This window comes from Mesorhizobium sp. RSR380A, assembly GCF_054719385.1.
Map to the genome: position 1 here is coordinate 1 of NZ_JBTTIB010000001.1, position 221,371 is coordinate 221,371.

The 221,371-nt window shown below is 61.4% G+C and carries 230 protein-coding genes, 6 tRNA genes and 3 pseudogenes (1 of these 239 cut by a window edge); 74 read left to right on the forward strand and 165 right to left on the reverse strand.

The window, feature by feature from the left end:
• The coding region (locus tag ACYG9Z_RS00005; protein ID WP_460223150.1) for a Dyp-type peroxidase at positions 1–3,360 on the forward strand (3,360 nt) is incomplete at its 5' end.
• Between the two features lie 7 nt (positions 3,361–3,367).
• Here ACYG9Z_RS00005 and ACYG9Z_RS00010 read toward each other — a convergent pair.
• Positions 3,368–4,054, reverse strand: a complete 687-nt coding sequence (locus ACYG9Z_RS00010; RefSeq protein WP_023752266.1) for a Crp/Fnr family transcriptional regulator — start codon at positions 4,052–4,054, stop codon at positions 3,368–3,370.
• 508 nt (positions 4,055–4,562) lie between these two features.
• On the opposite strand from ACYG9Z_RS00010, the gene ACYG9Z_RS00015 reads away from it, so the two are divergent.
• The 5 genes from ACYG9Z_RS00015 to ACYG9Z_RS00035 all read left to right on the forward strand — a co-directional run bounded on the left by ACYG9Z_RS00015 (position 4,563) and on the right by ACYG9Z_RS00035 (position 12,312).
• Positions 4,563–6,827, forward strand: a complete 2,265-nt coding sequence (locus tag ACYG9Z_RS00015; protein ID WP_023752267.1) for a DNA/RNA non-specific endonuclease — start codon at positions 4,563–4,565, stop codon at positions 6,825–6,827.
• Between the two features lie 16 nt (positions 6,828–6,843).
• Positions 6,844–7,827, forward strand: a complete 984-nt coding sequence (locus tag ACYG9Z_RS00020; protein ID WP_023726582.1) for a trypsin-like peptidase domain-containing protein — start codon at positions 6,844–6,846, stop codon at positions 7,825–7,827.
• A 304-nt stretch (positions 7,828–8,131) separates the two neighbouring features.
• Positions 8,132–9,262, forward strand: coding sequence for a hypothetical protein (locus ACYG9Z_RS00025; RefSeq protein WP_155921533.1), 1,131 nt, complete (start codon positions 8,132–8,134; stop codon positions 9,260–9,262).
• Positions 9,259–11,928 carry a DNA/RNA non-specific endonuclease gene (locus tag ACYG9Z_RS00030; RefSeq protein WP_023688491.1) on the forward strand — a complete coding sequence of 890 codons (2,670 nt, stop codon included), beginning with the start codon at positions 9,259–9,261 and terminating at the stop codon, positions 11,926–11,928. Before ACYG9Z_RS00025 ends, ACYG9Z_RS00030 begins: the two co-directional genes overlap by 4 nt.
• 111 nt (positions 11,929–12,039) lie before the next feature.
• The gene (locus tag ACYG9Z_RS00035) at positions 12,040–12,312 is read left to right on the forward strand and encodes a hypothetical protein (protein WP_023668982.1); all 273 of its coding nucleotides are present in this window, start codon (positions 12,040–12,042) and stop codon (positions 12,310–12,312) included.
• A 38-nt stretch (positions 12,313–12,350) separates the two neighbouring features.
• Here the strand turns inward: ACYG9Z_RS00035 and ACYG9Z_RS00040 are convergent.
• Both ACYG9Z_RS00040 and ACYG9Z_RS00045 read right to left on the reverse strand, forming a co-directional pair.
• A tRNA-Val gene (locus tag ACYG9Z_RS00040) sits at positions 12,351–12,425 on the reverse strand.
• Positions 12,426–12,552: 127 nt separating this feature from the next.
• Positions 12,553–13,236, reverse strand: coding sequence for a phosphoglycolate phosphatase (locus tag ACYG9Z_RS00045; protein ID WP_023752269.1), 684 nt, complete (start codon positions 13,234–13,236; stop codon positions 12,553–12,555).
• A 155-nt stretch (positions 13,237–13,391) separates the two neighbouring features.
• Here ACYG9Z_RS00045 and rpiA point away from each other — a divergent pair, with 155 nt between their 5' ends.
• The 3 genes from rpiA to gor all read left to right on the forward strand — a co-directional run bounded on the left by rpiA (position 13,392) and on the right by gor (position 16,243).
• Positions 13,392–14,123: a ribose-5-phosphate isomerase RpiA gene (gene rpiA, locus ACYG9Z_RS00050; RefSeq protein WP_023710501.1), complete on the forward strand. Its 732-nt coding sequence runs from the start codon at positions 13,392–13,394 to the stop codon at positions 14,121–14,123.
• Positions 14,110–14,727, forward strand: a complete 618-nt coding sequence (locus ACYG9Z_RS00055) for a DUF2059 domain-containing protein (protein ID WP_023668979.1) — start codon at positions 14,110–14,112, stop codon at positions 14,725–14,727. Before rpiA ends, ACYG9Z_RS00055 begins: the two co-directional genes overlap by 14 nt.
• Positions 14,728–14,851: 124 nt before the next feature.
• Positions 14,852–16,243, forward strand: a complete 1,392-nt coding sequence (gene gor, locus ACYG9Z_RS00060; protein ID WP_023691326.1) for a glutathione-disulfide reductase — start codon at positions 14,852–14,854, stop codon at positions 16,241–16,243.
• 74 nt (positions 16,244–16,317) lie between these two features.
• Here the strand turns inward: gor and mgtE are convergent, their stop codons facing one another.
• Together mgtE and ACYG9Z_RS00070 are read right to left on the reverse strand one after the other, a co-directional pair.
• Positions 16,318–17,685 carry a magnesium transporter gene (gene mgtE, locus ACYG9Z_RS00065; RefSeq protein ID WP_023752270.1) on the reverse strand — a complete coding sequence of 456 codons (1,368 nt, stop codon included), beginning with the start codon at positions 17,683–17,685 and terminating at the stop codon, positions 16,318–16,320.
• Positions 17,686–17,975: 290 nt separating this feature from the next.
• Positions 17,976–19,862: an ABC transporter ATP-binding protein/permease gene (locus ACYG9Z_RS00070; RefSeq protein ID WP_023691324.1), complete on the reverse strand. Its 1,887-nt coding sequence runs from the start codon at positions 19,860–19,862 to the stop codon at positions 17,976–17,978.
• 632 nt (positions 19,863–20,494) lie between these two features.
• Here ACYG9Z_RS00070 and ACYG9Z_RS00075 point away from each other — a divergent pair.
• Entirely contained in the window at positions 20,495–20,902 is a 408-nt protein-coding gene (locus ACYG9Z_RS00075; protein ID WP_196813629.1) for a hypothetical protein, read from the forward strand.
• Between the two features lie 6 nt (positions 20,903–20,908).
• Here ACYG9Z_RS00075 and ACYG9Z_RS00080 read toward each other — a convergent pair whose 3' ends face one another.
• Positions 20,909–21,589 (reverse strand): DsbA family oxidoreductase, encoded by a 681-nt coding sequence (locus tag ACYG9Z_RS00080; RefSeq protein WP_023752271.1) that lies wholly within the window; start codon positions 21,587–21,589, stop codon positions 20,909–20,911.
• A 49-nt stretch (positions 21,590–21,638) separates the two neighbouring features.
• A complete protein-coding gene (locus ACYG9Z_RS00085; RefSeq protein WP_023752272.1) occupies positions 21,639–23,459 on the reverse strand; it encodes an extracellular solute-binding protein in 1,821 nt (606 codons plus the stop codon).
• A gap of 260 nt (positions 23,460–23,719) precedes the next feature.
• Between ACYG9Z_RS00085 and ACYG9Z_RS00090 the strand changes: the two genes are divergently transcribed.
• Entirely contained in the window at positions 23,720–24,343 is a 624-nt protein-coding gene (locus ACYG9Z_RS00090) for an invasion associated locus B family protein (RefSeq protein WP_023668972.1), read from the forward strand.
• Between the two features lie 81 nt (positions 24,344–24,424).
• Here ACYG9Z_RS00090 and hspQ read toward each other — a convergent pair whose 3' ends face one another.
• Positions 24,425–24,748, reverse strand: coding sequence for a heat shock protein HspQ (gene hspQ, locus ACYG9Z_RS00095; protein ID WP_023668971.1), 324 nt, complete (start codon positions 24,746–24,748; stop codon positions 24,425–24,427).
• Between the two features lie 224 nt (positions 24,749–24,972).
• On the opposite strand from hspQ, the gene ACYG9Z_RS00100 reads away from it, so the two are divergent.
• Complete coding sequence (locus ACYG9Z_RS00100) at positions 24,973–25,935, forward strand: AEC family transporter (protein ID WP_023752273.1); 963 nt, start codon at positions 24,973–24,975, stop codon at positions 25,933–25,935.
• Here ACYG9Z_RS00100 and ACYG9Z_RS00105 read toward each other — a convergent pair.
• Positions 25,912–27,123, reverse strand: a complete 1,212-nt coding sequence (locus tag ACYG9Z_RS00105) for a UbiH/UbiF family hydroxylase (protein ID WP_023752274.1) — start codon at positions 27,121–27,123, stop codon at positions 25,912–25,914. The two genes, ACYG9Z_RS00100 and ACYG9Z_RS00105, sit on opposite strands and share 24 nt — an antisense overlap.
• Positions 27,124–27,218: 95 nt before the next feature.
• Between ACYG9Z_RS00105 and ACYG9Z_RS00110 the strand changes: the two genes are divergently transcribed.
• The 8 genes from ACYG9Z_RS00110 (at position 27,219) to ACYG9Z_RS00145 (ending at position 35,504) form a co-directional block, all read left to right on the forward strand.
• Positions 27,219–28,106 carry a DUF2182 domain-containing protein gene (locus ACYG9Z_RS00110; RefSeq protein WP_023752275.1) on the forward strand — a complete coding sequence of 296 codons (888 nt, stop codon included), beginning with the start codon at positions 27,219–27,221 and terminating at the stop codon, positions 28,104–28,106.
• A 14-nt stretch (positions 28,107–28,120) separates the two neighbouring features.
• Complete coding sequence (locus ACYG9Z_RS00115; RefSeq protein ID WP_023752276.1) at positions 28,121–28,735, forward strand: DUF1326 domain-containing protein; 615 nt, start codon at positions 28,121–28,123, stop codon at positions 28,733–28,735.
• A complete protein-coding gene (gene pcsA / locus ACYG9Z_RS00120) occupies positions 28,732–29,562 on the forward strand; it encodes a phosphatidylcholine synthase (RefSeq protein ID WP_023688483.1) in 831 nt (276 codons plus the stop codon). The genes ACYG9Z_RS00115 and pcsA overlap by 4 nt, the downstream gene beginning before the upstream one ends.
• Before the next feature lie 17 nt (positions 29,563–29,579).
• Entirely contained in the window at positions 29,580–30,557 is a 978-nt protein-coding gene (locus ACYG9Z_RS00125; RefSeq protein WP_023668965.1) for a quinone oxidoreductase family protein, read from the forward strand.
• 210 nt (positions 30,558–30,767) lie between these two features.
• Positions 30,768–32,345 carry an ABC transporter ATP-binding protein gene (locus ACYG9Z_RS00130; protein WP_023752277.1) on the forward strand — a complete coding sequence of 526 codons (1,578 nt, stop codon included), beginning with the start codon at positions 30,768–30,770 and terminating at the stop codon, positions 32,343–32,345.
• Positions 32,342–33,466 carry an ABC transporter permease gene (locus tag ACYG9Z_RS00135; RefSeq protein ID WP_031244137.1) on the forward strand — a complete coding sequence of 375 codons (1,125 nt, stop codon included), beginning with the start codon at positions 32,342–32,344 and terminating at the stop codon, positions 33,464–33,466. Before ACYG9Z_RS00130 ends, ACYG9Z_RS00135 begins: the two co-directional genes overlap by 4 nt.
• Complete coding sequence (locus ACYG9Z_RS00140) at positions 33,466–34,386, forward strand: ABC transporter permease (RefSeq protein WP_023752279.1); 921 nt, start codon at positions 33,466–33,468, stop codon at positions 34,384–34,386. The genes ACYG9Z_RS00135 and ACYG9Z_RS00140 overlap by 1 nt, the downstream gene beginning before the upstream one ends.
• 50 nt (positions 34,387–34,436) lie before the next feature.
• Positions 34,437–35,504: a BMP family ABC transporter substrate-binding protein gene (locus ACYG9Z_RS00145; protein ID WP_023752280.1), complete on the forward strand. Its 1,068-nt coding sequence runs from the start codon at positions 34,437–34,439 to the stop codon at positions 35,502–35,504.
• Positions 35,505–35,642: 138 nt separating this feature from the next.
• On the opposite strand, the gene rimO is transcribed toward ACYG9Z_RS00145, so the two are convergent.
• From rimO to ACYG9Z_RS00175, 6 genes are all read right to left on the reverse strand, one after another.
• Positions 35,643–36,956, reverse strand: a complete 1,314-nt coding sequence (gene rimO / locus ACYG9Z_RS00150; protein ID WP_023691314.1) for a 30S ribosomal protein S12 methylthiotransferase RimO — start codon at positions 36,954–36,956, stop codon at positions 35,643–35,645.
• Positions 36,957–37,098: 142 nt separating this feature from the next.
• On the reverse strand, positions 37,099–37,758 hold the full coding sequence (locus ACYG9Z_RS00155) for a TerC family protein (RefSeq protein ID WP_023752281.1): 660 nt from the start codon (positions 37,756–37,758) through the stop codon (positions 37,099–37,101).
• 263 nt (positions 37,759–38,021) lie between these two features.
• A complete protein-coding gene (locus ACYG9Z_RS00160) occupies positions 38,022–38,429 on the reverse strand; it encodes a DUF930 domain-containing protein (protein ID WP_032889884.1) in 408 nt (135 codons plus the stop codon).
• A 119-nt stretch (positions 38,430–38,548) separates the two neighbouring features.
• On the reverse strand, positions 38,549–39,475 hold the full coding sequence (locus tag ACYG9Z_RS00165) for a glycosyltransferase family 2 protein (RefSeq protein ID WP_023752282.1): 927 nt from the start codon (positions 39,473–39,475) through the stop codon (positions 38,549–38,551).
• The gene (locus tag ACYG9Z_RS00170) at positions 39,476–40,696 is read right to left on the reverse strand and encodes an FAD-dependent oxidoreductase (RefSeq protein WP_198020715.1); all 1,221 of its coding nucleotides are present in this window, start codon (positions 40,694–40,696) and stop codon (positions 39,476–39,478) included.
• A 43-nt stretch (positions 40,697–40,739) separates the two neighbouring features.
• Positions 40,740–41,129: a sugar 3,4-ketoisomerase gene (locus ACYG9Z_RS00175; RefSeq protein ID WP_023741231.1), complete on the reverse strand. Its 390-nt coding sequence runs from the start codon at positions 41,127–41,129 to the stop codon at positions 40,740–40,742.
• A 432-nt stretch (positions 41,130–41,561) separates the two neighbouring features.
• Here ACYG9Z_RS00175 and ACYG9Z_RS00180 point away from each other — a divergent pair, with 432 nt between their 5' ends.
• Positions 41,562–42,299, forward strand: coding sequence for a hypothetical protein (locus tag ACYG9Z_RS00180; protein WP_023752284.1), 738 nt, complete (start codon positions 41,562–41,564; stop codon positions 42,297–42,299).
• Positions 42,300–42,646: 347 nt separating this feature from the next.
• Here the strand turns inward: ACYG9Z_RS00180 and ACYG9Z_RS00185 are convergent, their stop codons facing one another.
• Complete coding sequence (locus ACYG9Z_RS00185) at positions 42,647–42,838, reverse strand: DUF3606 domain-containing protein (protein ID WP_023668952.1); 192 nt, start codon at positions 42,836–42,838, stop codon at positions 42,647–42,649.
• Positions 42,839–43,024: 186 nt separating this feature from the next.
• Here ACYG9Z_RS00185 and ACYG9Z_RS00190 point away from each other — a divergent pair, with 186 nt between their 5' ends.
• On the forward strand, positions 43,025–43,186 hold the full coding sequence (locus tag ACYG9Z_RS00190; protein WP_023714187.1) for a hypothetical protein: 162 nt from the start codon (positions 43,025–43,027) through the stop codon (positions 43,184–43,186).
• Positions 43,187–43,333: 147 nt separating this feature from the next.
• On the opposite strand, the gene ACYG9Z_RS00195 is transcribed toward ACYG9Z_RS00190, so the two are convergent.
• Positions 43,334–43,423, reverse strand: a tRNA-Ser gene (locus tag ACYG9Z_RS00195).
• Positions 43,424–43,633: 210 nt separating this feature from the next.
• Positions 43,634–44,113, reverse strand: coding sequence for an MgtC/SapB family protein (locus ACYG9Z_RS00200; protein ID WP_023738860.1), 480 nt, complete (start codon positions 44,111–44,113; stop codon positions 43,634–43,636).
• Between the two features lie 295 nt (positions 44,114–44,408).
• Here ACYG9Z_RS00200 and ACYG9Z_RS00205 point away from each other — a divergent pair, with 295 nt between their 5' ends.
• The 7 genes from ACYG9Z_RS00205 to ACYG9Z_RS00235 all read left to right on the forward strand — a co-directional run bounded on the left by ACYG9Z_RS00205 (position 44,409) and on the right by ACYG9Z_RS00235 (position 51,929).
• Positions 44,409–45,617 carry a septal ring lytic transglycosylase RlpA family protein gene (locus tag ACYG9Z_RS00205; protein WP_023752285.1) on the forward strand — a complete coding sequence of 403 codons (1,209 nt, stop codon included), beginning with the start codon at positions 44,409–44,411 and terminating at the stop codon, positions 45,615–45,617.
• Positions 45,618–45,720: 103 nt separating this feature from the next.
• A complete protein-coding gene (locus tag ACYG9Z_RS00210) occupies positions 45,721–46,887 on the forward strand; it encodes a D-alanyl-D-alanine carboxypeptidase family protein (protein WP_023682536.1) in 1,167 nt (388 codons plus the stop codon).
• A 72-nt stretch (positions 46,888–46,959) separates the two neighbouring features.
• On the forward strand, positions 46,960–47,634 hold the full coding sequence (gene tmk, locus ACYG9Z_RS00215; RefSeq protein ID WP_023682537.1) for a dTMP kinase: 675 nt from the start codon (positions 46,960–46,962) through the stop codon (positions 47,632–47,634).
• Positions 47,631–48,686: a DNA polymerase III subunit delta' gene (locus ACYG9Z_RS00220; RefSeq protein WP_023682538.1), complete on the forward strand. Its 1,056-nt coding sequence runs from the start codon at positions 47,631–47,633 to the stop codon at positions 48,684–48,686. The genes tmk and ACYG9Z_RS00220 overlap by 4 nt, the downstream gene beginning before the upstream one ends.
• A 91-nt stretch (positions 48,687–48,777) precedes the next feature.
• Positions 48,778–50,328 (forward strand): methionine--tRNA ligase, encoded by a 1,551-nt coding sequence (gene metG / locus ACYG9Z_RS00225; RefSeq protein WP_023714186.1) that lies wholly within the window; start codon positions 48,778–48,780, stop codon positions 50,326–50,328.
• Positions 50,328–51,116: a TatD family hydrolase gene (locus tag ACYG9Z_RS00230; RefSeq protein ID WP_023714185.1), complete on the forward strand. Its 789-nt coding sequence runs from the start codon at positions 50,328–50,330 to the stop codon at positions 51,114–51,116. Before metG ends, ACYG9Z_RS00230 begins: the two co-directional genes overlap by 1 nt.
• A 3-nt stretch (positions 51,117–51,119) precedes the next feature.
• Positions 51,120–51,929: an MBL fold metallo-hydrolase gene (locus tag ACYG9Z_RS00235; RefSeq protein WP_023714184.1), complete on the forward strand. Its 810-nt coding sequence runs from the start codon at positions 51,120–51,122 to the stop codon at positions 51,927–51,929.
• A 23-nt stretch (positions 51,930–51,952) separates the two neighbouring features.
• On the opposite strand, the gene ACYG9Z_RS00240 is transcribed toward ACYG9Z_RS00235, so the two are convergent.
• The 10 genes and pseudogenes from ACYG9Z_RS00240 to ACYG9Z_RS00285 form a co-directional block, all read right to left on the reverse strand.
• The gene (locus ACYG9Z_RS00240; RefSeq protein ID WP_023708498.1) at positions 51,953–52,714 is read right to left on the reverse strand and encodes a GNAT family N-acetyltransferase; all 762 of its coding nucleotides are present in this window, start codon (positions 52,712–52,714) and stop codon (positions 51,953–51,955) included.
• A gap of 340 nt (positions 52,715–53,054) precedes the next feature.
• A complete protein-coding gene (locus tag ACYG9Z_RS00245; protein WP_023668943.1) occupies positions 53,055–53,384 on the reverse strand; it encodes a hypothetical protein in 330 nt (109 codons plus the stop codon).
• Positions 53,381–54,280 (reverse strand): annotated as a pseudogene (locus ACYG9Z_RS00250) (translation factor GTPase family protein); the annotation flags it as partial. The pseudogene ACYG9Z_RS00250 and the gene ACYG9Z_RS00245, both read right to left, overlap by 4 nt.
• A gap of 41 nt (positions 54,281–54,321) precedes the next feature.
• Positions 54,322–55,224, reverse strand: coding sequence for an alpha/beta fold hydrolase (locus tag ACYG9Z_RS00255; RefSeq protein ID WP_023682543.1), 903 nt, complete (start codon positions 55,222–55,224; stop codon positions 54,322–54,324).
• A gap of 70 nt (positions 55,225–55,294) precedes the next feature.
• Positions 55,295–56,071: a DUF2066 domain-containing protein gene (locus ACYG9Z_RS00260; protein ID WP_245259924.1), complete on the reverse strand. Its 777-nt coding sequence runs from the start codon at positions 56,069–56,071 to the stop codon at positions 55,295–55,297.
• A gap of 82 nt (positions 56,072–56,153) precedes the next feature.
• Positions 56,154–56,954, reverse strand: a complete 801-nt coding sequence (locus ACYG9Z_RS00265; protein ID WP_245259921.1) for a pyrroline-5-carboxylate reductase — start codon at positions 56,952–56,954, stop codon at positions 56,154–56,156.
• A complete protein-coding gene (locus ACYG9Z_RS00270; RefSeq protein WP_023696105.1) occupies positions 56,951–57,832 on the reverse strand; it encodes an aldose 1-epimerase family protein in 882 nt (293 codons plus the stop codon). Before ACYG9Z_RS00270 ends, ACYG9Z_RS00265 begins: the two co-directional genes overlap by 4 nt.
• A 171-nt stretch (positions 57,833–58,003) precedes the next feature.
• Positions 58,004–58,720, reverse strand: a complete 717-nt coding sequence (locus tag ACYG9Z_RS00275) for a Bax inhibitor-1/YccA family protein (RefSeq protein WP_023696104.1) — start codon at positions 58,718–58,720, stop codon at positions 58,004–58,006.
• Between the two features lie 39 nt (positions 58,721–58,759).
• Entirely contained in the window at positions 58,760–59,536 is a 777-nt protein-coding gene (locus ACYG9Z_RS00280) for an anti-sigma factor family protein (protein WP_023696103.1), read from the reverse strand.
• Positions 59,533–60,066 carry a sigma-70 family RNA polymerase sigma factor gene (locus tag ACYG9Z_RS00285; protein WP_023752287.1) on the reverse strand — a complete coding sequence of 178 codons (534 nt, stop codon included), beginning with the start codon at positions 60,064–60,066 and terminating at the stop codon, positions 59,533–59,535. The genes ACYG9Z_RS00280 and ACYG9Z_RS00285 overlap by 4 nt, the downstream gene beginning before the upstream one ends.
• 175 nt (positions 60,067–60,241) lie before the next feature.
• Here ACYG9Z_RS00285 and ACYG9Z_RS00290 point away from each other — a divergent pair, with 175 nt between their 5' ends.
• From ACYG9Z_RS00290 to mazG, 3 genes are all read left to right on the forward strand, one after another.
• Entirely contained in the window at positions 60,242–60,679 is a 438-nt protein-coding gene (locus ACYG9Z_RS00290) for a DUF3592 domain-containing protein (protein ID WP_081839910.1), read from the forward strand.
• A 129-nt stretch (positions 60,680–60,808) separates the two neighbouring features.
• Entirely contained in the window at positions 60,809–61,993 is a 1,185-nt protein-coding gene (locus ACYG9Z_RS00295) for an amino acid aminotransferase (protein WP_023691284.1), read from the forward strand.
• Positions 61,994–62,073: 80 nt separating this feature from the next.
• A complete protein-coding gene (gene mazG, locus ACYG9Z_RS00300; protein ID WP_023696100.1) occupies positions 62,074–62,898 on the forward strand; it encodes a nucleoside triphosphate pyrophosphohydrolase in 825 nt (274 codons plus the stop codon).
• 6 nt (positions 62,899–62,904) lie between these two features.
• Here mazG and hflX read toward each other — a convergent pair whose 3' ends face one another.
• The 8 genes from hflX to dusB form a co-directional block, all read right to left on the reverse strand.
• Positions 62,905–64,296 (reverse strand): GTPase HflX, encoded by a 1,392-nt coding sequence (gene hflX, locus ACYG9Z_RS00305; RefSeq protein WP_023696099.1) that lies wholly within the window; start codon positions 64,294–64,296, stop codon positions 62,905–62,907.
• Positions 64,297–64,542, reverse strand: coding sequence for an RNA chaperone Hfq (hfq, locus tag ACYG9Z_RS00310; RefSeq protein ID WP_006202172.1), 246 nt, complete (start codon positions 64,540–64,542; stop codon positions 64,297–64,299). It abuts the gene before it with no gap.
• Between the two features lie 145 nt (positions 64,543–64,687).
• The gene (locus ACYG9Z_RS00315; protein ID WP_023696098.1) at positions 64,688–65,548 is read right to left on the reverse strand and encodes a D-amino-acid transaminase; all 861 of its coding nucleotides are present in this window, start codon (positions 65,546–65,548) and stop codon (positions 64,688–64,690) included.
• Positions 65,549–65,649: 101 nt separating this feature from the next.
• Entirely contained in the window at positions 65,650–67,011 is a 1,362-nt protein-coding gene (gene ntrX, locus ACYG9Z_RS00320) for a nitrogen assimilation response regulator NtrX (protein WP_023668929.1), read from the reverse strand.
• The gene (locus tag ACYG9Z_RS00325; RefSeq protein WP_023668928.1) at positions 67,001–69,289 is read right to left on the reverse strand and encodes a sensor histidine kinase NtrY-like; all 2,289 of its coding nucleotides are present in this window, start codon (positions 69,287–69,289) and stop codon (positions 67,001–67,003) included. The genes ntrX and ACYG9Z_RS00325 overlap by 11 nt, the downstream gene beginning before the upstream one ends.
• A 144-nt stretch (positions 69,290–69,433) precedes the next feature.
• Positions 69,434–70,891, reverse strand: coding sequence for a nitrogen regulation protein NR(I) (gene ntrC / locus ACYG9Z_RS00330; RefSeq protein WP_023668927.1), 1,458 nt, complete (start codon positions 70,889–70,891; stop codon positions 69,434–69,436).
• Positions 70,888–72,033: a two-component system sensor histidine kinase NtrB gene (locus ACYG9Z_RS00335; protein WP_023752288.1), complete on the reverse strand. Its 1,146-nt coding sequence runs from the start codon at positions 72,031–72,033 to the stop codon at positions 70,888–70,890. The genes ntrC and ACYG9Z_RS00335 overlap by 4 nt, the downstream gene beginning before the upstream one ends.
• Positions 72,030–73,058 (reverse strand): tRNA dihydrouridine synthase DusB, encoded by a 1,029-nt coding sequence (dusB, locus tag ACYG9Z_RS00340; protein WP_023752289.1) that lies wholly within the window; start codon positions 73,056–73,058, stop codon positions 72,030–72,032. Before dusB ends, ACYG9Z_RS00335 begins: the two co-directional genes overlap by 4 nt.
• A gap of 139 nt (positions 73,059–73,197) precedes the next feature.
• Here dusB and ACYG9Z_RS00345 point away from each other — a divergent pair, with 139 nt between their 5' ends.
• Both ACYG9Z_RS00345 and ACYG9Z_RS00350 read left to right on the forward strand, forming a co-directional pair.
• A complete protein-coding gene (locus ACYG9Z_RS00345) occupies positions 73,198–74,421 on the forward strand; it encodes a bifunctional 2-C-methyl-D-erythritol 4-phosphate cytidylyltransferase/2-C-methyl-D-erythritol 2,4-cyclodiphosphate synthase (protein ID WP_023752290.1) in 1,224 nt (407 codons plus the stop codon).
• Entirely contained in the window at positions 74,418–74,927 is a 510-nt protein-coding gene (locus tag ACYG9Z_RS00350; RefSeq protein ID WP_023752291.1) for a CinA family protein, read from the forward strand. Before ACYG9Z_RS00345 ends, ACYG9Z_RS00350 begins: the two co-directional genes overlap by 4 nt.
• Here the strand turns inward: ACYG9Z_RS00350 and ACYG9Z_RS00355 are convergent.
• The 12 genes from ACYG9Z_RS00355 to eno all read right to left on the reverse strand — a co-directional run bounded on the left by ACYG9Z_RS00355 (position 74,903) and on the right by eno (position 85,622).
• Entirely contained in the window at positions 74,903–75,364 is a 462-nt protein-coding gene (locus ACYG9Z_RS00355; RefSeq protein WP_023710532.1) for a type II toxin-antitoxin system RatA family toxin, read from the reverse strand. The two genes, ACYG9Z_RS00350 and ACYG9Z_RS00355, sit on opposite strands and share 25 nt — an antisense overlap.
• Positions 75,365–75,375: 11 nt before the next feature.
• Positions 75,376–76,341, reverse strand: coding sequence for a lipoyl synthase (gene lipA, locus ACYG9Z_RS00360; protein WP_023668921.1), 966 nt, complete (start codon positions 76,339–76,341; stop codon positions 75,376–75,378).
• Between the two features lie 208 nt (positions 76,342–76,549).
• On the reverse strand, positions 76,550–76,807 hold the full coding sequence (locus tag ACYG9Z_RS00365; RefSeq protein WP_023668920.1) for a GlsB/YeaQ/YmgE family stress response membrane protein: 258 nt from the start codon (positions 76,805–76,807) through the stop codon (positions 76,550–76,552).
• A gap of 102 nt (positions 76,808–76,909) precedes the next feature.
• The gene (gene lpdA / locus ACYG9Z_RS00370) at positions 76,910–78,358 is read right to left on the reverse strand and encodes a dihydrolipoyl dehydrogenase (protein WP_023668919.1); all 1,449 of its coding nucleotides are present in this window, start codon (positions 78,356–78,358) and stop codon (positions 76,910–76,912) included.
• 21 nt (positions 78,359–78,379) lie between these two features.
• On the reverse strand, positions 78,380–79,021 hold the full coding sequence (locus ACYG9Z_RS00375; protein ID WP_023682555.1) for an SGNH/GDSL hydrolase family protein: 642 nt from the start codon (positions 79,019–79,021) through the stop codon (positions 78,380–78,382).
• Positions 79,018–79,437 carry a hypothetical protein gene (locus ACYG9Z_RS00380; RefSeq protein ID WP_023752292.1) on the reverse strand — a complete coding sequence of 140 codons (420 nt, stop codon included), beginning with the start codon at positions 79,435–79,437 and terminating at the stop codon, positions 79,018–79,020. The genes ACYG9Z_RS00375 and ACYG9Z_RS00380 overlap by 4 nt, the downstream gene beginning before the upstream one ends.
• A gap of 14 nt (positions 79,438–79,451) precedes the next feature.
• On the reverse strand, positions 79,452–80,873 hold the full coding sequence (locus ACYG9Z_RS00385) for a pyruvate dehydrogenase complex dihydrolipoamide acetyltransferase (RefSeq protein ID WP_023752293.1): 1,422 nt from the start codon (positions 80,871–80,873) through the stop codon (positions 79,452–79,454).
• Between the two features lie 2 nt (positions 80,874–80,875).
• Positions 80,876–81,181 carry a hypothetical protein gene (locus ACYG9Z_RS00390; protein ID WP_023714177.1) on the reverse strand — a complete coding sequence of 102 codons (306 nt, stop codon included), beginning with the start codon at positions 81,179–81,181 and terminating at the stop codon, positions 80,876–80,878.
• A 26-nt stretch (positions 81,182–81,207) separates the two neighbouring features.
• Positions 81,208–82,629 carry a pyruvate dehydrogenase complex E1 component subunit beta gene (locus tag ACYG9Z_RS00395; RefSeq protein WP_023682558.1) on the reverse strand — a complete coding sequence of 474 codons (1,422 nt, stop codon included), beginning with the start codon at positions 82,627–82,629 and terminating at the stop codon, positions 81,208–81,210.
• Positions 82,630–82,644: 15 nt separating this feature from the next.
• Entirely contained in the window at positions 82,645–83,691 is a 1,047-nt protein-coding gene (pdhA, locus tag ACYG9Z_RS00400) for a pyruvate dehydrogenase (acetyl-transferring) E1 component subunit alpha (protein WP_023682559.1), read from the reverse strand.
• Between the two features lie 195 nt (positions 83,692–83,886).
• Positions 83,887–84,210: an FtsB family cell division protein gene (locus tag ACYG9Z_RS00405; RefSeq protein ID WP_023748672.1), complete on the reverse strand. Its 324-nt coding sequence runs from the start codon at positions 84,208–84,210 to the stop codon at positions 83,887–83,889.
• A 137-nt stretch (positions 84,211–84,347) separates the two neighbouring features.
• Positions 84,348–85,622, reverse strand: a complete 1,275-nt coding sequence (eno, locus tag ACYG9Z_RS00410; protein WP_023688446.1) for a phosphopyruvate hydratase — start codon at positions 85,620–85,622, stop codon at positions 84,348–84,350.
• A 103-nt stretch (positions 85,623–85,725) separates the two neighbouring features.
• On the opposite strand from eno, the gene ACYG9Z_RS00415 reads away from it, so the two are divergent.
• Both ACYG9Z_RS00415 and ACYG9Z_RS00420 read left to right on the forward strand, forming a co-directional pair.
• Positions 85,726–87,306, forward strand: coding sequence for a glycoside hydrolase family 19 protein (locus tag ACYG9Z_RS00415; RefSeq protein ID WP_198020717.1), 1,581 nt, complete (start codon positions 85,726–85,728; stop codon positions 87,304–87,306).
• Between the two features lie 109 nt (positions 87,307–87,415).
• Positions 87,416–87,538: a hypothetical protein gene (locus tag ACYG9Z_RS00420; protein WP_023682563.1), complete on the forward strand. Its 123-nt coding sequence runs from the start codon at positions 87,416–87,418 to the stop codon at positions 87,536–87,538.
• Positions 87,539–87,620: 82 nt separating this feature from the next.
• On the opposite strand, the gene ACYG9Z_RS00425 is transcribed toward ACYG9Z_RS00420, so the two are convergent.
• The 6 genes from ACYG9Z_RS00425 to ACYG9Z_RS00450 form a co-directional block, all read right to left on the reverse strand.
• A complete protein-coding gene (locus tag ACYG9Z_RS00425; RefSeq protein ID WP_023668909.1) occupies positions 87,621–87,986 on the reverse strand; it encodes a PRC-barrel domain-containing protein in 366 nt (121 codons plus the stop codon).
• Between the two features lie 81 nt (positions 87,987–88,067).
• A complete protein-coding gene (locus tag ACYG9Z_RS00430) occupies positions 88,068–88,271 on the reverse strand; it encodes a dodecin family protein (RefSeq protein WP_023668908.1) in 204 nt (67 codons plus the stop codon).
• A 97-nt stretch (positions 88,272–88,368) separates the two neighbouring features.
• A complete protein-coding gene (kdsA, locus tag ACYG9Z_RS00435) occupies positions 88,369–89,247 on the reverse strand; it encodes a 3-deoxy-8-phosphooctulonate synthase (RefSeq protein WP_031244139.1) in 879 nt (292 codons plus the stop codon).
• Complete coding sequence (locus ACYG9Z_RS00440) at positions 89,244–90,116, reverse strand: VOC family protein (RefSeq protein WP_023752296.1); 873 nt, start codon at positions 90,114–90,116, stop codon at positions 89,244–89,246. The genes kdsA and ACYG9Z_RS00440 overlap by 4 nt, the downstream gene beginning before the upstream one ends.
• A 55-nt stretch (positions 90,117–90,171) precedes the next feature.
• Positions 90,172–90,462 carry a Dabb family protein gene (locus ACYG9Z_RS00445; protein ID WP_023696086.1) on the reverse strand — a complete coding sequence of 97 codons (291 nt, stop codon included), beginning with the start codon at positions 90,460–90,462 and terminating at the stop codon, positions 90,172–90,174.
• A 114-nt stretch (positions 90,463–90,576) separates the two neighbouring features.
• Entirely contained in the window at positions 90,577–90,711 is a 135-nt protein-coding gene (locus ACYG9Z_RS00450; RefSeq protein WP_023688440.1) for a hypothetical protein, read from the reverse strand.
• Positions 90,712–90,970: 259 nt separating this feature from the next.
• On the opposite strand from ACYG9Z_RS00450, the gene ACYG9Z_RS00455 reads away from it, so the two are divergent.
• Entirely contained in the window at positions 90,971–92,221 is a 1,251-nt protein-coding gene (locus ACYG9Z_RS00455) for an SAM-dependent methyltransferase (protein WP_023743028.1), read from the forward strand.
• 60 nt (positions 92,222–92,281) lie between these two features.
• Here the strand turns inward: ACYG9Z_RS00455 and ACYG9Z_RS00460 are convergent, their stop codons facing one another.
• Together ACYG9Z_RS00460 and ACYG9Z_RS00465 are read right to left on the reverse strand one after the other, a co-directional pair.
• Entirely contained in the window at positions 92,282–94,261 is a 1,980-nt protein-coding gene (locus ACYG9Z_RS00460) for a bifunctional 2',3'-cyclic-nucleotide 2'-phosphodiesterase/3'-nucleotidase (RefSeq protein WP_023743029.1), read from the reverse strand.
• Positions 94,262–94,402: 141 nt separating this feature from the next.
• On the reverse strand, positions 94,403–95,668 hold the full coding sequence (locus ACYG9Z_RS00465) for an NAD(P)/FAD-dependent oxidoreductase (RefSeq protein ID WP_023752297.1): 1,266 nt from the start codon (positions 95,666–95,668) through the stop codon (positions 94,403–94,405).
• A 181-nt stretch (positions 95,669–95,849) separates the two neighbouring features.
• Here ACYG9Z_RS00465 and ACYG9Z_RS00470 point away from each other — a divergent pair, with 181 nt between their 5' ends.
• Positions 95,850–96,515: a 5-formyltetrahydrofolate cyclo-ligase gene (locus ACYG9Z_RS00470; RefSeq protein ID WP_023752298.1), complete on the forward strand. Its 666-nt coding sequence runs from the start codon at positions 95,850–95,852 to the stop codon at positions 96,513–96,515.
• Here the strand turns inward: ACYG9Z_RS00470 and ACYG9Z_RS00475 are convergent.
• The gene (locus ACYG9Z_RS00475) at positions 96,512–96,985 is read right to left on the reverse strand and encodes an Lrp/AsnC family transcriptional regulator (protein WP_023668897.1); all 474 of its coding nucleotides are present in this window, start codon (positions 96,983–96,985) and stop codon (positions 96,512–96,514) included. The two genes, ACYG9Z_RS00470 and ACYG9Z_RS00475, sit on opposite strands and share 4 nt — an antisense overlap.
• A 155-nt stretch (positions 96,986–97,140) precedes the next feature.
• Between ACYG9Z_RS00475 and ald the strand changes: the two genes are divergently transcribed.
• Complete coding sequence (gene ald, locus ACYG9Z_RS00480) at positions 97,141–98,256, forward strand: alanine dehydrogenase (protein ID WP_023752299.1); 1,116 nt, start codon at positions 97,141–97,143, stop codon at positions 98,254–98,256.
• Between the two features lie 389 nt (positions 98,257–98,645).
• On the opposite strand, the gene ACYG9Z_RS00485 is transcribed toward ald, so the two are convergent.
• From ACYG9Z_RS00485 to sseA, 4 genes and pseudogenes are all read right to left on the reverse strand, one after another.
• Positions 98,646–99,113 carry a DUF1203 domain-containing protein gene (locus ACYG9Z_RS00485; RefSeq protein ID WP_023682573.1) on the reverse strand — a complete coding sequence of 156 codons (468 nt, stop codon included), beginning with the start codon at positions 99,111–99,113 and terminating at the stop codon, positions 98,646–98,648.
• 134 nt (positions 99,114–99,247) lie between these two features.
• A pseudogene (locus tag ACYG9Z_RS00490) lies at positions 99,248–99,352 on the reverse strand (OmpA family protein); the annotation flags it as partial.
• 19 nt (positions 99,353–99,371) lie between these two features.
• Positions 99,372–99,935, reverse strand: a complete 564-nt coding sequence (locus ACYG9Z_RS00495; RefSeq protein ID WP_023682574.1) for a GNAT family N-acetyltransferase — start codon at positions 99,933–99,935, stop codon at positions 99,372–99,374.
• A gap of 5 nt (positions 99,936–99,940) precedes the next feature.
• Positions 99,941–100,792 carry a 3-mercaptopyruvate sulfurtransferase gene (sseA, locus tag ACYG9Z_RS00500; protein WP_023682575.1) on the reverse strand — a complete coding sequence of 284 codons (852 nt, stop codon included), beginning with the start codon at positions 100,790–100,792 and terminating at the stop codon, positions 99,941–99,943.
• Between the two features lie 206 nt (positions 100,793–100,998).
• Here sseA and ACYG9Z_RS00505 point away from each other — a divergent pair, with 206 nt between their 5' ends.
• Genes ACYG9Z_RS00505 through ACYG9Z_RS00515 form a run of 3 tightly spaced genes read left to right on the forward strand, consistent with a single transcriptional unit; the run spans position 100,999 to position 103,117 of the window.
• Positions 100,999–101,430, forward strand: a complete 432-nt coding sequence (locus ACYG9Z_RS00505) for a hypothetical protein (protein WP_023752300.1) — start codon at positions 100,999–101,001, stop codon at positions 101,428–101,430.
• Positions 101,430–102,296: an alpha/beta hydrolase gene (locus tag ACYG9Z_RS00510; protein WP_023682576.1), complete on the forward strand. Its 867-nt coding sequence runs from the start codon at positions 101,430–101,432 to the stop codon at positions 102,294–102,296. Before ACYG9Z_RS00505 ends, ACYG9Z_RS00510 begins: the two co-directional genes overlap by 1 nt.
• Before the next feature lie 32 nt (positions 102,297–102,328).
• Positions 102,329–103,117 carry a Stf0 family sulfotransferase gene (locus ACYG9Z_RS00515; RefSeq protein ID WP_023682577.1) on the forward strand — a complete coding sequence of 263 codons (789 nt, stop codon included), beginning with the start codon at positions 102,329–102,331 and terminating at the stop codon, positions 103,115–103,117.
• Between the two features lie 9 nt (positions 103,118–103,126).
• Here the strand turns inward: ACYG9Z_RS00515 and ACYG9Z_RS00520 are convergent, their stop codons facing one another.
• Positions 103,127–104,329: a cytochrome P450 gene (locus tag ACYG9Z_RS00520; protein WP_023714170.1), complete on the reverse strand. Its 1,203-nt coding sequence runs from the start codon at positions 104,327–104,329 to the stop codon at positions 103,127–103,129.
• 219 nt (positions 104,330–104,548) lie between these two features.
• On the opposite strand from ACYG9Z_RS00520, the gene ACYG9Z_RS00525 reads away from it, so the two are divergent.
• On the forward strand, positions 104,549–105,475 hold the full coding sequence (locus ACYG9Z_RS00525; RefSeq protein WP_156931562.1) for an Lpg1974 family pore-forming outer membrane protein: 927 nt from the start codon (positions 104,549–104,551) through the stop codon (positions 105,473–105,475).
• A 51-nt stretch (positions 105,476–105,526) separates the two neighbouring features.
• Complete coding sequence (locus ACYG9Z_RS00530) at positions 105,527–106,384, forward strand: alpha/beta fold hydrolase (RefSeq protein ID WP_023682579.1); 858 nt, start codon at positions 105,527–105,529, stop codon at positions 106,382–106,384.
• Positions 106,385–106,437: 53 nt separating this feature from the next.
• Here ACYG9Z_RS00530 and ACYG9Z_RS00535 read toward each other — a convergent pair whose 3' ends face one another.
• Entirely contained in the window at positions 106,438–107,181 is a 744-nt protein-coding gene (locus ACYG9Z_RS00535; protein WP_023752301.1) for an alanyl-tRNA editing protein, read from the reverse strand.
• Positions 107,181–108,215, reverse strand: coding sequence for a cysteine synthase A (locus ACYG9Z_RS00540; RefSeq protein ID WP_023672785.1), 1,035 nt, complete (start codon positions 108,213–108,215; stop codon positions 107,181–107,183). Before ACYG9Z_RS00540 ends, ACYG9Z_RS00535 begins: the two co-directional genes overlap by 1 nt.
• Positions 108,216–108,429: 214 nt before the next feature.
• Between ACYG9Z_RS00540 and ACYG9Z_RS00545 the strand changes: the two genes are divergently transcribed.
• Both ACYG9Z_RS00545 and ACYG9Z_RS00550 read left to right on the forward strand, forming a co-directional pair.
• Entirely contained in the window at positions 108,430–109,251 is an 822-nt protein-coding gene (locus ACYG9Z_RS00545; RefSeq protein ID WP_023743035.1) for an SDR family oxidoreductase, read from the forward strand.
• Positions 109,252–109,320: 69 nt separating this feature from the next.
• The gene (locus ACYG9Z_RS00550) at positions 109,321–110,301 is read left to right on the forward strand and encodes an alpha/beta hydrolase (RefSeq protein WP_023743036.1); all 981 of its coding nucleotides are present in this window, start codon (positions 109,321–109,323) and stop codon (positions 110,299–110,301) included.
• 94 nt (positions 110,302–110,395) lie between these two features.
• On the opposite strand, the gene ACYG9Z_RS00555 is transcribed toward ACYG9Z_RS00550, so the two are convergent.
• On the reverse strand, positions 110,396–111,832 hold the full coding sequence (locus tag ACYG9Z_RS00555; protein WP_031193338.1) for a DEAD/DEAH box helicase: 1,437 nt from the start codon (positions 111,830–111,832) through the stop codon (positions 110,396–110,398).
• Between the two features lie 407 nt (positions 111,833–112,239).
• Here ACYG9Z_RS00555 and ACYG9Z_RS00560 point away from each other — a divergent pair, with 407 nt between their 5' ends.
• A complete protein-coding gene (locus tag ACYG9Z_RS00560; RefSeq protein ID WP_023752303.1) occupies positions 112,240–113,772 on the forward strand; it encodes an acyl-CoA carboxylase subunit beta in 1,533 nt (510 codons plus the stop codon).
• Positions 113,773–113,780: 8 nt separating this feature from the next.
• A complete protein-coding gene (locus ACYG9Z_RS00565; RefSeq protein ID WP_023752304.1) occupies positions 113,781–114,851 on the forward strand; it encodes a M48 family metallopeptidase in 1,071 nt (356 codons plus the stop codon).
• Positions 114,852–114,876: 25 nt separating this feature from the next.
• On the opposite strand, the gene ACYG9Z_RS00570 is transcribed toward ACYG9Z_RS00565, so the two are convergent.
• Both ACYG9Z_RS00570 and ACYG9Z_RS00575 read right to left on the reverse strand, forming a co-directional pair.
• Entirely contained in the window at positions 114,877–116,877 is a 2,001-nt protein-coding gene (locus ACYG9Z_RS00570) for a hypothetical protein (protein WP_023752305.1), read from the reverse strand.
• The gene (locus ACYG9Z_RS00575; RefSeq protein WP_023743040.1) at positions 116,874–118,427 is read right to left on the reverse strand and encodes a bifunctional ADP-dependent NAD(P)H-hydrate dehydratase/NAD(P)H-hydrate epimerase; all 1,554 of its coding nucleotides are present in this window, start codon (positions 118,425–118,427) and stop codon (positions 116,874–116,876) included. The genes ACYG9Z_RS00570 and ACYG9Z_RS00575 overlap by 4 nt, the downstream gene beginning before the upstream one ends.
• A 383-nt stretch (positions 118,428–118,810) precedes the next feature.
• Between ACYG9Z_RS00575 and ACYG9Z_RS00580 the strand changes: the two genes are divergently transcribed.
• Complete coding sequence (locus tag ACYG9Z_RS00580) at positions 118,811–119,149, forward strand: P-II family nitrogen regulator (protein ID WP_006205430.1); 339 nt, start codon at positions 118,811–118,813, stop codon at positions 119,147–119,149.
• Positions 119,150–119,207: 58 nt separating this feature from the next.
• On the forward strand, positions 119,208–120,617 hold the full coding sequence (glnA, locus tag ACYG9Z_RS00585) for a type I glutamate--ammonia ligase (protein ID WP_023672775.1): 1,410 nt from the start codon (positions 119,208–119,210) through the stop codon (positions 120,615–120,617).
• Between the two features lie 137 nt (positions 120,618–120,754).
• Here glnA and ACYG9Z_RS00590 read toward each other — a convergent pair whose 3' ends face one another.
• The gene (locus tag ACYG9Z_RS00590; RefSeq protein ID WP_023691256.1) at positions 120,755–121,795 is read right to left on the reverse strand and encodes a glutamine synthetase beta-grasp domain-containing protein; all 1,041 of its coding nucleotides are present in this window, start codon (positions 121,793–121,795) and stop codon (positions 120,755–120,757) included.
• Between the two features lie 316 nt (positions 121,796–122,111).
• On the opposite strand from ACYG9Z_RS00590, the gene ACYG9Z_RS00595 reads away from it, so the two are divergent.
• Entirely contained in the window at positions 122,112–122,309 is a 198-nt protein-coding gene (locus ACYG9Z_RS00595; RefSeq protein ID WP_023688422.1) for a DUF2735 domain-containing protein, read from the forward strand.
• Positions 122,310–122,402: 93 nt separating this feature from the next.
• On the opposite strand, the gene ACYG9Z_RS00600 is transcribed toward ACYG9Z_RS00595, so the two are convergent.
• From ACYG9Z_RS00600 to ACYG9Z_RS00635, 8 genes are all read right to left on the reverse strand, one after another.
• The gene (locus ACYG9Z_RS00600; RefSeq protein ID WP_023682590.1) at positions 122,403–124,289 is read right to left on the reverse strand and encodes an MFS transporter; all 1,887 of its coding nucleotides are present in this window, start codon (positions 124,287–124,289) and stop codon (positions 122,403–122,405) included.
• A 181-nt stretch (positions 124,290–124,470) separates the two neighbouring features.
• Entirely contained in the window at positions 124,471–125,262 is a 792-nt protein-coding gene (locus ACYG9Z_RS00605) for an ATP12 family chaperone protein (RefSeq protein ID WP_023688421.1), read from the reverse strand.
• Between the two features lie 11 nt (positions 125,263–125,273).
• On the reverse strand, positions 125,274–126,131 hold the full coding sequence (locus ACYG9Z_RS00610) for a DMT family transporter (RefSeq protein ID WP_084566317.1): 858 nt from the start codon (positions 126,129–126,131) through the stop codon (positions 125,274–125,276).
• Between the two features lie 62 nt (positions 126,132–126,193).
• Complete coding sequence (locus tag ACYG9Z_RS00615) at positions 126,194–127,174, reverse strand: RluA family pseudouridine synthase (protein ID WP_023691252.1); 981 nt, start codon at positions 127,172–127,174, stop codon at positions 126,194–126,196.
• A gap of 132 nt (positions 127,175–127,306) precedes the next feature.
• Positions 127,307–127,681: a fluoride efflux transporter CrcB gene (crcB, locus tag ACYG9Z_RS00620; protein ID WP_023706517.1), complete on the reverse strand. Its 375-nt coding sequence runs from the start codon at positions 127,679–127,681 to the stop codon at positions 127,307–127,309.
• Between the two features lie 53 nt (positions 127,682–127,734).
• Positions 127,735–128,565: an aspartyl/asparaginyl beta-hydroxylase domain-containing protein gene (locus ACYG9Z_RS00625; RefSeq protein ID WP_023698807.1), complete on the reverse strand. Its 831-nt coding sequence runs from the start codon at positions 128,563–128,565 to the stop codon at positions 127,735–127,737.
• 182 nt (positions 128,566–128,747) lie between these two features.
• Positions 128,748–130,058, reverse strand: a complete 1,311-nt coding sequence (locus ACYG9Z_RS00630; protein ID WP_023682595.1) for a replication-associated recombination protein A — start codon at positions 130,056–130,058, stop codon at positions 128,748–128,750.
• A gap of 47 nt (positions 130,059–130,105) precedes the next feature.
• A complete protein-coding gene (locus tag ACYG9Z_RS00635; RefSeq protein ID WP_023672765.1) occupies positions 130,106–131,599 on the reverse strand; it encodes a DegQ family serine endoprotease in 1,494 nt (497 codons plus the stop codon).
• A 140-nt stretch (positions 131,600–131,739) separates the two neighbouring features.
• Here ACYG9Z_RS00635 and ACYG9Z_RS00640 point away from each other — a divergent pair, with 140 nt between their 5' ends.
• Positions 131,740–132,366, forward strand: coding sequence for a hypothetical protein (locus ACYG9Z_RS00640; protein ID WP_023752307.1), 627 nt, complete (start codon positions 131,740–131,742; stop codon positions 132,364–132,366).
• An 82-nt stretch (positions 132,367–132,448) separates the two neighbouring features.
• Here ACYG9Z_RS00640 and rplQ read toward each other — a convergent pair whose 3' ends face one another.
• The 31 genes from rplQ to rpsL all read right to left on the reverse strand — a co-directional run bounded on the left by rplQ (position 132,449) and on the right by rpsL (position 151,521).
• The gene (gene rplQ / locus ACYG9Z_RS00645; protein ID WP_023691248.1) at positions 132,449–132,880 is read right to left on the reverse strand and encodes a 50S ribosomal protein L17; all 432 of its coding nucleotides are present in this window, start codon (positions 132,878–132,880) and stop codon (positions 132,449–132,451) included.
• A gap of 101 nt (positions 132,881–132,981) precedes the next feature.
• Entirely contained in the window at positions 132,982–133,992 is a 1,011-nt protein-coding gene (locus ACYG9Z_RS00650) for a DNA-directed RNA polymerase subunit alpha (protein WP_023682599.1), read from the reverse strand.
• 102 nt (positions 133,993–134,094) lie between these two features.
• Entirely contained in the window at positions 134,095–134,484 is a 390-nt protein-coding gene (rpsK, locus tag ACYG9Z_RS00655; protein ID WP_006205444.1) for a 30S ribosomal protein S11, read from the reverse strand.
• A gap of 126 nt (positions 134,485–134,610) precedes the next feature.
• Positions 134,611–134,979 carry a 30S ribosomal protein S13 gene (gene rpsM / locus ACYG9Z_RS00660; protein WP_006205445.1) on the reverse strand — a complete coding sequence of 123 codons (369 nt, stop codon included), beginning with the start codon at positions 134,977–134,979 and terminating at the stop codon, positions 134,611–134,613.
• A 211-nt stretch (positions 134,980–135,190) separates the two neighbouring features.
• Positions 135,191–135,799 (reverse strand): adenylate kinase, encoded by a 609-nt coding sequence (locus ACYG9Z_RS00665; RefSeq protein ID WP_023701778.1) that lies wholly within the window; start codon positions 135,797–135,799, stop codon positions 135,191–135,193.
• Complete coding sequence (gene secY / locus ACYG9Z_RS00670; RefSeq protein ID WP_023672761.1) at positions 135,796–137,136, reverse strand: preprotein translocase subunit SecY; 1,341 nt, start codon at positions 137,134–137,136, stop codon at positions 135,796–135,798. Before secY ends, ACYG9Z_RS00665 begins: the two co-directional genes overlap by 4 nt.
• Positions 137,137–137,393: 257 nt before the next feature.
• A complete protein-coding gene (rplO, locus tag ACYG9Z_RS00675; protein ID WP_023672760.1) occupies positions 137,394–137,864 on the reverse strand; it encodes a 50S ribosomal protein L15 in 471 nt (156 codons plus the stop codon).
• A 22-nt stretch (positions 137,865–137,886) separates the two neighbouring features.
• Positions 137,887–138,084, reverse strand: a complete 198-nt coding sequence (gene rpmD, locus ACYG9Z_RS00680; protein ID WP_006205449.1) for a 50S ribosomal protein L30 — start codon at positions 138,082–138,084, stop codon at positions 137,887–137,889.
• Between the two features lie 24 nt (positions 138,085–138,108).
• The gene (gene rpsE, locus ACYG9Z_RS00685) at positions 138,109–138,672 is read right to left on the reverse strand and encodes a 30S ribosomal protein S5 (protein WP_006333394.1); all 564 of its coding nucleotides are present in this window, start codon (positions 138,670–138,672) and stop codon (positions 138,109–138,111) included.
• A gap of 154 nt (positions 138,673–138,826) precedes the next feature.
• Positions 138,827–139,186 carry a 50S ribosomal protein L18 gene (rplR, locus tag ACYG9Z_RS00690; RefSeq protein WP_023682602.1) on the reverse strand — a complete coding sequence of 120 codons (360 nt, stop codon included), beginning with the start codon at positions 139,184–139,186 and terminating at the stop codon, positions 138,827–138,829.
• A gap of 140 nt (positions 139,187–139,326) precedes the next feature.
• On the reverse strand, positions 139,327–139,860 hold the full coding sequence (rplF, locus tag ACYG9Z_RS00695) for a 50S ribosomal protein L6 (RefSeq protein WP_023682603.1): 534 nt from the start codon (positions 139,858–139,860) through the stop codon (positions 139,327–139,329).
• Positions 139,861–139,901: 41 nt separating this feature from the next.
• Positions 139,902–140,300 carry a 30S ribosomal protein S8 gene (gene rpsH / locus ACYG9Z_RS00700; RefSeq protein WP_006205453.1) on the reverse strand — a complete coding sequence of 133 codons (399 nt, stop codon included), beginning with the start codon at positions 140,298–140,300 and terminating at the stop codon, positions 139,902–139,904.
• Positions 140,301–140,312: 12 nt separating this feature from the next.
• Positions 140,313–140,618, reverse strand: a complete 306-nt coding sequence (gene rpsN / locus ACYG9Z_RS00705; protein ID WP_010909282.1) for a 30S ribosomal protein S14 — start codon at positions 140,616–140,618, stop codon at positions 140,313–140,315.
• 27 nt (positions 140,619–140,645) lie between these two features.
• Positions 140,646–141,245: a 50S ribosomal protein L5 gene (rplE, locus tag ACYG9Z_RS00710; RefSeq protein ID WP_023672755.1), complete on the reverse strand. Its 600-nt coding sequence runs from the start codon at positions 141,243–141,245 to the stop codon at positions 140,646–140,648.
• A complete protein-coding gene (rplX, locus tag ACYG9Z_RS00715) occupies positions 141,238–141,552 on the reverse strand; it encodes a 50S ribosomal protein L24 (protein ID WP_013531428.1) in 315 nt (104 codons plus the stop codon). Before rplX ends, rplE begins: the two co-directional genes overlap by 8 nt.
• 12 nt (positions 141,553–141,564) lie before the next feature.
• On the reverse strand, positions 141,565–141,933 hold the full coding sequence (gene rplN, locus ACYG9Z_RS00720) for a 50S ribosomal protein L14 (protein ID WP_006205457.1): 369 nt from the start codon (positions 141,931–141,933) through the stop codon (positions 141,565–141,567).
• Positions 141,934–142,005: 72 nt separating this feature from the next.
• Positions 142,006–142,245 carry a 30S ribosomal protein S17 gene (rpsQ, locus tag ACYG9Z_RS00725; protein ID WP_010909280.1) on the reverse strand — a complete coding sequence of 80 codons (240 nt, stop codon included), beginning with the start codon at positions 142,243–142,245 and terminating at the stop codon, positions 142,006–142,008.
• 11 nt (positions 142,246–142,256) lie between these two features.
• On the reverse strand, positions 142,257–142,457 hold the full coding sequence (gene rpmC / locus ACYG9Z_RS00730; protein WP_006205459.1) for a 50S ribosomal protein L29: 201 nt from the start codon (positions 142,455–142,457) through the stop codon (positions 142,257–142,259).
• Between the two features lie 13 nt (positions 142,458–142,470).
• The gene (rplP, locus tag ACYG9Z_RS00735; RefSeq protein ID WP_006205460.1) at positions 142,471–142,884 is read right to left on the reverse strand and encodes a 50S ribosomal protein L16; all 414 of its coding nucleotides are present in this window, start codon (positions 142,882–142,884) and stop codon (positions 142,471–142,473) included.
• A 26-nt stretch (positions 142,885–142,910) separates the two neighbouring features.
• Positions 142,911–143,636, reverse strand: coding sequence for a 30S ribosomal protein S3 (gene rpsC / locus ACYG9Z_RS00740; RefSeq protein WP_023672753.1), 726 nt, complete (start codon positions 143,634–143,636; stop codon positions 142,911–142,913).
• Complete coding sequence (gene rplV, locus ACYG9Z_RS00745) at positions 143,636–144,025, reverse strand: 50S ribosomal protein L22 (RefSeq protein WP_006205462.1); 390 nt, start codon at positions 144,023–144,025, stop codon at positions 143,636–143,638. The genes rpsC and rplV overlap by 1 nt, the downstream gene beginning before the upstream one ends.
• Positions 144,026–144,027: 2 nt before the next feature.
• Complete coding sequence (gene rpsS / locus ACYG9Z_RS00750; RefSeq protein WP_006205463.1) at positions 144,028–144,306, reverse strand: 30S ribosomal protein S19; 279 nt, start codon at positions 144,304–144,306, stop codon at positions 144,028–144,030.
• A gap of 16 nt (positions 144,307–144,322) precedes the next feature.
• Entirely contained in the window at positions 144,323–145,156 is an 834-nt protein-coding gene (gene rplB, locus ACYG9Z_RS00755; protein WP_023706515.1) for a 50S ribosomal protein L2, read from the reverse strand.
• A gap of 22 nt (positions 145,157–145,178) precedes the next feature.
• A complete protein-coding gene (locus tag ACYG9Z_RS00760) occupies positions 145,179–145,472 on the reverse strand; it encodes a 50S ribosomal protein L23 (RefSeq protein ID WP_023672751.1) in 294 nt (97 codons plus the stop codon).
• The gene (rplD, locus tag ACYG9Z_RS00765; protein WP_023672750.1) at positions 145,469–146,089 is read right to left on the reverse strand and encodes a 50S ribosomal protein L4; all 621 of its coding nucleotides are present in this window, start codon (positions 146,087–146,089) and stop codon (positions 145,469–145,471) included. The genes ACYG9Z_RS00760 and rplD overlap by 4 nt, the downstream gene beginning before the upstream one ends.
• Positions 146,089–146,817, reverse strand: coding sequence for a 50S ribosomal protein L3 (gene rplC / locus ACYG9Z_RS00770; protein ID WP_023682606.1), 729 nt, complete (start codon positions 146,815–146,817; stop codon positions 146,089–146,091). Before rplC ends, rplD begins: the two co-directional genes overlap by 1 nt.
• A 61-nt stretch (positions 146,818–146,878) precedes the next feature.
• Positions 146,879–147,187: a 30S ribosomal protein S10 gene (rpsJ, locus tag ACYG9Z_RS00775; RefSeq protein ID WP_010909272.1), complete on the reverse strand. Its 309-nt coding sequence runs from the start codon at positions 147,185–147,187 to the stop codon at positions 146,879–146,881.
• A 69-nt stretch (positions 147,188–147,256) separates the two neighbouring features.
• Positions 147,257–148,432, reverse strand: coding sequence for an elongation factor Tu (gene tuf, locus ACYG9Z_RS00780; RefSeq protein ID WP_023723394.1), 1,176 nt, complete (start codon positions 148,430–148,432; stop codon positions 147,257–147,259).
• Between the two features lie 65 nt (positions 148,433–148,497).
• Complete coding sequence (gene fusA, locus ACYG9Z_RS00785) at positions 148,498–150,588, reverse strand: elongation factor G (protein ID WP_023667430.1); 2,091 nt, start codon at positions 150,586–150,588, stop codon at positions 148,498–148,500.
• A 30-nt stretch (positions 150,589–150,618) separates the two neighbouring features.
• Positions 150,619–151,089, reverse strand: a complete 471-nt coding sequence (gene rpsG / locus ACYG9Z_RS00790) for a 30S ribosomal protein S7 (RefSeq protein WP_008875664.1) — start codon at positions 151,087–151,089, stop codon at positions 150,619–150,621.
• A gap of 60 nt (positions 151,090–151,149) precedes the next feature.
• Positions 151,150–151,521: a 30S ribosomal protein S12 gene (rpsL, locus tag ACYG9Z_RS00795; RefSeq protein WP_038646652.1), complete on the reverse strand. Its 372-nt coding sequence runs from the start codon at positions 151,519–151,521 to the stop codon at positions 151,150–151,152.
• A 493-nt stretch (positions 151,522–152,014) separates the two neighbouring features.
• Here rpsL and ACYG9Z_RS00800 point away from each other — a divergent pair, with 493 nt between their 5' ends.
• Both ACYG9Z_RS00800 and ACYG9Z_RS00805 read left to right on the forward strand, forming a co-directional pair.
• Positions 152,015–152,296 carry a hypothetical protein gene (locus ACYG9Z_RS00800; protein ID WP_023694876.1) on the forward strand — a complete coding sequence of 94 codons (282 nt, stop codon included), beginning with the start codon at positions 152,015–152,017 and terminating at the stop codon, positions 152,294–152,296.
• A 105-nt stretch (positions 152,297–152,401) separates the two neighbouring features.
• Positions 152,402–153,337, forward strand: a complete 936-nt coding sequence (locus ACYG9Z_RS00805) for a Gfo/Idh/MocA family protein (protein ID WP_023751341.1) — start codon at positions 152,402–152,404, stop codon at positions 153,335–153,337.
• Positions 153,338–153,383: 46 nt separating this feature from the next.
• On the opposite strand, the gene ACYG9Z_RS00810 is transcribed toward ACYG9Z_RS00805, so the two are convergent.
• The 14 genes from ACYG9Z_RS00810 to ACYG9Z_RS00875 form a co-directional block, all read right to left on the reverse strand.
• Positions 153,384–154,049: an O-methyltransferase gene (locus ACYG9Z_RS00810; protein WP_023751342.1), complete on the reverse strand. Its 666-nt coding sequence runs from the start codon at positions 154,047–154,049 to the stop codon at positions 153,384–153,386.
• A 79-nt stretch (positions 154,050–154,128) separates the two neighbouring features.
• The gene (gene rpoC, locus ACYG9Z_RS00815) at positions 154,129–158,325 is read right to left on the reverse strand and encodes a DNA-directed RNA polymerase subunit beta' (protein WP_023667434.1); all 4,197 of its coding nucleotides are present in this window, start codon (positions 158,323–158,325) and stop codon (positions 154,129–154,131) included.
• Positions 158,326–158,472: 147 nt separating this feature from the next.
• A complete protein-coding gene (gene rpoB / locus ACYG9Z_RS00820) occupies positions 158,473–162,609 on the reverse strand; it encodes a DNA-directed RNA polymerase subunit beta (protein ID WP_460222866.1) in 4,137 nt (1,378 codons plus the stop codon).
• Positions 162,610–162,857: 248 nt separating this feature from the next.
• Entirely contained in the window at positions 162,858–163,235 is a 378-nt protein-coding gene (rplL, locus tag ACYG9Z_RS00825; protein ID WP_023667436.1) for a 50S ribosomal protein L7/L12, read from the reverse strand.
• Positions 163,236–163,289: 54 nt separating this feature from the next.
• Positions 163,290–163,808: a 50S ribosomal protein L10 gene (gene rplJ / locus ACYG9Z_RS00830; RefSeq protein ID WP_023667437.1), complete on the reverse strand. Its 519-nt coding sequence runs from the start codon at positions 163,806–163,808 to the stop codon at positions 163,290–163,292.
• A 374-nt stretch (positions 163,809–164,182) separates the two neighbouring features.
• Positions 164,183–164,881, reverse strand: coding sequence for a 50S ribosomal protein L1 (rplA, locus tag ACYG9Z_RS00835; RefSeq protein WP_023667438.1), 699 nt, complete (start codon positions 164,879–164,881; stop codon positions 164,183–164,185).
• Between the two features lie 4 nt (positions 164,882–164,885).
• The gene (rplK, locus tag ACYG9Z_RS00840; protein ID WP_006333334.1) at positions 164,886–165,314 is read right to left on the reverse strand and encodes a 50S ribosomal protein L11; all 429 of its coding nucleotides are present in this window, start codon (positions 165,312–165,314) and stop codon (positions 164,886–164,888) included.
• 172 nt (positions 165,315–165,486) lie between these two features.
• Positions 165,487–166,014, reverse strand: a complete 528-nt coding sequence (gene nusG / locus ACYG9Z_RS00845) for a transcription termination/antitermination protein NusG (RefSeq protein WP_006202141.1) — start codon at positions 166,012–166,014, stop codon at positions 165,487–165,489.
• A 27-nt stretch (positions 166,015–166,041) separates the two neighbouring features.
• The gene (secE, locus tag ACYG9Z_RS00850) at positions 166,042–166,245 is read right to left on the reverse strand and encodes a preprotein translocase subunit SecE (protein WP_023667439.1); all 204 of its coding nucleotides are present in this window, start codon (positions 166,243–166,245) and stop codon (positions 166,042–166,044) included.
• A gap of 489 nt (positions 166,246–166,734) precedes the next feature.
• Positions 166,735–167,202 carry a hypothetical protein gene (locus ACYG9Z_RS00855; RefSeq protein ID WP_023716380.1) on the reverse strand — a complete coding sequence of 156 codons (468 nt, stop codon included), beginning with the start codon at positions 167,200–167,202 and terminating at the stop codon, positions 166,735–166,737.
• Positions 167,203–167,275: 73 nt separating this feature from the next.
• Complete coding sequence (locus ACYG9Z_RS00860) at positions 167,276–167,740, reverse strand: Hsp20 family protein (RefSeq protein WP_352520176.1); 465 nt, start codon at positions 167,738–167,740, stop codon at positions 167,276–167,278.
• Between the two features lie 429 nt (positions 167,741–168,169).
• Positions 168,170–168,245, reverse strand: a tRNA-Trp gene (locus tag ACYG9Z_RS00865).
• A 159-nt stretch (positions 168,246–168,404) separates the two neighbouring features.
• On the reverse strand, positions 168,405–168,887 hold the full coding sequence (locus tag ACYG9Z_RS00870; RefSeq protein ID WP_023751339.1) for a group II truncated hemoglobin: 483 nt from the start codon (positions 168,885–168,887) through the stop codon (positions 168,405–168,407).
• A gap of 92 nt (positions 168,888–168,979) precedes the next feature.
• Positions 168,980–170,131, reverse strand: a complete 1,152-nt coding sequence (locus ACYG9Z_RS00875) for a hypothetical protein (RefSeq protein WP_245259846.1) — start codon at positions 170,129–170,131, stop codon at positions 168,980–168,982.
• Between ACYG9Z_RS00875 and ACYG9Z_RS00880 the strand changes: the two genes are divergently transcribed.
• Entirely contained in the window at positions 170,099–170,428 is a 330-nt protein-coding gene (locus tag ACYG9Z_RS00880) for a hypothetical protein (protein ID WP_245259847.1), read from the forward strand. The genes ACYG9Z_RS00875 and ACYG9Z_RS00880 overlap by 33 nt on opposite strands.
• Here the strand turns inward: ACYG9Z_RS00880 and ACYG9Z_RS00885 are convergent.
• From ACYG9Z_RS00885 to tuf (ACYG9Z_RS00895), 3 genes are all read right to left on the reverse strand, one after another.
• Positions 170,390–170,950, reverse strand: a complete 561-nt coding sequence (locus tag ACYG9Z_RS00885) for a hypothetical protein (RefSeq protein ID WP_245259848.1) — start codon at positions 170,948–170,950, stop codon at positions 170,390–170,392. The genes ACYG9Z_RS00880 and ACYG9Z_RS00885 overlap by 39 nt on opposite strands.
• Before the next feature lie 14 nt (positions 170,951–170,964).
• Entirely contained in the window at positions 170,965–172,599 is a 1,635-nt protein-coding gene (locus tag ACYG9Z_RS00890; protein WP_023751340.1) for a COG3904 family protein, read from the reverse strand.
• Between the two features lie 147 nt (positions 172,600–172,746).
• Complete coding sequence (gene tuf, locus ACYG9Z_RS00895) at positions 172,747–173,922, reverse strand: elongation factor Tu (protein WP_023723394.1); 1,176 nt, start codon at positions 173,920–173,922, stop codon at positions 172,747–172,749.
• Between the two features lie 313 nt (positions 173,923–174,235).
• Between tuf (ACYG9Z_RS00895) and ACYG9Z_RS00900 the strand changes: the two genes are divergently transcribed.
• Positions 174,236–175,123, forward strand: a complete 888-nt coding sequence (locus ACYG9Z_RS00900; RefSeq protein WP_023681464.1) for a DMT family transporter — start codon at positions 174,236–174,238, stop codon at positions 175,121–175,123.
• A 65-nt stretch (positions 175,124–175,188) separates the two neighbouring features.
• Here ACYG9Z_RS00900 and ACYG9Z_RS00905 read toward each other — a convergent pair whose 3' ends face one another.
• Entirely contained in the window at positions 175,189–175,446 is a 258-nt protein-coding gene (locus tag ACYG9Z_RS00905) for a GlsB/YeaQ/YmgE family stress response membrane protein (RefSeq protein ID WP_023667446.1), read from the reverse strand.
• 131 nt (positions 175,447–175,577) lie between these two features.
• On the opposite strand from ACYG9Z_RS00905, the gene ACYG9Z_RS00910 reads away from it, so the two are divergent.
• Complete coding sequence (locus tag ACYG9Z_RS00910; protein ID WP_023681465.1) at positions 175,578–176,054, forward strand: YidB family protein; 477 nt, start codon at positions 175,578–175,580, stop codon at positions 176,052–176,054.
• Here ACYG9Z_RS00910 and ACYG9Z_RS00915 read toward each other — a convergent pair.
• Positions 176,044–176,937: a helix-turn-helix transcriptional regulator gene (locus tag ACYG9Z_RS00915; protein ID WP_023681466.1), complete on the reverse strand. Its 894-nt coding sequence runs from the start codon at positions 176,935–176,937 to the stop codon at positions 176,044–176,046. The two genes, ACYG9Z_RS00910 and ACYG9Z_RS00915, sit on opposite strands and share 11 nt — an antisense overlap.
• Positions 176,938–177,035: 98 nt before the next feature.
• Between ACYG9Z_RS00915 and ACYG9Z_RS00920 the strand changes: the two genes are divergently transcribed.
• Entirely contained in the window at positions 177,036–177,359 is a 324-nt protein-coding gene (locus tag ACYG9Z_RS00920) for a VOC family protein (protein WP_306413607.1), read from the forward strand.
• Between the two features lie 82 nt (positions 177,360–177,441).
• On the opposite strand, the gene ACYG9Z_RS00925 is transcribed toward ACYG9Z_RS00920, so the two are convergent.
• Positions 177,442–177,515 (reverse strand) — tRNA-Gly (locus ACYG9Z_RS00925).
• 28 nt (positions 177,516–177,543) lie between these two features.
• Positions 177,544–177,628, reverse strand: a tRNA-Tyr gene (locus ACYG9Z_RS00930).
• 210 nt (positions 177,629–177,838) lie between these two features.
• On the opposite strand from ACYG9Z_RS00930, the gene ACYG9Z_RS00935 reads away from it, so the two are divergent.
• Positions 177,839–178,690, forward strand: coding sequence for a TrmH family RNA methyltransferase (locus ACYG9Z_RS00935; protein ID WP_023753189.1), 852 nt, complete (start codon positions 177,839–177,841; stop codon positions 178,688–178,690).
• A gap of 66 nt (positions 178,691–178,756) precedes the next feature.
• Here ACYG9Z_RS00935 and ACYG9Z_RS00940 read toward each other — a convergent pair whose 3' ends face one another.
• From ACYG9Z_RS00940 to gcl, 3 genes are all read right to left on the reverse strand, one after another.
• Complete coding sequence (locus ACYG9Z_RS00940) at positions 178,757–179,644, reverse strand: 2-hydroxy-3-oxopropionate reductase (RefSeq protein WP_023753190.1); 888 nt, start codon at positions 179,642–179,644, stop codon at positions 178,757–178,759.
• Between the two features lie 214 nt (positions 179,645–179,858).
• Positions 179,859–180,656 carry a hydroxypyruvate isomerase gene (hyi, locus tag ACYG9Z_RS00945; RefSeq protein WP_023715773.1) on the reverse strand — a complete coding sequence of 266 codons (798 nt, stop codon included), beginning with the start codon at positions 180,654–180,656 and terminating at the stop codon, positions 179,859–179,861.
• A gap of 168 nt (positions 180,657–180,824) precedes the next feature.
• Positions 180,825–182,606 carry a glyoxylate carboligase gene (gcl, locus tag ACYG9Z_RS00950; RefSeq protein WP_352711381.1) on the reverse strand — a complete coding sequence of 594 codons (1,782 nt, stop codon included), beginning with the start codon at positions 182,604–182,606 and terminating at the stop codon, positions 180,825–180,827.
• A gap of 204 nt (positions 182,607–182,810) precedes the next feature.
• On the opposite strand from gcl, the gene bhcR reads away from it, so the two are divergent.
• Together bhcR and ACYG9Z_RS00960 are read left to right on the forward strand one after the other, a co-directional pair.
• Positions 182,811–183,629: an HTH-type transcriptional regulator BhcR gene (bhcR, locus tag ACYG9Z_RS00955; protein WP_023681470.1), complete on the forward strand. Its 819-nt coding sequence runs from the start codon at positions 182,811–182,813 to the stop codon at positions 183,627–183,629.
• Between the two features lie 47 nt (positions 183,630–183,676).
• Complete coding sequence (locus ACYG9Z_RS00960; RefSeq protein WP_245259986.1) at positions 183,677–184,039, forward strand: hypothetical protein; 363 nt, start codon at positions 183,677–183,679, stop codon at positions 184,037–184,039.
• Between the two features lie 76 nt (positions 184,040–184,115).
• Here the strand turns inward: ACYG9Z_RS00960 and ACYG9Z_RS00965 are convergent, their stop codons facing one another.
• The 3 genes from ACYG9Z_RS00965 to ACYG9Z_RS00975 all read right to left on the reverse strand — a co-directional run bounded on the left by ACYG9Z_RS00965 (position 184,116) and on the right by ACYG9Z_RS00975 (position 185,140).
• Positions 184,116–184,424 (reverse strand): BA14K family protein, encoded by a 309-nt coding sequence (locus ACYG9Z_RS00965; protein ID WP_023667455.1) that lies wholly within the window; start codon positions 184,422–184,424, stop codon positions 184,116–184,118.
• A gap of 201 nt (positions 184,425–184,625) precedes the next feature.
• The gene (locus ACYG9Z_RS00970; RefSeq protein ID WP_023695306.1) at positions 184,626–184,838 is read right to left on the reverse strand and encodes a hypothetical protein; all 213 of its coding nucleotides are present in this window, start codon (positions 184,836–184,838) and stop codon (positions 184,626–184,628) included.
• 134 nt (positions 184,839–184,972) lie between these two features.
• Positions 184,973–185,140 carry a hypothetical protein gene (locus ACYG9Z_RS00975; RefSeq protein WP_023695307.1) on the reverse strand — a complete coding sequence of 56 codons (168 nt, stop codon included), beginning with the start codon at positions 185,138–185,140 and terminating at the stop codon, positions 184,973–184,975.
• A gap of 158 nt (positions 185,141–185,298) precedes the next feature.
• On the opposite strand from ACYG9Z_RS00975, the gene ACYG9Z_RS00980 reads away from it, so the two are divergent.
• Positions 185,299–185,374: transfer RNA gene (locus tag ACYG9Z_RS00980), tRNA-Thr, on the forward strand.
• A 152-nt stretch (positions 185,375–185,526) separates the two neighbouring features.
• On the opposite strand, the gene ACYG9Z_RS00985 is transcribed toward ACYG9Z_RS00980, so the two are convergent.
• The 3 genes from ACYG9Z_RS00985 to ACYG9Z_RS00995 all read right to left on the reverse strand — a co-directional run bounded on the left by ACYG9Z_RS00985 (position 185,527) and on the right by ACYG9Z_RS00995 (position 186,706).
• Entirely contained in the window at positions 185,527–185,817 is a 291-nt protein-coding gene (locus tag ACYG9Z_RS00985; protein ID WP_023753193.1) for a hypothetical protein, read from the reverse strand.
• 31 nt (positions 185,818–185,848) lie between these two features.
• Positions 185,849–186,259, reverse strand: a complete 411-nt coding sequence (locus tag ACYG9Z_RS00990) for a hypothetical protein (RefSeq protein ID WP_156931628.1) — start codon at positions 186,257–186,259, stop codon at positions 185,849–185,851.
• A gap of 258 nt (positions 186,260–186,517) precedes the next feature.
• Entirely contained in the window at positions 186,518–186,706 is a 189-nt protein-coding gene (locus ACYG9Z_RS00995) for a hypothetical protein (RefSeq protein ID WP_156931630.1), read from the reverse strand.
• A 166-nt stretch (positions 186,707–186,872) separates the two neighbouring features.
• On the opposite strand from ACYG9Z_RS00995, the gene ACYG9Z_RS01000 reads away from it, so the two are divergent.
• Complete coding sequence (locus tag ACYG9Z_RS01000) at positions 186,873–187,601, forward strand: hypothetical protein (RefSeq protein ID WP_023753195.1); 729 nt, start codon at positions 186,873–186,875, stop codon at positions 187,599–187,601.
• 559 nt (positions 187,602–188,160) lie between these two features.
• Here ACYG9Z_RS01000 and ACYG9Z_RS01005 read toward each other — a convergent pair.
• On the reverse strand, positions 188,161–188,538 hold the full coding sequence (locus ACYG9Z_RS01005) for a hypothetical protein (RefSeq protein WP_023753196.1): 378 nt from the start codon (positions 188,536–188,538) through the stop codon (positions 188,161–188,163).
• 5 nt (positions 188,539–188,543) lie between these two features.
• Positions 188,544–189,404 (reverse strand): ATP-dependent DNA ligase, encoded by an 861-nt coding sequence (locus ACYG9Z_RS01010; RefSeq protein WP_023753197.1) that lies wholly within the window; start codon positions 189,402–189,404, stop codon positions 188,544–188,546.
• An 84-nt stretch (positions 189,405–189,488) separates the two neighbouring features.
• Between ACYG9Z_RS01010 and ACYG9Z_RS01015 the strand changes: the two genes are divergently transcribed.
• The 3 genes from ACYG9Z_RS01015 to ACYG9Z_RS01025 all read left to right on the forward strand — a co-directional run bounded on the left by ACYG9Z_RS01015 (position 189,489) and on the right by ACYG9Z_RS01025 (position 191,416).
• Positions 189,489–189,716: a hypothetical protein gene (locus ACYG9Z_RS01015; RefSeq protein ID WP_023753198.1), complete on the forward strand. Its 228-nt coding sequence runs from the start codon at positions 189,489–189,491 to the stop codon at positions 189,714–189,716.
• A gap of 675 nt (positions 189,717–190,391) precedes the next feature.
• The gene (locus tag ACYG9Z_RS01020) at positions 190,392–190,925 is read left to right on the forward strand and encodes a J domain-containing protein (protein ID WP_023753199.1); all 534 of its coding nucleotides are present in this window, start codon (positions 190,392–190,394) and stop codon (positions 190,923–190,925) included.
• A gap of 242 nt (positions 190,926–191,167) precedes the next feature.
• Positions 191,168–191,416, forward strand: a complete 249-nt coding sequence (locus ACYG9Z_RS01025) for a hypothetical protein (protein ID WP_023740341.1) — start codon at positions 191,168–191,170, stop codon at positions 191,414–191,416.
• A 718-nt stretch (positions 191,417–192,134) separates the two neighbouring features.
• Here ACYG9Z_RS01025 and ACYG9Z_RS01030 read toward each other — a convergent pair.
• Both ACYG9Z_RS01030 and ACYG9Z_RS01035 read right to left on the reverse strand, forming a co-directional pair.
• Positions 192,135–192,440, reverse strand: a complete 306-nt coding sequence (locus ACYG9Z_RS01030; RefSeq protein WP_023753200.1) for a hypothetical protein — start codon at positions 192,438–192,440, stop codon at positions 192,135–192,137.
• Positions 192,441–192,897: 457 nt separating this feature from the next.
• A complete protein-coding gene (locus tag ACYG9Z_RS01035; protein WP_023753201.1) occupies positions 192,898–193,764 on the reverse strand; it encodes an ATP-dependent DNA ligase in 867 nt (288 codons plus the stop codon).
• Positions 193,765–193,888: 124 nt separating this feature from the next.
• Between ACYG9Z_RS01035 and ACYG9Z_RS01040 the strand changes: the two genes are divergently transcribed.
• From ACYG9Z_RS01040 to ACYG9Z_RS01050, 3 genes are all read left to right on the forward strand, one after another.
• Positions 193,889–194,077, forward strand: a complete 189-nt coding sequence (locus ACYG9Z_RS01040; RefSeq protein ID WP_023708231.1) for a DUF3606 domain-containing protein — start codon at positions 193,889–193,891, stop codon at positions 194,075–194,077.
• A 187-nt stretch (positions 194,078–194,264) separates the two neighbouring features.
• The gene (locus tag ACYG9Z_RS01045) at positions 194,265–194,459 is read left to right on the forward strand and encodes a hypothetical protein (RefSeq protein WP_031244300.1); all 195 of its coding nucleotides are present in this window, start codon (positions 194,265–194,267) and stop codon (positions 194,457–194,459) included.
• Between the two features lie 41 nt (positions 194,460–194,500).
• The gene (locus ACYG9Z_RS01050; RefSeq protein WP_023753203.1) at positions 194,501–194,809 is read left to right on the forward strand and encodes a KTSC domain-containing protein; all 309 of its coding nucleotides are present in this window, start codon (positions 194,501–194,503) and stop codon (positions 194,807–194,809) included.
• A gap of 16 nt (positions 194,810–194,825) precedes the next feature.
• Here the strand turns inward: ACYG9Z_RS01050 and ACYG9Z_RS01055 are convergent, their stop codons facing one another.
• The 5 genes from ACYG9Z_RS01055 to ACYG9Z_RS01075 all read right to left on the reverse strand — a co-directional run bounded on the left by ACYG9Z_RS01055 (position 194,826) and on the right by ACYG9Z_RS01075 (position 199,674).
• Positions 194,826–195,731: a YihY/virulence factor BrkB family protein gene (locus ACYG9Z_RS01055; protein WP_348524882.1), complete on the reverse strand. Its 906-nt coding sequence runs from the start codon at positions 195,729–195,731 to the stop codon at positions 194,826–194,828.
• A gap of 1,212 nt (positions 195,732–196,943) precedes the next feature.
• Positions 196,944–197,186, reverse strand: coding sequence for a DUF982 domain-containing protein (locus ACYG9Z_RS01060; protein WP_023669677.1), 243 nt, complete (start codon positions 197,184–197,186; stop codon positions 196,944–196,946).
• Positions 197,186–197,416, reverse strand: coding sequence for a hypothetical protein (locus ACYG9Z_RS01065; RefSeq protein ID WP_023753206.1), 231 nt, complete (start codon positions 197,414–197,416; stop codon positions 197,186–197,188). The genes ACYG9Z_RS01060 and ACYG9Z_RS01065 overlap by 1 nt, the downstream gene beginning before the upstream one ends.
• Before the next feature lie 571 nt (positions 197,417–197,987).
• Positions 197,988–198,743, reverse strand: coding sequence for a Crp/Fnr family transcriptional regulator (locus ACYG9Z_RS01070; protein ID WP_023753207.1), 756 nt, complete (start codon positions 198,741–198,743; stop codon positions 197,988–197,990).
• A gap of 778 nt (positions 198,744–199,521) precedes the next feature.
• A complete protein-coding gene (locus ACYG9Z_RS01075; RefSeq protein ID WP_156931631.1) occupies positions 199,522–199,674 on the reverse strand; it encodes a glycosyl hydrolase 108 family protein in 153 nt (50 codons plus the stop codon).
• A gap of 23 nt (positions 199,675–199,697) precedes the next feature.
• On the opposite strand from ACYG9Z_RS01075, the gene ACYG9Z_RS01080 reads away from it, so the two are divergent.
• Complete coding sequence (locus ACYG9Z_RS01080; protein WP_023748966.1) at positions 199,698–199,970, forward strand: hypothetical protein; 273 nt, start codon at positions 199,698–199,700, stop codon at positions 199,968–199,970.
• Positions 199,971–200,629: 659 nt separating this feature from the next.
• Here the strand turns inward: ACYG9Z_RS01080 and ACYG9Z_RS01085 are convergent.
• The 6 genes from ACYG9Z_RS01085 to ACYG9Z_RS01110 all read right to left on the reverse strand — a co-directional run bounded on the left by ACYG9Z_RS01085 (position 200,630) and on the right by ACYG9Z_RS01110 (position 206,235).
• A complete protein-coding gene (locus ACYG9Z_RS01085) occupies positions 200,630–201,004 on the reverse strand; it encodes a VanZ family protein (protein ID WP_245259987.1) in 375 nt (124 codons plus the stop codon).
• A 714-nt stretch (positions 201,005–201,718) separates the two neighbouring features.
• The gene (locus tag ACYG9Z_RS01090) at positions 201,719–201,883 is read right to left on the reverse strand and encodes a hypothetical protein (protein ID WP_198020736.1); all 165 of its coding nucleotides are present in this window, start codon (positions 201,881–201,883) and stop codon (positions 201,719–201,721) included.
• 1,502 nt (positions 201,884–203,385) lie between these two features.
• A complete protein-coding gene (locus ACYG9Z_RS01095; protein ID WP_023716265.1) occupies positions 203,386–203,796 on the reverse strand; it encodes a TadE/TadG family type IV pilus assembly protein in 411 nt (136 codons plus the stop codon).
• The gene (locus ACYG9Z_RS01100; protein WP_460222867.1) at positions 203,786–204,226 is read right to left on the reverse strand and encodes a TadE/TadG family type IV pilus assembly protein; all 441 of its coding nucleotides are present in this window, start codon (positions 204,224–204,226) and stop codon (positions 203,786–203,788) included. The genes ACYG9Z_RS01095 and ACYG9Z_RS01100 overlap by 11 nt, the downstream gene beginning before the upstream one ends.
• A 4-nt stretch (positions 204,227–204,230) precedes the next feature.
• A complete protein-coding gene (locus ACYG9Z_RS01105; RefSeq protein WP_352842294.1) occupies positions 204,231–205,436 on the reverse strand; it encodes a pilus assembly protein TadG-related protein in 1,206 nt (401 codons plus the stop codon).
• Positions 205,437–206,043: 607 nt separating this feature from the next.
• Positions 206,044–206,235, reverse strand: coding sequence for a hypothetical protein (locus tag ACYG9Z_RS01110; RefSeq protein ID WP_023740327.1), 192 nt, complete (start codon positions 206,233–206,235; stop codon positions 206,044–206,046).
• A gap of 712 nt (positions 206,236–206,947) precedes the next feature.
• Here ACYG9Z_RS01110 and ACYG9Z_RS01115 point away from each other — a divergent pair.
• A complete protein-coding gene (locus tag ACYG9Z_RS01115) occupies positions 206,948–207,148 on the forward strand; it encodes a hypothetical protein (RefSeq protein ID WP_023753269.1) in 201 nt (66 codons plus the stop codon).
• A 203-nt stretch (positions 207,149–207,351) separates the two neighbouring features.
• Positions 207,352–207,963, forward strand: coding sequence for a class I SAM-dependent methyltransferase (locus ACYG9Z_RS01120; protein WP_023753268.1), 612 nt, complete (start codon positions 207,352–207,354; stop codon positions 207,961–207,963).
• Positions 207,964–209,481: 1,518 nt separating this feature from the next.
• Here ACYG9Z_RS01120 and ACYG9Z_RS01125 read toward each other — a convergent pair.
• Positions 209,482–209,574: pseudogene (locus ACYG9Z_RS01125) on the reverse strand (KTSC domain-containing protein); the annotation flags it as partial.
• Positions 209,575–210,015: 441 nt separating this feature from the next.
• The gene (locus ACYG9Z_RS01130; protein WP_460222868.1) at positions 210,016–210,729 is read right to left on the reverse strand and encodes a hypothetical protein; all 714 of its coding nucleotides are present in this window, start codon (positions 210,727–210,729) and stop codon (positions 210,016–210,018) included.
• 1,043 nt (positions 210,730–211,772) lie between these two features.
• Here ACYG9Z_RS01130 and ACYG9Z_RS01135 point away from each other — a divergent pair.
• The gene (locus ACYG9Z_RS01135) at positions 211,773–212,342 is read left to right on the forward strand and encodes a recombinase family protein (RefSeq protein WP_023751479.1); all 570 of its coding nucleotides are present in this window, start codon (positions 211,773–211,775) and stop codon (positions 212,340–212,342) included.
• A gap of 24 nt (positions 212,343–212,366) precedes the next feature.
• Here the strand turns inward: ACYG9Z_RS01135 and ACYG9Z_RS01140 are convergent, their stop codons facing one another.
• The gene (locus ACYG9Z_RS01140; protein WP_032903617.1) at positions 212,367–213,899 is read right to left on the reverse strand and encodes an anti-phage dCTP deaminase; all 1,533 of its coding nucleotides are present in this window, start codon (positions 213,897–213,899) and stop codon (positions 212,367–212,369) included.
• A 53-nt stretch (positions 213,900–213,952) separates the two neighbouring features.
• Here ACYG9Z_RS01140 and ACYG9Z_RS01145 point away from each other — a divergent pair, with 53 nt between their 5' ends.
• On the forward strand, positions 213,953–214,129 hold the full coding sequence (locus ACYG9Z_RS01145; protein WP_156931502.1) for a hypothetical protein: 177 nt from the start codon (positions 213,953–213,955) through the stop codon (positions 214,127–214,129).
• Between the two features lie 187 nt (positions 214,130–214,316).
• Here the strand turns inward: ACYG9Z_RS01145 and ACYG9Z_RS01150 are convergent, their stop codons facing one another.
• From ACYG9Z_RS01150 to ACYG9Z_RS01195, 10 genes are all read right to left on the reverse strand, one after another.
• Entirely contained in the window at positions 214,317–214,922 is a 606-nt protein-coding gene (locus ACYG9Z_RS01150) for a hypothetical protein (protein WP_023751481.1), read from the reverse strand.
• Position 214,923: 1 nt separating this feature from the next.
• Positions 214,924–215,703: an HGGxSTG domain-containing protein gene (locus ACYG9Z_RS01155; RefSeq protein WP_245259865.1), complete on the reverse strand. Its 780-nt coding sequence runs from the start codon at positions 215,701–215,703 to the stop codon at positions 214,924–214,926.
• A 30-nt stretch (positions 215,704–215,733) separates the two neighbouring features.
• On the reverse strand, positions 215,734–216,108 hold the full coding sequence (locus ACYG9Z_RS01160; protein ID WP_460222869.1) for a DUF6074 family protein: 375 nt from the start codon (positions 216,106–216,108) through the stop codon (positions 215,734–215,736).
• Entirely contained in the window at positions 216,105–216,281 is a 177-nt protein-coding gene (locus tag ACYG9Z_RS01165) for a hypothetical protein (RefSeq protein ID WP_023751482.1), read from the reverse strand. Before ACYG9Z_RS01165 ends, ACYG9Z_RS01160 begins: the two co-directional genes overlap by 4 nt.
• A complete protein-coding gene (locus ACYG9Z_RS01170; protein WP_023751483.1) occupies positions 216,278–217,183 on the reverse strand; it encodes a helix-turn-helix domain-containing protein in 906 nt (301 codons plus the stop codon). The genes ACYG9Z_RS01165 and ACYG9Z_RS01170 overlap by 4 nt, the downstream gene beginning before the upstream one ends.
• Positions 217,184–217,377: 194 nt before the next feature.
• Positions 217,378–217,617 (reverse strand): helix-turn-helix transcriptional regulator, encoded by a 240-nt coding sequence (locus tag ACYG9Z_RS01175; RefSeq protein WP_023751485.1) that lies wholly within the window; start codon positions 217,615–217,617, stop codon positions 217,378–217,380.
• A 299-nt stretch (positions 217,618–217,916) separates the two neighbouring features.
• Positions 217,917–219,260, reverse strand: a complete 1,344-nt coding sequence (locus ACYG9Z_RS01180; RefSeq protein ID WP_023751486.1) for a tyrosine-type recombinase/integrase — start codon at positions 219,258–219,260, stop codon at positions 217,917–217,919.
• 331 nt (positions 219,261–219,591) lie between these two features.
• Positions 219,592–220,146 (reverse strand): DUF2569 family protein, encoded by a 555-nt coding sequence (locus tag ACYG9Z_RS01185; protein ID WP_023751487.1) that lies wholly within the window; start codon positions 220,144–220,146, stop codon positions 219,592–219,594.
• 142 nt (positions 220,147–220,288) lie between these two features.
• Entirely contained in the window at positions 220,289–220,978 is a 690-nt protein-coding gene (locus tag ACYG9Z_RS01190; RefSeq protein WP_023688400.1) for a TetR/AcrR family transcriptional regulator, read from the reverse strand.
• A 69-nt stretch (positions 220,979–221,047) separates the two neighbouring features.
• Positions 221,048–221,371, reverse strand: the end of a protein-coding gene (locus tag ACYG9Z_RS01195; protein WP_023695353.1) for an amidase. It continues 1,104 nt past the right edge of the window; the window shows 324 of its 1,428 coding nt (coding positions 1,105–1,428); the start codon falls outside the window, past its right edge; its stop codon occupies positions 221,048–221,050.

Sequence of the window (221,371 nt, forward strand, 5' to 3'; positions counted from 1 at the left end):
GCCCGCGACGCGATCATCGGCAAGGGTACGCGCCGCGAGCGCCTGGTGAAGGCCGGCACGGTGGTGATGCCGGCGACGCTGTCGGCGATGTTCGATGCCGACGCCGTGCAGAACCCGGACCAGTTCGACACATCGCGCCCGCATCGCGACTACATGGTGTTCGGCCACGGCATTCATCAGTGCATCGGCGCCGAGATTGCCAGGATCCAGATCGGCGAAAGCCTGCGCGCCCTGTTCCAGAAGCAGGGCGTGCGCCGCATGCCCGGCAAGGCCGGGCGGATGACCCGCATCGGCGCCTATCCCGAAACCCTCAAGGTCGATTTCGAACGGGCAGAACTCTGCCGCACCGTAACGCAGTCTATGGTGACGGTGGTCTGCCCGGTCACCCGATCCGCGTCGCTGGATGCTGTCCGCGACAAGGTTGCCAGCCTCGGCAACCCGGCCGTCGAAGATATCCGCACCGCGCTCGACATTGCCGGCACCGTCCACTTCACCAGCCTGACCGTGGTCGGCACCGGCGAGATCGGCGCTGATTCCGGTCAGGAAAAAGGAGCTCTGGTTCTCGAGATTTCCGGTGACGGCAGCATCGACGATGTCATCGATGCGGTCACGCACGCCATCGGGCACCGGCTACGGCCGATCTTCAAGGATGTCTGCGATCTGCGCGATGGCGGCGCATTGAACGATTTCCTGCGCAAGCACAATGTCGACATATCGCCGTCCTTCGGCAGCAATGCCGGACTGGTGTTTTCGGGCACGCCGGGGCACTCGGTCCAGCGTATCAAGGCCGAGCAGCAGCTTTTCGAAGCCGTGCGCGACATCGTCGAGCGGCCACGCAAAGGCGCCGGCAACGCTCCTGCCGTGCTCGCTGAAGTTCGCCAGCATGTCCAGTCATTAGAGACGTTTGCCTGGGCGTTCGAGCCGGCCGAGAGCCTGCTGGAAAAGCCGCCGGGTCATTGGGGCCGTGCTCTGATGACGACCTTGCTGGTACCACCGGTCTTCGTCACGGTGGCGATCATCTGGGCTGCTTGCTGGTACATGACCTACAGTGTGGTGTTCGGCAGATCTATCGACATCAGTTCCCAGGAAATCTCCTTCACCGCTATAGCCGTGGCAATCACCTCACTTCTGTTGTCCGGACTTGGAGTGTTGGTGGCAGCGGCGCTGCTGGCGTTTTCGTGCTTGCTGGCGCTGCGACGCCGCGAGGACAGGGATCGGCCGGAAAGCACATCGATCGGCATATCTGAATTGAACGCGATACTCGTCAAGGAGGGCCACGCGGCACAGAACCATCTGACTGCGATTTCGACGATGAAGGCCGGCATCCTGCGGCGGCTGGCGCTCAGGTTTTCTTTCTACCTGATCTCGATAGCTGCCCAGAAGGTATTCAAGCCAGGCTTCCTCAACACCATCAACACCATCCATTTCGCCCGCTGGATACTGCTGCCCGGCTCCAACCGATTGATGTTCTTCTCCAACTACGGCGGCAGCTGGGAAAGCTATCTTGAGGACTTCATCGCCAAGGCGTCCGCTGGCCTCACCGGCGTGTGGAGCAACACCGTGGGCTATCCACGCACACGATGGCTGTTCCTGGACGGCGCGCGCGACGGCGATCGTTTCAAGCGCTGGGCGCGGCGCCAGCAGGTGCCGACCCTGTTCTGGTACTCCGCCTATCCCCAAATCAACACAGAGCGCATCCGGATCAATTCCCGGGTCAGGCGCGGCATTGCTTCCGCCGTCGGCAACGAGGCGCGCGACTGGCTGAGCTTGTTCGGTTCGCTACGGCGCCCGGCGAGCGAAACGACCACCGTTCAAAAGACCACTTCGCTGCTGGCCAATATCAGCTCTGCCTTTCCGGCGCCTCTCGAACAGCAGCTGGAAACCGGCGAGATCCAGTCCATCTTCTTCGGCCCGCTCGGCCCGCTCGCTTATTCGCATATGCTTGCGATCCGGGTGCCGGACAAGTTGCCGGCGCCCAAGCGCAGAGCCTGGCTCGATTTCGTTGTCGAGCAGACGAGTTTCGGCGAAGGCAGGCCCGCCGGGCGCGCTATGATAGTCGCCTTTGGTCCCGGTGGCCTGCGGCAGTTTGGGCTCGGCGAGGGTGTGGAGGGCGATCCACTGGAAACATTTCCGATCGCCTTTCGCCATGGCATGGGCAACCCCGAGCGTGGGCGCATACTGGACGACCGAGGCCGCGACGGCCCGGACGAATGGGAGTGGGGGTCGCTGGAGAACCCTGTGGACCTGGTCATCGTCTGCTATGCTGAAGACCCGGGACGGTTGAAGACCGAGATTGCCACCGTGAGACGGAAGACGACCGGTGCAGGCATGAAGGTCGTCGCCGAACTGCCGCTCGCCGTAAACCGGGGTCCGACCGACACGAAGACGAAATCGTCCGACGGGGCAAAGCGTGACGATCGGTCGGAACGTGGGCCAGCCTACGAGCATTTCGGTTTCGCGGACGGGATTTCGCAGCCGGTTGTCCGGGGCACGACCCGCGCCAGCAGGGGCGCCGCGCCCATGCATCTGGTCGCGCCCGGCGAGTTCCTGTTCGGCTATCGTGATGAGCATGGGTTCTATCCAGCCTCGCCCTCGGTAAGCGCATCACGCGATCGGACTGGAATCCTTTCGCAGGTGCGCCGTAGCCGGCTGATTCCGGGCCTGCCGCCACCGCCGCGCGATTTCGGGCGCAACGGTTCATTCCTGGTTATTCGCCAGTTCGAGCAGCACGTCGACGTCTTCAACAACTACTGCAAAAAGGCTGCAGCCTTGGTCGCGAGCCAACTCGGCAACCAAGCCATCACGCAAGACTGGATTGCCGCCAAGATGCTCGGCCGCTGGCAGAACGGTAGCTCGCTGGTGCGCAACCCCGATCATCCGGGACGCGTCATCGACAACAACTTCGCCGCTGGCGCCGAGGATCCGCAAGGCCATCGCTGCCCGCTTGGTGCCCACATTCGCCGTTCCAACCCACGCGACTCGCTGGGTGAGGACCGCGATACGCAGATCAATATCGGCAAGCGCCATCGTATCCTGCGGGTCGGCCGCACCTATCAGAAGCAGGACGGCAAGAATGGCAAGGTCGAAAAGGGGCTGCTGTTCATGTGCCTCAACGCCGACATAGAGCGCCAGTACGAATTCATTCAGCAGACCTGGGTTTCGTCGGCCACGTTCCAGGGCCTCGTCGCTGAAAAGGACCCGACGATTGGTTCGCGCGGCGGTGATGGCAGGTTCACCATTCCGTCATGGGAAAAGGTCACGACGCTCCGTGACATGCCGCAATTCGTCACCACCAAGGGGGGTGGATACTTCTTCATGCCCAGCCGCTCGGCGCTGCGCTACCTGATTTCGCGGCTCTGATTCGGCGTCAGTCGTCGTCCTGCGACTCGGCGATATGGCGCAGTGCCCCGGTGTCCGTGATACGCAGCCCGCCGCGTTTGATGGCAATGAACGAGCGGTTGCGCCAGTCGTTGAGCGTCTTGTTGACGGACTCGCGCGTGGCGCCGAGGAACTCTCCGAGTTCCGATTGCGAGATCGGGATCCAGCCGGCGCTGTCGGCCATCACCTTGGCCAGGAAGACCAGGCGTTTGGCGAGCCTCGCCTCGATGCCGAAGAAGGCCTGGTCGCCGAGTTCGCCGCTGACCCAGCGCAGCCGGGCGCACAGAAGTTCGATCATCGCGCGTGCCAGCGGTGGATTTCTCTCAATGCGATCAAAGAGTTGTGTCCTGGTGAGCGAAACCAGCTCGCAAGCGGTCAGGCAGATGGCGGTGGCGGTGCGTGGCCGCCCGTCAAGCGCGCCGATCTCGCCGACGAGGCTGCGCGACAGCTCGATATTGGCCACCAGCTTCTGCCCGCCAGGCGAATAGATCGAGATTTCCACCGTGCCGCTCATCACCCCGTAGATCCGGTCGGCGGCATCTTCCTGGACGAACAGATGCTGGCCGGCGGCGTAGCGCTCGACCTTGCAGCCGCTGAACAGGATATCGAACAGCTTTGGATCGATGCGTGCCAGGCGCGGCAGATCGTTTCTGTCGTTTGGGCCGCCAAAAGCCATGTTCCAAATTCCCAATTGCCGCAATCGGCGAAGTTTAAGGGCCGAAGTCTAAGGCAAGAGTGCACCGCGTCAAAGGCCGGCGTTCATCCCTTGCGATTACGCCTTGTAAAGGCTTGGCGCAGTGGTCGCGCCCAGTGCCTGGCTCGTGCGGGGCGGAAAGCCGCCTGCACGCGCGGCGGGAGGAGCCGCGCGTGCAGGCGCCAACTGATAAAAATGGATAGGTGATAAAATTTCTGTAAAACCGAGCGGCCGCAATGGCCCTTCCACCCGTTGCGATAGGTGGGCGCAAACAGCGTGAGCGTCTGTGACGGAGATCACATACAGCATCGCTGAAATAATGCGAGCGTCATACATCGCGCGAGCGACTGCGGCAAAGAGACATGCCGACGTTGCACTCCGGTCATCTTCGACGCGAGTTGATTTGTTTCCTTGCCTGCCAGTCAGAATTGCACCAGTCTAAAATGGGGCAATACATTTCTTTTCTTCGACAGAACCTTTGAGGGCGACTATGCCGGTCAGCAGAGAGCAGCGAATCCGTCAATATCTCGATCTCGTCACCGGGGGCGAGGGGACTGAATCGGTCCTCGGCAACGTGGAGACGATGGCAGGCGGCGCTCTGGAATCCCTTGCGCCTGCGGAAGCCGGCAAGACGGAGGCGGCGTTTGAATCGGCGCGCGCTGGCATGGAGAGCCTCGCGCGGGGCGCCGAAGTCGCGCCCGAGCAGCTTTCCGATCTGGAAGCCATAATCATCCCGGAGTTGCGGCCGGTCTATGACATCAAGGATGGCACCTTTACGACGCTGACTTTCGACGGCGCTCCGACACCTGGCCATTCGCTGTGGACGAAGCTTACCAGCGAGGCCGCATTGAAGCAGCGCATCGAAGCCGCCCTGCCGGCGATCGGGCGTATCGAACTGTTGTGGGACACCAATATCCCTTACGGCGGCACGGGCTTCGTCGTCGGCCGCAACCTGCTGATGACCAACCGTCATGTGGCGCAGATATTTGCGGACGGCCTTGGCGACCGCAATGTGCAATTCATCAACGGCCGCGCCGCCGGCATCGACTTCAAGCGCGATTCGGCGGCAGGAAACGTCTTCAAGATCCGCAATGTCCGGATGATCCATCCCTATTGGGACATGGCGATTCTCGAAGTCGAAGGCCTGCCCGACAACATCACGCCGCTGTCGCTCGCGGTCGCCGACGCGCGCGATATGCTGCGCCAGGAAGTCGTCGCCATCGGCTATCCGGCGTTCGACAATCGCAACGCGGTCGATGTCCAGAACGAGCTCATGCGCAATCGTTTCCAGGTCAAGCGCCTGCAACCGGGCATGCTGCAGGGCGGCTTCGATACGGAGAGTTTCGGCAAGATCGTCAGCGCGGCGACACATGATTGCTCGACCACTGGCGGCAACTCCGGCACCGCCATGATCAACCTCGCCACCGGCGAGGTCGTGGCGCTGCATTTTGCCGGCCGCTATCTCGAGCGCAACTACGCCGTGCCCACCGGCGCGCTCGCCAAGGACCAGCGTGTCGTCGACCTCGGCCTCAATTTCGCCGGCGCCGCCAGCGGCGGCCCCAACGATTGGGGCGCATGGTGGAACAAGGCGGACAGTGGGTCGCCGGCCGAGGGCGTAAACCTGGTTGAAGTCGGCGGCGCCCAGCAGATCCCGGGCGTCGCCACCCAGACGCCTCCATCCGGAGGCGTCGTCGTTTCGCCGGGCGGCAGCGTCACCTTCGAAGTGCCGTTGCGCATCACCGTCTCGCTCGGCGCAACGCCTGGCCATGAAGCGGTCACGGAATCGGTCGAACTGGAAGCGGCCAAGCCGACCCCTCCAGGCGGCGCATTCGTTCCCAAAACGGTCGCGGACTATGCCGGCTATAAGGGCTACGACGAAAAATTCCTGTCCGGCGGCACCAAGCTCGCGCCCGTCGTGGTGCCGATGCCGGAGGCCACCGACCTGTCCGTGCTGGCGCAGCTCAAGGCAGGGGGCACGCGGCTAGATTACCAGAATTTTTCGCTCAAGATGCACGCCAAGCGGCGGCTGGCGCTGTTCACCGCCTCCAACGTCACCGAGGAGAGCAATCTGCGCGAGCCGGAAAAGGGCCGCAACTATTCGCGTGGCGGCCTGTTCAGCGAGCGCTGGTTCCCGGATCTGCGGCTCGACGACAAGTATCAGATCCCCGATGTCTTCTACACCCAGGATCAGGGCGCCTTCGACAAGGGCCATATCGTCAGGCGCGATGACGTGGCCTGGGGCAGCACCTTCGAGCTGCTGCTCAGGGGCAATGTCTGCTCCTTCCATGTCACCAACTGCTCGCCCCAGGTCGAAGGCTACAACCGCTCCGACAGCGGCGAGAAGAACTGGGGCGATCTTGAGAACCACGTCCTGTCGGAGGCGGCGAGCGAGCGGCTTTGCGTCTTCGCCGGGCCGGTCCTCGCCGAAGACGACCGGACCTTTGCCGGCAAGGGTCCCAAAGGCACCAGTCTTCGCGCGCTAGTGCCGCGCCGCTTCTGGAAGGTGGTGGTCGCCCGCGTCAGTGACGGCATCGCCAGTTACGGCTTCGTGCTCGAACAGGATCTGTCGGACACGCAGCTGGAGTTTGCCGTCTCCGACGAGTTCATCGGCGCAATGTACCCGCTCTCCGAAATCTCCGAAATGACCGGCATCACCTTCGACCAGTCGCTGATCGACGCCGACCAGTACGAAACGGTTCGTGGCACCGAAATTGCGATGCGGGCAGGGTCGCGCAAGCGGAAGAAGAAGGCTTAGGGTCGGAGGGAATCCCATGACCGAATGGACGCAATCCGAACTGAACAGTCTCAACCGCATCCTCGCCAACCTCTACCCGATGATCGGCGACGGCGTGCGTGTTGCCAAAGGTGTCGGTCTTTCGACTGCCCAGATCGCCTTTGACAACAAGGCGATCAACAACTGGTTTGCGATTGTCCAGCGCGCAAAGCAGGAGACCAGGGCCGATGACCTCGTCGCCTTTGCACTCGATGAGAATCCCGGCGACCAAGCACTGCTGCAGGCAAAGCAGCACGCCCCGCCGCCGCCGGTCGAAGGCCCCGCGACCGCCAATTGGAGCGGCGCGACGGCGCCGGCCCAGCTCGAAAAAATCCTTGGCGACAAGAGCACGCTGGTGCCGATCAGCTATCTCGAACTCGGCCTTGTCAGGGCAAGATCGGTGGTGCGCATCAAGCGTGCGGATGGCAGCTCCGGCACCGGCTTCATGACCACCGGCGGGATACTGATCACCAACAACCATGTCTTGCCTGACGACGCTTCATTGGCGGGCACGGTGGTCCAGTTCAACTATCAGCGCACCGTTGCCGGGCTCGACGCGCCGCTCGACCAGTTCGACATCGACACCGCCGTGCCTCTTCGTACCTCCAACGACAATGATTGGTCAGCCGTCCGCATCAAGGGCGATGCTTCCAAGTGGGGCGAGCTGGACATGAAGCCCATGGCCGTGAAGGTCGGCGATCACGTCAATATCATCCAGCATCCCGGCGGTGCGCAGAAACAGATTTCGTTCGTCGCCAATGTCGTGGCCTTCGTCGGCGGCGGCCGCGTCCAGTATCTGACCGACACACTGCCGGGTTCGTCGGGCTCGCCGGTCTTCGACACCGACTGGAACCTGATTGCGCTGCATCACAGCGGAGGCTGGCTCACCGAGCCCAACGCGCCTACCAAAAGCACATATTATCGCAACGAGGGCATTGCGATCGACACCATCATCCAGGACCTCGCGGCCAAGCCTGTGTAGATGGTGAGCTATGCAGACCGATGGCGCAGCTCGATGCGCGGCGATTTGGGACTACGGCATGTAAAATTTTTCGGATGTGACGGTTTATAACGCCAGACACCAAACACCAGGGAGTTCAGAGATCAGCGCCTATTTCGACCTCAGGCTTCAACTGGCTGATCTCTACCCATTGCCTCCCGATTGGTTGCAGGTAACCAAGGACGCTGGAATCGTCGCTGGCGCCATCAACCTCCAGGGGGCGGCGCTTACAGTCTGGTTCAACATCCTTGACTATGCGTTGACCAATAAACTGTCGCAGGCGCTTATGACTGCCGTCGTGGCGCAAAATCCGCAGTGCGCGGCCCGGTTCAAGGCCTATCTGGACGAACTCGCCGCGGGCCAGAAACCGACGGCCGAGTTGCCCGGCATGACGACCGACGATCGGGTCAACACCGCGCTCGCAGGCTTCAACGCCGTCAACCAGCAGTCCAAGGACATTCAGGCCACGCTTGCCGCCGACAACGGCCTCACCAATGTCACCAGCCAGATCGATGTCCTCAAGACCTACAAGGACCTGCATGACCATCTGCAGAGTTTTCAATACGGCATCGGCAGCTTCCAGAACCTGCTGGTCGCCGCCCGCGACATGGGGGCCGACCTGGAGCAGGTCCGCGTCATGCGCAATTTCCTCAAAATATTGAAGCTCTTCTGTGTCTCTATCGGAGAGTCGGTCATGGAACTGCCGGCGGGGCCGGCGCTTCACGATATCGAGCAGGCCTGGCTCGACGACCTCAAGGCGGCTGCGATCAAGTTGCAGGCTGCCATCGATAACAAGTCTCCGGACGCCTACGACGCGCTGTTTGACGTGCGCACCGTGCTGCGCGTCGTGCCGTCGCGGCTCAACCAGCAGATTTTCGTCACGGCAAAGAACCTGCCCTTCGGACTTTTGGCCACCGGTCTAGATACGATAGCCGGCAAACTTCCTGCAGAAGAGCCGTCCGTGCCCTTGATCAAGGCCGCGCATGACGCGATCATGGTGCTGTCCTCGACCATCTATGCGCGCGTCGTCGAGCACAAGCTATGGCAGGACATCGACAACAAGCTGGCCAGCCTTACCGACATGATCGAGCCGATAGAAGGGGGCGCTGCGGCGGACAAGTCGCTGCCGTTCCAGTTTTCGCCGCTGTGGCGAAACCTGGAAGTGAAGGTCAAGGTTCTTGCCGACCTCGACCCCACTGGAGCGTGGCGGGCGACGCTCGTCGACTACTCCACCGACGTCAACGACCAGCTATCGCGCGAGACCGTCGATACCGCCTTCATCCTTGCCTTCGAAGCCTATCGGGACGAGGCCCAGCAACGCTTCGTCCAGGTCGATCTGGCGCTGAAAACGGAATGCGCCTCGATCGTCCGCGTCAGCACGCCTTTGCACAAGATCATTGAGGACCTGGGGCCATGAGCGATGAACTTGCGACAGGCACGGAGACCGAAACTCCGGCCGATTTTATTTCGCTGAGCGACATCCGGATCGCACATCTCGAGCTGATGCGCATCGCCAGCAGCAATGAAGCCGTCGACCCATCGATGAGCCGCAGCGACAAGGCCGGCGCCGAGACGACGGAAGCCAGCATCGACAACACGGCCCCCGATGCGCAGGCCATCCGCGACTTCCTGGCCAAGGCACGGCGCGCCGGCAGCACCATCGCGCGGGAATCCGACCGGCGCGCGGCGCAGCGCATACTCGATTATTGGTCCGCCGAACTAGTCACGCGGCCGGGCATCACCTCAGCCGACGTCAGCCCGGTGCGGCTCGCGTCTTTCGCAGGTGGCGGTGGGCTCGAAACAACAGAGCCAATTGCCGTCGCGGTTGACTCCGAATCGGCATCGCGTGAAATCAACGATTCAGGAACGGTCGCCATCGCCGTTCCTGAATCAATGGCCGTCGCGACCAAAGACGGTGCCGAATCCGGCGACGGCTTCGCATCCGACGACGAACTGAGTTCGGACGAGCTGACCGAGCGCTTTCGCATTCGCGTGGCCGCCCAGGCGCGGCAATGGAAGAACACCGGCTATCCCGGCTATCTCCTGCGCGGCGAAGCGCTGAAGGAGGCGGCGGAGCTGCCGCAGGGGCCGGACATCGCCGAGTTCGTCGAGGCGAGCGCCAAGGCGGAGACCGACAGCCAGAAGCAGCGCGATCGCAGCAAGAATATATTGATCGCGCTGTTTGCCATCCTGGCCGCGATCCTTGGGGCAACCACCTATTTCGCCTACGTCCAGAGAAATGACGCTGTTGACGCGCGCAAGGATGCCGAGACGACGGCGAGTGAGGTCGCAAAGCTCAATGGAAAGCTTTCCACCGCCCTTGAAAAGACGGAAGACGCACGCCAGCGAGCCGAGGCTGCACTTGCCGTTGCCGAGAAGAAGGCGGAAGACGCCGCCAAGACGCTGGCCGAGCAGCAAGCCACGCAGGCCACTTTGCGATCCGCGATCTTGCTTGTGGTCGAACAGCTCAAACTCGGCAGCGTGTCCCTGGACAAGTTGGCGCCCGATTTGCGACAGGGGGTGCTGGTCGAGCTGGCCGGGCAGGTCAAAAGCGGCGAGGTCGCGCTCGACCAATTGCCGGCGCCGCTGCGCGCCGCGCTTGAACCGCTGCTTGGCAAAGACATAGACAAACAGCCTAACGTTCTTTCGGGATACAAGGTCGATTTCATAGGGGCCACGATCGGCTTGCCCAGGATAACCGACGACCTGGCCAACGACGCCGTGGCGCCGCCGCTTGATTACATCAACTACTCGCTGGTCATGTGCCGAACTCATCGCATGGCCATCTATTCGGCCGTCAACCTGGATCGGTCGCAGAGGTTGCCGCTGCAATTCACCGCCAGCAGACTGAAACCCGACAGCCGATTGTCGGTCGACTACCAGCCTCGTCCCAACTGGTACTTTCGCGCGGACCGGCCCTGGCTGGCGGCGCGATTTGCAAGTGCCAGCGACATCGCCTGGGGTCCGGAGTTCGCCGGCGATCCGGCAACGGCGGCGCTCAAGCTGGCGCAGTATGCCTCTTTCCTGCCAAACACGATGCCGCAGCCGCGTACTTTCTACGGCAGCCGATGGGTGCCGCTCGAAAACTGGGTTCGCTCGCAGCACAATCCGCTCGCCAATCGGGTGACCATCTTCAGTGGTCCTGTCTTCCGGCCCGCGGACCAGCCGGTCGACGGCGTGCCGGTCCCTTATGCCTATTGGAAGCTCGCGGTGTCCTCGGTGTCGGCGGCCGTGAAGGGAGAGGTGAGGGAGCCGGAATTTGAGGTCGATGCGTTCTTCATTCCAGCCGACGCTACGGGGGCGTTCAACGTCGAGCAGTATCGGCTCCCGGTTGCCGAGCTTGAAAGGCTCACGAGCCTCAATTTCGACCCTCTCATCGAATGGACGGATTCACTGAAGAACCGCGGCCCCAATGGAACCGCGGCCGACGAACTGGCGGCTCGCGTCAAGCTGCTCGACGGCGCAAATGATGCACTGCGCGGTGACCTGATTGCCGTCCTCGAAGACGCAGACCTTCCGGTGGTCGAACGGCAGAAGATCGTCGCGGCTCTCGTCGAGATGGCCGGCCTGCAAAGCATAAGCGGGCTGACACCGGCGGGGCGCCGCAACGTGCTTGAGACCCTGCTTGGGGTACCGCCTGAATTGTGGGAACGCCCGGACTGGCTGGCTGTGTTTGCCGGCGCGCGCCGGGCGGTTGCCGATCTCGCCCTTTCGGCAGCCGACGGCCAGACTGTTATCGGTGAGCAGGATCGCAACGCACTCAACACGCTGAAGGACCGGCTGCGTATCCAGCAGAGCCCACAGACGGTTTACGTCCAGTTCGCCGGCATGGCGCGCGAGGACGCCGGGGCGCTTTCCGCAAAAATGCGGGCCTTGGGCTGGGGCATTCCAAACCCTGGCGAAGAACGTGTCGCCGCTGCCGCCGGCAAGAACGAAGTTCGCTACAACCCCTACAACGACGCCGACCGTGGCGCCGCCGAACTGCTGGCCGCCGACCTCACGGTTGCCGCTGGCCGACTGGTGACAGCCCGTGCGGTGCCGATCATCAAGGCCAACACATTGGAGATATGGACCAGCATATAGAAACACTGAAGGCCCGAGCGGGGCGAAGACAAGGGCGCGTAAAAAAGCCGCGATGCGCCGCTCACTATCGTCGCGACAAATACGGGCTGTTCTCACTCCAGAGGTTTTTACATGCGCACGCGTCACGCCGTCATGCTTGCACTTTCCGCGTTTTGCATTCCAGCCGTCTCCATGCCGCTGCAGAAAGCCAACGCGCTGGAGCCTGAAAAATACACGGTCTACTGCGCCAACGATCACATCGAGGTTTCGTTCTGGGATCTCGAGCAGATGAAGGTGCGGAACGGATCCGATGTATGCCAGTTCCAGAGCTACACGAGCTACTCAAGCGCGTTGAACTTTGCGCAGAAGAATTTTGGTGGGGAAGGGGCGAGTTGCAGCTGCTAGGAGTGCTGGCTTGGAGTGTGCTGTTCCGGGAAAGAAAATGGTGGGCGATGCAGGGATTGAACCTGCGACCCCACCCGTGTGAAGGGTGTGCTCTCCCGCTGAGCTAATCGCCCGCTCGTTGCCCGAAGGCCAAGCGAGCCGCGATATAAGGGAGGCAGGGTCGTGAAGTCAAGGAGATGCGCCGGCCTTCTGTGCCTGAAATAGCCGAGGACAGGCGCTGCCGCGGAATCCCCGTTTCGCTCAGCCGGCCGCCGCTGCAATCAGCCGTTCCGCCAGGTCGAGCGTCAGCGCGTCGAAATGCGAAATCACCGCCGATGGCTCGAATTCCCTGACATGGCGGTCGGTGTAGCCGAAATCGACGGCGACGACCGGAATGCCGGCGGCCTTGGCGGTGTCGATGTCGATGTGCGAATCGCCGACCATCAGCGCATGATGCGGATCGCCGCCGGCGAGCCGGATGGTCTCGGTCAGATGGCGCGGGTCGGGCTTGCGGAACGCGAACGTGTCCTGGCCGGCGATCGCGGCGAAATGCTTTGTCAGGCCGAGCGCCTCGATCAGCGCTTTCGAATTCGCCTCATATTTGTTGGTGCAGATGGCAAGCAGGTAGCCGGCCTTCTCGAAGCGGGCGATCGCATCGACTACGCCGGGGTAGGGGCGGGACTTGCCGGGGATGTTGAGCGTGTAGTGGTCGAGGAACAGTTTCAGCAGCCGGTCGTGCTCCTCCACCGCCAGCGACTTCTGCTGCGCGGTATGCGCGCGCTCGATCATCACCCGTCCGCCCTGGCCGACAAAACGCCGGAAGCCGGCCTCGTCGACAGCGGCAAGCTCGCTGGCGGCAAGGCTGTGGTTGAGGCTGTCGAGCAGGTCCGGCGCCGTGTCGATCAGCGTCCCGTCGAGGTCGAACACGATGATCGGTTGGGTCATGGCCTGTCCTGTGGCTGATGCATTGCAGGCAGGCGATAGCGGCTGCGCTTCTTTCAGGCAAGCCGGTGCGAGCCAAAGTCTTTGACCCTGCGGGCAAAAGTGCTAGGAGCGCGCATCCAGAAAAATCAGAACCAAGCCAAATCCCCGGGGCGAGCATGGATGCGAGGCAGTTGAAGGTCGAGGCCGCGCGGGCTGCCCTTGCCCATGTCAGTGACGGCATGCGCATCGGCATCGGCACCGGGACGACGGCCGACGAATTCGTGCGGCTGCTGGCCGAAAAGATCGCCACCGGCTTGTCCGTCATCGGCGTGCCGACGTCGGAGCGCACTGCAGCCCTTTGCCGCGAACTCGGCGTGCCGCTGTCGACGCTTGAGGAAACGCCCGAGCTCGACCTCACCGTCGACGGCGCCGACGAGATCGACGCGGCGCTGACGCTGATCAAAGGCGGCGGCGGCGCGCTGCTGCGCGAAAAGATCGTCGCGGCGGCATCTCAGCGCATGATCGTCATTGCCGATCGCTCGAAGATGGTCGACACCCTTGGCCAGTTTCCGTTGCCGATCGAAGTCAACCAATTTGGCCTGCGCGCCACTGAAATCGCGGTCGCGGCAGCGGCCAAAAGTCTCGGCCTTTCCGGCCCGGTTACATTGAGGATGACGGGGGGCCAGCCTTTTGTTACAGACGGCGGCCATTTTATCCTCGATGCATCTTTTGGCCGCATTCCGGATACAAGAGCGCTTTCGAATGCTCTCCATGCCATTCCTGGTGTGGTCGAGCATGGTCTTTTCATCGGGCTGGCGTCAGCGGCCATCATCGCCGGCGGCGACGGCATCCAAACCGTCCATGCCGCCCGAAAACCAGGGAGTTCTACCGATCATGATGTTGCATAACCGGGTTCGCAATCTTTGCGCCGTTCTGGCGGCTTCGGCCGTTTTCGCCTTCTCCTCCCCGGCGTTCTCGCAGGAGATCACGGAATCGCATCTGAAGGCAGCACGGGCGGCGGTCACGGCAATCCACGCGACCGACTCGTTCGACAACATCCTGCCGCAAGCGGCGGCCTCGCTCGAGCAGCAGCTTATCCAGAAGAACCCTGATATGCAGGAGCTGATCGGCAAGACCGTCAGCGAAAAGGCACTGGCGCTGGCCTCGCGCCGTGCCGATCTGGAGAAGGAAGCAGCGCTCGCCTATGCCAAGGTGTTCTCCGAGAAGGATCTCACCGACATCGCCGCCTTCTACAATTCCGATGCCGGCAAGAAGCTGCTCGACAACGGCCCCAACGTGACGCGCGAACTGGTCAAGGCCGCCGACATCTGGCAGAACGGCCTGGCGCGCGATCTCGCCCAGCAGGTCGGCGAAACGCTGGCAGCCGCCGCGAAGGCCGCTGCTCCGGCCGCGCCTGCGCCGGATAACGCAACTGCCCCCGCCGATGGCGCTGCACCTGCCGACGGCGATGCGCCCGCAGACGGTGACCAGCCGGAAGCGCCGAAGAACTAAGACGTCTGATTTCGCCACCGGCATCCTTGCCGCTGGACCAGAAAGCCCGGTGGAAACCGGGCTTTTCTTTTGGCTTCATGCAGCCTACCTGTCTCAAACATTTCTTGGGGCAAGGAACAGCAGCATGGCCGGTTACGACTACGATCTCTTCGTCATCGGCGGCGGCTCCGGCGGGGTGAGGGCGGCGCGCGTGGCGGCAGCGCTCGGCAAGCGTGTCGGCATCGCCGAGGAATACCGCTATGGCGGCACCTGCGTCATCCGTGGCTGCGTGCCGAAAAAACTCTATGTCTATGCCTCGCAATTTCCCGAGCATTTTGCCGACGCCGCCGGCTATGGCTGGACGGTGCCGGAGGCGAGCTTCGACTGGCCGACGCTGGTCGCCAACAAGGACCGCGAGATTGCCCGTCTGGAAGCGATCTACGAAAAGAACGTGAAAGGCGCCGGCGGCGAGACGTTCCACTCGCGCGCCATGCTGGTCGACCCGCATGTCGTGCATCTCCTGGGCGATGACCGCACCGTCACCGCCGACCAGATCCTGATCGCCACCGGCGGCCGGCCGGCGCCGCACCCGGCGCTGCCCGGTCACGAGCATTGCATCTTTTCCAATGAGGTTTTCGACCTCAAGCAACTGCCGAAGGCGATCATGATCGAGGGCGGAGGCTACATCGCCGTCGAATTCGCCAATATCTTCCATGGCTTGGGCGTCGACACCACGCTGGTCTATCGCGGCAAGGAGATACTGTCGCGCTTCGACATGGACCTGCGGCACATGCTGCACGAAACCATGGAAAAGAAGGGGATCAAGATCCTCTGCCACGCCGTGTCGGAATGGGTCCGCAAACGGCCGGACGGCAGGCTGGATGCGTTGGTCACCGGCGGCAAGGTGCTGACGATCGACCAGGTCATGCTCGCCATCGGCCGCCTCCCAAACACCGAGAATATGGGCCTGGAAGGCGTCGGTATCGAGCTCGGCATAACCGGCGCCATCGTTGTCGACCAGTATTCCCGCACCAACATCGACAACATCTGGGCGATCGGCGACGTCACCAACCGCGTGCAGTTGACGCCTGTGGCGATCCACGAAGCCATGTGCTTCATCGAGACCGCATTCAAGGGCAATCCGACCGCGCCCGACCACGACACCATTCCGACCGCCGTCTTCTCACAGCCGGAGATCGGCACCGTCGGGCTGTCCGAGGACGATGCCGTCAAGCGCTACTCCGATATCGAAATCTACCGCGCCACATTCCGGCCGATGCGGCACACGCTGTCGGGCCGCGACGAAAAGATGCTGACGAAGCTGGTGGTCGATGGCGCCACGCGAAAAGTGCTCGGCGCGCACATCCTCGGGCCGGACGCCGGCGAGATGGCGCAGTTGCTCGGCATTCCGCTGAAGGCCGGCGTCACCAAGGATGATTTCGACCGCACCATGGCCGTCCACCCGACGGCAGCGGAGGAACTGGTCACCATGTACAAGCCCACCTACCGCGTGAAGAACGGCGTGCGGGTCGATTGACGCCCGCGCGCTCGATCTTGAAGAACCCCCCATGGCAGCCGCTGTTGCCACCGCGATGGGAGGCCTGAAGCTTATTACAACAAAGTGCCGCGCAGGATGACCAGCGCCACCGAGAAATAGATCACCAGGCCGGTGACATCGACCAGCGTGGCGACGAACGGCGCCGAGGCGCTCGCCGGATCGAAGCCGATCCGTTTCAGCGCGAACGGCAGCATCGACCCCGACAGCGAGCCGAAGGTGACGATGCCGACGAGTGCTGCCCCCACGGTCGCCGCGATCAGCGGCCAATGCGGCCCATAATCGTAGAAGCCCATATATTGCCAGAGCGCGATGCGGCAGATGCCGACCACGCCAAGCATGGCGCCGAGCACGAAGCCGGTGGGCAATTCGCGCAACGCCACCCGCCACCAGTCGCGAAGGCCGATCTCGCGCAGCGCCAGCGCGCGAATGACGAGCGAGGTCGCCTGCGAACCGGAATTGCCGCCCGAGCTCATGATCAGCGGGATGAACAGAGTGAGCACGATCGCTTTTTGCAGTTCGCCTTCATAGCTTTGCATGGCATTGGCGGTCAGCATCTCCGAGATGAACAGCGCGCACAGCCAGCCGCCGCGCTTCTTGATCATCGCGAGAAAGCTCATCTTCATGTAGGGCTCGTCGAGCGCCTCCATGCCGCCGAAACGATGCGCGTCCTCGGTCGTCTCCTCGATCATGGTGTCGATGATGTCGTCGATGGTGACGATGCCGAGGATCTTGCCGTGGTCGACGACGGGAACCGCGAGCAGGTCATATTTGGAGATCGTCTGCGCCAGTGTCTCGCGATCGGTCAGCGGCGTCACCGTCACCGGGGCGCGATCCGGCGCCACCGACAGGATCGGATCGTCCGGCTCGCCGGTGATCAGCCGGCGCAGGCCGGTCGAGCGCACCAGCACATGCGTGTCTGGATCGACGATGTAGATGGCGTAGACGGTCTCCCGCGTCCGCTCCACCTTGCGGATGTAGTCGAGCGTGCGCCCGACGGACCAGTCCGACGGCACGCTGACGAATTCGGTCGTCATGATTGAGGCGGCGCTGCCTTCGGGATAGCCGAGAATGGAAAGCAGCGTTGCCCGCAGCGGCGGGACCAACCCGCCGAGCAGCTCGGAGCGCGCCGGTTCGTCCAGTTCGCGCAGGATATCGGCGGCGCGGTCGACCGACATGGCGGTCAGGAGCTTGCACGCCTTGGCGCGCGGCAGCGCCTCGGCCAGATCGGAGGCGCCGTCGAGTTCAGGCTGGTCGAAGATCTCGACCAGCCGCTCGAACGGCATTTCGCAAAGCAGTTCTATCGCGGTATCGCGAGATTCCCGGTTCAGGGCCTCGACGACATCGGCGACGTGATCATTGGCAAGGATACGCGCGATAGCGACGGCATCGTCGCTTGCTACGACGGGGGTAAATTCGTTCATGGCTCACTCCTTGCCGTCCGGCGGGACGTGAGCCGTTAGAGGTCACATCGAGGCGGACGGCGGTTGCGTTCGACTACTGTCGCCAGGCATGGCGCGGTGACCTTTCTGCTCGCGGGTTGGAGTTGGAATTCAGCGAGCGGGCGCAACATAGGAGCGCATCTTGGCGAGTCAATCGCGGGGGTGGCGGAAAACAGCCGGGAGCCGGCCCAATCGCGAGACTGTGATGATTATTGAAGGGGGAGGGAGCGAGTGCCCCGCCGCCAGTGGCGGAACGCGCTTCGGCGTGGCTGCTATTTCTGCTTCAGCCGGCGTGAAAAACGCATCCATTTGTCCTCGACCGGCCGCGGCTGCGTAAGGATGGTGGTGAGCTCGCGCGGAAGGTTCGGAACAAGCGGCCTCTTGGTGGCGACGCCGTCGGCGATCGCGACCACGCTATGGTAGAATTCCTCGCCCGAGGCCGAACGTGGCGGCACCGCCTCATGCATGATGCTGATCACCGTGACATCGGGACAGTTGTCCTTGATGGCCTGGTGGAAGGCGATCTTGCCATCCGGATCGAGCGCGCCGGTCGCTTCGTCGAGGAACAACAGTCCCGGTTGCTGCAGCACGATGCGGGCCACAACCAGCTTCTGCTTCTGGCCGCCGGACAGCAGCTGGTCCCAGATCTTTCCCTCGCGGCTTTCATCGGCCATGTGTTCGATGAAATCGCCAAGGCCGGCCTTGTGCAGGGCTGCCGCGACCTGCGCATCGCCATAGTCGTCCTCGGAGCCGGGCAGGCACACCAGCTGCTTCAGCGACACCTGCTGCAGCTTGACCTCCTGGGCGGCATAGAAGCTCCTCACACCGTCAGGGAAGACGATGGTGCCGCGGCCATAAGGCCACAAGCCGTTGATCGCCTTGATCAGCGAAGTCTTGCCGCAGCCGGATTCGCCCTTGAGGAATGCCCACTCGCCGCGCCGAAAGCGCAGATTGGCTGCGCTCAGGAACGGCGTGGCGTCTTCACCCTGATGCGCCAGTTCAAGCTTCTGGATGGTCAGGCCGAAGACCGGGTTCTGGCTGGCATAGTGGAAGTCGGAACGGCCGGTCTGGCTGTAGAATTCCTGCGGCTGTTGGACGTTCTCAATGGCGTGCGCCAACTCGATGACGCGCTGGCTGTTGGCCCGCAAGGTGGCGAGACTCGGCATGACATGGATGAACCAGGAACATTTGCTGATCAGCGCGTTGACCTGCTCGGAACCGGTTATGTAGCCCTTGAGGTCGACGCCGTTGTGGATGAACGGCACCAGACCAGGTCCGTAGGCGACAACTTTGGCCCCGACGAAATTATAGACCGATTCGAATCCCGCATAGAGGGTGTTGACGATGTTGAGCTTCGACCAGGTGGTATCGATATCGAGATAGAGCCGTCCATGTATCGTCTTTTGCACGTCTTCGCCTTGCGACGCCGACACATGGAAACTGCGGCGCAACAAAGTGATCAGCTCGCTGCGATAGGTGCCTTCGGCCTTCTGCATCCTGACGTTGAGCCACTCCAGCATTCCGCCGAGTTTGATCGCGATCCAGGTATTGACGGGCACGTAGATGGCAACCGCCAGCAGAGCGAGGACGGCGCTGCCATAGCTGCCGAGGGCATCCAGGCCTTTTACCTCCACGGAATTCGCCAGCAAAGCGCCGCCGACAAAATAAAGTGAGGTGAAGACGCCGAAGACACCTTGGGCAAGCCCGATGGCGCCGCCCGCCATGTCTTTGATGGATTCCTGCACGCGCTGATCGATGTTGTCGGGCGCTGGCGCATCTGGCGAGCCATTCTGAGCGTGGTAGTGAGTATGGTTGGTATCAAGCAGCGCCGCATTGAAACGCGCGTTCAACCAGGCGCGCCATTTGCGATGCAATGTCGCCGATACAAATTTGCAGGCGCCTATGATTCCCATGTCCTTGAACACGACCAGCAGCACAAGCAGGCCGGCATTGGTAAGCACTGATTCAAGGGGCGTGGTATTCGCGGCGTCGTGGAAAAAAGCGATTGAGGCTGCCAGTTCGCCCGCCAACACGGTAAACCAGACGTCGGCCTTGCTCGACAGGGCTATGATGAGTGCGAGGACGACGGTGAGAGCCCAGGCCTCTCTCCACCGGTCCGAGAACCAGTAGGCCCGCATCAGTCCCCAGAAGGTCCGCATCGACGATACTGGCGTCAGGGGCGACGGCCCGGCGGGGGCGTCGCGGTTCCAAAGTGCCGATATTGAACGTCGCGGTCTGTCGACCCGAATCACAATCCCGCCCAAACCTTTTTTAGTTTTGTTACGGATAGTAACACCAATTGATCATTTTCTATGAATTTTATCCCGGGGAATGTGAAGCAGCCCACCCGCCGTTGCCATGAGGCAACAGTTGGTGCTGCGAGAGCGCCGTCTTTAGGTCAAATTTGTCCTTTGTTTCAATGTGTTGCGAGAACGCTCAGATGTGCGAATATATTCCCTGAGGGAAGGCTCATACACGGCTTTGTGACCAAAAGGCCTGCCCGTCGGCCGGTTTTCCCACCGCGCGCTAACCGGATCGCCCGAAAAATTGCCGTCCGTGATCGCCCCAGGCCGCCCGAATCATTTCACCGGCCATCATGGTTGGGCACGCAAGATCGTCGCTCCTGCACGGCGACTGCTCATGAGTTGGCCCACGCTTTTTAGCTGCAGCTCAACACCGTTTGACAATCAAGCGCACTGGAATGAACCTTGCCGGGCACTGTCGGCACCGATGCATGTCCGGTCCCCAACAAGGAAGCTCCCCAATGCTTGCACGCGCAGCCGTTCCCGCAATGGTGACGCTCTTTGCGTGGCTGCCTCTTGCGCATGCCGTCAGCCAGACCATTCCGGCAAGCGCCGAAGGGCAAATCGAGTTCAATGCTCCGTCCGGCAACATCGGCTGCATCTACACGCCGAAGGGCGGCACCAGCACCTACGAACCACAGGATGGCGGTCCGGAACTGAGCTGTTCGCGCGTCGAGCCCAGCTACGTCACCGTGATCCTTGGGCCGAACGGCCCGGCGACCTTGATCAAGAATCCGGGAGAGCAGGGCTGCTGCAGCGATGTCGCGAAGCTGGCCTATGGCAACAGCTGGAGCAAAGGGCCGTTTACCTGCCAGTCGTCAACCAAGGGACTGACCTGCACGGGCAGCAACGGGCATGGCTTCTTCCTCAGCAAAGCCAAGGTGACGGTGAAATAACTTCGGTCAGCCGGCCTTTTCCAGCTCGCCCTTGGCCTTTGCGGCCGCGACTTGGCGGATGGCATCAGTCAGCGTGTCGGCGTCCTGCGCGCCCATGACGGCGTATTTGCCTTCGAGCAGGAAGCACGGCACGCCAGTGATCCCCATCCGCGATGCCGTGGCGATTTCTGTGCGCACCTCCTCGACGTCGGCATCGGTCGGCAGGAGCGTTTCGACCACGGCAGCGTCCATGCCGGCCTCGCGGGCGGCATCGATCAGCACGGCGTGGTTGCCAATATTGCCGCCTTTCTCGAAATACAGTTGGAACAGCCGGCGCACGAGCCGGTTCTGCACGGCTTCACCGGCGGCACCGGCCCAGCGGATGACACGATGCGCGTCCAGCGTGTTGGCGGCGACCTTGATGGCGTCGAAAGCGAAATTGATGCCTTCGGCTTCGCCGAGCGGCTCTACGCGGGCATGCATCTGACGGATGCGCTCGTCGCTGCCGAATTTGGCCAGCATGTATTCGCGCCGGTCCTTGCCCTCGGGCGGGATGGTCGGGTCGAGCTGGAACGGCCGCCAGCGCACATGAACCTCAACGTCGCCGGCAGCGGCAATCGCTTTATCCAGCCGCTTCTGGCCGATGAAGCACCAGGGGCAGACGACGTCGGAAACCACGTCGACGGTAATGGAATTGTCATCGCTCATCTTGATCTCCTGCAGCCGAACGTTTCAGCGAGACCGATCTGGGCCACGCTCAGTTCGGCTTGCGCCACCAGGTCGGCCATTGATAACCGAATATGGGCGTCTTTTTGGGATGGTCCAGGTAATTCCAGTAAGCGAGCCATTGCTGCGCGTTGTACTGCATCGGCACCATGTAATTGCCGGAGATCAGCAATCGGTCGAGCACGCGCACGGCGGCGACATAGTCTTCCTTGGTCCGTGCTCTCAGCATCGCGTCGATCGCCGCGTCGACCGCCGGATCGGCGACGCCGGCCAGATTGAATGAACCTTCTCTTTTGGCCTCTGAAGAACCCCAGCGAAGGTTCTGCTCCATACCGGGAGACAGCGAGTTGCTGAACCCGCTCGACCCGACAAGAACCTCAAAGTCGAAACGCTGCTTGCGCGACTGGATCTGGTCGGCCTCGAGGCTGCGGATGGTCACCGCGATGCCGATCTTTTCCAGCGAGCGCTGATAGATGGCGGCAAAGCGTTCCTCGTCCTGCGAGGCCGTCAGGATCTCGAAACCGAACGGGTTTCCCTTTGGGTCCAGCAGGACCCCGTCCTTGACGGTGTAGCCCTGGCTCTTCAGCAGGTCGAACGCCACCTTCAGCACCTTACGGTCCTGGCCGGTGCCGTCATTCACCGGCGGGCGCCAGCTGCCGTCCATGACATCGGCCGGCACGCGGCCGGGGTAGGGCGCCAGCAGCGCCTTTTCCCTGTCGCTGGCGGGATGGCCGAGCGCGGAAAGTTCGGAATTCTGCCAGTAGCTCATCGTGCGCGTGTACTTACCGCCGAACAGGTTCTTGTTGGCCCATTCGAAGTCGTAGAGCATGCCGAGCGCGCGCCGCACCTCCGGATTGGAAAACTTCTCCAGTCGCGTGTTGAACAGGAAGCCGGTCACCACGGGCGGTATGCCGGTGTCGAAGGTCTCGGCGATCACCTCGCCGCGATGAAAGGCGGGAAAATCGATATCGCGCTCGCGCTTGACCGGATCGCCCTCATCGTAAATGGCGCAGATGCCTTTCTTGAACGCTTCCGTCTTGGCATTGGCGTTGAGGAAGTACTCGATGGTGATCTGGTCGTAATTGTCGAAGCCGCGCTTGGAAGGGATGTCCTTGCCCCAGTAATTCGGGTTGCGCTTGAACACGATGCGCTGTCCCGGCTGCACCTTGTCGATGATGTAGGGACCGCTGCCGATCACCGGCTTCAACGTCGTCTTGTCGAAGGTATCCTTGTTGAAGGCGTGCTTTGGGATGATCGGCGTCAGCGCGATGATCAAGGGGGTCTCGCGATTGGCCTTGTCGTTGAAGGTGAAGCGCACGCTGTGATCGCCGGTCTTTTCGAGCTTGGCGATCAGGCTCATGCGATCCCTGTAGGGCGGGCGGCCCTTGTCGGTGAAGACATCGTAGGTGAACAGCACGTCATCCGGCGTCACCGGGTCGCCATCGGACCACTTTGCATTTGGGTTCAGATGGAACTCGATCCACTTGCGCTCGGGATCCATATCGGCTGTGTCTGCGAGCAGGCCATAGAGGCTGAAGGCCTCGTCGTAGTTGCGCATCATCAACGGCTCGAAGACGAGATTGCCGAAAATGAGGTCCTGCATGCCGCGCGCCGTGGTGCGCAGGCTCTTCAGGATGAACGGGTTCAGATTGTCGAAGCTGCCGACGACGCAGTAAGTGATGTTGCCGCCCTTCGGCGCATCGGGATTGACGTAGTCGAAATGCTGGTAGTCGGCTGGCAGCGCCGGCTCGCCCTGCATGGCGATGGCATGTTTCGGTTCCGACATCGCCACGCCGGGTGCAAAGGCGATGAACGAAATTGCGGCGATCAGCCAAACAAGAATGCGGCCCATGACCGTCTCCTTACTGGGCGGCTTGATGATTCGGAGTGCACCCTAACATGGCGCCGCGGCGCTCCGGCCAGATACATCAACCCAAATCGCACGACCCAAATTGCGAGGCCAAGAATTGCAGGCGGCGGGCTGGATTCGGCTGCTCATGCAGTGTAACACGCGCTCCGAAGTCATTCTGTTGCCTCAATTCGGCAACAGGTAGCAGGACCACACGGCGCGAAGAAGCCGGTCCCGGGATCATTTGAGAGGAAATGCACGACATGACGAGCCTGAACAGCAACGCATACCGCCTTTCGGTCCTGGCCGCGGGCGTGGTCGGCTTTCTGGGCGCCGGACTTCCCACCGCTTCGGCACAGCAACAGATTCCGCAGGGTTGGTTCAAGGCCTGCACCAAGCAGGAAGATGTCGACATCTGCAATGTCCAGAACATCATCACTGCCGGCAACGGCCAGTTCGTCACCGGGGTCAGCCTGATCGAGTTGAAGGGCAAGGTAAACCGCAAGGTCTTCCAGGTCACGGTTCCCCCAGGTCGCTTGGTGCCCCCCGGCATCGCCCTGCAGATAGACGCCGGCAAGGCGACGAAGCTGGATTATGTCATTTGCTTCGCCGACCGTTGCGTTGCCGAAGTGCCGCTGACCGACGCGCTCGTCGCGTCCTTCAAGAAGGGACAGGCGATCACGCTGACCTCGATCAACTTCCAAAGTCAGCCAAATCCCATCAAGGTTGCCTTGACCGGCTTCAGCGGCGCCTTTGACGGCGCGCCGCTGCAGCAGTCGGACATCGAGGATCGGCAGAAAAAACTTCAGGATTTCGTCGTCAAGAACAACCAGGACTTCGCCAAGAAGCTCAAGGACGAGCAGGCCAAGGCCAAAGCCGCCAACTAATCGCCGGGACAGATACCGGAGCGACAAAAAGCGGGGTCATGCCCCGCTTTTTTGTTGTCGTCACGTCGATGCAAGGTGATGTCAGTGTCTCGACTGGCGTTTTGGCTCATAGCGTCCGTCCGGCCGCTTGTCGAACATCTCGCCGATCTGTGGATGCCGGACCGGCTCACCTGACTGGTCCTCGAGCAGGTTCTGCTCGGAGACATAGGCAATGTATTCGGTTTCCGAGTTTTCAGCGAGCAGATGGTAGAACGGCTGGTCCTTGCGCGGCCGCACGTCGGCCGGGATCGCCTCGTACCATTCATCGGTGTTGGCGAATTGCGGATCGACATCGAAAATGATGCCGCGGAATGGAAACAGCCGGTGTCGAACCACTTGTCCGATCGAGAATTTGGCTGTTTTCATCGTACTCACCACTAAGCCTCTAGAGCGCCCGGCGTCCCCTCGAATGTGCGAAGAGCGCTCTAACACTTTGAATTTACACACACCGTGGCCAAAAATCGAGCCCGACTTAGGTCTGGGATCAGGCTTTATTTGGCGCAGATAGCGGGTCAGTTCAATGCCGAAGCGCTTGACGCCCGATGAAGCTACGGGCTAGCCCGGTCCCGGGGTTTCGGGCCAGGGCAAAAATGTCTGACATTGTCGGTCTTGTTCTTCCGTTCTTCGGGCTGATTTTCATCGGCTTTCTGGTCGCGCGCATGACCAGGCAGCCGCTGGAAGCGCTTGGCTGGATGAACACCTTCATCGTCTATGTCGCGCTTCCTGCCCTGTTCTTCCAATTGCTGGCCCGCACGCCGTTCGAACAGTTGACCGAATGGCGCTTCATCTTCGGCTCGGTATTTTCCACCTACACGATCTTCTCGATCATGTTCGTATGGTCGGTGACGGCGTCGCGCGGCGAGATCGCCCAGTCGACGATCAAGGCGCTGGCCGCGGCCTACGGCAATATCGGCTATATGGGGCCGGGGCTGGCGCTGCTCGCCTTCGGCGAACAAGCGGCGGTTCCCGTCGCGCTGATCTTCTGCTTCGAAAATGTCATGCATTTCGCCATCGCGCCGTTGATGATGGCGCTGTCGGGCGACGACAAGACATCGCCGTGGCGGCTCATCCTCGGCGTAGTCAGGAAAATCGTCCTGCACCCGTTCATCATCGCGACCGCGCTTGGCGTTGGCGCCGCCTATCTCGGCTTTCACCCACCGCAGCCGGTCGATCGCCTGCTTGAATATCTTTCGCGGGCAGCCGCCCCTTGCGCCCTGTTTGCCATGGGCGTGACGCTTGCGCTCCGGCCGCTCAACCGCGTGCCGCATGAGTTGGCGTCGATCGCGGCGCTGAAGCTGATCCTGCATCCATCGCTCTGCTACGTCGTGCTGAGCTGGATCGGGAACTTTTCCGAAATCTGGGTTTTTTCAGCCGTGCTTTTGGCGGCATTACCGACCGCAACCAACGTCTTCGTCATCGCCCAGCAATATGGCGTCTGGGTGCAACGCGCCTCGGCCAGCGTGCTGATCACCACCTGCCTCTCGGTGCTGACGGTGACCGGGCTGCTCTACATGATCCGCCACGGCATCTTACCGCCGGACCTGTTTCCCTGAACCGCCGGTAAGCGCCGCAAAGCCGCTGCCCGGCCTCAAGCCTTCGCGCATGAAAAAGGCGCGCAGCGGCGCGAAACTGCCGAGCACATTGAGGCCGGCGCTGCGTGCCATCTGCGCCGGCAGCATGTCCGAAAGCAGCGACATGTTGAGCAGATTGACCGCGCCGGAACGCGCCAGAATGTCGGGACGGCGCCTGGAATCATAGGCGGCCAGGGCCTTCGCGGCGCCGGGGTCGCCGCGATTTTCACCAGCGATTCCAATCAGATCCTCGATGTCCCTGATGCCGAGGTTGAGACCTTGGGCTCCGATCGGCGGGAATACATGTGCAGCCTCGCCGACCAGCGCCACCCGGTTTTGCGCGAAGCGCCCCGGTGATGCCGCTGATAGCGGGTAAATTTGTCGGCCGGGCTCGACCGACACCCGGCCCAGCATCGACTGCATCTGCTGCTCGACACGCTCGGAAAGCGTCGCGTCATCGAGTGCGGCGAGGTCCTTCGCCGTCTCCGGTTTCACCACCCAGACGAGGCTGGAGCGGTTGCCGGGCAACGGCACCTGGGTGAACGGCCCGGTCTCTGTGTGGAACTCGGTCGAGGTGAAGCCGTGTTCGCTGCGATGGCCAAAATTCAGCACCAGCGCCGCTTGGCGGTAGGATCGCACCGAGGCCACTATGCCTGCCGCCTCGCGCGCCGGCGACAGGCGCCCATCGGCAGCGACCGCAAGCGCGGCCGAGACTTCGCGACCATCAGTCAAGACGGCATGCGCCTGATCGGCGTCCAGACGCCAACTCTCGACCATCGACGTCAGCCATTCGATGCCGGGATGCGCCGCGACGGACTTGGCCAGCGTCGGGTTCAGCGCACTGTTGGGCAGGTTGAGCCCGAACTGCTCCTCGCCGATCTCTATGGCGCGAAAAGTCACCACCGGGCTGCGGATCAGCCGGCTGGTCGCATCAACGATGCGCATGACCTTCAGCGGCGCGGCCTTCGGCGCAAGTTCGGCCAGCACGCCCAGCCGATCGAGAACCTTGAGAGCAGGGTTCATCAGCGCCGTGGTCCGGCCATCGGGCCCGCCTGCTTCGGGTCCGACCAGGGTTACCGGAAAGCCCGCCTCGGCGAAACCGAGCGCCGCGATCAGTCCGGCAGGGCCGCTGCCGGCTACCAGTATCCGTGCTGTCTCGCGATGATCCAAATTGGACTTCCAGTTTGCGATGCAGGTGTCTACCCATGGATATAGGTCAGACCATGCGGCTTGATCAACGCGGCGATTAGGCTCATTCGGTTGTCATGACCGGCCAGCAGGACGATTTCAGCCATCTCGACCGCGCCGGCCGCGCCACGGCAAGCCTGGCCCGCAGCCCCCGCCTGACGGTCAACATCGCCATCGTCGGCGGCATTCTGCTCGCCTGGTTCATTCTCGGCGCCATGGCGATCCGCGGCGCCGAAGGCCGGCTCCCCGGCGTACCAGGCGATGTGGTCCTGCGATATCTGCCGCAACTGCCGCTGCCGGATGTCCTCGACCGCTTCTTCGGCATGTGCCTGACGCCCGCACCACTTGATGCCGGCGGCGCACAGCTTCTGGCGTTGATCGTGATGTGGTTTTCGATGGCTGTGGCGACGATGCTGCCGTCGGCGGCGCCGATGATCCGTACCTATTGTGAAATCGCCGACACCGCCCGCATCAAGGGCGAGCCGGTGGCCCACCCGCTGGTCCTGGTTGCCGGCTACCTCTCGACATGGCTTGTCGCCTCTATCGGCTTCGCGGTGCTGACGTTGCTCGTCCACGCATTTGCGTCCTCCGCTCGATTGCTCGATCCGGTGAGCGGCCTTGCCGCGGCGGCCGGGCTGCTGGTTGCCGGCCTCTACCAGTTCAGCAGCCTCAAGCAGGCCTGCCTGACAAAATGCCGGAACCCGTTCTCGACACTGTTTTCCAACTGGAGCGCGGAGCCGGGTGGCATCTTCCGGCTAGGGCTGAAGCAGGGCCTGTGGTGCCTCGGCTGCTGCTGGGCGCTGATGCTGGTGATGTTTGCCGTCGGCGCGATGAACGTGTTCTGGATGGCGCTGATCGGCCTGTTCACCTTGATCGAAAAACAGACCACCGGCAGCCTTCCAACCCGAGTGGCCGGTGCGATACTGCTTGTCTGGGCAATCGCCCTGCTAGTAGTCTCGGCATGACGGGGGATAATTCCATGGCAGAGCAAGGCTGGGCAATGAAAGGAGAGCTCGTGCTCTCCTGCAATTGCACGGTTTTTTGTCCTTGCGTGCTGTCGCTTGGCAGCCATCCGCCGACGGAGGGTTATTGTCAGACCTGGGCGGGCTTCCGCATCGACGCAGGCCATTTCGGCGAGGTCGACCTGTCCGGCCTCAATCTCGGTCTGGTCAGGGAAATCCCCGGCTATATGAGCCGCGGCAACTGGACCGCAGGCCTGTTCATCGACAAGCGAGCCTCCGTCTATGCGGTGAAAGCGCTGACCAGGATCTTCACCGGCAAGGCCGGCGGAACCACCGCGCTGTTGTCGATCCTTGTCGGCAAGTTCCTCGGCGTCGAGCAGGTGCCGATCACCTACGAGACGCGTGACAAGACCCGTATTTTCCAGATACCGAAGATCATCGACGGGGCGGTCACACCGATTCCCGGCAAGGATCGCGAGAAGGATACCGTGATCGGCAACTCGGAATACTGGATCGCGCCGGAGATCATCGTGGCCAGGTCCGACAAGAGCAAGATGCGGGCTTTCGGCCGCAACTGGAACTTTGCCGGCCGCTCGGCCGAAATCTTCAAATTGGATTGGCGGGGCCCGTGAGCAAGAACACAACCGCCAGAAACGCCGCCAAAAAGATCACCGACCGGATTCCGAGGCCGAAGAAAAAGGTCACCTGGCCGCAGGCGCGGGCATTCTCGGTGCATCTGTTGACCGCGTCTGGCTCGTTCCTGGCCTTCCTGTCTCTGGTGGCGGCAAGCGAGCAACGCTGGACGGCGATGTTCTGGTGGCTGGGTCTGGCGCTGTTCGTCGACGGCATAGACGGGCCGATCGCGCGCAAGCTCGAGGTCAAGGAGATTTTGCCGACCTGGTCGGGCGAACTCCTCGACAACATCATCGACTATGTCACCTACGTGCTGATCCCGGCCTTCGCACTCTACCAGCGCGGCTTCATGGGCGAAGGGCTGTCGTTCCTGTCGGCGGCCATCATCGTGGTGTCCAGCGCCATCTATTATGCCGACACCGGAATGAAGACGAAGGAGAACTTCTTCAAAGGCTTTCCGGTGGTCTGGAACATGGTCGTGTTCACGCTGTTCGTCATTGAGCCCGGACAGTGGGTGTCCTTCGGCGTCGTCGTGGCGGCCGGCATCCTGACCTTCGTGCCGATCAACTTCATTCACCCCGTGCGGGTGGTGCGGCTGCGGCCAATCAATCTTGGCATGACGCTGCTCTGGTGCGCTTTCGGTGCGCTGGCGCTGGCGCAGGCGGCCCTTGCCGCCTTCTACGACCAGATCGGCGTTTTGGGCGAACAGGTCAGCGTCTTTACCAAGGTCGGCATCACCATCACCGGACTTTACCTCGCCTGCATCGGCGGTATCATGCAGTTCTTCCCCAAACTCGGCGCCAAGCCGGACCCTAAGAAAGCCTGACCGCAGGAAAGCCCACAATGTCCAAAGCAGTCCGTATCCACGCCCATGGCGGTCCGGAAGTCCTGACCTATGAAGACGCCGATCCGGGACAACCCGGCGCCGGGCAGATCCTGGTCAGGCACACCGCGATCGGCCTCAATTTCATCGATGTCTATCACCGCATCGGCCTCTATCCGCCGCCCGGCGGCTTCCCGCTGATCCCCGGCGGCGAGGCGGCAGGTGTGGTTCTCGAGGTCGGCGCAGGCATCGACTGGCTGAAGCCGGGCGACCGCATCGCCTATGCCGTCAACGTCGGCGCCTATGCCGAACAGCGCGTCGTCGCCGCCGACCGCGTCGTCAAGGTGCCGGACCGCATCAGCGACGAACAGGCCGCCGGCATGATGCTTAAAGGCATGACGGCGGAGTATCTGTTGCGCCGGACCTTCAAGGTGAAGGCAGGCGACACCATCCTGTTCCATGCCGCCGCCGGCGGCGTCGGGCTGATCCTGGGACAATGGGCAAAACATCTCGGCGCCACCGTGATCGGCACGGCAAGCTCAACCGACAAGATCGAGCTCGCCAAGGCGCATGGCTTCGGCCATGTCATCAACTACAAGGAGCAGGATTTCGTCGCCGGGGTCGCCGCCATCACCGGCGGCAAGAAATGTGACGTCGTCTACGATTCGGTCGGCAACGACACATTCCCGGCCTCGCTCGACTGTCTGAAGCCGCTCGGCATGTTCGTCTCATTCGGTCAGTCCTCTGGACCGATCCCGCCATTTTCGATGTCGCTGCTGGCGCAGAAGGGCTCGCTGTTCGCTACCAGGCCGACTTTGTTCGTCTACAACGCCAAGCGTGAAGACCTCGAAGTCTCCGCCGCGGCATTGTTCGACGTGGTGTTGAGCGGTGCGGTCGAGATCAAGATCAACCAGCGTTATGCGCTGAAGGACGCGGGCAAGGCGCAAGCCGATCTCGAAGGGCGCAAGACCACTGGCACGACCATACTGATCCCCTGATCTGCCTTGCTTTTCAGCGTTTTGCCGCGACGCCAGGCACTGTTTACCCGAAAAACCGGACGATCGGTTTGTTGTGCGAAGCAGGTCAATCTTTACCCCTTGAGTTTCCGCTGAAATTCTTGAAGCTCTTTCAAGGTGGGTGCTGCTTTCGCACGAGAGCGGCCAGCGCATACCATGCTGGCGGGAACACAGAACATGTCCGGGAACCGGATGGGAGGCACTGTGAGTGCAGATCATGATGGAGCGAACCTGCTTGAGGTTCGTGGCCTGACCAAGATATTCGGCACGCTGACGGCGTGCGATCATATCGACCTCAACATCGCCAAGGGCGAGATCCACGCGCTGCTTGGCGAAAACGGCGCCGGCAAGTCGACGCTGGTCAAGATGCTGTTCGGCTCGCTGGAGCCCAATTCCGGCGAGATATTCTGGAACGGGGAAGCGGTGCGGATCACCAGTCCGGGCATGGCGAAGAAGCTCGGCATCGGCATGGTGTTTCAGCACTTTTCGCTGTTCGAGGCGCTGACCGCGGCCGAGAATATCGCTCTGTCTCTGGATGACGGCTCACCGATCAGCTCGATTGCGGCCAAGGCGAGGGCGCTTTCCTTCAGCTATGGCCTGCCGCTCGATCCGGACTCGCTGGTCGGCGATCTCTCGGTCGGCGAACGCCAGCGCATCGAGATCATCCGCTGCCTGTTGCAGACGCCGCAACTCATCATCCTCGACGAGCCGACCTCGGTGCTGACGCCGCAGGAAGCCGACAAGCTGTTCGAAACGCTTGAGCGCCTGCGCTCGGAGGGCAAATCCATCCTCTACATTTCGCACCGGCTGGAAGAGGTCAAACGCATCTGCGACCGCGCCACCGTGCTGCGTCACGGCAAGGTCGTCGGCCATTGCAACCCGCGCGAGGAAACGGCTTCGTCGCTGGCCCGCATGATGGTCGGCAACGAGGTGAAGGCCGTGGTGCGTGCGCCGGCCGAAGGCATCGAGACCGCGCAGCCATTGCTCGAAATCCGCGCCCTCAGCCGCAAGCCGGCAACCCCGTTTTCGATCCCGCTGAAGAACATAACCCTCACTGTGCGCGCCGGCGAAGTGATCGGCATTGCCGGTGTCGCCGGCAACGGCCAGGGCGAGTTCTTCGAATCCGTCTCCGGCGAGGTGCTGCAGCAGGACGCCGCATCCGTGCGCATCCGCGGCAAGGATGCCGGCTCGCTCTCGATCACAAGCCGGCGGCTGATGGGCGCTGCCTTCGTGCCGGAAGAACGCCTCGGCCATGGCGCGGCGCCACGCATGAAGCTTTCGGAAAACCTGCTTCTGTCGCGGCACGCCACCGACGGCAAGGTTTTTGTCGGCGCCGGCGGCGCCGTCAAAAGCGGTGCGGTCTATGCCGCCGCCCAGCGCATCATCGTGGCGATGGATGTGCGCAAGAGCGCGCCCGATCCGGAAGCTGCGGCCCTTTCGGGCGGCAATCTGCAGAAATTCATCGTCGGTCGCGAACTCGACCGCAGCCCTGCCGTCATGGTCGTCAACCAACCGACCTGGGGCGTCGACGCCGGCGCCGCCGCTCATATCCGCCAGGCGCTGATCGAACTGGCGCGCAGTGGCTCGGCGGTTCTGGTCATCAGCCAGGACCTCGATGAGCTGTTCGAGATTTCGGACGCGATCTCGGTCATGCACAACGGCGAATTGTCGAAGCCGCTGCCGATCGCCGAGGCCACTTTCGAGAAGATCGGCCTGTTGATGGGCGGCGCGGAGCCCGGCCACGCCGAACATGGTCTGGAGACGGCATGATGCGCCTCGAACTCGTCAAACGCCCACAGCGCTCGATGCTGTTTTCGGCGCTGTCGCCCTTCATCGCCTTCGCTCTGACGATCATCGCCGGCGCGGTTCTGTTCGCGCTGCTCGGCGTCAGCCCGCTGACTGCTTTCGGGATTTACTTCATCGAGCCGATCAGCCAGGTCTGGCAGCTGCATGAACTGGCGATCAAGGCCGCGCCGTTGATCCTGATCGCGGTCGGCCTGTCCGTCTGCTACAAGGCCAACATCTGGAACATCGGCGCCGAGGGACAGTTCATCCTCGGCGGCATTTTCGGCTCGGCCATTCCGGTGCTGTTTCCCGGGTTCGAAGGCCCGCTTGTGCTGCCGCTGATGCTGTTGTTCGGCATGGTCGGCGGCGCCGCCTACGCTGCAATCCCGGCTCTCTTAAAGACGCGCTTCGGCACCAACGAAATCCTGACCAGCCTGATGCTGGTCTATGTCGCCCAGCTTTTCCTCGACTGGTTGGTGCGCGGCCCCTGGCGCGATCCGCAGGGCCACGGTTTCCCGCAGACGATCCAGTTCAACGACTCGGCGGTCCTGCCGGAACTGATGCCGGATGCCGGCCGCGCCAATTGGGGTTTTGTCTTCGCGCTTGTTGCAGCCGTGCTGATCTGGGTGCTGATGAGCCGCCTGCTCAAGGGTTTTGAGGTCCGCGTGCTCGGCTCCAGCCCGAGGGCAGGGCGCTTCGCCGGTTTCGGCCTCAACCGCATGGTGTTCTTTGCCTTCCTGCTGTCAGGCGCGCTGGCTGGGCTTGCCGGCATTTCGGAAGTCTCCGGCGCCATCGGCCAGCTGCAACCGGTGATCTCGCCCGGCTACGGCTTCACAGCGATCATCGTGGCTTTCCTCGGCCGGCTCAATCCGCTCGGCATCGTCGCCGCGGGCCTGGTGCTGGCGTTGACCTATCTCGGCGGCGAGGCGGTGCAGAGCGCGCTCGGCATTTCCGACAAGGTGGCACGCGTGTTCCAGGGCATGCTTTTGTTCTTCGTGCTCGGTTGCGACACGCTCATCCATTACCGCATTCGCCTGGTCGGCATGGCGCTGACGAAAAGCGCGGCGAAGCTTGAAGCCGCGCCGAAGTTGAAGGAAGCCCGCTGATGGACATCGCCGTCAACATCCTTTTGACCATCGCCACGGCGGCAACGCCGCTTTTAATAGCGGCCATCGGCGAACTGGTGGTCGAGCGCTCCGGCGTGCTCAACCTCGGCGTCGAAGGCATGATGATCATGGGCGCCGTCGGCGGCTTCGGAGCCGGCTATCTCACGGGATCGCCCTGGATCGGCCTGTCGGCGGCAATTGCCATGGGCGCGGTGTTCTCGCTGCTGTTTGCGGTGATGACGCTGTCGCTCGCCACCAACCAGGTGGCGACCGGCCTGTCGTTGACGCTGCTTGGCCTCGGCCTGTCCGGCATGATGGGGACCAGCTTCGTCGGCCAGCCCGGCGAGAGGCTGCCAAATCTCTACGTTCCGGTGCTCACCGACATTCCCGTGGTCGGCAGGTTGCTGTTCGGCCAGGACCCGATCTTCTACATCTCGATCGCGCTGACGGCGGCCGTCATGTGGTTCCTGTTCAAGACCCGCACCGGCCTCACCCTGCGCTCGATCGGAGACAGCCACACATCGGCGCATGCACTCGGCATCAAGGTCATCCGCTACCGCTATCTCGCGGTCATCTTCGGCGGCGCCTGCGCCGGCCTTGCCGGCGGCCATCTGTCGCTGGTCTACACGCCGCAATGGGTGGAGAACATGAGCGCGGGCCGCGGCTGGATCGCGCTGGCGCTGGTCGTCTTCGCCTCCTGGCGGCCGTGGCGCGTGCTCGCCGGCGCCTACATCTTCGGCGCGGTGTGGATCGGCCAGCTTCATGCACAGGCATTTGGCATTCCGGTGCCTTCGCAGCTGCTTTCTTCTCTGCCCTATCTGGCAACCGTCGTGGTTCTCGTTCTAATCTCGCGCAACAAGCGTCTGACGATGATGAACACGCCGGCTTCCTTGGGGCAGCCATTCGTTCCGGATCGTTGACAACAAAAACAAACGGGAAGCTCCAAGGCTAAACTCAGAGAGGTAACACAATGAAAAAACTGATTATTGCGTTGATGACCACGACCGCCGCCATGTCACTGGCGGCGTCCGCGCAGGCCGCCGACAAGTTGAAGGCATGCTGGGTCTACACCGGCCCGATCGGCGACTTCGGCTATTCCTACCAGCACGACCAGGGCCGCCTCGAGGTGGAAAAGGCGCTCGGCGACAAGGTCGAAACCGCCTATCTCGAGAACGTCTCGGAAGGTCCCGATGCCGACCGCGCTTTCGAGCGTCTGGCGCGCGAAGGCTGCAAGATCATCTTCGGCACCTCTTTCGGCTTCATGGACCCGGAAGTGAAGGTCGCCAAGAAGTTCCCCAAAGTGATGTTCGAGCACGCCACCGGCTACAAGACCGCTGACAATCTCGGCATCTACAATGCGCGCTTCTATGAAGGCCGCTATGTGCTCGGCCAGATCGCCGCCAAGGAATCGAAGGCAGGGGTCGCCGGCTATATCGTTTCCTTCCCGATCCCCGAAGTGGTGATGGGTATCAACTCCTTCATGCTCGGCGCGCAGTCGGTCAACCCGAACTTCAAGGCCAAGATCGTCTGGGTGAACTCCTGGTTCGATCCGGGCAAGGAAGCTGACGCGGCCAAGGCACTGTTCGATCAGGGCGCCGACATCATCGTCCAGCACACGGATTCCACTGCGGCACTGCAGGTGGCGGAAGAGCGCAAGCTGCACGGCTTCGGCCAGTCCTCCGACATGATCAAGTTCGCGCCGAACGCGCAGCTGACCTCGCTGACGGACGAATGGGGGCCGTACTACATCAGCCGCGTCCAGGCAGCGCTCGACGGCACCTGGAAGCCGGACAATGTCTGGCTCGGCATCAAGGACGGCGCCGTCAAGCTGGCGCCCTTCACCAACATGCCGGACGATGTGAAGGCGATGGCCGAGGCAACCGCCAAGAAAATCGCAGATGGCTGGAACCCCTTCACAGGACCGGTCGCCAAGCAGGACGGCACGCCGTGGCTCAAGGACGGCGAAGTCGCCGACGACGGCACGCTGCTCGGCATGAACTTCTATGTGAAGGGCGTCGACGACAAGTTGCCGCAGTAAGTATCGGAAAGGCAAAAGAGAAGGGGCGCCGCGCGGCGCCCTTTTTCACTTCGCGGGCTGCACGCTTTGACTGCGAAACCGCGCCGAGGGCTGTGCCAAAAATCCGAGGGCGCCGGGAGGCGCCCTTTTTGGTAATTTCTAAACCGCCGAGCCGTAAAGGTCGTAGGCGTCGGCGCGGTCGATCTTGACCGTGACGATGTCGCCTTGGCGCAGCGGGCGGCGCGACTGGATATGCACCGAACCGTCGATCTCGGGCGCGTCGTATTTTGTCCGGCCCTTGGCAGACGTGCCATGCGCCTCGTCGATCAGCACCGGCAGGCGCTTGCCGACCTTCTTGGCCAGCTGCGTCGCCGAGATCTTCTGCTGGCGCTGCATGAAGCGATGCCAGCGCGCTTCCTTGATCTCCTGCGGCACCTGTTCGAGGCCGAGATCGTTGGAGCGGGCGCCGCGGACCGGCTCGTATTTAAAGCAGCCGGCGCGATCGATCCTGGCCTCGTCCAGCCAGTCGAGCAGCATCTCGAAATCCTCGTCGGTCTCGCCGGGGAAGCCGACGATGAATGTCGAGCGTATCGCCAGATCCGGGCACACCTCGCGCCAGCCGCGAATGCGCTCCAGCGTCTTTTCGCCATGGGCTGGACGGCGCATGTTCTTCAGCACCTGCGGCGAGGCGTGCTGGAAGGGGATGTCCAGATAGGGAAGGATTTTTCCATCCGCCATCAGCGGGATGACATCGGCGACATGCGGGTAGGGGTAGACATAGTGCATGCGTACCCAGATGCCGAGCTTGCCCAGCTCCTCCGACAGGTCGAGGAATTTCGCCCGCACTTCGCGGTCGCCGAACATCGACGTCTGGTACTTGATGTCGATGCCGTAGGCGCTGGTGTCCTGCGAGATGACCAGCAATTCCTTGACCCCGGCCTTGGCCAGCTTCTCGGCCTCGCGCAGCACATCGGCCGCCGGGCGCGAGACGAGGTCGCCGCGCAGTGCGGGAATGATGCAGAAGGTGCAGCGGTTGTTGCAGCCTTCGGAAATCTTGAGATAGGCGTAGTGGCGCGGCGTCAGCTTGACGCCTTGCGGCGGCAGAAGGTCGATATAGGGATCGTGGCTGGGCGGCGCCGCCTCATGCACCGCGGCCATCACGCTCTCATAGGCCTGCGGGCCGGTGATGGCGAGGACGTTGGGGTGCTTCTCTCGGATGACGTCCGGCTCGGCGCCGAGGCAGCCGGTGACGATCACCCGGCCGTTTTCCGAAAGCGCCGAACCAATGGCGTTGAGCGATTCGTCGCGGGCCGAATCGAGAAAGCCGCAGGTGTTGACGACGACAAGGTCGGCGCCGTCATGCTTGCGCGCGATCTCATAGCCTTCGGCGCGCAGGCGCGTGATGATGCGCTCGGAATCCACAAGGGCCTTCGGGCATCCAAGGCTGACGAAACTGACGCGAGGCGCAGACATGAGAAAACATTCCGGGTTTTTTCGGGATCGGCGGCCAGTACCACACTTATTGCGGCATTGGTATGGGCAGCGGCTGCGGCGAACGCGACCACTGCCTCCGGCAGATACCCATGCTGCTACAGAAGCTGTGGGACCGGCTGCGTCAGCTCACCACAAGACTGACATGCGGCCAGACCTCGACAACGCCGCGATAGACCATATCGATCGCGACGTAGAGAATGATCAGCAAGCCGACATAGGCGATCCAGCGGTGGCGGTGAAGCAGCTTGGCAATGAAGCTCGCGGCCAAGCCCATCAAGGCGATCGACAGCACCAGGCCTATGACAAGCACCGGAAAATGATCGCGCGCCGCACCGGCGACCGCCAGCACATTGTCCAGCGACATCGAAACATCGGCGACGACGATCTGCAGGGCCGCCTGGCCGAGCGTCTTGCGCGGCGCCTTGCCACCCACCGTTCTGTCGCTATTGAGGTCGGAATCGGACAGCGCCTCGGTCGCCTCGAACTCGTCGGCATGCGACGTCCGCAGCTCGCGCCACATCTTCCAGCACACCCACAACAAAAGGATGCCGCCGGCCAGCAGCAGGCCGACAATGGCAAGAAGCTTGACGGTGACGGCGGCAAACAGGATGCGCAGCACAGTCGCCGCCAACACGCCGATCAGGATGGCTTTCTTGCGCTGCTCGACCGGCAGGCCGGCGGCGGCAAGGCCGATGACGATGGCATTGTCGCCGGCAAGCACCAGATCGATGGCGATTACCTGGAGGAGGGCCGTCATGCTTGCAGCGCTGAAAATGTCCATCGACCGGAGCCCCTTGCTGTATCGGCGTGTTCGTCGTCGGATATGCCGACGCCCTAACGTGTATGGTTCCCGCGCGTCAAGAGACTGCCGGCGCAATTCCAGGAAAAGTGCGTAGCGGTTTTCCGTCCGGAATTACGCAAAAACAAAGAGTTACAGTGGGTCAGCTGCTCCATTAAAAGGCTGAACCGCTCTAACCGCCGACGCTGAAAGCCACGGAAATAGGGAAGGTCGTTTTGCCAGAGAGAATTCTGGTCGCAGAGAATTCAGTCGTAGAGATTGTACTTCGCCCAGTCGGCTTCCGGAATCTCGTCGCCAATGCGGTAACGGAACTGCAGGACCTCCATATGGTCCGGCGCCGTCTCGCATTTGAACTTCAGCCGGTACCACTGCCCCTTGCTGCGGAAGGCAGCGCCCGGGCTGCGGATGGCATCGGCTTTCATTTCCGGCGTCGCGAAGGCGTAGGCGACGACGCGGTCTGCCTTGTACTTGTGGTCGTCATGGCTGATGCGGTCGAGCACTTCGGCGTCGCATCTCTGCTCCAGCCGGGTCTCCGGGTCGAGTTTTAGCAGGCCGGCGCGCAGGGCGGCGTCCATCGCGTGGGCGGGCCAGGCCAGCGTCACCGAAGCCAGCGCCGCAAGGAATAGTTTTTTCATGGGCGGGAGAACGACCATATCTCGCGTGAAAAATCAACCGGAGTGCCATTTTGGGGCAGCCGGATGTGCCCGGAAATCGCCGTTGGCCGGGCAGGGGGTTTTGACGCAGCCGCTTTGACACGTCGCCGGCGCCATGCTTATTTGTCCGGGCTGCCATGCACCGATTGCCTGTTTCGCCATCTTTGCGCTTCTCGCGATCGCGGCACCCACCGCCACGGCCGCAAGGCGATATAGACAGCGAGGAAGGCTCTTTGTGCAAGGCCGGCCTCGCTGTGCCAGACCTCCCTTATCCCCGCCGCCCGCAAGGCCCTTCGTTGGGTGCTGTTGCGGTCCCAGCGCCGGCTGATGCTGCCCGCCCGGTAGTATTTGTGGCAGAGCACTTGCGGCACGCGGACAAAGCCGCCGAGCAGCGACAGATGCAGAAGCCAGGTCCAGTCGGCGCTGAATTCGCCTTGGCTGTTGGGCTTGATCCCGCCGCTACGGTGGAACGCCCAGGCCCTGAATATCCCACGATTGGGAACCCACCATCCATGCGGCTGGCGCGCCATCACCCGGCCACGCGCAAAACCGTCCTGCAAGCCCTCCAGCAGGTCGAACTTCCACGTGGCACTTTCGCCTCTGACTTCGATCACTTCGACATCGCTGAACGACAGTACGGCCTCGGGATTGGCATCGAGCGCCCGCACCAGCGCCTCGATATAGTTTGGATCGATGACGTCGTCATGGAAGGCAAAGAACATCAATTCGCCGCTGGCATTGGCCATCAGATCGTTGGAATTCTTCAGCCATCCCAGGTTTTTGTCCCGACGCAGGATGCGGACATCGTCGCGGCCGCCGGCGAAGGCCGAAACGATCTCGAATGTCGCGTCGGTCGAATTGTCCTCGCCGACCAGGATCTCGATATTGTCCCAGGTCTGCGCGGCGAGGCTGTCCAGCGTACGCGAAATGAATGCCGCCGAATTGTAGCATGGCACCAGCGCCGTGACCTTCGGCCGCCAGCCGGATCGAAGCTCGACTTGTTTCTGCGCTACCTGCTTCGCGCCGCCCTGTTCTGTCTCACCCATTCAGTCGATCCCGCAGATTTGCCGCGCCAGCCTGTCGGCAAGCCACGGCGCCGTCGAATATTTACCTGTGTCGACCGAGATGTAGTTGCCCAGGCGGTTGACCCCGAATTGGTCGCGGCGATGGATCGTGGCTTTCGGGTCGCCGAGCGAACCACGCCCTTGCGCAAACACGAAGCCGCCGCGTACCTCAAGCTCCTCGGCATCGTCGAACATGCTGGAAACACTGGGCACCAACCGGGCGAGCGTGGCGCGAACGTCGCCGATGAACCGCTGTCGTGCGTCGGCATCGAGCGCTTGCGGCGTTTCGATCGACAATTCGCCACTCTCCGCAAGCAACCCGCTCGGGTACCAGGAGAGATAGAAGTTGCGCCCGTCATAGTTTTTTATGTCGCCGAACGGGCCAAGGGCGACGACCGCGCACGGCACATCGACAGGCTGGCTGGTGCGGCCGAACAGGCAAAGCCGGTAGCGGTGCGACCATCCGGGAACCGGCTCGATGCCGGCCGTGCGGTCGACAGCCAGCCGCCCCTCCCATAGGCAATTGACGACGATGTCGAACGCCTCGCTTTTCTCGCCTGCGACCGCCACGCGCCATTTCCCGTCAATTGCATCCACCGGCTGTGCCGACAGGACTTTGGCCGCCATTCGCAAGCTGATGTTGGGTTCACTCCGAAGCACGGCGCAAAGCCGGTCGGCAACCCATCGCGTGTTGACGGATCGCTCCGGCACCTGGAAGCCGCCGACGATCTGGTCCGAGTTGGTGACATCGGCCAATTCAGTTTTGGAAAGCCGATTCGATCGCGCCGCCGATACGTCGGCAAGGTAGCTGGTGGCGTCAGCGTGGCTGCGCACCAATACATCCACACTTTCAAAGATCGCCCCCAGCGCCTCGACAGCGACGATCGAGTTGCGATGGACCAGATAAAGATCTTCCGAAAAGGTCGTGTGCGCTTCCAGATTGCTTCCGATCAACTCGGAAACAAGCCTGCCGAAACGCAGTCCTCCCGAAAGCAGATGCCGGGCGGTCAGCAACGAGGGATCGTTCCCGTAGAGATAGCCGAGATGAATCTTGCCCTCGTTCCAACGGCTGGCGCAGGCCATCGGCTCGCTCTCCTTGTCGAAGAGGGACACCGCGTAGCCTCTGCGGGCCATCATGAGAGCGAGGCTGGCGCCCATGATGCCGGCGCCGAGAATAGCCATTCTGCCGCGAGGCGCTGTCATGTCCTGGCGCGCATCGCGGCCTCTCCTTTCGCGATGAGTGTCATCAGGGGTTCGATACGTAGTCTTCAGGGTCGTATTCGGTATCGCAGAAAACCAGCAAAGCCGGGTTCTCGCCTTCATAGGTCTGCAGCGCCCACACCGCGGCATCGACCAGCACCGCGCGGTTCGATGCGGTGAGCGTCAGCCGTTCGACCTGTTCCTGGTAGCGAAATTCGATGCCGATCTCGCCCGACAGCTGCATCATCAATTGCCGGCCCGAGCCGTGTGCATGTCCGCCCCGCGACGTGCCGCGCGGCGCGGTGACGATGAACGCCCGCACGGCTTGGAAATTGTAACCGCTGAACTCGATAGCGGTCAGCATTCCCCTGGGATCGCTATGTAACGAAGTGGGGATCTCGGTGACCTTGCCGCCAAAGAACGTTCGATGCTGCATAACGTAAGCCCGCCAGATGCCGGTCGAAATTTTACCTCAGACTAGCGCTTATATCAAAAGACAGGGAATACAACCACTTAGGCGGTGTTTGGGAACACTGCAGCGGATCGATGTCGAGCTCGGCCTCAGGCCGATAGGTGCCGACTACCGAAGGTCGCCGCGCCGTCACGACTTCTGAGTCGCGGCCGAAACCACGGCTTAAGACCTTGGTCTGAGCGGTCTAGGACCTTTGAGTTCGGAAGGCCGGCCGGTTTCCAAGGAGGGTGATCTACTTCAGCAATTTCAAAGAGTTATGCTGGTTGGCGTTTCGCCGGCCGGCCGCTTCGTTCTCGCAATGAAAACACATCTATATCTAAGTTTACCCTTTGTGTTAGCGATTCCTCATGTTGCCCGCTATAGCGGTTAGTGGCGGTGGCAATCTCGGAGGTAGTTATGACATCCCGAAAGACCCTTTTTGCTGCATTTGCGGTGTTCTCGCTTCTGGTGTCGCCGGCCCTGGCTGCTGCTGGTGGCAACGGCCATGGCAACGGCCATGGTAACGGCCATGGCAATGGTAACGGCAATGGCAATAGCGGAGGAAACGGTAATGCTGGCGGCAATGGCGGAGGCGGCGGTTCGGTCGGCAAGTCGGCATCCGCCAAGGGCCAGGCCCCTAAGGGCCAGGTCGCCAAGGCCGCTACCCCTTCTGTGTCCAAGGAAAAGAATATCCATGCCAAGCTCGGCCGGTTGAACTCGCTGCAGCGCAACGCCAACGCCTTTATGCACTCCAAGAGCAAGAACTTCGCTGGCGTGCAGGCTTTTGTGACACAGTCGGCAATAGCCAAGAACGCTCAATCGGCGCTCGATGCTGCTAATCAGGCGGTTACCGACGCCAAAGCGGCGCTCGACGCGCTGAATGCGAAAGCGGCTGACCCGAATACCCTGCCCGAAGATGTCCCGACGCAGGCCGACCTCGATGCAGCACAGGCAGCGCTCGATGACGCCACCCAGGATGCGGCCGCTGCTCAGACCGCCGCCACAGCTGCCGCTGCCAACGTCCCATCGATCGATGCAGCCCTTGCCCAAATGGCCAACAAGCCCGTTGACCCTGAGGTGACAGATTGGGCCAATAGCGTACTTGCCGACAAGATCGACCAAGTAGCCGCCAAGCTGGCGCCGGCCGCGCCTTAAGGCCCCATGCGGCGGCAGCGATCCAATCGACGATAAGCCGTCGGGTCCGCCCGGCGGCTGCACCTTTCTCGCCTATCTGCAGCGTTGGTCCCAATGCAGGTCCGAGATTCTGGTCATGGCTATTTTGCGAAATCTCCAGCCGGGCCGCCGTCCTCAAGGCTGAATTCATGCGTGCTTCGCGCATCTTCATCGACCACACGAAACCAATGCTCCTGAAGCGCTCTAGGCGACACCCTTTGGCCCGTGACCTTCTCTACCGCAGATAACGGATCATCGGCGCTCGTGGCCTGAGTTGAGACACACTCCTCTCCATGCCACTCTTCCACCTGGTACTCTGGCATGCCGGCCTACCTACCGCTCCCCAGAGCCTTCGCTTCCCGCTCCAGCGTCTCGCGTCGGTTGCCGTGCTTCGCGATCAATTCCTTGACCTGCTGCGGGGTGATGCCGGCCTTGGTGGCGAAATACTCGACTTCATAATCCTCATCGGCAGAGACGCGGTCCCGATCGCGGAAGTCCGTCTTCGTTTTGTCGTCGGCCATTTGCTTTGCTCCTGGTTGAATGATCAACCGCAACGTGCAGCCGCAGCCTTTTGTTGCAGCGGAGCCCGGATTTCCGAAACGGTCACATGGGAAAACGGCCCTCAGTCGCAGGAGGTGCTGGTGTTGCTGTAACTTTGAACGGAACGGTTCTTCTCCTTGACGGTTGTGACGTGAAGGAGATGCCTCATGTTTGAAAGTGTGATGTGGTTGATCGTCGTTGCTGGTGGGCCACTGTTGCTGGCCCTATTGATGGCATACGTTCTTATGACCCGACGCCACCGTGGTCCTGCAGAACGCAGGCAAAGCGACCGCGCGACCAAACGGCTCTATCGCCAGGACGAACGTTGATCCTTAGGCTGGCGCAACGTTTGCGCTCACGCTGGCCCGCTGCCTCACGGTGGCAGGCTTCTTCGCTTTAGGAAGTTAGGAATAACTTAGGAAAGATTTGGCCCTCTTTGAAAATACAGAGGCAATTCAGCACGGTAGCCAAATATCTGGCGGAGGGAGTGGGATTCGAACCCACGGTGGGCTTGCACCCACGCCGGTTTTCAAGACCGGTGCCTTAAACCGCTCGGCCATCCCTCCAACGTGACTTTTCAATCATCTAGGAACATCAACCGACCCAGTGAACGACAGTTGGTATCGAATGATACCTGTCCTTCCGGACCAGCTTGCGGTTCATTTCTCTAGAGCGTTGCCCATCGCCAAGTCAACCATCGGCGCTGCCATGGATAATAGGGGGTGGCGTTCGTTACCCGAACGGAGCTGCGAACCCGTTTTCGAAGGAGCCGGGATCTAATTGCGATCCTTGCTGCCGACCTGCACAAGTTGCAGAAGACCCAGCACAACAAGTGCGAGGACAGTTGCCAAAGCCGCGATCTGCCAGAACCCGAGCCCAACCGCCAGGCCTATGGCGCCTGCCAGCCACATGCCCGCCCCGGTGGTAAGCCCTTGAACCTCGCCCTTCGAGAAGAAGATCAGGCCGGCGGCCAGAAATGCCACGCCGGCAGTCGTGGCTTCGATCAAGCGGATAGGATCGATGGCGATTTCCTGACCATCGAAGACGTGAAGGTGAGTAATCTCGATCGTGAGGATGGCAATTAGAGCCGTCGCAACACAGACGAGGATGTGTGTCCTCAATCCGGCCGGCCGGTTGCGCCATTCGCGTTCGATCCCAACGATGGAGCCAAGGACGGCCGCGAGCAAAAGCCTGGCTGAAATTACGGAAAAGGGCAGCCACGTCTGTTGCCCAAAACGTTCAATGAATTCATCCATGAGGCGCAGAACGTATCTCGGGTCGGTCGGTTCCAGGCAGCCGCGCTTCGTGCCATAGATTCACATTCAGACTCCAAGGGCCTGGGCTAGGTCTCGGATGCCTCTCCACAGGCCCGACCGACCCAAGAACTCCGCCACATTCCTGCCCGGTTCCGGACACAATCGATTAATACGCTGATAAACAATTCCTGCGCACAAGGGATGGGGATTGGCGCGTCGCAGGCATTGCTCATCTGGCTCCGCCGAAATTCTAGAAGCGGCGCCTGTGTCGAGACGGTAGGGGACATCGGAAAACATGCAGACCACGACGCATCGGCGTCTTCGTCGCGCTCCTGCTTTGGTGTTGTGCGCTCTTTCGGCTGCGTTGCTGGCCGCGTGCGCGTCGCCGCAGTCCGAGCCGAAAGGCATGGTCTACAAGAAGCCTCGCTCGAAGGAATATTTTGCCGAGACCGAGTACGGCGTGAAGGCCAGCCCGCGCGTTCAGTACATGCGGCGCGGCGGCGGCCGCGACCAGTTGGGCAAGCCCTATCAGGTGCGCGGCAAGTGGTATTACCCCAAGGAAGACAAGCGCTACGCCAAGGTCGGTCTCGCCTCCTGGTATGGCGATGCCTTCCACGGTCGTCTCACAGCCAATGGCGAAGTCTACGACATGACCCATCTGACCGCGGCGCATCCGACCATGCCGCTGCCGAGCTACGCCCGCGTCACCAACACCGAGACCGGAAGCTCGGTCATCGTGCGCGTCAACGACCGCGGCCCCTATCACGAGGGACGCATCATCGATGTCTCGGAACGCGCCGCGCAAATGCTCGACTATGCCAAGGTCGGCACGGCCAGGGTCAAGGTGGAATATATCGGCCGCGCGCCGCTCGACGGCGACGACGACCAATATCTGGTTGCCTCCTATCGCCCGGGCAACAACCGCCCGGACCCGTCCGATGGCTTGCCGACCGGCGTCATGGTGGCGATGAACGGACCTTCGCCGAGCCTATCTGTTGGCGCACCACCTGCCGCAGTGCCGTTTCCTGGTCAGTTGACGAATTCCGACACACAGCCAGTGATGTCGATGCAGGCACCGGGCTCAAGCGATGTGACGCTGCCGGAATTCGGGCCGATCGTGCCTCAGCGCCCGGAATCGCCCTTTGCCGTGGCTTCGCTCTCCTATGCGGATGCACGCGTGCAGCGCGCCGACGTCTTTGCAGCACTCGATGACCAGGGCATGTCACCAGCCGACATCCTGCAATCGTGGAAGAAATCCAACCCGCAGGCGGCGCCTGCCGTTTCCGACTATGTCGCCGCCGGCTCCTTCGACGATGCCGCCGAGGCAAAGCGGGTGGCTGCGGCCCTAAAACCCTTCGGCAGGATAGAAGTCCAGAGCACCGAGCTCGACGGCAATGACTGGTACGCGGTCAATCTCTATCCGGATGGCCACGGCAATGTCGACGACCTCTTGCGCGCCGCATGGTCGCATGGCGCGCCGGACGCGCTGGCTGTGCGCAACTGACCAACAAAGGCACGCCGGTTTTGTGATTGCGCGGTTGATCCGCCGGGAAGAAGCCTGATAGCGTTGCGGCAAGTTTCTGCCGGCTAACAGGTCGAGCCTCTTCATGCGATTTCGCCTTTTCCACCCTTTTGCCGGGCTTTTTGGCCTTGGCTTCTTGCTTGCCGCGCTGGTTCCGGCCAACGCGCAGCTTTTCGAGACCAAGGCCACGCAGGCTTTCATGATCGATGCCGAAACCGGCACGGTGCTGTTTTCCAAGGATGCCGACCAACCGATCCCGCCGGCCTCGATGGCCAAGCTGATGACCATGGAGATGGTCTTCAACGCCATGAAGTCGAAGCGCATGAGCCTCGACGACACCTTCGTGGTTTCGGAAAATGCCTGGCGCAAGGGCGGTGCGCCTTCGGGAACGTCGACCATGTTCGCCAAGCTTAAATCGGCGGTCCGGGTCGAGGACCTGATCCAGGGGGTCACCATACAGGCCGCCAATGACGGCTGCATGGTGCTGGCCGAAGGCATGGCCGGCTCGGAAGAGAATTTCGCCGCGCAGATGAACGATCGCGCGCGCCAGATCGGGCTGGCGAAATCGACATTCGTCAATTCGACCGGCCTGCCGGCCGACGGCCAGCAGACGACGGTGCGCGAACTGGCGCAGCTTGGCCTGCATATCTGGCGCGAATATCCGGATCTCTATCTCTATTACGGCCGGGCCGATTTCACCTGGAACAAGATCTCGCAAAAGAACCGCAACCCGTTGCTGGCCATGGGCATCGGCGCCGACGGAATGGCGGTCGGGTCGAGCGAGGCGGGCGGCTTCGGCATTGTCGGCTCGGTCAGCCATGACGGGACGCGGGTGATCGCCGCGATGAGCGGATTGGCGAATGATCGCGAGCGGGCCGAGGAAGCGCGCAAGCTGCTCGAATGGGGCGTCCGCTCCTTCGAGAAGACTGAGATTTTCGCCAGCAACGAAGTGGTCGGCGAGGCCCAGGTGTTCGGCGGCGCCAAATCCAGCGTAGCGCTGAAGGCAAAGGCGCCGATCGACGTCCTGCTGCCGATCGCCAACCGCGACAAGCTGACCGCCAGGATCGTCTATCAGGGGCCGGTATCGGCGCCGGTGGAGGAGGGGCAACCCGTCGGCGCGCTGCGCGTCTGGATCGGCGACACGCTGAGCCAGGAAACACCGCTTTTCGCCGCCGAATCGGTTGGCGTCGGCACACTGCCGCAACGAGCGTTTGATGCCGCCAGGGAACTGGCCGTAGGCTGGCTGCGTTGAGTTCCTGCGGCGTGGACCTTTTCTCGGGCGCGGACTAAGACACCAGCGCAAAGCAGGACAAAGGCCTTTCGATTGGCAAGCGGATTTTTCATCACCTTCGAAGGCGGCGAGGGCGCCGGCAAGTCGACGCAGATCGAGCGGCTGGCCCAGAAGATGCGCGCCAAGAAATACGATGTCCTCCTCACCCGCGAACCCGGGGGGTCACCCGGCGCCGAGGCGGTCAGGCACGTGCTCCTGTCCGGCGCCGCCGAGCCTTTCGGGCCGAAGATGGAGGCGCTGCTGTTTGCCGCCGCGCGCTCCGACCATGTCGAGCAGGTCATCCGGCCGGCGGTGGAGCGCGGCTCCATCGTGCTGTGCGACCGTTTCCTGGATTCGTCGCGCGTCTATCAGGGCGTCACCGGCGGCCTCGATCCGGCTTTCATGGAAGCTCTGGAGGAGGTCGCCATCAACGGCATGATGCCGGACATGACGCTGATCCTTGACATTGACCCCGCCGACGGCTTGCGGCGCGCCGCCGCGCGGCGTGGCGCCGAGGACGGTCCGGACCGCTTCGAAAAGGAGACGCTGGACATCCACCAGCGCCGCCGTGACGCCTTCCTGGCGATCGCAGCCGCCGAGCCGCACCGCTGCATCGTGATCGACGCGTCGGCGCCTCCCGCTGCGGTGGAGGATGTCATCACCGCGGTGGTGTTCGCCGCACTTGAGGCGAGGGCGCCCGCGCGCAACCGACAGGCGGCGCCCGCATGATCTTCGAACGCATCGCTCCCGAGCAGCACGACACACTGGACGGTGTACCGGAGCCGTCCGAGACGCTGCGCCTGGTCGGCCATGAGCAGGCGGCCGCGATGCTCGCTGCCGCCTATCGCTCGGGAAAACTGCCGCATGCGTTGATCTTTGCCGGGCCGGTCGGCATCGGCAAGGCGACGCTTGCCTTTCACCTGGCGCACCATCTGTTGAAGCATCCGGCCTTCGACCAGGCGCCGGATGTGTTTGCCGTTCCCGATCCGGCCTCACCGCTGTTTCGCCAGATCGCCACCGGGGCGCATCCCGGCGTGCTGCACCTGACCCGGCCGCTGAACGACAAGACCAAGAGTTTCAAGACCGTCGTCACCGTCGACGAGATCCGCAAGGTCAACCGCTTCCTGTCGCTGACCTCGCATGACGGCAGCTACCGGGTGGTGATCGTCGATCCGGCCGACGACATGAACACCAACGCCGCCAATGCCTTGCTGAAGAACCTCGAGGAGCCGCCGAGCCGCACGCTGTTCATCCTCATCGTGCATGCGCCGGGCAGCCTTTTGCCGACCATCCGTTCGCGCTGCCAGATGGTGCGGCTGACGCCGCTCGATGCCGGCAGCCTGATGAGTGTTCTGGAGACCGTCGAGCCGCCGCCACCTTCCGATCCTGCCGCGCGCGCGGCACTGGCGGAACGGGCAGGGGGCAGCGCCCGCAATGCGATCCTTCTGACCCAATATGGCGGGCTGGAGATTGCCGGCACGCTCGACGCCCTGGTCACGTCGGGCAAGAGCGACATCGCCGGCGCCTATCGCCTTGCCGAGGCCGTCGCCGGCCGCGACCAGGCGATCCAGTTCGACATCTTCAACCGCCGCGCGCTCGATCTGCTCTCCATCGGCGCCAGCGAGGCCGCGCTGGCCGGGGATCTCGCGCGGGCGAAAACGCTGTCCGACACTTGGCACGAGGCGCTGAACGCTATATCTGAGACCGATACCTACAATCTCGACAAGAAGCAGCACGCCTTGACCATGATCGACCGCCTGAATTCCGCAATGCGAATGTGACCGGATCCGGCCTCGGGTCGGGATGGCAATCGCCGTCTCGATGCGATATCCACCGCTCACACTCAATTCGGACATTCATGACGGTTCATTCATGTCACGCGACACATTCTACATCACAACACCGATTTTCTATCCGAACGGCAAGCCGCATATCGGCCACGCCTATACGGTCATTGCGACCGACGCGCTGGCCCGCTTCCAGCGCCTGGACGGCAAGGACGTGCTCTTCCTCACCGGCACCGACGAACACGGCCTCAAGATGCAGCAGACGGCCGAGAAGGAAGGCATAACGCCACTCGCGCTTGCCGACCGCAACTCGGCGATCTTCCGTTCGATGACAGAGGTCCTGGGCGGCTCGAATGATGATTACATCCGCACGACGGAACCACGCCACTACGAGTCGTGCCAGGCGATCTGGAAGGCGATGGCGGCCAATGGCGACATCTATCTCGACCGCTACAGTGGCTGGTATTCGGTCCGCCAGGAAGCCTATTTCGAAGAGAGCGAAACCACGCTCGGCGACGACGGCGTGCGCCGCGAGCCGCTTGGCTCGCCGGTCGAATGGAATGAGGAGGAAAGCTACTTCTTCAGGCTTTCCGCCTATCAGGACAAATTGCTTGCGCTGTACGAAAGCCAGCCCGATTTCGTCGGTCCGGCCGAGCGCCGAAATGAGGTGATGAGCTTCGTCAGGTCCGGCCTCAAGGACATCTCGGTCTCGCGCACGACCTTCAATTGGGGCGTGCCGGTGCCGGGTGACGACAAGCATGTGATGTATGTCTGGGTCGATGCCTTGACCAACTACATCACCGCCGCCGGCTATCCCGACACCGAGGCAGAGCAATGGCGCTACTGGCCGGCCACGCACATTATCGGCAAGGACATCGTTCGCTTCCATGCCGTCTACTGGCCGGCTTTCCTGATGTCGGCCGGCATCGAACTGCCGAAGCGCGTCTTCGCGCATGGCTTCCTGTTCAACCGCGGCGAGAAAATGTCGAAGTCGGTCGGCAATGTCGTAGACCCCTTCACCATGGTCGGGCATTACGGCCTCGACCAGGTGCGCTATTTCTTCTTGCGTGAGGTGCCATTCGGCCAGGACGGCAGCTACAGCCATGACGCGATCGTCAACCGCACAAATGCCGATCTCGCCAACGGTCTCGGCAATCTGGCGCAGCGCTCGCTGTCGATGATCGCCAAGAACTGCGGCGGCGTGGTGCCGCATCGCGGCGAGCTGACCGAAGCCGACAGCGCGATCCTCGACCAGGCGGTGGAAGCGCTGGGTACCGCGCGCCAGGCGATGGCGGAACAGGGCATCCATCTCGCGTTGGCGGCGATCTTCGGCGTTGTGGCGGAAGCGGATCGCTACTTCGCCTCGCAGGCGCCCTGGGCGCTGAAGAAGACCGATCCGGCGCGTATGGAAACGGTGCTGTGGACGACCGCCGAACTGGTGCGGCGCGTGGCATTGCTGTGCCAACCCTACATTCCGGGGTCGGCCGGCAAGCTGCTCGATCTGCTGGTGGTGCCGGCGGACAAGCGTGACTTCGCGCATGTCCATGCCGACTATGCGCTGGTGCCCGGCACGGCGCTGCCCGCGCCGGAGGGCGTGTTTCCGCGTTATGTCGAAAACCCTGAGGCGAGCGCCTGATGCTCGTCGACAGCCATTGCCATCTCGACTTTCCGGATTTCACCGAGGAGCGGGCGGCCATCGTCGCCCGCGCAAAGGCTGCCGGTATAGGTCACATGGTGACCATCTCGACACGCGTGAAGCGGTTTGCGCAAGTGCTTGAGATTGCCGAGAGTTTCGACGAAATCTATTGCTCGGTCGGCACCCATCCTCACAATGCCGGCGAAGAGCTCGATGTGACGGCTGAGGACCTTGTGCGCCTGTCCGCGCACCCGAAGGTGGTGGCGATCGGCGAGGCCGGGCTCGACTATTTTTACTACAAGGCGCCACGCGATGCGCAGGCGCAGGGTTTTCGCACTCATATAGCAGCTGCGCGCGAGACCGGGCTGCCGCTGGTGATCCATTCGCGCGATGCCGATGACGACATGGCTGCCATCCTCGAAGACGAAACAGGGAAGGGCGCCTTCCCCTTCATCCTGCATTGTTTTTCGTCGGGGCGACGGCTGGCAGAGGTCGGCGTGGCGCTTGGTGGCTATGTGTCCTTCTCGGGCATACTGACCTTCAAGAACTCCGCCGATTTACGCGCCATCGCAGCCGATGTGCCGCATGACCGGCTGCTGGTCGAGACCGACGCGCCGTATCTGGCGCCGGTGCCGTTCCGCGGCAAACGCAACGAGCCGGCCTATGTCGCGCATACAGCCAAGGTGCTGGCGGAGACGGTCGGCGTTGGCGAAGCCGAGATCGCGACGCTGACGACGGCAAACTTCTTCCGGCTGTTCGGCAAGATGCCGCGGCCCGCCGGGCTCTGACGCATGAGCGACCGGCTGCGCCTCACCATCCTCGGCTGCGGCTCGTCACCTGGCACGCCGCGCATCACCGGCGATTGGGGCAATTGCGACCCGGCCAATCCGAAAAACCGGCGTACACGCTCAGCCGCGCTCGTCGAGCGGACAGCAGCCAACGGCGCCAGAACCACGGTCGTCATCGACACCGGGCCTGATTTCCGTGAGCAGATGCTGATGGCGGCGGTCCGGCGCATCGACGCCGTCGTCTATACGCATCCGCACGCCGACCACATCCACGGCATCGACGATCTGCGCGGCTACGTGCTGGAGCAGCGCCATTTGATCGATGTCCATGCCGACCAGCCGACCATGCTCAGGCTGCGCGAAGCGTTCGGCTATTGCTTCGAGACGCCGCTTGGCAGTTCCTATCCGCCGATCGTCAGGCCGCACATCATCGATCACGCAAGGGCGGTGACGATCGAAGGCGAGGGCGGTGCCCTCACCCTCGAGCCGCTGCCGCAGATCCATGGCGACATCATTTCGCTCGGCTTCCGCATCGGCGGGCTGGCCTACTGCCCCGATATAAGCGACTTCCCGGATACCACCGCCGAGCGGCTGCGCGGCCTGGAAATGCTGGTCATCGATGCCTTGCAGTACCATACCCATCCCAGTCATCTGTCGCTCGGTCAGGCGCTTGGCTGGATTGAAAAACTGGCGCCGAAACAGGCCGTGCTGACGCATATGCATGTGCCGCTCGACTATGCCACGGTGAAGGCCGAGGTGCCGGCCAACGTCACTCCGGCCTATGACGGCATGGTGATCGAAATTCCTTTATGAGACAGCATGATACGAGCAGATCTTTATAAGGACGTTCGGTTCTTCGGCGCGAAGATCAGCAGCGTTCCAATCCGCTCATAGCCCATGCGGGGATAAAGCAGCGCTCCGGCACGCGTCGCCAACAGCATCGAGCACCGCGACGCATGCGCTTTGTCGTCATGCAGCATTTTGGCCATCAGCGCCTGGCCGATGCCTCGACGCCGGTACGAAGGCTCGACAAACATTGCCGAGCACCATGTGGCGCCGATGGCGTCTATGCTGCGCACACGCCCGACGATGGCGTCGCCATCGAGCGCCACATACTGGCGAAACGGCGCATCGTCGCCGAGTTGATCGTCTGGAAGTGGCCGCCTGCGTATGACCTTTCCCAGTTGTGCAGCGCGTTCAGCCGTCCTCACGCGTTCGATAGAGACGATTACTGGCGGGTCTGGAATTTGGCGCAGCGACTGGACGAAAAAGCCTTCCGTCCGCAGCAGCCGGTAGCCGAGCGCCTTGTAGGCAGTTCGCGTCGGTTCGTCCGGGCCGTCATTCGCGATCACGACCGAAACGGCAAAGCTTGGCCGCGCATGCTGCCGCACGATGGCATCGGCTTCCTCGGCGGCGACGTCATGGACGATCCATTCTTCGCCACGGTAGTCGCGTGCATTCTTGCGCTCGGCATCGCGCATCAGCCACAAGGGTCCGACGCGGCTGGCCTCGTAGGGAAAGGAACGGCTCTTGTCGGTGCTGAAGCCGTGCACGAACACTTCGATCGCCGCTTCGATGTCACGCTTTGCTGTCGTCATCGACACAGCGTAGCGTTGGCCATCGGCTCAAGGCAACACGCGTCGATCATGCCAAACCCGTGAAAATCGCAGCAATTTCCAGCTTCAGTCTAATGCACAAGTTCCATAATCTATCTTATGCGACTTTCATATGTGGCTGCTGCTTCCATTACGGACGTGCCAATATACGCCCTGCTGACTGAGATGCGGGCCGGCGGCTCTGATTGCTTGGCGGGAGGAACGTTGACGAAGCAGTGGCGAAATGAGTTGGCGTGGTCTTCATTTCTCAAGGGATGGCGCCTTTCGCAAAGGCCTCGACTTCCTGCTCGACCGGCCCGCGCCGGGATAACGAACAGGAGCGTCATCCCGAAAAGCTTTCCAGGAGGCCGCTGAAGGCTGCTGCGATTGCAACAAGATGGAAGACGCCAAGGGCCAGCCATCTGGAGCCGCCGGCGCCCGCAACAAATGCCCCATAGGCAGGAAACTGCAGCGCAGCCAATCCGATGGAAAGGCTGGTGATCGTTGTGTTGGTCAAAAGCGTTGCCAGCATGGGGACCGGATAGAGAAGTCGCGCCAGCACATAGTCGCCATGCCCGGCCCCGGCCGAATAGAGCGCCAGGAAAAAGGCGACCGGCGTGACGCCGAGGCCGACAAGGAACCCTGCCCGCGAGGAGAATTTTGGCGACGTCATCTGGCCATGGCCATGGCGGCCGGTGGGTCGCCGCCGGGTGGCAGTGGTACGGGAGCGTATCCGGAATAGTCGGCGCGCAGGCGTGCCAGTCCGTTCGAACAGGACCGGAGCGCATCCTCCAGCATGAACATGTTCGCGAGCGGCATTGTCGCTTTGACAACGACGACCACGCCGCTGATTTCCCGACTCCGGATCAGGCCCCGGCGGCTGTGCAGTTCGGCGATGATTTTGTCGACATAGGCCGCCGACGTGTTCACCTCGACTTGCATGATCGGCTCGAAGAGCTGCACGCCCAGCTTGGGAGCGGCTTCACGGAAGCAGGCTCGGCCGGCGATCTCGAAAGTCAGGGGCGAGGAATCAGTATCGTGATACGCGCCGTCGATCAGCGTTGCCTTCACGCCAAGCATCGGGAAGCCAGCAAACGGGCCTGAAGACAGAATGTTCCGCAGCCCCTTTTCGACGCCCGCAACATATTCGTTCGGAAGCGCACCGTCGGCGACCTTGGACCCGAAGACGAAGTCCCAGCTACCGCCATTCGGCTCGAACGCAATCTTGACGCGGGCGAACTGACCCGTACCACCGGACTGCTTATTGTGCGTGTAGTCCTGCTCGTGCTTACGGGTGATCGTCTCGCGATACGCTACCTTGGGCGCGCCGACATTCACCTCAATGCGAGACTCGCGGCGCAGGTGGTCGATGACTATGTCGAGGTGGAGTTCGTCCCTGCCGGCGACGATCGTCTGGCCCGATTCCGCATCCTGCTTGACGTGCAACCAGGGATCCTCGTCCGCCAGCTTCGACAAGGCAGTAGCTAGCTTCTCCTGATCCGCCCGCGACTTCGGCTCGATCGCGATTTGCAGCAGAGGCCAGGGCGCGGCAGACTTTTCTATCATGACGCCATGGTTGCAGATCGATCCGATGACCGCAACGGAGGGGTCTACGCCCGGCCGGCCGCCCTGCCCGTCCCTTTCGCTTCCTGACTGTGGACGCGCGCCAGGAAATCGCGCACCAGCGGAAGTGCCTCATCGAAATGCGTTTCGAGCAACCAGTGGCCGGCGCCATCGATCAGATGAAGCTCCGCTTCCCGCAAATCGCGCTGGTAGGCATGCGCCGATTGTGCCGGCATGTAACCATCCTCGGGGCCCCAGACGATGAGCGTTTGCGGTTGGTGCTCGCGCAGATAGCTCTGATAGCGCGGGAACCAGCCGAGGTTCGCCTCCAGCTTCTCCATCAGGCCGACCGCGAGCCGCCGGCGGATCGGCGTGTCCATCAAAGGCCAGTGGAGTTTCCAAAGATCGGGAGGCACGCGCTCGGCTACAGCGTAATCCACCTCTCCGACAAACTCGTGCCGGAAGCCCTTCTCGCTTACCGCCTCTTCCAACGGCCGGTGCTTTTCGGGCGTCTTTTCCTTCCAATAGGCTTTTATCCCAGCGTATTTCGGCCCGAGAACATCCTGGTATATATCGCCGTTCTGGATGATGAGTGCCGCGATGCGCTCGGGATGTGCGATGGCGTGGCGCAGTCCGATCTGAGAGCCATAATCGTGCAGCCAGAGCGCATAGCGCGACGTGCCGAGCGCATCGGCGAAAGCTGTCAGAAACCCGGCATAGGCATCGAAATCATAGCCAAAGTCCGACATTTCGGGCGTGCCGCTGTAGCCAAAGCCGGGAAAGTCCGGCGCGAATGTATGCCAGCGATCGGCAAGTGCCGGCATCAACCGTCGGAATTGATAGGACGAGCACGGATAGCCGTGCGGCAGGAGAAGGACGGGAGCATCAGGCGGGCCGTCTTCGCGATAGAAGATGCTGTTTCCGTCAATGTCGATCCGGCGATGTTGCAATTATACCTCCTTGCTCAAAGCTTGCCCGCCACTTTGTTTACGGCGCTCGGGCAAGAAGGTTCCCTTGAAGTCAGGGCGTGACGGCTTCCGGCTCTCCATTGCCCGACAGGATCTGCAGCGTTCCGCGCGTGGCGTTGCGGAACGCATCGTCGAAACTGACGCCACGTACCTGCCAGCGATACTCCTTATCCTTGAAGCTGAGCCGCCAGTCGCCGACCCAGCCCAGCGCTTCCTGGCGCCATACCAAAGTGCCGGCAAGCAGGGCGTCCCCATCCAGCGTGTTGGCCACGTCGGCGAGCGCGACGTCGGACGGCCGAGGCAACTCCAGCGGCAAACCGGTCCGGTGCGCCGCGTCCGCCAGCGCAACGCGCATATCCGCCGCAAGCTCGCCGCCGCCATCGCGCACCAGCGTGAAGCCGTCGCCTTTCATCGGCCTTACATCCAGCAGTGCGACCATTTTTGGCCGCGGCACCGCCCACGGTTTGCGCCCGAGCGACGCCAGCAAGGCATCGATCTTGTCCGGGTCGAAATCGGCGGTGATGTAATGCGGCCGGTCATGGGTGCCCTGCTCGTCATGCGGCGGACGGTTGTTGAGCAGGTCGCGGTAGCCGACACCAGTGACATAGTCGCTTGCGTGCCGACTCATGTCCGCAACACGCGGGTCGCCGATCAGCCGCGGGTCGCCGGAAACCTTGACCAGCACCTCTTCAAGGCACGGCGCCAGGCCCCACGCCCGGTTCTCCTCGCCAGTGCCGCTGGTCACCGATTGCGCGCGGTAGAGGCTGGCGCGGTCGATGTCGGCGGCAGCGACCGGAAAGACAATCAGCACAGCCAGCGCCGCTGCCACAAAGCCCAATTTCAAGCATCCAGGCACCCGCCGACCCTCCCGAAACGGTCCGGAACATCCGTTGGAGCCATACTCCTGATCATCAGGGAATTTCAAGGATGCGCCGGTGTACGCCGTCCAGGCTCTCGGTGAGCGCATCGAACACGTTTCGCGCCGTGAGTTCGCGAAGAACCTGTTCGTTGATGCCGCCGCGCGTCGCATAGTCCTGCGCCAGATGCATGAAGTCGGCATCCGGCGACATATCAGGAGCGCTTCCCAAGGCTTTGAAAAGCGAGGCGATGTAATCGCGCCCCTTTCCTTCCTCCACGCCATTCTTCTTGAGCCAGCTGTTGATCGTATCGAGATATCTGAAGTAGCTGGCATAGGTCGCGGTGACCACGCTCAGCGCATTGAATTCGGCTGAGTTCTCGACCTCGATCGCTTTCCCCAGATTGCCGAACAAGGCAGCGACAGTGGCATCGGGCGGGCAGATGATCGTTGCCCCCAGCCGGTGGGCAATCATCGGCATGGGCAGCGCTTTCGTCACCTGGTGCGCGGGTGCGGTCAAGCGGGCAATCTCCTCGCGCGGCAGCGTGGCGATCAAGCTGATGAGGTGATGCTCGCGCCGAAACCGCAAACCCGGCAGGACGTCATGCGCAATTTGCGGCCGGACAGCCAGCATGACTAGTTCGCATTGATCGAGAACCGCCTGATTGTCATCAGCAATACGCACATCCGGATAACGGGCTGCCAGCTCTGCGGCGATCTCTTCATTGCGCGGCGACAGCAGCACGGAGACGGAGTTATCCGCGACGGATTTGAGCCCGCTGACGATGGCCGCTGTAAGGGCACCCGTGCCGATGAAGCCTAGTTTCATCGCGCCTATCTCTGGTTCATCGGTCACAGTGGCGCATGCTCGAGCCGTACCTGATAGCTCAGCACGCGCTTTTCACCGGGCGCGATCAGCATCACGCCCGGCTTGTCCGCGAACTCGCCATCGAAATCCACGGGGCTGGCAAGCCCGTGCCAGGGTTCGATACACAGGAACGGAGCGCCGCCCGGCTTCGACCAGATGCCCAATTCCTTAAAACCCTGCCACGACATCTCGATCGCCGCACCGTTCGCGGCGGCATAGCGCACGCTGGTGCTGGCCGGCCGGTCGAGGATCACGGCGTCTGCCTCGAACAGCTGTTCGGAAAGCGCCAGCGTTTTGCCTTCGATGGGCGTCGGCCGCGGTGCAGCCAGCACCAGGCCATCCTTCAGCCGGCGGATCGGCGCCGGCTCGTCCTGGGCAAAGGTCAGGTGGTAGTCGGTCTTGGCGAGCCCCGGCTGCAATGGCCAATTGAAAGCCGGATGTGCACCGATGGAGGCTGGCAGCGTCTCGTCGCCGGTGTTGGCAATCTCGAAGCTCACACCAAGTTCGCGACGCTCGAGCGTGTAGGTGATGGCAAGGCGAAAGGCGAACGGATAGCGCGTGCGTGTATCGGCATCGTCGGTCAACACCAGCGTGCAGGATCGGGGACTCGTCTCAGCAGCCCACACAAACGGCTTGTCGCGGGCAAATCCGTGCTGCGTCAGGGGATAGACCTGGCCCCCATGGCGGAGCTGGTCGCCCTTCAGCCGGCCGACGATCGGAAACAGCACCGGCGAATGCCGCCGCCATTCCGGCCCGGCCTGCCACAAAAACTCCAGACCCTCGGCATTGCGCAAGGAGATGAGCTCGGCCCCCTGCCCGACAATGGTTGCCGAGATGCCGTCGCCGTGAAGCGTCACTTGTTCCATGCGTTCTCGCGGAAAGCTGCGTGCGAGCGGCAGGTTAGCAAAAGCCCGCGTGGACTCAAGGGCGCGACATCGCGCTGATAGAGGAGCGATGTCTCCACGCCAAAACGACAGTGGCCGGAGATTCACCTCCGGCCACTGCGAGATCGAGATTGTTGCCTTGCTACGGTTCGACTATTCGCGCTCGCCGGTGAAATTCAGCAACAGCTGGAAGATGTTGACGAAGTTCAGGTACAGCGACAGCGCGCCGAAAACGGCAAGCTTCTGCTGCGATTCCGCGTCGAAATTCTCCGCATACTGTTCCTTGATCGTCTGCGTGTCCCAGGCGGTCAGGCCGACAAAGACGGCAATGCCGATCACCGAGATGGCGAACTGCAGCGCGGTCGAGCCAAGGAAGATGTTGACGACGCTGGCGATCACCACACCGATCAGGCCCATGATCAGGAAGGACGAGAACTGGGTCAGGTCGCGCTTGGTCGTGTAGCCGTAGAGGCTGGTGGCGCCGAACATGGTAGCGGTGATGAAGAAGGTGCGCGCGATGCTGGTGCCTGTGAAGACCAGGAACACCGAAGCCAGCGACAGGCCCATCACCGCGCAGAAGGCCCAGAACATCAACTGGGCGCTCGCCGCCGACATCGTCTGCATCTTGAACGAGAACAGCAGCACGAAGGCGAGCGGCGCCAGCATCACCACCCATTTCAGCGGGCTGGAAAAGATCGGCACGTAGAGGGCCGGCGTCGAAGCGACCACCATGGCGACGATGCCGGTGACGACGAGGCCGATGCCCATGTAGTTATAGACACGCAGCATGTGGCTGCGCAGGCCCTCGTCATAGATGGCGCCGCCGCGTGCGCCAGTGCCCATGCGGTATCCGAGGTCAGGGGTATTCATTGCGGGTTCTCCTTAAGTGGTCTCAGTAAAGTGTCCTGATCAGTAAAGTGTCTTGGCAAGCGTCTCGGCGGCGCGGTCGAGGTCGTGGACATCGCTGCGCGCGACGACCGCGTACGCGACCTCGCCGATCTGGAAATAGGCAGAGGAGATGTCGCCGGAGGGCGCGATGGCAGGCTTGACCACGTCGAAGGTTCCGGGGCGGATCGCAAACAGCGAGACCAGCCCCATATCCTTCGTCTCCAGCGCCACCTCGACGCTCGGCCCGAAGCGCGACGGATAGATCTGCACGTCGCGGACCTTCCAGTCCTTGGGCAGCGATGGCATGACGATTGCGGTGGCGGCGCGGATTTCGTCGCCATTGTAGTTGGGCGCCTCCAGCTGCGAGGGCATCGCCTCGCGCATGAGCGTCGTCTTGTGCGCCCGGATCGCTTCTTCGACATAGGCGGGCGGCGGCGGCGAAGCCACGACCTTGGTCACCAGCAGCGGCCCGAAGAGGCCGTTCGCCAGCCAGCCGGCAGCGACAAAGACGGCGACCGCGGCCGCCCGCTGCAGCACGGCGAAGACGCGGCGACTGGCCAGCCCCCTGCCCAGCCGGCGCGCGACTTCAGTCGTCGCCGGCCGCGCCATTCCTGTGGAAGCAGCCAGCGCCAGGCGCAGTTCGTCGCGCGTCCTCAAGTCGGACATCACCCGCGCCGCAGCCTCCGGACGAACCGAGAGGAACGCCTCGACCTCGATGCGGCGCGCGACATCCAGCTGGTCGTCGACATAAGAATCGAGATCGGTATCGGTCACCGGGTCCCGCAACAGGTCGGTCATGACGGGTCTCCCACGATCCTCAGATGGCTTTTGGCCGGCGAAGGTGCAGCGTTTTCCATCTCGCGCAGTGCTGCGCGCGCCCTGCCGATGCGCGACATCAGCGTGCCCAGCGGCACCCCGCTGGCGTCGGCGGCCTGCTGGTAGGAAAGGCCCTCGATGGCGACCAGATGCAGCGCCGAACGCTGCTCCTCCGGCAGACTGAAAAAGGCCTCGCGCACCTGCGCCAGTCGCACGGAATGTTCCTGAGGCGCCGGCGTGCTGGCATCGGTGAGATAGCCGGCCTGCTCGACACGCGCTGCTTCCGACCGGCGCGAGCGCATCTTGTCGATGAAAGCGTTGTGGACGATCGACAGCAACCATGCCCGCAGATTGCCGCCCGAGCGGAATGTGTCGCGCCGCTCGTAGGCGCGCACCAGCGCATCGTGCACCAGATCCTCGGCGTCAGTGCTGTCGCGCGTCAGCGAGCGTGCGTAGCGCCTGAGCGAACCCAGCTGTCCGACAATATCGAAGCGTGGCATCGACCGTTTCATGCCCCGTTTACGAAACAGGCGGGGATCTTAATCCATCGCCACCAAAACTTTTTTGCGTCGCCACAATAGGCATCATGCAATCAGAAGTCCGCTGCGCACTTACCCATCTCCCGTGCGGCAGATGTTTGCTTTATGGATGAAGTCTAGCCTTATCCGTCTGTCCCAGGAGCAAAAGATGGCCAATGGTAGTCGTGTAACGGGTTTTGCAGCGTTGCCGATCGTCGGCAGGGTGTTCATCATCTTTGGCATTGTCGGAATGATCGCTTCCGGCGTGCTGGCCATCGTCGAGATGTACGGCCCTCGTACCGCTTCGGCGACAGGCAGGATTGTCGCCGCCGAATACAATCCCCGCATCGAGTTCTCGACCGCCGACGGCACCGTTATCCGCTTCAACAATGCCGTCCACAGCTCGTTCTGGGGTGATGGCGACAGCGTCCCTGTCGCTTACGACCCAACCAATCCGCAAAATGCCTCCGTCGACAGCTTCGCCGGACGCTGGTTCCTTGCCGGGCTGGCCGGCATGCTCGGCGGTTTCTCCCTGCTGACCGGCACCGGTCTCGCCGTGATTGGACGGGTGCTTATCCGGCGGATTGGAATGAACCCGTCGCCATAGCCGCCGACCCCTGCCGTACAGACAAAGCTTGGCGTAGCGGTCCAGTACGCTAGCGGACTGGCGCAGATGGAAGCACTGGCGAAACGCGGCCGCTTTGCGTATTACTCCGCCGCCATTGGAGCCGTATTGATGTTCGAGACCCTGCAACCTGCCCCGGCTGACAAGATCATCGCCTTGATCGGCCTCTATCGCGCCGATCCGCGCCCCGGCAAGATCGATCTCGGCGTCGGCGTCTACAAGGACCGCGACGGCAGGACGCCGGTCATGCGCGCCCTGCGCGAGGCCGAGAAGCGGTTGCTGCAGGACCAGGACACCAAGACCTATCTCGGCCTTGCCGGCGACACCGGCTTCAACACGGCGATGGTCAAGCTGGCCTTCGGCCCCGCTGCCGACATGACGCGCATCCGCGCCGCGCAAGCGCCTGGCGGTTCCGGCGCGCTGCGGCTGGTGGCGGAGCTGTTGAAGCGGACCCGCCCCGACGCAACCGTCTGGCTGTCGGACCCGACATGGCCGAACCACCCGCCGGTGATGCGCGGGGCCGGCCTCAAGGTGCGCGATTATCCCTATTTCGATGCCGTTTCCGGCGCGGTGCGCTTCGACGAGATGCTGGCAACCCTTGGCGCAGCCGAGCCCGGCGATATCGTGCTGCTGCATGGCTGCTGCCATAACCCGACCGGCGCCAATCTCGATATCGCGCAATGGGCCAGCGTCACCGATCTTGTCGTCGAGCGCGGGCTGTTGCCCTTTGTCGACATTGCCTATCAGGGCTTTGGCGAAGGCCTGGACGCCGATGCGGCCGGCTTGCGCCTTCTCGCGGGCAAGGTGCCTGAAATGGTCGTTGCCTCGAGCTGCTCGAAGAACTTTGCCGTCTACCGCGACCGCGTCGGCGCGGCGATGATCCTGGCGAAGGATGGTGCGCAAGCCGATGTGGCGATGAGCCAGATGCTGGCGGCGGCGCGCGCCATGTATTCGATGCCGCCGGACCATGGCGCCGCCGCCGTGCGCATGGTGCTGGAAGATGATGGCCTTCGCGCCGACTGGGAGGCGGAGCTGGAGGAGATGCGGCTGCGCATGCTGAGGCTGCGCGTCCAGTTCGCCGACGCGCTGCGCCGGCAGTCCAACTCCGACCGCTTCGACTTCATCGCCAGCCATCGCGGCATGTTTTCCAGGCTTGGCCTGACCGAGGCGCAAGTCGAGCGGCTGCGTGCCGAGTATGGCGTCTACATGGTCGGCGACAGCCGCATCAACGTCGCCGGCCTGCCCGAGGACGGCATGGATGACCTCGCCAAGGCGGTTGTGTCGGTACTCGGCTGATACGGCTGAGCTGTGGACAAGGTCAGGCCGCCAGCTGACAGCGTTGGCCGCACGACAGGCAGCGGGATAGCATTCGCCGCATGAAACCTTCGCGCGACATTTCCCGGCTGATCGAGATCATGGCGGCGCTCAGGGCGCCGAAGACCGGCTGTCCCTGGGACATCGAGCAGGATTTCTCGACCATCGCACCCTATACGATCGAGGAAGCCTACGAGGTGGCGGACGCCATTGCGCGCGGCGATCTCGACGATCTGCGCGACGAATTAGGCGATCTCCTGCTGCAGGTCGTCTACCACGCGCAGATGGCTGAGGAAGCCGGCGATTTTGCCTTCGGTGATGTGGTCGAGGCCATCACCACCAAGATGATCCGGCGCCATCCGCATGTCTTCGGCGACGAGAAGTCGCGCAGCGCCGGCATGGCAAAGGGCATGTGGGAAAAGATCAAGGCTGAGGAAAAAGCCGAAAAGCGAAGTGCGCGCCTCGCCCGCGGCCTCGACCCCGAGGACAATGGCAAGGGTTTCCTGGACAGCGTGCCCGTCGCCCTGCCCGCTTTGACTCGTGCGCTGAAGCTGCAGGAAAAGGCAGCACGTGTCGGTTTCGACTGGAGCGAGGCAGCCCCCATCCTCGACAAGATCGAGGAAGAGATCGGCGAACTGCGCGAGGCGCTGGCCAAGGGCGAAACCGCTGAGATCAAGGGCGAATTCGGCGACATGCTGTTTGCCGTCGTCAATCTGGGGCGTCACCTCAAGCTCGATTCGGAAGCGGCGCTCAGCGGCACCAACGAAAAGTTCCGCTCGCGCTTCCACTATGTCGAGCGCGCGATCGATGCGTCGGGAAGCACGCTCGAAAAAGCCACGCTGGACGAAATGGAAGCGCTCTGGCAGCAGGCCAAGAGCGCGAAATAATCAGGCTTATTGCCTGTTTTTGCGGTGCAATCGGCTTTCGATCTCTTGCCGGGCGGTGTGCGTGGCCTTGAGCGCGATGGTCGCGCTGCCATCCTCATTGTCTACCCGCGAAACCACGTCGCCATTGCGGTAGAGCCAGTCGACAAGGCCGAACTGCGCCGGTTCGATCGTCACCGTCAATTCCTCCAGTTCGCCCGACATCCTGGTCTCGATCAGCGCCTTCAGCGCATCGATGCCTTCGCCGGTGACGGCCGAGATGGCGATCGGCGGCGCCTTGTTGGCGTCAGTGCCGTCGGCGAGCAGGCGCTCCCGGTTGCCGTCGTCGAGAAGGTCGACCTTGTTCCACACTTCGACGACGCGCTTGGCATCGCCAGCATCGACGCCGAGATCGGCGAGAATGCGCTCGACGTCCTCGGCTTGCGCTGCGGTATCCGGATCCGAGATATCGCGCAGGTGGATGACCAGATCGGCCTCGACGACCTCTTCCAGCGTGGCCCGGAAGGCGGCGACCAGATGCGTCGGCAGGTCCGAAATGAAGCCGACTGTGTCCGACAGGATGATCGGCGTGCCGTGCGGCAGGCGCACGCGGCGCAGCGTCGGGTCGAGCGTTGCAAACAGCATGTCTTCGGCCAGCACGTCGGCCCCGGTCAGCCGGTTGAACAGCGTCGACTTTCCGGCATTGGTGTAGCCGACAATCGCCACCACCGGGAACGGCACCTTCTTGCGCTTGGCGCGGTGCAGGTCGCGGGTGCGGCGCACCGTTTCCAGCTCATGCTTGAGCTTGATGATTTTTTCCTGCAGCTGCCGCCGGTCCGACTCGATCTGGGTTTCGCCGGGGCCGCCGAGGAAGCCGGCTCCGCCGCGCTGGCGTTCAAGGTGGGTCCAGCTCCGCACCAGGCGGCCCTTCTGGTAGTTGAGATGGGCAAGTTCGACCTGCAGCGTGCCCTCCTTGGTCCGCGCGCGCTCGCCAAAAATCTCCAGGATCAATCCGGTGCGGTCGAGCACCTTGGCATTCATTTCTTTTTCGAGATTGCGCTGCTGCACCGGCGTCAGCGGATGGTCGACGATGACCACCTCCGCGTGACCCTCTTTGACGATCTCGGCGAATTCCGCGACCTTGCCGCTGCCGAGCAAGGTTGCCGGGCGTGGATCGTTGACGGTGACCACCGCCGTGTGGATCAGATCCAGGTTGATGGCGCGGGCAAGGCCGACCGCTTCGTCGTGGCGCGCATCCGCCGAACGCGTCAGCCGTGGACGGTTCGTTTCGTCATCGTTGCGCTGATGCCGGGTAAGCACCGGCACAATGACAACCGCCCGGGTCGGACCTGTGGCTTCCGTCCCGGAATTATGTGCTGGTTTCCCGCGGACGCCGCGGTCCGCGTCTTTTTCACGTGCCAATCAGGCGCCCTGGCTTTCCTCGCCATCGAACATCTGAACCGGCTGGCTCGGCATGATCGTGGAAATGGCATGCTTGTAGACGAGCTGGGAGTGGCCGTCACGGCGCAGCAGAACACAAAAATTGTCGAAGGAAGTGACCACGCCGGTCAGCTTGACGCCGTTGATGAGAAAGATGGTGAGTGGATTTTTGCTCTTGCGAACAGAATTCAGGAACAGGTCCTGAAGGTTTTGCGATCGTTCCGCCATTGTTCTTGTCTTTCGCCGATCCCCTTCGGTTTGCAGGCTAATGCGCCAAATTAGCGGGCACATGTCAAGCTTGCAAACACCCCCTTGCCGTCAGTAGCGACAAGCAGAACGAGATATATTGATGTGCAGTCCGTCTGTGCGGTTATCAGGCTGGACTTTTTTCCGCAACGTCAAAAAAGGCTTGCCGCAATGAAAGTGTTATCGAACCGGGGTGCCCATTGGCGACCGCGGCACCGTCGATTGCCACGACCGGCATGGCGATTGTCGTTGCCGAACTGATGAAAGCTTCTCGCGCAGCCTTGGCTTCAGTGACTGAAAAACCGCGCTCCTCGATCGTCAACCCGAGCTTTGCCGCCACTTCGAACATGGTCGTGCGGGTGATGCCGCGCAGGATGCCATGCTCCGCCGGCCGGGTGACCAGAACGCCGTCCCTTGTAACGATCCAGGCGTTGGACGAGCCGCCCTCCTTGACGTTGCCATCGGTGTCGACGAACCAGGCCTCCTGGGCGCCGGCCTCCTTGGCCTTCTGCTTGGCCAGCACGTTGGGCAGCAGGCCGGTGCTCTTGATGTCGACCCGGTCCCAACGGTTTTCCGGCACGGTGATGACCTTGATGCCCGCCTCGGCTCGCTTGGCGGCCGCCACCGGGTCGGCCTTTCTGGCCGTAATCACCAGCGATGACGGTGTATCGGCCGGGAAAACGAAGTCGCGGCTGGCAACACCGCGCGTAACCTGGACATAGACCAGGCCGTTGACGACGTGGTTGCGCCGCACGATCTCGCGCAGGAGAAGCGGCAGCACGCCCTTGGTGACCGGCCAGTTGATCGACAATTCGCTAAGCGAGCGGTTCAGCCGGGCAAGATGGCGCGGCATGTCGACGACAAAGCCCTGCGCCACCTCGCAGACCTCGTAGACGCCGTCGGCGAACTGATAGCCGCGATCCTCGATATGCACGACAGCGTCGGCATGGGCGACATAGCGCCCGTTCACATAGGCAATGCGCGGCATGGGTGATCCCTCAGAACAGTCCCGCTATTTCTAGGCGATTCCGCCGCTGCCGTAACCGGCAATTGCACGGGCGCGGCCCGCTCGACCAACAACAATGGGGATCAGACCCCCAGCGACTTCAGTTTCCGGTGCAGCGCCGAGCGCTCCATGCCGATGAATTCCGCCGTCTTCGAGATGTTGCCGCCGAAACGATTGATCTGGGCGATCAGATAGTCCTTCTCGAACTGTTCGCGCGCCTCGCGCAGCGGCAGCGCCATGATGTGCTGGTCGGACTGGTTCGGCGTGCGCGGCATGACATCGCCGATCTCCGACGGCAACAGGTCGGCGGTGATCGGCGCATCGATATCGTCGCCACGCGCCAGGATCATCAGCCGTTCGACATTGTTGCGCAGCTGGCGGACATTGCCCGGCCAGTTGTGCGCCTGCAGCACGGCAAGCGCATCGTCGCCGATGCGGCGCGGCTTGATGCCGGCCTGGCGAGCGATCTGCTTCATGAAATTGTCGACGAGATAGGGAATGTCCTCTCGCCGCTCGGCCAGGCCCGGCACCATGACCGGAACCACCGCCAGGCGGTGATAGAGGTCTTCGCGAAAACGGCCGTCGGCGATCATCGCCTCCAGGTTCTGCGAGGTCGAGGAGATGATGCGGACGTCGACCTTGACCCGCTTGGTGCCGCCGACCCGCTCGAACTGCTGTTCGACCAGCACGCGCAAAATCTTGTTCTGCGTCTCGCGCGGCATGTCGGCCACTTCGTCGATGTAGAGAATGCCGCGGTGCGCCTCTTCAAGCGCGCCGACCTTGCGCTCGGTGCCGTTCGATTCGGTACCGAACAGCTCGATCTCCATGCGCTCGGGCGTGATGTTGGCCGCGCTCAGCGTCACGAACGGCGCGCCCTTGCGCGTCGACAGCGTGTGGATGGCGCGCGCGGCGAGCTCCTTGCCCGAGCCGGACGGACCGATGATCATGACGCGGCTGTTGGTCGGCGCCACGCGCTCGATGGTCTGGCGCAGCTGGCTCATCGCCGACGACATGCCGATCAGGTCGAAGGTTTCGCCGCTGCGCTGCTTGAGGTCGGACACCTCGCGCCGCAATTTCGAGGTTTCGAGCGCCCGCTCGGCGATCAGGATCAGCCTGTCGGCCTTGAACGGCTTCTCGATGAAATCATAGGCGCCGCGGCGGATGGCCGACACCGCTGTCTCGATATTGCCGTGGCCGGAGATCATCACCACCGGCAGGCTCGGATGCATCGTCTTGATCTCGTCGAGCAGCGCCAGCCCGTCCAGGCGCGAGCCCTGCAACCAGATGTCGAGGAAAATCAGCCGCGGCGCCCGGTCGGCGATTGCCGCGAGCGCGCTGTCGGCATCGAATGCCGTGCGGGTTTCATGCCCTTCGTCGCTCAATATGCCCGCGACGAGTTCACGGATGTCTTCCTCGTCATCGACGATGAGAATATCAGACGCCATTACCGACCTTTTCAGTTTCTCGTTCGTGTTCCGTTTCGCCTTGACCGCGTGGCGGCGCGGTTGCGGCAGCTGGCGGCAGGATGATCGAGATCATCGCGCCGCGTCCACCGTGGAAATCCGCGGGCGCATCGTGCAATTCGAGCCGCCCGCCATGGTCCTCCACGATCTTCTTGACGATGGCGAGACCGAGCCCGGTGCCCTTCTCGCGCGTCGTCATGTAGGGCTCGAGCAGCCTTTGGCGGTTCTCGCGCGGCAAGCCTTTGCCATTGTCGATGACGTCGATTCTGATCGCGCCATTCTGCCGGGCAGCTTGAATCCGGATTATGCCGTGCGAACCGTCCTTTTGTTCCAGCCCGTCAATCGCCTCGGCCGCGTTCTTGATGACGTTGCCGAAAGCCTGCGCCATCAATCGGCTATCGAACGTGCCCTTGAGCGGTTCGTTGCCGAACACGCGTTCGAAAGCAATGTCGGCGCGGCTGACTTCGACCAGGAACGACGCCTCGCGCAGCGATTCACGCAGATCGATGGCTTTCATCTCGGGCTTGGGCATGCGGGCGAAAGCCGAGAACTCGTCGACCATGCGGCCGATATCCTCGACCTGCCGGATGATCGTGTCGGTGCACTGGTCGAAAATCTCGCGGTCCTCGGTGATGACCTTGCCGAAGCGTCGCTTGATGCGCTCGGCCGAGAGCTGGATCGGCGTCAGCGGGTTCTTGATTTCATGTGCGATACGCCGCGCCACATCCGCCCAGGCCGACGAGCGCTGTGCCTGGACCAGATCGGTGATGTCGTCGACAGTCACGACGTAGGATTTCTCCTCCTCGCCGTCGTCGCCGGCCTCGATGGTGATCTGCACGTTGAAGGTACGCTCGGCGCCGGTGCGATAGAAGGTGACCTGCTCGCGATAGACCGGCTTGCCGGATTTGCGGCCGATCTCGAAGACACGGCCGACATGCGGTAGCACGGCGGACAGGTTCTGCCCCAGCGCCGCCGTGGCCGATATGGCCAGCATCGTTTCGGCCGATTTGTTGACGATGGAGACGATGCCGTAGGGATCGACGCCGATGACGCCGGCGGTGACGCCGGCCAGCACCGCTTCCGAGAAACGACGCCGTTCGTCGATCAAATCCTTGGCCGACAGGATCTCGTTGCGCTGCGATTTAAGCTCCAGCAGCATCTTGTTGAACGTATCGCCAAGCGAGGCGACATCGCCGTCGGAAGGCCGTACCGGCACGGCGACATCGAGATTGCCGGTCGCAACCTCGTCAGCCGCGCCGATGAGTTGACGGATGGGCCGCACCAGACGGTCGGCCACCGCTATGCCGGTCCAGATGGCCGACAGGATGATGATCAGCGTCAGTGACAGATAGGGCAGCGCGAACGCCACCTGCGACGTCCGCCTGTTGTCTTCCAGGCCGCGATATTCGGCGGTGTTGGACTGGACGATCGCCCTCGCCTTGATCACTTCGGGGTCGACCAGGCGATTGGTGTAGAGGTAGAGGCCTTCGATCTCCCGCAGCTTGATGATGGCGCCCATGATGTTGCGCGTCTTCGGCTCGATCAGCACCGGTTTGCCGTCGGCCGCGGCGCTGACCGCGCCCTCCGGCGGTGGCGGCATAGAGAAATCCGCATCGGTCTTCGCGCTCATGACAAAGGAGCCGTCTTCCCTGACCAGCGCCGCATGCACCAGGCTCCTGCCCACGGCTTCCTTGTTCATCAGGTCGAGAAAGCCGGTTCGATCGAGGCCGTAAAGCGTGCGCGAGGCGTCGAGATCATAGGCCATCGACAGCGTCGTGCCCTGAAGATTACGAGCGTTTTCCTGCACATAGGCGTCGGCGATCGACAGCGACGAGTTGACGATCGCCTTGGTGCGGATTTCGAACCAGCGGTCGAGGCCGATATCGAGCGTGATCGAGGCAATGATGGCCACCATGATGGCGGGGATGGCCGCGACCAGCGCAAACATCGTCACGATGCGCACATGCAGCCGTGACGCCGCCTTGCCGTGCCGGCGCGCCATGGTGATGCGATGCACCTCGCGGCCGACCAGAGCAATCAGCGCCAGCACAAATAAGGCATTGGCCGCAATCAGCGTCAGCGTTGTGTTTGCGTCTGGCGTGATCGGCGTGGCGCCGACAAGAATCGCAAACGAGATTGCCGCCGTAACCAGCGCGCCGGCAATTGCCACAACGCCAGGCAACGCAAGCAGCCGCCGTCCATCCCTCTGGCCGGGTCTGCTGAAAAGCGGTTCGTTTGATGTGAGAGCTTGCGAAGCCATGTCGCCGTCTAAGAGCCAGTGATTGCGTTGGATGTATGCAACGCATTGTGGCGATTATGCAACAAGTGTGGCCGTGACGGAAATCTTTCGGCCGCCGATCCCCTGAAAAGGGGATGACCTCGCGTCACTTCGGGCAGCAGGCGCTCATGATCTCGACGATTTGTACACGTTGACACCCAGCTCGCGAATCTTCTTGCGCAACGTGTTGCGGTTGAGGCCCAGCAGTTCGGCGGCCTTGATCTGGTTGCCGCGGGTTGCCGTCATCGAGGCAAGGACCAGCGGATATTCGACCTCCGACAAGATGCGTTGATAGAGACCTGCCGGCGGCAAATCACCGGCAAAAGAGGCGAAATAGCGCTGCAGGAAGTGCTCCACCGCCTGGCCGATGGACAGATCGTCCGGGATCAAATTGCCGCCGCCGGGAATGACCGGCCTTTCGCCTGTCTTCAGTTCGGCCTCGATGATCTCGGCTGATATTTCGTCCTGCGAATAGAGCGCCGCAAGCCGGCGCACCAGGTTTTCCAGCTCGCGCACGTTTCCCGGCCACGGATAGCGCTTCATCAATTCGATGCCGCCGGTCGAAATGCGCTTGGTCTGCAAGCCTTCGCTGGCGCCGATCTTGAAGAAATGCCGCACCAGATCGGGAATGTCTTCCGATCTCTCACGCAAGCCAGGCAGCCGAAGCGGCACGACATTCAGGCGATAGAACAGATCCTCGCGGAAAAGCCCCTGGTTGATCAGCGTGCGCAGATCCTTGTTGGTGGCGGCGACGATGCGCACATCGGTCTTGATCGGGGTGCGCCCGCCGACAGTGGTGTATTCGCCTTGCTGCAGCACGCGCAGCAGCCGCGTCTGCGCCTCCATTGGCATGTCGCCGATCTCGTCGAGGAACAGCGTGCCGCCCTCGGCCTGCTCGAAGCGGCCTGTCGAGCGGTTCTGTGCGCCGGTGAAGGCACCCTTCTCATGACCGAACAGTTCCGATTCGATGAGGTCGCGCGGGATTGCCGCCATGTTGATGGCGACGAACGGACCGCCTCGGCGGCGGCCATATTCGTGCAGCGCGCGCGCCACCAATTCCTTGCCGGTGCCGGACTCGCCCGAGATCATCACCGTCAGATCGGTCTGCATCATGCGCGCCAGCATGCGGTAGATGTCCTGCATGGCGGCCGAGCGGCCGACCAGCGGCATGGCGTCAGGCTGTTCTTCCGGTCGCGTATCGATCTTCGGTCGGCGCGGCTCTGACAGCGCACGATTGACGATGTTGAGCAGCTCGGTCAGGTCGAACGGCTTCGGCAGATATTCATAAGCACCTGTTTCGGAAGCACGAATCGCCGTCATGAAAGTGTTTTGCGCGCTCATCACGATGACCGGCAGCTCCGGCCGGGCCTTCTTGATGCGGGGCAGCATGTCGAAGGCGTTCTCGTCCGGCATGACAACGTCGGTGATCACCAGATCGCCCTCGCCCGCCGCCACCCAGCGCCACAGCGTCGAGGCGTTGGAGGTCACGCGCACCTCATGGCCGACGCGCGACAGCGCCTGATTGAGCACGGTGCGGATGGCCGCATCGTCGTCGGCGACGAGAATATTGCCGCGAACCGTCATTTGCGGTCTCCTTCGCCTTCATCATCGGCAGTGTCGATGGGTGTTTCTTTCCAGGCCGGCATCAGGATTCGGAAGGTGGTGCCGCGCGGCGTCGAATCGCATTCGATGATGCCGCCATGCTCGCCGACGATTTTCGCCACCAGCGCCAGGCCGAGCCCCGAGCCGTTCGGCTTGGTGGTGATGAACGGATCGAACAGGATCGGCAGAATGTCTTCCGAAACGCCCGAACCATTGTCGCGCACGCAGAATTCAAGCGGCAGCGACACGCGGTCCTGGGTTCCGGGAACGGACACGCGGATGCCCGGCCTGAACGCGGTCGACAGCACGATCTCCCCCTGTGGGTCGCCGCCGATGGCCTCGGCGGCGTTCTTGACCAGGTTGAGGAACACCTGGATCAGTTGGTCGCGGTTGGCGAAAACCGGAGGCAATGATGGATCATAGTCCTCCATTATCCTGATTCTCTTGGCAAAACCGTTCTTCGCGATTGCCTTCACATGGTCCAGCACGACATGGATGTTGACAGGATAGCGGTCAATCGGCCGCTCGTCGGAAAACACTTCCATGCGGTCGACGAGGGAGACTATGCGATCAGTCTCGTCAGTGATGAGGCGGGTCAGCGCGCGATCCTCGTCGGACGCCGAGAGTTCGAGCAGCTGTGCGGCGCCACGAATGCCGGACAGCGGGTTCTTGATCTCATGCGCCAGCATGGCGGCAAGGCCGGTGACCGAACGCGCGGCACCCCTGTGTGTCATCTGCCGGTCGATCTTGTCGGCCATCGAGCGTTCCTGGAACATCACCACGATCGAGCCTGGGAATTCCGGCACCGGCGCGACATAGAGATCGACGACCTTCTCGATGCCGAGACGCGGCGACGACACGTCGACACGGTATTCGTTGACCGGCGCACGGCGCTCGCGCACCTGATCGACCAGCTGCAGCAACGGGCTGCCGAACGGGATCAGCTTGGACAGTGTGTTGCGGGCAAGCATGTTGGCACTTGAACGGAAGAAGTCTTCCGCATCGGCATTGGCGTAGGTGATGAACCCATCGGGATCGACCATGATCACCGGACGGCGGATGGTGTTGAGCACGATATGGGCAGCATTTGCCATCTCGGTGCCCGGTGCAGCAGGCGCGTTCATGCAGCGCTCCGCATGGATGCGGCCTCGCCCCCGCCGGAAAACACCTCACGCAGCACGGCCATGACGCGGGCGGGCTCGAACGAGGTGAGGATGGCTTTGCGCCCTTCATTGGTGACGCCCACAGCGTGGCGATCGAGATACCAGCCGAGATGCTTGCGCGCCTGGCGCAAGCCACTTTCGACGCCGTAAAGCGTCAGCATGTCTTCGTAGTGGGAAACGATGTAGTCCGCCATGGCTTGCGGGCTTTCCGGCACGCCGGAGGGCGCGTTGCCCGCAGCCGTTGCCGCGATGTGGCCCGCCGTCCATGGCGCGCCATAATGCGCGCGGCCGATCATCACCGCGTCGGCGCCCGACTGTTCAAGGATTTCGGCGGCCTCCGCGGGCGAGCCCACATCGCCATTGGCGACGACCGGGATCGAGACGACGTCCTTGATGCGGGCGATGGCGCCCCAATCGGCCTTGCCTTGATAAAACTGGCAGCGCGTGCGCCCATGCACGGTCACCATTTTAACACCGGCCTCTTCGGCGCGGCGCGCCAAGACGGGTGCATTGAGCGCATTGTCGTCCCAGCCGAGCCGCATCTTGACCGTGACCGGCACCTGGACCGCGCCGATCACCGCTTCGATCAGCGACAGCGCGTGGTCGAGATCGCGCATCAGCGCCGAGCCGGCATAGCCGCCGGTCACCTTCTTGGCCGGGCAGCCCATATTGATGTCGATGATGTCGGCGCCCTCGCCGGCAGCGATGCGCGCGCCCTCGGCCATGTGCTCGGCCTCGCGGCCGGCAAGCTGGACCATATGGACGGGCAGCCCGGAATGACGGATGCGCAGGTCGCAGCCGGCCCTGCCCTTGGCAAGCTCGCCGCTCGCCACCATTTCCGACACGACCAGGCCCGCGCCATGCGCGTAGGCGCGCTGCCGGAACGGCTCGTCCGTTATTCCCGACATGGGCGCGAGGAAGACGCGGTTGCGGATCGTCACGCCGCCAATGTCGAGCGGCGAAGCCAATTTTGTCACTTCAGGCATGCACAAAAACCAAGCATATCGGATTGCTGCACATTCTCTAGCCATAAGAAAGGCATTGTGCAACGCGCAATGACGTCACATTGCGGCGCATTTGGGAAAATGCTGGCCTTCGCCATAAGCCGCGACTAAGCCTCTTGGCATGACAGACGCAAGCGAAAAACCGGCCGAGGCGACGACCGACAAGGTCGGCTTGGTCATCGTTGCCGCCGGTCGCGGCGCGCGTGCCGGAAAGGCCGACGGGCCGAAGCAATATCAGCGCATCGGTGGCCGTGCCGTGATCGCGCGCACGCTGGAGACTTTCCTGGCGCATCCCGAAATTGGCCCCGTCGTCGTCGCCATCCATGCCGATGACCGAGCGCTTTTCGACAAGGCAGCCGGCGCGTATGCCGAGCGGGTTACCGCCGTGGTCGGTGGCGAGTCGCGCCAGGCCTCGGTCCGGCTCGGCCTGCTGGCGCTGAGGGAACGTACGCCCGGCCGTGTCCTTGTCCATGACGCGGTGCGGCCGTTTGTCGACACGGCCCTGATCGACCGTATCATCGCCGCCATTGGCGAGCGCCAGGGCGCGCTGCCCGCTTTGCCCGTCGCCGATACGCTGAAGCGCGAGTCGGGCACCGGCATGATCGAGGAGACGGTGCCAAGGGCCGGCCTTCATGCCGCGCAGACGCCGCAGGGCTTTCCGTTCTGGCCGTTGCTCGCCGCGCATGAAAAGGCCCATCATCTCGGCAAGGCGGATTTCACCGACGATGCCGCGATCGCCGAATGGGCGCATATTCCGGTGAAAATCGTCGAGGGATCGCCGGACAATGTCAAATTGACCTGGGCAAGGGATATCGCGATGGCGGATCAACGGCTTACTGGCGAGCGTTTTCCAGACATTCGCACCGGCAATGGCTATGACGTGCACGCCTTCGAGGCTGGCGACCATGTCACTTTGTGCGGCGTCGCCATCCCGCACGGCAAGAAGCTTTCGGGCCATTCGGATGCCGATGTCGGCCTGCACGCGCTGACCGATGCGCTGCTCGCCACTTGCGGCGCCGGCGACATCGGCACGCATTTCCCGCCTTCCGATCCGCAATGGAGGGGCGCGGCGTCGAAGATCTTCGTCGAGCATGCGGCCAGGTTGGTGCGCGAACGCGGCGGCCGCATCGCCAATGCCGACATCACGCTGATCTGCGAGGCGCCGCGCGTCGGCCCGCATCGCGAGGCCATGACCAACGCGTTGTCGGCGATACTGGGCATTTCCAGCGATCGCATCTCCATCAAGGCGACGACCAACGAAAAACTCGGCTTTGTCGGCCGCGAGGAAGGCATCGCCGCCATCGCCACAGCCAGTGTCGTCTTCCCCGGGGAGGTTCCCGCATGAACAACAGCGATCTTGCCAACGCCCTGCTCCAGGTCTGCCAGCAGCGCGGCATCATGCTGGCGACGGCCGAGAGCTGCACCGGCGGCATGATCATCTCGGCACTGACCGACATTGCCGGCTCGTCCGCTGTCGTCGATCGCGGCCTCATCACCTATTCCGATGAAGCAAAGATGGAGATGCTCGGCGTCTCGCCCGCCACACTCGAGGCGCATGGCGCCGTCGCGCGCGAAACGGTTCTGGAGATGGCGGCGGGCGCTCTGGCGCGCTCGCGCGCCGGGCTGGCGCTTGCCGTCACCGGCATTGCCGGCCCAGGCGGCGGTTCGCCGGAAAAACCGGTCGGCCTCGTCTGGTTCGGAGTTGCCCTAAGACGTGGGCCGGTGGCTGCCGAGCTCAATATGTTTGCCAACAATGGCCGCGACTTCATCCGCCGTGAGACGGTCAAGCATGCGCTGGAGATCGGCCTGCGCGCGCTCGGCGACACTCATGAGATGGGCGTCGTTCCGTAGATGACGTCCGCACGTTTTTCGAAGGCTTCGGAAAACATGCGGAAGGCGCGATCGAACATGGTGCCCATCAACACGCCGAGGATACGGCTCTTGAACTCGTAGTCGATGAAGAAGCGGACGTTGCAGCCGCCGCCGTCGGCCGGCTCGAAGCGCCAGATATTGCTTAGATATTTAAACGGCCCATCGATGTATTTGACGTCGATGGTGTTCTCGTCCGGCTTCAACAGCACTTGCGTCGTAAAGGTCTCGCGGATCGCCTTGTAGCCGATGCTCATATCGGCGAGGAGAATGGTGCGGCCATCACGCTCCTTGCGAGAGCGCACCGTCAGCGCCTCGCACAGCGGCAGAAATTGCGGATACGTCTCGATATCGGCGACCAGCGCAAACATCTGCTCCGGCGTGTGGGCAACGCGGCGTGTGGCTTCGAATTTCGGCATTGAAGCAGGATTTAACTGGCTTTTTTGAGCTGCGCCTCACGCGCCGCCCGCAGCCTGGCGAAATCGTCACCGGCATGATGCGAGGAGCGCGTCAGCGGGCTCGACGCCACCAGCAGGAAACCCTTGGTCTTGCCGATCGTCGCGAAGGAGCTGAATTCCTCCGGCGTGACGAAGCGGATCACCGGGTGGTGCTTCTTCGACGGCTGCAGATACTGGCCAATGGTCATGAAGTCGACATTGGCCGAGCGCAGGTCGTCCATCAGCTGCAGGATCTCGTTGCGCTCTTCGCCGAGGCCGACCATGATGCCGGACTTGGTGAAGATCGACGGGTCGAGCTCCTTGACCCGCTGCAACAGCCGGATCGAGTGGAAATAGCGAGCACCCGGCCGCACCGTCAGGTAGTTCGACGGCACGGTTTCGAGATTGTGGTTGAAGACATCGGGCTTGGCCGCCACGACGATCTCCAGCGCGCCCTCCTTGCGCAGGAAATCGGGCGTCAGGATTTCGATCGTGGTCAAGGGCGTCGCTGCTCGGATCGCCCGGATAACCTCGGCGAAATGCTGCGCGCCGCCATCGGCGAGATCATCGCGGTCGACCGAGGTGATGACGACATGGGTCAGCCCCATCTGCTTGACGGCATGCGCGACACGCGCCGGCTCATCGGCATCGAGCGCGGTGGGAATGCCGGTGGCGACATTGCAGAAGGCACAAGCGCGCGTGCAGATCTCGCCCATGATCATGAAGGTGGCGTGCTTCTTTTCCCAGCACTCGCCGATATTGGGGCAGCCGGCCTCTTCGCACACCGTGACCAGCTTGTGCGACTTCACGATCTCGCGGGTTTCGGCATAGCCCTTCGACATCGGCGCCTTGACGCGGATCCAGTCGGGTTTGCGCAGCACGTCCTGATCAGGCTTGTGTGCCTTCTCGGGGTGCCGCAGGCGCGGCGCGTTGGCGATCGTGTCGAGGACGGTGACCATCTCAAACCTGACTTGTTGGCGTCTGCCCGTCGGCATTCGCCCTTCTGACGTCATCTAGGACTTTTCGGTGCAAAGAAAAAGGCCGCGGCGGCGCATGCCGCCACAGCCTTTTTCGCATAGCGGGGATCCAGAGCAATTCCAGGAAAAGTGTGACACGGTTTTCCGTCCGGAATTGCGTCAGAAGAACGAGATAAAACGGCGAGCCGTTTTATCGGCGAATGAGCCGCCCGGCAAAGATCAGCAGGCAGGCGCCGATGAAGCCGGTGATCAGGTAGGCGAGCCAGCCGACACCGAAGGGTTCGATGTTGAGCGCCCTGAGAATTGCGTTCAGCACCACCGCGCCGACAATGCCCATAATGATGTTCATCAAGACGCCGGTATTGCTCTTCATGACCATCTCGGCCAGCCACCCGGCCAAACCGCCGATGATGATGGCCGCAATCCAGCCCACGCCATTCACGTCCATATGCCAACTCCTCCAGTGTCAGGTGAAAATGCATCCGGAAACGAACTGTCTTGCCGTAAGGTTCCTCCGGCGCATGCGTCTGAGTCTCGCGGCACCAATTTATCACGCGTTGAGCGCACGGCCATAGGCATCGAGCACGCTTTCCTTCATCATCTCCGACAGCGTCGGATGCGGGAAGATGGTGTGCATCAGCTCTTCCTCGGTGGTCTCCAGGTTCATCGCCACGACAAAGCCCTGGATCAGCTCCGTCACCTCGGCGCCGACCATATGCGCGCCGAGCAGCTGGCCGGTCTTCTTGTCGAAGATGGTCTTGATGAAGCCCTGGTCCTCGCCAAGCGCGATCGCCTTGCCGTTGGCGCCGAACTGGAAACGGCCGACGCGGATGTCCTTGCCTTCGGCCTTCGCCTTGGCTTCGGTGAGCCCGACCGAGGCGACCTGCGGGTTGCAATAGGTGCAGCCCGGGATCTTCAGCTTGTCTGTCGCATGCACGCCGGGGAAATTGGCGATCTTCTCGATGCAGACCACGCCTTCATGCTCGGCCTTGTGGGCGAGCATCGGCGGTCCGGCGACATCGCCGATAGCGTAGATGCCGGGAACGTTGGTCTTGCCATAGCCGTCAATGACGACGCAGCCGCGATCGGTCTTCACGCCGAGCGTCTCGAGGCCGAGATTATCGATGTTGCCCTGCACGCCGACGGCCGAGATCATGCGGTCGGCGGTGATCTTCTCGACCTTGCCGTCCTTCATCTCGACATGGGCGGTGATCGAGTTGGCACCCTTCTCGACCTTGGTCACCTTGGCCTCGAGGATGATTTTCATGCCCTGCTTCTCGAACTGCTTCTGCGCGAATTTCGAGACCTCGGCATCCTCGACCGGCATCACCGCCGGCAAAAGCTCGACCACCGTCACCTCGGCGCCCATGGTGCGGTAGAAGGAGGCGAACTCGATGCCGATGGCGCCCGAACCCATGACCAGCAGCGACTTCGGCATCTCCTTCGGCACCATCGCCTCGAAATAGGTCCAGATCAGCTTGCCGTCCGGCTCGATGCCGGGCAGCGCGCGCGGCCGGGCGCCGGTGGCGAGAATGATGTGCTTGGCGGTATAGGTGCCCTCGCCCTTGACGCCCTTGGGCACCGGCGGCTGCGGCTCCATCGGCTTCTTCGCCGTCTTGGAGACGACGATTTCACCCGGCTTGGAGAGCTTGGCTTCGCCCCAGATAACGTCGACCTTGTTCTTCTTCATCAGGAAGGCGACGCCGCCATTGAGCCTCAACGACACTTTGCGCGAGCGGTCGACGACAGCGGCCGTGTCGGCGCTGACCTTGCCGCCTTCGAGCTTCAGGCCGTAGTCCTTCAGATGATCGGAATAGTGCATGATCTCGGCCGAGCGCAGCAGCGCCTTGGTCGGGATGCAGCCCCAGTTGAGGCAGATGCCGCCGAGATGCTCGCGCTCGACGATCGCCGTCTTGAAGCCGAGCTGGGCGGAGCGCACCGCCGTGACATAGCCGCCGGGGCCTGAGCCGATGATTATGACGTCGTAGGATTCAGCCACGGGGTTTCTCCCTGATTTTCTCTAGAGTTCCAGCATCACACGCACCAATGGCGCCAATGCGTCACCTATATTGCGCGTATTTTCGGCATCGAGATGGACCCCGTCGATCGGTGTGGTCTCGGCCACCGTGCCGGCATCGAAAAAGCCGCAGCCGGCCTCGTCGGCGAGCGCGGAATATTGCGGCGCCAGCCGCTTCGAGGCCTCGTCGCCGCCGGCAAACATTTCCTTGAATTCGGCATTGTCGGTGCGGCTGACCGCTGGTGGCGCGACGATCAGGATTTGCGGCGCGGCCCAGTCGAACGGATAATCGTGGCCGCGCACGATGTCGATCAGCCGTTGCACCCCCTGCTTGGCCGCGACCGGATTGCCGTGGATCCAGGGCTTCATGTCGTTGGCGCCGAGCATGATGATGATCAGGTCGAGCGGCGCATGGCTGGTCAGGATCGTCGGCAGCACCTTGGCGCCATTGCGGTCGGCACCAGCCAGGTGATCGTCGAAAGCCGTGGTGCGGCCGTTCAGACCTTCGGCAATGACTTCGATATCATCGTCGCCCAACGCCGCCTTGAGCACGCTCGGCCAGCGATCTTCCAGCGCATGACGCCCGAGGCTCGCCGCGTCATAGCCCCAGGTCAGGGAATCGCCGTAGCAGAGGATCGTCTTCATGCACCCGCACCTGCCTCCGCCCTAAGCCCGCGCCGCACGCGCCATCCCACGAACAGCCACTGCACGATAACCGTGGCGATGCTTGGCAAAAACAGACCGGCGACAACGGGGAGATCGCCCGACCACTGGGCTTTGCCAGGCGCCTGCGAGAAGGTCCAGGCAATCAGCCCGATTCCGGCCAGCACGAACAACGAAACCCCAACAAGCCCCGTCAGGTTTATCGCCCTTTGCGGGTTTGGCACGAACTGCGCGATGAAAAACGCCACGGTCGCAACGATGGTGACCAGCGCCGAAACCATGAAGACCAGGATGTATTCGGAATTCGCATTGGTGACGATTGCCAGCCACAGCGCCACCAGCCCGCCGGCCAGGCCGGAAAGGATCAGGGCGAAAAGGCTGGTGACGAATTTCCGCACAGCCTTTTTCCTTCCTAGACCAGCATGCCCATCGGATTTTCGATCATGCGCTTGAAGGCGACCAGAAGTTCGGCGCCGAGCGCACCGTCGACGGCGCGGTGATCGGTCGACAGCGTCACCGACATGATATTGGCGATTCTGATCTCGCCATTCTTGACCACCGGCCGCTGCTCGCCGGCACCCACCGCCAGGATCGTCGCATGCGGCGGGTTGATGACGGCGGCAAAGTCCTTGATGCCGAACATGCCGAGATTGGAGACAGCCGTCGTGCCGCCCTGATATTCCTCAGGCTTCAGCTTGCGGCTGCGGGCACGGCTCGCCAGATCCTTCATCTCGTTGGAGATAGTGGACAGTGTCTTTTCGTCGGCGTGGCGGATGATCGGCGTGATCAGGCCGCCGGGGATCGACACGGCAACGCCGACATCGGCGTGCTTGTGCTTGACCATGGCGCTTTCGGTCCACGACGCATTGGCATCCGGCACCGCCATCAGCGCCATCGCCATCGCCTTGATCACCATGTCGTTGACCGACAGCTTGTAGACGGGCACTTCGCCCTTGTCGGTCTTCTTCATCGGAGCCGCCGCATTGATCTGTGTGCGCAGCGCCAGCAGCGCATCGAGCTCGCAGTCGAGCGTCAGGTAGAAATGCGGGATGGTTGTCTTGGCCTCGACCAGGCGGCGCGCAATGGTCTTGCGCATATTGTCGTGCGGGACGAGCTCATAGGACCCTTCGGCAAACAGCTTCAGCACCTGTTCGTCCGACATCGCCTTGGGTGCCGCAGCCGGAGCCGCAGGTGCCGGAGCGCCGGCAGGTGCGGCTTTCGCGGCCGGTGCAGCCTTGGCGCCACCGCCGGCAATCGCCGCCTCGACATCGGCCTTGACGACACGGCCATGCGGGCCGGTGCCACTCACAGCGGACACATCGACGCCGGCGTCCTTGGCTATGCGCCGCGCCAGCGGCGAGGCGAAAGTGCGCTCGCCTGACGATTGGCTGATCTCCCCCCTTGTGGGGGAGATGGCCGGCAGGCCAGAGGGGGGCGCGACAGACTGAGAGGTCGGCGGGACAGCGCCCCCCTCTGTCGACTTCGTCGACATCTCCCCCACGGGTAGGGAGATTGACGCCTTATCCTGGTTGGCATCGGCTTTCGCGGGCGCGGCATCGCCACCACCCTTTGCCGCCGCCCCTGCATCCTCGCCTTCGCCGGCGAGAATGGCGATCAGCGCATTGACCTTGACGCCTTCGGTGCCGGCCGGAACGACCAGCTTGGCGACCGTGCCCTCATCGACGGCCTCGACTTCCATCGTCGCCTTGTCGGTCTCGATCTCGGCGATCACGTCGCCCGGCGAAACCTTGTCGCCCTCCTTGACCAGCCACTTGGAAAGATTGCCCTCTTCCATCGTGGGCGAGAGTGCCGGCATGGTGATGTTGATTGGCATAGTTACTCTCCCTGCAAGCCAGCCGGGCTAACCACGGCAAGTTCTAGACGTTTGCCTTTGAATTCCTTGCCAATCGATCGGGCCAAGAAGAAATTCAAACAAAGGAATGATGCTACAAGCCCAAGGCATGCTCCCCCAACAGAGCTCAGTACCTGAATTGCCTCATGGCGAAGTCCAAAAAAACCGCCAATGAACCCAATGACGAACCCAACAATCGCGCCAGCAACAAATCCACAAGCGATACTAGACAGGAAGCTCCGCCAAAATAGAGACCAAGCTATTCTCCTCACATCTGCCATCGTCGCCATTTCTGCCTCCCCCGCAAGAAAGACCGTCAGCGATACGTGACGGCTTTGACCGCCTCTATGACCTCGCCGACATTGGGCAAAGCCAGCTTTTCGAGGTTCGCCGCATAAGGCATCGGCACGTCCTTGCCGGCGATGGTGATGACCGGCGCGTCGAGGAAATCGAAGGCGCGCTGCGAAACCTGGTTGGCGATGTGGTCGCCGACCGAGTTCTGCGGGAAACCTTCTTCCACCACGATCAGGCGGTTGGTCTTTTTCACGGAGGCAATGACGGTGTCGAGGTCGAGCGGGCGGATGGTCCGGAGATCGATGATCTCGGCATCGATGCCCATGCCGCGCAGTTCGGCTTCCGCCTTGATGGCATAGGTCATGCCGATGCCGAACGAGACGATGGTGACGTCCTTGCCCTGCTTGTGAATGCGCGCCTTGCCGATCGGCAGCACGAAATCATCGAGCTTCGGCACGTCGAAGGACTGGCCGTAGAGGATTTCGTTTTCAAGGAAGATGACCGGGTTCGGATCGCGGATCGCCGCCTTGAGCAGGCCCTTGGCGTCGGCAGCCGTGTACGGCATCACCACCTTCAGGCCGGGAATATGGCTGTACCAGGCGGCATAGCACTGCGAATGCTGGGCGCCGACGCGGGCGGCCGCACCGTTCGGTCCGCGGAACACGATCGGTGCGCCCATCTGGCCGCCCGACATATAGAGCGTCTTGGCCGCGGAGTTGATGATCTGGTCGATCGCCTGCATGGCGAAGTTGAAGGTCATGAACTCGACGATCGGCTTCAGGCCGGCCATCGCCGCACCGACGCCGACGCCGGCAAAGCCGTGCTCGGTGATCGGCGTGTCGACGACGCGGCGCGGCCCGAATTCCTGCAGCAGCCCTTGCGTGATCTTGTAGGCGCCCTGGTATTCCGCGACCTCCTCGCCCATGACGAAGACATCGCCGTCGCGGCGCATTTCTTCAGCCATGGCATCTCGGAGCGCTTCGCGCACCGTGGTCGAGACCATCTCGGTGCCGGCGGGAATATCCGGATCGGCGGCAGGTTTGGCCGCCGGAGCGGCGGGAACTGCCTTCGGAGCCTCGCCGGCATCCTGGGGAGCCGCTTTTGTACCTTCCTCGGCTGCATCGGTCCGCTGACCGCCAGCGGAAACGGCATCCTGGGTGGAGGCAGGCTTGCCGCTCTTTTCGACATCGCCTGCACTTTCACCGTCCTGCAGCAACACGGCGATCACCGCGTTGACCTTGACGCCTTCGGTGCCGGCGGGAACCACGATCTTGCCGATCGTGCCTTCATCGACGGCTTCGACTTCCATCGTCGCCTTGTCGGTTTCGATCTCGGCGATGACATCGCCGGCGACGACCTTGTCGCCCTCGTTCTTCAACCATTTGGAAAGATTGCCCTCTTCCATGGTCGGCGAGAGAGCGGGCATGAGAATTTCGATCGGCATGTCCTTGCCCTCCCGTTACAATACGATGTCGGTCCAGAGCTCGGACGGATCCGGCTCTGCGTCGTGCTGGGCAAATTCGGCGGCGTCGGCGACGATGTCGCGGACTTCCTTGTCGATGTTCTTGAGTTCGTCCTCGGTCGCCCACTTCTTGGCCGTCAGCCGCGCCTTGACCTGCTCGATCGGATCATGATCCGAGCGCATCTTCTGCACTTCTTCCTTGGAGCGGTATTTCGCGGGATCCGACATCGAGTGACCGCGATAGCGATAGGTCTGCATCTCGAGGATGATCGGACCGTTGCCGGCACGGCACCATTCGGTCGCCTGATCGCCGGCGGATTTGACCGCACGCACATCCATGCCGTCGACCTGAATGCCGGGAATCTTGAACGAGGCGCCGCGATGCGAAAAATTGGTTTCGGCCGACGAGCGCGACACCGAAGTGCCCATGGCGTAGCGGTTGTTCTCGATGATGTAGATCACCGGCAGCTTCCACAGCGAGGCCATGTTGAAGCTTTCATAGACCTGGCCCTGATTGGCAGCGCCATCGCCGAAATAGGTCAGCGACACATTGTTGTTGTCGCGGTAGCGGTTGGCGAAGGCGAGACCGGTGCCGAGCGAGACCTGCGCGCCGACAATGCCGTGGCCGCCGTAAAAATGCTTCTCCTTGGAGAACATGTGCATGGAGCCGCCCTTGCCCCTCGACAGGCCACCACGGCGTCCGGTCAGCTCTGCCATGACGCCCCGCGGTGACAGTTCCATCGCCAGCATGTGGCCATGGTCGCGATAGGCGGTGATCATCTGGTCGCCGTTGATCAGCGACATCTTCATGCCGGTGACGACCGCTTCCTGCCCGATATAGAGATGGCAGAAGCCGCCGATAAAGCCCATGCCGTAGAGCTGGCCGGCCTTTTCCTCGAAGCGGCGGATAAGCAGCATGTGCCGGTAGGCGGCAAGCTCCTCGTCCTTGGTGAAGTCGGCCGGCTTGGGGGCGGAAAGCCCGGTTGATTTGGCGGATGTCGATTTAACGGATTTGGCAGGCGCTTTTTTGGCGGCGGTGGCCATGCATCACTCCCTGTTGGCGTCTCTTTGCGGACACTAAAGCAGACCATGTCTGCTCCGGGGAGGATCAGCTCCTCCCCACCGATTGGAAGGAAGCTAACATGCGAGACCGCGTTTCGCCATGCAGAAAAACGCATGGCTGGCATGCATCTAAATGTCTAGAATCATTGGAAATAAAAGCGATTAACCTAAATTAGGTTATTTCGAATTGGCCGGCAGCATGATGGTGATTTCATCGGGCTGGGACAGATTGAGCGCCCGGCGTGCCTGCTCGTCGAGCATATCCTTTTCAAGCGTGCCCTCATGCATCAGCTGGACGCGCCGCTCCAGATCGACCCGGCGCGCCTTGATGGCATCGTACTTGGCCTGCAATTCGATGCTCTGCGCTTCGAGCTGATATTTGGAATTGATGCCGAACTCGCCATGATAGGCATGGAAGCCGAAATAGGCCAGGAACGCCACGCAAAGCGACGGGATGATCAGCCGGCCGGTGTTTCTCTGCTTGTGCTGGCGTGTCCACATGGTCGCAATCCTCTGACCTGTCTATCTCGCCCGATTGTGCTTAATGGACGGTTACGGACAGGTGCATTAGCCAGCGCCCGCAACGAAAAAGGGCGGGAAAATCCCGCCCTTCGTCGTTTTCGCCAGTTCGGCAGAATTTAAGCTTTGATTACCGACTTGCCGGCGTAGCGCGCCTGCTTGCCGAGCTCTTCCTCGATGCGGATCAGCTGGTTGTACTTGGCCATGCGATCCGAGCGCGACAGCGAACCGGTCTTGATCTGCCCGCAATTGGTGGCGACGGCGAGGTCGGCGATGGTCGAATCCTCGGTTTCGCCCGAACGGTGCGACATGACGGCTGTGTAGCCTGCCTTGTGCGCGGTCTCGACAGCGTCGAGCGTTTCGGTGAGCGAGCCGATCTGGTTGACCTTGACCAGGATCGAATTGGCGACACCCATGCGGATGCCGTCGCGCAGCCGCGCCGTGTTGGTGACGAAGAGGTCGTCGCCAACCAGCTGCGTCTTGTTGCCGATCAAATCGGTCAGGTACTTCCAACCCTCCCAGTCGTCCTCGGCCAGGCCGTCCTCGATCGAGATGATCGGATAGTCGGCGGCGAGCTTGGCCAGGTACTTGGCCTGCGCCTTGGGATCGCGGGTCTTCTTCTCGCCCTCATAGACGTAATTGCCGTCCTTGAAGAATTCGGTCGCCGCACAGTCGAGACCGAGCGCGATCTCTTCGCCCGGCTTGAAGCCGGCCTTCTCGATCGATTCCATGATGAAATCGAGCGCCACCGGCGCACTCTTCAGATTGGGCGCGAAGCCGCCTTCGTCGCCGACATTGGTGTTGTGGCCGGCATCCTTGAGCTTCTTGCGCAGCGTGTGGAAGATTTCCGAGCCCCAGCGCACGCCTTCGCGCAAAGTCGGCGCGCCGACCGGCAGGATCATGAATTCCTGGAAATCGATCGGATTGTCGGCATGCGCTCCGCCATTGATGATGTTCATCATGGGCACCGGCAGCAAATGCGCCTTGGTGCCGCCGACATAGCGGTAGAGTGGCAGGCCGGCGGCTTCCGCTGCCGCCTTGGCGACCGCCAGCGAAACGCCGAGAATGGCGTTGGCGCCGAGCCGGCTCTTGTTGGGCGTGCCGTCGAGCTCGATCATGGTCTGGTCGATGTGGATCTGGTTTTCGGCTTCCATGCCGCCGATCGCCTCGAACAGCTCGCCATTGACGGCCTCGACCGCCTTGAGCACGCCCTTGCCGAGATAGCGGGCGCCACCGTCGCGCAGTTCGACGGCCTCATGCGCGCCGGTCGACGCGCCCGACGGCACCGCGGCGCGGCCCATCGAGCCGTCTTCGAGGACGACGTCGACCTCGACGGTCGGATTTCCACGGCTGTCCAGGATTTCACGCCCGACAATGTCGATGATGGCGGTCATTGCGATGTCCCCGATTGATCGATTGAAAGCGTCGCGCCCCTCTTAGCCAAAGTGCCGCAAAAGGCAATCAGGAATGGCATGAAATAATGGTGACAGTCGCCCCATGCGCTCAGGCCGTGGTGCATGGGCGACGCCATCTGAACGCAAACAGCCCGCCCTGACGTCATATGTCTGGCGCGGCATGGGGCGGGTGCCCCTCCCCTTTGATCGCGGCAATCCCTTATCACAAAATACCAGGCGGCACGCAAACTCCAGCAGATGCTTCAAAAGAGGCTACCGCCAACGTGACAAACTTCACAATGCAGAGAATTCGAAGATGTTAGGGTCACATCTACAACGCGAACTATTTGGCGACCACAGTGAAATCAACAAACTTGAACTCTTTGGGGAGGCGGCAATGGCAGCGATTTCAGGCACTGGCTGGGAACTTCTTATTAGCCGCCAAGTCGAGCATACGAGGGGCACCAGACGCAGGACAGTTGGTACCTATAAAGTCTTTCACAACGGCACGGCAGTAACGGGTCTATCGGGGTTCGTGTGTGAATCTCGCGGCCCAGGCGACAATTCCAAAGAAGACAATGGCAGGCGCATCGAGCCCGGCACCTATCCACTGGCGACGCAGGCCGGAGGCAAATATGTGACCATCGGCTACACTGGCGGCAAGACGCCACCCAAACCTGGACTCGAACTGCTGAAGACCAACAAGCGCACCGAAATCCTGATCCATCCGGGCGTCAATTTCCTGTCCAGCGTCGGGTGCATCAATCCGACGAAGAAGGTGAGCGGTCCGCTTTCCGACATGGATTTCACGGAGAGCCGGACACGCGTAATCGCCCTCATCGACGATCTGAAAACCTTTGCCGGCGGTGGCTTCCCGAAAAGCAACGGCAAGCGAATTCCCAATGCTTCGGTGGTCGTCGAAGGCGAACCGGTGCTCTCGACCGAGAGTGTCGAGAGCGTGCTCGAAGCCGTTGCGGGCGATCCGAACAAGGGTTTGCCAGCAGCGGTCTTCCAGAAATTCGCGCCGAGACCGGCAAGCGGTTCCAAGCGAACAATCTATGACGGTTACATCGGCGCCTTTACCTCCGACAAAGGCCTCAAGACACTTGGCGATCATGGCGTGTGCAACAACTATGATCGGCTGATGCATTTCTTCGCTCAAGCGGCGATGGAAACCGGTGGCTTCACCCTCATTCGCGAATCCCTGACCTACACGACCGTGGCGGCAATCCGGAACGCATGGAGGTCGCGAGCCGCGGGCAAGACGGATCAGTGGATCAAGGACAACCTGCTGCGCAAGCCGCAAGCCCTGGGCGACTGGGCCTATGGCGGCCGCATGGGCAATGTGAAGGGAACGTTGGACGGCTTCAATTTCCGCGGCGGCGGCACGTTCCAGACCACCGGGCGCGACGCGTACACGGCCAAGGGCAAGCTCGCCAAGGTTGACCTCGCCAATCATCCTGAACTGATCGAGGATCCGCAGACTTCGCTGCTCGCAGCTTGCGCCGAATGGAAAGGGTCAGGCTGCAATGCCTTTGCCGATGCCGGCCTGATCAAAAAGATCTCGCGCGCGATCAACGTCGGCAACGCCAATTCCGCCACGCAGGCCAATGGCGAAGCGGATCGGATCGCCTGGCACGAAAAGGTTTTCAAGGCGGTGAAGAATGCCGGACTCCTCGGCTGAGCATGCCTCGGATCACGTTCGACAACACCACGTCATCATAATTCAGAGATAACAATCTCTGTGTCGACTAGGATGGTGATGCGCGGGGCGAAACAGGAGGAGTTTCGCCATGTCCGAGTTGAGCGGTATCGTGAGTTTGTTCCTGATCGCGGCGGCGTTCCTGACGTCCTGCGATACGCAGCAGCCGCCCAGGGCGGCGACGCAGCTGTCTACGCTTCATGCAGCAGAATAATTTAGAGACTGTCGGGTTGCACTGAAAAGGCCCCCGTTTCGGAATTCGGGGGCCTTTTCACGTCAGGCGTCAGCGCAGCTGATCAATGCCAATACGGCGTGACCTTGTAGTAATCATAGGAAGCATCACGTGCGGCCTCGCCATCGGCGCCGGCCAGTTCATTGATCGAATAGGCGGGTGCTGCCTTCAGCTGCTCCTTCGAGAACGGCACGACATAGCCGCCCTTGTCCTCGTCATAGTCGAGGCTCGCCCACGGAATGGCGTGATACTTCTCGCCAATGCCGAGAAATCCACCGAACCCGATCACCGCGAACATGATGCCGTTCGACGTCTTGTCGAGCATGATGTCCTCGATGCTGCCGATGCTCGTGCCCTCGGTGTTGTAGACCGACGTGCCGATGACGCGCGAAGCGGCGATTGCTTCGGTGTGGCCTGTTTGGGTGGTCATGGCTGATGCTCCTCATGTCATTGATCTATACTTTGACAATGAGGTGCGCGGGCGAAAGTTCCCGTTTTTTCGAGCGGGCGGTTACTCCGCGAGGATGAACGTCACCTTCATGTTGACGCGATACGCCGCGATCCTGCCGTCCTCGACGACGATCTTCTGGTCCTGGATCCAAGCGCCTTCGACGTTCTTCAGGGTTTTGGATGCGCGCTCAATCCCCTTCTCGATGGCGTCCTGAAAGCTCTTTTTCGACGACGACGTGATTTCGGTGACGCGGGCGACGGACATGGCTTCCTCCTGCCAAGACGCTCATTTGCAGGAGCGAGCCTACAGCCGGCTTATGCCTTCCACAAGCAGGGCAGCGCGCGCGCCATAGCCGAAACCATCAGCCTCGGTTCAGGTCAGCAGCATTCTTGGCGATGCGGTCGAATGCCATCAGTCTTTCGAGCAGCGCCGGCATGTCCTTCAGCGGCAGCATGTTGGGCCCGTCGGAGGAGGTCGAATTGTCGGGATCCTGGTGGGTCTCTATGAACACGCCGGCGACGCCGACGGCGACGGCAGCCCGCGCCAGCGTCTCGACAAAGCGGCGCTCACCACCGGAGGAACCGCCCTGCCCGCCCGGCTGCTGCACCGAATGGGTGGCGTCGAAAATCACCGGCGCGCCGATCTCGGCCATCACAGGCAAAGCCCGCATGTCCGACACCAGCGTGTTGTAGCCGAAAGACGCGCCGCGCTCGGTGGTCAGCACATTGAGGTTGCCCGAACCGGTGATCTTGGCCACCACGTTCTTCATGTCCCAAGGCGCCAGGAATTGCCCCTTCTTGACGTTGATCACCTTGCCGGTCTTGGCGGCGGCGACCAGCATGTCGGTCTGGCGCGACAGGAAGGCCGGAATCTGCAGCACATCGACATGGTGTGCGACGATCGCGCACTGCTCCTCGGTGTGGACATCGGTCAGAATGGGAACCGAAAATTCCTTGCGCAACTCGTCGAACACCGGAAGCGCCGCGTCCATGCCGGCGCCGCGCGTTGCCGACAGCGAGGTGCGGTTGGCCTTGTCGTAGCTGGTCTTGTAGACGAGGCCGATGCCGAGCTTGCCGGTCAGTTCCTTCAGCGCGCCGGCCATGTCGAAAGCGTGCTGGCGCGATTCGAACTGGCACGGGCCGGCGATCAACGCCAAGGGCCCGCTATTGTCGAAGACGACGTTGCCGACGGTTACCGACGAATTCGGCGCCAGCGAATTGGGCCATTGCGGCTTGCTCATGGGGTCTCCCGGAAGATGAAAGCCGCGCCCTGTCCGGATGCCGGCTGCACGACGATTTCGTTGCCCGCTATATCGTGCCCGACGGCGTTGTCTGCAAGCAGCCTCGCGACAGCGCCGACACTGCGGACTGAAAAGACAATCGCGGCGAAGCGAACTCTTGTCGGCGCACCGGCCGGAATGTCGAAGCGCGCGGTGAAAGCCGCAGGATCCAGAACGGTCAGATGCGCATTCGGCAGGTCGAAGACCGCGCTGCTCTGCTGCTCCGAGCCAACCACTGTCGAGATCAGGCTGATCTGTGTGGAAGGCGCGTCGCTGACCGCGACGATTTCGGCAATGCCGGTCACGCCGTTGGCATGGGCCTGCAGTGCCGAACGGTCGATTTGAGGGGCGTTGATCCGCTCGCAAGCGAACAGAAAGGCGTCCGTCGTCTCGGCGCCGGCGGCGAAAGCCAGTTTGAACGAGGCCATGTCGCTCTTTCCGGCCGTGTCGGTGAAGGCGCGGGAAAAGCTCAGCACGTCTCCCGCCGACAGGCCGGCTTTGATAAAGCGCGCATGGTCCGCATCGGCATCATCGGTGGCCAGCACCACGGCGGAAAAGCCCTCATCGCCCAGGCTGGCGCGATAGAGCCGGTCGCGGGCGACAAAGACATTGCCGCCGGCGATCGCACTCGCTGCCACCTGTTCATTCCCAACCGCCAGCGGTTCGAGATAGGTGCCGTCGGCAAGGAAGACGCAGCAATTTTCGGTGCCGAAGGGATGAACGCCGGTTGGCGCGACGATGAAGCCAAGCGATGTCAGCCGCGCCCGCGCCACGGCGAGGCTCGCCGTCGGCAGCACCAGATGGTCAAGCGGATGGGTCGTGCTGGTCATGCCGGCGCGGTGTGCATCATTCCCGAAATTGGTTCAAGGCCTCTTGCCGGCCCGATCAGGCCGTCGCCACGATATCGGCCGAATAGCGCAATTCACGCAAGGGTTTGACCCGGCTGGTCGTCTCGGCATAGAGCGGGTGCGCCTTGTATGCGGCAAGCGCGGCATCGTCCTCGAACTCGGCATAGACGACCACGTCGATCGCATCCGACAGCGGATCGACCTTGGTGTTGAGCGTCACCTCGAAGAGGCTTGAATGCGGGATCTTGCCCAGTGTGAGCAAGCCCGTGCGCACGGCCTCGACATCGTCCTTGCGCCGCGCGCTGAAGAAAACGATATGCCGGATCACGCCTGCCTCCACGTTCGATTTGCGGCATGTTTTGTGTGAGCGGGACCGTCGCGTCAACCGCCACGATGTCGCGCCCGGCAATGCCGGCAGGCGACTTTGCAGAGGCGCAAAAAGCTAGGCTTTGCCGGTGACGTAGCGCACGACGCGCGACATCTCCCTGACCGTCGTGTCGAGATAGCGGCCCTGATTGTAGAGGCCGTCCCAGATCAGGAAAAAGGCGATGGCGACGATGACGATGACATAACGCATGGCTGAAACTAACGTATGTGGCTGTTCGTAACCATAGCGATTTCGCCGAGGGCCGCGCTCTCCCGCGGATTCTGGCCTCAGGCCGGCAAGCTGGGCCAGCGCCGCACGAAGCTTGCCTCTTGAAGTTTCGGCCAATGCCATGGAAGATTGTGGCGAAAATTCACGCGGGCAGCGGCATTCGCGCCTGGCGAATGAAAAGTGGAGGATGTGGGGGCCGGCAGATCTTGCGCCGCCCCGCGGAAGTCCAGGGGGGTGTGAGATGGCTGTCAGGGAATACAAAGGCATCGGCGACGCCATCAGGCTGGACGAACTCAATTTCGCCGAGATGGTCAAGGGCCTGCCGGCCAAGGCGCGCATGGTGCTGTCGGCGGCGATGAAATTGCCGCGCGGTTCGCTGAAGGTGAGGATGCCGGATGGCCGGGCGGTGCTTGTCGGCGGCAATGGACCCGGGCCGGATGCCGAACTGGTGTTGAAGAACTGGCGCCTGCCCGGCCGTGCCTTTTCCGGCGGCACCATCGGCGTTGCCGAATCCTACATGGACGGCGACTGGGAAAGCCCTGATGTAACCAGCTTCCTCGAATTGTTCGTCGTCAACTCGGCCGTTGGCGAACGCATTGCCGGCGGCGCCAGCTGGCTCATCAACACGGTCCAGCGCATCCGCCACTGGTTCAACGAAAACACCCGCACAGGCTCGAAGCGCAACATCTCGGCGCATTACGATCTCGGCAACGCCTTCTACAAGCAATGGCTCGATCCCAGCATGACCTATTCGTCGGCGCTCTATGCGACCGGCGCCAACGACCTGGAAAGCGCTCAGGCCGCCAAATACCGCGCGCTGGCCAAGGATACGGGTATCGGCAAGAAGGACCATGTGCTCGAGATCGGCTGCGGCTGGGGCGGTTTTGCCGAATTTGCCGCGCGCGAGATCGGCTGCCGCGTCACCGGCCTGACCATCAGCCGCGAACAGCACGATTTCGCCAAGGCGCGCATCCAGAAGGCGGGACTGTCTGACAAGGTCGACATCAAGCTGCAGGATTACCGAGACGAAACGGGCACTTACGACCGCATCGCCTCGATCGAGATGTTCGAGGCGGTCGGCGAAAAATATTGGCCGGTATTTTTCGGCAAGATGAAGGCATGCCTGAGGCCCGGCGGCACCGCCGGCCTGCAGATCATCACCATCAACGAGGCCGCCTACGACACCTATCGGGCGCGGCCGGATTTCATCCAGCGCTATGTCTTCCCAGGCGGCATGCTGCCGACGCCGTCGATCCTGAAGACGCTGGGCAGCGACCATGGCCTTGCCCATCTGCGCGAGCGCGTCTTTCCGGACGACTATGCCCGCACGCTTGCCGAATGGCGCAACCGCTTCTGGGCGTCGTGGGAAAAGATCGTCCCGCTCGGCTTCGACGACCGCTTCAAGAAGCTTTGGGAATTTTATCTCCACTATTGCGAAGCCGGCTTTAGAGCCAGCTACATCGACGTGCGCCAAGTGGTCTACAAAGCCTGATCCGAAGCGTGATTGAGCGGGCGTATGCCCGCTCGTTTTCCCTGTTAGCTGCACGTTGCCTCAAAGCAGGATGCGATACTTCGCAAACCCGGATTCGCCCTCGCCGGCCGGCTCGATCTTGAGCGATTTCACCCCAGATATGAAATCCTTCGCTTTGGGGCCGGTCTCGAACACGACGCTGGTGCCGGGCAGCGGCGTGAACGACCAATTGTCGTCGGCCGAGGGGTTGATCGTGCCTTCGCTGACGACGTAGCGCACGATCACGTCGCGGTTGGTGTCCGGCGCCTCGTAGATGATCTTCGAGGCATTGATGTCGGGGAAATTGCCGCCACCGCCGGCGCGGTAATTGTTGGTGGCGACGACGAATTTCGCTGCCGGATCAATAGGCTTGCCGTCGAAGCTGAGGCCGACGATGCGGTTCGAGCCGGCATTGGCGACGCCACCCTTGGCATCGTATTTTGGCGGCTGCGACAGGTCTATTCCGTAGCTGACGCCATCGATCACATCGAAATTGTAGGACGGGAATTCGGTGTCGATGAGCGCCTGGTCGGCCTTGCCCGGCTCGATCTTCCTGAAAATGCCGGCCGACATTTCCAGCCATTCCTTCACTTGCGCGCCGGTGATTTCGACGGCGCGCACCGTGTTCGGATAGAGATAGAGGTCGGCGACGTTCTTGATGGCGATGTCGCCCACCGGCACGTCGGTATAGTAGTCGGCGCCGTTGCGCCCGCCGGCCTTGAAGGGTGCTGCCGCCGACAGCAGCGGCACATCCTTCCACTGCGTGCTTTTTAATATGTCCTTGAGGTACCAGCTCTGCGCCTGGTTGACGATCTGCACCGACGGATCGTCGGCGACCAGCGCGAAATAGGAATAGAGCGGCGCCGAGGTCTTGCCGACCGGTCGGCGGACATAGGCAAGTGTCGCCTCATGGTCCGCCTTGAGCGCATCGACGACGCGCTGGTCGTCCGCCACCGTCGGCTTGTTTGCCTTGTCGACGCGCTCGTAGATCGGCCTTGCCTCAGATGTGGCCGAGGCTACGCGCCATTTCGATCCGTCCCGTTCCAGAAGCAGATCGATCAGTCCCATATGCGAGCCCCAGAAACCGCCCATCACGGCGGGCTTGCCCTGCAGCGTGCCTTTCTCGGTGTCGACGCCTTCGAGCGCCTGAAAATCCTTCTTGCCGGGGAAGACCAAATGCTGATGGCCGGTGAACACCGCATCGATGCCTTCGACGCCGGCGACGAAGAAGGAGGCGTTCTCCATGCCGTCGCCCTGCTTGATATCGATGCCGGAATGCGAGAGCGCGATGACGATGTCGGCGCCCTCCTCCTTGATCTGCGGCACCCATGCCCTGGCCGCCTCGACGATGTCGCGCGTCCTGACATTGCCTTCCAGGTTCTTCAGGTCCCAGACCATGATCTGCGGCGGCACGAAGCCGATGATGCCGATCTTGATCGGCTGCTCGACGCCCGACCCGTCCTTGATCTTCTTGTCGAGGATGACATAGGGCTTGAGGTAGAGCTTGTCGTCGCGCGGGTTGGCGGCAAGCTCGGTGCCGCGGATCAGATTGGCGCAGACGAAGGGGAAATTGGCTCCGCCCAGCACCTTGTCGAGGAACGACAGGCCGTAATTGAACTCGTGATTGCCGAGCGTCGAGCATTCATAGCCCAGCAGGTTCATGCCCTTCATGATCGGATGCAGATCGCCTTCCTTGAGGCCCTTCTCATAGGCGATGTAATCGCCCATCGGATTGCCCTGCAAAAGATCGCCATTGTCGATCAGCATCGCATTGGTGGCTTCCTTGCGCACCGCCGCGATCAGTGAGGCCGTCCGCGACAGGCCCATCGTGTCGTTGGCTTTGTCTGCGTAGTAGTCGTAAGGCAGCACATTCACATGGATGTCGGTGGTCTCCATGATCCTCAGATGCGCCTGATTGGCCTGCGCGCGGGCGGAAAACGGATGGAGCATGATCAGCGCCCCGCTGGCGGCCGTACCGGCAAGAAAACTACGGCGGGAGACGGGGTAATTGAGATGCGGCATTGGTTTTCCTTCCCAGCGACGTGACAAGATCCCAGCCCCGAGCGGAAGCTTCGCGCCGAAAACCGGCCATGTCCATCGGGAAGTCAGTCGATCAGCTAAAGGTGACGGTTGGATGAATATCCTTGGCCGCGGTTGAGAACCTCAGCCCTTGTTATCATCGCCCTGGGTGATCAGCCGCGCGCTGCGCTGGCCGGTGAAATAGATCCATAGCCAGCTAAGCGACACCGAGAGCCGGTTGCGAAAACCGATCAGGAAGTAGATATGCGCCACGCCCCACAGCCACCAGGCAAGCCATCCCGTGAGCTTGATCGAGCCGAAATCGATCGCGGCTGCCCACTTGCCGATCGTCGCCAGGTCGCCGGCATGTTTGTAGCGGAAAGGGCGCGGCGCGCTATCGCCGGCCAGCCGCGCCCTGATCGTCGCGGCAACATGCTTGCCCTCCTGCTTGGCCGAGGGCGCCACGCCGGGCACCGGTTTGCCGTCCGGCCGCAAGACATGCGCGGTGTCTCCGATGACGAAGATTTCAGGACTGTTCGGCACGGTCAGATCGGGCTCGACCATTGCCCTGCCCGCCCGGTCCACCGGCGCGCCCAGCCACTCTCCCGCGGGTGAAGCCGCCACGCCGGCGGCCCACAGGATGGTTCGCGCCGGCAGATGCGTATCGCCAAAGACGACGCCTTCGGCATCGAGGCGCGTGACGGCGCGGCCAAGCTCGACCGTGACGCCCCGCCGCTCCAGCGCCTTGCGCGCATAGTCGGACAGCTTTGGCGCGAAATTGGCTAGGATCCTGTCTCCGGCCTCGACCAGCACCACACGCGCCTCACGCGTGTCGATGTTGCGGAATTCGCCGCGCAGCGTTTCATGCGCGAGTTCGACAATGGTGCCGGCAAGCTCCACGCCGGTCGGGCCGCCGCCGACGATGACCAGTGTCAGCAGTGCCTGGCGCTTGGCCGGATCGGTCTCGCGCTCGGCCTGCTCGAAGGCGAGCAGGATGCGCCGGCGAATGGTGGTTGCATCTTCAAGCGTCTTCAGCCCGGGCGCGAAAGGCTCCCATTCGTCGTGGCCGAAATAAGCATGACGCGCGCCGGTGGCGAGCACCAGCGTGTCGTAGGGAACAGAACTGCCGTCCTCAAGCAGCACGCATTTGCCTGGACGGTCGACGCCGGTGACGTTGCCGAGCAGGGTCGTCACGTCCTTGCGCTTGCGCAGCAGATGACGGATCGGCCAGGCAACTTCCGAGGTCGCCAGCGAGGTGGTCGCCACCTGGTAGAGCAGCGGCTGGAAAAGGTGATGGTTGCGCTTGTCGATCATGGTGATGCGCACGGGTGCGCCGGCCAGCGCCCGGGTGAGTTCGAGACCGCCGAACCCTGCGCCGACGACAACGACATGATGGCTGGTTTCACTCATCGCATTCACCCCTGTTTGTCTCCCTTTATCTAGTGATTTTTGTGCACCGCAACAATGTCGCGGCGCGCTAGACTGCCGCGCGTAAGGCTGCCCAGGACTCGTCGCCGGATGTCGCGAATGCCTATGTCGGCAAGCCTGGACGGGTATAGCCTTGCAGGGGCTGGAACCACGGGAGTGAAGCATGGCCAACGACGATGACAAAGATGGCAAAGGGTGGGCGCAATATTCTTCGCCGCCTTGCTTCATGCACGAACTCGATCCGGAATTTCGCGCGCCATTGACCGACTGGACCGATGTGCGCCGTTGGCGCAAGGCCGAGCGCGAGCGTCTGATCGCGGCACGGTTGGCGGTTTCGGCCGATGCGCGGGTGGCGATGTCGCGGGCTATCACCGAAGGCCTCGACGCGGCAATCGGCGACATTGCCGGCCGCATGGTCAGCCTCTACTGGCCGTTTCGCGGCGAGCCGGACCTGCGGTCGTGGATGGCGTCGATCAACCAGCGCGGCGGCCGCACGGCACTGCCCATCGTGATCGAGAAAGGCCAGCCGCTGATCTTCCGCGCTTATGTGCCTGGCGACCGGCTGGAAAAAGGCGTCTGGAACATCCCTATCCCCGCCGAAGGCGACCCGGTGCTGCCCGACATCGTCATCTCGCCGATCGTCGGCATCGACCCGCGAAACTACCGCCTGGGCTATGGCGGCGGCTTCTTCGACCGCACGCTGGCTGCCATGCCGTTCAAGCCATTGGTCATCGGCGTCGGCTACGAACTGCAGCGCATAGCCACCATCTACCCGCAGCCGCACGATATTCCGATGGATAGGCTGGTGACCGAGGCTGCTCAGGGCTAGGCCAGTTCCGGCTTCATGCCCATCGCCGTGCGATCGACGATCTCGCGCAGGGCAAACGACGAATTGATCTTGGTCACGTGCGGCATCGCCGACAGCCACTCCTTGTGGATGCGCTCATAGTCGACCAGATCCTTGGCGGCGATGCGCAGGATATAGTCGTATTCGCCCGACATCAGGTGGCAGGACAGCACATTGGGGCAGCGCTTGATCGCCGCCTCGAAATCCGACAGCGTCTTTTCGAATTGTCCCGACAGCGATATGTGCACGATCGCCGTCATCTGGTGGCCGAGCGCTGCATTCGAAAGCCGGGCGTGATAGCCGCGGATGGTGCCGGATTTCTCCAGATTGTCGAGCCGGCGCGAACAGGCCGACTGCGACAGGCCGACCCTTTCGGCGAGCGCCGCATTGGGTATGCGGCCATCCTTCTGCAGTGCCTCGAGAATGGCGATATCGATCCTGTCGAGCGGCATTGCTCGTGATTCCTGCGAAACTTCCTTGATTTCGCGCAACGATTATCGAAACGCGTGACCCCGCGCAAGCGCATTCGCAAACACCTGCGCAACGATTCGTGGTTCACTCGCTTGATACAGGGAACGAGCCCGAAGGGCCGGATCAGGAGAAGACTATGCGCGTCGGCTGCCCCAAGGAAATCAAGAACCACGAATACCGAGTCGGCCTGACGCCGGGCTCCGTCCGCGAATATGTCGCGCATGGCCATGAAGTGCTGGTCGAAAGCGGCGCCGGCGCCGGCATCGGCGCCGATGACAATGCCTACCGCGCCGCCGGCGCCACCATCGCCAGGACCGCCGCCGACGTGTTCGCCAAGTCGGACATGATCGTCAAGGTCAAGGAGCCGCAGCCCAACGAATGGGCGCAGCTGCGCGACGGTCAGATCCTCTACACCTATCTGCACCTGGCCCCCGATCCGGAGCAGACCAAGGGCCTGCTCGCGTCCGGCGTCACCGCAATCGCCTATGAGACCGTAACCGACGACCGCGGCGGCCTGCCGCTCTTGGCGCCGATGTCGGAAGTTGCCGGCCGCCTGTCGATCCAGGCCGGCGCGACCGCGCTGCAGAAGGCCAATGGTGGCCGCGGCGTGCTGCTCGGCGGCGTGCCCGGCGTACTGCCCGGCAAGGTCGCCGTGCTCGGCGGCGGCGTCGTCGGCCTGCATGCCGCCCGCATGGGGGTCGGCCTCGGCGCCGACGTCACCATCATCGACCGCTCGATCCCGCGCCTGCGCCAGCTGGACGACCTCTTTACAGGCCGCGTCCACACCCGCTACTCCACAGTCGAGGCGCTTGAGGAAGAATGCTTCTCGGCCGACATCGTCGTCGGCGCCGTGCTCATCCCGGGTGCTGCTGCACCCAAGCTGGTGACCCGCGAAATGCTGTCGGGCATGAAGAAAGGCTCGGTGCTGGTCGACGTCGCTATCGACCAGGGCGGCTGTTTCGAGACCTCGCACGCCACTACCCATGCCGAGCCGACCTATGAGGTCGACGGCGTGATCCACTACTGCGTCGCCAACATGCCGGGCGCCGTGCCGGTGACCTCGGCGCACGCGCTCAACAACGCGACGCTGCATTATGGCCTGCAGCTGGCCGACAAGGGCCTGAAGGCACTGGTCGACGACCACCATTTGCGCAACGGTCTCAATGTCCACAGGGGCAAGATCACCAATCGCGCCGTCGCCGAAGCACTCGGCTACGAGCTGGTCGAACCGAAAGTGGTTCTGGCTGCCTGACCAGACCTAAATCCTGATCTCACCTAAATTGGGAAGACTTGCTCCCGTCAGCCCGCCGGCTCATCCCGGTGGGTTTTTTCTTGCGGGCAAAACGCCGGCAACAAAAAAGCGGAGCCAAAGCCCCGCTTCCTCGATATCGAGATCCCCGCCGGTTCATCCGCGGTCGGCAATCCATCGACACTCACCTTTTAACGTATGAATGCGACGGCAGTACGACAGTTCGCCGCCAGTCGGCGCGCCACCGTGTGCCGGCGATAGTCGCGGGCGCTGTGTGAAGCGTTTCACATCAGCCATCCGAAAAACCTGCACAGACAGGGGTGCCAACTTGACGGATCGAGCCGTCACACGGTTCCCAACTGCCCGCCAGACCACCGGCGGGCATCTTTTTGTCAGAAACGCTCGATGCGGCACTGATAACAATTGTTGCGCGCCGAGCGGACGTGGACATAGGCGATGTTAGCGCGCTCAAACAGCGTCTCTGCCCGCGCCGCAATGCCGCCAGTCGGAATGACGCCGCCGCTGCCATAGACGATGCGGTCATCCGCACCATAGCCGCGCACGATATAATCGCTGCTCTCAAGCATCTCTGGAAGCGCTTCCGTCTCGGCTGCGCGTTCGCATTCCTGCGCATGCAGGAAGATCGGGCCTGTCTCGGCGTAAGGCTGCAACGCCGGAAACGGCCGATAGGCCACGATCAGATAGCCATCGCCTTCGGCGACGTTTCTCAGGCAATGCCGGCACGGCACCCCGTCGCCATCTGAAACCTTCCGCTCCGGCGTTTGCCCGTAAGCGTCCGGCCCGCCGCGCTGCAGCGCTCTCACATCTTCTGTCGGCAAGGCTTTGAACTGGACGGTCATGGCTAAATCTCCGGTGTGGTTGACCGGAAATTATGCCCCCGCCGAGGTGCTTCCCACCCGATTCCTGTCAACTGTCAGCAGCCCGGCCAGTCTCAGGCCGGACTGCTTCGGCATTGGGCAGGTCCCGCGCCGGCTCATCGGATGAAATCGTCGAAGCGGCGCAGCGTCACCCGGCGGCTGCGCCAGTTCTCGTCCTGGGTCCGCACGAGCAGGAATTCCTCGCCGTGAACGGTCGGTTCGGCCTTCAGTCGGAGAAAGTCACGGCCGCATGACGCTGGCCGAGCGCTCGGCGAACGACAGCGGATGCACGGTCTCCTTCTTTTGCGCCACCGGCGCAAAACCGAGCTTCTGGTAGAGCGGCAAGGCAGCCGGATGGTCGAGCGTGCAGGTCTGCACCGTTACCCGTTTCGGCCCATACGACCATGCTGCGGCGATCGCCGCACCGAGGAACCAACGGCCGATGCCTTGCCCGGTCGCATGTTCCATCATGCCGAAATAAGCGAGTTCGACTTCCTCTGGCAAATGCGGCTTGAGGTCGAAGAACCCGGCCGGCGCGCCGTCGAGATAAAGCACCCTGATGTCGCGGTCCTCGCGGTGGATGCCGGCGGCAAGCTCGTCATCGTCCAGCCTCAGCACATTGACCCAGTGCCATTTGCGTCCGACCCGATCCATCAGATAGCGGTAGAAATGCAGCGGAATGTCCTTGGTCCTGAGCAGCGCGATCTGCCTGTTGTAGGGCAACGGCGGCGAATAGGCCGGCGGCACATGCATTTCCAGAAACGTGACCGTAACCTCGATGTCGTCCAGCGCGCCATTTTCCATCGCCATCATTCCTTGCCCGTCACCACAGGCGTGTCTGCCAGCCCGCCCCATTCCGTCCATGAGCCGTCATAGAGCCGGTTGTCGGTGTGACCGAGCGTCTCCAGCGCCAGAGTGACGACTGCCGCCGTTATGCCGGAACCGCAAGAGGTGACGACCGGTTTCGACAGATCGATACCGGCACCCTCAACGGCCTTGCGCAACTGGTCCTTCGACAACAGCGCGCCATTCTGTGACAGCGCCGAATAAGGCAAATTGTGCGCGCCGGGCATGTGGCCGGAGCGAACGCCGGCGCGAGGCTCAGGCTCGGTGCCGGTGAAACGGCCGGCGCCACGGGCGTCGGCAATCTGGCTTTCTTTCGTTTGGACGATGCGACGCATGTCGGCTAGGCTGGCGACGCGGGCGGCGTCGAAATCTGCGTGGAACACGTTTGGCGCGATCTTGGTCGGCTCCGCCGTCACCGGCCGGCCGGCCGCCTTCCAGCGGTCGAAGCCGCCATCCAGCACGTAGACCTGGAACACGCCCATGACACGGAACATCCACCAGGCGCGCGGCGCCGAGAAGAAGCCCGGACCGTCATAGACGACGATGGTGTCGTCGGCCGAAATACCCATGGCGCCGACATATTGCGCGTAATGCTGCGGCGAAGGCAGCGTGTGCGGCAGCTTGGCATCTGGGTCCGAGGCCGCATCCTGGTCGAAGAAGCGCGCACCCGGAATATGCGCTGCCTCATACTCGGCGCGCGCATCGCGGTTCTGCGCCGGCAGATACCAGGATGCATCGACGATCGTCAGGCCGGGCTCGCCAAGACGGCTCTGCAACCAGTCCGCATCGACTGTGAAAGGGCTGTCATCGGCCATCGTTGTTCTCCTGCCTTGTTGGCCGACTACTATATTTTGGCGGCCATTCGGTTCCGGATCCTGTTTGGCCCGACAATCTGAATGCGCAGCGAGCGCACGACGTAGTCAGCCGCAGCAGTGTGTTGATTCTGATTGTTTTCGTGTTTCGTCGCGAGTACGGAGTGATGGTTATGATCTGGGATGGGCGGGGTCAATAAAATCTCGACATGAGCAATCTCTTGTTTTCCCGAACTCCGAGCAATCCGGCTTCGCTCGGGCTTGTTTGCAATTTTCTTGCACACTATCCGCCTTTCGATGGTTACGAATTCGGCTTGATGGTGAAGACGCTACGCTATCAAATGGATCAGCAGACACATATGATCGGCTCGATCGACGACGTTATCGTGGCCTACGTTGGATGGATCCAGACCAGTCGCGAGATAGCGGAGGCATGGGCGAAGAATGGCGGTCCGCTCAATCCTTTTCCCGGCGGCGACGCTACCGCCGTCACGGTGCTGGCGACGCGGTCTTCGTCCCATATCCTGCCACTTATCAAGAACGCCAAGCTCATAAACCTTGGCAAGTCGGTGTTCTGGAAACGCGACTTCATTGACAACCGCGGCTCGGTCAAGCGTGCCGTCCGCAAGCGCGACATCTGATGAGTTCGGCCAAGCCTGCCGAGGCACTGACGCAAGAAATACTTATCCGGCTGGATGACCGGTATGCCGCGATGTTCGTGCGCATCTGGCGGCCAGCCGGCACGCCTCACGCCACAGTTTTCTGCCTTCACGGCTTCACCGGCAATGGTGCCGATTTTAACTACCTCGCCACATTCTTGTGCCGCAATGGTTTCCTGGTTGTCTGCCCAGACCTGTTGGGGCGCGGGCGTAGCGCCTATCTGGGCTCCGGCTACGACATCAACGTCTATTCCAAGTGCCTGCGCGCGCTTGGCGAGTTCGCCGGCACGGAGAACCACTTCATCGGCACTTCGTGGGGCGGCACGATCTTGCTGTTGTTTCTGCACATGACTCGCTCCAAGGCCACGAAAATCGTTCTCAACGACGTTCCAATGCTCGGCGGGCCTAAGGTCGACGCTATGAGAGACGACGTCATGAAGGAAAGTGCGCTTAAATTTGAGAGCCGTGCGGCTGCCAAGGACTATCTGGCCACCACCAGATCCCTCATGGGGCCGGTCGAGGACGCAGTGTTCAATCGCTATGTGGAGAACCGGATCGCAGCCGGTCCCGAGGGCTTCCGGCTCGCCTATGACCCCGCAACGACGGGAAATTTTGGCGCACTGACCGGCCGCCAATACGATCTTTTCCCAATCGCTGCCAAGATCGACGCCCGCGTTCTGTTGATGTACGGCCGCGACAGCCAATTCCTCGACCGGCAGGCCATCGAGCGCACACGGCTCGCACGGCCTGATCTGTGGCTTGTCGACAACATCGATGCTGGCGATCCGCCATCGCTGATGACGCTGGACCAGGCTCTGCTCATCCTGGGGTTCCTGTCTGCGGCCTAAATCTGGCGTGTGATTGTGGGTTGGTTCCGGATATGCATTTCGACGATTTGTACAGTGAATACATCTCGGCGACCTATGATCGCCAAAGCTCAAGCGAAAATCCCGCCAAGATCCTGATTTGCACCACTCCGCGAACGGCCGGGCATTCCTATTGCCAAACCTTGCAACAGTTCGGCTTGGGAATCCCAACCGAGTATTTTCAGTGGCAGTATGCCTTGCCGCTGATGATACGCTGGTCGGCCGACAACACAATTGATCTTGAAAAACTCAACGAGCGGGCAATGGCCTATGGTCGCCAGCTCCTGGCGAAAAGGACTGAGAACGGTGTGTTCGCCGCCAAGATCTTTTTTGAAAACCTGCCATTCGCACGCAATTCAATCGGCAATGACGACGGCAACTCGTTCTATGTCTTCCTCTCAAGAAGAAACAAGGTGGATCAAACCATAAGCCTGCTTTCGATGCTCCATACTGGCCAGCCGTTCGACAGTCGGGAGACGCTGCCTGGAATCCCCAAGGTGACAATTTTGACCGAGAGGGTTGCCAGGGATACCGCCCAACATATTTTCGACAGCGAAATCAGGTGGAAAAATTACCTGAACACCCTTGATCAGAGCAGAGTGGCTGAGGTCTGCTACGAGGACTTCATCGCCAACCAGCAGGAAAACGTTTCCGCCACGATGAGCAACTGGTTCCCAGGTTTCGAGTTGAAATCAAAAGCCGTATCGACGGGTGCGCGCTATGCGCATGATACCGAACTCAAGGCGATGATCAAAAGGCAATTTGGGGACTATGTCGCTCGCTTTTGGCAGGACCATGCCTGACCCTGCGTTTCATCGACGCGAAACACTGACGGAGGCACCCTGCGCCGGGCGCAGTGCCAGCGCATAGTCGAACCGGATGACATCGTCGGCCCGGCTAAAAGCAAACTGGCGCACAATGGCAAGGACTGCCTCCCGAACTTCCAGCCGGCCGAGACGTGCGCCACCGCACATGCGCGGTCCGGTGAGGAAAGGAATGAAGGCCCTCCGATCAAAGCTGTTGTCGAGGAACTCCTTCCGGCTGGCATCGAAGACACGCGGGTTTGACCAGAAAGCCGGGTTCTGGTGCACGCCGACGATCGACACCATGATCAATTGCCCGGCGTAGAGACGCCGACCTTCGAGAACCGTATCGGCACCGACTTCCCGGGTCAGGAACGGAATCGGAGGGAAAAAGCGCATCGTTTCGTTGATCATGCAATCGGTATACGGCGTCTGCGCATCGCCCGAGAGAACCTCGGCATGGATACGGTCTTGCACCTGCTGGTTTGCCCCCAGTCTATCGATCACCCAAAGTGCGGTCGTCACCGATGTCTCGACGCCTGCGAAGAAGTTCATGACAAACTCCTCCACCGGCGAGAAGCCTTCGATATCTGTGGCTTCGCTTCTAAAGCGGTCCATCTCCGCAGCGGCGCGGGGATCCGCCATCAGCAGCGATGCGAAATCGGCGACCACCGCGCGAGCGTCCTGGATAGCGTTCCCACGTTCGGCGGTCGTCGGCGTCACCCAGGAATAATATTGGAGACGCCTCAGAACGTCGCGGACCCTGTCGAGCAGCAACAGCGTCGCCGCCATATCGGGAACAAGGCCGAACGCCCTGTAAAATATGGTCATCGACGCGGCGAACAACGCTTGCTGGATGGCTGGTAGCGTGGCGTCGCTACTGGACAGACAGGTGGCGAAGATTTCCGCAACGGGATGCTGCTGCGCCGGCTTGGCGGCCGCCAAATAGACGTCCTGGGTGATGGTACGCCGGACCGACCAATCCTGATCGTTCGTGTTGAAACGGCTGAAACCGAGCGCCGAGATCAGGGAGAAGTTCTTCCGAAAGAGCTCCGGCGCCTTGACGATTGTGTCGACGGCTTCCGGATTGTCAAAGACAACCATGTTGCCGAAGTCGCTGGGCCGACCACTCGTTTCCGCCTGCCCGCCATGAGCAAAAAGCGCATAGACGAGGTTGTTGAGAACGCTTTCGATTTGTATCCGGTCGTCCATCGATGCCCCCCGCGCAGCCGTAGACACCAGGCGGCCAGCGCCGACATCTCGACCAGAAACTCCTACGCTATCACATTCGATTCGCAGAGATAAAAGGGGTTCTGTGGCAAACGCGTAACACTGCCCGATAAATGATTATGGCAGCTATGACGAAAGGTGCCGCTGCGGTAGTGTGCGAGTGGGCTAATATCAATTCAGATCGATTCCAGGCGGGGAAAAATGCGAAATCAGGTTTCAAGTAAGCTTCTTGCTACGGTTGCAGCGTCTGCCGCTTCGGTGACATCAGTTGGTGTGGTCGCGGCTCATGCCGCCGATGCACAGGTAACCGATCCTGCAGTGGTCGATTCCCGCATCAAGATTGCCTTCGAAGGCGCGGTCTATCAATCCAACGTCGACAAGCTTGGCGATACCAGCGACAAGCTCGGCAGTGGCAATGATTTCGGCGATCTCTACGGATCAGTGGCGCTCACCAAAGCGATTTCTTCGGATGTGGACTGGAGGCTCGCTGGTACTTTTCACGCCGGCCAGGACAACGACTTTAGTCTGAATGTCCCGCAAAGTGGCGGCGTCATCGGCCTGTCGTTCGGCAACAGCTACAATTTCCAAACGCTCGACTTCGATATCGGCAAGCATGTCGAGGCGCAGGGCGCCGACATCCGATTCTTCGGCGGTCTGCGCTTGCTGCACTCCAAGGAGAAGCTGAATTTCAATGTGAGCGCCACTCCCAATGATCCGGCCGACAAGGGCGGCAACGCTGACAAGCTTGGCTCATCCGAGTTCTACGGCATCGGTCCGCGCCTCGGCGCCGAAGTCTACTATCCGCTGGGTGAGACGTGGGGTCTTACCGGTGCGGTTTCGGGCTCGGCTATGTGGGGCCGACGGACGGACAAGTTTAGCCTCCACGAACATGAGAGCGATCCAAGCGATCCTACTCCTGATCCAGATATCAACGTCAGCGAAAGCCAGCATTCCAACAAGGTTGTTACCAGCATAGACCTTTCCGGTGGCGTGACTTTCAAACCGTGGGAAAATACCACGTTCACCGCAGGCTATCGGGTCGAACAGTGGCACAATCTGCTTGAGATGGCGGACAAGAGCACCCAGACATTCAACGGCCCGTTCCTGCGCCTCGAAGTCAAGATGTAGGCCGGCGGTTCGAGCCTCCCAGCTCGGACTACTGCTTCGAATGGATTGCAATTGACGGAACAGGAAGTGGCGTTTGAATCTAGGGTTGCCGTCAATGGCAACGTCAAACTGCACTACACAGCGGCGGGCTCAGGCCCGCCGATTGTGTTTCTGCATGGCATTCCGGATCACGGAATGGGCTGGCGCCGGCAGATGCAAGCGCTCTGCGACCGATATCGGGTGATCGCGCCGGACCTGAGGGGCTTCGGACAAAGCGATGGACCACAAGGCCATGGCAACTATGCGCTGACCCACCTGGTCAACGACGTGCTGGCTGTTCTTGCAGCGGAAAAGCTGACCCAGGCCGCTATTGTCGGCCATGACTGGGGTGGCATCATCGCATGGTGGCTGGCCATACGCGTGCCGCAGGTCGTGCGCCATCTCATCCTGCTGTCGGCACCGCACCCCCGCAACTATCTGCGTGCGGTCGCCGATCCGGCCAATGCCGAGATCATCGGATATGTACGTGGCTTCCAGGTCCCGGGCGCCACCCAGATGCTGGACATCGACAAACTCGCCACCTGGGTCGCCGATCCGCAGGACAGGCAGGCCCTGACAGATTCGCTCAGGCGATCCGATCCGGAAGCGATGCTGGGCTACTACAGGGCCAACATACCGCTTGGCAGGGTGCCGGATCTGGGCCAGCTGCCTTTGGTCAAGGCGCCGACCCTTGTGCTGTTTGGCTCCGACGATCCCTATGTGCCGTCAAGCGCTTTTGACGGGACCTTCCGAGAAGTCGACAACGTTACCGCCGTGATTGCTTTGCCCGGGGCTGGCCACTTCATCCACCATCAAGCAGCCAAGTTTGTCACCGACCAGATCGAAGCATGGGTTGAGCGATCACCGTCCAGTTTCCGACACCTTGGTTAAGCCAAGGTGTCTCAGACCGGCTGAGCAATATAGAGGCCACGTGCTATTTGACCCTAATTCACCGGCAGCGGTCCGAAGCGAATGCGAAAACGCCGGTTTTCGCGGCCCTTCTTCTCGATCTTGCCGATATGGATTTCACCGACTTCGCCGGTGCTTTTGACATGGGTGCCGCCGCAGGGCTGGCTGTCGATCGGAGCGTTGTCGCCGATGCAGACCAGGCGGATCTTGCCGGTGCCGGCGGGCGGCCGGACATTCTTGGATTTCACCAGGCCAGGATTGGCTGCCAGTTCCTCGTCGGTGATCAGCCTGACGAAGATCGGATGATCGGCTCGCACCAGCTCCATCAGCCCGGCGGTGACGTCTTCCCTGGTGAAGCGGGCATCGGGAGCGTCGAAGTCGACGCGGCTGTCATCTTCGGAAACCGCAGCACCGGTAATCGGAAACGGACAGACTACGGTGAGCAAATGGCAAGCTGCGTGCATGCGCATCAGGAGATGCCGCCGCTCCCAGCCGATGGCGAGTTTCACCTGCTCGCCGACCTCGGGTGCCGGTTGCTCCGGCGCTGGCACATGGATGATCTCGTCCTTGGTCTCGCCGGTGATGGTGGCGGCAATGGCGATGCGGCTGCCGTCGGCGCGCTCTAATGTGCCGGTATCGCCAGGCTGGCCGCCCGATGTGGCATAGAAGATGGTCCGGTCGAGAATGATGCCGCCGCGCTCGTTGATGGCGACAACGGTGGCGTCAGCCGCTCTGAGATAGGCGTCGTCGCGAAACAGCGCTTCTGTTCTGTGCGCCATCAGGCGACCTTCTCATACGGCACCGGAATTGTGCTGCGCTCATCCATCCAGCCCGGCACCGGCAGGTTCTTCTCGCGCAGGAATTCCGGGTTGAACAGCTTCGACTGGTAGCGCGTGCCATAGTCGGCAAGGATGGTCACGATGGTGTGGCCGGGGCCAAGCTCGCGCGCCAGCCGTATCGCGCCGGCAATGTTGATGCCGGTCGAACCGCCGACGCACAGGCCTTCTTCCTGGATCAGGTCGAAGACGATCGGCAGCGCTTCCTCGTCCGGCACCTGGAACGAGAAGTCCGGCGTGAACCCATCGAGATTTGCCGTGATGCGCCCCTGCCCTATCCCTTCGGTGATCGAGCTGCCGTCGGACTTCAATTCGCCACTGGTGTAGAAGGAATAGAGCGCCGCACCCAGCGGATCGGCGAGCGCGATCTTGACGTTGCTGCTCCTGGCCTTCAGCCCGAAGGCGACGCCGGCCAGCGTTCCGCCCGAACCCACCGCCGAGACGAAACCGTCGACCTTGCCGCCGGTCTGCGTCCAGATTTCTTCCGCCGTGGTGCGGATATGGCCGTCGCGATTGGCAACGTTGTCGAACTGGTTGGCCCAGATCGCGCCGTTCGGCTCCGACCTCGCCATCTGCTCGGCCAACCGCCCCGACAGTTTCACGTAATTGTTGGGGTTCTTGTAAGGCACCGCCGGCACTTCGATCAGCTCGGCGCCAAGCAGCTTGATCGTGTCCTTCTTTTCCTGGCTCTGGGTGTCGGGAATGACGATCACTGTGCGATAGCCCAGCGCCTTGGCGACCAGCGTCAGGCCGATGCCGGTATTGCCTGCCGTGCCCTCGACGATGACGCCGCCCGGCTTCAACAGCCCGCGTTGTTCGGCGTCGCGGATTATGAACAGGCCGGCGCGATCCTTGACCGACTGGCCGGGGTTCATGAACTCGGCCTTGCCCAGGATCTCGCAGCCGGTCTGCTCCGAGGCCTTGTTGAGGCGGATCAGGGGCGTGTTGCCGATCGCTTCGATCACAGAACGGGGCATCCGGGATTCCTTATGTAGCTGCGGCGAGACCCTAGAAACCCGAAGCGTGCGTTTCAAGGCAAGAATTCGCCTGGTCCAGTCGCATTTCGGGCACTGCAATCTCCCGCGGCCGGACAACGCGCGATGACGATCATTTCAACCAGTACGGAAAAGCGCTCTTTTCATTCGATTTTTTCACCGCTAGAGCACTAATGACAGATCGGCAGGGCGCAGAATGACACTTTACCGGGCCAACCCGAAGCACGGCGTCGCCTGGATAACCGGCGGCAGCAGCGGCATCGGCCGTGCGCTGGCCAAGGACCTCGCGGCAAAGGGCTTTGTCGTCGCGGTCACCGCACTCGACGGCGACCCACTCGACGCGCTCATCGTCGAGACGGCGCAGATGCCGGGACGTGTCGTGGCCTACCCTTGCGACGTCATCGATGAGCCGCGCATGGCAAGCACGGTGGCGGCGATTGAAAAGGAGCTCGGGCCGATCGTGCTCGCCGTCTTCAACGCCGGCAACTACATCGCCACGCCCGGCGAAGACCTCAGGGTCCGCGACTTTCGCCAGACCTTCGAGGTCAACTATTTCGGTATCATCAATGGCCTCGTCCCGCTCATGGAGCGCATGCGCATCCGTGCGCGCGGCCATATCGTGCTTGTCGGATCGGTTACCGCCTATTTCGGCTGGCCGACCACGGCGGCCTATGGCGGCTCGAAGGCGGCGATCAACATCTTGGCCGAGTCGCTGAAATACGATTTCGACAAGATGAATGTCCGGATCCAAGTGATGAATCCGGGCTTCATCGACACCCCGCTGACGGAAAAGAACATGCTGCCGATGCCGGGGCTGATGCCGGTCAACCGCGCCTCGCGCCGCCTGCTGCGCGGCATCGAGCATGGCGGCTTCGAGGTTACCTTCCCTCACCGGCTGAGCTGGGGGCTGAAGCTGCTGGCACTGCTGCCAAGGCCAGTCTGCCGGTGGTTCATCAGCACGGCGACCCGCTGGACAGGGCGGCCGCTGAATTTCGACCGCAAGCCGCCGAACGAATAGCTGTCCACAGCCCGGCTGTTGCCTGACTGCACCGGCCGCCATAGCTTTAGAATTGTCGTAGAGTCTGAGATGGGGCGGCGGATCGTGCTTGCGGTGCTGGGCGTCGTCATCATCCTTGTCCTGGCCTTCCTGCTTGGTCCGCGCGTTCCCGTCGACACAACCATCAGATTCGACCCCAAGGTGATCGGCGACGATCCGCAAGCGTATATTGCGCGCGAAGAGGCTGCCGTGCCCAACGTCCGCGACGGGCTCGAGAAAGAAATCATCTGGGCCGATCCGATGGTTCACGCCAGGACGCCATTGGCGATCGTCTATATCCATGGCTTTTCGGCATCGAAGGGCGAGGTTCGCCCGCTGGCCGACGAGGTCGCCGACCAACTCGACGCCAACCTTTTCTACACCCGCCTCACCGGTCATGGGCAGGACGGCGCCGCTATGGCGCAAGGCAGCGTCAATGCCTGGATCAACGACTATGAGGAGGCGCTCGCCATCGGCCGGGCCATCGGCGACAAGGTGATCGTCATCGGCACCTCGACCGGCGGCTCGCTGGCGGCATGGGCGGCGATTGAGCCGGGTGCATCGGACGGCGTCGCTGCAATCGCATTCATCTCGCCGAATTTCGGCGTCAGGGCTTCAGGCGCCGAGCTGCTGACCCTGCCCTGGGGCAGGCAGATCGCCGAGTTCGTCGGCGGCAAGGAACGCAGCTTTCCGACCCGCAACGCGCTGCACGAGAAACTCTGGACGCACATATATCCAATGGCGGCCGTGCTGCCGATGGCGGCGCTGACCAACCTTGCCTACGGAGCGCCTGTGGAGAAGGCAACCATACCGGCGCTGTTCATCTTCTCGGATTCCGACAAGGTGGTGCGCCAGGATCGCACCCGCCAAATCGCCGGCCGCTGGGGCGCACCGCATGAACTGGTGCCCGTCGACGACAATGGCGATCCCGACGACCACGTCATTGCCGGCGACGCGCTGTCGCCCTCGACCACGGCATTCCTGGCGCAGCGGATCGTCGTGTGGGTTCAGGCAATTACCGGGCAGCCCTAAACGAAAAAGGACGGCCGAAGCATTGCCCCGGCCGTCCTCATATTCAATCGTCAGCAATCAAGCCAGGCTCGACGAGCCTGACCGGTTCGTCTGATCAGGCAGCCCGCGCCGCGGGCCGCTTGCCGCCGAAGCGGCGCTTGTTGTTGCCCTTGAAGGCCTTGGCGCCTTCCGGCTTGCGCTCGCTTGCACCCGCAAAGGCCGGCTTGTCACCAAAACGCTTCTTGGCGAAGCCGTTGTTCTGGCCACCGGGCCGCCTGCCGTCGCGACGGCCATTGCGGTCGTTGCGATCATTGGCGGGCTCGAAGCGCTCGTTCTTTTCGGCCGGATTGCGCACCGGATCCGGGCTGCCGAGATGGTCGGCAACGATCGGCAGCTTGCTGCGGATGATGCGCTCGACCTGACGCAGCTTGCTGTTTTCGGAAGGATCGCAAAGCGTGATGGCGATGCCGTCCATGCCGTTACGGCCGGTACGGCCGATGCGGTGGACATAGCTTTCGGCCTCATCCGGCAGGTCGAAATTCACCACATGGCTGATGCCGGGAACGTCGATGCCGCGCGCCGCGATGTCGGTCGCCACGAGAATGCGCACCGAGCCCTCGCGGAAATCGTTGAGCGCCTTCTGGCGGGCGTTCTGCGACTTGTTGCCGTGGATGACGGCGGCCTTGAAGCCGTCGCGTTCGAGGTCCTTGGTCACCCGGTCGGCGCCATGTTTGGTGCGCGAAAAGATGATGACGGACTTCATCGCTTCGTCGGCGAGCATCGTCGACAGCACCTGGCGCTTCTGCTTGGTGCGGGCAAAGACAACGCCCTGTACGATTTCGGCAGCAGCGGTGCTCTGCGGCGCGACTTCGACGCGGATCGGGTTCTTCAACAGGCCCTTCGCCAGTTCGGCGATTTCATTGGGCATGGTGGCCGAGAACAGCACCGTCTGACGGTCGGGCGCGGTCGCCTTGGCGATCCGCTTGACGTCGTTGATGAAGCCCATGTCGAGCATGCGGTCACCCTCGTCGAGCACCAGCCATTTGGTGTCGGAGAGAATGAGGTCGCCCTCGCGCACCAGGTCGGTCAGGCGGCCGGGCGTGGCGATCAGGATGTCGACGCCGGGCGCAACCTTCTTCACCTGGCTGAAGCGCGAGACGCCGCCAAGCACGAGAGCGGTCGAGACATGCGCGCCCTTGGCGAGGATCTTGATGGTGTCCTCGATCTGGACGGCGAGTTCGCGCGTCGGCGCCAGGATCAGCGCACGAGTGGTCTTGGCTCGGCGCTTGGTGCCGAGCGCGATGATCTTCGACAGGATCGGCAGCGCGAAGGCAGCGGTCTTGCCCGAGCCGGTCTGGGCGATGCCGAAGATATCACGGCCTTCCATCTGCGGCGGGATTGCCTGCGTCTGGATCGGCTTCGGCTCGGTGAAGCCGGCGCCATGCGTCGCCTTGAGCAGCGCGCCCGTGATCCCAAGAGCTGCGAAACCGGTGAGGTCCGCAGTGTTGCCGGTCGAGATTGCGTTACCGGCTGAGGTGTTTTCGTTGGTCAAAATAGTCTTCTTTCACGCGGTCTTGGCCGCAAACATCGATGGCGGCAGGGCGCAACCTGCCGTCGAAAAATTTGATATGAAACGACAAGGCGGGCGGACGGAAACGTCCACTCGGCTGCGCTGTCGTGCCCGCAGGCGTCATGCCACGGGGCTCTTTCGCCACTTCGTGATGTATCGGAAAGAGGGGCCGATATACCGGAAAGAGGGAAAACAGACGCAACCAGTCTCATTTGTCGAGAAGGCCGGAATCTCCGGCCCAAGCGCCTATGGGCTGCATATGGCTGAGTTCGCTCCGGAATGCAAGGGGCCACATGTTGCAGCGCAATAATCGAGGCCGAAAGCGGCGCTTGCACACGCCTGCAGGCATCATTACCACAAATGCAGCTTCCATTTCTGGAGACCGAGCGATGAAGGACGTGCTGAAGGAACTCGAGCGCCGCCGCGAGATCGCCCGCATGGGTGGCGGCCAGACCCGCATCGACGCCCAGCACAAGAAGGGCAAGCTGACGGCGCGCGAACGTATCGAGGTCTTTCTCGACGAAGGCTCGTTCGAGGAGTTCGACATGTATGTCGAGCATCGCTCGACCGATTTCGGCATGGAGAAGACCAAGATCGCCGGCGATGGTGTCGTCACCGGCTGGGGCACCGTCAATGGCCGTCCGGTCTATCTGTTCGCCAAGGACTTTACCGTCTTCGGCGGCTCGCTGTCGGAGGCTCACGCCGAAAAGGTCATCAAGGTGCAGGAGATGGCGCTACGCAACCGCGCGCCGATCATCGGCATCTACGACGCCGGCGGCGCCCGCATCCAGGAAGGCGTGGCGGCGCTTGGCGGCTATGCCGAGATCTTTCAGCGCAACGTGCTGGCCTCCGGCGTCATACCGCAGATTTCCGTGATCATGGGGCCGTGCGCCGGCGGCGACGTCTATTCGCCTGCGATGACCGACTTCATCTTCATGGTGCGCGACACCTCTTATATGTTCGTCACCGGGCCGGATGTGGTGAAGACCGTAACCAACGAGACGGTGACGGCCGAGAGCCTTGGCGGCGCGTCCGTCCACACGACCAAATCCTCGATCGCCGATGGCGCCTACGACAATGACGTCGAGGCGCTGTTGCAGATGCGCCGGCTGGTCGATCTGCTGCCGGCGTCCAACACGTCGGAGCTTCCTGAGATCGAGTGCTACCAGTCGGTCACCGACCACGATCTGTCGCTCGACCGGCTGATCCCGGACAACGCCAACAAGCCCTATGATATCAAGGAGTTGATCCTCAAAGTTGCCGACGAAGGCGACTTCTTCGAAATCCAGCAGAACTTCGCCAAGAACATCGTCACCGGGTTTGGCCGCGTCGAGGGCCGTACCGTCGGCTTCGTCGCCAACCAGCCGATGGTGCTGGCCGGCGTGCTCGATTCCGACGCCAGCCGCAAGGCGGCGCGCTTCGTGCGCTTCTGCGACTGTTTTTCCATTCCCATCGTCACCTTCGTCGACGTGCCGGGCTTCCTGCCCGGCACCGCGCAGGAATATGGCGGCCTGATCAAGCATGGCGCGAAACTCCTGTTTGCCTACGCCGAGGCGACCGTGCCGAAAATCACCGTCATCACCCGCAAAGCCTATGGCGGCGCCTATGACGTGATGGCCTCAAAGCACCTGCGTGGCGACATGAACTATGCCTGGCCGACGGCGCAGATCGCGGTGATGGGGGCGAGAGGCGCGGTCGAGATCATCTACCGCAAGGATATCGGCGACGCCGAAAAGATCGCAGCTCACACAAAGGCTTACGAAGACCGCTTCCTGTCGCCCTTCGTCGCCGCCGAACGCGGCTATGTCGACGAGGTGATCATGCCGCATTCGACCCGCCGCCGCATTGCCCGGGCACTGCGCATGCTGCGCAACAAGGACATGCAGAACCCTTGGAAGAAGCACGACAACATCCCGTTGTAATACATCCAATGTCGCGACTGATCATCAGCGCCGGTCGGCGGTTTGGCAGGTTCACGATCCTGTTTTTCGTTGTTCCTGCCCTCGTCATCTTCTGCGTCTGGATGTCCCTGCTCGACAACCATCCGATCTGGTTTATCGCCAGCGGCTTTGTCGCCATGCCGATCGCCACCACGGCCTTGGCATTTCTGTTCGGCACATTGTTTGCGGGCTTCCGATGCAGCAAGATCAAAGGCGTCAGTGAAGCAGAAGCGCCCGGCCTGTGGGCGCTGTGGCGGAGCGTCGCCGGACCGCGCCGTGCTGCGCGCACGGTTGTCATACTAGAGGGCAACCTGAACGCCAGCGTGCGCGAAGAGCGCACGCTTCTCGGCCTTCTCGGCAATCGGCTGTTTCTAACCATTGGCATCCCTCTCCTCGCAGTGACCAATGAAAGAGCGCTTGCCGCGATCCTTGCCCATGAGGACGCGCATGTGCGCAACAAGGATACCAATGGCAGCCTCAATCTCGCTGAGTTCGAAAACGGTTTCGGATTTGTCTTCGAGTATGCCCCGCCCGGAACCACGATCACAGGCAGCCTGCTCCACGCCGCTATCGGCTGGCTGTCGCAATCGTTCGAGCGGGAAGAAATCCGGCTTTCGCGCGAAGCGGAGATCAAGGCAGATCGAGACGCGGCATCCTCCGGCGACGCCGAGCACGCCGCACGGGCGCTGTTGCTTCTTGCCACGGCAGACGTGCATTTCACGGAGACGGTCTATGACCCTTTGCAGCATGAATTGCGAGGTGCTTTGCGTCCGCCGCGACCGCCGCTCGAGCGCATGCTGGAAGCTGCCGGCCAGCTGCGAGAACCCATTTGCCTCAATGTTTGCGCCCGCAAGGCGTGGGCAAGCCCGGATGACGCAAAGTCCACCCATCCATCATGGGCTCAACGGCTGGCGGCGCTTGGCTACACGGAGCCGCCCGACCTGGACCCGATCGCCGTGACCGCGCTCTCGACGCTGCTGAACTCGAGCGTAGCACAGCGCCATATTTCGGAATTTGACACCAAATGGACTGCGCGGATGGAAGACTATCTGCAGCGCTGAACTGGTGGTCGCCCAACTCCCAGGCTCACTCCTCTTCCGCCGCCCCGAACCCCGCATCCCTGGGGGCGCTGGTCGCGCTCGCCCAGGGCGTCGCGTGATTATCGATGCGCATCTGGAAGATGAAATAGGTCGGCGAGCAGTAGCCGATGCCTTTCACCTTGGCAGCACCCGGCGTGTCCGGCGGCAGCGACTGGCACATAAAGTCCTCGCGGCAGAAATGATCAGCCGAGCAGGCTGGACGGTTGCCGCGGTTGACCGCGCCGCCGAGGCACTGGTCGAAATTGTTGGTGGCGACGCAGGTGTCGAATTTCTTGCCGCCGACCATGCCGCAAATTTCCGATGGCATCGGCTTGCCCGTCTTGAAGGCGGCGAAGCTGCGGTCCTTGTCGTCGCAGGCGCGATAAGCGATGCCTGCCGGTACGCCGATTTTCGGTGGCCGGCAGGTGTAGGCGGTCCGCGAAAGGGTCGGCGCAAAAGCGGCGAACTGGCCGGTGATCTTGTAGCGGTCGTTGAACGGCTGAGACGGGTTGCTGGAGATCGACCCGGTCAGGCAGGGATGGCCCGAAAACATCTTTGGACTGTCCTTGGGCAACAGACATTGCGCCAGCGTGGTGCGCACGCCTGAGGCCGTCGCCAGCGGCGTGCAGACGGTGCCGCCACCGCATTGCCAAGTCGCGCCGAAGCGTTTTGCATCATCCGGCATCAGGCACGGCATCGCGATCTCGGCCGGGGCGTAGCCGACATCGCCGGCATCGGTCCATGTCGCCGGCGGCGCGAAGGACAGCGGCCGGTAGCGGTTCGGCTCCTTGCCTTCTTCCGTCGCGCGCAGCCAGGCCTCACGTCGCGGAATCTCGGCATGGAGATGCGGCGAGATGCCGACCTCGATCCGGTTGAGAGGCGACGTCGTTTTGTCGTCGAGGCCGATGAAGTGAAAGCCGGCCGTCGAGCCTGCCTGGTGGCAGCCCTGGCAGGCGCCATTGTCCAGCCGCTCGACCAGCGCCTCCGGTGTCCGCACCAGTTTCAGCGCCGCATAGTCCAGGCCGGCGAAATCCGCTGGCTGGAACAGCGGCGTGAACGGATGGTTGGCCCGTCTCGCGCTGCCGAAGGTCGACCACGAGATGATTTTCTTCGCCAGGAATTCGTCGGGGATTTCGTAGACGCCGAGATCGACGGCCGCGACATTGGCGCTGACGTAGTCGGCGAGCCTTTTCTTGAGTGCAGCATTGTCCGAGAGCCGCGCAACGTCAGGCGTATTCTCCAGCGGCTTCTCGCTGATGGCAGCGCCATCGATGCCGAAGATCCGCATCAGATAGGCCGCCTGCCCGCCGAACTCGGTCTCCTGGCCCGAGGGAAAGCGCACCACTTGCGCGTTGAGTTCGAGCTGTTTGAAAGTCAGTTCCTCCGGTGCCAGCGGCCCGCCGACCAGCCAGCCGGCATCGACGTTTTCGTCGATCTGCGGTGTCCAGCGCCCGGCAACGCCGACGCAGCCGCCATCGGCATCCGGCGCCACGCTGTAGACGGCGTTGAAATTGAATGGCAGCCGCGATGCCAGAACCTTGCCGTTCTTGCGGAAACTGTAGGCCAGGCGATAGACAAAGCGCACCTCGCCACAGCTCTTGTCACCTTGCAGCGCGGTGAAGTCACGCCGGTCCAGCCGGTTGACGACGCCGACCAGGCGGAAGCGCGCGGCCTCGGTCTTCAGCCAGCGCATATCCATGATGCGGCCGACATTGCCGTCGGTCACCTCGTAGAGCGTGCGCCCGCCGGCCTTTATCTCGGCCCGCAGCGTGGCAATATCGGTCGCCACCATGTCGACAACAGCACGATAGGCCGGCACCTCACTGTAGAGCGTCTTCAGATCGTCCGCGCCGTCGACGGCGAAAATGCCGGCGAAGCCAAACCCCTTGGCATCGAGGGCGGCGAGCACCGCCGGATCGTCGACGATGGTCACCGGCTGCTCAGCGCGCACGCCATGCGAGGCGAACAGCGCGATGATGGCTGCAATGGCGAGCGCGAAACGCTTCATCCGATCGGCACCTTCTGCCGTGCCTCGACAAGTTCACGCAGCACCGGCACCAGCGCCAGCGGCAGATCCTCGGCGATCAGACCCGGTCCGAAGCGGCTGCCGGCCTCGGCATGGATCCAGACCGCTGCGCAGGCGGCCTCGAATGCCTGCATGCCCTGCGCCAGCAGCGCGGCGACAATGCCCGCCAGCACGTCGCCGGAACCGGCGGTGGCGAGCCATGGTGCACCATTGGCGTTGATCACCGCGCGGCCGTCCGGCGCCGCGATGACGGTGTCGGCGCCCTTGTAGACCATGATGGCGTTGGCTCGTTCAGCGGCTGCGCGCGCCTTGGCGAGTTTCGACTGCTTCTTGTCCTTCGCGATGTCGGGAAAAAGTCTGGCGAATTCGCCTTCATGCGGCGTCAGCACCAATACCGGCGCCAACGGGAGCAGCGCGGCGTCGAACAGGGCCTGAGGCTGATGCGCCAATGACGTGATGGCGTCAGCATCCAAGACAATGGCAGGGCGCTGAATTCCGAATGAACTCGTCGACGTGCGGTTTAGGTCAGCGACCGTCGCGATCAATTGCAACGCGAAATCCCCCACTTTGGGTTTCGGCCCGAGCCCTGGTCCGAACACAAGTACTTCGGGGTGCCTCGCCGACAAAAATTCCTGCACTTCCTCCATCGAACCGGCCTCGCGCAGCATGATCGATGTCAGATGCGCGGCGTTTACCTGCATGGCATTTTCAGGCGAGAGCACGGTCACCGCCCCTGCCCCGGCTCTGGCTGCAGCCATCGCCGACAGCCGCGCCGCACCTGTCGCGCTCGGCCCGCCGGAAAAGACGCTGACGTGGCCGCGCTTATACTTATGTGTATCGACCGCCGTTTTCGGAAAACAGTATAGCCAGAAGTCAGGCGTGTTCTCGAACGTCTTGATCTTGAACTCATCGACGATCGCATCCGGAATGCCGATATCGGCGACGATGATCTCGCCGCAGAGGCTGCGCCCCGGCATCAGCAGATGGCCGGGCTTTTTCCGCACGAACGTCACCGTCACGTCGGCCTTGAAATAAGCGTTGCTCAAGCCGGTCTCGCCCGACACACCAGAAGGCAGATCGATTGACACCACAGGCACGCGCTCCGCCGCGGCCAATCCTGAGACGGCAGAGGCATGCAGGGATATCTTCTTCGACAATCCCGCACCATAGAGCGCGTCCACGACGACTTCACCCGGTTCCGGGTAGCAGTGTCCGATGTGCTCGACCGGCAGATTGCAGGCCTCGGAAGCTCGCGCCGCATCACTCCCGGGCTTCTGCTTGCCTTCGGCCCAGAGCGTCACATTCACACCAGCCTCGGCCAGCAACCGCGCTACAACATAGCCGTCGCCACCATTATTGCCGGGGCCGCACAGCACGTGCACGCGGCTTGCTGCGGGATAGCGTGCCAGGACCACAGCAGCGACCGCTTCGCCGGCGCGCTGCATCAGGCCATAGCCGTCGAGCGGACCGGCCGCGATCGCCAGCCGGTCGACCTCGCCCATCTCGGCCGGCGACAGGACTTCATTGCTCATGGATTGCCGATCCCGCATTTCGTTCAAGGCCGACCCTTTGTCCCTATCGAGCATTGTCCAGTTTCGGATTCGAAGCAAACGGCCAGGTGCTGCGTTGGCGTGCGGCCAATCCTTTCGCAGACTGGTGCCACGGATCCGCGCGGGCCTGCAAAATGCGCAATCTGCCTAATTATCGTGCAGACGCCCGAAGCGGCAATGTGTAGGCTTCGGGCAGATTTGCCGCAGCCGAAGCAGAGGATGACGCGAATGTGCATCCCGGCGCGGCGCGGCATTGGAATTGCGCGAAACCGCTTCGCGTGGGCTGAAATTGGCACGGTTCGTGCTTGATGGAGGCGCAAGCGGGGCGCACAACCCGTTTTTTGGCAGTGGAGGCCACTTTTTACATGAAAAAGATCGAAGCGATCATCAAGCCGTTCAAGCTAGACGAAGTGAAGGAAGCGCTTCAGGAGGCCGGTCTGCAAGGCATTACCGTGACCGAGGCCAAGGGCTTTGGCCGCCAGAAAGGCCATACCGAACTCTATCGCGGCGCCGAATATGTCGTCGACTTCCTGCCCAAGGTGAAGATCGAAGTCGTGCTGGGCGACGACGCCGTCGAAGGCGCCATCGAAGCCATCCGCAAGGCGGCGCAGACCGGCCGCATCGGCGACGGCAAGATCTTCGTCTCCAACATCGAGGAGGTCGTTCGCATCCGCACCGGCGAAACGGGGATGGACGCCGTCTGAGCTTTCTGATTTCAGATTAACGTCTCCTCGAAACGTCATCACACAGGGAAGAAACGACATGACGACAGCCAAAGACATCATGAAGCAGATCAAGGACAACGACGTGAAATTCGTCGACCTGCGCTTCACCGATCCGAAGGGCAAGCTGCAGCACGTGACGATGGATGTCATCGAGGTCGAGGAAGACATGTTCGCCGACGGCGTCATGTTCGACGGCTCCTCGATCGCCGGCTGGAAGGCGATCAACGAGTCCGACATGGTGCTGATGCCCGATGCGGACACCGTCCACATGGATCCGTTCTTCGCCCAGTCGACCATGGTCATCCTGTGCGACATTCTCGATCCGGTCTCCGGCGAATCCTACAACCGCGATCCGCGCGGCACTGCCAAGAAGGCCGAGGCCTACATGAAGGCCGAAGGCATCGGCGACACCATCTATGTCGGCCCCGAAGCCGAGTTCTTCGTCTTCGACGACGTCAAGTACAAGGCCGATCCCTACAACACCGGGTTCAAGCTGGACTCGACCGAACTTCCGTCCAATGACGACACCGACTACGAGACCGGCAATCTCGGCCACCGCCCGCGCGTCAAGGGCGGCTACTTCCCTGTGCCGCCGATCGACAGCGCGCAGGACATGCGCTCCGAAATGCTGACCGTGCTCGCCGAAATGGGCGTGCGCGTCGAAAAACACCATCACGAGGTTGCCGCTGCCCAGCACGAGCTCGGCATCAAGTTCGACACGCTGGTCCGCAACGCCGACAAGATGCTGATCTACAAATATGTCGTGCACCAGGTCGCCAACGCCTATGGCAAGACGGCCACCTTCATGCCGAAGCCGATTTTCGGCGACAACGGCTCGGGCATGCACGTCCACCAGTCGATCTGGAAGAACGGCAAGCCGACCTTCGCCGGCAATGAATATGCCGGCCTGTCGGAGTCGTGCCTGTTCTACATCGGCGGCATCATCAAGCACGCCAAGGCCATCAACGCCTTCACCAACCCGCTGACCAACTCCTACAAGCGCCTTGTGCCTGGCTATGAAGCCCCGGTGCTGCTCGCCTACTCCGCGCGCAACCGTTCGGCCTCCTGCCGCATTCCGTTCGGCTCGTCGCCGAAAGCCAAGCGCGTCGAGGTCCGCTTCCCCGATCCGGGCGCGAACCCCTACCTCGCTTTCGCCGCCATGCTGATGGCCGGCCTCGACGGCATCAAGAACAAGATCCACCCGGGACAGCCGATGGACAAGGATCTTTACGATCTGCCGCCGAAGGAACTGAAGAAGATTCCGACCGTCTGCGGTTCGCTGCGCGAAGCGCTGCAAAGCTTGGACAAGGACCGCGGCTTCCTGAAAGCCGGCGGCGTCTTCGACGACGACCAGATCGACAGCTATATCGAGCTCAAGATGGCCGAAGTGATGCGCTTCGAAATGACCCCGCATCCGGTCGAATACGACATGTACTATTCGGTCTGAACGATAAGCCTCAGCGACAAGGAAAAACCCCGGCGTCAGTTCAGACGCCGGTGTTTTTGTTTGACCAATAGCAGACCGTAGACGTGGTAGCAGCAGGCTACGGCGCAGGCTTACGAAGCCTGCGCCGCTATAGATGCTTAGGCAGCCGCCGAAACCTGCGCGCTGGTCGAAACCTCCGCGATGGTCTTCAGGATCTGCGAAGCGATCTGGTAGGGGTCGCCTTGCGAGTTCGGACGGCGGTCTTCCAGGTAACCCTTGTAGTCATTGTTGACGAAGGAATGCGGCACGCGGATCGAGGCGCCTCGGTCGGCGATGCCGTAGCTGAAGCGGTTCCACGGAGCGGTCTCATGCTTGCCGGTCAGGCGCTTGTCGTTGTCCGGGCCGTAGACGGCGATGTGGTCCATCAGGTTCTTGTCGAATTGAGCCATCAGCGCTTCGAAATAGGCTTTGCCGCCGACTTCGCGCATATAGGCGGTCGAGAAGTTGGCGTGCATGCCCGAGCCGTTCCAGTCGGTGTCGCCGAGCGGCTTGCAGTGATACTCGATGTCGATCTCGTACTTTTCGGTCAGGCGCTGCAAGAGATAGCGGGCCATCCACATCTGGTCGGCGGCCTTCTTGGAGCCTTTGCCGAAAATCTGGAATTCCCACTGGCCCTTGGCCACTTCGGCGTTGATGCCTTCATGGTTGATGCCTGCTGCGAGGCAAAGGTCGAGATGCTCCTCGACGATCTGGCGCGCGATCGGGCCGACATTCGAATAGCCGACGCCGGTGTAGTACGGGCCCTGCGGCGCCGGATAGCCGCTCTCGGGGAAGCCGAGCGGACGGCCGTCCTTGTAGAAGAAATACTCCTGCTCGAAGCCGAACCAGGCGCCCTCGTCGTCGAGGATGGTGGCGCGCTTGTTGGACACATGCGGCGTCACGCCATCTGGCATCATCACTTCGCACATCACCAGCACGCCATTGCTGCGGGCCGGATCCGGGAACACGGCGACCGGCTTCAGCACGCAGTCGGAGCTGTGGCCTTCGGCCTGCTGCGTCGAAGAACCGTCGAAGCCCCACAGCGGCAGCTGCTCGAGCGTCGGGAACTCGGCGAACTCCTTGATCTGGGTCTTGCCGCGAAGATTGGGGACCGGCGTGTAACCATCGAGCCAGATATACTCGAGCTTGTATTTCGTCATTCTAGAGCCTCTCGTTGCTTGATCACCGAACCTGGATGACGCCGGCGCGCCGAGCCATCCAGCAGCCCAGCTGCCGGTCGATAAAATGCAAATCGTGTGCCACATCAGTTGGTCAGGGTGCGGCAAAAATGCCCTTTCATCCCGCCGGTGATGGCAAGCCGCCTAAGCAATGCGCCCGGATCAATCAAAGGCAGAATTTGCTTAAATAACAGGCAAATGCAGATCTTTCTTTAGGCATCTTGCCTAAAAGGATTGCAGGACCTACCTTGATGGAAAGATGAATCGAAGAGCCTCTCCAGAAGAAAGGAGACCGACCATGGAAATCACCTCAGCCCGTCCGTCGGCCAAAATCCTGATATTCCCGGCGGCATCGCGTGTAACTGCCTCAAATTTAGGCGTAAAGGCCAAGTTTGCGGCAGAGCTTGCTTCGCTGCGCGATCACCCGCTTGCCCATGGCGAGGCCTGGTATCATGAGGCCGCCATTGCGGAGGCCGAACAGCCTCGCAAGAGCTAGGCGTCTTCCGCGCTGATAGATCGAACAGGCCCACAAATCAAAAACCCGGCGCGATCGCTCGCGCCGGGTTTGTGTTTGATACAGAGCCGTCGGCTACTGCTTGGTATGCAGGTCGGTGCCGAGCGTATCCCTGACGAAGATCATGCCGATGATCAGCGTCACCGCCGCGATCACCACCGGATACCAAAGGCCGTAATAGATATCGCCCTTGTAGGCGCTGAACGCGAACACGATCGCGGGCAGCAGGCCGCCGAACCAGCCATTGCCGATGTGATAGGGCAGTGACATGCCGCTGTAGCGGATGCGGGTCGGGAACATCTCGACCAGGATTGCCGCGATCGGCCCGTAGACCATGGTCACGTAGAGGACCAGGATGAACAGGATGCCAATGACCTTGGCCCAGTTGACCTGTGCGGGGTCGGCAAACATCGCGAACGCGCCCGCTGCCGGAACGCTGTAGACGGTCACCTCGGTGGCGCCCGCGGCTTCGTCCTTGGTCAGCACCTTGTCCTTGATCGCCTGTTCGGTCGGGACCGCGGTCTTTTCGCCGGCGCGGATGGCTGCCGCGTCGAGCTTCAGTTCAGGATTGGCCGCGACAAAGGCGTCGAGCTTCTGGTCGGCAACCTTGGCGGCAGCACGCTTCAGCGGATAACCGCCCCCCTGAAGCGCGAGATTGATACCCTTCTTGAAGGCAGCGTCGCTGGCAGCCTTCTTGTCGCCCGCGGCCTTGGCATCATAAGACGCCACGGTTTCGCTGCCGATCATGACACTCGCCGGGGTCCCCGCCGCCGCCGTCGAGACGATGTCGTAAGGCACCGAGTTCTTGGCAAGGAAATCGGTCGCGATATCGCACGAACTGACCGGTACGCGCGTGCCGGTCGGATTGAACTGGAAGTTGCAGTCTCCCGGAGCCGCCGTCACCGTGGCGCGCGTGTTCTGCTGTGCGGTGGCGAGCGCCGGATTGGCGGCCCAGGTCAACGCCTTGAACAGCGGGAAGGTGGTGACGACCGCCAGCGCAAGGCCGGCCATGATGATCGGCTTGCGGCCGATCTTGTCGGACAGCCAGCCGAAGAAGACGAAGAAGCCCGTACCGAGTGCCAGCGCAATGGCAATCATGATGTTCACCGACTGCGCGTCGACCTTGAGCACATTGGCCAGGAAGAACAGTGCGTAGAACTGACCATTGTACCAGACCACGGCCTGACCGGCGGTGAGGCCGAACAGCGCCAGGATGGCGATCTTGGCGTTTTTCCACTGGCCGAAGGCTTCCGACAGCGGCGCCTTGGAACTCTTGCCCTCTTCCTTCATGCGCAGGAAGGTCGGCGATTCCGAAAGCGACAGCCGGATCCAGACCGAAATGCCGAGCAGGATGGCCGAGACCAGAAAAGGAATGCGCCATCCCCAGGCGTTGAAGGCGTCCTTGCTTACAGAATTCTGCACCAGCAGGATGACAATCAGCGACAGGAACAGGCCGAGCGTCGCCGTCGTCTGGATCCATGACGTGTAGAAGCCGCGACGGTCATCCGGCGCATGTTCCGCGACATAGGTCGCGGCGCCGCCGTACTCACCGCCAAGCGCCAGGCCCTGCAGCATGCGCAGCGCGATCAACAGGATCGGCGCCAGAATGCCCAGTGTCTCTGAGCCCGGAAGCAGGCCGACAAGGAAAGTCGACAGACCCATGATCATGATGGTGACAAGGAATGTGTATTTGCGGCCGACGAGATCGCCGATGCGGCCGAACACCAGCGCGCCGAACGGGCGCACGATGAAGCCGGCGGCGAAGACCAGCAGCGTGAAGATGTAGCGGGTGCTTTCGGGAAACGAGTTGAAGAAGGTCAAGCCGATCGCGCCGGCCAACGCTCCGTAGAGATAGAAATCATACCATTCGAAAACCGCGCCCAGCGAGGAGGCGAAGATGACCTTCTTCTCCTCTCGTGTCATGCCGCGGCTGGCTCCGCCGGCGGTCGATGCCAATGCCATTGAACTGTCCTCCCGTGAAATCCCGTCTGTCCTCGAGGCTGGGCGTCATCGTCGGCGTTCCCTCTGAACGCGACTCGAACCAGCCATCGGCGTAAAAAATGACAGAAAGCGACCGCCGGAGGCAGACAGACCTTGGATTTATGACTTTGGTATTAGGTGCAGTGCGGCAAAAGGCCGAGGATCAGGTCTTCAGCGCGTCGAGCAGGCCGACGGCCGCCATCATGTCGCGTTTGCGGGCCGAGCGGCGTGCGACAGCCTCGGCGTCCTGGCCCCAGTGCTCGACCTGCCAGTCCTCGTCGACATGGCCGGCGGCCCAGGCCGCGTCGCCGTCGAGCGCGCCGTAATCGACCGCCAGCGCCAGCAGCGCCGACCCGGTCAGCGAAGTCATGACATGGATTGCAGCCAGCCGCAGCGGCTCGGCACGCTGGGCAAGATGGGCGCCGAGGACGGCGAGGCTTTCGCGCGGCTGCTCGACATGGATGATGCCCTCGGCGAGGTTGAACCGAGCCCCTAATGTCGCCCTCGCCCAGTCGATCACCGGATCCCAATGCTGGTTCTGCCGCTCGACCAGCCCCTGCGGCGCGTCGGCGCGGTAGCAGGTCAGATCGGACGAGGCGAAGCGCAAGACGTCCTCCAGCACCGCCTGCGGGTCGCTGGCGACGCCGTCGATGGCGGTGTTGACCAGACGCAGCACCGGCATCGTGACCGGGTCGATGGTCTCGCCCTGTGCAGCGAACTCATTGGCGACCAGGGCGGCGGCCTTTTCGGTCGGCAGCGCCAGCAGCGCCTTGCCCGGCGTGCGCACCGGCTTGCCATCGAGGTGGACGACAAAACCGTCCTCCACAGCTACGACCGACACGTCCTTGTAGAAGCGCTTCGGCAGGTGCGTCTTCATCTGGATCTGGGCGCGGCGGACCGGATCCGGATCGGACAGATGCTTTCCCGCTTCGAGGTCGTTGAGGATGTCACGCATGGTCGAACTTTCTATCCAGGTACCTGCTTGCGCGCCGGCCGGTTGACGATGATCAGGCCGACTGCGATCAGCCCAAGCGCCACAAAGATCCTGGTCGTTGGCGCCTCGCCAAGAATGATAGCGCCGCAGAGGACGCCGAACACCGGCGACAGGAAGGCGAAGCTCGACAGGCCCGATGCCGGATAGCGCCTGAGCAGCCAGAACCACAGCACATAGGTGAAGGCAACTATATAGAGCGACTGGAACAGCAGCGCCAATGTCGGCAAGGCACTGACCGCGCGGATCGGCGGGCCGGCGAAAGGCAGAATCAGGACACCGACAATGGCCGCACCGGCCAGCTGATAAAGCAGCAATTTCTCGGCACTGGTCTCGACCAGTTTCGAACGCTTGATGACGATGCTGGTCGCCGCCCACAGGATGCCCGAGCCGAGGCTGAGCAGATCGCCCATCAAGGTCACGTCGGTGCCGCCGGTAATCCCGTCGGAAAACACCGCCACAAGGCCACAGAAGGCAAGCACGAGCCCGCCAAGCTTGCGCGCGTTGATACGCTCACCGAGCAGGAAATGGCCGCCGATCAGGACCCAGAACGGCATGGTGTTGACCAGCAGTGTGTTGCGGGCAACGGTCGTGTATTCCAGCCCGATATAGAGGCACAGGAACTCGACGCCGAACAGCACGCCGACGATGATGCCGGCGACAAGCGACCCGTCGGCCTTAAACAGCCTGATGCCGCGCAGCCAGCACCAGCCGAGCACACAGAGCCCGCCGATGATCGAACGTGCGATCGAGACGAAAACCGGATCGAAGCCGGCATAGGAGATCTTGGCGGCGACGTAGTTCAGCCCCCAGGAAAAGGTCAACCCGACCATGATGGAAGCAGCCGCCAGATCGACCGCATCGCGGCGATCCAATGCCGAGGCGACGGCCAATGTCAGTCCTCCGCGCTGGCGTCGTCGAAGCCGATCAGGTTCCAGCTCTGGCGCATATGCGGCGGCATCGGCGCGGTGACGTCGATGACGCCCTTGTCCGGGTGCGGAATGACGATGCGGCGCGCATGCAGATGCAGGCGGTTCTGAATGCCGCCCGGAAAGTCCCAGTTGGTGTCGGCCTCGAAATATTTGGGGTCGCCAAGGATCGGGCAGCCGATATAGGCGGCATGAACGCGCAGCTGGTGGGTGCGGCCAGTGTACGGCTCCATTTCCAGCCAGGTCATCGTCTGGGCCGCCTGCTCGATGATGCGATAGTAGGACACGGCGTGGTCGGCGCCCTTTTCGCCATGGGCTGCCACGCGCACGCGGTCGCCGTCCTCGGTCGGCTCCTTGATCAGCCAGGTCGAGATCTTGTCCTCACGCTTGGGCGGGACGCCCTTGACCAGCGCCCAATAGGTCTTCTTGGTCTCGCGCGCCCGGAATGACTCGGAAAGCTTCATCGCCGCAAGCCTGGTGCGGGCAACCACCAGCACGCCCGACGTGTCGCGGTCGAGCCGGTGCACCAGGCGCGGCTTCTCGCCCTTCTGGCTGCGCCAGGCCTCCAGCATGTCGTCGACATTGCGGGTGACGCCCGAGCCGCCTTGCACCGCCAGGCCCGCCGGCTTGTTGAAGACGAAGACTTTTGGATCTTCGTGGATCAGCATCTTGGCCAGCACATCGGCGTCGCCCTGGTTGCGGATCGAGTAACCCGTAAGCGCACTCTCGCCCTTCTTGTCGACCTCGAGCGGCGGCACACGCACCACCTGGCCGGGCTCGACACGGCTGTCGGCCTTGACCCGGCTGCCATCGACGCGGATCTGGCCCGAGCGCAGCAACTTCTGCAGATGGCCAAAGCCGAGGCCGGGGAAATGGGTCTTGAACCAGCGATCGAGCCGCATGCCCGCCTCGCCGGCCTCCACCGTGATCTGTTCTACGCCTGCCATGATTTTCGCTTTATCCGTTTCTAACGCGTGACCCCGAAATCTACTCCGGCTTTCGGAAAGGATCATGCGCAAGATCAAAGTTTCTGCAGCGCGTCCAGAGGATGCGGCGTGCTCCAGGTCGGGGCAATAACACTATGAAACGGTTCTTGCGAGCCAAAGTCCCAGAAACAGGGCGATAATGGCGCCAACGACGCTGGCCAGCGCATATCCCAACGCCGGCAGCGTCGCTCCGCGCTCCCATAGGGTCGCGAAATCGAGCGAAAAGGCGGAGAAGGTGGTGAAGCCGCCAAGGATGCCGGTGGCGACGAACAGCCGGAGCTCATTGGAACCGCCGCGCCGCATCAGCGCGGCGATGAACAGCCCCATGGCAAAGGAGCCGACGATGTTGATCACCATCGTCCCCCAGGGGTAGTTGGGGCCGACGAGGCGCAAGGCGCCGATGTTGGTCAGGTGGCGGATGCCGGCGCCGATGCCGCCGCCGACCACAACAAGAAGCAGATTGAACATGCCCGTTTACTGCCCGGCCAAGGCAGTGCGGTCAATCCCTTCAGGCCAACGCCTCAGGTCGTCTCGACCTTCTTTGCCTTGCTCGAGCCGATCATCTTCCAGTTCTTGTAGAACATGGAATTGATGCGCTCGACGGTGACCGAAACGATGGCCAGAAGTCCGGCGATGAAACCGGGGAACGGCGACGGGCGGATGATGTCCATGAACACGCAGTAGCGGCGTCCGTCATACTCGTTGACCGAGCGGTGCAGCAGCGTGTCGTCGAAAATATAGAGCGGGTTGTCGTGCCAGTAATTCCTCGCGCCGTTGCATTCGACGAAAACCTCTGCCTTCACCGGCAAGAGATTGTAGAGGATGCGCAGGCTGAGCCGCAGCGGTCCGAAATGCCAGGAAGTCGATTCCTTGCCTCTGAAGACAGATACGGCAATGGTCTTGATGTATTTGAAATCCTTGTTGAATTCCGCGACATTGTCGATCCGGTGCTTGCCGTACCACTGATAGACATACATGCCGCGACGACCGGTGCCGAAATTGGCGTCGATATCGGCGATGATCTCGTCCTTGCGCGCCTTGAAGACGTCAAGAACCTCGTTGACCTCGCGCTGATAATCGGCGGGAAACTGCTCCAGCTTCCACACGCCCGGGTTCCTGTAGCAAACGAGGTCCACCAGCAGATTGAAGGGCGACAGCAGCCAGGTGAAGATGCCATTGCCGAGGAAATAGCCGCGCAACAGCGACAGATCCTTGTTGGCGTTGCGCAGCACATCGATCAGGCCGCAGACGATCCAGATCGTGGTCAGGATCGGAATGAAATAGAAGCCGAGCGCGAGCAGCGGGACAGCAATCACAGCCTGGCGAAGCGTTTTGCGAAGGGATTTTGTCATTTCTGTTCGCGCCGCGCGCTGTCCCCGTTCCGAATTATCGCCCGTCCTGGCAGCCTCCCGGCCGAGTCATGCGACGTGATAGGGCTTTTTGTCATGCGGTACAATCACACTGCTGTGACTGGCGGGGGCAGAATTTCAGTTCATCGCGGGCAGGCCGAGTTCGTCCCGTTTGTCCCGCGCGCCTATTTTTCCCGCTCGCTGCGCAGCTTTGCCCAATAGTCCAGCCGTTTCTTGATATCGCGCTCGAAGCCGCGTTCGGGCGGATCATAAAAGGTCTGCCGGCCCATCTTTTCGGGGAAATAGTCCTGGCCGGAAAAAGCATCGGGCTGGTCGTGATCGTAGCGGTAGCCGGCGCCGTAATCCTCCTCTTTCATCAGCTTGGTCGGCGCGTTGAGGATGTGCTTGGGCGGCAGCAGCGAACCGAACTCCTTCGCCGCCCGCGTGGCTGCCTTGAAGGCGGTATAGACGGCGTTGGATTTGGGCGCGGTGGCGAGATAGACGGTGGCCTCGGCGAAGGCCAGTTCGCCTTCGGGCGAGCCGAGATAGTCGTAGGCGTCCTTGGCGGCGTTGGCGATAACCAGCGCCTGCGGGTCGGCCAGCCCGATATCCTCCATCGCCATGCGCACCAGCCGGCGGCCGAGATAGAGCGGATCCTCGCCGGCGTCGAACATGCGGGCAAGATAATAAAGCGCCGCGTCCGGGTCGGACCCACGCACCGATTTGTGCAGCGCCGAGATCAGATTGTAGTGACCGTCCTGGCCCTTGTCATAGATCGGCGCGCGGCGCTGGACGATGCGCTGCAGCCCTTCGGGATCGAAAACCTCGCCGGGTTTGGCGGCGCGCCAGACTTCCTCGGCCAGCGTCAGCGAGGCCCGGCCGTCGCCATCGCTCATGCGGATGAGCATCGCCCGCGCCTCGTCGTCGAGCGGCAGCGCCCTGCCCTCCGTCTCCTCCGCGCGCGTCATCAGCTTGGCAATGCTGTCCTCGCCCAGCGAGTGAAACACCAGCACCCGCGCGCGCGACAGAAGCGCGGCGTTCAGCTCGAAGGACGGATTTTCGGTCGTGGCGCCAACCAGCACGACGGTGCCGTCCTCCATGACCGGGAGAAACGAATCCTGCTGGGCGCGGTTGAAGCGATGGATCTCGTCGACGAACAGCAGCGTCTGGCGGCCATTGGTGCGACGCAGCTTTGCCGCCTCGAACACTTTCTTCAAATCGGCAACGCCGGAAAACACCGCTGAGATCTGCTCGAAGGCAAGGCTGGTCTCGCCGGCCAGCAGCCGCGCCACCGTGGTCTTGCCGGTGCCGGGTGGCCCCCAGAAAATCATCGAGCCGAGCGAACCGGAGTTGATCAACCGCGTCAGCGCGCCGTCCGGCCCGGTCAAATGCTCCTGGCCGACAACCTCGCCGAGGTTTTTCGGACGCAGCCGATCGGCCAAAGGCCGGCCGGGCGGCGCTCTTTCCGGTTCATCGACGCTGAACAGATCGGCCATCTAGGTCTTCTGGTTGGAGCACGATCCTCAGAAATGGGAAGATCGCCTCAGTAACGCAACACCTGGCGCAGTATCTGCCCGCCGCGCTCGACGGTAAAGCGCCACCAGCGTGTATCCTGCTGGGCAAGCTGCGCCAGTGTCGCCGCCGTATCGACCGTCGTGCCGTTCACCTCGCGCACGATGTCGCCCGGCTGGAAGCCGAAATCGGCGGCCGGCGAATCGCGGTTGATGTCGACCACGGTGACGCCCTTGAGGTCGGTGCGCAGGCCGAGGCGCTGGGCGAGCCTGGGCGACAGTTCCGCGACCTTGGCGCCGGAAAACGGGCTGCGGCCATGCAGCGTCACTTCCGAAGCCTTGGCTCCTTCCGGCGCGCGCTCCAGTGCGATCTCCATCGTCGCCTGCTGGCCCTTGCTCAGGATGGCGAAGGTCGCCTTGGTGCCGATCGACAGGGTCGCCATGCGGTAATCCAGCGCCTCGATGCCTTCGACCGTCGTGCCATTGAGCTGCAGCACGACATCGCCGGGCTTCAGCCCTGCCTTGGCCGCCGGTCCGGCTTCCTCAACCGACGACACCAGCGCGCCGGTCGGCTTCTCCATGCCAAGCGATTCGGCGATCTGCGGTGTGACCGCTTCGAACTCGGCGCCTATATAAGGCCGCTCGAAGAAATCGAGCCCGGCCTTGGCCGCGTCGGCGAAGGCGCGCACCATGTTGGCCGGGATGGCAAAGCCGATGCCGATCGAGCCGCCGCTGCGGCTGTAGATGGCGGTGTTGATGCCGACCAGCTGGCCGCCCATGTTGATCAGCGCGCCGCCGGAATTGCCGGGATTGATGGCGGCGTCGGTCTGGATGAAGTAGCCCGAATCCGAAACGCCGATATGGCTGCGGGCAAGCGCCGACACGATGCCGCTGGTGGTGGTCTGGCCGACGCCGAACGGATTGCCGATGGCCAGCACCAGGTCGCCGACCTCGAGCGCGTCGGAATCGCCGATGGCGATCACCGGAAAGGGCTTGTCGGAGTTGATCTTGAGCACGGCGAGGTCAAGCGTCTCGTCCTTGAGCATGACCTTCGAGGTGAATTCGCGCCCGTCGGCGGTCGCGACCTTGACCTCGTCGGCATCCTTGATCACGTGGAAATTGGTGACGACGACGCCGCTTGGATCGACCAGCACGCCCGAGCCGAGCGATGATTGCGCGCGCGGCTGCGCGCGGCCGAAGAATTCCTCGAAGAAAGGATCGCCGTCGAAGGGCGACGTGACCTTGGCCGTCTGCGAAGCATAGACATTGACCACCGCCGGCGCCGTCTGCTTGACCAGGGGCGCAAACGACAGCTGTACCTCTTCGCGGCCGAACGGCACGCGCTTGTCGGGACCGGAGGTGCCGTTCTCGCCTTCGACGCCATGCAGGAGGTCGGTCAGCACATCGGAGAGCCCCGGATCGGCTGGCTTGGCGGCGTCCTCGGCCAGAGCCTGCCTGACTGTCGGCGCGGCTGCGAACGCCATCATGGCGAAGAGCAGAACAAGAGACAGTCGGTTGGCGCGCATTCGCGAATCCTCCAAGGCAAGTTCGGGGGCATTGTCCCGACGATTGTGCAAAATGAAAGGCTAAGCCGCTGAAATACGATTATTTTGGGCATCAAAGCAGCTATAGGTCGACTTGAAACTGAAAACCTTCGTCGGCCCTCATGAAAAAACAACTCCTGTCATTCCGTGACTTTTTGAAGACCGGCACTTTTGGGCCTGTTTTCCCTTCTCTGAAAATGATCGACATCGCCGGTATGCTAGGTCCGCCTGACGGCTGGATCACGGAACATGCAGAGACGATTCCGGTCTATTGGACTTTCGGAAAGCTCGAAATTTCCTTTGATGAAGAAGCACCTCATTGGATGAACTGGTTTCAGATCGAAGAAGCGGGCTATCTCGAAGGTGATTTTGAGGTTCTCACCGATCGCCTTGTGCTCTCATTGGATGGGTTCAGTGGAGAGACGACACCTTCGGAATTCTTGACTGCCGGCCTTTGGGCTCCAGAAGAGGCAGCGGTGTTCTACGCCGCCTTGAGCGACGAAATATTGCTGAACATCTGCGCGGGTCCCGTTCAGATTCATTTCCGAGTCGATACAGACTTCATCGAAGATGGGGACGCCCAAAAATACCTGACCAATTCCAACGTGTCGCGAGTGGTCAGCGATATAGATTCCCGCGCCACCCTCGACAGTATCTATTCCTATCCCCAACCGGCGTTCGAAGAGATCCCCGGCGCCTTCAATTGGAATCTGCTTAGCGGTCGCGACTACCTGATGCTTACTCGCTAAACGTAAGACACGCTAAACGTAGGACGCCGGTAACAAAAAGGGGCCCGAAGGCCCCTTGAAGTCATTCCTGAAAAACCGAGCCTTATGCGGCAGTGGCTTCCTCGTTGGCGCCTTCGGCTTCGAGGCGGGCGCGGTCGCCGGCGCCCTTGGCGTCGGTGTCGCGGTCGACGAACTCGATGACCGCCATGGCGGCATTGTCGCCGTGGCGGAAGCCCGCCTTCATGATGCGCAGATAGCCGCCGTTGCGGTCGGCGTAGCGCGGCGCAATCGTGTCGAACAAACGCTTGACGACGCCTTCATTGCCGATCTGGGCAATGACCTGGCGGCGCGCATGCAAGTCGCCGCGCTTGCCGAGCGTCACCAGCTTCTCGACGATCGGACGCAAATCCTTCGCCTTCGGCAGGGTGGTGACGATCTGCTCATGCTCGAGCAGCGACACGGCGAGGTTGGCGAACATCGACTTGCGATGGCTAATGCTTCGGGCGAAGCGGCGGCCTTTAAAACCGTGGCGCATGGCTCTTTTCCTTCAGTTGTTCAAGAGGCCACGGCCTCTGATGGTTTTCCGCATGACCGTCGGATCGAGCGGCCCACGCCGCCGATCCTTGGACTTCATGCTCAATATTGGTCTTCGTAACGCTTGGCGAGGTCTTCGATGTTTTCCGGCGGCCAGTCCGGCACTTCCATGCCGAGGTGCAGGCCCATCGCCGCGAGCACTTCTTTGATCTCGTTCAGCGACTTGCGGCCGAAGTTCGGGGTGCGCAGCATCTCGGCTTCGGTCTTCTGGATGAGATCGCCGATGTAGACGATGTTGTCGTTCTTCAGGCAGTTGGCCGAACGCACCGAAAGCTCGAGCTCGTCCACTTTCTTGAGCAGCGCCGGGTTGAAGGCGAGCTCGGTGACGGCCTCGGTGGCGACTTCCTTCTGCGGCTCGTCGAAATTGACGAACAGGCCAAGCTGGTCCTGCAGGATGCGGGCAGCGAATGCCACCGCGTCCTCGCCCGAGATCGAACCGTCGGTCTCGATGGTCATGGTCAGCTTGTCATAGTCGAGAACCTGGCCCTCGCGGGTGTTCTCGACCTTGTAGGAGACCTTCTTGACCGGCGAATACAGGCTGTCGACCGGGATCAGGCCGATCGGCGCGTCTTCGGCGCGGTTGCGGTCTGCCGGCACGTAACCCTTGCCGGTGTCGACTGTGAATTCCATACGGATTTCAGCGCCCTCGTCCAGCGTGCAGATGACGTGGTCGGGGTTGAGGATCTCGACGTCGCCAACCGTCTGGATGTCGCCAGCCAGAACCGCACCCGGGCCCTGCTTGCGAACGACCATGCGCTTGGGACCATCGCCTTCCATGCGGATGGCGATTTCCTTGATGTTGAGGACGATGTCGGTCACGTCCTCACGCACGCCGGCAATCGACGAGAATTCATGCAGAACGCCGTCGATCTGCACGGCGGTGACAGCCGCACCGCGCAGCGAAGACAAAAGCACGCGGCGCAGCGCGTTGCCGAGCGTCAGGCCGAAGCCACGCTCGAGCGGCTCGGCGACCAGCGTGGTCAGCGTCTTCTTCTTCGACGAGAACTCGATCTTGTTCGGCTTGATCAGTTCCTGCCAATTTTTCTGGATCATGATGCTTTCCTTCCGTTGACCCGCCACCATCCAATCGTGGCGGGCGACCTGGAGTGCCGTGGAGGAGCGCCTTGAGGCGCTCACGCGGCGTTCGGTAATGTCTTAGACGCGGCGCTTCTTACGCGGGCGGCAGCCATTGTGCGGGATCGGCGTCACATCACGGATCGAAGTGATGGTGAAGCCGGCCGCCTGCAGGGCGCGAAGCGCCGATTCACGACCGGAGCCGGGTCCGCAGACCTCGACTTCGAGCATGCGCATGCCGTGTTCCTGGGCCTTCTTGGCGACGTCTTCGGCAGCCATCTGGGCGGCGAACGGGGTCGACTTGCGCGAACCCTTGAAGCCCTGGGCACCGGCCGACGACCAGGCAATGGAATTGCCCTGCGCGTCGGTGATGGTGATCATCGTGTTGTTGAAGGTCGAATTGACGTGGGCAACGCCCGACGAGATGTTCTTGCGTTCGCGACGGCGAACACGAGCGGCTTCCTTGGCCATGATAGTCCTTTCAGTTGATCTCTACACCGCCGTAATGCCAGCGGCTCCACCTTTGAAAGCGAGTAGTGAATAGGGACTAGCGAATAGGGACCCCTACTCGCTAATGGCTACTCGCTATTCGCTCACTTACTTCTTCTTGCCGGCGATCGACTTGGCCGGGCCCTTGCGGGTGCGTGCATTGGTGTGCGTGCGCTGGCCGCGAACCGGCAGCGAACGGCGGTGACGCAGACCGCGGTAGCAGCCGAGGTCCATGAGACGCTTGATGTTCATCGACACTTCGCGGCGCAGGTCGCCTTCGACCTGGTAGTCGCGGTCGATGGTCTCGCGGATCTGCAGCACTTCCGCGTCGGTCAACTGGTTGACGCGGCGCTCGGCCGGGATGCCGACCTTGTCGACGATCTCCTGGGCGAACTTCTTGCCAATGCCGTGAATGTACTGAAGCGCAATGACGACGCGCTTGTTGGTCGGAATGTTGACGCCGGCTATACGAGCCATATTCTTCTCTTCTCCATGTGGGACCGGCCGGCCTTCAAAACAAGGCATGCGCGGCGCTGTTCAAATTACCCCGCGTCCGGTGGAGGCCGGCCCTTGCGGGAGTTCCCTAGTTTCAATGCGGCTGCCTTGCCCTTGCGGACAAGCAAGCCTCATGCCTGATAGGAAGACGGGCCGCCATAACCCAGCGAACCGTTCCAGTCAAGCGCAATCTTTACTTTACCGTAACGGTCTCCCGCGTCACCGCCGCGAGCAGCGCTTCAATCTCCGCCGTCACGGTGTCGACAGGAGCCATGCCGTCGACACTCCTAAGCGAGCGTTTGGCGTAATAATAGCCGATCAGCGGCGCCGTCTTCTTGTAATATTCCCGCAGGCGCTCTTCGAACACCACCGGATTGTCGTCCTTGCGCACCGGCTGTCCGGCGGCCTTGGCGTCGTCGGCGCGCTTGACGATGCGGCCGACCAACGCTTTGTCGTCGACGACGAACTCGATCACGGCATCGAGGCCAATGCCGCGCTCGGCGAGCATCGATTCAACCGCATCAGCCTGCACCAGCGTGCGCGGATATCCGTCGAGGATGAAACCGTTGGTGCAATCGGGCTGGTCGATGCGCTCGGCCACGATCGCGTTGACAATGGCGTCGGAAACCAGCTCGCCGGCATCCATCACCGCCTTGGCGCGCTTGCCGACTTCAGTGCCGGCCTGTACGGCGGCCCGCAGCATGTCGCCCGTCGACAGCTGCGGTATGCCGTATTTTTCTACCAGTCTTTGTGCTTGCGTCCCCTTGCCCGCTCCTGGCGGCCCAAGCAATATCAATCTCATCTGGCCTTCTTCCCCCCGCGCAGCTTCGACTTCTTGATCAGGCCCTCATACTGGTGCGCGATCAGGTGACCCTGGATCTGCGCCACCGTATCGAGGGTTACACTGACCACGATCAGAAGCGATGTGCCACCGAGGTAGAATGGTACGCCAGTCGCCGAAATCAGGAACTCGGGCAGCAGGCACACCAGCACCAGATAGATGGCGCCGACGACGGTGATGCGCGTCAGGACATAGTCGATGTAATCGGCGGTGCGCTCACCCGGACGGTAGCCCGGAATGAAGCCGGAATGCTTCTTGAGCTGGTCGGCGGTGTCCTTCGGATTGAACACGATGGCCGTGTAGAAGAAGGCGAAGAACACGATCATTGCCGCATAGAACAGCATGTAGAGCGGCTGGCCGTGGCCGAGCGAGGCGAGCACGGTGCTTGCCCAGGCCGGCAGGTTTGTCGTCTGCGAGAAGCCGGCGACCGTTGCCGGCAGCAAAAGCAGCGACGACGCGAAGATCGGCGGAATGACGCCCGACGTGTTGAGCTTCAGCGGCAGATGCGAGGTATCGCCCTGGAACATGCGGTTGCCGACCTGGCGCTTCGGATACTGGATCAGCAGGCGGCGCTGCGCGCGCTCGAAGAACACGATCAGCGCGATGACGATGATAGCCAGCACGATGATCGCGAGTATCAGCCCGGTCGATAGGGCGCCGGTGCGGCCGAGCTCCAGCGTGCCGGAGATGGCGCGCGGCAGGCCGGCGACGATGCCGGAAAAGATGATCAGCGAAATGCCGTTGCCGATGCCGCGGGCGGTGATCTGCTCGCCCAGCCACATCAGGAACATGGTTCCGCCAACCAGCGTGACGACGGTCGAGATGCGGAAGAACATGCCGGGATCATTGACGATGCCGTTGCCGCCTTCCAGGCCCACCGAAATGCCGTAGGCCTGCACCAGCGCCAGGAGTACCGTGCCGTAGCGCGTGTACTGGTTGATGACCTTGCGGCCCTGCTCGCCTTCCTTTTTCAGCGCCTCCAGCGACGGAATGACCGAGGTCATCAGCTGCATGATGATGGAGGCTGAGATGTAAGGCATGATGCCGAGCGCGAAGATCGCCATGCGCTGCACGGCGCCGCCGGCGAACATGTTGAACATGCCGAGCACGCCCTTGGCCTGCGAAGAGAAGGCCTGCGCGAATGCATCCGGATTGATGCCGGGCAGCGGGATATAGGTGCCGAGGCGATAGACGAGCAGCGCGCCGACGGTGAACCAGATTCGCTTCTTCAGGTCCTCCGCCTTGGCGAAAGCCGCAAAATTCAGATTCGAGGCTAGTTGTTCAGCAGCCGAAGCCATGCCTGATTCTCCGCTAGAGCATGATGCCGAAAAGTGTGAAGCGGTTTTCGGACAACGTCATGCGCTACTTCTTTGATTTGTATGTCACGCTCGATGCCCGCAGCTCAGGCGGCGCGTGGCACCGAAGCTCACGAGATAAGCTCCGGGCTCTAAACATGCAAGCGGCCGCGTTGACGCGGCCGCCTAATTGATTGGATCAAAGCGCAATCGTGAACAAAAACGGATACCGTTCCTGCCGACCGCGCTTCAAATTGCCGTTACTCCGCTGCCGCTTCCGGCAGCTTGACCGAACCGCCGGCCTTTTCGATCTTCTCGATCGCGGCCTTGGAGGCGCCCGCGACGTCGAAGGCAAGCTTTGCCTTGAGCTCGCCGTCCGAGAGGATGCGCACGCCGTCCTTGACGCGGCGGATGACGCCGGCGGCAACGAGCGCCTCGGCCGTCACGGTCGCCTTGGCGTCAAGCTTCTTGGCATCGAGCGCCGTCTGGATACGAGCCAGCGACACGACGACAAAGCTCTTGGCGAAGATGTTATTGAAGCCACGCTTCGGCAGGCGCCGATAGAGCGGCATCTGGCCGCCCTCGAAGCCGTTGATGGCAACGCCGGAGCGCGCCTTCTGGCCCTTGACGCCGCGACCGCCGGTCTTGCCCGAGCCGGAGCCGATGCCACGGCCGAGACGCTTCTTGGAGTGCGTCGCGCCGTCCTTGTCACGCAGATCGTTGAGTTTCATCTGGGTTCTCCTGCGCTTTTGCTCAGCCCTCGTCCACGACGCGGACGAGATGCTGGACGGCAGCGATCATGCCGCGCACCGAGGGAGTGTCCTCCAGAGTGCGCTGCTTGTGCATCTTGTTGAGGCCGAGGCCGACCAGCGTCGCGCGCTGTTCCTTCGGGCGGCGGATCGGCGAACCGATCTGCTCAACGGTGATGGTCTTGGTTGCTTTCTTGGCCATGGTCAAAATCCCTGGTCAGATCGACTATTCTTCAGCCGCAACGGCGGTGCCGCGGCGGGCCTGAAGGGTCGAATACTTGATGCCGCGTGCAGCAGCCACATCCTTGGGATGCATCTGGCTCTTCAGCGCGTCGAATGTGGCACGAACCATGTTGTAGGGGTTCGACGAACCCATCGACTTGGCGACCACGTCATGCATGCCGAGCGTCTCGAAGACAGCGCGCATCGGGCCGCCGGCGATGATGCCGGTACCCTGCTTGGCAGCGCGCAGCAGCACGCGTCCGGCGCCCCAGCGTCCTTCGACGTCGTGGTGCAGCGTGCGGCCCGAGCGCAGCGGCACGAAAATCATGTCGCGCTTGGCCGACTCGGTTGCCTTGCGGATCGCTTCCGGCACTTCGCGCGCCTTGCCGTGACCGAAGCCGACGCGGCCCTTCTGGTCGCCGACGACGACGAGTGCTGCAAAACCGAAGCGACGGCCGCCCTTGACGACCTTGGCGACACGGTTGATGTGGACGAGCTTGTCCACCATGCCGTCATCGCGTTCTTCACGATCGCGGCCGCGGCCGCCATCCCTACGTTCCTGTGCCATATCCTGTTCCTTGTTTTTTTCCGGAAGCACGGTTGCTGATAAGATCCGGTGCGCCTCTTTGGGTCACCGGGGGCGAATTATTTTTCCTTGCATGATCTTGTCCGAAAAGTCTGCAACTTTTTGCTGCGCTGACCTTCGGTTCGGGATCAGGCAATTAGAAGCTCAGACCGCCTTCACGGGCAGCCTCGGCCAGCGCCTTGACGCGGCCGTGATAGATGTAGGCGCCGCGGTCGAAGACGACTTCCTTGACGCCGGCCTTCGAAGCACGCTCGGCGATCAGCTTGCCAACAGCGGCTGCTGCCTCGGTGTCAGCGCCGGTCTTGAGCGAACCCTTGAGGTCCTTCTCGAGTGTCGATGCAGCCGCGATGGTATGGCCCTTCGCGTCGTCGATGACCTGCACGTAGATGTTCTTCGACGTGCGGTGAACCGAGAGACGCGGACGTTCGCCGGCGACCTTCTTGATCTGGCGGCGGACGCGCTGCGCGCGGCGCTGGATGGATTCCTTGGTAGCCATGATAATCTTCCTTGCCTTCAAAAAACGGGGGCCGCCATGTGCGGTAGGCGAAAGCGCCTCCCGCGACCGCTCCCCGCGGCGTTGCACTTCTTTGGCTTGGCCTTTTCCGAAAAGTCTGCAACTTTTCGGGACCAGGCCTACTACTTCTTCTTGCCTTCCTTGCGGACGATCTTCTCGCCGGCATAGCGGACACCCTTGCCCTTGTAGGGCTCGGGACCGCGATACTCGCGAATCTCGGCGGCAACCTGGCCGACCTGCTGCTTGTCGATGCCGGTCACGGTGATTTCCGTCGGCTTCGGCACAGTGATCGTGATGCCGGCCGGCGTCTCGTAAACGACGTCGTGGCTGAAGCCAAGCGCCAGCTGCAGGTTCTTGCCCTGAAGTGCCGCGCGATAGCCGACGCCGGTGATCTCGAGCTTCTTCTCGAAACCGTCCTTGACGCCCTGCAGGATGTTGACGATCTGCGTGCGCGACATGCCCCACTTGGAGCGGGCGGTCTTGGTCTGGTCGCGCGGCTGGACAGCGATTTCGCTGCCTTCCATCTTGACCAGCACTTCGTCGTTCACCACGAACTTCAGCTCGCCCTTGGGGCCCTTCGCCGTCACGGTCTGGCCGTTGACGGTCGCGGTCACGCCCTGCGGCAGCGAAACGGGTTTCTTTCCAATACGAGACATTTGGTTGTCCTCGTCACTTCTCTTGTTTCAGGTCTGCCGAATTAGAAAATCTGGCAGAGGATTTCGCCGCCGACATTCTGTTCGCGTGCTTCGTGATCGGCCATCACGCCCTTCGGCGTCGAAAGGATGGCGATGCCGAGGCCGTTGGCGACGTGCGGGATCGACTTGGCCGAAACGTAAACGCGGCGGCCAGGCTTCGAGACGCGGGCGATTTCGCGCACGACCGGAGCACCGTCGAAATACTTCAGCTCGATTTCGATTTCGGACTTGCCGTTGTCGAAGTCGGTCTGGCTGTAGTCGCGGATATAGCCTTCAGCCTTCAGCACGTCGAGGACGCGGGTACGCAGGCGCGACGCCGGCGTCGAAACGCTCGACTTCTTACGGCCATACGCGTTGCGGATGCGGGTCAGCATATCGCCGAGAGGATCGCTCAATGACATGTTATGTCCTCCTTACCAGCTCGACTTGACCAGGCCCGGGATCTGGCCGTTATTGCCGAGATCACGAAGCGCGATGCGCGATACTTTGAGCTTGCGATAATAGGCGCGCGGACGGCCGGTAACTTCGCAGCGGTTGCGGATGCGGATCTTGGCCGAGTTGCGCGGCAGGGCAGCAAGCTTCAGCTGAGCGCGGAAACGCTCTTCCATCGGCTTGGACTGGTCCATGATGATCGCCTTGAGCGCTGCGCGCTTGGGACCGTACTGGTCGGCAAGCTTGCGGCGCCTGTTGTTCTTCTCGACTGAGCTGGTCTTTGCCATTTCAGATTTTTCCTTTTCTCGCTGCCGTTACTGGCGGAAGGGGAAGTTGAAGGCCTTGAGCAATGCCCTGGCTTCGTCGTCCGTCTTCGCAGTCGTACAAACGATGACGTCCATGCCCCAGATCTGATCAACCTTGTCGTAGTTGATCTCCGGGAACACGATGTGTTCCTTGATGCCCATGGCGTAGTTGCCACGGCCATCGAAGCTCTTCGGATTCAGTCCGCGAAAGTCGCGGACGCGCGGCAGTGCGATGTTCACGAGACGGTCGAGGAACTCGTACATGCGTTCCTTGCGCAGCGTGACCTTGGCGCCGATCGGCATCTTCTCGCGGACCTTGAAGCCGGCGATCGAATTACGGGCGCGGGTGACGACGGCCTTCTGGCCGGCGATCATCGCCAGGTCTTCGGCCGCGATCGAAGGCTTCTTCGAATCCGCGGTCGCTTCGCCGACGCCCATGTTCAGCACGATCTTGTCGATGCGCGGAACCTGCATCTCGTTCTCGTAGCCGAACTGCTCCTGCAGCGCCTTGCGGATGGTCTCGTTGTAGACCTGCTTGAGGCGCGGCGTGTTCTGGGCCTTGGACTGTTTGCTTTCAGCCTTGGGCTTCGTGGTTTGAGCCTTAGCCATTGATGACTTCTCCCGAGCGCTTGGCGACGCGCACCTTCTTGCCGTCCTTCTGGAAGATGAAGCCGACGCGGGTCGGCTTGCCATCCTTGGGGTCGGCGAGCGCGATGTTCGACAGCTGGATCGGCGCTTCCTTGGTGATGATCCCGCCCTCTTGGGACTGGGACTGCTTCTGGTGACGACGGATCATGTTGACGCCGCGCACCAGCGCGGTGTCTTCCTTCGGCTGAACCGAGAGGACTTCGCCCGAACGGCCCTTGTCCTTGCCGGCCAGCACGACGACCTTGTCGCCTTTTCTAATCTTTTGCATTGGTCCGGCTCCTTACAGCACTTCAGGCGCGAGCGAGATGATCTTCATGTGGTTCTTGGCGCGGAGTTCGCGCGGAACCGGTCCGAAGATACGCGTGCCGATCGGCTCTTTCTTGTTGTCGACGAGAACGGCCGCGTTCTTGTCGAAACGGATCACGCTGCCGTCCGGGCGGCGGATGTCCTTGGCCGTGCGAACCACGACCGCCTTCATCACATCGCCCTTCTTAACGCGGCCGCGCGGAATGGCTTCCTTGATCGACACCACGATGATGTCGCCTACGGAAGCGTATTTCCGCTTCGAGCCGCCCAGCACCTTGATGCACATGACACGACGGGCGCCGGAATTATCCGCGACGTCGAGGTTTGTTTGCATCTGAATCATGACTGGCCGCCTTCTTCTCTTCTAACGGGACGGGCTCAAAGCCCCTCCCCGGTCTGTCCAAAATTCGGTTTGTTACGCCTGGTCCGAAGACACGACGATCCAGCGCTTGTCCTTGGAAATCGGCTTCGATTCCTGGATGAACACCTGATCGCCGACCTTGTGGGCGTTGTTCTCGTCGTGCGCCTTGTACTTCTTGGTCATGCGCACGGTCTTCTTCATCACGGGATGCGTGAAGCGCCGTTCGACCTTGACGACTACCGTCTTCTCGTTCTTGTCGCTGACGACAGTGCCCTGCAGAATGCGCTTTGGCATGATTTTCGTCCTTAAGCCTTCTTGGCCGCGGACTTTTCCGCAGCGATGGTCTTGATACGCGCAATGTCCTTGCGAACCTGCCGCACGCGCGCGGTCTTCTCGAGCTGGCCGGTGGCCTTCTGGAAGCGCAGGTTGAACTGCTCCTTCTTCAGGCTGGCCAGATCGTCGGTCAGCTGGTCCTGGGTCTTCGTCCGGATGTCTTCGGCTTTCATGATCAGCCCGTCCTTATTCTGCGATGCGCTGTACGAAGCGCGTCCTGACCGAGAGCTTGGCCGCGCCGAGACGCAGCGCCTCACGGGCGGTTTCTTCGTTGACGCCGTCGATCTCGAACATGATGCGGCCCGGCTTGACGCGCGCCGCCCAGTAATCGACAGCGCCCTTGCCCTTGCCCATGCGCACTTCGGTCGGCTTCGACGTCACCGGCACATCAGGGAAAATACGGATCCACACGCGGCCGGCACGCTTCATCTCACGAGTGATCGCGCGGCGGGCCGCCTCGATCTCACGCGCGGTGACGCGGTTCGGCTCCAGCGCCTTCAGCCCGAAACCACCGAAATCCAGGTTGGTGCCGCCCTTTGCGGTACCATGGATACGGCCCTTGAACTGCTTGCGGAACTTTGTGCGCTTTGGCTGCAGCATCGTTCTAACTCCAAATTCCTAAATAATCAGGCGTTTTCGCGACGACGACCGCGTTCGCGATCACCACCACCGCCATGCGCAGCATCACCCTCGGTCGCGCGACGCTCCGAAGCCATCGGATCGTGCTCGAGGATTTCGCCCTTGAACACCCAGACCTTGACGCCGCAGATGCCGTAAGCCGTATGCGCTTCGGCCGTGCCATAGTCGACATCGGCGCGCAGCGTATGCAGCGGCACGCGGCCTTCGCGGTACCATTCCATGCGTGCAATCTCGGCGCCGCCGAGACGGCCGGCGCAGTTGATGCGGATGCCTTCGGCGCCCAGGCGCATGGCCGACTGAACGGCGCGCTTCATGGCGCGGCGGAACGCGATACGACGCTCGAGCTGCTGGGCGATCGACTGGGCGACCAGGGTCGCGTCGATTTCCGGCTTGCGCACTTCAACGATGTTCAAGTGCGTCTCGGACTTCGTCATCTCCATCAGCTTCTTGCGAAGCTTCTCGATGTCGGCGCCCTTCTTGCCGATGATCAGACCCGGACGCGCCGCATGGATGGTGACGCGGCACTTCTTGTGCGGACGCTCGATCACGACCTTGGAGATCGCAGCCTGCTTGAGTTCCTTCTCAAGATACTTGCGGATCTTGATGTCCTCATGCAGCAGCTTGCCGTACTCGCCGGTGTTCGCGAACCAGCGCGAATCCCAGGTGCGGTTGATGCCGAGGCGCAGACCGATCGGATTGACTTTCTGACCCATTATGCGGCCTCCCCTTTTTCTTCGACTTCACGAACGACGATCGTGAGGTGCGAGAACGGCTTCTCGATACGGCTGGCGCGACCGCGGCCACGAGCATGGAACCGCTTCATGACGATCGACTTGCCGACATAGGCTTCCGCCACGATCAGCGCATCGACGTCGAGGTCGTGGTTGTTTTCCGCGTTGGCGATCGCCGATTCCAGCGTCTTCTTGACCGTGCCGGAAATCCGCTTGGCCGAGAATTCGAGGTCGGAAAGCGCTGTCGCGACCTTCTTGCCGCGGATCAGCGCGGCAACCAGGTTCAGCTTCTGCGGGCTGATACGGATCGTGCGCAGAACGGCGCGCGCTTCGTTGTCAGCAAGCCTGCGCGGAGCTTTGGCCTTGCCCATGATTATTTCCTCTTCGCCTTCTTATCCGCGCCGTGACCGTAATAGGTCCGGGTCGGAGCGAATTCACCGAACTTGTGACCGACCATGTCCTCGTTCACCGAGACGGGAACATGCTTCTGGCCGTTATAGACACCGAAGGTGAAGCCGACGAACTGCGGCAGGATGGTGGAGCGACGGCTCCACATCTTGATCACCTCATTGCGACCACCTTCACGAACCTTGTCCACCTTCTTGAGAAGGTAGCCGTCGATGAAGGGGCCTTTCCAAATAGAACGAGTCACTTGGCGTTACCTCTTCTTAGCTCTTGCGCTGATGGCGCGAGCGCAGGATGAACTTGTCGGTCGCCTTGTTGGACCGCGTCTTCTTGCCCTTGGTCGGCTTGCCCCACGGGCTGACCGGATGACGGCCACCGGAGGTGCGGCCTTCACCACCGCCATGCGGATGGTCGACCGGGTTCATGGTCACGCCGCGATTGTGCGGGCGCTTGCCGCGCCAGACCGTGCGGCCGGCCTTGCCGTCGTTGATGTTGCCGTGGTCGGGGTTCGACACGGCGCCGACGGTGGCCATGCAGGAGCCGTGAACGACACGCTGCTCGCCCGAGTTGAGGCGCAGGATCGCCATGCCCTGATCGCGACCGACCAGCTGGCCGTAGCCACCTGCCGAGCGGGCAACCTGGGCGCCCTTGCCCGGCTTCAGCTCGATGTTGTGGACGATCGTGCCGACCGGCATCGAGGCCAGCGGCATCGCATTGCCCGGCTTCACGTCGACCGATTCACCGGCCACGATCTTGTCGCCGGCGGCAAGGCGCTGCGGAGCGATGATGTAGGACAGCTCGCCATCGTCATACTTGATCAGCGCGATGAAGGCGGTGCGGTTCGGATCGTATTCAATGCGCTCGACCGTGCCGACGACGTCGAACTTGCGGCGCTTGAAGTCGATGATGCGGTACGAACGCTTGTGACCGCCGCCGATGAAGCGGGCCGTGATGCGGCCGTGATTGTTGCGGCCGCCCGACTTCGTCAGGCCTTCGGTCAGGCCCTTGACGGGCTTGCCCTTGTAGAGGCCCGAGCGGTCGACGATGACCAACTGGCGGGTGCTCGGCGTTACCGGGTTGAATTTTTTAAGTGCCATTGTCCTGTCCTCGCGGCCTAGCTCAGAGACCCGTCGCGACGTCGATCGACTGGCCGTCGGCCAGCGTCACGATCGCCTTCTTGACGTCGCTCTGGCGGCCGATCGTGCCGCGGAAGCGCTTGATCTTGCCCTTGCGGACAAGCGTGTTCACGGCCGTAACCTTGACGCCAAACAGCGCTTCGACAGCGGCCTTGATTTCCGGCTTCGACGCCTTCTTGGCGACGTTGAAAACAACCTGGTTGTTCTCGGAAGCCATGGTCGACTTTTCGGTGATCGCCGGCGAGACGATCACGTCGTAATGACGGAGGTCGGTCATTTAAAGCGCTCCTCGAGAGCCTCGACGGCGGCCTTCGAAAGGACCAGCGTGCCGCGGCGCAGAATGTCGTAGACGTTGATGCCCTGGATGGGCAGCACGTCGATGTTCGGGATGTTGGTCGCCGCCAGCTTGAAGTTCTGGTCAAGCTCGGCACCGCCAATCACCAAGGCATTGGTCAGGCCCAGCGTCGCGAAATTCGCGATCAGCGCCTTCGTCTTGGCCTCGGTCAGCTTCAGCTCGTCGATGATGATGATCGACGCGCTCTTGGCCTTGGCCGAGAGAGCATGCCGCAAGCCCAGAGCGCGCACCTTCTTCGGCAGATCGTGCTCGTGGCTGCGAACGACCGGGCCGTGGGCCTTGCCGCCGCCGCGGAACTGCGGAGCGCGTGCCGAATGGTGACGGGCGCGGCCCGTACCCTTCTGCTTGTACATCTTGGCGCCGGTGCGCGCGATTTCGGCGCGGCCCTTGGCCTTGTGCGTGCCCTGCTGCCGTTTGGCCAGCTGCCAGCGCACGACGCGCTGCAGGATGTCCTCGCGCGGATCAAGGCCGAAAATCTCCTCGGAGAGTTTCACCTTGCCGGCGTCCTTGCCGCCAAGCGTTGTGATCTTGAGATCCATTATTCTGCTCCCTCTGCGGCCGGAGCCTCGTTCTTGGCGCCACTCTCGGCGGCAACGGCGCGGATCGCGGCAGGCTTCGGCGCATTGGCCGGCAGTGCCACCTTGGCCGCATCGCGGACCAGGATCCAGGCGCCCTTCGATCCGGGAACCGCACCGCGGATCAGGATCAGGCCGCGATCGGCGTCGGTCGAAACGATCTCGACATTCTGTGTGGTGACGCGGGTGTCGCCCATGTGGCCAGCCATATGCTTGCCCTTGAACACTTTGCCCGGATCCTGACGCTGGCCGGTCGAACCGTGCGTACGGTGCGAAACCGAGTTACCGTGCGTCGCGCGGCCACCACCCATGTGGTGGCGCTTGATGACGCCCTGGAAACCCTTGCCGATCGTCGTGCCCGTCACATCGACCTTCTGGCCGGCGACGAAGTGCTCGACGGTGATCTCGGCGCCGACATCGATCATGTTGTCGGCGGAGACGCGGAACTCGGCGACCTTCGCCTTCGGCTCGACGGAAGCGGTCGCGAAATGGCCGCGCATCGCCTTCGACGTGTTCTTCACCTTGGCAAGGCCAACGCCGAGCTGGACGGCGGTATAGCCGTTCTTCTCCTGCGTGCGCTGAGCCACGACCTGGCAGTTCTCCATCTGGAGAACGGTGACGGGAACATGTTCCCCGGCATCATTATAGATGCGGGTCATTCCCACCTTCTTTGCAATCACACCTGAACGCATCGGTTCAATTCCTTTAGAGTTCCGGGCCAGGGGCACCGCCCCTTACCGCGCTCTCATTCCCTTAGAGCTTGATCTCGACGTCGACACCGGCGGCCAGATCGAGCTTCATCAAAGCATCGACCGTCTGCGGGGTCGGATCGACGATGTCGAGCAGACGCTTGTGCGTGCGCATCTCGAACTGCTCGCGGCTCTTCTTGTCGACGTGAGGCGACCGGTTGACCGTGAACTTTTCGATCCGCGTCGGCAGCGGAATGGGGCCGCGGACGTTTGCTCCGGTGCGCTTGGCCGTCGACACGATTTCTTTCGTCGAGGCGTCGAGCACGCGGTGATCAAACGCCTTCAGGCGGATGCGGATATTCTGTCCGTTCATGCGTCACTTCCTTGTTCTGGCGCGGCGCGGGCAAATCCTGCGCCCGCGACAGATCGGTTTAAGTCTAAATTACTCTTTGATGGTGACGACGATGCCGGCACCGACGGTGCGGCCGCCTTCACGGATGGCGAAGCGCAGCTTCTCTTCCATGGCGATCGGCACGATCAGCTCGACATCGACCGTGATGTTGTCGCCGGGCATAACCATTTCCGTGCCTTCCGGCAGCGACACGATGCCGGTCACGTCGGTCGTGCGGAAGTAGAACTGCGGACGGTAGTTGGTGAAGAACGGCGTGTGACGGCCACCTTCGTCCTTGGTCAGGATGTAGGCTTCGGCCACGAACTTCTTGTGCGGCTTCACCGTACCGGGCTTGGCCAGAACCTGGCCGCGCTCGACGCCTTCACGATCAACGCCGCGCAGCAGCGCGCCGATGTTGTCGCCAGCCTGGCCCTGATCGAGCAGCTTGCGGAACATCTCGACGCCCGTGCAGGTCGTCTTGGTCGTCGGACGGATGCCGATGATTTCCAGTTCCTCGCCGACCTTGACGATGCCGCGCTCGACGCGGCCGGTCACGACCGTGCCACGGCCCGAGATCGAGAACACGTCTTCGATCGGCATGAGGAACGGCTTGTCCAGCGGACGAACCGGCGTCGGGATGTAAGCATCGACCGCAGCCATCAGCTCGCGGATCGCGTCTTCGCCGATGGTCTTGTTGGAGTCTTCCAGAGCAGCCAGCGCCGAACCCTTGACGATCGGAATGTCGTCGCCGGGGAACTCGTTCTTCGACAGAAGCTCGCGAACCTCGAGCTCGACCAGTTCGAGCAGCTCGGCATCGTCGACCTGGTCGACCTTGTTCAGGAACACCACGATCGACGGCACGCCGACCTGACGGGCAAGCAGGATGTGCTCGCGGGTCTGCGGCATCGGGCCGTCGGCGGCCGACACGACCAGGATCGCGCCGTCCATCTGCGCAGCACCGGTGATCATGTTCTTCACATAGTCGGCGTGGCCGGGGCAGTCGACATGGGCGTAGTGGCGCGCTGCCGTCTCGTATTCGACGTGCGCCGTCGAAATCGTGATGCCGCGGGCCTTCTCTTCGGGCGCCGCATCGATCTGGTCGTAGCGCTTGTACTCGCCAAAATACTTCGTGATCGCCGCCGTCAGCGACGTCTTGCCATGATCGACGTGGCCAATCGTGCCAATGTTCACATGAGGCTTGTTACGCTCGAATTTACCTTTTGCCATGTGATGTCTCCAATCTGCTCGCCCGTACGGGCCTTGAATTAAGTTACCGATGCAACCCGTTCAGGTTACGCGTATTTCTTCTGGACTTCCTGGGCGACCGCGGTCGGCACAGGCTCATAGTGATCGAACTGCATCGTGTAGGCCGCGCGGCCCTGGCTCATCGAGCGCAGGTTGTCGACGTACTTGAACATGTTGGCCAGCGGCACCATCGCGTTGATGACGACAGCCACGCCGCGAGCTTCCTGGCCCTGGATCTGGCCACGACGGCCGTTCAGGTCGCCGATGACGCTGCCGACGTAGTCTTCCGGGGTCACGACTTCGACCTTCATGATCGGCTCGAGCAGCTGCACGCCAAGCTTGGGTGCGGCTTCACGGAAGCAGGCGCGGCCGGCGATTTCGAACGCCAGGACGCTGGAGTCCACATCGTGGTAAGCGCCGTCGATAAGCGTCGCCTTGACGCCGATCATCGGGAAGCCCGCGAACGGACCCGACGACATGACGCTGTTGATGCCCTTTTCGACACCCGGGATGTATTCCTTGGGAACCGCACCGCCGACGATCTTGGTCTCGAACTCGAACTCCGAGCTTTCCGGGTTCGGTTCGAACACGATCTTGACGCGAGCGAACTGACCGGTACCGCCGGTCTGCTTCTTGTGGGTGTAGTCCTGCTCGTGCCTGCGGGTGATGGTCTCGCGGTAAGCCACCTGCGGCGCGCCGACATTGGCCTCGACCTTGAACTCGCGGCGCATGCGGTCGACGATGATGTCGAGGTGAAGCTCGCCCATGCCCGAAATGATGGTCTGGCCGCTTTCCTCGTCGGTCTTGACGCGGAAGGACGGATCCTCGGCGGCCAGGCGGTGAAGGGCGAGGCCCATCTTTTCCTGGTCGTTCTTGGTCTTCGGCTCGATGGCGATCTGGATGACCGGATCGGGGAATTCCATGCGCTCGAGGATGACCGGGTGCAGCGGATCGCTGAGCGTGTCGCCGGTGGTCGTGTCCTTGAGGCCAGCCAGAGCGACGATGTCGCCGGCAAAGGCTTCTTCGACGTCGGCGCGCGAATTCGCATGCATCTGCAGCATGCGGCCGATGCGCTCTTTCTTGCCCTTGACGGTGTTGTCGACCGAGATGCCCTTGGTCAGCTTGCCCGAATAGATGCGGGCAAAGGTCAGTGAGCCGACGAACGGGTCGTTCATGATCTTGAAGGCCAGCATCGACAGCGGCTCGTTGTCGTCGGCATGACGCTCGATCTCGGCGTCGGTCTTGGCGTCGACGCCCTTGATGGCGGGAACATCGGCCGGCGACGGCAGGTATTCGACGACTGCGTCGAGCAGCGGCTGCACGCCCTTGTTCTTGAAGGCCGAGCCACAGAACATCGGGTAGAACTTGACCGCGATGGTGCCCTTGCGGATCAGCGCGCGGATCTCGTCATTCGACGGCATCTTGCCTTCGAGGTAATTCTCGAGTGCCGTCTCGTCCATTTCGACAGCGGCTTCGATCATCTTCTCGCGGTATTCTTCGGCGCGAGCCTGCAGGTCGGCCGGGATCTCGACGACGTCCCAGGCAGCGCCCAGCGTCTCGTCGCGCCAGACCAGCGCGTTCATCTCGACGAGATCGACGACACCCTTGAACTCGGTCTCGGCGCCGATCGGCAGCTGCATGACGACGGCATGCGCACCAAGACGCGAGCCGATCATCTCGACCGAGCGGTAGAAGTCGGCGCCGATCTTGTCCATCTTGTTGCAGAAGATCATGCGCGGAACTTTATACTTGTCGGCCTGGCGCCAGACGGTTTCCGTCTGCGGCTCAACACCGGCATTGGCATCGAGCAGCGCAATGGCGCCGTCGAGCACGCGCAGCGAACGCTCGACCTCGATGGTGAAGTCGACGTGTCCGGGAGTGTCGATGATGTTGAAGCGGTACATCTTGCCGCTGCGACCCTTCCAGAAGGTCGTGGTGGCGGCGGACGTGATCGTGATGCCGCGCTCCTGCTCCTGCTCCATCCAATCCATGGTGGCAGCGCCGTCGTGGACTTCGCCGATCTTGTGCGACTTGCCCGTGTAATAGAGGACGCGCTCGGTGGTCGTCGTCTTGCCGGCGTCAATATGCGCCATGATACCGAAATTGCGGTAGTCTTCGATTTTGTATTCGCGGGCCATCGTGGATGCCTTCTCAGTCTCGTTCGCGCTTTACCAGCGGTAGTGCGCGAAAGCGCGGTTGGCTTCTGCCATCTTGTGGGTGTCTTCACGCTTCTTCACGGCGGTGCCGCGGTTATTGGCCGCGTCCATCAGCTCGCCGGAGAGGCGGTCGACCATGGTGGTCTCGTTGCGGTTGCGCGCAGCTGCAATCAGCCAGCGGATCGCCAGGGCCTGGCGGCGCTCGGGGCGCACATCGACCGGAACCTGGTAGGTAGCGCCGCCGACGCGGCGCGACCGGACTTCCACATGCGGCGCGACATTGTCGAGCGCCTGATGGAAGACGGTGACCGGCTCCTGCTTGGTCTTCGACTGAACCTGGTCGAGCGCACCGTAGACGATGGTCTCGGCAACCGACTTCTTGCCGTCATACATGACGGCGTTCATGAACTTGGTGACGATCAGATCGCCGAACTTCGGGTCCGGATTGATCTCACGCTTTTCTGCACTGTGACGACGCGACATGGCTTTTGTCTCTCAATCTCGTAGCCCGACGCATTCAAGCAGCGCCAGGGCCGGAAAATCTTACTTCGGACGCTTAGCGCCGTACTTCGAACGGCGCTGCTTGCGGTTCTTCACGCCCTGCGTGTCGAGCACGCCGCGGATGATGTGGTAGCGCACGCCCGGAAGATCCCTGACGCGGCCGCCGCGGATCATGACCACGGAGTGTTCCTGAAGATTGTGGCCTTCGCCGGGGATGTAGCCGATCACTTCAAAGCCGTTGGTCAGGCGGATCTTGGCCACCTTGCGCAGTGCCGAGTTCGGCTTCTTCGGCGTCGTTGTATAGACGCGCGTGCAGACGCCCCGCTTCTGCGGGTTCTGCTGCATGGCCGGGACCTTGTTGCGCTTCACCGGCGCAATGCGCGGCTTGCGGATCAGCTGGTTGACGGTAGGCATTAAACCCTCTTGTCTCTCAATTCCGTGTCTCGCCCGGTCAGGGCCGCTCAAAGCGCCAATTCCATACGCAAATCGGGCCATAAACCGCGCCTCGCGGTCCTGCCCGAACAAAATGCAGAGGAAGCGGGAACCGCTTCATGCGCGCCGGAAATGTCTTTTCGCTCGTAAAACGAACCCTGTTTGAGGCAAACTCCAAAGCGTGCCGCTTCGGAAGGGAGAGCCTCACATCGGTTCTGACTGGGCGGCTTCTACTCGCAAGACCGTGAACCGTCAACCCCGGCACGCCAAATATTGCGCGCTGACCACGGCTTGGCAGCCATGCGAAAAACGCATGTAATTTTCTTTCTTCATTTTGCAAGGCAAAGGAAGAAAGTGACCGGGCAGACAAGAAAGTGACCGGCTTTTGGCTGTCATGCGCGGGTTCTTCATGGCAAAAGGCGCCATGGACAGCCCAAAACCCCTCGCCCGCCCCCGTCTCAAGAGGAATCAGCCCGTGAACGACAATGAGGAGCGCCCGGTCACCATCGTCACCGGCCGGGTCTGGAAAAAGAAGGGCGGCAAGCCGGAAGGCGTGCATGTGATGCTGGTCGCGCCCGACGACGATTCGGCCGTGCGCCGGGTGCTCGAATCGCTTGCGGCCGAAGGCTATGCCGAGGTCGAGCTCGACCAGATCGGCGATATGGACGGCGAACCCGACGAGGAGCCGCATCTGTCAGCCTTTCAGGGTGCGCTCGAAGGTGAGGTGTCGATCGTCACGTTTGACGTGCCGCTCTGAGCGTCGCCGGCTGCTTGCGCCTGTACCGCGCCGGCTTGCCCGGCACCGGTTCTCTGCTAAGAACCAAGCGACTTAACCAGCCAAATTCGAATCCGCGGAGTTCCCATGCCCTCGAACAATGGCCCCATCAAGCTCGGCATCGTCGGCGTCGGCAAGATCGTGCGCGACCAGCATCTGCCGGCAGTGGCCAAGGATGCGGACTACCGCCTCATCGCCGCCGCCAGCCGGCACGGCAAGGTGGACGGCATCCCGAATTTTCCGACCATTGAGGCGATGCTCGACGCGGTGCCGGAACTCGAGGCCGTGTCGCTGTGCATGCCGCCGCAGTTCCGCTACGACGCGGCACGCACCGCGCTGATGGCGAAGAAGCATGTTTTCCTGGAGAAGCCGCCGGGCGCCACGGTCAGTGAGGTCGAGGACCTGAAGCGGCTGGCGGCAGCCAGTGGCGTTTCACTGTTCGCCAGCTGGCATTCGCGCTACGCGCCGGCAGTGGAGGCCGCGCGCGCCTTCCTAGCGTCGGCCAAGTTCAACTCGGCTGCTATCGTCTGGAAGGAAGATGTCCGCCGCTGGCATCCGAACCAGGATTGGATCTGGGCGCCGGGCGGTTTCGGCGTCTTCGATCCCGGCATAAACGCACTGTCGATCGCAACCCACATCCTGCCGGCGATGTTCATCACCTCGGCCGTCCTCGACTTCCCGGAAAACCGCGCCTCGCCTGTGGCGGCCCACGTGACCTTCCGTACCTCGGATGGGTTGCCGGTGACCATGGAGCTCGACTGGCTGCAGACGGGACCACAGAGCTGGGACATCCTGGCCGACACCGACAAGGGCAAGATGGTGCTGTCCGGCGGCGGCACCAAGCTCGCCATCGACGGCAAGGTGGTTCACGACGAGCCGGAGGCCGAATATCCCCAGCTTTACCGGCGCTTCGCTGAAATCGTACGCGACGGCGTCTCCGATGTCGATTTGGCACCCCTGCAGCACGTGGCCGACGCCTTCATGCTCGGCAAGCGCAATGTGGTGGAAGCGTTCTTCGATTGAGCGATGAGTTCTGCCGGACCGCAGTCTGGACACTCGCCATGCAGCCTTACTCGACGATCGCAATCGCAAACCCGTCATAGCCTTTGGCGCCGACGGTCTGGATGGCGGTGCCGTCCAGGCGCTTGTCGCCGCCGATGAAGGAAAACGCACCGCGTGCGCCTTCGACATAGGCATCACGGCCATCGTCGTTGAGCACGGTGCCGTCGCGGATGACGTTGTCGCAGATGATGACCGTCCCTGGCCGCGACAGGCGCATGGCCCATGACAGATAATTCGGGTTGTTCGGCTTGTCCGCGTCGATGAAGATCAGATCGAACGGACCGGCATTTTCGGCAGCCAGCGTCTCAAGCGACTGAAGCGCGGGGCCGATCCTGAGCTCGACCTTGTCCGACACCCCTGCCCGCTCAAGATTCGAGTGCGCGACTTTTGCATGATGCGGCTCGAGTTCGAGCGTCACGATCTTGCCGCCGACGGGCAATCCCCTTGCCATCCAGATGGTCGAGTAGCCGCCAAGCGTGCCGATCTCCATCACCTTCCTGGCGCCGCTGATGCGGACCAGCAGCGACAGCAGCTTGCCCTGCGCCGGCGATACGTCGATGGCCGGCAGGCCCTGGTCGCGGTTGGCCGCAAGCACCGCTTCGAGGATGGGATCTGCCTCGAAGAGAGAGGAAACGATGTAGTCGTCGACGTCAGTCCAAACCTTCTTGCTCATGTTTTCCTCGATTCGATTGGGGGTCAAAACGCGAAAAGGGGCCACTGGGGCCCCCTTCCTTCTTCTCGTCCTACCGCGCTTACTGCGCGGCGTTGACCATGTCGGTCAGCATCGGCTCGGCGACCTCGACACCGGAGGCCTTGCGGCGCTCGTCGATGATCAGTTCGTCGCGCGAGGTGGCGATGCGCCGGATCTGGCTCATCGTGCCGCCGGTACCGGCCGGGATCAGCCGGCCGACGATGACGTTTTCCTTCAGGCCCTGCAGCATGTCGGTCTTGCCGGCAACCGCAGCTTCGGTCAGCACCCTGGTCGTCTCCTGGAAGGAGGCGGCCGAGATGAAGGAAGGCGTCTGCAGCGAGGCCTTGGTTATGCCCAGCAGCACTGGCTGGCCTTCGGCCGGCTTCTTGCCGTCCTCGACCAGGCGCTCGTTGACCTCTTCCAGTTCGATCACGTCGACGTGGTCGCCCGGAATGTAGGTCGAGTCTCCCTGCACCGTGATCTCGACCTTCTGCAGCATCTGGCGAACGATCACCTCGATATGCTTGTCGTTGATCGACACGCCCTGCAGACGGTAGACTTCCTGGATTTCGTTCACGAGGTAGGAAGCAAGTGCTTCCACGCCCTTGATCGCCAGGATGTCGTGCGGCGCCGGATTGCCGTCGAGGATGTAGTCGCCCTTCTCGATGACGTCGCCGTCCTGGAGATGGAACGGCTTGCCCTTCGGGATCAGGTATTCGACCGGCTCAAGCGTCGAGTCATGCGGCTCGATGATGATGCGGCGCTTGTTCTTGTAGTCGCGGCCGAAGCGGATCGTGCCATCGATCTCGGCGATGATGGCGTGATCCTTCGGACGACGTGCCTCGAACAGCTCGGCAACACGCGGCAGACCGCCGGTAATGTCCTTGGTCTTGGCGCTTTCCATTGGGATACGCGCCAAAACGTCGCCGGGACGAACCTGCGAACCCGGCTCGACCGAAAGAATGGCCTCTACCGAGAGCAGGAAGCGGGCGTCGCCGCCCTTCGACAGCTTGCCGACCTTGCCCTTGGGGTCAAGGATGGCGATCGCCGGCTTGAGGTCGTTGCCGCGTGGCGTCGAGCGCCAGTCGATGACCTCGCGCTTGGTGATGCCGGTCGATTCGTCGGCCGTTTCCTGAACGGAAATGCCGTCGACCAGATCCTCGTACGACACCTTGCCCTCGATTTCGGTAAGGACAGGGCGGGTATAGGGATCCCATTCGGCGATACGCTGGCCCCGCTTCACCTTGTCGCCATCGTCCACGAAGATGCGCGAACCATAGGTAAGGCGATGCGAGGCACGCTCCTTGCCGGCTTCGTCGAGGATCAGCACCGCCATGTTGCGGCCCATGACCATCTGCTGGCCGTCCGAGTTGCGCACCACGTTGCGGTTGCGGATCTCGACCTTGCCCTCATACGAGGCTTCAAGGAACGAGCTGTCCACCACCTGCGCCGTACCGCCCATGTGGAAGGTACGCATGGTGAGCTGGGTGCCCGGCTCGCCGATCGACTGCGCCGCGATGACGCCGACGGCTTCGCCCTGGTTGACCGGGGTGCCGCGGGCAAGATCGCGTCCGTAGCAGACCGCGCACACGCCGATCCTGACCTCGCAGGTCAGTGCCGAGCGAATGCGGACCGACTGCACGCCGGCCTTTTCGATCTTTTCCACGTCACGTTCGTCCATCAGCGTTCCGGCCTTGACCAGAACTTCGCCCGAAACCGGATGCGTGATGTCGTCGAGCGAGGTGCGGCCCAGCACGCGCTGGCCGACCGAAGCGACGACCTGACCGGCATCGACGATCGGCTGCATGGTGAGGCCCTTGTCGGTGCCGCAATCCACGGAGTTGACGATGCAGTCCTGCGCCACGTCGACCAGACGACGGGTGAGGTAACCCGAGTTCGCCGTCTTCAAGGCGGTGTCGGCCAGACCCTTGCGGGCGCCGTGGGTCGAGTTGAAGTACTCGAGCACGGTCAGGCCTTCCTTGAAGTTCGAGATGATCGGCGTCTCGATGATTTCACCCGAGGGCTTTGCCATCAGGCCGCGCATGCCGGCGAGCTGACGCATCTGGGTGGGCGAACCACGCGCACCCGAATGCGACATCATGTAGATCGAGTTCATCGGCTTTTGACGGCCACTGTCCTCGAACTCGACGGCCTTGATGCGGGCCATCATCTCGTCGGCGACCTTTTCCGAGCACTTGGCCCAGGCGTCGACGACCTTGTTGTACTTCTCGCCCTGAGTGATCAGGCCGTCATTGTACTGCTGCTCGTATTCCTTGGCCAAAGCTTCGGTGTCGGAAACCAGCTTGATCTTGGCGTCCGGGATCAGCATGTCGTCCTTGCCGAACGAAATGCCGGCGCGGCAGGCGTGGCTGAAGCCGAGGGCCATGATGCGGTCGCAGAAAATGACCGTCTCCTTCTGACCGCAGTGGCGGTAGACGGTGTCGATCATCTTGGAGATGTTCTTTTTGGTCATCTCCTGGTTGGCCGTCTCGTAAGGCACATTGACGTTCTTCGGCAGCAGCTCGCCGATGATCATGCGGCCAGGCGTGGTGTCGTAGATTTTCGACACGACCTTGCCTTCGGCGTCGACCGTGCGGAAACGACCCTTGATCTTGGAGTGCAGCGTCACCGCCTTGGTCTCGAGCGCGTGCTGGAGTTCGCCCATGTCGGCAAACACCATGCCTTCGCCCGGCTCGTTCTGATTGACGATCGAGAGATAGTAAAGACCCAGGACCATGTCCTGCGAAGGCACGATGATCGGCGCGCCGGAAGCCGGGTGCAGGATGTTGTTGGTCGACATCATCAGCACGCGGGCTTCAAGCTGCGCTTCCAACGAGAGCGGCACGTGAACGGCCATCTGGTCGCCGTCGAAGTCGGCGTTGAAGGCCGTGCAGACCAGCGGATGCAGCTGGATCGCCTTGCCTTCGATCAGGATCGGCTCGAACGCCTGGATGCCGAGGCGGTGCAGCGTCGGCGCACGGTTCAAGAGCACCGGATGCTCGCGGATGACCTCGTCGAGGATATCCCAGACTTCCGGACGCTCCTTCTCGACCAGCTTCTTGGCCTGCTTGACGGTCGAGGAGAACCCCTTGGCGTCGAGGCGGGCGTAGATGAACGGCTTGAACAGTTCGAGCGCCATCTTCTTCGGCAGGCCGCACTGGTGCAGCTTGAGCTCCGGACCGGTGACGATGACCGAACGGCCCGAATAGTCGACGCGCTTGCCGAGCAGGTTCTGGCGGAACCGGCCCTGCTTGCCCTTCAACATGTCCGACAGCGACTTCAGCGGACGCTTGTTGGCGCCGGTGATGACGCGGCCGCGACGGCCGTTGTCGAACAGCGCATCGACGGCTTCCTGCAGCATGCGCTTTTCATTGCGCACGATGATGCCGGGGGCGCGCAGCTCGATCAGCCGCTTCAGACGGTTGTTGCGGTTGATGACGCGGCGATAGAGATCGTTCAGGTCGGACGTCGCGAAACGTCCACCATCCAGAGGAACCAGCGGGCGCAGGTCCGGCGGGATCACCGGAACCACCTTCATGATCATCCATTCCGGACGGTTGCCGGACTCCATGAAGTTCTCGACGACCTTGAGCCGCTTCAGATACTTCTTCTGCTTCAGCTCGGACGTGGTCGAAGCCAGTTCCGAACGCAGGTCGCCGGCGATCTTCTCCAGGTCCATGCCGGCCAGAAGGTCATGAATGGCCTCGGCGCCGATCATGGCGGTGAACGAATCCTCGCCATACTCGTCGACGGCGATCATGTACTCTTCCTCGCTGAGCAGCTGGTGCTCCTTCAGCGCGGTGAGGCCAGGCTCGGTGACGATGTAGTTCTCGAAGTAGAGGACGCGCTCGATGTCCTTCAGGGTCATGTCGAGCAGCGTGCCGATGCGCGACGGCAGCGACTTCAGGAACCAGATGTGAGCGACAGGTGCCGCCAGCTCGATGTGGCCCATGCGCTCGCGGCGAACGCGCGACAGCGTGACTTCGACGCCGCACTTTTCGCAGATGACGCCCTTGTACTTCATGCGCTTGTACTTGCCGCATAGGCATTCATAGTCCTTGATCGGGCCAAAAATGCGCGCGCAGAACAGACCGTCACGCTCCGGCTTGAAGGTGCGGTAGTTGATGGTCTCCGGCTTCTTGATCTCGCCGAACGACCAGGACAGAATCTTCTCAGGGCTGGCGAGCGATATCCGGATGGAATCGAACACCTGCGCCGGCGCCTGCGGATTGAAGAGATTCATGACCTCTTGGTTCATGCCGTTCTCCTTTTCGGGGTCCTCGAAAACCCCTTGCATCTAACGCGGGCCAAATGCCCGCTGAGTGGTCGGCCCACTGGCCGTAGAATTTGTCGCATCCGGTCGCGGCGTTCCGCGACCGGATGTCTTGCTTACTCGGCCGCGCCCCTATTCGGCAGCATCTGGCAGCCGGACAGGGTTGTCGTCGAGCTTGGTGTTCTCCAGCTCGACATTGAGGCCGAGAGACCGCATTTCCTTGACGAGCACGTTGAAGCTCTCGGGAATGCCGGCCTCGAACGTGTCGTCGCCGCGCACGATCGCCTCGTAGACCTTGGTGCGGCCGGCGACATCGTCCGACTTCACCGTCAGCATTTCCTGCAGCGTGTAGGCGGCGCCATAGGCTTCCAGCGCCCAGACCTCCATTTCGCCGAAGCGCTGGCCACCGAACTGCGCCTTGCCGCCCAGCGGCTGCTGGGTAACGAGCGAGTACGGACCGATCGAACGCGCGTGGATCTTGTCGTCCACCAGGTGGTGAAGCTTGAGCATATAGATATAGCCCATCGTCACCTTGCGATCGAACGGCTCGCCGGTGCGTCCGTCATAGAGCTGCGACTGACCGCTGGTGTGCAGGCCCGCCTGCTCCAGCATGATGTTGATGTCGACTTCATGCGCGCCGTCGAACACCGGTGTCGCGATAGAGACGCCGCGGCGCATCTGCTCGCTGAGGCGAACGATGCTCTCGTCGTCATATTCGCGGACCGGCTCGTTGCGGTCGTTGGCTGGGATGAAGCTCTCGAGCGTCTTGCGCAACGGCTTGATGTCTCCAGCCGTCTTGTACGCGTCGATCAGCTCGCCGATCTTCTTGCCCATGCCCGCGCATGCCCAGCCCAGATGCGTTTCCAGGATCTGGCCGACATTCATGCGGCTCGGCACACCCAGCGGGTTGAGCACGATATCGGCATGCGTGCCGTCCTCGAGGAAAGGCATGTCCTCGACCGGAACGATCCGCGACACGACACCCTTGTTGCCGTGACGTCCCGCCATCTTGTCGCCCGGCTGCATCTTGCGCTTCACGGCCACGAAGACCTTGACCATCTTCATGACGCCCGGAGGCATTTCGTCGCCGCGCTGGACCTTCTCGACCTTGTCCATGAAGCGCTGCTCGAGCGCCTTCTTGGAATCGTCGTACTGGCCACGCAGGGCTTCCAGTTCGCTCTGGAGCTTTTCGTTCTCCACCGCAAACTGCCACCACTGCGAACGCGGATACTCGTCAAGCGTGTCCTTCGACAGTTTCGAGCCCTTCTTGAAGCCCTTCGGCCCGGCAATCGCTTCCTTGCCGACGAGAACGTCGGAAAGGCGCGAATAGACGTTGCGGTCGAGGATCGCCTGCTCGTCGTCGCGGTCCTTGGCGAGGCGTTCGATCTCCTCGCGTTCGATCGCCATGGCGCGCTCGTCCTTCTCGACGCCGTGGCGGTTGAAGACGCGCACTTCGACGACGGTGCCGAAGGTGCCCGGAGGCATGCGCATCGAGGTGTCGCGAACGTCGGACGCCTTTTCACCGAAGATGGCGCGCAGGAGCTTTTCTTCCGGCGTCATCGGGCTTTCGCCCTTCGGCGTGATCTTGCCGACCAGGATGTCGCCCGGCTGCACTTCCGCGCCGATATAGACGATGCCGGCTTCGTCGAGGTTCTTCAGCGCTTCTTCCGAAACGTTCGGAATGTCGCGTGTGATTTCCTCCGGTCCAAGCTTGGTGTCGCGGGCCATGACCTCGAATTCCTCGATGTGGATCGAGGTGAAGACGTCGTCGGCCACGATGCGCTCGGAGAGCAGGATCGAGTCCTCGTAGTTGTAGCCGTTCCACGGCATGAACGCGACCAGCACGTTGCGGCCGAGCGCCAGATCGCCGAGCTCGGTCGACGGACCGTCGGCGATGATGTCGCCCTTGTTGACGCGGTCGCCCATGCGCACCAGCGGACGCTGGTTGATGCAGGTGTTCTGGTTCGAACGCTGGAACTTCATCAGCCGGTAGATGTCGACGCCCGACTTGCCGGGATCGAGATCTTCCGTGGCGCGGATGACGATACGCGTCGCGTCCACCTGGTCGACGATGCCGCCGCGGCGGGCGCCGATGGCGGCGCCCGAGTCACGGGCAACGATCGGCTCCATGCCGGTGCCTACGAACGGCGCTTCGGCGCGCACCAGCGGCACGGCCTGACGCTGCATGTTGGAGCCCATCAGCGCGCGGTTGGCGTCGTCGTTCTCGAGGAACGGGATCAGCGCCGCGGCCACGGACACCATCTGCTTGGGCGACACGTCCATCAGATCGACGTTTTCGCGCGGCGCCATCATCACTTCGCCGGCGCTGCGGCAAATGACGAATTCGTCGACGAAACCACCATTCTTGTCGAGCTCGGCATTGGCCTGCGCGACGTGGTGCTTGGACTCTTCCATAGCGGAGAGATAGACGACCTCATTGGTCAGCTTGCCGTTGACGATCTTGCGGTACGGGCTTTCGATGAAGCCGTACTTGTTGACGCGCGCGAAGGTCGCCAGCGAGTTGATCAGACCGATGTTCGGGCCTTCCGGCGTCTCGATCGGGCAGATGCGGCCGTAATGCGTCGGGTGCACGTCGCGCACTTCGAAGCCGGCGCGCTCGCGGGTCAGACCGCCCGGGCCAAGTGCCGACAGGCGGCGCTTGTAGGTGATCTCCGACAGCGGGTTGGTCTGATCCATGAACTGCGACAGCTGCGAGGAACCGAAGAACTCGCGCACGGCGGCAGCCGCCGGCTTGGCGTTGATCAGGTCCTGCGGCATCACCGTATCGATCTCGATCGAGGACATACGTTCCTTGATCGCGCGCTCCATGCGCAGCAGGCCGACGCGGTATTGGTTCTCCATCAGCTCGCCGACAGAACGCACGCGGCGGTTGCCGAGATTGTCGATGTCGTCGATCTCGCCCTTGCCGTCGCGCAGCTCGACCAGCGTCTTGACCACGGCCAGGATGTCGTCCTTGCGCAGCACACGCACGGTATCCTCAGCCTTGAGCTCGAGGCGCATGTTCATCTTGACGCGGCCGACGGCCGACAGGTCGTAGCGCTCCGAGTCGAAGAACAGCGAGTTGAACATGGCTTCGGCGGTTTCAAGCGTCGGCGGCTCGCCCGGGCGCATGACACGGTAGATGTCGAACAGTGCGTCCTGGCGGCTCTCGTTCTTGTCGACGTTGAGCGTATTGCGGATGTAGGCGCCGACATTGACGTGGTCGATGTCGAGAACCTTGATCTCGCTTTCGCCCGTGCCGAGCAGCACCTTCAGCGTCTTTTCGTCGATCTCGTCGCCGGCTTCGAGGAAAATCTCGCCGGTGCCGTAGTTGACGATGTCCTCGGCCAGGTAGTTGCCGAGCAGATCCTCGTCGGTCGCCTTGATCGCCTTCAGACCCTTTTCGCCAAGCGCCCTTGCCTGGCGGGCGGTGATCTTCTTGCCGGCCTCGACGACAACTTCGCCGGTGTCGGCATCGACGAGGTCGCCAACGGCCTTCAGGCCGCGGAAACGCTCGACGTTGAACGGGATGCGCCAGTGGTCGCCGGCGCGCTTGTAGGTGATCTTGTTGTAGAAGGTCGACAGGATCTCTTCGCCGTCCATGCCGAGCGCCATCAAGAGCGACGTCACCGGAATCTTGCGGCGGCGGTCGATACGGGCGTGCACGACGTCCTTGGAATCGAACTCGATGTCGAGCCACGAACCGCGATAGGGAATGACGCGCGCCGCAAACAAAAGCTTGCCCGAGGAGTGCGACTTGCCCTTGTCATGGTCGAAGAAGACGCCCGGCGAACGGTGCATCTGCGAGACGATGACGCGCTCCGTGCCATTGACGATGAAGGTGCCGTTGAGCGTCATGAGCGGCATGTCGCCCATATAGACGTCCTGCTCCTTGATGTCCTTGATCGACTTTGCGCCGGTATCCTCGTCGATATCGAACACGATGAGGCGCAGCGTCACCTTGAGTGGCGCGGCATAGGTCAGGTCGCGCTGACGGCATTCGTCAACGTCGAATTTCGGTCCTTCGAACTCGTACTTCACGAACTCCAGCATCGAGGAGCCGGAGAAATCGGAGATCGGGAAAACCGACTTGAAAACGGCCTGCAGTCCCTCGTCCGGACGCCCACCCTTGGGCTCCGCCACCATCAGGAACTGGTCATAGGATGCTTTTTGAACCTCGATCAGGTTCGGCATCTCCGCAACTTCCGGAATCTTTCCGAAGAACTTGCGTACGCGTCTGCGGCCATTGAAAGTCTGGGTCTGGGCCATCGTCGCTCCTTAGCTATAAACTCGGGGCGAGCCTCGCCGCGGCTCACCTTGCATGCGCGGCCACCTCGGCGGCGGCCCCTGATCTGTTTCCCGCCGCCTGGCGGCGACGGCTAAAACGGGAGAAAACCCGTTTCCTGAAGGCCGGTTTCGGCCCTCAGGAAAGAGGTTCTCGTACATCTCGCGCTACGCATCCTCCCCTCTGGTGAAGGGAGTGGCGGACGGCGCGAGGCCGCCCGCCGCTTTTACGCTTACTTCAGGTCGACCTTGGCGCCGGCTGCTTCCAGCTGGGCCTTGAACTTCTCAGCGTCAGCCTTGGAAACGGCTTCCTTGACCGGCTTCGGAGCTGCTTCGACCAGATCCTTGGCTTCCTTGAGGCCCAGGCCGGTGATGGCGCGGACTTCCTTGATGACGTTGATCTTCTGAGCGCCTGCCTCGGTGAGGACGACGTCGAATTCCGTCTTTTCCTCAGCCGGAGCAGCAGCAGCGGCAGCGCCGCCGGCAGCGGCAACCGCCACCGGAGCAGCAGCCGAAACGCCCCACTTTTCTTCCAGAAGCTTCGACAACTCGGCCGCCTCGAGGACGGTCAGCTTCGAAAGGTCGTCTACGATCTTTGCCAGATCAGCCATTGTTGTATTCCTTCATCAGGTTCGAACGTGTGTTTGTGATAGCGAGGAACGGCCTCATGCCGCCTCGTCCTTCCGGGCGTAAGCGCCGATGACGCGCGCGACCGAAGCCGCTGGCGCATTGACGATCTGGGCGATCCGGGTTGCCGGCGTGGCGATCATGCCAACCAGCCTGGCGCGCAACTCATCGAGCGACGGAAGTGTGGCGAGTGCCTTCACACCGTCGGCGTTGAGCGAGGTGGTGCCCATTGCGCCGCCGAGAATGACCAACTTGTCATTTCCCTTGGCGAAATCGGACGCGACCTTCGGCGCCGCAATCGGATCCTCCGAATAAGCGATCAGCGTCTGTCCCTTGAACAGGTCGATGATCGATGCGGAGTCCGTGCCCTGAAGAGCGATTTTGGCGAGACGGTTCTTCGCGACTTTGACGGTGCCACCGGCAGCGCGCATTTTCGACCGAAGGTCGTTCATTTGCGCGACGGTGATACCGGCGTAGTGGGCCACGACGACTGAACCAGCGCCTGCAAAGGCACCATTCAGGCCCGTGACGAGTTCGCGTTTTTCCGCTCTGTCCACTGCCTATCTCCAGTTGACCCCTGCCCCGCTAGTGGGACAGGCGTCGGGTTGCCTTTTTGCCGGCCGGGCCATCCATTACAGATCTCCCGAACGACGCTCGAGGATCCTGCCCCCTTTCGCCACATCGACGGCAAGCCGGAGATGCGCAGACAAAAGGCAAACACGGTTCGAACCTTTCATTGGAGCTTGTCGCTCCGTTGTCAGGTTTTCACCCGTCTCATGCAGGCCCAATTCAATTAAGGCTTCTGGGCCGCCTGCAATCTCGGACAGGATGTCCGGAAGCCTCTCGACTTCCGGTACCGGGCCGCCGACAAGTCGGAGGCCCGGAATTCACTTGCGGATCAGCGCCTTGGCAGCCGATCCAGATGTTCGTATCAAGACGCTGCGAGCGTCGAGACGTCGAGCTTGAGGCCCGGGCCCATCGTCGAGGTGACCGACACCTTCTTGACGTAGTTGCCCTTGGCGCCAGCCGGCTTTGCCTTGGTCACGGCATCGGCGAAGGCGCGGACGTTTTCTTCCAGCGCCTTGACGTCGAACGAGACCTTGCCGACGCCGGCATGAACGATGCCGGCCTTCTCGACGCGGAACTCGACAGCGCCGCCCTTCGATGCCTTGACGGCGGCGGCGACGTCGGTGGTGACGGTGCCGACCTTCGGGTTCGGCATCATGCCGCGCGGGCCCAGCACCTTGCCCAGACGGCCGACCAGCGGCATCATGTCCGGCGTGGCGATGCAGCGATCGAAGTCGATCGTGCCCTTCTGGACGATGTCGACCAGATCCTCGGCACCGACGATGTCGGCGCCGGCGGCGCGAGCCTCATCGGCCTTGCCGCCACGTGCGAACACGGCGACGCGGACAGAGCGGCCGGTGCCGTTCGGCAGGTTGACCACGCCGCGGACCATCTGGTCGGCATGGCGCGGGTCGACGCCGAGGTTCATCGCAACTTCGATGGTCTCGTCGAACTTCACCGTCGAACGGTCCTTGAGCAGCTTCAGCGCCTCACCAAGGGCATAGGCCTTGTTGGGGTCGATGCCGTCGCGGGACTTCGATACACGCTTTGCAATCTTCGCCATGATCTCAGCCCACCACTTCCAGACCCATCGAGCGGGCGGAGCCCTCGACCATGCGCATGGCCGCCTCGACGTCGTTTGCGTTCAGATCCTTCATCTTCTGTTCGGCGATGGCGCGCACCTTGTCGCGGCCGATCGTGCCGGCCTTGATCTTGCCCGGCTCTTTCGAACCTGACGTCAAGTTCGCCGCCTTTTTCAGGAAGTAGCTCACCGGCGGCGTCTTCATGACGAAGGTGAAGGACTTGTCCTGGTAATAGGTGATGACGACCGGGATCGGCGATCCCTTTTCCATTTCCTGGGTCTGCGCGTTGAACGCCTTGCAGAATTCCATGATGTTGATGCCGCGCTGACCAAGTGCCGGGCCGATCGGCGGAGACGGCGTAGCCGATCCCGCTTTGACCTGGAGCTTGAGCTGGCCTGCAATTTTCTTAGCCATCTCTTTCCTGCCTTTATCTCATGCCGGCCCCAGTATCGGGAACACCGGCGGTTGCAGTCTGGTGGTGCGGTCCGCGCGGCCGGCTAAAGCCGCATTCGCCTCCCACCCGTTCATGGCCGCGCGCTTTCCGCGCCGCCTCCCCTTGCCGGCGAACCGGCGCAGGGTTTTCGGATCAGCCCTTTTCGACCTGTCCGAATTCCAGATCGACCGGCACGGCGCGCCCGAAGATCGAAACTTCCACCTTGAGCCGCGCCCGCTCCTCGTCCACTTCCTGGACGAAACCGTTGAACGAGGCGAACGGACCATCCGAAACGCGGATCGCCTCGCCGATCTCGAAAGTGACCGAGGGCTTCGGCCGCTCGACGCCTTCCTGAACCTGGTTCAGGATGCGCTGCGCCTCGGTTTCGGTGATCGGCACCGGCTTGGAGTCACCGAGGAAGCCGGTGACCTTCGGCGTGTTCTTGACCAGCGAGAACACCGCATCGGTCAGATTGGCCTTGAGCAGCACATAGCCCGGAAAGAACTTGCGCTCGGCATCGACCTTGCGGCCGCGGCGGATTTCGACGACCTTCTCGGTTGGCACCACGATCTGTTCGATATCGGCGGACAGGCCCTTCTGCTTGGCCTTGTTCTCAATGTCCTCAGCGACCTTCTTTTCGAAGTTCGAATAGGCGTGGACGATGTACCAGCGCGCGGTCATTTCAAGACTTCTCCGTAATCGCCGGACTTAATGGCCGAGGCTCAGTAACCGCTCGATCGCGTAGCCCATGGCCACGTCGGCGGTGAAGAAAAAGATCATCGCGATGACCGCGAATACGAGCACCATCACCGTCGAGATCATCGTCTCCCGGCGCGACGGCCAAGTCACCTTGGCAGTTTCCGCGCGAACCTGCTGGAGAAAGACGAAAGGATTTGTGGTTTTCGAAGCCATATGCCGCTCTGTCTTCAAGACCCGTTGGCCGGGTCTCCTGGATGATCCCGCTGGCCGGGACGTGCCGCCTGGGTTCAAGTCGACGCCGAATCAGCGCCATTTCGCCCATGCAAATCGGACGCGTAAAGCCGGCTTCCCAGCTCCACGCGTCGCGTGTCTGTTGTGTCTACATAAAACCGATTCTTGATCCACGCAAGTGGCAAGTGTCCGCTTTATGACCAAACGCCGCCTCGGAACCATCCAGTCGTCCCGTCCCGGCTATCGAGGCCTTATGCCTCAGTTCGCCCAATATGGCAAGCCACCTGCCCTTTTTCAATGCCGGACCCCAATTCCAGGAGGTGGATCCGGAAATCAGGCACGCGATTACAAGTTCGAGGAAATGGCGTTGCGGACGAACCTGCGACCTGCTGTTTTGGAAACCAAATGAAGCGCACGCAAGATTGGAATCCAGCTGCCCATGCCGAGGCAGCTGGATCAACCCAGGGTTAGTTAGGCACAGGCGAGTTCGACCCCGGCCACTGCGCCGATTCCGCATGGTGGGCGTGGGCGCGGCGCGATCACTGCCGGGCACGGGGGCGGGTCGTCGTCATCGTCGGGGCCGAAAGAACGGCCACGACGCCGCCAAGCTTTGAGACCGCTGCGGCGCGTGGAGGGTCGCCAAGGCAGCACCCGGCCTGAAGTCTCTTTCCCCAGCGTGGGTTTCTCATCCAGAGCCTTCAACGCCCTCAGAATCTGGTCGACAGGGATTACCGTGCCGTTGTCCAGGCGGCGCAAGGCAGGCTGGTTTTCCACCGCGCAGGCATCGGACGCCCACGAGGAAAGCAGTGCCCGCTTTTCTCCACGGCTGAGGCGTGGATGGTTGATGACGTCGTCTGGATTGTCGAGCAGGCACAAAGAAGTTTCAATTTTGCCCGAGCGTGCCGCAGAAAGTGTCGGTGTCTCGTAGAAGTTGTCCATCTCCATTCTCCGCAATCTGGGCCTCCCGGCCGAAGCCGGGAGGCGGACCGCAGGGATAACTGAATCGATACGATCAGGCCGCTTTGCGGGTGCGTTCCGTATCCTGGGCGATCTGCTTGCCGCCCACCTGGGCGTCGCCGACGCCGATGCTGATGCGGCGCGGCTTCAGCTCTTCGGGAATCTCACGGACGATGTCGATCGAGAGGAGGCCATTCTCCAGTTTGGCTGCCTTGATCTTCATGTGGTCGGCAAGCTTGAACGTCTGCCTGAAACTGCGATAGGCGATGCCCTGGTGCAGCAGCTGGCGTCCGCTCTGATCATCAGCCTTCTGGCCTACCACGACCAGTTCGGGTCCATGCTGGGTCAGCTCAACCTCATCCTGGCTGAAGCCTGCGATGGCCATCGAGATACGGTAATCGTTCTCGTCGACCTTCTCGATGTTATAGGGCGGCCAGTCTGGACGCGTGCCGCTGTCGAGCATGTCGAAAAGCCGGTCGAAACCGACGGTGCTGCGATAGAGAGTATCAAAGGTTCTCATAGCCACATCCTCCTTGAAGCAACATGGGTACAAGGGCGCCGCCCAGCAGCGCCGCCTTTTGTCAAGCCAATCGGCCTCGGCGGGAAACGAATTAAGAAGGGCTGAAAACCGGTTCAAGAGCCCTATTCAAAAAAATTCCAGAAGCCAGGCCAGCATCCCGCTTCCAATAATTCGCAGCCGCTGAAAAGCAGCTGGCGGCAGCAAAATAGGCCTATTCTGAATTGTGAACGCAAATGGCAATTGGCTCGCCAATGGCAGTTGAATCAAGGAAATCGGTTCGTGGAAATACGCCGACTTCGGCATTGCGCATCAGCGCTCTCGCTCTGCGCATGCCTTCGGAACGTCGCTCGTCGAGTACGCGGCTTCAGCCCAACCAAACGAGGAGCCAAAACAAGGCGTTTCTAAAATGCCGGATTCCAACGAGGAAAATGGCACGGGCAGCAGGGCTCGAACCTACGACCTGCGGTTTTGGAGACCGCCGCTCTACCAACTGAGCTATGCCCGTACGCGCGTTTCAGCGCAGGCGCTTCCTAAAAGCTTCCGGGCGCGCTGTAAAGAGTTGTCTGACGCGCTTTCAGATCCTTTGCCAAAATCCGAATAGGTGATGACCAGCCCGTCCCTGCCTATCTCGATTTTTCGCCTGCCTGAAGCCGCATGCCGGCGCTCAGCCCCCGGCCGGCGGCTTGTACGGCCCGCCCGGCACGCCCCAGCCCCAGGCCGGCATCGGTTCGGTCTGCGGGTCGCAGGTCTCGCCGAGGGTGGAATTCATCTTGGCAAGCCGTGACCCCCATTCGACATAGCCCATGAAGGCGGAACGGAATTCGGGATCGTCCGGCAGCCCGACCGCATCGGCGGCATCGGCAAGCAGGCTGATCCAGCGGCGGCGCTGTTCCTCCGTCAGATGCTTGCCCAAGTGATGCATGACCATCTCGCGATGGCCGCCATGCTGTTCGCTGTAGGTCTTGGGTCCGCCAAAAACCTCGCCGATGAAGGCCGCGACATGCGCGGGATGATCCGGCGACATGTGTTTGAACACTGGGCCGACCACCGGGTCGCGCGACACCTTGTCGTAAAAGGTTTCCGTCAGCCAGTTGAGGGCTTCGATGCCGCCGGCCCATTCGTAGAGTGTCGGGATGTCCTGGCTCATTGTCGATCCTCCGCCAGCCCGGCGCCGGCACGACGATAGCGGAAATCGCGCCCTGCTCAACCTGCCTCGATGGCGAGTGTGAACCCGCCGCGCTACAATTTGGCCGGCGCTTCGGCCTGGGCGTTGGGCGACGGCGCCACGCGGCAGTTCTCAGCTTTCGGCACCGACTTGCAGATGCCGGGACCCGTCAGCGCATCCACCGACTGGGGCCCGGTCGTCAGCCCGACCTCCAGCATCATATCAGGGTCGAGCTCACGCTCGGCGAAACGGTCCTGAAGCGCTGTGAACAGACGGGGGCTGATCGCCATCTCATTCAGATACGTCTTCACCAATTGCTTCTGTCCCATCAGGTAGAAGCTGAGTCGCGCCTGGGGGCCGACAAACCGTCTGGCGCCACCGGCCAGCATGAGCGCGCAGGCCGAATCGCAGTCGGCTCCGGCGTCGAAGCTCAGCCCGGCATAGATGCCGTCCTCGACCGGGTCACCGATATCGGTGCGGCCAACGGCGACGTCGAGCTTCTTTTCATGGATGATCCGTCCGGTCGCCAGAGCGCTGAACAAGTCTCCGCCTCGTGAGCTGATCACCACGGGCAGCCGCCGGTTGCCAAGCGTGTCGAGTAATTGGCGCAATTTTTGCGGTGTCTGAGGCGTGATCGCGCCTTGCGCAGAAATCCATTGCGGACACTGCGGCGTGCAATGCTGGTCGCTGCCGCGGACCACGACAAAGCTCATATCCACACGAGCCGCTGCGGGGTCCGGCAAAGGCTTTGTGACAGCGGCGGGCTTGGCTGCCACATTCGCGAGCTTGACTGCGACCGTCGTGGCAGCGACCGGCGGCGTCGGCTTGCCTGCCGGTCCAGGCACTTCCCGGCAGTTCGGAGCCGGCGGGTCGAACATGCACAAACTTGCTCTGGTAAACAGCTCAAGAGTGTCCGTGCTGGTCGCCAGTTTCATCGTCAGCATATCGTGGAGGCCGATCTGCCTGATGTCGCTCGCCGGCGTCGCCTTCATCAAGTCCAGCACGCCCTGCCCGATACCCATCTCTCGGAGATAGGCCGAGATCTTTCTCGCGTACCCCTTGCTCATCTCATAGGTCTTGTAGCTTTCACCTTGAGTGACCGTTTGCGTGGTGACCCGATATTTTTTGCCCCGTTTGACGCGATATGTGGTCCGGTAGTGCGTTGTGGAGGGGAACCAGGTGGTGGTGATCTGATGAACACCCAGATAGTTCCAGCCGCCGGCCACGCGGCGGACGCCACCGGCAAACATCAGCGGACAGGCGGAGTTGCAGCTGGCGCCATCAGACGCCCGGCCGAGATAGGCGGAACCTTTGCCGTAACTAAAACCACAACCATCCGTCCCGGGCCAACAGTCGGAAAACTCGGTCTTGCCTACGGCGATATCGAGCTTGTTCTTGCGGATTATCCGGCCAAGTTCGAGCGCTGCATTGACGTTGCCGCCAAAGGAATTGACGATGATGGGCAGTTTGCGGCTGCCAAGCTTCTACAAGGTACGCTTGAGCAAGGCTGGCGTGCCGGCTGAGATGTCGCCTTCGGCGGAGATCCACTCCGGACAATTGGGCTCGCAGCCAGGTGCGCTGCTGCGCGTGACGACAAACTGCATCTCCGAGTGATCGTCGGTCCATATCGTCGGATCGGTCGGATAGAGCACTCCCTGCAGAGGGGGTACTGTCTGCCATGTCCCGGGGGAGGCATCCTCGGCCTTCGCGGCGAAGGCAGCCATCGCCATCGCGGCCACCGTCGACAGCCGGACCAGCCCGCGCCGCCACCGTCCCACAGTGTCTGAACGTTGTCCCAAAACCACGCCCGGCAAACCCCTCAATGCAATCCATAATAGTTGCGGCGACGGTGCTTGCAATAGCTTTGAAACAATCGTGCAATACTTGTGCCGCGCAACGCCGGAAACAAAAAGGCAGCCCCAAAGACCGCCCTTTTCCTGGTCCATCCGGCTGACACCGGCTCGACTATTTCTCGATGGTGATGACGACGCCGGCACGACGGTGCGGCCGCCTTCACGGAAGGCGAAGCAAGGCTTCTCTTCCATGACGATAGGCGCGATCAGCCATTGGACGACGGCACCACGCGGCAATTCTCAGGTTTCGGCGCCGATCTGCAGATGCTGGACCCCGTCAGCGCATCCACCGACTGGCGCCCGGTCGTCAGGCCGACCTCCAGCATCATGTCGGGTTCGAGCTGACGCTCGACCGAACTGCCCTGGAGCGCCCGGAACAAAGCGGGGCTGATCGCCATCTCGTCGAGGTAGGATTTGACCGCCTGCTTCTGCCCCATCAGATAGAGGCTGAGCCGCGCCTGGGAACCGACAAGCCGCCTGGCGCCACCGGCCAGCATGAGCGCGCAGGCCGAATCGCACTCGCCGTCGCCATCGACGCTCAGCCCGGCATAGGCGCCGTCCTTGGCCAGGCAATTCCACTCTGCCGGGTCGCAGCCGACGAAATCGGTGCGGGCAACGGCAACGTCGAGCTTCTTTTCATGGATGATCCGGCCCGCCGCCAGGGCGCCGGAGAGGTCTCCGCCTCGCGAGCTGATCACCACCGGCAGCCGCCGGTTGCCAAGCGTGGCGAGCAATTGGCTGAGTTTCTGCGGCGTCTGGGGCGTAATCGCGCCTTGCGCTGCAATCCATTCCGGGCAGTCGGGATTGCAGAGCGGGTTGCTGCCGCGAACCACGACAAAGCGCATGCCGTCATCGTGCGGCGCGCTCTCCGGCTTCACCGGCAGCGGCGCAGCCTTTGCCACGTCCGGCAGGCCGCCGGCTGGCTTGTTCTCCGGTATCTCCCGGCAATTCGGAGCCGGAAGGTTCAGCCTGCACAGGCTTGCGCTGGTCAGCAAATCTGCAGCGTCGTCGCTGGTGACCAGCTTCATTGTCAGCATGTCGCTGAGGTCGATCTGCTGGATGTCGCTGGCCGGCGTGCTCTTCATCGTCTCGATGATGCTGAGGTCGACACCCATCTCCTTGAAATAGGCGGACAGCTTGCGCTCCACCCCCTTGCTCATCTCGTAGGTCTTGTAGCTGCCGGTGTTCTTGCGGCTGACGACCTTCTTGCTGATGACCCGCTTCTTGCCTTTCACGATCCGGTAGCGGACCTGATACTGCACGTTCATCTGCACGATCGTGGTCGTGATCTGGTGGACGCCGAGATAGGCCAGCGGCCCGACCAGGCGCCTGGTGCCGCCGGCCAGCATCATTGGACAAGCGGACGCGCAATAGCTGCCGAGCACATAGGGGCTGCCGATATAGTGCGCGCCTCTGGCGTCGTTCTCCTTGCAGTTTTTCATCCCCGGCTCGCAGCCGACGAACCACGTCCTGCCGACCGCGATGTCGAGCTTGTTCTTGCGTATCATCCGGCCCATGGCGATGGCCGCATCGACATCGCCGCCCGGAGAGTTGATGACGATCGGCAATTTGCGGCCGCCGAGCGTTTTCAGGGCAGCCTTGAGCAGCGCCGGCGACTTGGCCGATATCGCACCCTCGGCCGATATCCATTCCGGACAGGTCGGCTCACAGCCCGCCGCGCCGCTGCGCACGACGACGAACCGCATCGGCGGATCCGGATCCGGCTCTGAATTTTTTGTCTCGGCCGCGAAGGCGGCGCTGCCCACGGCAAGCATCGACACCAGGCAGATCAGCCCCAGTGCCAACCATGGCCGACTATGCAAACGGTGCTGTGGAACCATCCGACCAAGCCCTCAACGCAATCTATACTGTAGAGGCTCACAGACTTGCAACAGAGATTGGGACCCCAAATAGGCACATCTAGCCAACGAAAAAGGGCGGCCCGAGGGCCGCCCCTATCCGTTTCGATCCGGCGATGCCGGGCTCGATTACTCTTTGATGGTGACGACGATGCCGGCACCGACGGTGCGGCCGCCTTCACGGATGGCGAAGCGCAGCTTCTCTTCCATGGCGATCGGCACGATCAGCTCGACATCGACCGTGATGTTGTCGCCGGGCATAACCATTTCCGTGCCTTCCGGCAGCGACACGATGCCGGTCACGTCGGTCGTGCGGAAGTAGAACTGCGGACGGTAGTTGGTGAAGAACGGCGTGTGACGGCCACCTTCGTCCTTGGTCAGGATGTAGGCTTCGGCCACGAACTTCTTGTGCGGCTTCACCGTACCGGGCTTGGCCAGAACCTGGCCGCGCTCGACGCCTTCACGATCAACGCCGCGCAGCAGCGCGCCGATGTTGTCGCCGGCCTGGCCCTGATCGAGCAGCTTGCGGAACATCTCGACGCCCGTGCAGGTCGTCTTGGTCGTCGGACGGATGCCGATGATTTCCAGTTCCTCGCCGACCTTGACGATGCCGCGCTCGACGCGGCCGGTCACGACCGTGCCACGGCCCGAGATCGAGAACACGTCTTCGATCGGCATCAGGAACGGCTTGTCCAGCGGACGAACCGGCGTCGGGATATAGGCATCGACCGCAGCCATCAACTCGCGGATCGCATCTTCGCCGATGGTCTTGTTGGAGTCTTCCAGAGCAGCCAGCGCCGAACCCTTGACGATCGGAATGTCGTCGCCGGGGAACTCGTTCTTCGACAGAAGCTCGCGAACCTCGAGCTCGACCAGTTCGAGCAGCTCGGCGTCGTCGACCTGGTCGACCTTGTTCAGGAACACCACGATCGACGGCACGCCGACCTGACGGGCAAGCAGGATGTGCTCGCGGGTCTGCGGCATCGGGCCGTCGGCGGCCGACACCACCAGGATCGCGCCGTCCATCTGCGCAGCACCCGTGATCATGTTCTTCACATAGTCGGCGTGGCCGGGGCAGTCGACATGGGCGTAGTGGCGCGCTGCCGTCTCGTATTCGACGTGCGCCGTCGAAATCGTGATGCCGCGGGCCTTCTCTTCGGGCGCCGCATCGATCTGGTCGTAGCGCTTGTATTCGCCAAAATACTTCGTGATCGCCGCCGTCAGCGACGTCTTGCCATGATCGACGTGGCCAATCGTGCCAATGTTCACATGAGGCTTGTTACGCTCGAATTTACCTTTTGCCATAGTCTCTTTCCTTGGACGGCCTTGACCTTCAGTTCAGTCGAATGCGGGGCGATTAGCGACTACGGCCGAAAAACACAAGTGCCTTGTGGCCGGGTGCGCTGTCCACTCGGTGCGAACCGATGATCCGATTGCGGGGATGTGGCACTGATATAGGAACGCGCGAACGGAAATGAAATGGGGGCTGCGGGCTCCAGCACCTGTTTGCTATTCCCGCCCATGTCCTGTCCCGCCCATGTCCTGGCCTTTGCCTGCCGGATGTGCAGCCGGCGCCTGGCCCATTGCCGCTGCGGCGGCGGTCTGATTTGGTTGCCCCATGCAATTCATACCGACCTCCATACGCGGCCCGCTGTTCATGATCGTTTCGACGGGGTCGTACCTCGTCAACGACACGATGATGAAGCTCGCCACAGCGGGATTGCCGTCCTATGAAGTGCTGTTCCTGCGCGGGGTCGCGGCCACGCTATGGGGCATGCCGCTGCTGTTCCTGCTGGGCTATGGCAGGCAGATCCCTTTGATCTTCGACAAACGCGTGCTGCGCCGCAACCTGCTCGAGCTGGCGGCCATCCTTTGCTACGTCGTGGCGCTGGCCAACATGCAGATCGCCGATTCGACCGCGCTCGGGCAGATCACCCCGCTTTTGATGCTGGTCGGCTCCTCCATCCTGTTCGGCGAACGGATCGGCGGCGTGCGCATGGCGCTGATCGGGCTCGGCTTCATCGGTGCGCTTATGGTGGCCCAGCCGACCATGCAGGGCATCTCGGTCTATGCGTTGCTGGCGCTCGGCAACGCGGCATTGGCGGCGGCGCGCGATCTTGCCGGCAGGCGGGTCGCGGCCGAAGTGCCGGGCATGATCGTCGCCATTTCCGCCGTCGTGGTGGTGCTGATCGGCGCGGGCGCCGCGCATCTCGTTTCCGAGCGCTGGGTGATGCCGGAAGCCCGGCACCTGCTGCTCATGGCCGGCGCCGGATTCTTCCTGATCTTCGGCCATTTCTTCATCTTCATGGCCTATCGCGTCGGTCCGACCGGCGTGGTGGCGCCGTTCTACTACTGCTTTACCGTCTGGGCGGTCATCTCAGGCGTGCTGGTATTCGGGCAGTTCCCGAATGCCCTGGCGGTCTGCGGCATCCTGCTGGTGGTCGCGAGCGGGCTGACCATCGTCTCGCTTGATGAACGCAAACGCAGGCTGACCGTCGTCGCCTGACCTTCAAGTCAACGCGTCGAAGCAGGTTTGGCCGTCCTGCGGTCAGCCAGTCGGCAGACTGGTGCCTAAAGCGTTCGCTTGCCGGAGAACTGGTGATAGGCCCACAGCACGACCACCGCGCCGATGACGGCGACGATCAGGCTCCAGATGTTGAGGCCGGTCACGCCCGTGGCGCCAAAGGCGCTGAAGATCAGCCCGCCGACGATGGCGCCGACAATGCCGAGCACGATATCCATGATCAGGCCCTGGCCGGTCTTGTTGACGATCTTGCTGCCGATAAAGCCGGCGATGACGCCGAGGATGATCCAACTGATAATGCCCATTTTTCCTCTCCATTCCCCCGCCGGCCGATCATGGTCACATGATTGTCAAAAGCTCAAGCCAACTTGAATTTCCGCCCGCATGCTCCATTGTAGCCGGCGGGACGGGCTTGGTCGTTATGGAGGATTGACCTATGGGACTTTTTGACAACGCCGTACCTGGCGGCAACATCACCAAACCGCTGATGATCGCGCTCGGCGCGCTGCTGGTGGGAAAGATGCTGAGCGGCAGAAGCGCCGAACAGACGAGTGCCGAAGAGACGGGCGAGCCCGCCCAGCCTCAAACGCCAGCCCCCACCGGAACCACGGCCTCAGGGGATGGCGGCCTGCTTGGCGGACTGGGCGGACTGCTCGACAAGCTCAAGACTGCCGGCCAAGGCAATGTCGCTGACTCCTGGGTCGGCACCGGACAGAACCAGCCGATCAACGCCAATGATCTCGGCAAGGCGATCGGCCCGCAGGTCATTCGAGAGATCGCGCAAAGGACCGGACTGGACGAGCAGGAGTTGCTCAAGCAATTGTCCACAGCCCTGCCCGGCATTGTCGACAGACTGACGCCGAACGGACAGGTGCCGCAGCAACACCAGGTCGCGTCCGCCTTCAACAGCTAGACTTCTGCGCCTGCATCACGCGCAAACACGCCCGGCACCGCCTTGCGGCTGTCGGGCGTTGCTGCGACCAGCGCCGCGAACCGCCTGGCAGTCGACGCATCGACCGGCGTGTAGACGGAAACCGAGAAATCACTGTCGCGGCCGCCCGGCTGCACGTGGCGAAATCGAACGACATCGCGCCGGCGACAGGGTGCCGGATGGATTTCCGCCAGATCGGTGGCTCGGCGATGTCGCGGCTGTTCCAGCACGTGGCGAACGCTTCGCTTGCCGCTTCCAGTGACGAAACCAGCGCAGCCAGCACCGGATCGCGAGTCATGGCGACAGTGGCAAGCCGGAACTGCGCCGCCGCCGAGCGCAAAACCTCCGGCCAGTCGACAAAGCGCTGCCGCCATTCCAGGTCGAGAAACAGCCGGGCGAGCAGGCTGCCGGACCACTCATCATCCGTCTCGAAATCCCCAAGCAGCACCGCCGCCGGATGGTTACAGGCGACGACCTGCCAGTAGCGATTGACGACATATGCCGGGTGCGGCGCCAGCCCGTCGAGCAGGCTGAGCAACGGCGCGCTGGGCAGGCCTTGCGCGCCGAGCCGGTTTCGCCAATCGAGATCGGGCCGCGCCAATTGGAAGAGATAGGCCTGCTCCGACCGGCTCAGTCTCAGCACCCGCGCCAGCGAGCGAAGCACCTGCGGCGACGCGTTCACCTCCCGTCCCTGCTCGAGCCAGGTGTACCAGGTGGTGCTGATCCCCGCCTGGGCGGCGACCTCTTCGCGCCTGAGGCCCGGCGCCCGGCGGCGGCCATTGGCGCCATCGATCCGCGGCAAGCGGTCCCGCCGCTCGCGCAGGAAGCGGGCAAGCTCATCGTGCCGTGGGCCGTCGTATGGCATGCAGTCACCTCCGATACCAGTATAAGCTATAGTCTTGTACTACTTTAAAGGAAAGCTAGGTTGCGGGCGATCGAACATCTGCCCACGGGACTTCGACAATGAATGCGCTCAATGAAATCCGTCAGATCGACTACACCGTCATCTTCGCCCGCGACATGGCCGCCATGCGGCACTTCTACGGGGATGTGATGGAATTTGATCTGCAGCGCGAACTCGGCGACAGGTGGATCGAATATCGGGTCGGCCCGAACACGCTGGCCTTGACCAGCCTCGGCATGATGTTCAACGACACGCCGCAGCAGCGGGATGCGCTGTCGCTTCAGCTGGCATTCCGGGTGGCGCCGGAGATGGTCGCTGCTTGCGCCGAGGCGCTTCAGGCCAAGGGCGTGCAGCCGGTCCTGCCGCTCACCGACCAGGAATGAGGCCACAGGACAGTGTTCTTCCGCGATCCGGACGGCAACGTTGTCGAGATATTCGCTGAGATCTGATGCGGAGTGGGGAGTTTGGAGCGGGTAGCGGGAATCGAACCCGCATATTCAGCTTGGAAGGCTGCTGCTCTACCACTGAGCTATACCCGCATCGTCCTCAAGGTTCGCGGGCTGGCAGTGGTGGAGAGGGTTGGATTCGAACCAACGTAAGCTAAGCTAACGGATTTACAGTCCGTCCCCTTTAACCACTCGGGCACCTCTCCAGCCTGCCGTCGAAGCCTTGCAACGAGGCATTCTCGCCGATCAGGTCGAAACCAGGGTTTTGTCCGAAATCAGCGAAGCGCCTTATGGCGGCAAGGCCAGTGGGTGTCAACCGCACCCCAAGGCAAAATGCGCTGATTTTGACAGCTCACCCGGCAAGCCGGCTTTCTGCCTGTATCCATGGCCCGGCGACGCGGCTATAGAAGCCGGCCATGAGCAATGACAACACGTCCAAGACCGCCAAAGACACCCACTACGCTAAGCTGCGTCGCGCTCATCGCGACGAGAAGGCCGGCGGCGCGCCTGCCTTCCGGCCGCGCCAGCCGGTGCCGCCGGGCGAGAACGCCGCCGACGGGCTGGTGCGGCTTTATGGCCTGCACACGGTGCGCGCCGCGCTCGACAATCCGCGCCGGCGGATCAGAAAGATGTTGGTGACGCGCAATGCCGCCGAGCGGCTGGCGATCGCCGACCTCGCCGCTTTGCCGTTCAAGGCCGAACTGGTCGAGCCGAAGGACATCGACAAGATCACCGGTTCGGACGCCGTCCACCAGGGCGTGCTGATCGAGGCCGAGCCGCTGAAGCCCAAGCGCCTTGACGCGCTCGGCGATACCAAACTGGTGCTGGTGCTCGACCAGGTCACCGACCCGCACAATGTCGGCGCCATCCTGCGCTCGGCGGTCGCCTTCGGCGCCGGTGCGCTGATCACCACGGCCCGCCACAGCCCGCAGGAATCCGGCGTGCTGGCCAAATCCGCCTCCGGCGCGCTGGAACATATCGACCAGGTCGAGGTGAAGAACCTCGCCGACGCGCTGGAACAGCTGCACGAAGCCGGCTTCCAGACCATCGGCCTCGATTCGGACGGGCCGGCCGAACTCGAAACGGGTTTTTCAGGCGAGAAGATCGCGCTGGTGCTTGGCGCCGAAGGCAAGGGCCTGCGCCAGAAGACGCGCGAGACGGTGACCACGCTCGCCCGCCTTGACATGCCCGGCGCCATCCGCTCGCTCAACGTGTCGAATGCGGCGGCGGTGAGCCTTTATGCGGCACGGAAATTCCTTGGAGGGTGAATGGTGAAATAGTGAATGGGAAAGCGTTCTTACCGTCACCATTCACCATTCACTATTCACCATTCACTATTCACCCACTTCATGCCCCGCCATCCGCTCCAGCGCGCGAACCAGCGCCGAATGATCCTCCTTCGCCCCGCCATTGGCGGCGCAGGAATTGAACAGCTGCTGCGTGGTCGACGTATTGGGCAGCGAGACACCGAGTGCCTTGGCGCCTTCCAGCGCCAGGTTGAGATCCTTCTGGTGCAGTTCGATGCGGAAGCCCGGCGCGAAGGTGCGCTTTATCATGCGCTCGCCATGCACCTCGAGGATGCGCGATGCCGCCAGCCCGCCCATCAGCGCCTGCCGGACCTTGGCGGGGTCGGCGCCGGCTTTTGAGGCAAAGACCAGCGCCTCGGCGACCGCCTCGATGGTCAGGGCCACGACGATCTGGTTGGCAACCTTGGTGGTCTGGCCGACGCCGTTCGGGCCGACAAGCGTGATGTTCTTGCCCATCTTTTCGAACACGGGCTTGGCTCGCTCGAACGCCTTGTCCTCGCCGCCAACCATGATGGTCAGGGACGCCGCCTTTGCGCCGACCTCGCCGCCCGACACCGGCGCGTCAAGATAGTCGCAGCCGAGATCGTTGATTTTCTTGGCGAAAACCTTGGTCTCGATCGGCGAGATCGAGCTCATGTCGATGACCAGCTTGCCCTTGCTCAGGCCGGAAGCGACACCGTTCTCGCCGAACAGCACCTCGGCTACCTGCGGGGTGTCGGGAACCATGGTGATGATGATATCCGCGGCCTTCGCCACTGCCGCGTGGCCGGTGATGCTTCTCAAGCCCTTGGCGACGAGATCGGCCGGCGGCTTCGAGCGGTGGTCGCTGGCAATGACGGCGTAGCCGGCATCCAGGAGATGCCCCGCCATCGGCGCGCCCATGATGCCAAGGCCGATGAAGCCGATGGTTTCCATTGTTTTCTCCTTTGTTGAGGCTGAGTTCCTTCGCGCCCCCTCTGGCCTGCCGGCCATCTCCCCCACTTGTGGGGAGATTGGCAGTTTCGGCGCCTCGCTCACCCTGCAATGTTGGGGAGCGAAAGCCGGGATGACGTCCGATCTCCCCACCTGTGGGGGAGATGGCCGGCAGGCCAGAGGGGGGCGCGAAGGAACGCGACTTCAATCGTAACAGCTAAGCCGCGGCACTCCCCTGCCCGTTAAGCTCCCGAAACCACCCCAGCCCAGCCTCCGTCCCCGCCTTCGGTTTGTATTCCGCTCCGACCCAGCCGGAATAGCCGATCCTGTCGATATGCTCGTAGAGGAAGGGATAATTGATCTCGCCCGTCCCCGGCTCGTGACGGCCGGGATTGTCCGCAAGCTGGATATGCGCGATGCGGCCGAGGTTGGCCTCGATGGTACGGGCGAGATCCCCCTCCATGATCTGCATGTGATAGATGTCGTATTGCAGGAACAGGTTCTTCGAACCGACGCGCTCGATCAGCGCCAGCGCCTGCTCCGAATAGTTCAGGAAAAAACCCGGTATGTCGCGCGTGTTGATCGGCTCGATCAAAAGCCGGATGCCGGCCTGCTCCAGTTTCTCGGCTGCAAACGCGAGGTTCTCGGCTAAAGTATTTTCCAGCACCGAACGATCCACGCCCTGCGGCGCGATGCCGGCGAGGCAATTGACCTGCTCGCAGCCGAGCGCATGGGCATAGCTGATCGCCTTGGCGATGCCTTGCCGGAATTCCGGCGCGCGGTCGGGCAAAACCGCGATGCCGCGCTCGCCGTTGCCCCAGTCGCCGGCCGGGAGGTTGAACAGCACCTGTGTCAGGCCGTTCTTCTTCAGCCGGGCCGCGACCACGTCAGGCGTATGATCATAGGGGCCGATATATTCGACGCCCTTGAAGCCGGCGCGGGCTGCGGCATCGAAGCGATCGAGGAACTCATGCTCGCCAAAGAGCATCGACAGATTGGCTGAAAAACGCGGCATTCTTTTTCTCCTTCTTCTGCTTGGCCCTAGGCGTGTTGAGATTCAGGTCGGGCAGAGTCGAAAACGGTGACTTTCGAAAACCGGAGCGGAACGTACTTTCTGTACGTGAGCACCGGAAGCGCAGGAAGGCGCCGTTTGCAGGCCTGTCTCACCTGAATATCGGCGCGCCTAATCGAGCAACACAATCGCCGTTGGCGCATCCTCATGGCTTTCGGCAAGGTCCTCGAATTCGGTGATCTTGTCGATTTCCGTGCCCATGGAAATGTTGGTGACGCGCTCGAGGATGAATTCGAGCACCACCGGCACCTGGTATTCCTTCATCAGCCGCTGCGCTTCCTTGAACGCGCCGGCGAACTCTTCCGGTTTGCGCACCCGGACCGCCTTGCAGCCCATCGCTTCTGCGACCGCGACATGGTCGACGCCGTAGCCGGCCTCCGGATCGTTGGCGCGGTTGACGTTCTCGAAGGCCAGGCTCACCTCGAAATCCATCGCAAAACCGCGCTGCGCCTGGCGGATCAGGCCGAGATAGGCATTGTTCACGACGACATGGATATACGGCAGTTTGTGCTGTGCGCCGGCCGCCAGTTCCTCGATCATGAACTGGAAGTCGTAGTCGCCCGACAGCGCCACGATGGTGCGATCCGGATCGGCGGCGCGCACGCCAAGCGCTGCCGGCAGCGTCCAGCCGAGCGGGCCGGCCTGGCCGCAATTGATCCAGTTGCGCGGCTTGTAGACATGCAGGAACTGCGCCCCGGCGATCTGCGAGAGGCCGATCGTGGTGACGTAGGTGGTGTCACGGCCGAACGCCTTGTTCATCTCCTCATAGACGCGCTGCGGCTTCAGCGGCACCTGCTCGAAATGCGTCTTGCGCTTCATCGTCTTCTTGCGGGTCTGGCATTCCTTCGCCCAGCCCGACCAGTCGCGCAGCTTTCCTGCCGTCTTCCATTCGGTGGCGACGTCGAGCAGCATCTTCAGTGCCGCACCGGCGTCCGAGACGACGCCGAGATCCGGCGCGAACACCCGGCCGATCTGGGTCGGTTCGATGTCGACATGGATGAATTTCTTGCCCTTGGTGTAGACATCGACCGAACCGGTGTGGCGGTTGGCCCAGCGATTGCCGATGCCAAAGACGAAATCGGCTTCCAACATCGTCGCATTGCCGTAGCGATGCGAGGTCTGAAGCCCGCACATGCCGGCCATCAGCCGGTGGTCGTCGGGGATCGCGCCCCAGCCCATTAGCGTCGGGATGACCGGCACGCCCGTTATCTCGGCGAATTCGATCAACAGATCCGACGCATCGGCGTTGATGATGCCGCCGCCGGCGACGATCAGCGGCTTTTCCGCGGCATTGAGCATCGCCAAGGCCTTTTCGGCCTGGGCGCGCGACATTGCCGGCTTGAACGGGACCAGCGGTTCATAGGCATCGATATCGAATTCGATCTCGGCCAATTGCACGTCGACCGGCAGGTCGATGAGCACCGGGCCCGGTCGCGACGAGCGCATCAGGTGAAATGCCTTCTGCAGCGCCATCGGCACGAGATAGGGCTCCATGACCGTGACCGCCCATTTGGCGACGGGTGCGGCTATGGCGGCGATATCGACCGCCTGGAAATCCTCCTTGTTGAGCCGTGCCCGCGGCGCCTGACCAGTGATGCACAGGATCGGGATGGAGTCCGCCGCCGCCGAATAAAGCCCGGTGATCATATCGGTGCCGGCCGGGCCCGAGGTGCCGATGCACAGCCCGATATTGCCGGATTTGGCTCTCGTGTAGCCTTCGGCCATATGCGAGGCCGCTTCGACGTGACGAGCCAGGATGTGGCGGATCGAGCCCCTCGCCTTCAGCGCCGAATAGAACGGATTGATCGCCGCGCCCGGCACACCGAAGCCGCAGGAAACGCCTTCCTTTTCGAGAACGAGAACGGCTGCATCGACAGCGCGCATCCTGGCCATGTCCAGCCTCCTCAAGATTGTTGGTTGGTTAACAATGCCAGTGTCGTTTTCATTTTTCAATTTTTTCAGAATAATTTTTCATTTCGAGAAAACCGCTTCTATACCCTGATTCCCCTGGCTTTTTCGTTTTTCATGAATCCGGCCATCAAAATCGATGAAAAAATTTTTCATTGCGATTTCGGCGAAACCGGCGACAATGCCGCCATGGAAACCAGCGAAAAACGCCAGCGCGGCCGGCCGCGCGCTTTCAACGGTCCGTCCGAGGCCGGTTCTGTGCAGTCGCTGGACCGGGCCTTGCGCATCCTGGCCATCGTCGCTGAAGGCAGTGGCCTGTCGCTGAGCGAGATTTCGGCGCGTAGCGAGCTCGCGGCGTCCACCGCCTACCGCATGCTGACGACGCTGCAGAACCACGGCATGGTCGAGTTCGATACATCGGACCAGCTGTGGTCGATCGGCGTCGAGACCTACCGCATGGGTGCCGCCTTCCTGCGCCGCCGCAAGCTTGTCGACCGGGCCCGCGTGGTCATGCAGGAATTGATGGAGAAGACCGGTGAAACCGCCAATCTCGGCGTCGCCGAGGACGATTGCGTCGTTTTCGTCAGCCAGGTCGAGACCCATCAGGCGATCCGCGCCTTCTTCCGCCCGGGCACGCGCAGCTCCTTCCATGCCTCGGGCATCGGCAAGGCGGTGCTGGCGCAGCTCGAGCCGGAACGCGTCGCCGCCATTCTGCGCAAGTCGGGCCTGCAGCGCTTCACCGACAAGACGCTGTCCGACATTTCGGCGCTGGCCCATGACCTGGCTGTCATCAAGCACCGCGGCTGGTCGGTCGACGACGAGGAGCGGCATCCCGGCATGCGCTGCGTGGCCGCCGCCATTTTCAACGAGTTCGGCGAGCCGATCGGCGGTGTCTCGGTCTCCGGACCGACGGTGCGGGTGACGATGGAGCGGCTGGACGAGATCGGGCCGCTGGTGCGCGACGCCGCCGCTGAGGTGACGAGGATGATCGGCGGGTTCCGATTATAATGCGGAGAACGCTTCAGCTTTTGCTCGCCGCTTCACTGTGCGGATGCGTGGCGACGGCGCCCGAGCCCGCCCCTGTCTCCCAGCAAGTCAGCGAGATTCCGATCTCGCTCGCTTTGGAGGAGACAATCACGATCGGCATTCGCCAGCATTTGCAGGATCCTGTATCCGCCAAATTCGGGACGATGCGTGCCGGCGAGCGAACGCTCGACGGCCGCCGCGAAATCCTGGTCTGCGGCCATGTCGCTGCAAAGACGTCGTCCGGTGGTCATACAACAGACCAACCGTTCGCCGCCAAGATCTATCCGGATGAAGGAAGCAGCTTCGAACTCATCGCCATGGGCGATCAATCGCAGAATGCGAGTGTTGCCCGCATCTGCCGTGCAGCGGGATTGCCGATCTCCGAACCGTAGCCCGCACCGCGGCGCGCTCAAATCAGGAAGGAGGGGCTGCGTACAGCCGCTCCTTTCCGTGTGGGGGTGCCTCCTCCTAAAGGCGGCAATAGTGGCGGTAGCCGTCATAGCCGACATAGGTGTCGGAGTACGGATCGTAACTGGCGTAGCGGTTGGCGCAGCGGCGGACGTGCCAGGAGCCACCCTCGTCGTCGACATAGACGGTGCGGGGCTGCTGGTTGAGCAGGCTGCCGAGCACGAACCCGCCGACGCCGGCGGCGATGCCGATGCCGATTTCGCGGTTGTGGTGATGGCTGTGGGCGGCCGAGGGCTGGACGGTGCCGACCAGCGAGGTGGCGGCGACGGTGCTGGCGATGAGGGCAGAAGCGATTTTGCGCGTGAACATGACGATCTCCTTGTTTCGTTGCGAGAGGCGATCCATCCGCCTCTTGATCATCTGTCGTTCGGCGCGGAAAAAGGTTCGAAAGAATTTGGGATTTTCTTGAAGGCTGGAAATCAGCCGATGGAAACCATGATCTGATCGATCGAGCGCTAAACGCAAAAAAGGGCGGCCGAAGCCACCCTTCCGCGAGGCAGGTCGTCTCGCTCAAAGGAAGATGATCACCTTCCCGTGGTGATGATGATGCTTGTGGTGATGGTGCTTGTGGTGATGGTTCCACCACCACCAGGGCTTGTCGTGATGCTTATGGTGATGGTGGTGATGATGGCCGTGAGCGGAGGACGACTGGACGGTACCGGCGAGCGCGCCGGTGGCGAGGAAGATGGCGACCAGGCCCGAAGTAAGAGTGCGCTTCAACATGATGATCTCCTTGATCGAGGCGACCATTCGCCTCTGGAGATCAGTCGCGGTGACGTGGTGAAAGGTTCGAGGTTTTAAGCGAGTACCGAGTAATCAATGGTCCGAAAGGCGTTTGCCCATTCACCATTCACCATTCATCCCATCCCAGTCACATGCCGCAGCCAAAACGCCATCGCGATAAAACCGACGATGGCGGCGATGCCGGTCCAGTCGACATTGGCGCTCTTCACGTCCCTGATGAGCTTTACCGCAAGCAGCCAGGCAATGACGACAAGCGGCAGGATGATGACAAGTCTGATCATGCGACACCCCGTTCGATGCGTTTGCACCTGAGAAATATGTAGGGATCGCATTGGCGGTTTTCAGCATGGCGGCCCGCCCACCTCGGCGGGGTCCATTAGCGATCGAAAACGGAGTTTTGTCTTTACTGGCGCACGAAATATGCTAACCGGAGCGCCATGCCCTTGTAGCTCAGCTGGTAGAGCAGCGGTTTTGTAAACCGAAGGTCGGCGGTTCGATTCCGTCCGGGGGCACCAGCAAAATCAAGACGTTAGCGAACATTCCCTTAGCGTCATCCCGCTGACAAATCCGCTCTGGGTAACAAATAGGGTAACAAAAAGCCCGACACCGTGAGGCATCGGGCCAGCCTAAAAACCCTATTCTTGTTCACTTTGACCAAGAACCGACGTTAGAGGGACGCCAGCACTTCCTGCGATTTCAGATCATCGCCCCACATCACCGTTTCGCCGTAGGTGTCCGGGCATGGCTCTGCGTCGGCGCCTTCCTCGTCGTCGGCGTTGTCTAGCTCCAGATCATCAAGGCAGCCAAGCGACGGCTCGTCGTCTGCCGTTTCCTCCAGATCGCAATCCGCCTGCATGAGATCCAGTGCCGTTGTCAGGCTCGTGGCACGGTCCAGGAGGTCGTTGAGTCGCTTCTCGACGGACTGGCGCCAGACGCGCGGGTCTGTTCCCCTAGGCATGCCGTAGGGCTTAGAACGCGAATGTGGCCGGTCATGACACGCGTTCCTGATCGAGGAACGCTAGCGCCGTCATCGTTTCATCACGGTGCCACCGGCTCGTTTCGCCGGCATCAAGCAATGTTTGGAAAAGGCGGTTGCATACTGTCTTATCGATAGGCTTTGCTCGGAGGCTTGCGCTGTAGGCATCGTGTGCCGCGCTCAGGGCGGCCAGCGCTGCCTGCCACGCATTGATCTTCTCCATCAGATCGGACGGGATAGTTGCGGGCGGCGCCAGCGCTACAGGGCCCGCTATGGCCGGAAGCGAGGCCAGTCCGACCAGCAAATGCCGCCGGTCGCTGGTTGTTGCCTGTGATGTCATGTTGAAGTGTCCCCAGGAAGGGCTGTTCAGGCCCGCATGGCGAGCAGCGCCATAGCCGGGGTTGAACACTTGCCTGGAAGACAAGCCGAACGCCTTTAAGGTTTCCCTCTGGACATAGCGTCCGCCCCCGGCCATAAAAGCCGAGTTGGACGCCCGCCAAGGCGCTCCACATGCGTCTAGGAAGCCTGTCAGGGCATCCAAGTTTCGCTTTTTCGGTGAAGCCGCCCCGCCAAGGGTTGCGCCGCCGTATTCCAGGTCCGGGTGTTAGCCCACGGACACACTTTGCTTATTCGCTGATTTCGTCAAGCACTCGCTTCGAAGGGAGGCTGCTTGCGTTCGCGCTCATCTGGCGCGATGCTTGTTCACGGGGGGAAGTATGCTCATCGCACTTGTCGCATTGGGGTCTGGTTTAAGCGTGACCGTCGATTCGCTGATGATCGACAATCGGCGCCACATCGCCAGTGCCATCGCTCGTGTCACAAACTCCGGCACGAACGCCTTCGACTCTGTTTTCGTCAGTTGCGCATTCATGGATTCCGCCGGGAGGGCTGTTCAAGTAGGCGGTGCTCTCCTCTCCAACCTGGCACCTGGAGAGACGGCGTTTGGATCGGCTGACGTCGACACCTCACTGGTAACAGCGCCTATAGCGAGCGCATCCTGCCGAATTGGCCTGACGCAGCCATAGGAACGAAGTGAAATGACCGATCAGATTTACCAGTTTGCTTTGCAAACTCTCGGATCTGTTCTGCTATATGGTGGCTCCATCGCCGCCGCTGCCTACGCAATTTTCCGGTTCTTCGGCGAGCCTTGGCTGAAGTCGAAATTCGACAAGCAGCTCGAAGCGCTGAAGAGTGGCCAAGAGCAGGAATTGGAACGGCTGCGCTTTCGGATCAACACCTTGTTCGATCGTGCGACTAAGCTCCATCAGAGTGAGTTTGAAGTTCTGCCGGAGATGTGGAACCGGCTAGTCATGGCTCACAACGCCATCGGCGCCTTTACCAATGAGTTCCAGCAGTACCCCGTTTTGGATCGCATGAGCGACGTGGAGCTTGACGAGTATTTACACGGTACGGCACTGAAGCCATCCGAAAAGGATGCAATTCGGCAATCGGGCCGAAAGACAAACGAATACATCAAGAGAATCTTCGGCCACCGCTACGTAGACAGCAACACTGCGCTACGTGATTATGCGGTCTACCTAGCTACGAAAGGAATTTTCTTAAAGCCGTCAATGCGTGATAAATTCAAGGAACTGGAGCAGATCCTGAACAAGGCCTTGATCGAGCATGTCTTCAACGAGAGAGAGGATATCAGGCCTCGCGAGCGCACTGCCCGAAGGGCTTTTCAGGATCGCGGCGAACCTCTCATGAAAGAAATCGAAGCTGATGTAGAATCGCGGTTGTGGTCGATCGAGGAGACTGTATAGCGGTCGTGCCTTTCGCCCCGCTCTACATCGCCGCAATCACCGCCTCGATGCTCGCCAGCGCGGTCTGGCGATACCGGCAGCGGGACATGTCTTAAGCGGGGGAGCGGCCAGCTGGTCGAGCGTCCAGCCTATTTCGGTAAATGCGCAAGAGTACGTCGCGAGCAGTCTCGGCGCGTTCTCGCGTGCAGCCCATAAGTATTCTTCCGCCCAAGGTTGCGGGCTCGTCGGCAACGTCATCCCATACCATCCAAGCGCCGGCCGGATCGAGAATGCAACTAAATCTATCTGGGCTTTCTTCCATCGACCCATCCCCAATGGGTGGGAGAGTTTCATTATTTTAGCAATCGCGCAAGTAATGACCGGCGCGCACCACTACTTCGTTTGGTCAAAGTTAATTGCAGTGCAGAGGAAAGCCTAGCGTAACTAGTTGAATGGCATTTTATTAAAATGCCCTTCAAAATCAGTATTTGCGGAGTGAAAGGCTAATGCCTCTTCGGCGCGCTGTGCCATGGTAGGCTGCTGTTGCTTTGGAAGTTCCGTACCGCCAAAGGCTTTGAACCTAGCGCCAATCTGCCCCCGCGATGCGCCGCGTGAATGCCCGCTCGACTCCAGCAACAGCCTCATCCTTCGTTTCGACTGTTCCGCGCGCGCCGCCGTCGTGGCAGGTCCAGAACCAAGTGCCTACGGCTGGGCCGTGCATCGTCTTCATGATGCGGCCGACCTTTTCCTGATGGAACGCTGCGGCGAAATCGAAGGGCGCCGTCTGCCCTCCTATGACGGTCCGCGACCAGGCCAGCCACACGCGAGCACCCCGGCCGAGCACAAACTTGAACGCCTCGTCCTGTTTCTCGAACGTCTGGAGGATCGCGCTTCCGTCGAGGACCTGAAAGCCGATTTGATAGGCGAAGCGGACGGTAAGGCGATCTGCTGCTGGCATGGCGTTCAATCTTCCTCGCGGAAATCCTGCAGCGAGGCATGCCTAAGGTCATCCTCGCCGCGCAAGTGCTTCACTCGTCCGATAAGGCCCGGCTTGACCCATTGCGTGGCCGGCCGCTTCATGCCCTTCGGCGCCGGCCCAGCGTGCTCCTGGACGCGCTTCCATAGCCGTTCCCGGATTGCCCGGCCGGAGTTGATGAACGCCGAGCCGACATACTGCCCGGTCTTCCGATCGGCCATCAGCGCAAAGGCCGGCTTGCCCGGCTCCCGCTCAACGCCGAGCAGGTCGTATTCCTCCACCATGTAGCTCTTGATCTTCAGCCAGGCGGTCGACCGGCCGCTGCGGTATTTGCTGTCACGGCGCTTCGATACCATGCCCTCAAGGCCGGCTTCATCAATGAGGTGGAATATGGCTTTAGCGTCTCCGGGCAGCGCCTGGCTGAATTGGATGCGAATGTTGGCTGGGATCATGCTTTCAAGGATCTCACGCCGCTCCTCTAGCGCCATATCGCGCAGATCGTGGCCATTGAGGTGGAGGAGATCGAAGGCAACGAAATAGAGATCGTGCTGCCGGCGTGTGATGGCCTTGCGCAGTTCGCCGAAGTCGGAAAGGCCGGCTTCGTTCAGGACGATGATTTCTCCGTCTATGATTGCGCTCTCGGCGCCGAGCTCTGCGCTTGCGGTCACGATGTCGCGGTATTTGGTTGTCCAGTCGAGCCCGCGACGGGTGTAGATCCGCGTGCCGTCCTCGTCGATGATCATCTGGGAACGGTAGCCGTCAAACTTCACCTCGTGAGTCCATCCATCGCCCTCGGGAGGCTTCTCCACCAAGGTCGGCATTAACGGCTCGATGAACTTCAAACGCATGCACTGACCCACACCCGGCGATTCAAGCCGCGAGCCCGAAATCGGTTCCGGAACATTTTAGACGAATTGCATGTTTGAAGAGTTATGAAGATTGAAGCCGACGAATGCCGGTCAGCGCTGACGCTCATCCGGCGCACAATCGAGGACCACTGCCCGCCCGGCGTGCTGCCCAGCGAGGAAGCTGTGAACGGTCTCTATGGGCCGGGGCTCATGGATGATGCGGAAGCGCTGGCTGCTGCCATCGTCGCAACAATCGACCAGATGCAACTGCGCGTGATGGTGAAACCACCGTCCCCAAGCATCAAGTCCTAGACGCCCCGTGACGACCGGCTGTTTTGCTTTGCGCAAAGCTTTCGGCCGGCGGGTCCGTCAACCGGCTACCCTCAGAAGCAGTGCGACACCGATCGCATAAGGGATCAGCACTGCCGCCAAGGCGACCCACATGCCCGGATCGGCGAATACCCGCATCTGGCTGCGAAGCTGTTCCATGGCACCAAACGGCAAAAGGCCCGCTGTGTTCCCAAAAGCGCAAAAAAGCCGGCCACCTTTCGGCAGCCGGCCAGTTCCAACAGAAGGGAACGGTGCACTGATGGGGCAGTGCAACGCCCGAAGTGTTTCGAGGCTACAATGTTCCAAGGGGATTCACATTGAACCCGGTTCGATCTAGAATCTGGTCATACGACCTTCGACTGTATCTCCAACGTCCTCACAGAGCCCCGCCAGACGCATGACGTAACGTCAAGAATCAGATATCGCTGTGTTGCGGCGGACCTGATTACCGTCCGGCCGGCGCTGATCAGGCAATCTCCCACTGCGGCGCCGGCCATTTTCGTTGCACCCCGCGCGGGAGCCGCCTTGGCTGACGTCCATTAGCTCCCGCTCATCTTGACCCCGGGCGCAATGTATTGTCCGTATATGAACTCGACGAGTGAGGGCATGTAGGCGGCCCCCGCGCGGCTGTCGAGCGATGTTTGAGGGAGCAGCGCATTGTTCGTCGATTACTACGAACTCTTGGAGATCAGCCCAAACGCCAACTCGGAGACACTTGAGCGAATATTCCGCTACTTTGCGATGCGCTATCATCCCGACAATCAGCAAACTGGAAACGAAGCCCGCTTCAGCGAAATAGTAGAAGCACACAACGTCTTGAAGGATCCCGTTAAGCGCGCCCAGTACGATATCTCCTATCGAGAGCATGCCGGTGAGCGGCTTAAATTGGTCGAGGAGGCAAGCGACCCCAAAGGGGTCGAGAAGGATGCTTTGGTCCAGGCCAAACTGCTTTCGCTGCTCTATGTGAAGCGCCGCCAGGATGTCGGCAATCCGGGCATTGGCGACGTCGAAATCGAACGGTTGTTAGGCTGTCCACCAGAGCATCTGGAGTTTCATCTCTGGTACATGAAGGCAAAGGGATGGATTGCAAGAATTGAGAACGGGACAATCGCGATCACGGTTGAAGGCGTCGATCGCGCCGATTCCGAACTGCGTCGCGATACCAGCATTCGGCTCCTGAGTAGAGAATAGAGAGGGTATCTGCCCAAGATTCCGCAAGGCTCCAGGGGAGCCTCGCGCGTCATTTTGCCGAGACCAGATCGGCTGAGGAAATAGGGTCTTCGGTGGCCGCTTGCGGGCGGGGGCAATGAGGATCATGCTGACGCTGGTCCTATCGCTTCCCTCGAAGTAGGCCAGCGAGCCCTATTGTGAGGCAGTCCGGCATGTAGGATTGTAGTCCTCGTTGCGGCGACCCCCTCAAGCGGAGATCGCCAATGGCCAGAACCAAACCTTCCGAACAGCTTTCCCGGGCTGAAATCGAGCGCTTCATCGCGGCAGCCGAAGCGCTGCACAAGAGCATCGTCGGGCCGCTCCTGGCGTATCACAGCGAGCACTACCAAGCTCTACGTGAGGTCCATCGACCGCTGTTGAAGTCGGTTCAGACCATTACCGGCAAGAGGGCGCCATTCATCCAGCCGAACATGACAGGACCGGCACAGCCGCGGGAGAAGCCTCCGGGCTAGTTCTCCTCGCGGAAGTCCTGCAGTGAGGCGTGGCGGAGGTCCTCCTCGCCGCGCAGGTGCTTCACAGCTCAAACTCATACGGGCACTCGGGAAAGGACCGAGTTTAAATCGGGTTATGGTTGCAGCGCGGATTAGACCATCAGGCGTTAATTGCTGCGCTGTCATTCTGCGGGTAGGATCGGGGTGTGGTTAATGCCACTCTCCAGTGTGGTCGGCACCGTCACGTCACCCAACTGTAACGTTGCCCCCGACAGCGCCGACCACGCTCAATGTTGGCCGATTAGGCCGGGGCCTCCCCTGTACGAAACTGTACCTTTGAACCTCCTTTGCAAAAAAAAGAGTGAATAAATCCCTTCGCCGGAAGGGAGGCCGCGATGGATCTAAAGCATTTAGAAACTGACTAATGTCAGGCGAGGAATTTTCTCGAGCAAGCGCTCATCCATCCTTTTTCGAAGGCCTGTTGGATGTTGGCGCCGAGGTGAAGTGGTGTTTTATCTGCGGCGCTTCGATCACTTGCTTGAGAGCGTGTATTCGCATTGGGAAGTGCAGTGAAGATCGCGATGGAGCGGGATGCGGCGCGGTAATCGGGCGGAAACACTTACCCAACCGTAGGGTAAGGGCCGCTATCTAAAAGCCCGCCAACCTTTCGGTGGGCGGGCCTCCAGTGTCGGAACTGGAGAGTGTCATGTCGACAGCTCCGGCACTTGCGAACGATTGGTTAGTGGCGCCAGATCAGCAGGCAGAGCTGGCGCAGGTCACGATCATAAACGCCCCGGCTCTCGATCACGTCGATGCAGCGCTTCTTGAACCGAGTGATTTCGGCGCTCGACATAGCGTCGACAATGCGAGTCAGATCCGTATTGGTCGAATTGTCGGGGGACTCGGTTCCGACAGTGGCACCGCTCGTGCCAATGGGTGCAGTGGTTCCGTCGTCGCCAACTGCGGCGTTCGCCGGCATGCAAAGATTTGCGAGAACGGCTCCAATGGCCATGCTTCCCACCAGGATATCAAAGATCTTTGTCATAATGCGCCTCCAAGGCTGTCAGCCCATTTTTCAAACCAAGGCCGGCGGTGTTTTAGCTCGCAACCAGCGGGACGGTGTGGTCGTTGAGTGATTGATTGGGTATTGATCGAAAAACGGGAACGCGATCAGATACGCGTATCGGCCGTAAGATGTGCCATGCGGAAACCTCCGCTGTCGGCATTAATTATGATCGTGACCACGACATCCTCCAAACCAGATCCGGGTGAAGATGCTGAAAGACATAGCTCATTAGAAGCACGAATAGATGAATGAATGTCTAAAAACTCCATACCTATTCTTGGCAATGACAGTGACGAAGTGAATTGTGTTAAGGCGTTCTTAGCCGTGTTAACCGTTGACAAGCGTGAGGCGAGTTCCTGCGGTATCGCGTTCAGCTCCGCCTTTGCGGCGTTAGGATGCGCGCCTCTCGCAAAAGCGATGACCAGTTGTGGAGCTGCTATTTGTTCTCCTCGCGGAAGTCCTGCAGCGATGCATGCCGCAGGTCATCCTCGCCGCGCAGGTGCTTCACAAGACCGATCAGCCCTGGCTTGATCCATTGCGTCGCTGGCCGCTTCATGATGCCCTTGGGCGCCGTGCCTGGGTGCTCCTGGACGCGTTTCCATAGCCTCTCGCGCATTTCCCGGTTCAAGGTGACGAACGCGCTGCCGACATAGCGCCCTGTTCCCCGCTCGGCCATGAGAGCGAAAGCCGGCTTGCCAGCTTCACGCTCGACGCCGAGCAGATCGAACTCGTCAATCGCATAGCACTTGGCCTTCAGCCAGTTGGTCGACGGACCGCTTCGGTATTTGCTGCCCTTCCGCTTCGACACCATGCCTTCATGTCCGGCCTGGTCGAGCAAGTGAAAGATGGCCTTGGCTTCCCCCGGCAAGGGCTCGCTGAACTGAATACGCCCGCCGCGCACGATCATGCTGGACAGGATCTCGCGCCGCTCCTCCAGCGCCATGTCTCGCAGATCATGGCCGTTAAGGTGAAGCAGATCAAAGGCAACAAAATACAAGTCGTGCTGCCGGCGGGTGATAGCTCTGCGCAGCGCTGCGAAATCCGAAAGGCCCTTGTCGTTCAGAACGACGATCTCGCCGTCGACAATGGCGCTTTCGGCACCAAGGCGCTTGGCCTCTCTCACCATGTCGCGATATTTTGCCGTCCAGTCGTGGCCATTGCGCGTATAAATGCGCGTGCCGACTTCATCAATGATCATCTGCGATCGGTAGCCGTCGAACTTGACTTCGTGGGTCCAGCCTTCACCCTCGGGAGGCTTCTCCACAAGGGTCGGCATCAACGGCTCGATGAACTTCAAACGCATGTACTGACCACCCTCCGGCGATTCAATAAGATGAAGCTAAAATAGTTCCGAAACCGGAATCAGCCTCTTGGGTGCAACAAACACGTCAACTCGGCGTTGCGGGATGAGCGAAGGAGGAATCGATATGGCCGACGACAAGAGCAAGCGGGATTTTCGTGATCGGGACCGTGTCTCGGCCGATGAGGATTATGAAGTCGAATATTTCGCAACAAAGACCGGCATCACACCCCAGCAGGTCAAAGAGCTGATCGCGAAGCACGGCAACCAACGCGAGACTTTGGAGCGGGTAGCCAAGGCGCTGCGGAAACAATGACCAGGCTGTCTGATCTCGGCAGACCACTAATCGGGCACCGACATGAAGGCCCGCCCGCGAGCGAACTGGCGCATTTCCTCCCTTGCCCTGTTTGCGGGCAACAGATTGATATGCGCGATTTTCGCCAGGTCACTTATCATGCCGATCCGGAGCACGAGCCGCTCGAACTGGACGCTTAGGACCAAAAGTGCCGAAATACCACGTTGAGGAAATGGACGGCGATACCGTAACGGCTACCCACATCGTCCACGCGACAACGCCGATCAGGGCGGCGCGGGAAGCGACAGAGCGCGACGTCACTCTGCGCACCAGCGAGCCCATCTGGATCAGGGTTGCCGACGAAAAGCGCGGCCACATATTCGAATACAGTTTCAGCCTGTAGGTGGCGATCAACTCGGCTACTGAGTTTTTGAATGGCATACCATGCCGTCGACCTCGATACGCAAGTTCGACTATGACCCGAACACCAGGGTTCTCTCGGTTTGGTTTGTAGCGAGCGGGAAGAAATACGAGTTTTTGGACGTACCTGCTGAGGCGTTTGCCGCGTTCAAAGCTGCCTTTGCCAAGGGCGTCTATTTTAACAGCCACATCCGGAACCGTTATGCATTCCGGCTCGCCAGGGAGGGCAGCGGGCCCGACGGGCGATTGACAGAGTCTCAGAACCACCTCGATCCCGGCGAGCCTAGACCTGATCAGAGTACGCGATCAGGACAGGGGATCAGCCGGCGATAGTGGCGTGTGTTGCAAGTCAAGCACTGTGAAGCACAGCATCCAGATCGGACCTGCTGCCGTGTCGAATGGAATAGGCGCGAGTGATTTCCGCACCAAAAAGAAAAATTTCCGCCGAGTAGTAAGCCCACAACAGGATGACGAGGAGCCCACCGGCGGCCCTATATGAGGCCGCGACCGCGCTGGAGCCTATATACCAACCGATAAGCGATTTCCCGAGGGTGAACAGGGCAGCGGTCACAACAGCGCCAATCCAGACATCCCGCCATTCCAGGGTTCGATCAGGCAAGACCTTGAAGATAGCGGCGAAAATGGCAGCGAGGAGGACAAAAGAAACGACCGCGTTGATAACGCCCAGGACAAGTGTCCCGAACGGCAACTGTGCGTTGATGAGGTTGCCTAGGGCCGAAATCGCCGCGCTCGCGACTAGAGAGACGAGCAACATGAAGCCAAGTGCGGTGACCAGTCCCAGACTTACCGCACGTGCGCGCACCAGGCGCGACAACGAACTGCCCTGCGCTTCGACCTTCCATATCATGTTCAAAGACTGCTGTATTTCGCCGAAGACCCCGGAAGCGCTCACAAGCAAGGTGATGATGCCAATCACCGCCGCCCAGGTGCCGCCGGATGGCTTTTCGGATGCGCTCTTCAGTGCGGTTTGAAGGATATTTGCGCTTTCTGTACCCATCATCCCTGTGATTTGGGCGGACAATGCCGCTTGCGCTGCCTCGTGACCGAATGCGAGACCCGCAATTGCAACCACGATGAGCAGAATTGGCGCCAACGATGTTGTGGCATAAAAAGCGATTGCTGCGCCATGGCTGAGAGCGTTGTCGTTGACGAACCCAACGACGGCTTCTCGCACCATTGCCCATGCATTTGTGATCGCGCGATGCATTTTGCGCCCAGTCGAATTGGCGTTCACTAGCAATGCACCAGCACATCTGATGTTCCGGTTGCGGGCTGTGGCAGGAGTTTCGCACCGACTTCCGCGGAGGGTCGCCGGCATAGAACTTCCGCTCCGATGCGCTCGCATCGCCTTCGCCCCCATTTCGGGACGCGCATTTGATAATGGTTTTCTCAAGATCATTTTAGTTCGTTCGGAGACCATAGAAGCGGAGGCTGGCTCGTTTGCACCGACAAGGACAACAGCACGGAGGAGGTGTTGGAGGCGGCGCAGGAAGCTGACGTGCATCCTGCGATCTCCGCCGGCCGCTGGCGGTACGAGCATCCGGACTATCGCCGCTTTTCCAAGCTGATTGGTCGAGGTGAGATTAAAACCGTCCTGAGCCTCAATATCGCTTTGAGGCGCCAAAGCTGCCAACGCGGTACCACCGTGTCTGCTTTCAGGCAGCGGCAACCAACGTCGTTGCGGCCAAGATCGCGCCACCAGCGGAATGGCACCTTTCCGCTGGTTTGCACCAGAAGCAGACCTTCTGCTCTCGTTCCATATACTGCCGGACCGCATGCGCCTCATATCGGTCATTCAGAACAGCAGCCGCCTCTTTTCCGATGCCAACGCCTGAGCCTTTTGTGAGACCTAGGCGCAGCTTGCCGGCCGCAGCCTGTCCCAATTGGGACGAATAGTTGGCACCCATATTGCAAATCGACTACTCCTAAAGCTGCCGGACCGCTCTCGTGATGAGCCGCCAGTCGGCTAAGCGCCTCGTCGGTCTTTGAGCTGGCCCCAGCGGATCCCAAAAGAAGAAATTCGAGCGTACAGGCGACGTGAGGGAGGATACCCGAAGCCGCGTGAACGAGGCTGCAAGGTCGATCGGATTTCAGTTCAATCGACAAGCAATTGATTTTCGCCGGGGTCGTTCCGATTCGCTTATTGTTCTGGTGTCGGACATCGCGAACCCGTTCTTTCCGGTATTCTTCAAGGGATCGAAAAGGAGGCTCGGGAACGCGGATTTACGATGTTGATCGGGGACACCTCTGCTGGCCCGCAGTGCGAGGCCACCTACGTCGGGATGCTGGCTTTGGCGCCCCCATTTGTAGCACGTTAGGTAGCACAATAGGTAACACAAAAGGTCAAAACAGAGCAATGGCCACAGCCGTTTGCGTCTGATTTTTCAAGTTAATTCGCCGACCGCCAACGCGAACAGACGCGCATGGTCCCGTCCGTATAGCGTTGTTAATCCGGCAGTAGCATCTCCTCTTCATCGGCCGCGGCTTCGAACAGCAGCCGGAAGTCATTACCCGGCATCTTGCCATCCATCGCAGATAGGCAAGCCTCGGCCGCCAGCCTCCACTTGGGGCCACGATTGGACCACTTTAGGAGCTCCTCGGCGGCGGCATCAACGCGGTTGACGCCAAGGCGAAGTCCCGGGCGCTCGGTCTTCACATAAACTGGAGGGTTGAACCAACGGTGGGGCATCACGCTTCCCGAACGTCGAAGGCGATGAACAGTCTCCAAACGGAGGCTGAATTGACGATCATTTCGACCAACTGGCAGTCAGTCTCACGAAGATCACGGCCGCGCTCGCGCACCGCTGCAATGGTCGCCTTGACGGAAATTATGTCGCCGGGTTGAGAGCCCAACAGGGCCTCGCGGACCAGCTCCTTGGCCGTTTGCTGCACATGCCGAACAGGTGCTTGAACGTCCATCCCATCCTCCCAGAGAGATAGAACCTCAATCAGCTATTCTGTGGCGCGCTTTCCGAAAAAGGCAAGAGCCGGAAACGTACAAAGCAGGTTGCCGCAAACACCGCATTTCGGAACGGGACCCGCCCTTTGCTCATTATTGGTGGAATCAATTTATGAATGCAAATCCAAGGAATTTACGCCGTGCTCGCCAAGGATGGACAAAGCGGAGGGTATACCCGGCTTTTCGAGCGGAGGCCTGATGATCGTCCCATGGACGTGTTGATCCAATGGCGCAACGTCGCAGGCGCGAACTTGCAAATCTTCCATGATAAACGGCGAATGATAAAAAGCCCGCTGACGTCTGGAGACGCTGCAGGGATGGCCCGCGCCTGCTTCGGAGGCTGCGCGGGCCGACCATGACGAGTGGAGAGGACATCTTGGTCACCGGCACGGACCGCTGAAGAACGAGCCAGCTGTGGCCAAACAGCCTCAGAGCGGGAATGTTCCCGCCTGACGCAAAAACACCGTGGCTCAGCCGGCGGGCTCCGTTGCAGGGGCACTCAGGATAGTGCCACGGGCGCGGCGTCTGGGGTCAATGCAGTTTGCCGACTAGCCGAGCGTATTCGGCTTCAGCCCTGCCATATGACCCATCAGCCAGCGCAATCAGACGCGCTCGGTCAAGAATGACTACCTCTCCTCGCATTGAGCGTATCAGACCTTGGCCCTCCAAGGTTTGCAGCGCTATGGTGACGCCGGGCCGCCTGACACCGAGCATAACTGACAAGAACTCGTGCGTAATCGCAAAGCGGTTCCCGTCGACGCGATCATCACACATCACCAGCCATCTTGAGAGCCTGTCGACGATGTTCATCCGGGCATTGCCGAGAGCGGTGAAGCTTGCCTGGAGGTGAAAGTAGTGAACGTAGCGGAGCAGAAAAGTTCGCAGGGTTGGGCTTGTCAAAAGCGCCTTGCTGAAGAGGCCCGCGTCTATACCAAAGGCTCGGGCTTCTAATTGCACGTAACAATCGTGCGTTGATCGGTCATCGCCCATGACGAGCGCTGAGCCGGTCATGCCCTCACAACCAATGATTCCGATCTCAGCTTCGATACCAGGCCGCAGCTCGCCCACCACTGACCCGAGACCGCTCTCGAAGAAGTACACGGTGCTGATCGGTGACCCCGCCACTTCGAGATGCGTCTTCAGCCCAAGGGAGACGCTTTCGAAATGAGGTTGCAGCAATGCCAAATCTGCCGAGCACATTCGAAGCAGTAGCGAATTGCGATAGATGGAATTTTGGCCGGTGTCGCGTTGCGCGGCAGTGTGAGTTTGTGACCTGGAGTCTGTCATAGCTCCCTCTCCCTATCGGGGCGGAAGCATGTTGATCGCTCACAGCCGACGGACGCCCTTGGAGTTGCCGTCGATGGCACACTCTATGCCTGCGGACCGCGGATGTCCCATTTTTAATTAATTGCGTTGATCGGCCTGAGCCAAGCGTTGGCGCACCCGCGCTAAGACGGCATTCAGATGCTCCAGGAATTCGTCATCACCTTTCGTTGACAAATTGCGTTGTCGAACGCGAGTTACAATGCGCTCCTGGAGTGAAACCGCTGTCTCATAGTGGTCCACGATCAGCTGATATGAAGCGTTCACTGGGGCGGATTCAAAGAGCTGAGCCATTGTGGCAATGTAGTTCCAAGATGATGAGAGTCGATGCGGCCGCTGCTTTGCGTAACAATCGTACAATGTGCTCAAGAATGTGCGGTTACCGGATCTAGACGGCCTATCCGGAGGTGGTGTGGAATTCTGCTGACTCAGCAGCACGGATAGAACTCGTGATCCGCCACGCAGCACGCGCCAGATAGACCAATAGGGCGTAACTAGCGACGCGAGCGCCGCCGCTGCGATGCAGTGAGCCCAATGCGCCGAGGCCCATCAACTTCCACCGGGTCACCTCGGCAGTGGCCGCCTCACCCCGGTCATGTCTTCGCTGAGGGATTTCACCGCGTCTTCAGCCTTGCAAAACGCTGCACCAGCTTGTCGGTCTTGGCGTACATCTTCGATCGGCTGGCGGCTGGGCGCTGCTCGGATTGCTCGTAAGAGAGCGCGGCTCAAGCATCGCTGTCGTTTAATGTCGCGCCGGATCTCGGTTGCGTCTCGCTGAACGCCCTCCATGGACGCCCTTCATCGTTGGGCCACCAGGGTCTTTCTTGTTGTCTGAATAGCCGCCTCCGCGCGTGAGCACCTTGGCAGGCGCTTTCTTTTCGCGCGAAATTGCCATCGTTTTAAAGCGGGAGGGTCGGGATGCAGGTTTTCGATGACATCGAGGCGCTGCTGGATGCGGGTGAAGCCTCGACGGCACTTAAGGAAGTGCGGGCGCTGGTGCATCAATTTGGGCGCGGGTCCAGTGTCTTGGCGGGCGCGATCGACGACCTCATTATCGACCTGTCGACGCTATCATTCGTCGCCGATGCTTACGGAGACCGTATCGCAGAGGCGGCGAGCATGCTGGCTCGAAAAAGACTATTGAAGATCAAGCTGCTCGCACCTCGTCAGAACGTGGAAGCGGTCAGCTAGAGATTGGTGGTCGCTACCAGAAACGTGTCGACCTGCTCGGTGCTCCGAGCGCATCGAAACCTCTCGCCATCATCGGTTCCGTACGGACGAAAGAGCCTCCTGACCTTGCGACCAGATGAAAGCTTGGACTTGCGGCAGACCGCAAGCAGTTGGAGCTTGAATTGCCGACACACTCTCAGGAACCGTTGCCGGGATCGCACTCCATTGGTCGTCGGCCCAGATCCGGCGCGCCTCGCTTAAGGTGCCGGTCGAATATGGCCAGCTTCTCTTCGTAGCCGAGCCGCACTCTGGACCTGCAGCTATCGCATTTGAAACCGGCAATCGTTTTCAGCCAGGATCCCCTTCTCACCATAGGGCGTGAACAGGAGGGGCATTGGAATTCTAAAGGTACGTCGCGCAGTTCATTTGATAGAGGCACTGTGCATGTTCTCCTCAGCGGCACGGCCACTGCAACAAAGTACAAGGAGAAATGTTTCCGGGTTCGGCCATTTGCTCGAAAGAATCGGACCTAAGTCTAAATGGTGAGCGGCCCTGAAACCCATTCGCCTTGGTGTCGGCCTTTGCGTCGGAAATTGAAAATAGCGAGGGTTCGAAGGCGCCCCGGGCGTGAGGCTGGCAAGTGGGCCAAGACGGCGGCGGTAAGGCGGAGCCTGTGGCGATCAAATAACCGGTTCCCCTAGAATCTCCTTTAGCCAGCTCATGGTTCTCAGCCCGTATGCCATTCCGGCGCAGTCGGCAAACCAGTCGAAGACGCTCATGTCACGCCCTGTGACGCATTGAAGGATTTCGATCGCTGCGCCCGTTAAAGCAAGTAGAACCGCCAGCCGGACCACCTGTTGGGGCCAGCCGAGGCTACCCAAAGCCGACAAGGTGGCGAACGCAGCGGCGTGGTTGAGCTTGTCGTGATGAGACGTAAAGGCCAATCCGAGGGCGTGCAGCAGGTGGTCTGGCAATAGGGCGAGCAACAGGATGACTGCCAACGTGGAGAGAAAGGCAGCCCTTGCCATGCTCTGATAAAAGGTCGACTGCGGCAATCTATTCGTAGCACTCCCGGTTCCTAGTTCTCGCTTCCCCGACCGACGCACTGGGCAGGGTCAAACCTACATCTGAGCTAAGAGCGCGAACAACTGGCATGCTTAACTGGCCTCCTGATGTCATCAGTAAGTTCCATGAAACAGCCCATGTCACTCTGGATGGTTCCATAGGGCGCTGCGAATGTCGCCCTCCATTGTGATGAGGCCGAGGGATTCCTGCCGAAAAGGCGCGGCGGAATAGGCGAGCCGTTGGTACCGCTTGCGCCCAGGTGCGATGCGTATCATGCCGGGCACGGCTGGGCGGGAGCGGAACTCTTTCCAGCCTTGGCCCGGCTGTGCAGCCCGGCCGACGCCCTTCTGAATTCAGTTATCGCCCGCGTCGCGGCTAACAGACGAAACCGTTATTTAGTCTGGTCATCCCTGCCTCGGTGATCTCGCCTTTACAGATTCCAATCCTGGACGCTAAGCCAGCAGCGGCCACTCGCTGCTGTCCAATCAACAAGCCTCAAACATCAGGTCGCGGTTATATGCAAAAAAGCCGGCCACCTTTCAGCAGGCGGCCAGTGCAAACAAGGAAGGGAACGTTGCACTGATGGGGCAGTGCACCGTCCGAAGCGTTTCCAGCCGACAATGTTCCACCGACGAGAGAACAAAGAAGGCTTCACCGCCAGCGCACATTCCCCTTAGCCGCGCTGTGTTGCCGTCGGCTAGTCTCTAAAGGCCTTTAACCAGCCACGGATTGGTGTCGTATCCGAGGCGCGGCTTTTCCGGCGTTCCACCGGCCGGCAATTTGGCGGTTCCGGTCGGCCTGCAGTCCAGCTCGAGCACCTGCTTCTTGGCCGAGTGCTTCGTAGAGCAAAGGTCCGTGGCGTCACTCACCACTACCTTCTTCTCCTTGGAAACAGCGACACCAGTCCCAGCGATCACGATCGCCGCGCAAAACACAGCTACTCTCATCATACTCCCCACCGTTGCTCCTCCCCAAAAAGGCTGAGCATGACGTTACGGCACATTTAAATTAGCGCAAGCGAATATTAGCTGCCTAGTCCCCTTCACATCGGCTCTGGTCGCCTCCCCCTTGCTGCTGCGCCTTGCGAAACCGGGAGCGCGATATGGTAGGATGGGCGCATGCCTGCTCATGATCGGAGGGCCGATGTTCATGACTTGAGCTCGACATGGCAGAGGGCTGCAACCGTCAAGTTTCCCAAGTCGTCGTGGCGATGAACGATCGCGTCGAGGATCGCTTACTAAGCGGCGTTTACTAGGTTCCGCTGGTCTAGCCCTACGCGATCACACCATAACCACGTGATGACAAATCAGCCATGTGTGTGGCGCGGCGGGCCTGTTCCGCTTGTGGCCGGCGCCTACCCACCCGGGTTCCCCAACCATGGGCGTCGGCCATTTTCGTTCTCTCAGCTATTATAGGCCTTTGCTATCGGCCTATGTGTTGGCCTTGGATGGCGAGATCGCGGTTAGATCACCTCGTTCGTTTGGATGTTTCGCTGGCGTTGGGAGGAGGCGCATATGTTCGCCAGCCGGCGGATACCACACCGCCCCACCGGTCAGGCCCAGCGCGCCCGCTGCAAAGTCCCGCAGACGGCTGCTGGGCCGCTGGCGGGCAGCGGCTACTTGCTGATGATCCAATCCACCAAGCCAGTTTCGATCAGCTCGCACCCAGTGAAATCGCGCACCAGGGCCTTGGCTAAATCACGTTATTGACACTCAGGCGTACCCGTTTCCCCTACTAGGGCTCGGAATGCAGAGCGGAAAACGTCGGCTTGAAACGCGGAGACGGCAACAGTAGACGGGTCGGCATCTTCCCAGCCTAGCGCCACGTCGCGACGACGTTGACGAAGGCGCTTCAGAAGCTCGCGTGAGGCTCGGATGGCCCTGCGCGATTGATCCATGTCCCAGCGAAATGTGGCGGGTTCCGCCATGGACTTCTGGCGCATGAGCAGGTGGCCGTAGTGGCCGATCGAGCGATACTATGGGCGTTGCAACCATCGCAGCCTCCCAGAAAAGGCAATGGCAAACGACACATTAATAAGCTCGCCGAAACTCTCTCTGCAATGAAAAGAGTTGCACGAATTTGACCAACCCGCACCTTCAGTGATGCCGGGCCGCTACTATCCTCGCTCATGTTCTGTCATCGCAATGAAGGACGACATCTCCGAGCACCCGTAGCACACCTGTTGCATGGAAAAAGCTGTAGGCGTTTATAGGTGCCCGGGCACTCCGCCATTAGTTTGCGTTGTGGCGCGGGACAAAGCAGGTTTCCTCACTCAGGCTGACTACCGTGAAGCGGGGCACAAGCCCGACTTCGACGCATTGCCTTGGGAAGCTGAATACAGGGCCGCCAACTCAACCAAGCCGGCCGTATCCTAGCTTGCAACCAGGGGCACCGTGACAGTCGTGGCGTAATTTATCGGATACTGGTCGAAATACGGGAAAGCGATGACGAAGGCATAGCTGGCGGTCAGATGCGCCATCTTGAAGCCGCCGCTGGCAGGGTCGATCGCGATCGTCACAATGACGTTCTGCAGACCCAGGTTCACCAATTTCTGCGTGGCGATGGCCTGGATGTCGCTCTGCGAAAGCGTGTTGTTCAGCTGCAGCGCCCGAGAAGAGGTTTCCAGCGTATAGCGGACGGTCGACACGGCATTCATGGCCCAGCCGAAGGCGAAGATTCCGAACAAAAGCATTACCAGGAAAGGCGCGATCAAGGCGAACTCCAGCCCGGCTGCGCCGGAGCAGTCACGGCGCCATCTGGATCCGATCCTTTCAGCGGACACGGATCACCTCCTGATGGCTGATCGCGCGCGGGTCCGGGAAGACACCGAAGTTAAACGGGGGCACCCAGGTGCCCGTGGCCGTTATCTGGACGAAGACGGTCGGCAGCTTCGTTCCGCCGCAGATGGTGGTCGCATCCACGACCGTGGCGCCGCACAAATAGGAGCGGACCAGTACGACCGCGGCGTCCTCGGGCTTGTCGTTCCAGCTCGAAAGCGCGACCGCCTGCGTTCCGGTGTCATTGGACGCGCCGGCCATTACGAGATTGGCCGCGGTTTTGACGCCCGCGCGCATCTGCAGGTAACTCGTCACGTAGGACCAGCCGTCGGCGATGCCGAGGCAGACGAGGCACAGGATGGGCAGCAACATGGAAAACTCCACGGCAGCTATCCCGGATTTGTCCAGGACAATGCGCAAGTTCCTCCCACCCATCCCGCTACTCGACGAGCTGAACGGATTGCGTCGCCGGAATGTTCTTCATCCCGAGGCTGGTGCAGTCCTGCTTGATGGTCGTACTGCCGGACCACTGGATGGTGTCGGCGACGACCTGAGTGCAGCCGCCGTTCCCGGAGAAGTTGCCAAGGTAGTTGACCTGCTGCCTGGGGAAATAGATGGCGCCGGTCAAAAGCGAGGCCGCGGTGCCGTTGAAGGTGCTCTGCGCCGCGGTCCCGGTCCTGTCGCCGTAGAACAGCACGCCGGAATAGGTTCCGGATGTCGGCGCGCTCAGCGTCACCTTGGCGTTGCCGTTCATGCTGACGGTGTTGCTGCCTGCCATGAAGATGGTTACGCCGCTGCCCGCGACGACCGCGTTGGCGTTGACCTTCATACCGCCCTGCACGACGTAGACGCCGGGCTGCAGGGTGACGTTGCCACTGAGGCTCATGCCGCTACAGTAGGTGCCGGGCTGGAGTGTTTGCGACGTCTTGTTGCCGTTGACAGACTTGCACGGGTTCCCGGCCGTCGGCGCCGCCAGGCTGGAGAAAGGATCGGCTGCCGGCAAGGCCTGGGTGATGTTGGACTTGCAGACCGTGGTCGCTGGATTGTTCAGCACCATGCCGCCGACTGTGATCAGGCAGTCGGCCTTGAGCACCGCCGAGCCCTGCGTCTTTATGGCGTCCGAGGCAATCGAGTCCGACATGACCGAACAGCCGGTGAGGTTTACGGTGGTGTTGCCGGAAAAGAGCGCAGCCTGGGAGGCCGACTGACTAAGCGCGAGTACGCAAGCCTTGGAGGCGTCATTGATCAGCGCCACCGCCCTTGCCTGTTCGGCAACGGGCGCCTGGTTGAAAATCGCCGTGAAGTAGCGATCGAGGTTCTGCTTGACGATGACCTCCACCGCCTTCTTTGCGGTGTTCGGGCCGGACAATGGCGGCGTGTTGACCTGGATCGTGCCCGGCGTGGCGAAATTGTTCGAAGTCGCGGACTGCGTGGCGGCGGCGATGATGGTCGGGTTGTCGGAACCCGCGACTTTCTCGAGCGCACCGGCATAGGCCGCGGCATCGGCAACGGCCTGCAGCTTAAGGCTGCTGTAATACCAGAAGGATGTCTCCATACCGAGGCCGGCGCCGCCAACCACGACCGGCAAGGTGAAGGCAACGATGACGGCAACGTTACCGTTCGTGGCGCGCCTTAGGCGGCTCAAAGCAAACCAAATCCGGGTGAACGCGTTGGATGCCATATGTATTAGAAACCACGAATAGATAAACGAATGTGTAAAAAACCCATTCCGATTCGATGGAAGTCCGACCTGCCAGACGAAACAGGTGTGCTGCAAATCCTCCTCGCCTCGCATGTGCTTCATGCGGCGTCATCACTACGGCCAATGGAGGCGCATTGCTGACCGGCAGCTTTGGGTCGCAATCTGACCGTCCGTGATTGGGAGCCACATGGCTGCGCGGCTGTTCCGCTATTGAGCCTCGACAGGAGTCCTAGATCCGCACACACGCGTATCTTGGGTCGATCGCGCTTCGCTCATGCGCCAAATTGCCAGGTCGTGAGTTCGGACAGCGGAAGCATTCTCCTCATGGGTGTGGCTTGTCGAGCAGAAGATTTCACGATCACCACCGTAAGCAAGTTTCGGGATGACAGCTTCGTGTTGATCCCGCTGCTCGGCAGCGTCTGCGGTGAAGTCTCCGTTTAGCGGCTTACCCGGATATGACGGCAATGCAGGAGATCGGCAATCTCCTGTTCAAGCACATCCATGGGCCATCACCGTCGCGGCCCTGAGGTTACCCAGCCGCAGGAGGGTCCTAAAGCCGCACAACCTTGTCGAGATGTAGCCGTATCCGCTGGCCTTCAGCGAAGGACAGCGCAAACGATTCCAGGCCGAATGAGCGTGTAATTTCCTGGTCGGTCTCTATGATGCGCACGACCCATTCGCCACTGGCTCCGACCACTTCCACGCGAGGCAACGCCTTGCGGATTGGCACCACGTTGCTCATCACATCCTCCCTACGAAAAGCAATGGCAAGTCGATTTAGGACCCTGGTAGTCGGCAGTTCAATAACAAATGGTTGTTCGGATCGGACGAACCACCCTGGATGGGCAGTACGAAGCCGGGCGAATCACACCTCAGTCAGGCGAACCCTCCCGGGAACCTTCCGTGAGATAGCCTCTGCTTTAGGTCGTTGGCATTCAGGATGGCCGCCAGCTCTTCGGCATACTCCATGTCGGGAAGGTCGACAGATGGGTGGCCCGCTACAATAGCCGGCAGCCCGGTGAACACGTCGAATACCGTCCACGTCCCATCCGGTTCCCGCCTTACCCCGTACCGCAGAGTTGCCATGAGAGGATGCTAATGGAGGCCGCGAATATATGGTACAAAAAATGCGAGCGGGCGATCGGGCAACAGGCACGCCTTTCCGGAAACTCTTTGCCGCTGCGGCGGGTTCGGTCGGGCATGACCAGAATGGCCGACCTCGGACCGCCCATTTCCGGCAAGCCACATGACCCTGACTGGGAGAAGGAGCATTTCTATGCGCGCCACACTGCGCGCAACGGGGAGACCGTCCCGAGTTCCACCAAGTGATGTGGCAGGAGCTACCGGAGCACCAGCCGCTGGAATTCGACGCCTAAGAGCGCAGCACAACCCAACTGGGCATCGCTATCGAACCAGCGTTTGCGCGCGGCCACTTCTAGGCGCAAGGTGCCTAGATGAGTTCTATCGAACGGAAGCTGGCCGAATTGAACGACATTCAGCAGGACTTGACTGAACAGGCTACAATCCTGCGCTATCGCTGCGAGTGTTCGCGCCAAGACGCGAGAGAGCTATGCGAAGAGCTCCGCCAACTGGTAGGTCTGCCCCGCAGCAGCAACAAATTCGCGTCTATCATCACCGGCTCGCGCAAAGGCTGAGCGACAGCGGCCCGCGTCACCCCAGCAAGGAAAGCACGGGCCCGACCGTTGCTGTCTTGAGCTTCGACAGGCGGAACCGATGGGCGCACGACTTGATAATCTCGGGGTTTTCATCGGATAATGAGGTGCAATAGAGGCGGCTGATCCGATGCGGGCGAGTTGTCCACCCGAGGAGCGCCTTATGCCAACAAGGGTTGGATCGGATGGCGCCAAGGTTCATAGCTAAACAACTGTCTTGGCCGACCGGAATCGGCGGCTGGCTGGTCCGGGCTGGCATGAACCGGGGGAATGCTCGGCTCAATGGCTACGCTCTCAATGAATTGCAACTGGTCCCGGAAGATCGTGCCGTGGAGGTCGGTTTCGGCGGCGCAGTTTTACTGCCGCAACTTCTGCGTGGGGCAGCATTCGTTTGCGGTGTTGATCGCTCGCAGGATGTCGTGAACGCTGCCTCCCACCGGTTCGCCGATGCAGTGCGCGCCGGACGAGCCGAGTTCCGGGTCGGGCTAGTCGAGGACTTGCCCTTGCCGGATAGCACATTCGACAAGGCTCTCAGCGTCCACACAGTGTACTTCTGGCAAAGCCTTAGAGCTGGATCCGCAGAGCTCGCTCGCGTCCTTAAACCAGGCGGTCGCGTCGTGCTTGGCTTCCTCCAGAAGGCGCATATGGACCGGATGAACATGCCGGCAGATATTTTTACACCTCACGAGCCGGATGAGGTCATTGCTGCCTTGCGAGAGGCAGGGTTCAGCGACCCTGAAGTGCGAAGACCGAGCACGGAAGCCGCCTGGCTCGTTGTGACAGGCATGCGAAGGTAGGTTTCGGCACCTAGACGCGGAAAAGCCCACCGCCGAAGTAAGTGAGCTTTGTTGCAGGGCCGTAGTTTGCCTAAGTTGCTCTGGGTTCAACACTGGGTGCCGATTGCGCTGTCACTGCGCTGAGACGCCCACGTTTGGCCAGTACTGGCTTGCTGTATTCTTTCTTCACGGCAGTCCCTCTCTAGCGAATTCGGCAAAGCGTCGGTCTAAATGTTGTCACTCATCGGTGCAGGTTGATGGCGTGCACACAGCCGTTACGGCCGAGAGCTTCTCGCGCTTCTTTAATTCAGGCTTCTGATAAGGCTTCTTCATGCAGGGTCCCCACGTTTGTCCCTCAACGCGAAAAATGCAGTGAGGCCGCCACGATTGTCAACCAGAAACACTGAAGTAGCGGCCGACCGACGCCAGGGGACCGGCACGCGCGGTCAGGGCGGCGTGCGCAGCGTGGATGCTGCAATTGCCTGGCCGGTTGCCATTGCCTGCTAACGAGCGCACACTGCTGCGGTCGCCTCGAAAAATCAAAAACAAACAGGCACGAGGCGCTTGGGAGCGATCATCAGGCTTTCGCCCGACTACTTGGGAGAAGGCCCATGCCCACACCGGCACAGAGCCGGCTCATGTATTTTGTCGTGTTATGCCGATCATGCGAAGACGTTCGCTCTGGTGCGGGACGACTTCAAGTCCTTTTCAAGGGTGTTGGGAGGTTGGCCCACGGCTGAAGGGCTGCACAACCAAGGGGCGACGATCAGCTTCTGCACTTTCAGACACATCGTGATAACCTGTCGGTCATGAAATCGGAGGCTTGAGAGAAACGTGGGCGGGCCCCAGGAGAATAATTTCTGCCCATGGGGAAGGCGATGTCCGCGCTAGCCGGAATGTCAGCTACCGAAGATCCGCCGCCTGAAGGCTGCCAGTCCGCTAACGGCCGCCCCAAAGCTGTCGGTCAACACAAGGTCGCATCGGAACCGATCCTTCGCATCCCCCGTTATCGAATGGAAGGGACATTACTTGTCATTAGGAGATGAAGAATGAAACGGCTTCTTTTTGCCACTGCCATGATGGCTGTTTCCAGCGGGCTTGCGTTCGCGGGGACGACAGGGACAACAGGGACAACGTCGAGTGGCTCCTCCACTACCACAACGATGCCGACGACAGATAACAACACGGATTCGACCACAACGAAGTCGACCAATTCGAACTCAGCGAAGGACTGTGCGCCGGGCCAGCAGAGTGGCAGTGCCAAGCAATCCGCTCCTGGTCAACAGGATGACACCAGTGCCCAGTCCGCAGCCCCTGGACAGATGAAAACGACTGCCGAAGGTTGCTAATTGTGCCGGGAGAGGCCGGTTTGCACCGGCCGGAATGGATGCCTCCCGCTGCCGACCGGCGGCAACGGTCCGGCCTGCGCGCCCTTCGATCAGCGCGGGCCGTTTTTCGGAAAGTACCTCCCTTAATCGTCCAACGAGCCTGCAGCCTTTTCTTGGGCGAGTCGGATCTTGGGCGAGTCGCAATGCATAGTTAGTTGCGGATGTGATTGTTGAAATAGCGGCCCTTGGCGAAAGCAGATTTGAACGCGACAAATGCCTCAAGCGGCACGTCCAGGAAATCGTATTGCTTCCCCCTTGGCTCAAAACCAGACCGAGAGAACCCTGGTCCGGGTCAATAGTCGAACTTGCGCATCGAGGTCGACGGCATGGTGCGTTTCAAGAAACCAGCGTGAGCCGTCGGCCAGCCGGGTATGGACCGCCCTACGGGCTGAGCTGTATTCGAAGATGTGGCCGGGCGTAGAATGACGTCGCGTTCCGTCGCTTCGCGCGCCGCCCTGATCGGAGTTTTCGCGTTGACGGTGTGGGTGGCCGTCACGGCATCGCATGCCATCTCCTCAACACGGTATTTCGGCACTTTTGTTCCTACGCGTCGGTAGCGACTCCGCTTGTTTAGGGTCGCCCTCAAAGAGGAGAATAAGGTGGCAAGCTCGTCGTCGCCCTGCCGCCGGGGGTGTGACCCGGCGGCTTGCACGTTCGACTAGGGTCGTTTCAGCGCTGACCGGTCTTACGGCGTTGGCGCAGGATCCTGTTTGGAAGCCATCTCGTCGATCTTCTCGGCAAGCACGCCATTGGCCCATTCGGTGACCTCGGCGTCTACCGGCTTGTTGGCCATATCGGCGAGCGCGTCATCCAGCGATGGGACGGCGGCAGCAGCATCGGCCGCCGCTATATTGGCCGCATCGAGCGCCGCCTGCGCTGCATCGATCTGCTCCTGGGTCGGGACTTGGTCGGCCGGAGTATTCGGGTCGTTCAATTTGGCGTTCAACGCGTCGACTTCGGCTTGGGCGGCATCTACCGCGGCTTGGGCGCCCTTGGCGGCGGCCGAAGCTGTCACATAAGCCTGAATGCCGGCGAATTTCTTGCTCTTGGAATGCATATAGGCGTTGATATTGCGCTGCAGCGAGTTCAGCCGGCCAAGCTTGGCGTGAATGTTCTTTTCCTTGGGCGTCGCGGCGACCTCAATGTCGTCGACGGCGACCTGGTCGTCGGCCAAGGCCTTCTTTCCGGCGTGAGCCGATGCCGACTTGCCGTGCGAAGCGCTGTTGCCGGACTTCCCGCCGCTGTTGCCGGACTTGCCGCTATTGCCGTGACCACCGCCATTGCCGTGACCACCACCGTTGCCGTGACCACCACCGTTTCCACCCGCGCCAGCGAAAGCAGGAGCGGTCACTAGCGCAAGCGCGGCAAGCGCTGCCAACAGCGTTTTTCGGGATGTCATGGTACCTCCTCAGGCGAATAGCCACCTCGACGATTCGTTATAGAGCGGCTTATAAGAGTTTCCTAATCCGACTGAATGAACTTTAGATAAATGCTTGTTGCAATGAGCGACTGACGACTGCGAAGCTCTTTGTAACCGTCTGAATTTTAACAAAAAATTCGGAGTCGCAAACCCTATCGGCCTTTTGCGCGACTGAAGTCCCATACCGATCGGACCTTGGTCGGGCGATGCACAACTGCGGAATGCTTGCGGCATTGCGGAGTATGGCGTCACCATGTGGCTGCGACTGCGCAATGTAGACAACTCGCCGGGCGAAGACCCCAACTACCTCGAGCCCGGCGAGCCTTACACCTGATCAGAGTACGCGATCAGGACCGGGATCAGCCGGCGAAAGATGTGGGTGCAATATGAGTGCCAAACTATTCGTCCCAAATTGGGACCATGCTGCGGCCGGCAAGCTGCGCTTAGGTCTCATAAAAGGCTTAGGCGCTGGCATCGGAAATGGGGATCGCTGGTTAGATCGCTTCCTTCCTCCGTTTGTATGATTCGTTGGCATTGGCAGGCGTGCGCATATTGTTTGCTGGCCGGCGCTGAGTCTCACCGGTCGGGCCCAGCGGCCCGCCCGCCGCAAAGTGTCCCCCCGCGACAAAGGCTGCTTGGCCGTCCTAGCGCCGATCTGCTCCGGCATGGCCGCGTCAATGCCCGCTCGGCTCCAGCAACAGCTTCATACTTGGTTGCGACGGTTCCGCGCGCGCCGCCGTCATCGAGCGAATCTTACTCGCCTAACCCGGATCGTGCCGCGTCCGCTTTCCGGGACGCACGGATCTATGCTCAATAGCTAATGTCAGGAGCGTACCTGAATTGGTCCTCGAGCCGAGATAGCGCGTTAGTCGACACACGACATTGCGATGTCCAGAAATCGACCGTTTTCCATACATTCAGCTTCAGCGCGCATAACTCCTCATCCGAACGGCTTATTGTGTCCGGAAATCGTGTAAGTAATTCTATTGTGCGGATAACGGTCTTCGCTTAGAATCCTATACATGCTGATAGGGTACGCACGGGTCTCGACGAACGATCAGAACCTCGATTTGCAACGCGATGCTCTGAGCAAGGCTGGTTGCACCAAGATCTTCGAAGAGAAGAAGTCAGGCCGCGCCGGCACCAAGCGTCCCGAATTCGACGCAGCGCTCACCTACCTCCGACCGGATGATGTTCTGGTCGTTTGGAAACTCGATCGTCTTGGGCGATCCCTCGTCGAGATGATGCGGACGATCGACACCCTTCGGCGCCAGGAGATAAAGTTTCTCAGCCTCACCGAGCATTTCGATAGCGAAACGGCACATGGACGTTTCGCGTTGCAGATGCACGGCGCAATGGCTGAGTACTTCCTTGATTTGAACCGCGAGCGGACCATGGAGGGACTCAAGGCTGCCTTGGCTCGCGGGCGTAAGGGCGGTCGGAGGAAGAAGCTCAGTGGATCAGATGTCGACGCAGCTAGCGCTCTGCTGAGGGCCGGAACAATTTCCGTCGCAGACATCGCCAAGAGAGTGGGAGTGTCTCGAACGACGTTTTACTCCTACTTCCCATCTGCACGCTCAAGGCAAGGATAGGGTTCTCGTTGGGCTGCGCTTAGCTCAGGTTTCAGAAGCTTCATCGATCAAAGCCGCCTTGTCGGTCACTGATTTAAAGGCGCTGATCATCGTATCCGCCACGTACTTCTCCAACTGCAGATAAAAAGGGAACTTGATGTCGCAGACGGGAGCTGACTCGCCATCCTTGTATTGTTCGAATTTACCATCTTCCTTCTTACGTTTGGTACGCTCGAAAAGCTCTCTGTATCGTCGGGGGGACACCCCGTGAAAATGGTGAAACTGAACGGCGGGATAGGATTGGTACCGGCCACGATCGCTACTCTCGACCTGGAGTGAATCCGAATGCAGGTCTGAGGCTAAACTTTTTGGGTATGGTTCCAAGAATACCACCTTGCCGATGCCGGCTGATACAATGTGTTTTGCGCACATGTGGCATGGAAATGTTGTGCAATATAAAGTCCCATCCCTTACAGAATGGCCCAAGCGAGCAGCGTCGGTGATGGCGGACATCTCTGCGTGAACGATGCGACCGTACTCAAGCGCATCCATGAATTGAGAATCTAGAACTTTCGCGTTTTCAAGAACCTCATTGACGCTACGACTCGGATCTATGAGCTTAACCAGTTCTGACAGTATTTCTTTCTTCCGCTGGTCATTCGAATCGTGCTCCCTGACATACTCTCGATCATCATAATCTTCATCGTGCCAATATGTGCCGCCAGTGGCCTTAGGTACCTCATTCGAACCCAAGGCCAAGATCTCGCCAGTTGGGGAAAAAACAGCTGCCCCGACCTGGCGAGATAGATCTAGGGTCCTGAGCGCAGCAGCCTTCGCCAAAAACATCCCGTATTCAATTCGCGTTGGGGAAATGGCATTCGACCCGAAGAGGAGTTCGCAGAAGCGGTTAATTTGCTTCTGCACCGATTGCTCGGCGTCTGTGTTGATGATGAAATCCGCGTCATGAAAGATCTTAGAAACCCTCTGGCCATGCGCATGGCCAAGTTCATGCTCATCTGCCTGAGTTAGGGCCTCTGCCTTGTCGCGGAACCGGTGAGGTCCAGAAGTGTTGTCGTCGCTTGCAAAACGGCGGGACAAATAATCGACCCTAGCTCCTCTCCGAGAATAGATTGAAACTTGATAGAAGAGATCGCCGTAGACGGATCTCAAAAGGTCGATCTCTTCTTTCCGTTTAAATTGGTGGAGAAGGTAGACGACCTTGCTGAATTCATCGACCCCTTGCCGCGACGGAATTCGAAGGCGTCTCTTGATGACGCGCATAACAGTTGCTGAAGCAAGAAAGGCGTTGTCGGCGAACCGCTCCCGTAGCTGGTCTCCGTAAGCGATGTGGGTTTCATACCGCTCATAAAGGGGTGTTTTTTTGAGCGGCTTTTTGGGTTCCACGTATTTTTGGAAAACGGAAAATACATCCGTAACTTTCACCTCCACGACGTGATAGCCGCGCTGTTCGAAATGACTTCGAAAATCCAACAAAGATTGGGCAATTTCCGCGCCCATTGGCGCAACGAAACCAACGAAAATTTCAGGAAATTTAATTCGCCTAATTGTCGCACCCACGAACCATCCCCCCAGATGTGTGTTATCATCAAGCCCGAAGCAAGGAGGCGACAATGGCTGGAATGAACCCTGAAAGGAAGTCCCAGGATGCAATCGAACAAGCCAATCGGAAAATGCTTCAAGAACACGATAAGCGTTTGGAAAAATGGCGGGAAAATCGCTTGAATTCGATTGAGCGCGACAGAGAGACACCTTCTCGAAATGTGATGTCGGCCCCAACGCACAAATAAGAATCACTTATATGCGATTTATTGACGATAGGCCCGCTATCAAGCGGGCTTATCGTTAAGATGGATCGGTGAGGCTCAGCCTGAAGGGCCTGTGCTTGCACGCGACCAAATCGAAATATGTTGCCTAACCTCGGTTGCATCATTGATTGCTCTCGGTAATCTGGGGAGCAGATCAACGGCTTGCCTGCTAGATCAGGCCGGTCAGCCGGGCCATCAGCAGGCATGTGCCAATGTCCAAAATATCTTCGTAGTGATCGAACTTTACCTCAGCTTCCTCATAGGTTCGCTGTCGCATCCATTTCGGCTTCGGTGGGAAATCCCACTCGTCAGGATCGAACGAGCCGATGGAACAGAGCCGCCTTCTGATCTTGGCTTGCCCACGATGAGCCCTGCCTGTCTGGTCGAGGAATTGAGACTGATATGCGGCCTGTCGACCCCAATGTCTCTTTGAGGCGAACCTGACCGCGCCTGGCGGCATCCAGAGCACTGACACGGGCACATGCAGACGGGGACATGCAAAATACCACTGCCGCCCCCCGAAGTGTCGGGACATCGTCCATAGAGGGATGCGCTGGGTGTCATTGTTGATGCGGACTTCGAACCAGCCGCCCTCGGGACTGCTCATGTCGGCCGAGATCGTGGCCGTCGCCCGCGGCTCGTCGTAATAGCTATCTGTCCAAGTGACTGAGCTGCTCCAATATGAACCCGGCCTGAGGAAGTCATTCCGGATCAAGCGGTTTATGTCGAGCTTGAGGCCGGCTTCCAGCGTAGCCCGCTGCAGAGGTTTTGACATGTCAGCCCACCAATTCGATGACTTCTTGGATTTCCGCGAGTAGCTCGCGAAAGTGCCGGCGTTCGGCCATTGCCTCTGCCGAGTACCTCCCATGTTTGAAAGCATTGCTGTTGCCTTTCGGCGCACCAGGAGACTTGCCGCCGTGCAATCTGCACCTACCGTTCGGCATTGCCGGTGATTTGCATAGGTTCGCCGACCTCGTCCTGGCACCGCATCGGGGGCTGGAATGCATCTGAAAGCTTTGCATGGGGTTGATCCTCGATTTGGTTGGCGGCCCCTCCCCCTCCTTCGATGCGGCGTTCACCGTCCCAACGACCGCCTGGCCGCCAGCATGGACGTGCACGTGCTCGACCGTCACCCTCTGCTGACCTTTGCCCCGATGTCGGTTCAGTGCTTCCAGTAGCGTCGCATAGGTACGCGACAGCTTGTTTGCTTGGCTGAGGTTTTCCTTACGGCTTTCAAAAGTCTGGTCGCCAATCATGGCACGCCTATAGCATTCCATCGCGGCGTTGTGGGCTGCGATCGCTTGAGCAGTTAGCATTCCTTCCAGTTCGTCTCTTGGGGCGATACCCATCAGGGCCGCAACCGTAGCAGTTAATTGCTTGTCCCGTTCTTCAGCGCTTGAATTCTTTAGCCAGAGAGCTTGGATGGCCTGGTTGGCGATCAGGTTGTTCCAGACATCGGATTTAGATCCACCAAGGCTATGCAGACGACCCGGCGGTGCGTCGGGGTCGACCTGAAGGGTAACCGCGTTGTCTCTGCACTGCTTAATGGCGGTCATGTGCCCACACTGTTCGGTCGGAGATACAGGTCATGCCGCGTCGCCATCGTTCTGGACCAGTCGCCCGCTGCACTCGCCTTGCAGTGGCACCGATGTGCGACCGGAATTCAGATTCGGGCCCCCCTTGGTGGGCTGCCCGACAAGGGCTGCCGCTGTCTGGCGCCGATAGTGGTCAGCGCCCTTCCCTTTCAGGTTAGCCAGGGCTTTCGCGGCCTTTCGAATTTGTCCAACGCGCCGGCGCATGTGGGAACAGATCACCTTGTCAGGCATGTTCAGCCTCAATTGGAGGCGATTGCCACGTAAGCCACTGTTTCTGCCGGAGGGCGTACTAGCAACTGCCGCTTGGTCGGTTGGCACGGCGGCGTAGTCAAATCGCCGTCCGAGTGTCACATGGTTTTCAGTCATGCTCGCCTCAGCATCGGAACGATGTGAGGCGTATTGTTCGGCTGCTGCATATGCCGTTCGCGCCACATGCGTTTCGCGAGACCGGGAATGGCACTGATGATCTTCGCGGTCGGCCGCTTTGCTGCCCATGCGAAGAGGTCGAGTTGGGCCGTATCGTGCTTGCGCTTTTTCATGCCGCGTCTTGCCTCCGTTGACCTCGAACAATGGCCAGGGTCAGCCGCCCGGTTGCGAGCAGCGTCCTCATTCGTTGCAATGTGAGCGGACCGAGCCCGACGTCGGCGAACAGACTCGACATCATCGCGGCCAATTCGTCTTCGCTGGATGGCGAGGGGAACGGGATGTGCAGATCGTCGGATTTTGCAGCCGCATACCCGTTTTCAGAAATAGCCTTGCTATAGGGTTCTTCCCCTTCAAAGCTAATAACTACTTCAGGTGTTCTCTTAAGGTGTTTACCCGACATATTTGTCTGTTCGGGAGGGGACACAAATGTCGGCTCGACAACAGCTCGACCCGACATATTTGTCTGTTCGAGCGATGCCCTTTCACCTTGTTCTCGTTCGGCCTTCCTCTGATCGCGCAGGTGGTCCTGGTAGTCATCGATTCCCTTCGTGACCTGGGCATTGGACAGGAAGACATAGCGATTTGACTTGTTTCTGTTGTAGCGCTTGATGTCGATCCATTCGCAATGCTTGAGAGCTTTGACAGCGCGCTCTGCTGTCTTCGCATCCTTGAAGCCCAAGGCGTCGGCAATCGTTTGATATGAGGGGTTGCACTGGAGCGTCGCGGCGTTGACGCATTGCAACAAATAGGTGGCCGTGTTCTTGGCTGAAGGGGTCATCTCCTTACGATGGTCCCGCAGGATCCAATCGATCATGTCCAGCTTGGCACTCGTAAATGCGTTGATCTCGGCGGCGGTCGGCTTATCGGGGTTCCGCGGCGTCGGCAGCGCTCCTCGAAAATCTTCGATGGTCATCCTGGGCGCAATTTCCGTTGGAATGGCCGGGCACTCGGCGGCGGAAATCGCATCGAATGCCCGCTTCAATTCCTCGATTGGAGATTTCTTCCTGATCTCCATTCAGCCGGCCCTCCACATCGCCAGATTGTGCTGGCGAAGTGCCTCAGAGGCCTCTTTTGTGCTAAGGCCGTGATGGCGCAGTGTTGGTATAGCAGCACCCCTAATATGGCGCGGAGTTTCCGACAAGAAGCGAATGCCGTGCTCGACACTGGCGCTGTCACAGGCGGCGTGGTCGTCGCTGTAAAGGCCGGTCATCATGCCACCGCCTTAAAGGATTGTGCAGACTCCCAGGCTTCGATGTCGGCAAGGCGCCAATAGCGATAGCGCCCGATATAGAACGGCTTCGGGAAGCCCAGCGTCTCGTCCTTCACCCAGCGCCAGAGCGACATCGACGAGACGCCGTAGCGCCGCCAGACTTGGCCGGCGGGAAGGAACTCGGACTTCGGATTATTTTGTGTGTTGCTTGCTGCTGCAGTCTGGGGCATAAAAACCATGCGTGAGGAATCCTTGCGCAAAGGGGAGACACACCTTTCGGGTGTGATTTCTGATAAAAAAACAGCCGGGCAGCTTTCCTAGGGCGAAGCCCGGCTGTTTCAATTTCCGAACCAAATCAATCAGCTCGTTGCTACACACGTTACTAATGTGTGCTTCGGCGTGCAAGCACCGCGTTCCTTAATTGTTCTTCAATACCCGGTTTCCACAGCGAACTTGCACCAAACGACACCAAACGACGCCAAGTTCACGAAACGACACGAACTTCCGGGAAAAGTTACGAAGATCTTCTGTGGACAAACTAGGCGAGCGCCTGCGGGAATGGCACCACATTTTGCGCCGCCTTGCCTTCTACAAGCTCGATGACGAACCGCCCCCACACGTCGAGCGCGGCCCGCTTCTCGTCGGCGTAGTCATCAACCTGGTAGATCGCGGCTATGCCCCGAAACGAACCGGACTTGTGGTTGAGTACCTTCTCCGTCACTTCCATCCGCACGCCTAGGCGCTGCATGCCAGCGGCGACGGTGCGGCGGATGTCATGCAGTGTCCAATCGGCAATCTTTTTCTCGCCGGCACTCTTGGCCATGAGCTTGTCGACGCGCAGTTTCATCCGGGAGAAGCCGCTGATGGGGCTTTCGCCGCCGGTGGTGAAAACATAACCCGCCTTGCTCTTGATGCGTGGCACGGCGCGCAAGATCGCCAGAGCCTGCTTTGACAGGGGCACCACATGCGGCTCGCCATTCTTCGACCGCGCTGCCGGGATGGTCCATTCGGCAACCTCCATGTCGATCTCGCCCCATGTCATCTCTGCAACCTCGGAGCGGCGCTGTCCGGTCATGACCAACAGTTGCAGGAACAGCCCGAACGGCCCCCGGCCCGCTGCGCCGTCATAGGCTTTGCAGGCCTGCCACAACCAGCGCAGTTCATTGTCACTGGAGCCGGGGACTTCCTTGCGCCGCGTCAGGATGCGGTTGCGGCTGTTGTTCTCCTCGGACGGCGCCTGTAGGTCCGTCATTGGCGATGCTGTCAGGATGTCCTTGCCAACTGTCCAGTTGAAGAACTTGCGCAGTTCCGCAAATGTGCGGTTGGCGCCGATCGGCGCCGTGGCGGCGAGCTTCTCCAGATGCTCTCTGATGTCGCCGCGGGTGACGTCCTGAATGCGCTTGTCGCCCCACAGGCCGACAGCGCGCTCAGGATTGGTGATCCACTCGCCATCCTGTAGGCGCATACCTAGGAGCCGCGCCTTCTCGGTCTCACCCCGGCGCTTGGATGCATACTCTTTGAGGTAGCGTTCGACGACGGTCTGGAACTTGTCCCGGTCCTCGTCCTTCACCTCTCGCTTCGCGGCCTGCTTTTCAGCACCGGGATCTTCGCCCCGGCGAACGCGATCTAGTATGTGCGCTGCTTCCCGGCGGATGCGGGTCAACTCTTCGCCGGCAGCGTTGGCGTCGTCACCGAAGAGAGAATTGCCAAGTGTTACCTTTTTCGGGATGCCGGAGGCCCGGTAGCGAACTGCCCAGGATTTCCGGCCGGTGGGCTGGATCACGAAATAAAGACCAGTCAAAATCCCGTCTGCAATTTCCCGTCGCTTGGAGGGGTCAGCCTTCAGCTTGAGAAGAGACGCCGCCGTAAGTGCCTTTGCCATGTCCGATCCCACGGGGTAACATTGGGGTAACACAATGCGCGTGTTATGCTCCGTTACCCGATGTTGATAACATATGAAAACAAATGCTGCGAAGCAAGGCAGCGCAAGGCTTTGAACAGGATTGGATGTTCGGTCTTGTTAGGCGCCGTTACCCTGAGTTTCAGGTTTTATAAACCGAAGGTCGGCGGTTCGATTCCGTCCGGGGGCACCATCCTTCGCTCTTCGAGCTTCGGATGGCGGGCCATCCTTCGAAGCTCGACCGATAGTTCAATTCGGGGCAGCTGGCAGCAGCGGCATCAGGCTAACTCGCAACCGTTGATCCTGCGACCTTCTAAGAAAACGTCGCAGCCTGAGTGGCTGCCGTACTGCCACCGAACGTGTTTCTCACCCTGACCGATCTGTATACATAGGCGGCCCAGATCCCTGTGACTATGAAGGATGCCAAAGGTGTAACCAGAGCTCCTCCGGCAAGCAAACGGTTTACCGGGACACCCAGAACAGTCGATATCCAAACTGTGTCCAGTACGAATAAGAGAGGGATCGCGAACCACAGACATATGAACAGCTGCGGAAAGCGGTGGCTTCGCCGCAGCATCGAAACAAGCACGACCAGCTGAAGCACCAGAAATGCCAGATTGAGGGCTGCCTCGCCATAGATGGCCAAGGCCCCGTTGGGCACTGTAACAAGCTGTTGGTAGGTTTTGACCAGACTGGCCATATCGACAAGTGTGCGCAACGGCGAAAGGGACAGGCTGATCGCCAGCAGGATCAGCCAGCCGCCGAACCCCACGAGGTCATCTGGGCTCTGTGAGGATTTGCGCGACGACCGGACGGCGAAGAAAACCGGCACGCCAATCAGCAACAGAAGTATCGCCCAATGCCACATTTACCCACCCTCGAATGCATCCCTGGGTTGTTTAGCTCGCACCTCTGGATTGTGCAAGCGTTTTTACAGAGATCAAGGCATCGTAGAGATTTTCGGGTTTAGGTTTGCAGAGGACGCTTTCGTCGCTCGCAATGGCCGCATCTCACCCCAAGTCAAAATGCCGCGGAAAGGCCTGGTGCAGCAGGAGCAGCATGGTCTTGCGCAGCACGTCGGTGTCGCGGCTGGACGGGTTGAGATGGTCCCAATACCAGGCGCCATGCACCAGATAGTTCAGGCTCTCCGACAGCGTGTCTATGTCGACGCCGGTGTAACCGCCGCTGCGTGAAATCTCGATCAGCAGCTCGCGCGCTTCGGCCGTGTAGGCGAGATCGCTCGGCAGGCCGATTTCATTGTAGATCTGCATGCTCTTGCGGTCGCTGGAAAACACGACGAAGACCGAGACCCATTTCGGATGCTGCCGGGCAAAGCGCTGCGCGCAATCGACCGCGCCCAACACCCGCTCGACCGGCGACAGGCCGGGCGCCCGCACCAGCGTCAGCCACAGCGCGTCATATTGGTCGCTGAGATATTGCAGGACGGCCCGGAACAGGTTCTCCTTGCTGCGAAAATGAAAGACCACCAGTGCGTTGGACGAGCCGACATGCTCGGCAATGCGCTGCATGGTGACGCTGGCCAGCCCCTCCTCCGCGATGAGCTCGATGGTGGCGTCGATGATGCGCTGGACGCTCGCTTCGCCGCGCTCGCGCCGGCGGTCCTTGGGCGCGGCGTCGTTCGCCGCACCCTTGGCCGCCTTGCTTTTTCCCGCATCCGGAGTGGCTATGCGTTGCGCCATTGTCGTCAGGCCTTTCCCCGGCGGCCGAAACATCCCGCCGCTGCCTTGGCATGCCGGCGCCCTGCGGACTCACAGCGCCGGGCGTGTCCCGGCATTCGTGTACCACTGACCACGAGCCGTCTCATAGGCCATACCCGCCCGGAACACGTCAGCGTCGCTATAGGTGCGGCCGACAATCTGGATGCCTGTCGGCACGCCGTTGGCGGCGCGGCCCGACGGGATCGACAGAACCGGGCAGCGGCTCAGCATGTTGAACGGCGTCGTCATCACCCAGCCCAGCGACGGGTTCACCTCTCGTCCATTGATCTCGACCTTGCCTTTGGTCTGATCGAATTCCGCCGGCACTGCGGGAAGCGCATTGGTCGGGCAGATCAGCACGTCGTATTTTTCCAG

Excerpts from the sequence above, each read along its gene's own strand:
- ACYG9Z_RS00905 (WP_023667446.1), bottom strand. The coding sequence starts at position 175,446 with ATGGGCATTATCAGTTGGATCATCCTCGGCGTCATCGCCGGCTTTATC.
- rpiA (WP_023710501.1), top strand. The coding sequence starts at position 13,392 with ATGGATGCGAGGCAGTTGAAGGTCGAGGCCGCGCGGGCTGCCCTTGCC.
- ACYG9Z_RS01070 (WP_023753207.1), bottom strand. The coding sequence starts at position 198,743 with ATGACAGACTCCAGGTCACAAACTCACACTGCCGCGCAACGCGACACC.
- ACYG9Z_RS00910 (WP_023681465.1), top strand. The coding sequence starts at position 175,578 with ATGGGACTTTTTGACAACGCCGTACCTGGCGGCAACATCACCAAACCG.
- ACYG9Z_RS01160 (WP_460222869.1), bottom strand. The coding sequence starts at position 216,108 with ATGACTGAAAACCATGTGACACTCGGACGGCGATTTGACTACGCCGCC.
- rplO (WP_023672760.1), bottom strand. The coding sequence starts at position 137,864 with ATGAAACTCAACGATCTGCGTGACAAGGACGGCGCGACGCACTCCAAG.
- ACYG9Z_RS00880 (WP_245259847.1), top strand. The coding sequence starts at position 170,099 with ATGAACACCCAGATAGTTCCAGCCGCCGGCCACGCGGCGGACGCCACC.
- lipA (WP_023668921.1), bottom strand. The coding sequence starts at position 76,341 with ATGGTCACCGTCCTCGACACGATCGCCAACGCGCCGCGCCTGCGGCAC.
- ACYG9Z_RS00045 (WP_023752269.1), bottom strand. The coding sequence starts at position 13,236 with ATGACCCAACCGATCATCGTGTTCGACCTCGACGGGACGCTGATCGAC.
- ACYG9Z_RS00855 (WP_023716380.1), bottom strand. The coding sequence starts at position 167,202 with ATGGACAACTTCTACGAGACACCGACACTTTCTGCGGCACGCTCGGGC.
- ACYG9Z_RS00070 (WP_023691324.1), bottom strand. The coding sequence starts at position 19,862 with ATGCGGACCTTCTGGGGACTGATGCGGGCCTACTGGTTCTCGGACCGG.
- ACYG9Z_RS00275 (WP_023696104.1), bottom strand. The coding sequence starts at position 58,720 with ATGAATACCCCTGACCTCGGATACCGCATGGGCACTGGCGCACGCGGC.
- ACYG9Z_RS00240 (WP_023708498.1), bottom strand. The coding sequence starts at position 52,714 with ATGACGACAGCAAAGCGTGACATCGAAGCGGCGATCGAAGTGTTCGTG.
- hspQ (WP_023668971.1), bottom strand. The coding sequence starts at position 24,748 with ATGAAAACAGCCAAATTCTCGATCGGACAAGTGGTTCGACACCGGCTG.
- ACYG9Z_RS00595 (WP_023688422.1), top strand. The coding sequence starts at position 122,112 with ATGGAAATCACCTCAGCCCGTCCGTCGGCCAAAATCCTGATATTCCCG.
- ACYG9Z_RS00420 (WP_023682563.1), top strand. The coding sequence starts at position 87,416 with ATGTCCGAGTTGAGCGGTATCGTGAGTTTGTTCCTGATCGCGGCGGCG.
- ACYG9Z_RS01030 (WP_023753200.1), bottom strand. The coding sequence starts at position 192,440 with ATGACAAAGATCTTTGATATCCTGGTGGGAAGCATGGCCATTGGAGCC.
- ACYG9Z_RS00075 (WP_196813629.1), top strand. The coding sequence starts at position 20,495 with ATGGTGACGCTCTTTGCGTGGCTGCCTCTTGCGCATGCCGTCAGCCAG.
- ACYG9Z_RS00935 (WP_023753189.1), top strand. The coding sequence starts at position 177,839 with ATGAGCAATGACAACACGTCCAAGACCGCCAAAGACACCCACTACGCT.
- ACYG9Z_RS01075 (WP_156931631.1), bottom strand. The coding sequence starts at position 199,674 with ATGGCAATTTCGCGCGAAAAGAAAGCGCCTGCCAAGGTGCTCACGCGC.
- rplD (WP_023672750.1), bottom strand. The coding sequence starts at position 146,089 with ATGGATCTCAAGATCACAACGCTTGGCGGCAAGGACGCCGGCAAGGTG.
- ACYG9Z_RS00630 (WP_023682595.1), bottom strand. The coding sequence starts at position 130,058 with ATGGCCGATCTGTTCAGCGTCGATGAACCGGAAAGAGCGCCGCCCGGC.
- gor (WP_023691326.1), top strand. The coding sequence starts at position 14,852 with ATGGCCGGTTACGACTACGATCTCTTCGTCATCGGCGGCGGCTCCGGC.
- secY (WP_023672761.1), bottom strand. The coding sequence starts at position 137,136 with ATGGCTTCGGCTGCTGAACAACTAGCCTCGAATCTGAATTTTGCGGCT.
- ACYG9Z_RS00145 (WP_023752280.1), top strand. The coding sequence starts at position 34,437 with ATGAAAAAACTGATTATTGCGTTGATGACCACGACCGCCGCCATGTCA.
- ACYG9Z_RS00560 (WP_023752303.1), top strand. The coding sequence starts at position 112,240 with ATGAAGGACGTGCTGAAGGAACTCGAGCGCCGCCGCGAGATCGCCCGC.
- ACYG9Z_RS00085 (WP_023752272.1), bottom strand. The coding sequence starts at position 23,459 with ATGGGCCGCATTCTTGTTTGGCTGATCGCCGCAATTTCGTTCATCGCC.
- ACYG9Z_RS00055 (WP_023668979.1), top strand. The coding sequence starts at position 14,110 with ATGATGTTGCATAACCGGGTTCGCAATCTTTGCGCCGTTCTGGCGGCT.
- ACYG9Z_RS01035 (WP_023753201.1), bottom strand. The coding sequence starts at position 193,764 with ATGCGTTTGAAGTTCATCGAGCCGTTGATGCCGACCCTTGTGGAGAAG.
- ACYG9Z_RS00885 (WP_245259848.1), bottom strand. The coding sequence starts at position 170,950 with ATGGAAGAGAAGCCTTGCTTCGCCTTCCGTGAAGGCGGCCGCACCGTC.
- ACYG9Z_RS01100 (WP_460222867.1), bottom strand. The coding sequence starts at position 204,226 with ATGGGTGGGAGGAACTTGCGCATTGTCCTGGACAAATCCGGGATAGCT.
- ACYG9Z_RS00220 (WP_023682538.1), top strand. The coding sequence starts at position 47,631 with ATGATCTTCGAACGCATCGCTCCCGAGCAGCACGACACACTGGACGGT.
- ACYG9Z_RS00920 (WP_306413607.1), top strand. The coding sequence starts at position 177,036 with ATGAATGCGCTCAATGAAATCCGTCAGATCGACTACACCGTCATCTTC.
- ACYG9Z_RS00020 (WP_023726582.1), top strand. The coding sequence starts at position 6,844 with ATGACCGAATGGACGCAATCCGAACTGAACAGTCTCAACCGCATCCTC.
- rplA (WP_023667438.1), bottom strand. The coding sequence starts at position 164,881 with ATGGCGAAGATTGCAAAGCGTGTATCGAAGTCCCGCGACGGCATCGAC.
- ACYG9Z_RS00125 (WP_023668965.1), top strand. The coding sequence starts at position 29,580 with ATGTCCAAAGCAGTCCGTATCCACGCCCATGGCGGTCCGGAAGTCCTG.
- ACYG9Z_RS00600 (WP_023682590.1), bottom strand. The coding sequence starts at position 124,289 with ATGGCATTGGCATCGACCGCCGGCGGAGCCAGCCGCGGCATGACACGA.
- ACYG9Z_RS00575 (WP_023743040.1), bottom strand. The coding sequence starts at position 118,427 with ATGAGCAATGAAGTCCTGTCGCCGGCCGAGATGGGCGAGGTCGACCGG.
- ACYG9Z_RS00505 (WP_023752300.1), top strand. The coding sequence starts at position 100,999 with ATGAGCAATCTCTTGTTTTCCCGAACTCCGAGCAATCCGGCTTCGCTC.
- ACYG9Z_RS00985 (WP_023753193.1), bottom strand. The coding sequence starts at position 185,817 with ATGCCTAGGGGAACAGACCCGCGCGTCTGGCGCCAGTCCGTCGAGAAG.
- ACYG9Z_RS00610 (WP_084566317.1), bottom strand. The coding sequence starts at position 126,131 with ATGGTCGGGTTGACCTTTTCCTGGGGGCTGAACTACGTCGCCGCCAAG.
- rplV (WP_006205462.1), bottom strand. The coding sequence starts at position 144,025 with ATGGGCAAGGCCAAAGCTCCGCGCAGGCTTGCTGACAACGAAGCGCGC.
- rpsJ (WP_010909272.1), bottom strand. The coding sequence starts at position 147,187 with ATGAACGGACAGAATATCCGCATCCGCCTGAAGGCGTTTGATCACCGC.
- ACYG9Z_RS00355 (WP_023710532.1), bottom strand. The coding sequence starts at position 75,364 with ATGCCGAAATTCGAAGCCACACGCCGCGTTGCCCACACGCCGGAGCAG.
- ACYG9Z_RS00475 (WP_023668897.1), bottom strand. The coding sequence starts at position 96,985 with ATGCCGCTCGACAGGATCGATATCGCCATTCTCGAGGCACTGCAGAAG.
- glnA (WP_023672775.1), top strand. The coding sequence starts at position 119,208 with ATGACGACAGCCAAAGACATCATGAAGCAGATCAAGGACAACGACGTG.
- ACYG9Z_RS01065 (WP_023753206.1), bottom strand. The coding sequence starts at position 197,416 with ATGGACGTTCAAGCACCTGTTCGGCATGTGCAGCAAACGGCCAAGGAG.
- ACYG9Z_RS00395 (WP_023682558.1), bottom strand. The coding sequence starts at position 82,629 with ATGCCGATCGAAATTCTCATGCCCGCTCTCTCGCCGACCATGGAAGAG.
- ACYG9Z_RS00900 (WP_023681464.1), top strand. The coding sequence starts at position 174,236 with ATGCAATTCATACCGACCTCCATACGCGGCCCGCTGTTCATGATCGTT.
- ACYG9Z_RS01180 (WP_023751486.1), bottom strand. The coding sequence starts at position 219,260 with ATGGCAAAGGCACTTACGGCGGCGTCTCTTCTCAAGCTGAAGGCTGAC.
- ACYG9Z_RS00030 (WP_023688491.1), top strand. The coding sequence starts at position 9,259 with ATGAGCGATGAACTTGCGACAGGCACGGAGACCGAAACTCCGGCCGAT.
- ACYG9Z_RS00155 (WP_023752281.1), bottom strand. The coding sequence starts at position 37,758 with ATGGACATTTTCAGCGCTGCAAGCATGACGGCCCTCCTCCAGGTAATC.
- rpmD (WP_006205449.1), bottom strand. The coding sequence starts at position 138,084 with ATGGCCAAGAAAGCAACCAAGACCATCACCGTTGAGCAGATCGGTTCG.
- ACYG9Z_RS00365 (WP_023668920.1), bottom strand. The coding sequence starts at position 76,807 with ATGGACGTGAATGGCGTGGGCTGGATTGCGGCCATCATCATCGGCGGT.
- rplK (WP_006333334.1), bottom strand. The coding sequence starts at position 165,314 with ATGGCTAAGAAAATTGCAGGCCAGCTCAAGCTCCAGGTCAAAGCGGGA.
- ACYG9Z_RS00080 (WP_023752271.1), bottom strand. The coding sequence starts at position 21,589 with ATGAGCGATGACAATTCCATTACCGTCGACGTGGTTTCCGACGTCGTC.
- ACYG9Z_RS00135 (WP_031244137.1), top strand. The coding sequence starts at position 32,342 with ATGATGCGCCTCGAACTCGTCAAACGCCCACAGCGCTCGATGCTGTTT.
- ACYG9Z_RS00180 (WP_023752284.1), top strand. The coding sequence starts at position 41,562 with ATGACATCCCGAAAGACCCTTTTTGCTGCATTTGCGGTGTTCTCGCTT.
- ACYG9Z_RS00025 (WP_155921533.1), top strand. The coding sequence starts at position 8,132 with ATGACTGCCGTCGTGGCGCAAAATCCGCAGTGCGCGGCCCGGTTCAAG.
- ACYG9Z_RS00640 (WP_023752307.1), top strand. The coding sequence starts at position 131,740 with ATGAAAAAACAACTCCTGTCATTCCGTGACTTTTTGAAGACCGGCACT.
- ACYG9Z_RS00565 (WP_023752304.1), top strand. The coding sequence starts at position 113,781 with ATGTCGCGACTGATCATCAGCGCCGGTCGGCGGTTTGGCAGGTTCACG.
- ACYG9Z_RS01185 (WP_023751487.1), bottom strand. The coding sequence starts at position 220,146 with ATGTGGCATTGGGCGATACTTCTGTTGCTGATTGGCGTGCCGGTTTTC.
- ACYG9Z_RS00165 (WP_023752282.1), bottom strand. The coding sequence starts at position 39,475 with ATGGGTGAGACAGAACAGGGCGGCGCGAAGCAGGTAGCGCAGAAACAA.
- ACYG9Z_RS00760 (WP_023672751.1), bottom strand. The coding sequence starts at position 145,472 with ATGACCGACCTCCGTCATTACGACGTGATCGTCTCGCCGGCGATCACC.
- ACYG9Z_RS00390 (WP_023714177.1), bottom strand. The coding sequence starts at position 81,181 with ATGGCGACGATGGCAGATGTGAGGAGAATAGCTTGGTCTCTATTTTGG.
- rplN (WP_006205457.1), bottom strand. The coding sequence starts at position 141,933 with ATGATTCAGATGCAAACAAACCTCGACGTCGCGGATAATTCCGGCGCC.
- ACYG9Z_RS01165 (WP_023751482.1), bottom strand. The coding sequence starts at position 216,281 with ATGAAAAAGCGCAAGCACGATACGGCCCAACTCGACCTCTTCGCATGG.
- ACYG9Z_RS00995 (WP_156931630.1), bottom strand. The coding sequence starts at position 186,706 with ATGAATGCGCAACTGACGAAAACAGAGTCGAAGGCGTTCGTGCCGGAG.
- ACYG9Z_RS00090 (WP_023668972.1), top strand. The coding sequence starts at position 23,720 with ATGACGAGCCTGAACAGCAACGCATACCGCCTTTCGGTCCTGGCCGCG.
- ACYG9Z_RS01000 (WP_023753195.1), top strand. The coding sequence starts at position 186,873 with ATGACCGATCAGATTTACCAGTTTGCTTTGCAAACTCTCGGATCTGTT.
- eno (WP_023688446.1), bottom strand. The coding sequence starts at position 85,622 with ATGACCGCCATCATCGACATTGTCGGGCGTGAAATCCTGGACAGCCGT.
- kdsA (WP_031244139.1), bottom strand. The coding sequence starts at position 89,247 with ATGAGCAAGCCGCAATGGCCCAATTCGCTGGCGCCGAATTCGTCGGTA.
- ACYG9Z_RS01130 (WP_460222868.1), bottom strand. The coding sequence starts at position 210,729 with ATGACATCCCGAAAAACGCTGTTGGCAGCGCTTGCCGCGCTTGCGCTA.
- ACYG9Z_RS00635 (WP_023672765.1), bottom strand. The coding sequence starts at position 131,599 with ATGCGCGCCAACCGACTGTCTCTTGTTCTGCTCTTCGCCATGATGGCG.
- ACYG9Z_RS01025 (WP_023740341.1), top strand. The coding sequence starts at position 191,168 with ATGGCCAGAACCAAACCTTCCGAACAGCTTTCCCGGGCTGAAATCGAG.
- ACYG9Z_RS00345 (WP_023752290.1), top strand. The coding sequence starts at position 73,198 with ATGACAGACGCAAGCGAAAAACCGGCCGAGGCGACGACCGACAAGGTC.
- ntrC (WP_023668927.1), bottom strand. The coding sequence starts at position 70,891 with ATGACGGTTCGCGGCAATATTCTCGTCGCCGACGACGATGCGGCCATC.
- ACYG9Z_RS00965 (WP_023667455.1), bottom strand. The coding sequence starts at position 184,424 with ATGTTCACGCGCAAAATCGCTTCTGCCCTCATCGCCAGCACCGTCGCC.
- ACYG9Z_RS00230 (WP_023714185.1), top strand. The coding sequence starts at position 50,328 with ATGCTCGTCGACAGCCATTGCCATCTCGACTTTCCGGATTTCACCGAG.
- tuf (WP_023723394.1), bottom strand. The coding sequence starts at position 173,922 with ATGGCAAAAGGTAAATTCGAGCGTAACAAGCCTCATGTGAACATTGGC.
- rpmC (WP_006205459.1), bottom strand. The coding sequence starts at position 142,457 with ATGAAAGCCGAAGACATCCGGACGAAGACCCAGGACCAGCTGACCGAC.
- ACYG9Z_RS00285 (WP_023752287.1), bottom strand. The coding sequence starts at position 60,066 with ATGAAACGGTCGATGCCACGCTTCGATATTGTCGGACAGCTGGGTTCG.
- ACYG9Z_RS01135 (WP_023751479.1), top strand. The coding sequence starts at position 211,773 with ATGCTGATAGGGTACGCACGGGTCTCGACGAACGATCAGAACCTCGAT.
- ACYG9Z_RS00570 (WP_023752305.1), bottom strand. The coding sequence starts at position 116,877 with ATGAAGCGTTTCGCGCTCGCCATTGCAGCCATCATCGCGCTGTTCGCC.
- ACYG9Z_RS00335 (WP_023752288.1), bottom strand. The coding sequence starts at position 72,033 with ATGAACGCGCCTGCTGCACCGGGCACCGAGATGGCAAATGCTGCCCAT.
- ACYG9Z_RS01015 (WP_023753198.1), top strand. The coding sequence starts at position 189,489 with ATGAAGATTGAAGCCGACGAATGCCGGTCAGCGCTGACGCTCATCCGG.
- rpsH (WP_006205453.1), bottom strand. The coding sequence starts at position 140,300 with ATGTCATTGAGCGATCCTCTCGGCGATATGCTGACCCGCATCCGCAAC.
- ACYG9Z_RS00280 (WP_023696103.1), bottom strand. The coding sequence starts at position 59,536 with ATGACCGACCTGTTGCGGGACCCGGTGACCGATACCGATCTCGATTCT.
- rpsL (WP_038646652.1), bottom strand. The coding sequence starts at position 151,521 with ATGCCTACCGTCAACCAGCTGATCCGCAAGCCGCGCATTGCGCCGGTG.
- secE (WP_023667439.1), bottom strand. The coding sequence starts at position 166,245 with ATGGCTTCGAAAACCACAAATCCTTTCGTCTTTCTCCAGCAGGTTCGC.
- ntrX (WP_023668929.1), bottom strand. The coding sequence starts at position 67,011 with ATGGCGTCTGATATTCTCATCGTCGATGACGAGGAAGACATCCGTGAA.
- gcl (WP_352711381.1), bottom strand. The coding sequence starts at position 182,606 with ATGGCCAGGATGCGCGCTGTCGATGCAGCCGTTCTCGTTCTCGAAAAG.
- rplQ (WP_023691248.1), bottom strand. The coding sequence starts at position 132,880 with ATGCGCCACGGTTTTAAAGGCCGCCGCTTCGCCCGAAGCATTAGCCAT.
- ACYG9Z_RS00915 (WP_023681466.1), bottom strand. The coding sequence starts at position 176,937 with ATGCCATACGACGGCCCACGGCACGATGAGCTTGCCCGCTTCCTGCGC.
- ACYG9Z_RS00235 (WP_023714184.1), top strand. The coding sequence starts at position 51,120 with ATGAGCGACCGGCTGCGCCTCACCATCCTCGGCTGCGGCTCGTCACCT.
- ACYG9Z_RS00940 (WP_023753190.1), bottom strand. The coding sequence starts at position 179,644 with ATGGAAACCATCGGCTTCATCGGCCTTGGCATCATGGGCGCGCCGATG.
- rimO (WP_023691314.1), bottom strand. The coding sequence starts at position 36,956 with ATGTCTGCGCCTCGCGTCAGTTTCGTCAGCCTTGGATGCCCGAAGGCC.
- ACYG9Z_RS00110 (WP_023752275.1), top strand. The coding sequence starts at position 27,219 with ATGACCGGCCAGCAGGACGATTTCAGCCATCTCGACCGCGCCGGCCGC.
- hyi (WP_023715773.1), bottom strand. The coding sequence starts at position 180,656 with ATGCCGCGTTTTTCAGCCAATCTGTCGATGCTCTTTGGCGAGCATGAG.
- ACYG9Z_RS00550 (WP_023743036.1), top strand. The coding sequence starts at position 109,321 with ATGGGGCGGCGGATCGTGCTTGCGGTGCTGGGCGTCGTCATCATCCTT.
- ACYG9Z_RS01115 (WP_023753269.1), top strand. The coding sequence starts at position 206,948 with ATGAGTTCTATCGAACGGAAGCTGGCCGAATTGAACGACATTCAGCAG.
- rplR (WP_023682602.1), bottom strand. The coding sequence starts at position 139,186 with ATGGCTACCAAGGAATCCATCCAGCGCCGCGCGCAGCGCGTCCGCCGC.
- ACYG9Z_RS00580 (WP_006205430.1), top strand. The coding sequence starts at position 118,811 with ATGAAAAAGATCGAAGCGATCATCAAGCCGTTCAAGCTAGACGAAGTG.
- ACYG9Z_RS00100 (WP_023752273.1), top strand. The coding sequence starts at position 24,973 with ATGTCTGACATTGTCGGTCTTGTTCTTCCGTTCTTCGGGCTGATTTTC.
- rplF (WP_023682603.1), bottom strand. The coding sequence starts at position 139,860 with ATGTCTCGTATTGGAAAGAAACCCGTTTCGCTGCCGCAGGGCGTGACC.
- ACYG9Z_RS00140 (WP_023752279.1), top strand. The coding sequence starts at position 33,466 with ATGGACATCGCCGTCAACATCCTTTTGACCATCGCCACGGCGGCAACG.
- ACYG9Z_RS01145 (WP_156931502.1), top strand. The coding sequence starts at position 213,953 with ATGGCTGGAATGAACCCTGAAAGGAAGTCCCAGGATGCAATCGAACAA.
- ACYG9Z_RS00525 (WP_156931562.1), top strand. The coding sequence starts at position 104,549 with ATGCGAAATCAGGTTTCAAGTAAGCTTCTTGCTACGGTTGCAGCGTCT.
- ACYG9Z_RS00970 (WP_023695306.1), bottom strand. The coding sequence starts at position 184,838 with ATGTTGAAGCGCACTCTTACTTCGGGCCTGGTCGCCATCTTCCTCGCC.
- ACYG9Z_RS00290 (WP_081839910.1), top strand. The coding sequence starts at position 60,242 with ATGGCCAATGGTAGTCGTGTAACGGGTTTTGCAGCGTTGCCGATCGTC.
- rplL (WP_023667436.1), bottom strand. The coding sequence starts at position 163,235 with ATGGCTGATCTGGCAAAGATCGTAGACGACCTTTCGAAGCTGACCGTC.
- ACYG9Z_RS00160 (WP_032889884.1), bottom strand. The coding sequence starts at position 38,429 with ATGGTCGTTCTCCCGCCCATGAAAAAACTATTCCTTGCGGCGCTGGCT.
- ACYG9Z_RS00625 (WP_023698807.1), bottom strand. The coding sequence starts at position 128,565 with ATGACAAAATCCCTTCGCAAAACGCTTCGCCAGGCTGTGATTGCTGTC.
- ACYG9Z_RS00665 (WP_023701778.1), bottom strand. The coding sequence starts at position 135,799 with ATGAGATTGATATTGCTTGGGCCGCCAGGAGCGGGCAAGGGGACGCAA.
- ACYG9Z_RS01150 (WP_023751481.1), bottom strand. The coding sequence starts at position 214,922 with ATGTCAAAACCTCTGCAGCGGGCTACGCTGGAAGCCGGCCTCAAGCTC.
- ACYG9Z_RS01050 (WP_023753203.1), top strand. The coding sequence starts at position 194,501 with ATGCCGTCGACCTCGATACGCAAGTTCGACTATGACCCGAACACCAGG.
- ACYG9Z_RS00545 (WP_023743035.1), top strand. The coding sequence starts at position 108,430 with ATGACACTTTACCGGGCCAACCCGAAGCACGGCGTCGCCTGGATAACC.
- rpsQ (WP_010909280.1), bottom strand. The coding sequence starts at position 142,245 with ATGCCAAAGCGCATTCTGCAGGGCACTGTCGTCAGCGACAAGAACGAG.
- ACYG9Z_RS00590 (WP_023691256.1), bottom strand. The coding sequence starts at position 121,795 with ATGACGAAATACAAGCTCGAGTATATCTGGCTCGATGGTTACACGCCG.
- mazG (WP_023696100.1), top strand. The coding sequence starts at position 62,074 with ATGAAACCTTCGCGCGACATTTCCCGGCTGATCGAGATCATGGCGGCG.
- ACYG9Z_RS00650 (WP_023682599.1), bottom strand. The coding sequence starts at position 133,992 with ATGATCCAGAAAAATTGGCAGGAACTGATCAAGCCGAACAAGATCGAG.
- ald (WP_023752299.1), top strand. The coding sequence starts at position 97,141 with ATGCGCGTCGGCTGCCCCAAGGAAATCAAGAACCACGAATACCGAGTC.
- rplC (WP_023682606.1), bottom strand. The coding sequence starts at position 146,817 with ATGCGTTCAGGTGTGATTGCAAAGAAGGTGGGAATGACCCGCATCTAT.
- rpsG (WP_008875664.1), bottom strand. The coding sequence starts at position 151,089 with ATGTCGCGTCGTCACAGTGCAGAAAAGCGTGAGATCAATCCGGACCCG.
- ACYG9Z_RS01110 (WP_023740327.1), bottom strand. The coding sequence starts at position 206,235 with ATGAGCAACGTGGTGCCAATCCGCAAGGCGTTGCCTCGCGTGGAAGTG.
- rpoB (WP_460222866.1), bottom strand. The coding sequence starts at position 162,609 with ATGGCCCAGACCCAGACTTTCAATGGCCGCAGACGCGTACGCAAGTTC.
- ACYG9Z_RS01190 (WP_023688400.1), bottom strand. The coding sequence starts at position 220,978 with ATGGCGCAACGCATAGCCACTCCGGATGCGGGAAAAAGCAAGGCGGCC.
- ACYG9Z_RS00495 (WP_023682574.1), bottom strand. The coding sequence starts at position 99,935 with ATGGAAAATGGCGCGCTGGACGACATCGAGGTTACGGTCACGTTTCTG.
- ACYG9Z_RS00805 (WP_023751341.1), top strand. The coding sequence starts at position 152,402 with ATGCCCTCGAACAATGGCCCCATCAAGCTCGGCATCGTCGGCGTCGGC.
- ACYG9Z_RS00385 (WP_023752293.1), bottom strand. The coding sequence starts at position 80,873 with ATGCCAATCAACATCACCATGCCGGCACTCTCGCCCACGATGGAAGAG.
- ACYG9Z_RS01040 (WP_023708231.1), top strand. The coding sequence starts at position 193,889 with ATGGCCGACGACAAGAGCAAGCGGGATTTTCGTGATCGGGACCGTGTC.
- ACYG9Z_RS00510 (WP_023682576.1), top strand. The coding sequence starts at position 101,430 with ATGAGTTCGGCCAAGCCTGCCGAGGCACTGACGCAAGAAATACTTATC.
- fusA (WP_023667430.1), bottom strand. The coding sequence starts at position 150,588 with ATGGCCCGCGAATACAAAATCGAAGACTACCGCAATTTCGGTATCATG.
- rpsE (WP_006333394.1), bottom strand. The coding sequence starts at position 138,672 with ATGGCACAGGAACGTAGGGATGGCGGCCGCGGCCGCGATCGTGAAGAA.
- rplX (WP_013531428.1), bottom strand. The coding sequence starts at position 141,552 with ATGCAAAAGATTAGAAAAGGCGACAAGGTCGTCGTGCTGGCCGGCAAG.
- ACYG9Z_RS00270 (WP_023696105.1), bottom strand. The coding sequence starts at position 57,832 with ATGGAACAAGTGACGCTTCACGGCGACGGCATCTCGGCAACCATTGTC.
- ACYG9Z_RS00210 (WP_023682536.1), top strand. The coding sequence starts at position 45,721 with ATGCGATTTCGCCTTTTCCACCCTTTTGCCGGGCTTTTTGGCCTTGGC.
- ACYG9Z_RS01155 (WP_245259865.1), bottom strand. The coding sequence starts at position 215,703 with ATGACCGCCATTAAGCAGTGCAGAGACAACGCGGTTACCCTTCAGGTC.
- ACYG9Z_RS00185 (WP_023668952.1), bottom strand. The coding sequence starts at position 42,838 with ATGGCCGACGACAAAACGAAGACGGACTTCCGCGATCGGGACCGCGTC.
- nusG (WP_006202141.1), bottom strand. The coding sequence starts at position 166,014 with ATGACCGCGCGCTGGTACATCGTCCACGCCTATTCGAACTTCGAAAAG.
- ACYG9Z_RS00975 (WP_023695307.1), bottom strand. The coding sequence starts at position 185,140 with ATGATCAGACTTGTCATCATCCTGCCGCTTGTCGTCATTGCCTGGCTG.
- rpoC (WP_023667434.1), bottom strand. The coding sequence starts at position 158,325 with ATGAACCAAGAGGTCATGAATCTCTTCAATCCGCAGGCGCCGGCGCAG.
- ACYG9Z_RS00190 (WP_023714187.1), top strand. The coding sequence starts at position 43,025 with ATGTTTGAAAGTGTGATGTGGTTGATCGTCGTTGCTGGTGGGCCACTG.
- ACYG9Z_RS00010 (WP_023752266.1), bottom strand. The coding sequence starts at position 4,054 with ATGGCTTTTGGCGGCCCAAACGACAGAAACGATCTGCCGCGCCTGGCA.
- hfq (WP_006202172.1), bottom strand. The coding sequence starts at position 64,542 with ATGGCGGAACGATCGCAAAACCTTCAGGACCTGTTCCTGAATTCTGTT.
- ACYG9Z_RS00130 (WP_023752277.1), top strand. The coding sequence starts at position 30,768 with ATGGGAGGCACTGTGAGTGCAGATCATGATGGAGCGAACCTGCTTGAG.
- ACYG9Z_RS00465 (WP_023752297.1), bottom strand. The coding sequence starts at position 95,668 with ATGAGTGAAACCAGCCATCATGTCGTTGTCGTCGGCGCAGGGTTCGGC.
- ACYG9Z_RS00515 (WP_023682577.1), top strand. The coding sequence starts at position 102,329 with ATGCATTTCGACGATTTGTACAGTGAATACATCTCGGCGACCTATGAT.
- ACYG9Z_RS00035 (WP_023668982.1), top strand. The coding sequence starts at position 12,040 with ATGCGCACGCGTCACGCCGTCATGCTTGCACTTTCCGCGTTTTGCATT.
- ACYG9Z_RS00245 (WP_023668943.1), bottom strand. The coding sequence starts at position 53,384 with ATGACGTCGCCAAAATTCTCCTCGCGGGCAGGGTTCCTTGTCGGCCTC.
- ACYG9Z_RS00540 (WP_023672785.1), bottom strand. The coding sequence starts at position 108,215 with ATGCCCCGTTCTGTGATCGAAGCGATCGGCAACACGCCCCTGATCCGC.
- ACYG9Z_RS01060 (WP_023669677.1), bottom strand. The coding sequence starts at position 197,186 with ATGCCCCACCGTTGGTTCAACCCTCCAGTTTATGTGAAGACCGAGCGC.
- ACYG9Z_RS00890 (WP_023751340.1), bottom strand. The coding sequence starts at position 172,599 with ATGGTTCCACAGCACCGTTTGCATAGTCGGCCATGGTTGGCACTGGGG.
- ACYG9Z_RS00315 (WP_023696098.1), bottom strand. The coding sequence starts at position 65,548 with ATGCCGCGCATTGCCTATGTGAACGGGCGCTATGTCGCCCATGCCGAC.
- rplP (WP_006205460.1), bottom strand. The coding sequence starts at position 142,884 with ATGCTGCAGCCAAAGCGCACAAAGTTCCGCAAGCAGTTCAAGGGCCGT.
- rpsK (WP_006205444.1), bottom strand. The coding sequence starts at position 134,484 with ATGGCCAAGGAAGCCGCTCGTGTTCGCCGTCGCGAACGCAAGAACATC.
- ACYG9Z_RS00870 (WP_023751339.1), bottom strand. The coding sequence starts at position 168,887 with ATGAGCCAGGACATCCCGACACTCTACGAATGGGCCGGCGGCATCGAA.
- ACYG9Z_RS00295 (WP_023691284.1), top strand. The coding sequence starts at position 60,809 with ATGTTCGAGACCCTGCAACCTGCCCCGGCTGACAAGATCATCGCCTTG.
- ACYG9Z_RS00450 (WP_023688440.1), bottom strand. The coding sequence starts at position 90,711 with ATGCGTTATGTCATCGTCATCGTCGCCATCGCCTTTTTCCTGATCTGG.
- ACYG9Z_RS00115 (WP_023752276.1), top strand. The coding sequence starts at position 28,121 with ATGGCAGAGCAAGGCTGGGCAATGAAAGGAGAGCTCGTGCTCTCCTGC.
- ACYG9Z_RS01080 (WP_023748966.1), top strand. The coding sequence starts at position 199,698 with ATGCAGGTTTTCGATGACATCGAGGCGCTGCTGGATGCGGGTGAAGCC.
- ACYG9Z_RS00485 (WP_023682573.1), bottom strand. The coding sequence starts at position 99,113 with ATGACCGTCCAGTTCAAAGCCTTGCCGACAGAAGATGTGAGAGCGCTG.
- ACYG9Z_RS00175 (WP_023741231.1), bottom strand. The coding sequence starts at position 41,129 with ATGCAGCATCGAACGTTCTTTGGCGGCAAGGTCACCGAGATCCCCACT.
- ACYG9Z_RS00200 (WP_023738860.1), bottom strand. The coding sequence starts at position 44,113 with ATGGATGAATTCATTGAACGTTTTGGGCAACAGACGTGGCTGCCCTTT.
- rpsN (WP_010909282.1), bottom strand. The coding sequence starts at position 140,618 with ATGGCAAAGACCAGCTCAGTCGAGAAGAACAACAGGCGCCGCAAGCTT.
- ACYG9Z_RS01175 (WP_023751485.1), bottom strand. The coding sequence starts at position 217,617 with ATGGTTTTTATGCCCCAGACTGCAGCAGCAAGCAACACACAAAATAAT.
- ACYG9Z_RS00470 (WP_023752298.1), top strand. The coding sequence starts at position 95,850 with ATGGCCAACGACGATGACAAAGATGGCAAAGGGTGGGCGCAATATTCT.
- tuf (WP_023723394.1), bottom strand. The coding sequence starts at position 148,432 with ATGGCAAAAGGTAAATTCGAGCGTAACAAGCCTCATGTGAACATTGGC.
- dusB (WP_023752289.1), bottom strand. The coding sequence starts at position 73,058 with ATGCCTGAAGTGACAAAATTGGCTTCGCCGCTCGACATTGGCGGCGTG.
- mgtE (WP_023752270.1), bottom strand. The coding sequence starts at position 17,685 with ATGAACGAATTTACCCCCGTCGTAGCAAGCGACGATGCCGTCGCTATC.
- ACYG9Z_RS00615 (WP_023691252.1), bottom strand. The coding sequence starts at position 127,174 with ATGGCAGGCGTAGAACAGATCACGGTGGAGGCCGGCGAGGCGGGCATG.
- ACYG9Z_RS00810 (WP_023751342.1), bottom strand. The coding sequence starts at position 154,049 with ATGAGCAAGAAGGTTTGGACTGACGTCGACGACTACATCGTTTCCTCT.
- bhcR (WP_023681470.1), top strand. The coding sequence starts at position 182,811 with ATGGAAACCAGCGAAAAACGCCAGCGCGGCCGGCCGCGCGCTTTCAAC.
- ACYG9Z_RS00455 (WP_023743028.1), top strand. The coding sequence starts at position 90,971 with ATGGCTGTCAGGGAATACAAAGGCATCGGCGACGCCATCAGGCTGGAC.
- pdhA (WP_023682559.1), bottom strand. The coding sequence starts at position 83,691 with ATGGCCACCGCCGCCAAAAAAGCGCCTGCCAAATCCGTTAAATCGACA.
- ACYG9Z_RS00170 (WP_198020715.1), bottom strand. The coding sequence starts at position 40,696 with ATGACAGCGCCTCGCGGCAGAATGGCTATTCTCGGCGCCGGCATCATG.
- rplB (WP_023706515.1), bottom strand. The coding sequence starts at position 145,156 with ATGGCACTTAAAAAATTCAACCCGGTAACGCCGAGCACCCGCCAGTTG.
- ACYG9Z_RS00860 (WP_352520176.1), bottom strand. The coding sequence starts at position 167,740 with ATGAGAACCTTTGATACTCTCTATCGCAGCACCGTCGGTTTCGACCGG.
- ACYG9Z_RS01120 (WP_023753268.1), top strand. The coding sequence starts at position 207,352 with ATGGCGCCAAGGTTCATAGCTAAACAACTGTCTTGGCCGACCGGAATC.
- metG (WP_023714186.1), top strand. The coding sequence starts at position 48,778 with ATGTCACGCGACACATTCTACATCACAACACCGATTTTCTATCCGAAC.
- ACYG9Z_RS00605 (WP_023688421.1), bottom strand. The coding sequence starts at position 125,262 with ATGCGTGACATCCTCAACGACCTCGAAGCGGGAAAGCATCTGTCCGAT.
- ACYG9Z_RS00405 (WP_023748672.1), bottom strand. The coding sequence starts at position 84,210 with ATGTGGACACGCCAGCACAAGCAGAGAAACACCGGCCGGCTGATCATC.
- sseA (WP_023682575.1), bottom strand. The coding sequence starts at position 100,792 with ATGGCCGATGACAGCCCTTTCACAGTCGATGCGGACTGGTTGCAGAGC.
- ACYG9Z_RS00015 (WP_023752267.1), top strand. The coding sequence starts at position 4,563 with ATGCCGGTCAGCAGAGAGCAGCGAATCCGTCAATATCTCGATCTCGTC.
- ACYG9Z_RS00350 (WP_023752291.1), top strand. The coding sequence starts at position 74,418 with ATGAACAACAGCGATCTTGCCAACGCCCTGCTCCAGGTCTGCCAGCAG.
- ACYG9Z_RS00205 (WP_023752285.1), top strand. The coding sequence starts at position 44,409 with ATGCAGACCACGACGCATCGGCGTCTTCGTCGCGCTCCTGCTTTGGTG.
- ACYG9Z_RS00430 (WP_023668908.1), bottom strand. The coding sequence starts at position 88,271 with ATGTCCGTCGCCCGCGTCACCGAAATCACGTCGTCGTCGAAAAAGAGC.
- rplE (WP_023672755.1), bottom strand. The coding sequence starts at position 141,245 with ATGGCTAAGGCTCAAACCACGAAGCCCAAGGCTGAAAGCAAACAGTCC.
- ACYG9Z_RS01010 (WP_023753197.1), bottom strand. The coding sequence starts at position 189,404 with ATGCGTTTGAAGTTCATCGAGCCGTTAATGCCGACCTTGGTGGAGAAG.
- ACYG9Z_RS01005 (WP_023753196.1), bottom strand. The coding sequence starts at position 188,538 with ATGCCAGCAGCAGATCGCCTTACCGTCCGCTTCGCCTATCAAATCGGC.
- ACYG9Z_RS00415 (WP_198020717.1), top strand. The coding sequence starts at position 85,726 with ATGCGCTCAGGCCGTGGTGCATGGGCGACGCCATCTGAACGCAAACAG.
- ACYG9Z_RS00325 (WP_023668928.1), bottom strand. The coding sequence starts at position 69,289 with ATGGCTTCGCAAGCTCTCACATCAAACGAACCGCTTTTCAGCAGACCC.
- crcB (WP_023706517.1), bottom strand. The coding sequence starts at position 127,681 with ATGTTCAATCTGCTTCTTGTTGTGGTCGGCGGCGGCATCGGCGCCGGC.
- ACYG9Z_RS00460 (WP_023743029.1), bottom strand. The coding sequence starts at position 94,261 with ATGCCGCATCTCAATTACCCCGTCTCCCGCCGTAGTTTTCTTGCCGGT.
- ACYG9Z_RS01170 (WP_023751483.1), bottom strand. The coding sequence starts at position 217,183 with ATGGAGATCAGGAAGAAATCTCCAATCGAGGAATTGAAGCGGGCATTC.
- ACYG9Z_RS00440 (WP_023752296.1), bottom strand. The coding sequence starts at position 90,116 with ATGACCAGCACGACCCATCCGCTTGACCATCTGGTGCTGCCGACGGCG.
- ACYG9Z_RS00375 (WP_023682555.1), bottom strand. The coding sequence starts at position 79,021 with ATGAAGACGATCCTCTGCTACGGCGATTCCCTGACCTGGGGCTATGAC.
- ACYG9Z_RS00425 (WP_023668909.1), bottom strand. The coding sequence starts at position 87,986 with ATGACCACCCAAACAGGCCACACCGAAGCAATCGCCGCTTCGCGCGTC.
- rpsC (WP_023672753.1), bottom strand. The coding sequence starts at position 143,636 with ATGGGTCAGAAAGTCAATCCGATCGGTCTGCGCCTCGGCATCAACCGC.
- ACYG9Z_RS00520 (WP_023714170.1), bottom strand. The coding sequence starts at position 104,329 with ATGGACGACCGGATACAAATCGAAAGCGTTCTCAACAACCTCGTCTAT.
- ACYG9Z_RS00535 (WP_023752301.1), bottom strand. The coding sequence starts at position 107,181 with ATGGCGCACAGAACAGAAGCGCTGTTTCGCGACGACGCCTATCTCAGA.
- rpsM (WP_006205445.1), bottom strand. The coding sequence starts at position 134,979 with ATGGCTCGTATAGCCGGCGTCAACATTCCGACCAACAAGCGCGTCGTC.